Below are 230,686 nucleotides of genomic sequence, written 5' to 3' on the forward strand. Positions count from 1 at the left end.
GGCGCCCTCACCGATTGGCAGTTCAAGGACGAATTCAAACTCACTTACGACGCAGAAAACCAGATATACAGCACAACTGCTTTGCTCAAGCAAGGCTACTACAACTACTATTTCGCCACCCAAACGCCCCAGGGCCCGAACAGTGTACCATGGGAAGGCAGCCACCAAGAGACGGAAAACCAATATGATCTGCTGGTTTACTACCGTCCGCCCGGCACCCGCGCCGATTTGCTGATCGGCTACCAGACGATAACCGCAAACGGCCGGCGACCCTGAGTAAGACCTTTCTGGTTAGGGGAGTCAAAAAAGCCCTCCATCTTATTCCTCTGAAAACATAAGAGTATTCGATGGAGCGCTGGGGGGCTTTTTTGATGCCGTAAAGTGGGATTCAAGTTTTAGCCGGAACGGGGTAGAGACGCATACTTGCGTCTGTCGTTCGCGCCGCATGGGTGTCGTTCAACGACAAGACGCAGTATCCGTCTCTACCCCGTTCCAACTAAATCAAACAGCTCTTAGAGGCAGCTACAGACATGTTTCGATCCACTAGCCATCTGTAATGATAAGCTACATAGGAATATATGGCTGTTATAGTGTATTCCTTAGGATCAACAGCGCAACCATTCAGCTACGTTGTCGTTGCAGGAACACTTCCTAGTGCTCCGATTTTTCCACGCCTCCAGACCAGCGCTGGGGGGCTTTTTTGCCACCCACTCCTATGAAAAGACCCTTTCTCTTCGCCTGCAACGCAGCGTTTCTGCTGCTGCTGGCGGCCTGCACGACCAACCCCGTCACAGGCAAAAAGCAAGTCAGCCTGATGTCGGAAAGCCAGGAAGTAGCACTGGGTCAACAGTCCGACCCACAGGTGCTTGCCCAGTTTGGCTTGGTCGAAAACCCTGCTCTGCAACGCTTTATTCAGGATAAAGGCCAGAAGATGGCCGCAGTCTCGCACCGCCCTGAACTGAAGTACGAGTTTAAAGTAGTCGATTCGCCGGTTATTAATGCCTTCGCCGTGCCCGGCGGGTACGTGTACTTTACCCGTGGCATCATGGCCCACTTCAATAATGAGGCGCAGTTTGCCGGCGTATTGGGCCACGAAATCGGCCACATCACCGCTCGCCACTCGGCCCAGCAGCAAACCAAAGCCACATTCGGACAATTGCTGCTTATCGGCGGTATGATTGCCTCGCCCCAGCTGGCCCAATATGGCGAGCAGGCGATGCAGGGCTTGCAGGTGCTATTCCTAAAATTTGGTCGCGATGATGAGCGCGAATCCGACCGCCTCGGCGTGGAGTACTCTACTAAAATTGGCTACGACGCCAAGCAAATGGCCGATTTCTTCCTTACGCTTCAGCGCGAACAGGAGAAAGCTGGTGCAGGCGCTGAGCCTATTCCTAGTTTCCTCTCTTCCCACCCAAACCCCGAAGACCGCTATAACACGGTAAAGCAACTCGCCGCCGAAACGCAACAGCAAGTCGGCGCGAGCAACCTAGCCGTAGGCCGCGATTCGTATCTACGTATGATTGAAGGGCTTGTGTATGGCGATGATCCCAAGCAGGGCTTCGTGGAAAATAGCACCTTTTATCATCCTGAGCTGAAGTTTCAATTCTCGGTTCCGACTGGCTGGAAGCACCAAAACTCCCCCCAGCAGTTTCAGATGGCTGCCCCCGATGGTAAAGCAATGATGTTGCTGACTCTGGCCCCCGGGGAGTCATTGGAGGCAGCGGCCCAGCAGATGGTGCAGCAGTTCAAGTTGCAGCCCGTCGAGTCGAAGCAGGTGACGGTGAACAGCTTCCCGGCCATTGCCATCGTGGCGGATCAGGTGGCCGACCAACAGCAGCAACAGCCTCAGCAACAGCAACAACAGGCGCCAGCCGTGCGCACGCTGATCTACCTAATTCAGGATGGCAAAACCATATATGCGATGATCGGAGCAAGCAGCGGCCCGGATTTTGCCACGTACTTCCCGACGTTTAGCAGCTCGATGCAAAACTTCCACCGACTCACCGACGCCGACAAGCTTAACCGCCAGCCTGAACGCGTCCGTATAAAATCGGTAACCAGCGCCACCACCTTGTCACAGGCCCTGACCCGCTTCCAGGTACCGAATGACCGTCTGGAAGAAATGGCTATCCTGAATGGCATGCAACTCGACGACCGTCTGACAGCCGGTACGCTAATCAAAGTGGTGGCAAAATAATGTATAGCAGTTCTGCCGTTTAGAACAAGGAATATCTGCTTACTTTCTGCCTCTTTCTTAGTCCGGCGGCCACCTCACTCACTACTCATCTCTATGCAATCCACCCGCTTTCGTCGTTTGAGTGCCGTAGCTTTGCTGACCGCACTCCTGCCTCTCACCAGCGCCGTCAGCCTGGCTCCAGGCTCTGCCAAAGTACCTGCACCCGTGCAAGGCGCGCAGCCCGATCCGCAGATTGTGGCGCAGTTTGGTTTACTTGATAATGCCAAGCTACAAAGCTACATCGATACTAAAGGCATGCAGATGGGCAAGATCTCCGACCGGCCCGCCGATGTTAAGGGCTTTACCATCGTCGACTCGCCAGTTATAAATGCCTTTGCCACGCCCGATGGCCACGTCTACTTCACGCGTGGTATCATGGCCCACTTCAACAATGAAGCGCAGTTTGCCGGCGTGCTGGGCCACGAAATCGGCCACATCACGGCTCGTCACGGCCAGAAGCAGCAAACGCGCTCTACTGTTGCCAGTGGGGCTATTCTGCTGGGCTCTATCTTCTCGAAGCGCATTGCTTCCATTGCTCAGCCAGCCTCGCAGGTAGTTGGTCTGGGCTTGCTCAAGTATGGCCGCGACGACGAAAATGAATCGGACCAATTAGGCGTGAAGTATTCCAGCAAAATCGGCTACGACCCGGCCTCCATGGCCGACTTCTTCCTGACCTTGCAGCGTACGGAGCAAAGCAATGGCGCGTCCCCCATTCCTACCTTTCTCTCCTCACACCCCAACTCCGCCGACCGGTACCAGAACGTGAAAAAGCTGGCCCAGCAGGCCGAGCAGCAAGCTGGTCGCCAGTTGGCCGTTAACCGCGAGCAGTATCTGCGCCTCATCGAAGGCTTACCCTACGGCGAAGATCCTCGGCAAGGATTCGTTGAAGCTGGGACTTTCTATCACCCCGATCTGAAATTTAAATTTCCCATTCCCTCAGGCTGGAAGTCACAGAACTCTCCTTCGCAGTTTCAGATGGGTGAGCCAAATGGTAAGGCAATACTGGTGTTACTTCCTGCTCCCGGCAACTCCCTGGACGCGGCTGCCGAAGCTCTAGTGAAGCAGCTGAGCTTACAATCACCTCAGGCACAGCGCACCACTATCAATAGCTTTCCCGCTATTGCCATCCAAGCCGATCAGGTAGGGCAGCAAGGCGTTAGCGCCCGTACGCTCACCTACCTTATCCAGGATGGCCAGACCATCTATGCTCTAGTCGGCCTCACGTCGCCCACCGATTTCAATACCTATGCCCCCCAGTTTCAGCGCAGCGCCCAGGGTTTTGCCCGCCTCACCGACGCCAGCAAACTGAACCGCCAGCCCGAGAAAATCCGCATCAAAACGGCTGCCAAAGCTACCACGCTGGCCCAAGCACTGGCCGCAAACGGTATTCCCGCCGCCCGCCGCGAAGAGCTAGCCATCCTGAACGGCATGAAGCTAAACGATCCGCTAAGCGCCGGGAGTTTGTATAAGGTGGTGGGCAAGTAATTACTGACCGTCATAGATAGAGGCTGCCGAAACTCTGTATAAGCTCGGCAGCCTCTACCAGATAATTCGGGTGCCAAGACTGAGTTGGGTGATTAGTTCAGTATAGGTGTGCGTATATCCCCGTTCCTGGTAAGGCCCCGTGGCGTTTATTTCGGCTGTAATTAGGTGGCGCTGGAGTAAGGAAAAAGCATATCCAATGCGAATAGCGGGCAATACATTCGTCCTGCGCTCGTCCCAGTAGGCCCAACTGCTGTCAAACTCGCTATCGACTTGCTGAACCGCGAGCCCCCCGGCTAGAAAAAGCCCCCGGGGGGCTTTTTTACTAGGGCGCAGTTCAACCAGGACAGCCCCGGTCAGACAATGAAAGTGACCTTTTTCATAATCAGTAGGATCTGTATTAGTAATGCTTCGACGATAGGAGTGGAGATAGCCAGTCAGACCTATACGGTCGTTAAAATGATAGTCGGTGCCAAGCTGAAATGACGGACCTAAATAATACATTTCTGCGTCGCCGCTGGCATGTAGCCCTACGTATGGATGCCACTTTTGCTGGGCGCAGACTGGCAGTACGCCAGTTGTTAATAAAGTGAGTAACAGTAATTTCATACGGTACGATAGCAAATAAAAATGCCCTGGCCAGTATTTGGTCGGGGCATTTAAGTTACAGAGCCGCCGAAGAAGTTGCAGCTTTTTTGTCTGTCATGCAGAGCACAGCGAAGCATCTCGCATGCAGTTATCAGAGTTAGTAATTTCACTACCGCTAGCGAGATGCTTCGCTGTGCTCTGCATGACGTTCTGAATTGCTAAGCTTTCTTCAGAAACTCGGTTTTTAGTACCATAGTGCTGCCGCCGGCGCGGCCTTCAATTTCCTGTGGGCTGTTGGTGAGCCGAATATTCTTCACCAGTGTGCCACGCTTTAGTGTTAGCGACGAGCCTTTTACTTTCAAATCTTTGATGATGGTAACAGAGTCACCTTCGTTTAGTAAGGTACCGTTGCTGTCTTTTACGTCCATGGGGGGGCTTTTTTGAGGCTATAAACGTTTAGGTCTTTCTTTTAAAGATAATGGTCCTACGACTTTGGAGTCGCAGGACCACACCCGACAATAGTTATGCAATCTGAGCTTTACACGTTGAAGCGGAAGTGCATGATGTCGCCGTCCTGTACCACGTATTCTTTGCCTTCTACGGCCATTTTGCCGGCTTCTTTGATCTTGGCTTCCGTTTTATAATTCTGATAATCGGGGAGCTTGATTACCTCAGCGCGGATGAAGCCCTTTTCGAAGTCGGAGTGGATAACGCCGGCGGCCTGGGGGGCTTTATCGCCGCGGTGAATGGTCCAGGCGCGTACTTCCTTTACCCCGGCGGTGAAGTAGGTAATCAGGTTGAGCAACTCGTAGCTGGCGCGGATAAGGCGGCTCAAACCAGACTCTTTCAAGCCATACTCACCTAGGAACATTTCCTTTTCCTCGGGGTCTTCCATCTCGGCAATCTGCGACTCGATGGCGGCCGAAATCGGTACTACTTCAGCGTTTTCGCTTTTCACATAATCGCGCAAGGCGTCCAGGTGCTTGTTGCCGGTGCGAATAGCAGCTTCATCCACGTTGGCCACGTAGATAACGGGCTTGATGGTCAGCAACTGCAAGTCCTCTACGGCTTCCAACTCATCGGCATCAGCTTGAAGCGAGCGGGCGTTTTGACCAGCTTCCAAGTGTGCCTTGAAGCGCTGCAAAGCCGCTACTTCCTTCTTAGCCTTCGCATCGCCGGCCTTCGCAGAACGCTCTGATTTAATCAGCTTCTTATCGATGCCTTCCAGATCCTTGAGCTGCAACTCGGTGTCGATAACCTCCTTGTCGAACACGGGGTCAACGGAGCCGGCTACGTGCACGATATTGGGGTCGTCGAAGCAGCGGACAACGTGAATAATAGCGTCAACCTCGCGGATATTGGCCAGAAATTTATTGCCCAAACCTTCGCCTTTGCTGGCGCCTTTTACGAGGCCGGCAATGTCAACGAACTCAATAACCGTGGGCAGCACGCGTTCCGGGCTTACCAACGCTTCAAGTATCTGAAGGCGCTCATCGGGCACGGTGATGATGCCCACGTTCGGCTCGATGGTACAAAAAGGATAGTTGGCCGATTCGGCCTTGGCATTCGAGAGAGCGTTGAATAGCGTGGACTTACCCACGTTCGGCAAACCGACGATTCCGCAGCGGAGACCCATTCTTTTGAAGTTTTGAGGGATGAATAGTAAGGGATGAACCGGCCCTGGGGGGCAAATTCGAGGGGCAAAGGTACGGGTTGTTCGCTGGGAAAGCACGGTGAGCCAACTATATGCGCACCAAGACGCTTACCGATAACACAACGGCGCGCTCTGGCCGAAACCAAAGCGCGCCGCGCACTAAGTGAATACCAGAGTAAAAGCTTGTTTCGCTAGGCTTGCTTAGTAAGTGGTGTCGGTGGTATTGCCGTTGTAGGGCTCGTCGTTATAGGCGGGGCGGGGGCGGTCTAGCTCGGCTACCTCTTCCTCCGTCAATAGCTCTTCGCGCACGTAGTCCACGGCGTCCTGCAGGGCATCCACGAACTTGGCGAAGTCTTCCTTGTAGAGGAAAATCTTGTGCTTCTCATAGGAGAAGGTGTCATCGTCGCGGAGCTTGCGCTTGCTCTCAGTAATGGTGAGGTAATAATCCTGGCCGCGCGTGGCTTTCACGTCGAAGAAGTACGTGCGTTTACCGGCTTTAATGCGCTGCGAATAAATTTCTTCCTGATCGTGACGGTCTTCCACGGTTCCTACGGTAAAGTTTACTTGTTGAATAGTTGAATGGCCGACCAAAGTACTCTTCTCGAATGGGATATAAAAATTTTAATCTTAGGTTTTTGAATGGAAAAGCCCCCCAGAATGGGAGTAGGCTAGGCTGAAAGAAAAATGGTGTGACCGACAGAGCAGCGCCCCTATGCCATAGTAATTACAACTCCGGGGCGTACAGGATTGCTTGTGTAATACTGCGGTATGTGGTAGGCTAGCCTATCTTGCGCTCTTCCTACTCACTTTCATTTGACAGGCAGCACGCAGTTTATGGTAAGATATAGTACGGTATGTGTACTTCTGCTTCTGAGCCACTTTGCTTTAGCCCAGCAACGAATAACCGGCAATGTGGTAGATGCCGCTACCGATCGACCTATACCTTACGCCAGCATTACGGTGCTAAACACGCGCCTGGGCACGACCAGCAACGCTGATGGGGAGTTTGAGCTAAAGACTGTGCCGCTGCCCGGCAAGGTGGTTGTGTCGCACCTGAGCTACGCCCGCGATACGCTCACTGTGGCGGCGGCGCAGCCTCTGCAGATTCGGATGCAGCCGGCTTCCGTGCTGCTGGCCGAAGCGCCGGTGGGGGGCTATTTAGAGGAATTGATCAAGAAAGCCTACCGTCAACTAAGGCAAAGCAATACGCAGAAAACCTATGGTCAGGCATTTTATCGGCAAACGACCCAGCTAGACGGCGACGCGACGAAGGTGCAAGAAATGATCTGGAATACCAAAACTAGCAGCGCCGGAATGGAGGGAACAACACTAGCTCAGGCGCGCTACGCAAAGAAAAAATCCCTCGTCAGCTTCAAGAATTTCTCCGCCTATACGAAAACAGTAGTCCTTTTCGACCCTAAAGCCGACAGCGCTGCTTCCAAGTCGTTGCTTGGTCCCAACGTAGCCCGCAACTTCACCCTTAGCTTGGTGGGCGTAACCCAAAACGGTCCTCAGCAACTAGTAGAAATTGGCTTCAAGCGTAAGACGGACGACAAACAGAACACGGAGCAGGGTAGCATTATTATCGATGAGACCACCCACCAGATTCTGCGGCTGCAACTGGAAACGCCCGGCATGCCCATCAAGTTGAATGCGCCCGGCTACCGCTTTAAGGAACAGACCCTGGCCTTCGAACTGGTATTTCAACCCGCGCCCGATGGGGCCGTGCTTGAGTATACCAAAGTCAGTATTCGGGCCGCCGTCGACCGGCCGCTCAAGGGCGACCTCCGGATCCAGACTTCTTCTTTTACTTATTTCTACGATGGACGGCCTACGCCAACGGGACTAGCGTATGCTCCAGTTAAGAAGGGGGAATCAGACTTGGAAACCATTAAGCAAACCACTTACGAGCCCGCTTTTTGGCAAAAAAGCTCCGTGGTCAAGCGTACGCCGCTTGAAGAAGGCATAATTAAATCATTTGAGCAGAAAGGAGCGTTTGGTACGTTATTATCCCATTGAGCGCCAGCCCTTCGCTATTCTTAATTCCTGCTTCTACTTACTTCTTTCATATGGCCCAACCACTTGATTTAGCTGCTGTCCGCTCGTTCGAGAATCTGGAGTTTCTGGCCCGTCAGCTGGTCGAGGGCTTCATTACGGGTTTGCACCAGTCGCCGTACCACGGTTTTTCGGTGGAGTTTTCAGAGCATCGCCTCTACAATCCTGGCGAAAGCACCCGCCACCTCGACTGGAAGGTGTTTGCCCGGACGGATAAGCTGTTTGTAAAGCGCTACGAGGAGGAAACCAACCTGCGCTGTCATCTGCTGCTCGACGTGAGCCCGAGTATGTATTACCCAGCGCCGGGCAATGACAAACTGCGCTTTTCCATCCTGTGCGCCGCGGCCCTTATCACCTTGCTTCAAAAGCAGCGCGACGCTGTAGGCCTGGTCACCTTCGCCGATCAGGTAGAGCTGCAAACGCCGGTTCGCTCCACCAGCACCCATCGCCACACGTTGCTCCTAACACTGCAACAGCTGCTGGAAAGGCCCCCTACGCGCCGCGTTACCGATGTAGCGCATGTTATCCATCAGATTGCCCAGCAAATTCCGAAGCGTTCCTTGGTGGTGCTCTTTAGTGATATGCTGGGCCGGGCGCCTGAGGAGCAAACTACGATGTTGGCTGCACTGCAACACCTGCGCCACCAGCATCATGAGGTATTACTGTTTCACATCATGGACCGCGCCACGGAGTCGGAGTTTGCTTTTGCCGACCGCCCGTATCTGTTTGAGGATATTGAAACCGGGGAGCAAATCAAGCTTCAGCCCAATCAGGTGCGCGACCAGTATCGCGCCGCCATGCAGCGCTACGAGCAGGAATTGGCCTTGCGCTGCGGGCAGTATAAGATTGATTTCGTGCCGGTTGATATCCGGGAGCCGTTTGATAAGGCGCTCTACGCGTACTTGGTGAAGCGAGGAAAAGTGCGGTAAAAAAGCCCCCCAGCAGGCAGAATATGGCTACTCTTCTGGTTTTGGGGTGGTTGGCAACGACTGCCATAGGTACTTGCAGGCCAGCGTACGGTAAGGGCGCCAGTCTTCCGCTATCTGCGTGATGCGGCGCAGCAGCGGCCGGCCGGTTTCTTCCAGCTGATACATGCGGCGCATGGCGTTTTGCACACCCAAATCACCCTCCGGAAACACGTCGGGCTGGTCTAGAGCGAACATTTGGATCATTTGCGCCGTCCAGCGACCTACCCCCCGAATGACCGTAAGATGATTCGTAAGCTCTTCCTCATTCAAGCCTGCAATGAAGGAGTATTCAAGCTTGTCTTGCAGAGAAAACTCAGCGATAGCGCGCAGATAGCCCGCTTTCTGGCGCGATAAGCCAGCGGCGCGCAGCTCATCATCGCTCATTAGCACCAGCACACTGGGCTCGGGATAGCCATCGGGCTTAAACAGGGCTTCTACCTTTTTCCAAACGGCAGCAGCAGCTTTGGTCGAAATCTGTTGGCTGACAATAGCTTTGATCAGCGCCAGATATATGTCCTCATGCGGCCGGGGCTGAACGGGGCGGCAGCTATCAATAACGGCAGCCAGGATGGGGTCGCGACGCAGGTGCACTAAAGCGGCTTCCTGGGAAAAGTCATCAGTAAGCATAAAATGAAAGCTGGTTTAACGAAAGCTGATGTCGGTGCGGTGCGTATCGACGGCTATGTATTCCAGTACTTCGCCGTCGGCGGTCAGCTTTACACCGGTCAGGCAGTTTCCCATATAGGCGCCCGTGTCTAGATATAGTGCCTGATGCGCCGCATCGAAAGCGGGCCGGCAATCCTGAGTAGGCGTGTGGCCAACTATCTGTAAGCGGCCAATATTGCGCAACGGTCCCCGGCGCCATAATACGCCATCTTGGTCGTCTTCATCCAGCGGATTAGGAGTATTAGCTAGGCCCGCGTGGCTCACAAACATAGCTTCGTTTTCCCAGTACAAAGGGCGCTGAGCCAGCCAGATAAGGTGAGGCAGCTGCAAGTGAGCCTGCACACTATACTGCTCCATGGTTTCACGTCCGCCCCACTCCAGCCAGCTTGGGTATGGGCCCTGGGGGCCATAATATTTCAGCATACTAGCTTCGTGGTTGCCTTTCAAAAATACAGTCTGCTTAGGGTGTTTCAGATTGAGAGAAATGGCGGCGGCTACCGTTTCGGGCGAGAAGTTGCCCCGATCCACGAGGTCGCCCACTTGGATGAGTATTTCCCGGGCCGGGTTCCAGTGCTGCAAGAGCTCCAGAAAAGTGAAATAACAGCCATGCACATCACCAACTATAAACAGGTTCATACGGAAGCAATCAAGCTAAAAGCCGGAGGACAAAAATAGGCCTCCGTGAGGCCATCCGCATACACGCTGATGAACCACAGAGGGAGCTTCGCGGAATGGGTGAGCAAAAGTAGCACAAACCCTAGTTGTTGTCTTGTTCTTCTGCCGGTACTTCCGAGATACTTAAGCCCAGGCGTTTTACCAGTGGTCCGATGGTGAGGCCCTGTACGATAATAGAGAAAATAACCACCACATAAGTGATGCCCACAATAAGGTCGCGGGCAGGGCTAGGGGGCAATGATAGCGCCAGGGCCACAGAAATGCCTCCCCGCAACCCTCCCCAGGTCAGAATCTTGACGGAATGCTGGGTGAAGCTGCGGCGGAGGCGCAGAACGCTTAGGGGCAGAGATACGGCAACGAAACGGGCCAGCAATACCACCACAATAGCTACGGCGCCCACCAGCAAATCGGTAGTGCCGATTTCCACAACCAATATCTCAAGGCCAATGAGCACAAAAAGCACAGCGTTGAGAATCTCATCAATGATTTCCCAGAATTTATCCACGTACTCGCGGGTTATATCCGACATGCCCAGTGAACGGCCCTGCTGTCCAATAATAAGGCCACCCACAACGATAGCCAGCGGCCCGGAAGTGTGCAGCGCTGCTGCTAAGGCCGTGCCGCCTGTTACCAGCGCCAAGGTAATCAGTACCTCCACTTTGTAGTTGTCGATGGATCGGAGCAGGCGGTAACCGCCATAGCCGAGTAGTGCGCCCAGCAAAATGCCCCCCACAGCCTCCTGTAGAAACAAAAGGGCTACGCCGCTCGGCCCTAGCTCCTCCCAGCCCACCTGAGCAACCTGAAATAAGCTCACAAAAACAACCACGGCAACGCCGTCGTTGAATAAGGACTCGCCCACGACCTTAACTTCCAGACTCTTGGGAATACGGGCCTGCTTCAGGATACCAAGCACGGCAATGGGGTCGGTAGGGGCAATGAGGGCCCCAAACAGTAGGCAGTAAATAAAATTGATGGTCAGCCCGAACAGCGGAAGTAGCAGATACATTGTGCCGCCTACCAGTAGGGCGGAGATGAGCATGCCCACGGTGGCTAGGGCAAATATCGGTACCCGCTCCTCGCCCAAACTCTGTGCATCCACGTGAATGGCACCCGCAAAAAGCAGAAAGCTAAGCATCACCTGCATGAGGATGGTGTTGAAATCGACGCTGCGAACCAACTCCACTATGGTAAGCACGCTGCTCACTCCCAGGTGCCCCAGCACAACAACCAGCAGCGACGAAACCAATGCCAATACCATCAGGCCAATCGTGGATGGCAGCCGCAAAAACCGGTGATTGAGGTAGGCAAAAGAGGCGGCTACCACCATCAAAACGGCAAATACATTATAGAGCTTCATGCGCAGCGATAAACGAAAATAGAAGGCCGGCACCTGGCCCGAACGTGCCCAAGGTCGCCTGTTTTTTAGTTATCGTTGGTAAGAGCCGTAAATTTGTCCCCCACTCGTACTGTTCTTTTGCCCAAGACTTAACACTACTCGAATGCCCACATTATACCGAAGAGTTATTAGTCCCATCCGCGAATTATCAGACAGTGGAAAGCTTTCGGGCCTACTGTTGCTGTTGGCTACGGTATTTTCGCTGGCGATCAGCAATTCAGCTTGGGGCGAAAGCTATTTGCGCCTGTGGGAAGCGCACATAGGTATTGCTCCGCTTGAAAAAACCGTGTCCCATTGGATAAATGATGGGTTAATGGTCATCTTTTTCTTTTTGGTAGGACTGGAAATCAAGCGCGAAGTGCTCTATGGTGAGCTAACCAATTTGCGGGCGGCCCTATTGCCGGTAGTAGCGGCCGTGGGTGGCGTCACAGCGCCAGCACTCATCTATTTATTATTTACCACGGGCACCGACCTGACGCACGGCTGGGCTGTGCCCACGGCCACCGACATTGCTTTTTCGCTGGGTATTCTGTCTCTGCTCGGGGATCGGGTACCATTTAGCCTACGCATTTTCCTGACGGCGCTGGCTATTATTGATGATTTGATGGCAGTCGTGATTATCGCTATTTTCTATACCGCTGATCTGAATATGACCTACTTGCTAGGTAGCGCAGGCATATTAGCGGTTCTGGTCGCACTCAATTGGCTGAAAATAGGCTGGTTGCCGCTGTACTTTTTGCTTGGCCTAGCCTTGTGGTATTGCGTGCTGAAATCGGGGGTACATGCTACCATTGCAGGGGTATTGCTCGCGCTCACCATTCCTACCGATGCTATTGAGCGAATTGAGCACGCCCTGCAAAAGCCCGTTAGCTATATTATTCTGCCTGTGTTTGCCTTGGCCAATACGGCCATTATTCTCTCCGTTGATACGCTGCGTGAATTAACCTCGCCGTTGAGCTTGGGTATCGCGCTGGGGCTGCTTCTGGGCAAACCCATCGGTATTTTTGGCGCCTGCTGGCTCATGATTAAAATAGGAATGGCTTCTTTGCCGGCTAACGTGAACTGGCGGCGCTTGCTGGGACTAGGCTTTACGGCTGGCATCGGCTTCACGATGGCAATATTTATCGCCAACCTTTCTTTCTCCGATGCCAGCCGCATTGACCTAGCCAAGCTAGCCGTCATTTTAGGCTCTGTACTTTCTGCTCTAGTCGGTATTTTTCTGCTTCGTCCGCGCCCAGATATGGTGGCCGCAACAGCCGGCAAACCCGAGCTAGTGAAGGAAGCCTAAGCGCTGACTGATGCTACAGGCACCGAAGCTAATGCTGCTTCTACCCGAGCCACCATAGCATCGTCGATATCGAGGTGAGTTACGAAGCGAATCATTTGAGGCCCAAATGATGACGCCCGAATATTTTGCTCTTCCAGATGCTCCAAAAAGGCTTTAGAAGACATGTCATCGGCCAGCCGGAAGATGAGCAGGTTGGTTTCGACGGGCAGCACTTCGGCTACATAGGGCTGGCTTTGAAGAACTGCACTCAGCTGGCGGGCGCGACGATGGTCATCGGCTAGGCGCGCTACGTTATGCTCTAGTGCATACAATCCAGCTGCTGCCAGATAGCCCGCCTGCCGCATTCCGCCGCCCATCACCTTCCGAATGCGCTTCGACTTTTGTATTAGTGCTTTACTACCTAGAAGCACGGAGCCAACCGGTGCCCCCAAGCCTTTCGACAAGCACACCGAGATAGAATCAAAGTACTCGCCGTATTCCTGCGCCGATTGGCCAGTGGCTACCAAAGCGTTATAAACGCGGGCGCCATCCAAGTGCAAACTCAAGCCATGGCGACGCGTCACTTCCGCTATTTGCTGGATGCTTTCCATGGAGTAACAGCTGCCGCCGCCGCGGTTACTGGTATTTTCGAGGCACACAAGGCGGGTATCTGGGTAGTGCACGTTATTGGCAGGACGAATGGCCGCCTCTACCTGGGCGGCGGAGATGCGGCCCCGGTCGCCGGGAAGCAGAGCCGTTGAAGCACCCGAGTGAAAAGCAATGCCACCCACTTCCCACAGATAGACGTGGGCGGTCTGCTCGCAGATAACCTCAGCTAAGGGCTCCGTCTGCGCTTTGATAGCAATCTGGTTGGTCATGGTGCCAGAAGGGCAAAATAAGCCGGCTTCCAGGCCAAACTGGGCGGCGGCGGTTGCTTCTAGCTCCCGCACTGTTGGGTCTTCTTCGTACACATCGTCGCCGACCGGAGCGCGGAACATGGCCTCCAGCATGGCTGGCGTCGGACGGGTGACGGTATCGGAGCGCAAATCGATAATAGGTTCAGACATAGGGCTTGGGCGTGAGAATACAGATATACAAACGATGGTTTCAGGATTCAAAAATAAGACTTACTTTTGCCCCTCCTTTACAAATCGACTTTAACCGACCCGGATATGAGCGTCACCCGACTGAAGCGTAAGCACCGCAAGAACATTGCGCGCCAAAATAACAAGCAGCGTATCATTAAGCAGCTACTTCTCACGCCCGTTCTGAAGAACGTGGACATCGAAGAGCTGAAAGCCAGCTTCAATGGCGGCGCTGCCCCTGCCCAATCTGCAACGAAGGCTGAAAAAGCCGCTGCCCGCTCGCAAAAGCAGGCTGACGCTAATGCTGCCGATGCTGCATCTCAGTCAGCTCCTACCCAATCGATAGAAGCCAATCAGACCGGTACTGAAGGCTTCGACGAGGCTGAAGCTGTAACCAAACCAGTAAACGAAGACGGCCAGGAAGGCGACAAGCCGAAGCCTGAAATTGCCCTCTAAATCGGCCTGCCACCGGTGTCGGTTGGCTCAATAATTTACGAAAAGCGTCTTTCTCGCAAGGGAAAGACGCTTTTTTGTTGCAGATTTAGTTGAAGAAAATATTTATTTTGGTCCTAATTCTACCACTTGTAGCTTTTGAATTTTGCCCCCCAGCACCTCAAATAGCAGCAGCGTACGCACTTTGTGAAAGCCATGTCGTCCCGCAGCGCCCGGATTTAGGTGTAATAATGCCAGTTTCGGATCGGGCATTACTTTGAGAATATGCGAATGACCGCTGATAAACAAGCCCGGACGCTCTTGGGCAAGTAGTGGCCGGGCCGCCGGGCTATAGTGACCTGGATACCCACCAATATGCGTCATGAGCACGTGCAAGCCCTCTATCTCAAACGACTGGACCAAAGGTTGGGTGCGGCGTACATCCTGGCCATCAATGTTGCCGTAGACGCCGCGTAGGGGGGCAATTTCTGCCAGCTCCTCCGCTACAGCAGCAGTTCCGAAGTCGCCGGCGTGCCATATTTCGTCGCGGCCGGTGAGATGGTGGCAAATGCGCTCGTCGAGGTAGCTGTGGGTATCTGATAGCAAGCCGATTTTCTTCATTCAAAGCAGGAATAGGGTAGGAGGTAAGAGAGTGCAAAACACATAAAACGTTGAATACGGCTCAGAAATCAACTATACTAGTTGAAACAATGATGTTCACTAACTCTTAAACGTACTACCTCGTATCTTGCCCATCCGTTAAGTAATTTTCGTTTGCGAATATTTATCCGGTGTTTTACGGCAAGCTTTGCCTGATTTTCTCTTTCCGCCCTCTCTTCATATTGCCCCGATGAATGTGTTCATCAACGACATTCCGCTGATCATCAAGAAGAACAGCGAGAAAGTATACAAGCACCGCTACGACCTGATTCTGAACGCGGAAGATGAGTTTATCTCCAAGGATCTGGTAGGCGACGTGCTGATACGCGACGTAACCGACGTTTTCGTCGATCGGTTATTGCGGCTGATGGAAGTGAAAAAGCTGAAAAAGCTGACCTCGCTGACGTTGTTGGCCCGCAAAAAAAAGCGCCTCATTCTGCATCTTAAAGACCAGTTCCGTATTGTGAAAGCGGCCGGGGGCTTGGTAGTGAAGGATGGTATGGTGCTGATGATCTACCGGCTTGGTAAGTGGGATTTGCCCAAAGGCAAACTTAAAAAGGATGAAGATCCGGCTTTGGGCGCCTTGCGCGAAGTAGAGGAGGAGTGCAACGTAAAAGTTGAGTTAGGCGAGGAATTGCCCAGCACCTGGCACTCTTACGCCTACAATGGCAATAAAATTCTGAAGAAGACGAACTGGTACGTGATGAGATGCCTCGATGATTCGCTCATCAAGCCCCAGGCTGAGGAATACATCGAGGAAGTGCGCTGGATGACGCCTCAGGAGGCGCTGGCAGTCCTTTCGGAATCGTATGCATCTATCACTTTAGTCGTGCGGCACTACCTGAGCGAAAAGGTTGGCACGACCTCTGCCGAAGAAGCTCCCGCGAAGTAGCATCTTCGCTACGTGGGAGCCTATGCGTTTATTTTACTCGTTTGTTTTTGCAGTGCTGGTCCTGAGTGCGGGGGCATGCACCCGCTCGCAGTCACCGAGTGAAAAAACGCCCCCCACCGCGGTAGCGCCTCCCGTTACGGTGCCGGTGGCCGTAGACTTACCTTCTTTAGTTGGCTATTCGATTGAGGAAGTTCGCCAACACCTTGGCGCACCGCGCGAAACGCAAGTGGAACCGCCTGCTGCCCAACCTAAGCTACGGAAAACTAGGTCGCTTCGCATAAAAGATGAAGGCTGGATAAACACGTTTGAGAAAAGCGGCGTTACGCTCATTGTTACTTTCAACGCCCGCACTCGTAAAGTGCGCGATATCGTGATGACCGGCAATAATGAGGAGGAACTCATGCAGCGCGGTAACCTGATCCTGACGGCGCCCTCTTACATCGTGCTGCCGGTATTTGCCCCTGAGGCAGCCACCGAGTTATTGGGCGTACGGGTAATTAAGCGCCGCTAGGAGCCGGTGGAAGCTGCGTAGGCCGGCAATTTGAAGGGTACAAAGCTGTCTACATTGCCACCAAAGCGGTGAACCTCCCGGATGATGGTGCTGCTGATGGCGGCTAAGGCAGGCGCTGTAATCAGAAAGACGGTCTCCAGTTCCGGATTCAGGTGGCGATTGGCCTGGGCAATCGTATTCTCGTACTCAAAATCTGTGGTGTTGCGCAGCCCACGCAACAGGTAGCGAGCACTTACCTCACGGGCGAAGTCAGCCGTTAATCCCTTATAGGATCGTACAGACACGCGCGGCTCATCCCGAAAAACTTCCTCTATCATCGTTACCATTTGCTCCACGGGCAGGTAGCGGCTTTTGCTGCTGTTGTTGCCAATGGCAATAATAACCTCGTCGAACAAATTTGCACCCCGGCGCACTACATCAAGGTGACCATTGGTAAACGGGTCAAATGAGCCAGGAAACAAGGCAACGCGGGTTTTCATACGGTATTGAGGGTTTGTGCTTGCGCAGAATAAGTAAGCGGGCAATCTGCTTTACTCGCAAAGATGCAGGCTGTACAACTCGAAATAGCGGTACTCAAACACCTCATTCAAACGATAGCTGTACGACAAATCCAGCGGGCGATTGCCAAACTTGAGGTGGCGAATGTACTTGCGAAGAATAGTAAATAACTCGGAGTGATGCATTAAATCGCCCCACAGCACCACCGGGTCCTGATCAGGATTGAGTTGGAGTTCCTGCATCACCAAGATAGTGTAGTAAATGAGGTCTTCGGCCGTAGTGAAGGCAAATGTGTTGCAAAACTCCGGACGCTTGCCCCGTACGGCCACAATCGTAACCTCCTGATGGCCAATGCTCAGATACAGGCGGCGAGGTGTAGCTTGCTGACTCTGGTGTACTACGCCTTCGAGCAAAGCGCTGGTTTGGTGGATGAGGCGACCAGTAGGATACACGCTGCGGAACCAGTCAGCAAGCGCCTTTTCGACCGCAAATACACTCACCATCTCCAAACCAGGATGCGTGTAGTGATGCACCGTTTCGTGGCCCGGATCGAAGGCATGGTGCAATTGCAGGTAACGGCTTTCGTCGCCGGCCCGGAAAAGGGGCTGGGGCAATTGCGTGAAATGACGGTTCTGGACCGCCAGCCGAACGTGGTTCCAGCCCGCCTGACCTACCAGATCGTGTTGGGCAGCCAAGGTGCGGAATTGTCCGGCCAGCGAGGTGGCAGAGGGCGCCGAGTATTCTTCCAACACCACAAACTTATTGCGGCGCACATCGGCCACACCTACGCGCAAGCCCGCGGGCCCTGCTGTAAGGTAAAGATTGTAAGTGCCTAGTTGGGCAGCATCGAAGGTTTCGTCGCGCAGATCAAGTAGGGAAGTAGGCGACGAAGAGGAAAAAGTAGAAGAGGAAGCGGACACGGCAGAAAGGGCAATAAGTGCCAGGTAGGCTGCTAAAGGTAAGAAGCCAATGGCTACGCAGCTAAAAAGATAACTGATCAAAGAAATAATCGTCTGAAAATCAATTGGTTAACGACAAAGCTGACTACTAAAAAAGCCCCCCAGCACACTACGCTGGGGGGCTTTTTTAGTAAAACTTACAGGTTATTATTTGAACTGGATATTCGGAATGTAGATGTCATCAGGGCTGATAATTTGGTGGAGAATGGGGTGAACCTGGGGAAGAGGCATTCCTACCAGCTGCCGGGGCGTGTGAAAAGCCAGCTGCGTAAGCAGTTGTGCATCTGCGGCATGTTCTGGGTCGGAGCCGAGCTTGGGAAGGGCCGCGGCATCTACGGGTTTTACCTCAAAGAACAGCTCCAACGCCTGCAGGTCGTCGCGCCGAAACTCATGAAGGTGTAAAAAGCGCCCTACTTTAATATCTAACCCGGTTTCTTCCTTAAACTCCCGAATCAAGCATTCCTTCACCGACTCGCCAAAATGCCAGCCCCCGCCCGGCGGCGACCAAAAGAGAGCAGTATTGGGTAGCATTCCGCGGTGGGCAGTAAGCAAGATGGCGCCTTGGTGCACGAGCAGGCCGCAAACGCGCACGCGTACTTGGCCATTGTAAGCGTTGAGCAAATCGGGGTGGGATTCGGGGGGCATAATTCGGTTGGTGGGGCCGCACAAAAGGCGGTATCTTTGGCTATTGATGCCTCCTACGCAAAACTCCGCCCTAGCGCCCGATTTAGTCGCCCGAATCCGGCAAAAGCTCACCCGTCAACAGTTTATGCACCATATCGGTGCCGACCTCACGCTCATTGAACCGGGCCGCGTCGAAGCCGAGCTACCGCTCGAACTCAAGCATCAGCAGCAGCGCGGCTTCGTGCATGGCGGCGTTATTGCCACCATGGCCGACCTGGTAGCGGGCTTTGCAGGCGTTACGCTCATTCCGGATAACTACGGCATGGTGACGGCCGACCTGAAAGTGTCTTACCTGAATCCGGGCGTGGGTAAAAAAATAGTGGCCAAAGGCTGGGTGCTAAAAGCCGGCCGCCGCCTACACTTTTGCGAAGCCGAAGTGTGGTGCGACGACGTGCTGATTGCCAAGGCCACGGCAACGATGGCAGTGATAGAACCCCAATAAAACGCCGTTCGACCATAAACAGTTTACAGATAAAGTGTCATGCAGAACGCAGTGAAGCATCTGGCGTGTTTAGTGGGATTAGTAGCCCAACAACAGCACGGTAGATGCTTCGCCTCTGCATGACGTTCTAAAATTTCTGTTTCTAATTAGACTATGCTTACCGTCCGCACGCCTTCTGTCCGCGATTATTTTCCCTACGAACCTACCCAGGACCAGGCGCAGCTTTTCCGTCAGCTCGATGAGTTTCTGAAAGATGACCTGCCTGGTCGTAAGGTATTCGTGCTGCGCGGCTATGCTGGTACGGGTAAAACTACCGTGGTCAGTGCCTTGGTGCAATGGCTGCATCAGCTGGGTCGCAAATACACGCTGATGGCTCCTACGGGCCGCGCTGCCAAGGTGATGAGCGCTTACTCAGGCGTGGCGGCCAGCACTATTCACAAGAAGATTTACCGCCAAACCTCCGGTTCTCCCTCCGAAAGCCTGAGCTTTCAGCGCCAGCCCAACCGCACCGCCGATACGCTGTACATCGTGGATGAGGCCTCCATGATTTCCGACGAAAAAGCCTTTGGCGAAAATGGCCTGCTCGACGACTTGCTGGGCTATGTATTCGAAAAGCCTACCAACCGCCTGCTGCTTATTGGCGACACCGCCCAGCTGCCGCCCGTAGGCCAGCTGCTCAGTCCCGCCCTCGACCCCGAATTGCTGGCGGCGCGCTTCCGCGCTAAAGTCGATTCGGTGGAGCTTCGTCAGGTAATGCGTCAGGCCGAAGAATCGGGGATTCTGGTGAATGCGACTATCCTGCGCGAAGAGTTGCGGGAGGAAAAGCCCCACATCCAGTTTCACACCCGCGGCTACTCCGATATTTTTCCGGTGGGGGGCGAAAAGCTGGAAGATGGGCTGCGGTGGGCCTACAAAAACTTCGGCCACGAAAACACCACCATTATTTGCCGTTCCAACAAGAACGCAAACATGTATAACCAGCACATTCGGCACGCGCTGTTTGGAGCTGAGGAGGAAATAGAAGCTGGCGACTACCTCATGGTGGTGCGCAACAATTACTTCTGGCTGCCCAAAGACTCCGAGATGGGTTTTCTGGCCAATGGCGACTTCGTACAGGTGAGTAAAATCGTGCGGCGGCAGGAGGAGTTTGGCTTCCGTTTCGCCGACGCTCGCATCCGCTTCGTAGATTACCCGGATGAGGAAGAAATAGAAGTGAAGCTGATGCTGGATACGCTGCACACCGAGTCGCCGGCCTTGCCCGCCGACCGTAGCAACGCCCTGTATCAGACCGTTTCGGCCGATTATGCGCACCTGGGCACAAAGCGCGGAAAGAGCGCCGCTTTACGCAAAGACCCATATTTGAACGCTTTGCAGGTGAAATTCGCTTATGCCCTTACCTGCCACAAGGCGCAGGGTGGACAGTGGCAGGCGGTATTCGTCGACCACGGATTTTTGAAAGAAGACATGGTGAACGCCGAATTTGCCCGCTGGCTGTATACCGCCGTCACGCGTGCCGCCGATCGGTTATTTTTGCTTAACTTCAATAGTAAGCTCTTGGCCGATTAAGTATTGATTTTTGTTAGCTGACTTGGGGCAAGCAATTTGTGTCAAGCCTCCATTATCTAAAATCGATAACTCATACATTTGTACCTCTCAACACTTTAAGCTTTCAACTCATGAAAAAAGCACTTGTCTTGGCCTTGTCGCTTTCGCTGGCTGGCTTCGCCGCCCAAGCCCAAACGGCTGCCGTAAAGCCGGCCAACGCCCAGCAGAAAGTAGCTGGTCCGCAGATTCAGTTTGAAGAAATGAAGTACGATTTCGGCAGTGTAAAGCAGGGCGATATCGTAGAGCACGTGTTCAAATTCAAGAACATAGGTACTGCGCCGCTCGTCATTGCGAACATCGGTACTACCTGCGGCTGCACCGTGCCCGATTGGACGAAGGAGCCCATCATGCCCGGCAAATCGGGTACCGTGACGGCCAAGTTCAACAGCGCCGGCAAAATGGGTATGCAGAATAAAGTGCTCACCGTAGAGTCGAACTCAGCGGGTGGCAACACGATGGTAGCCTTGGTAGGTGAAATCAAAGACGCCGCAACTGCTACCACCGAAGCCATACCCGCCAAAACCGACGTTTCGACCGGAGAAGGCGAGGCCAAGCAGAAAACCAAGATTGGCGACAGCAAAATCAAAGCGAAGCGTAAGTCTTCATAACTAGAAAGCTCACAAAAAAGCCCCCCAGATGCTGTATAAGCGTCTGGGGGGCTTTTTTGTGAGCTAAAGAACCTGTGATTATAACTGGCGCACTGCCAGCAACAGCCGCAGCCAGCCTGCAATCAGCAGCAGGCCACCAATGGGCGCTACGGCTCCCATTTTGGTGATGCCGGTAAAGCAGAGCGTGTACAGCGAGCCGCTAAACAGTAAAATGCCCCCCAGAAACAACCAAGCGGTTAAGCTCAATCCGCGAATGTCGGGGCGCATGGTCAGCAGAATACCTACGGCCAGCAGCGCCAGCGTATGAAAAAACTGATAGCGCACGGCCGTTTCAAATGTATCGAAGCGGCCGGTTTCTTCCAGCATCTTGCGCAAGCCATGTGCCCCGAAGGCGCCAATGCCAACGCCCAGAGCGCCAAGAAAAGCCGCGATTTGTAGAATGATGCGAGCGGTCATAGTATATCGGATGAGTTGTGTCGTGTGAGGGATAATGGTTTTTGAACCAGTAGAGCGCGTTACTGAGCTAGAGGCTTGCCATTACCCTTGCGGCGCCGGCCGGGCACCAAAAATAGCGCTGCCTACCCGAATAAGCGTGCTGCCTTCTTCTATGGCCAGCTTATAATCGGCGCTCATGCCCATCGAGATTTCCCTAAACATGGGCTGGGGGGCAAAATACCGCTGCTTCAGCAGCTCAAAGTAGCCCCGCAGCTCCCGAAACTCGTGGCGAAGCTGGGCCTCATCGTTGGTGAAAGTCGCCACGCCCATCACACCCGTCAGCTGCACGTGCTGCAAGGTGCGGAATGCATCCGATTGCAGGATTTCCTCCGCTTCAGGCAAGCTCAACCCCGACTTGGTTTCTTCGGCGGCAATATGAAACTGGAGCAATCCGCAGATAACGCGGTTGTGCTTGGCGGCTTGCTTTTCAATTTCGAGCAGCAGTTTCAGGCTATCAATGCTCTGAATGGTATGTACAAACGGGGCGATGTACTTCACTTTGTTCGTTTGCAGATGGCCGATAAGATGCCACTCCACATCGGGGGGCAAATCGGGCTGCTTGGCGGCCATTTCCTGCACTTTATTCTCGCCAAAAAGCCGTGCGCCCGCATCATACGCTTCGCGCAAACGCTCTACCGGATGCGTTTTGGTAACGGCTACCAGGCGGCAGTTAGTGCCCTGCAACTCGTTTTGAAAAGCATGGAAATTCTCAGCAATAGACACCTATTTCGATTAGTAATTATCAATTAATACTGCTCTGCATGACATACGTTTTGGACAGTGCAAGTTTTGGTTTAGTCCTCTAGGGCATTGGTCAAAAACGTGTTTTTTAACCCTAGCCAAACAAGCCACAAACCTATACAGCAGAACAGATACAAGCGGTAATAGTCTTTGGTATTGCGAAAACGGGTCTGTTTAATTTCTGATTTTTCGAACGTATCGATTTGGCGAAACACCCGGCGCAGGCCGGCGTTGTCGGTAGCGCGGAAAAACTGACCTTCGCCGGCCTCGGCAATTTGACGCATGGTTGTCTCGTCGAGGCGGGTTTCGACGTAGCGCACGCGGCCCGTTTCGTCAGTGCCGTAAGGCACGGTGCCATCTTGCCCCAGCCCTACGGTATAGATTTTGAGGCCAAATGCGTAGGCCAATTGGGCGGCTGTCAGCGGATCGAGGCTGCCGGCTGTGTTTTCGCCATCCGAAATAAGGATAATGACCTTGGTGCGGCTGCGGGAGTCGCGCAGGCGGTTGGTGGCTACACCCAAGGCGGTACCGATGGCCGTGCCGTCGTTGGCAATCATGCCCAGGCGCAGACCGTCGAGGCTTTCGCGCAGCAAATCGTAATCGGTAGTTAGGGGAGCTAGGGAGTAAGCATCGCCGGCAAAAACCACTAGGCCGAGCCGGTCGCCGATGCGGCCGGCTATAAACTCACGGCCTACTCGCTTGGCCGCCTCCAGCCGGTTGGGAAGCAAATCCTGCAACTCCATAGAGCCGGATACATCCATAACCAGCAGAATATCAATGCCCTCGCCGGTTTGTACCACGCGCTCATCTGTGCGCTGGGGCCGCGCCAGGGCTACTATGCCGAAAGCTAAGCTGAACATTAGCACGATATCGGGCAGAAACCGGAGCAAAGCGCTCCAGTCGCGCCGGGCCTGGCCGGCTACGAAAGCAACGCCAAGCTGCGGCCGTCGCCTGTGCACCAGCAGCCAGCGCAAGCCAAACAGCAAGGGCAGCGCCGGAATAAGCAACAACAGGCGCGGCTCCTGCCAAGTGTAGCTACTCAGCGTGGCATAGCGCAGCCCATCGATTATAGGAGCCAAAAAGCGTTGCCAAAGCTGTTCAATCATAATTGGTTTTGATCCTTAAATACTACCCAAAAAGCCTCCCAATGCTATCAGCTTCCGGCAACTCCGCTAAGCAAGGTATAACGCCTGTCAGCAAAGTCGCGCAGGAGGTCGAAAGCGGTGCTGGTTTCCGTGTCGTCTTCGTTGAACTGGTTGCCGTAAATCAACCGGTCCGTAATGCGTAGGGCGCGGCTCACCGACACGTCGTTCTGATAATAAGCCACAATCTCGCGCGTGGTGAGGCTGTTGATGGTGTTGTTTTCGAGGGTTGTGAGGTAATTTTTCCAGAGTGTGATGGCACGCTCCATATTGGTGAGGGAGCGCGACAACTCAAACCGTTCGATGTGGCGCGCATACTGAGCCAGGAAGTACGCGTGGTTTTTGCGCAGCTTGTAGAGCTGGTAGCGGCGGCGCCAGTAGCTGCCAAACCCGAACCATAAGCCCGCACCCACAAGTACTGCAATGCCCAGCCCAGCCAGCCAAAACGGGTAATTAAACGCTACATCTACCGGAAGCAGAGTCGTGTTCTGCTTCAGCACAGGCGTGGTAGGTGGTATAACTTCCGGCACCGGCGCCGTGCGTACCAGCCGAATACTGGCAGCTGAAGTGTTGACCGTCAGTGTATCGTGCCCGCGCAAAATCATCACTGGCAGACTCAGGCGCTGTAGCGAGTCGAGGCTGAACGTGCGGAGCTGATACACGGTGCGGTCGAAGCTGCGGCCGCGGCGGGTGAGGGTCGGCTGAAAGGTCTTGCCCACATACTCGAACGGTTTAAACTCGGCCGTAGAGTCAGGAAATACAACCTCAAGTGTAGGGTCGTGACGGAAGGTGAGCTCGTAGCTAATGATTTCCCCCACGCGCACCGTTTGGCGAAGAAAACGTCCCTTAGGCTGCTCGGGGGGCAATTCCTGGCCCTGCACACCTGACGAAAGGAACAGCAGCCAGACCAGCCATATGCTGGGTGCTAGCAACTGCACATTGCCCCGTAACCAAACGACTGGGGGGCTTTTTTTAACTGAAAACTTACGCACGCCCACCCCGCTGATTGCGCCGCCGAAATAAGCTGGCCAACTGCGTTACGTAGTCGGCATCGGTGGCAATGGATAAAAACTCAGTCCGATGACGCCGGCAAATCTGCCCGATTTGCTCACGGTTCTGCTCATACGTGGCCCGATACCGCGCCCGAAACGACTCCGCCGACGTGTTGACCCACATGGTGCGGCCCGTTTCCTGATCGTGCAGCGGCACAATGCCAAGGGGCGGAAATTCTCGTTCACGCTTATCGAGCAACTGTAGCACAATCAGGTCGTGCTTGCGGGCTAGCATGGTCAACTCCCGCTCGTAGTTGGTGTCGATAAAATCCGAAATCAACAATACGATGCTACGGCGCTTGAGCATGCCCAACGCCTGTTTAATGCCGGGGCCCACTGCCGTACGCGGGGAGCGGGGTGTCAATTCAAATAAGCGCTTGATGAGGCTGTAGGCGTGCCGAATGCCTTTGCCAGGCGCCAAATACAGCTCTTTTTGATCAGAAAAAGCGAGAATTCCAAGCTGCGCATCCTGACGGGCAGCGGCCAGCGCCAGCAGTCCACAGATTTCGCGGCCCACATCCAGCTTGCGCCGACCAGCGGCGCCCACTTGCTGCGAAGCACTCACATCCAGCAGTAAGAGAACCGATTGCTCGCGTTCCTCCTTATAGGTTTTCACAAAGGTGCCGTGTCCTTTGCTCGATACAGCCCAGTCGATGGCCCGCACCTCATCGCCATACTGGTAGAGGCGCACGTCGTCAAATTCAAGCCCCGTGCCTTTAAAGACGGAGTGAAAATTGCCCTGCAACTGCGCATCCACTGTCTTGATGATGCGTATCTCCATCTGCCGAAGCTTACGTATGAGTTGCTGGAGCGGAGTGAGGTCGACGGTATTCATTTCAGCTAAACTACGGGTTCCTCCTAACTTTGCCGTTGTGAAAAAGCTCCCTGCATCCCTTTTATCTACCCTGAGTCTGCTGCTAGCGCTGACGTTTACGCAGTGCCAGCGCCCCGAAGAGCCCTTGGCGCCACAGCCGTTGCTACCTAAAGCCAAAATGGTAGCCATGCTCATAGACGTGCATTTGAACGAAAGCCGCGTGGATGCTGCCGCTTTGCCCCCCGATTCGGCTCGCGCTGCCTACAACCAATTACATCGTCAGCTGATGACCCGCTACAACGTCACCGATACCATTTTCCAGCGCAGCTACCGCTACTATGCCATCCACGACAAAGATCTGGATAATATCTACGGCGCCGTAATTGACAGTCTTTCAGCCCGCGAAGCGAAGCTCGGGGCGAAAGATCAGGCCGAACAAGCAAAGCGTCGCCAGTAAGTTAAATTAACCGGCTGCCATTGGGTACTGCGCCCGCCAACGAGGCCAATACAATGTCGCCGTTTTCGTCGGCGGCGCCAGTCACCAGTACTTCCGAGCGGAAGGGGCCAATTTTCTTAACCGGAAAATTAACCACGCACAACACCTGCCGACCAACAAGGTCCTTGGGTTGATAATGGCGGGTAATCTGAGCGCTAGAGCGTTTGGTGCCAATCTCAGGACCAAAATCGATTAACAATTGATAAGCAGGCTTGCGCGCTTCGGGAAAAGTGCGGGCTTCCAACACGGTGCCGACGCGCAAATCCACGCGCTCAAACTCTGACCAGGTCAGTGGGGCTAAAGATGTTTCCATGCCCGAAAAGTAGCAAAAACAGCTATTTCGTGGGGGTAGGCTTGGACGCGTACTGCTCCAGCAAGACCATTCGCTGCTTCACCTGAATCTCCCAGGACTTCTGGCGGTCCAGGTTCAGACCGTGATTGGTTTCCTGGTCGTAGCGCGCTTCTTCTTTTTGCCACTCGGTAAAAATAGCGTTGGTCGCGTTCTTAAAAGCGGGTTGCAGACGTTTGCAGTCCAGCTTCAACAGCGCTATTTTCTGGCGCATGCGCCGGGCGTGCAATTCTGTGATGTTGAAGTGTATCTGCTCGTGACGCAGCAAGTTAGGTGTTGCCGTAGCCGAGTCGCGCACCCATGATTCGGTAGGTACAAATACGGCCTGCACAGAAGACGTGAATTTGAAATCGACGCAGCCCGCCTTTACATCAATGGTGGCTGAGGTAAGGGCTGCTAGCCTGTCGGCGGGGGTAGGCTTGCTCTTAAAATCGGCCCAGGTAAGCGGCCGGTTCGCCGACCAAATAATGGTGCCGGGTGCATCAGCCGGCGCTGCGGGTGTGGCTTGGTGAGGGCTAACAACCGTCAGGAAAGGCAACAGAAAGGAAATAAAGGAAAGCGATAAGCCATGCAACATAAGAGAGGGGCTGGGGGGCTTTTTTTGAAATGAAAGGCGGTTCTGAGGTATAAACGCAGCTAGCTAACGGTTGCGTGCAAACGTTCATGCTAAAAAATAATGCCAGCCTCGCCTTAATGCACCGCCATGGCCGCTGGCACTGGCACCGCACTATGCTGACGGAAGCGCCATAGCAATAGTCCAGCTACCAGGGTGAGGCCTGTGAGCAAGCCTATCCAGATGCCGATGGCGCCCATATTCAGCTTAAAGCCAAGCCAGTAACCCAATGGCAATGCTACGGCCCAATAAGCCAGCAAGGCGACCAGCGAAGGAATTTTGACGTCCTCCAACCCGCGTAGCGCACCCAACCCAACTACCTGCAAGCCATCCGAAATTTGAAACAGCGCCGCAATCAATAGCAGTGTAGCCGCCTGCGCCACTACGGCCGCATCGTCGTTGTAGAAATAAGGAATGAAATCCCGAGCCATGATTAGAATCAAAGCCATCAGACTCATAAATAGGAATGTGAGGCCGTAAGCGGTAAAGCCAGCCTGCCGCGCGCCCTCCGCGTCGCCGAGGCCGCGCATATTGCCCACCCGAATGGTCGCCGCCGCCGCAATACCGCTGGCCGCCATGTATGTAGCCGAAGCTACGTTGATGGCAATTTGGTGAGCGGCAAGGCTGGTAGTGCCCAACCAGCCAATCATGATGGCCGAAAAGCTGAACGCGCCCATCTCAAACATCATCTGCACGCCAATGGGAGAGCCCAAACCCAGCAGACGACGCAGCGTAGGACCGTGGAGGCCCAGCCCGCTAGCTGCTGCTTCGCGGTAGGGGCGTAAGCGGGCGGCGCGCAACACATACGTGGCCATCAGGATGGCCATCAGAACACGGGAAATGAGCGTGGCCCAAGCTGCCCCAATCATGCCCATCTGCGGTGCGCCAAGATTGCCAAACACGAACATGTAGCACAACAGGGCATTCAGTAAATTGGCTCCTACTGACAGATACATCGCCTGACGCGTGAGCCCCAAACCCTCAGCAAATTGTTTGAAACCCTGAAAAACCATCAGGGGCAGAAACGACAGGAAGATGAGGCGCACCCACGGCATGGCCAACGCCACTACCTCCGCCGGCTGATTGAGGTATCGAAGCTGGGGGGCAATTACCAACCCCAAACCAGCTAAGCCCACGCCAGCCAGAGTACTGAGCAGAACGCCATTTACAAGCAACCGACCCAATAAAGGCATATCACGCTTGCCATCGGCGGCCGCAACCAGAGGCGTAATGCCCATGGATAAACCCAGCCCCAGCACCATTACCACGGTGCTCACGCTTACGCTCAACGACACAGCCGCAAGGGCCACTTTGCCGGTCTGGCCGACTATCACGCTATCAACTACGTTTACCAGTACGTGGCCTAATTGGCTCAGTATTACTGGATAAGCCAGTAGCAGCATGGGTTTGATATGTGGACGAACAGCGGTGAGCGGCATGACGAAACAGAAAAAGAGCCGCAAAGGTACGCTCCTAATTCGGGCTGTGGGCCAGACCCATTATAGTAAAGTACTCCCGCCCGCTGCTAGCGTAAGAGAACTGATTGTAAGCGCAACAGTGCCTCCCGCAGTTCTGGCTCTGGCAGAGCATAGGAAATACGCGCAAAGCCCGGCGCCCCGCAGGTGGCGCCATCCACCACGTCCACCCCCCCGGCCCGCAACTGCGCCACCAAGGCCGCCGAAGCTTCTGTTGATGACCGGGCAGCAGGCAGAAAGTGCCGGAAGTCAGCGAAAACGTAATAAGTGCCTTCTGGCTCCACGAAGCATACGCCCGGCATTGCCGCCAAGGCTGCTAGCAGCAAAGCGCGAGTGGGAGCTAACTGCACGAGCAACTCCTGAGCAATGGCCGCGCTATGCTCCGTTGCCGCCAGAGCCGCGTGCTGATTCGGCACCGGAACGGCCGCACCAGTAGCAAATTGCTCCCCAGCCGCCGCCTGAACCAAGGCTAGCGGTGCCACTAAGTAGCCCACGCCCCAGCCTATCAGCGCCAACGATTTGGAGAAGCCATTCACGACCAAGTGCTGCCCGTGCGGGTCGGGAAACGCCAGCAAACAAGGCACCGGAGCCGAACTGAAATTGATGAGATTGTATATCTCATCGGAAAGGACGAACATATCCGGGTAGCGGCGTGTGACAGTTAGCAGGGCCTCCACCTCATCATGGCCATAGATTCGACCTGTTGGGTTATTCGGATTCGAGAAAAGAAACACACGAGTGCGCGGCGTAATAGTGGACTCCAGCACCTCAGGCTGCAAGGCATAGCCATCGGCTGAGTCGAGGGGGAGCGCGCGCATGGTGCCGCCCGCTTGCGTGATCAATTCACCAAATCCAAACCAATTGGGGGTAGGCACTAACACCTCGTCGCCAGGGCGCAGAATGGTTTTCAGCAAAGCAAACAGCGCCGCCTTCACTCCGGGCGTGACCATGATATGCGCAGGCGTAATCTGGGGGGCTTTTTGGCGATGATAATTGTCGGCAATTGCCTCCCGTAGCGCCAGCAGGCCTTCCACCGGTCCTGGCAGCAGGCGGTCAGCTTGGATGGCGGCTATGGCCTTTTCCGCAGCTACGGCTGGCGTCGCAAAATTGCCGTATCCCGAAGCCAGATTAATAACTGTTGGAAAATCCGCCGCAGCGAGCGGTGTGGGCGGTAAGGAATCGGGTAGCAAAGCAGCCACGGGATTTATGCTTGCGGAGCCAAGACTACATCAGCGAAATAAGCCTGCTCATCGGTGAAAAAATTCTGCACTTCCAGCCCCGCTTCCGTCGCCAGTTGAGTGACGAGAGGCCGCGTAAATTTGTATGAATTTTCGGTATGAATAATCTCCCAGGCCGCAAAGTCAACGGTTTGGGCCAGCGCTTCCAGGTGCACCTGCTGCGCGCGGGTGCTGACCAAAAAGGACCGTACGACCCCAACAATCGGGTCATAGTCAGTGTAATGCTGCCAATGAGCTAGGTCGAAATTTCCCCCCAGCTCTCGGTTTAAGCGGGTAAGCAAATTGAGATTGAAGGCAGCCGTTACGCCTTGGGCATCGTCATAGGCAGCGCGGATAAGGCGGGGGGCTTTCTGCAGATCGAAGCCGATGAGCAGACGGTCGTCGGGGGAGAGGGGCTGCGTGAGGGCGCGCAGAAACTCGCGCCGGTCGGAGGGAGAGAAGTTGCCGATGTTAGACCCCAGAAATAGTACCGCTTTACGACCGGCCCGGGCGGCCATCAACGTTAGCGCCGCCGTGTACTCAGCTACTACTGGCTCCACCCGCAGCGAAGGCAATTCTGTGCGCAGGCTGGCCGACAGACCCTCTAATGCTCCCGACGAGATATCGACGGGTACATAGCTGAAATTGGCCCCCAGCTCTAATAATTCACGCAGTAAGATCTTGGTTTTCAGTCCATCACCGGCACCTAACTCTATGAGGTAGAACGGCTCGTCGGTAGCTGGGCGCAGGGCGGCGGTAATGGCAGCGCGGTGGGTGGTCAGTAACCCAAATTCCGTGCGGGTGGGATAATACTCCGGCAGCGCCATTATTTGCCGAAACAATTCACTGCCCGCGTCATCGTAGAAGTACTTAGAAGAAAGCGTTTTGGGCGTTTTCTGGAAACCCGCAGCCACATGACTGGCTAATTCGGTGTCGACGGTGGCAAGGTGGGACATAATGAGCAGTTACAGATGAAATAGGGGTGTTTCCAGCCATGCTCCTCCACTTGGATAAGTAACAGAATCCGACCGAAAATGGTGGAGAAACCTTAGCGTGCCAGGCGAATACCCGTGAACTGCCAGCGCTTATCCGCGTGAAAGAAATTGCGGTACGTGAGTCGGATATGGCTTGCGGAAGTGGCACAGGAGCCGCCGCGCAGCACCAACTGATTCAGCATGAACTTGCCATTGTACTCACCCAAAGCGCCGGCGGCGCGCTCGTAGCCGGGGTAGGGGTGGTAGGCCGAGTACGTCCATTCCCACACGTCACCAAACAGCTGATGACACTGCTCCGGGTCAGCATCGGCGGGAAGTGGTTGAGGGTCGAACAGGTTGCTTTCCAAGAAGTTGCCGGCCGCAATCTGCGGCTGAAACTGGCGGGCTGCTATTTCCCATTCCTGTTCGGTGGGCAAACGATAGCCAGCCCAGTGAGCGTAGGCATCAGCCTCGTAGAAGCTGATATGCGTGACGGGCGCGGCCCAATCGACGGGGTGTAGGCCGTGGTGCGTAAAGCGGTGCCACAAGCCCTCTTTCTGCACCCAATATAGCGGCGCTTCCCAGCCAGCTTGCTGGGCTAAGTCCCAGCCTTCTCCCAGCCAGTAGCGAAAGTCGCGGTAGCCGCCCGCTTCCATAAACTGCCGGTACTCACCGTTGGTTACCAAGCGGTTTTGTAGCGAAAAATCGGCTACGTAGGTGTCGTGGGGGGCTTTTTCGTTATCAAAGCAAAAACCTTCTTCCTCAAACCCAATCCGGTATACGCCGCCCGCAACCGGCAGCCAGGTGGCCGGGATGGGCTCGGGCGTGGGCGCTACTTTCGGTGCCGACTTATAGGCAGGAGCCAACGGACTGGTGCTCAGAATGTATTTGATGTCCGTGACGAGCAATTCCTGGTGCTGTTGCTCATGCTGAAGGCCCAACTCAAAGATCTCGGCGAAGTTGGGGGGCAAATCGCTAACTGCAAGCTGGGTTAGCAAACGGCCCATGTGATCATCTACGTGGGCGCGATAGGCATACACATCGGCGAGGGCAGGGCGGGAGATCGTGCCCCGATCGGCGCGGTTTACGCGGCTGCCCAGCGAATTATAGTAAGAGTTGAACAGGTAAGCATAATCGGGATGAAATACCTGATAGCCAGCGAGATATTCACTTAGCAGGAAGGTCTCGAAAAACCAGGTTGTATGCGCCAGATGCCACTTTGGCGGGCTCACATCGAGCATAGGCTGCACCACGGTATCCTCCGGCAGCAAGGGCCGACAAAGTTCCTCGGTTTGCTGCCGCACGGCGTGGTAGCGGGCGGGTAGCTGCGCCAGCGCGGGCTCGGCGACGGTCTGGGGGGCAAATACGGAGGAAGGCATATACAAGGAAGTGGAGTTAACTACTTATTAACCTTAACTGAAAAAACGACGACGGGTTTTGCCCCTGGTGGCTTAGGGCCCAATTAATCAGCTTCCGTACTTCGGAAAGTACCGAATAGAAGCGCTCGAAAAAGACCTTATAAATGATGCTGCGCGGCTAGTACGTAGCCCGACAGTAGAAGCTGTTAGTTATCGCGTTTACAGCAAACTCGACTACGGAGCACACGTCGGTACAAAGTGGTATTTTGACCTGTAAAGGCATTTTTTGATACCGAAATCGTTATCCTTACTGTCGGTATCCCGTTCAACTTACAAGCGGTTTCGCCTTCATTTCGCACTCCTTTGCACGCGATTTAAATAACACACTTAACTCTCCCTAACTCTCAATGCTATGATCTCGAACCAGCAAAACAAGCGCGACACTGCCGCAGCCCAATCTTCTGGCCGCACTGGTGCGGCTAAGCAGACAACTTCTTCAGGCAAAAGCCTGCGCGGTTTCGCCGCCATGGACCCTGCCGAACAGCGCCGCATCGCCAGCGAAGGTGGTAAAGCCTCGCACGAAAGCGGCCGCGGCCACCGGTTTACATCAGAGGAAGCCCGCGCCGCCGGCCGTAAGGGGGGTCAGGCGAGCCGCGGACGGAGCAACCAGGGCGGTGCTACCCGATAGTTTCCATTGATGTAACGACGGCACTGCTCCCGTAGTGGTGCCGCCGACTTTAAAAACCAGCCTCTGCACTTAGCGCAGAGGCTGGTTTTTTTGTTAGTTACTTGTCAGCCAATTGAATTGCAGAATAGCCCAATCTGAAATTCATAAAATTCCGCTGATAGATACGCCCAATGCTTCATCTCACCTATTGCCAGCGCGCCTTGCGCTTCAACTTTCCAGCCCGTACCTCGCGCGGTGCACTGACGGAGCATGTAGCCTATTATTTGCTATTGCGCGATTCGGCGCAGCCGGAGCATCTGGGCATAGGCGAAGCCGCGCCACTAGCCGGCCTCAGCTCCGATTTTGGGCCAGCTTTCGAGCCGTGCGTAGCCGCGTTATGCGCCGCTTTCAACCGCCGCCAGCTCACCGATTTGCCCCCCAGCGGAATCTTTGACTTAGTTGATGAGCTAGTAGAGCCAACCTGGCCCGCGCTGCGGTTTGCCCTCGAAACGGCCCTGCTGGACTGGCAGCGAGGCGGCCAGCGCCAGCTTTTCGACAATGCATTCAGCAGGGGCGAGGCGGGAATTCCCATCAACGGGCTGGTCTGGATGGGCGAAGCCGCCTTCATGCAAACCCAGATTCAGAAGAAGCTGACCGATGGCTACTCTTGTTTGAAGATGAAGATCGGGGGGATTGATTTTGCCACTGAATTGCAGCTGCTGGCCGAAATCAGGGCCGTGGCTGGTCCCGAGCAGCTGACGTTGCGCGTGGATGCCAACGGCGCATTTGCCCCCTACGAAGCCCTTAGCAAGCTGGAGCAACTGGCCCGCTTCGATTTGCATTCCATCGAGCAGCCCATTGCGGCCGGGCAAACGGCGCTCATGGCGGACCTGTGTCGGCAGTCGCCTGTTCCTATTGCGTTGGATGAGGAATTGATTGGCGTTACGGAGCCCGAGCAACAACAGGCGCTGCTGGCCCAGATTCAGCCCGCCTACATCATAATCAAGCCTACGCTGGTGGGCGGACTGCACGCCACGCGGCAGTGGCTGCGCTCGGCTGAAGCTAATAATGCCGACTGGTGGCTGACGTCGGCCTTAGAGTCAAACGTGGGGCTGAATGCCGTTAGTCAGCTGGCGGGCGAGTACGTCCGCCCCGATTTCCCCCAAGGGCTGGGCACGGGTCAGCTATATCATAACAACGTGATGGCACCACTCCAAATAGCATCCGGCCACCTGCATTATGACCCCGCAGGAGATTGGGAAATTCCGTGCTGACATACGTTGTTAGGAACTGGTGGTAAGGCGGTTTTTTCAGTAACTTACCCAACCTACCACCTCTCCTGCATGATTGCCTCTTGGCTCGTTACCCTTCTGCTTATAAGTAGAACCCTACGGGGCTGGGGGGCTTTTTTGGGGTTGCTGCTAAGCTTAACAGCCACTGGCCAGCCAGCCAAGTCCGCAGCACCTTCGTTCACCTTTAAGAGCGCCCGTACGCGCAGCCTCACGGTGCCCGTAGAAATGCAGCGTAACCTGATTATTATCAGTGCTTCTCTCAATGGGCAGGGGCCTTTTAACTTTTTGCTGGATACCGGCGTGAGTATGTCCATTCTAACCGACCCGACCCTGCGCACGCAGCTAGGGCTACGGCTGGGGCAGCGCTTTCGCGTAGCCGGGGCCGGCGAAGATCAGGCCTTGGAAGCCTTCCAGACTGATAGTGTGCACGTAACCTTAGCCGATGGAAAGGTGGTAGCGCCGGCCCTCACGTTCCTGATTCTTTCCAGCGACGTGCTCAACCTATCGGGCTACGTGGGCATGCCCATTCATGGCATTTTGGGCTATGATGTCTTTCGCAGCTTTGTGGTGCGCATTCACCCGGCCGAGTCCCGGGTAATCCTCATTAACCCCGCGTCGTTCCAGGCACCTAAGGGGCGTCGCTGGACTACGATGGGAATCGATCTGGAAGGTAGCAAAGCCTACCTACGTACGGAGGCCGTGGTGCACGATTCGCTGAAGCTGCCGCTCAAGCTCGTGCTCGACACCGGAGCGGGCCATGCGTTGTCGCTCGAAACCGCTTCCGACCCGCGCCTGACCCTGCCGCCGCGTCGGGTGCGGTCCCAGTTGGGTCGGGGGCTCAATGGGCTTATTAATGGGTATTTGGGTCGGGTAACATCCTTGCAGTTGGGTAAATACAAAGTCAAATCCTTGGTTACCTCTTTTCCCGATGCGGCCGACGTAAGCCACCGGGCAGAGGTATTTCGCAATGGCAACATCGGCCTGGAGCTGCTCAAGCGTTTTGATATCATCATTGATTACACCCGCAATCGGCTCTGGCTGCGCCCCAACAGCCTCTACCGCGACCCTTTCGAGCACGACATGAGCGGCCTGGATTTACTGGCTACCGGCTCCGACTATCATCAGTATATCATTCTCAAAGTAGAAGAAGGCTCGCCGGCCGCCGAAGCTGGTCTGCAGCCCACCGACGAGATTATAGCCATCAATCTGATGCCCGTAGCCAGCCTTTCGCTCACTCAGATCAGCCGGATTCTGCACTCCGATGATGGCCGCCAACTCCTGTTCATCGTGCGCCGTGCCAACGGCGAGCTGATTACAACCAGTGTGCGTTTGAGGCGTCAGATTTAGTAATCTGAGCAATCGGCTGCGGTTGCCCTTGCTTACGAATTGCCCGTAAAACCACTACATTAGAAGCCCACCTACTTTGCTTTTCGCCTGATGCCAACGGCCCCTTCGCCCGCGCTGCCGCTACCGTCGCCTGCCATCCTGGCTAATCAGCACATCTACTCCGATTATTTCGATGAGAAATACGTGCGGGCGGTCGACAAGCACCTGTTGCAGCTACTCGACCGGGTGTGGTTCCGCTCCAAGCTGGTGGGTTTTGAGAATTATCCGCTGCGCAATAATCCAGAGCGCCCGCTGCTGTTTGCCAGCAACCACTCGGGTATGGCTTTCCCCTGGGATGCGATGGTGGCTTTGTCACACTTGCTGCGGGTGCTGCCTAGCATGTATCACTTGCCACGGCCGCTTTCCGCGCCCATGCTCTCGCAGTCGGTGCTAATGAACCCGTATCTGATTCCGAACTTCTGGAAAAAATGCGGCTGTGTCGATGCTACCACGCTCAATTTTGAGACGATGATGTTTTGCAACGACCACAACCTGATGCTGTACCCTGAGGGTGTACCGGGCATTGGTAAAGGGTTCAACCGCAAGTACAAACTGCAGCGCCTCGCCACCAGCATTATCCGGCTAGGCATCGAGCACCGCACCGATATTGTGCCCTACTATACCGTAAATGGGGAATACCTGAACCCCTACGCCTATAGCTGGGACTGGCTGAATAAATGGACCAAGAAGATAGGCATTCCCTTTATTCCCGTGGGGCCCATTATCATCATGGTGCTGCTCCAGCCCTGGTTTTTTTACCTCGCGTATCCGGCCAAGCTCACCTTTGTGCTGGGCACACGCATCAAGCCCTACGAGCTGACCAAAAAGCCCCCCAATGAGCTTACCCGCGAAGATTACCTGGTTTTGTCGGAGCAAGTGCGCCAGCAAATGCAGACAGAGCTGGATGCGGCCGTGCGCGAACATGGCCAGCATCCCTACTGCTGGAGCGAGCTTTGGCAGCGCATAAAAACCAACTGGAGCTACTTCCCTTTCTTTCTGCCTTTCTCCTGGCCCGAGCTCTTCCGGGAGTTTGAGCGCCAATATGCTAAGGGCGGGCCCGATGGTGTAGATCTTCAATTAACCAAACCCGGCTCCTGGCTGCGCATGATTTGGCACAACCCCTTCACCCTCACTTTCTTCATTCCCGTATTAGGATGGATACCCATTGCCATTCGGGGCTATAAAGGTCATCGGATAGGAAAAAAAGCCTGACTCATGATTGGTAAGGATTAGCTAATTCTTGCCGCAAGCAATATTCCTGGGTGTAAAAGCCTTCGCACGACTACTCGCAGTACGTACCCGCCCTGCCTCCCTTCCCACCCAATAGTATTAAAATGCCTTCCACCCAGCATTTACTGCTTAAACAAATCCTGACGGCGGCAACCGGCCCGCTTGCCCGCAAGCGGCCCGGACTTGGGTCCATGCGGCTAGCCATGGAAATTAGCTCGCTGTTTCAGTTTATGCCGTGGGGCGTTCACCTCGAAAAAACCAAAATTGACGGGATGAGCGCCGAATGGGCCCGTCCTGTTGGTGCCAATCCGCACCGGGTGCTGCTGTATTTGCACGGGGGCGGCTACGTGCTTGGCTCCCTGAATACACACCGCAGCCTGGTGGGTACGCTGGCCAAGCGCTGCAATACCAACGCTTTAGCCATTAACTACCGCAAGGCGCCCGACTATCCTTTTCCCGGTGCCCTAGATGATGCTCTGTTGGCGTACCACTGGCTTTTGAAGCAAGGATTTGCCCCCCACAACATTATTGTGGCCGGCGACTCGGCCGGCGGGGGCTTAGCTCTCGCCCTGCTTATTGCTTTGCGCGAAGAAGGCCAGGCCTTACCTGCTGCGGCCGTGGGGCTTTCACCCTGGACCGACTTAGATATGCCTGATGCGCTGCTGCGCCGGGTAGCGCGTGAGGAAACCCAGTTGCTGGAGGCCCTTGAGATGCGCGGCTGGGGGCCTCACTATGCGGGCGAAACTCCACTCACTCACCCATTAGTGTCGCCGGCCCGCGCCGCCGTGCATGGATTGCCGCCGCTGCTGATTCAGATATCGGATACGGAAGTGCTGTGTGAAAGCGTGTTGTGCTTCACCGACAAAGCCCGGACAGCCGGTGTAGAAGTTACTTTGCAGTCATTCACAGGCTTAGTGCACTGGTGGCACCTGTTCTGGCGATTGTTACCTGAAGCCCGCGAAGCTTTAGATGCTGTAGCTACGTTCGTAAATAGGATATGGGCGGCTCAGCCTGTTGTGTTGTCCTTGCCCACTATCAGGCCCACCAGCCCGATTGTCATTGCAAGTGCGATGCGCCCTCGCAAAAGAGCAGCCTAAAATAGAAACGAAAAAAGCCCCCTAGGCCATAGAAATAGGTGAAAAAGCCCACGAAACATGATTCTATAATATGGCTGTGACAAGGAGCTTGAAAAATTTCTGCCTCAGCACCAACTATATAGCTATGTTTTCGTAGGTTTGTCGAAAGTAGTCGGCTTGCATACTATTTTTTCCGGCGAGCGAAACCGCAATACCATTTTTCGTTTCATTTCACCTCCTTTTAACTAACCCAACAACATGGAAGATCTGTTTAAAAAATTCATCAACGCTGGCGTTGGCTTTGTATCGCTGACCAACGACCGTGTCCAATCCACCATCGATAAGTTGGTGAAGGAAAGCAAGTTGTCGGAGAAGGAGGGGCAGAAAATAATGGACGATCTGAAAAAGAACACCGACACCAAGCGTAAGGAGTTGGAAGCCCAGATCACAGGTATTGCCAACCGCCTTATGAAAGGGGTAGGTGTAGCCACCAACGCCGACGTAGAAGAGCTAAAGCGCAGTGTACGTGGTACTAAGGCTTCAACTGGTGCTACTACTGGTAGCAAAAGCAGCGCGAAGCCAGCCTCCAGCACCACAGCCAAAGCTGCCGGCGCCACCAAGAAGGCCGCCGACAAAGTGAGTAGCGCCGCTGGTACTGCTCAGAAATCGGCTGCTGCCAAAGCCGGTGCCGCCAAGCCAGCTTCTAAACCAGCTGCTAAGCCAGCGGCCAAAAAAGAAGCCCCAAAGCCCGCTGATAGCGGCAGCAACGCCGCTAATAGCGCCTCGTAACTCCGCTGATAGCGCATTGCGTGAAAAGCCAGCGCCGCTATTGCGGGCGCTGGCTTTTTCGTAGGCAAACAACACGCGGAGGGCTACCAGCCGCGCAGTTTTGATTTTTACGAAGCTGGGGGGCATTTTGCTTACCTTTCTTGTCGAGGCTAGCCAAGCTACCTTTTTACGGGCTTCTTTTTTCGCGCATGTTCAAAAACACGATTTCTAATCTGGGCCGCATCCGGCAGGTAATGGAGGTGCTGGTGCGCTACGGATTTGAGGATGTAGTAACCAGCACGGCCCTGCGCCGCTTAGTGCCGCAAGGACGCCGAGTATCGTGGCAGCACGCGGAGAAAACGGTGTTTGACACCAACCGCTGGGAACGCATTCGCTTAATTATTGAAGAATTGGGCCCCACGTTTATTAAGTTGGCCCAAGCCCTGAGCAACCGCCCCGATTTGCTCCCCGAGGCCCTGATCGACGAGTTTGAAAAGCTGCAAAGCGATGTGCCGCCCTTTGATGTTGTCACGGCCCGCCGCTTGATCGAGGAAGAGTTAGGGCGGCCAATCTCGGAGGTTTTCAGCGAGTTTGACGACGTGACGCTGGGCTCAGCCAGCATCGGACAGGTGCACAAGGCGCGCCTGCTCACGGGCGAGGAAGTAGTCGTAAAAGTGCAACGTCCCGGCGTGCAGGAGAAAGTGCGCACCGACCTGAGCTTGCTGCGCGAACTAGTGCGCCTCACGGCCGGCTTCCTGCGCAAACAGGGCCTCAGCAACCCACAGGACATCGTGGATGCCTTCGAGCGCAGCATGACCAAGGAACTGGACTACACGTCTGAGGCCCGGAGCATGGACCAGTTTCGTAAGCTCTACGCTGACTACGAGACGTTTTATGTGCCCAAGCCTTACCGCGAGTTCTCCACTAGCAAGATTCTGGTTATTGAGTTTGTGAGCGGCTGCAAAATATCCAACAAACCGCAACTACTGGAGTGGGGCCTCGACCCGGCCAAAGTGGCCGAAACGGGCATGGATATCTACCTGACCCAGATTTTTGAATTTGGCGTTTTCCACGCCGATCCGCACCCTGGTAACGTGCTGGTGCGGCCTGACGGCACCATCGTGCTTATCGACTTTGGGATGGTGGGCAAGCTCACCAAGCAGCAGAAATACGCTTTTGCTGGTGTGTTTATCGGAATGGCGCGGCAGGATGCACGCAGTATGGCGCTTAACTTCCGCCGCCTCGCGCTCCACGCCGAAATTCCGGATATGCGCCGCTTCGAAGCCGACCTCAACGAGCTAATTGAGGATTTCACGGTGCTCGATGTGAAGGAGATGAGCATGTCGGACCTCGCCGACCGCCTGCAAGTCATCATCTACGACTTCAAGCTGCAAGTGCCAGGAGCCGTTTTCCTAATTCTGCGGGCCCTAGTGATTTTGGAAGGCATCGGCAAGGTGCTGCACCCGTCGTTCAATACGTTTGAATTTGTGCGGCCTTACGGCGCTCGTATTATTGCCGAGCAGTACTCGCCCGAGAACCTAATGAGCGAGGCACAATACACTGGTATACAGCTCCTTTCGCTGCTGAGTACATTGCCTACGGATGTGCGGCAAATTATGCGCAAAATTTCCCGCGGAGATTTGCGCGTAAAAGTAGAATTGGGTGGTTATCAGCCGTTACTGCGCAAAGCCGATCAGCTGGTTAGCCGTACGATTATCACCCTGCTGGCCGTGGCGTTTTTGCTGTTTTCAGGCCTGAGTTTAATGGGGAGATATTCCCCCGAAATGGCCTACCACCGCGGCATTCCCATGCTGACGTGGTTTAGCCTGGGCGTGACAGGGTTTCTGTTGTTAGTATTGGTGATTATGGGGCTGCGGAAGCCGCGGGACTAAAAAGTAAAAACAGCCAAGCTTTTAATAGCTTGGCTGTTTTTACTAACGCAAGAATTTTGGTTTACTTCAACTGCATATCCTCAATAATCCGCGCAATTTTGTCCCCCAGCGCTTCGTAGCCTTGCTCGAATTTATCTACTGAATCAAGCGGCTGTTTTACGCTGAAATAGAACTTGATTTTTGGCTCGGTACCGGAGGGGCGCGCGGAAATTTTGCTGCCATCTTCGGTTAGGAACTGTAGCACGTTGGATGCCTCTAAACCAGTGCGCGTTTCCTGCCCGTTGCGTAGGTTACGGACAATGCCCGTGTGATAGTCGCGTATTTCCGCTACCGGTGAGCCAGCGATGGTGTGCGGCGGCTGAGCGCGCAAGTCGCGCATCATTTCCTGAATTTCTTCGGCACCGCGCTGGCCTTTTTTGGTGAGCGAAATGAGGTCTTCGCGGTAGAGACCGTAGGTAGCGTACATCTGCACCATTTCCTCGTAGAGGGTGCGGCCGTTGTCTTTGGCGACGGCGGCCATTTCGGCCAGCATCGCACAGGCCGATACCGCATCTTTATCGCGCACAAAGTCGCCGATCATGTAGCCGTAGCTTTCCTCGCCACCACCGATGTAGGTTTCCTTGCCTTCCAGGTCGCGAATGAGGCCGGCAATGTACTTAAAGCCCGTCAGCGTCTGGTACGACTTTACGCCGTGTGCATTGGCAATATCGCCCAGCACTTCGCTGGTAACGATGGTATACACAATGAAATCCTGCGGCGTCATTTTCTCCGCCTTTTGGCGCGCCGACAGCAGATAATACGTCAGGAGGGCGGCGGTTTGATTGCCATTTACCAGTACCCATTCACCTTTGGTATTTTTTACACCAATGCCTACACGGTCCGCGTCGGGGTCGGTGGCAATAACAAGGTCGGCGTCGAGCTGGCGAGCTTGGTCGAGGGCCATTTGCATAGCTACTTTTTCCTCGGGGTTAGGCGACTGCACGGTGGGGAAATTCCCATCGGGGGTAGCTTGCGCCTCTACGATGCTGATATTGGTAAAGCCGAAGCGCTCCAATGCTTTTGGCACCAGTGTAATACCAGTACCGTGCAAGGGCGTGTACACAATTTTCAGATCGTGCTGACGCTTAATAGCTTCAGGATTGATGCTAAGCTTTTGGACTTCGCTCAAATATGCGTCGTCCAGCTCCGCCCCAATCATATGAATACGCGACTCAACGGCCTTGAACTTTACCGCATCCACACTCTGAATCTGATTCACCTCGTGGATAATATTCGTATCGTGGGGGGCTACTACCTGGGCACCGTCGTTCCAGTACACTTTGTAGCCGTTGTACTCTTTGGGGTTGTGCGAAGCTGTGATAACCACACCGCTTTGGCAACCCAGATGACGGATAGTGAACGAGAGCTCCGGCGTGGGGCGTAGGGCTTCAAACAAGTAAACCGTGATGCCATTAGCAGAAAAAATACCGGCAGCAATGCGGGCGAACTCGGAGCTGTTGTTGCGCGAATCGTGGGCCACAGCCACCTTTATTTCCTGACTTGGAAATGAATCCAGTAAGTAATTGCACAGTCCTTGGGTAGCCATGCCCAGGGTGTAGCGGTTCATGCGGTTGGAGCCCGTACCCATCACGCCGCGCAGGCCGCCTGTCCCAAATTCCAGGTCGCGGTAGAAGGCATCATTTAGCGCTTCTTCCTGATTGCTGTCTAGCAACTGTTGGATGTCGGCTTGGGTTTGGGCGTCGTAGTTGCCTTTGAGCCAGGTGTTTATTTTCTGCTGAACGTCGGAGGTTATGGCCATTGGGTAAGAAAGTAGTTGACGGTTTGGCTGAAGAACGAGTGTAAAGAAAAGAGGTTTGATGGAAGCAGCCTTATAAAATAAGGTCATGCCAAGTAATAGCGCCGCATCTGGCGTGCTGATGTTGTTAAAGTAGTGAGTTACTCTTACAACATCAGCACGCCAGATGCGGCGCTATTACTTGGCATGACCTTCTAATATTCGTGAGCTTCAGCTAGCTATGTGCTATAAGTTGCCGCGCAGCGCCTGCTCGCGCTCAATGGATTCAAACAACGCCTTGAAGTTGCCTTTACCAAAGCTCTTAGCGCCTTTACGCTGGATGATTTCATAGAATACCGTAGGGCGGTCCTCAACCGGCTTGGTGAAGATTTGCAGTAAGTAGCCTTCCTCGTCGCGGTCTACTAGAATGTTCAGATCCTTCAAGGTCTGTAGATCCTCATCAATGCTGCCGATGCGGTCTAGCAAATCGTCGTAGTACACGGCTGGCACGGTTAGGAACTCCACGCCGCGGCGACGCAATTCCGTGACAGTATGACGAATATCCTTGGTAGCAATGGCGATGTGCTGCACGCCGGGCGAATGATAAAAGTCGAGGTACTCTTCAATCTGTGACTTTTTCTTGCCCTCAGCCGGCTCGTTAATAGGGAATTTGACGTAGCCGTTGCCGTTGCTCACCACCTTGCTCATCAGGGCTGAGTACTCAGTAGAAATGTCCTCGTCGTCGAAGGTGAGCAGGAGTTTGAAGCCCATCACATCCTCGTAGAATTTCACCCACTGGTTCATCTCGCCCCAGCCTACGTTGCCTACGCAATGGTCAACATGCAACAGGCCCACAGGAGTAGGTTGCGGAATCAGACTGGTTTTGGGTATGAAGCCCGGCATAAATGCCCCCCGGTAGTTGCGGCGTTCTACAAACGTGTGAATGGTTTCGCCATAGGTGCAAATGCCCGAGAGCGTTACTTCGCCGTGCTCGTCGCTGATGGTGTAAGGCTCAAAAGCGGCCTTTGCGCCACGCCTAGTGGTTTCTTCGAAGGATTTGCGGGCGTCATCCACCCACAGCGCCATCACCTTTACACCGTCGCCGTGCTTGCGCACATGTTCCGAAATATCAGAGTCGGGGAGGAGGGAGGTGGTAAGTACCAAGCGGATTTTGCCTTGCTGCAATACGTAGCTGGCGCGGTCACGCAGGCCGGTTTCGGGGCCGGCGTAGGCTACCAGTTCGTAGCCAAAAGCTGCCTGATAATAATAAGCAGACTGCTTAGCGTTGCCGACATAAAATTCGACGTAGTCGGTACCGTTCAGGGGAAGGAAGTCGTGGGCGGGGTGGGCTTGCACGGCCGGCGAGGTCATCGTCTGCATAGCGGATGGGGTGGAAATCGGGTGAGAAAAATATTAGTTTGGTAAAAATAGGGTTTTAGCCTAAATCGTTCGGGCGAACAAGCCAGTCCGATGCGCTGGGGGGCAAAATTCCCCGGCGTCTGACCCGAAACAGAATTGCCGAATCCTACGCACCTTTGTACTACACTTATGCACGAGTAGCTATGAATAAAGAGGAATTAAATAAAGCCCTGGTCGCGTTGATCGAAAAGAAGCAGGAACTGCACAAACTGCCTTACAACCACGACAGCTACGACGACATCGAGGAGGAACTGCACGACCTGGAGGATGACTTCAACGAGGAGTACGGCGCTTACCTGGAAGAAGTGCTGGAAAAAGTACACCAGCAGCTCTGCCCCGATACCGACGTGCTGCTGCCCACTGCCTATCTGCCCAACGACGTAGGCGGCGACACCGGCTACGAGCCTTCGCATAAGGAAGGCGTCTGGGTCGATTCGGACGAGTTTCCCGGCAAAGAAGCCCGCCTCGTGCTTGTGCCCAATCCTACCCGCCTGATTCTATCGGTAGGCAAAAAGGTGCGCAAAGAAGTGTGGCAAGCGTAAGTACGTTGCCATTTTCGTAACAAGCGCTTTCTCGCTGATGCTCTCGAAGAACCTCTCCTGCAATGGTAGCTACTGTTGTGAGAGAGGTTCTTTACGTTGTGCTGGGGGGCAAATTCTTCCTGTTTTCTGCCATGATTTATCGCATCGCTGAGCTTGCCGATTGGCAAACAGCCCAGCAAACCGGCTTTTTCGCCAGCGCCGACCTATCGGCGGAGGGCTTTATTCACGCCTCCGAACTGTATCAGGTAGAAGCCACGGCTAACCGTTACTACGCCGGCCGCTCCGATATTCTGCTCTTGGAACTAGATGAATCCGAGCTGTGGGTAGCCGCCGTACCCGTAAAGCGGGAATACGCCGAAGCCCGCAACGACTATTTTCCTCACATTTTTGCGCCTATTCCGCTCGCCGCTATTGCCCGTGCTTTGCCATTCCAACTTGGTTCTAATAACCAGCACGAGTTGCCGCCGGAGTTAGAAGATGAAGCTTGATATGTAAAGAAAAAAAGCCCCCCCAGAAGTACTTCTGGGGGGGCTTTTTTCTGCTATTTGTTGGACGTTACATAAAGTCGGCCAGCTCTAGCCACCGCTCGCCTTTGCTGTCGAGGGCAGCATCGGTGCGCTTCAGTTCGGCGGCCCAATCAGCCAGGTCTTTATGGGAACCGGTGCCAGCATTGAGCTTTTCAATAAGCTGCTGCTTCACTTCTTCGAGCTTCTCAATTTCCTTCTCCAAGGTCTCGTACTCCTTTTTCTCCGCGAAAGTGGCCTTGCGTTTTGGTGCCTCAGTGGAGGCAACCGCTACTGCTTTCACTGGAGCGGCTGAAGGCGCCACGCCCGCAGCGGCTTTGGCCGTTTTGGCTTGCTCTTTCGCGTACTCTTCGGCGTTGTTTTCCTTCTGCCACTCGCGGTAGTCGGTGTAATTGCCGGGAAAGTGGCGAATTTGCCCCCCGGGCTCCAATACAAACACGTGCTCTACCAGCGCATCCATAAAGTAGCGGTCGTGGGAAACGATGAGCAGGCAGCCGCCAAAATTCAGGAGGAAATCCTCCAGAATATTGAGCGTGATGATGTCCAGATCGTTCGTCGGCTCGTCAAGAATCAGGAAGTTAGGGTTCTTAATGAGCACGCGCAGCAGTTGCAAACGGCGCTTTTCGCCTCCTGAGAGCTTGCTGACCAGCGTGTACTGCTGGGCTGGCGGGAACTGGAAGTGCTGCAAAAACTGCGACGCTGTAACAACCTCACCGTTGGCCATTTCCACCACTTCGGCCACCTCCTTTACAATGTCAATGACGCGCTGCGTAGGATCAAATTCCAGCTCTGTTTGAGTGTAGTAACCGAAAACGGTGGTTTGTCCCTTGTCGATGGTACCACTATCCGGCTCCTGGCGGCCCGTGAGCATGTTGAGCAGCGTTGACTTACCGGCGCCATTCGGCCCAATAAGGCCAATACGGTCCTTTTTCTTGAACACGTAGCTGAAGTCATCGAGCACCACTTTGTCGCCAAACTGCTTGTGCAAGTGCTCCACCTCAATGATTTTGCCTCCCTGACGCGTGGTTTTCACCGACAGTTCCAACTGTGGACCGCTGATCTTGGTCTTGGCCTTTTCCTGGGTTTCGTAAAAGGCATCAATGCGCGCCTTTTGCTTGGTGCCACGGGCTTGGGGCTGCCTACGCATCCAATCGAGTTCCTTGCGCAGCAGATTACGGGCTTTTTCTACTTCGGCTACTTCAATCTGCTCGCGCTCAGCTTTCTTCTCTACAAAGTAGGAATAATTGCCCTGGTAGCGGTGCACGCGGCCTTGGTCCAGTTCCACGATTTCATTGGCTACTTTATCCAAGAAATAGCGGTCGTGGGTTACCATTAATAAGGTGAGATTGGGCGAAGCCAACCGATTTTCGAGCCACTCAATCGTGTCGAGGTCCAGATGGTTGGTAGGCTCGTCAAGAATAAGCACTTCCGGCTCTTCAATCAGAACGCGCGCCAGCGCTACACGCTTACGCTGACCACCTGATAATTTACTCACCGGACGCTCCAGCAAATCGCCTAGAATGCCTAAACGACCCAGTATTTGCTTCACTTGTGACTCGTAGTCCCAGGCGTTGAGCGCATCCATTCGCTCCATTACGCGCTGCAAATCGTCAGATTTGTGCGCAGGGTCATTTACTACGTGCTCATAGTCGCGGATAGCAGCTAGCGTATCGTTCTGACTGGCAAAAATGGTTTGCTCAACGGTCAGAGCTTCATCAAAAATGGGCTGCTGACCCAAAAAAGCCACCCGGATGTCCTTGCGCACGCTCACTGAGCCTGTGTCGCCGGGCTCCAAACCGGCCAGAATACGAAGCAGAGTCGTTTTGCCCGACCCGTTGATGCCGACTAGTGCTACCCGCTGACCTTGGCTCAGGCCAAAGGAAAGGTCGCGGAACAGCCAGCGGTCGGCGTAATTTTTAGAGATATTCTCAGCTGATAACAGATTCATGCCGCAAAGGTAGGCAAGGCATTCCAGCTAGGAAGCAGAAGTGTTAATTACGAGCTGTGTAATCAGCCCAGCAGGGCAGCTACGCTAAGATTTAGGCTGCTAATAATGCCGCTAAGTGGCTTTTTTTTCGGTTAACGCTTTCATATCGAGGCGCATATGATCAATAATCTGCTGTAGCAGCCTATTCACGGTTTCGATGCGGGGTTGCAGCGCATCCGGGTCAAAGTCGCCTTCCCACGAATCCAGTTGCTCTACTAAGGGCAACGCCTGCTGCACATGCAGATGATCGAGGCTGGGCTTAAGCTTATGAGTGGCGGCTTTCAGGAGCTTGGTGTCGTGAGTTTGTACTGCTAGCGCGAAGTCGCGCACTGCTTCTTCACAGCTCTCTATAAAGCTATCGAGCATAAGGGCCACGAAGTCGTTGTCGCCCTGGCCTACTTGGTGCAGCAAGTCAAGCTTATAGAGAGGAGTAGGGGAACTACTGGAATTAGCCAACTGGACAGGAGCAATTGGTGACAAAGTCGTATCGGAAGCAGCTGGACCTAGCACCCAATCGCCAATGAGTTTCAGCAATTCGTCTTCCCGAAACGGCTTCGCTAAGTAATCATCCATACCCGCAGCCAAGCATTTTTCCCGCTCGCCCTTAATGGCATTTGCCGTAAGCGCGATAATTGGCGTTTTTAAGTGCAGTTGCTCGCGCAATATAGTCGTAGCTTCCAAGCCGTTCATGACGGGCATTTGCATATCCATCAAAACCAAGTCGAAGCGCCGGTTCTGCAATAGCTCCACTGCCAACGCGCCATTCACCGCCTCTACCACATGAATATGAGCATTGTTGAGCAAGGCCTTCGCAATCTGCCGGTTGAACTTGTTATCCTCCACCAGCAAAACTTCCTTCCCGCGTAGCCTTTCGCGCAGGCTTTGGTCGATAGCTTCCTTGCGAGGCAAATCACTTTCACTGCCTACCTGCAACAGCAGAGAAAAGGAGCTAATGGTACCATGATGCTTCTTGCTCTCGATTTGCAATTCACCGCCCATCAGGTTCACCAGACTCTTACTGATGCTGAGCCCGAGGCCAGTGCCGCCAAATTTGCGCGTCACTGAGGGGTCTTCCTGACTAAACTCTTTAAAGATGTGGCGCAGGTACGTGGGGTCGATGCCAATACCAGTGTCAGCCACTGAAAACTTAATTTCCACAACCTCATCAACCTGCCGAATTAGGTCACACGATATCGTAACGCTGCCTTTCTCCGTGAACTTGATGGCATTCCCGGCCAGATTCAGTAGTATTTGGGTGATGCGGTAAGGGTCGCCGAGCAGCACCGGCGGCAGCTGTGGCGATACCTTCGTTTCAAAGAACAAGCTTTTCTCTTCCGCCTTGTAATGCAGCGTTTGCTCAATCTGAGCCATAAACTGATTGGCATTGAAGCCAATCTGCTCGACTTGCAGCTGGCCGGCTTCAATCTTCGATAGGTCCAGAATATCGTTGATGATAACTAGCAGGTTTTCGCCCGATATAGTAATAGCGCGCAAGTACTCGTCCTGTTCTGGGGCGAGCGGAGTTTTGGCAAGAAGCTGCGCCATGCCCAGAATGGCGTTCATCGGCGTCCGAATCTCGTGGCTCATATTAGCCAGAAACAGCTCCTTCGCTTTCGACGAGTCCTCAGCTTGCTCCTTTGCTTTCCGCAGCTTTTGCTCCAGCGTTTTTTGGTGGGTGATATCTAGTGTAATATGAATGGAGCCAATGGCTTGACGGTCATCATCATACACTGGCGCACGGCTTACTAACAGCCACTTAGGATAACCATCTTTGCCTATCACCATGCGCTCGTAAGCATCCAAATCATCCTGCGCAGTGGCCAAGTCCTCCTGTGTCAGCAGCGGATGCAAGAGTTGCTGTTCCAGAATTTCGTCACTGGAGAAACCGAGCATATCACAGAAAGCCTGATTGATATACAGCACCTGCTCCGTTAAATCAGTCTCAATAAGGCCCAGATTCATCCGCTCGATGATGCGCCGGTACTTCTCTTCGCGCCGCTTCAGAATATCCTCCGCGTTTTTCTGTTCCGTAACGTCCTGAAACTTCCACAGGTAGCCGAGCGAGGCATTGCGACTGAAGATGGGAATAAAGTCGCGCTGAAATACTTTGCCATTTCTGCGCGGAAGTAGCTCACCAATTACGGCCTGCTGCTCCAGAACGCGACCATCAGAGCCCTCCAGCCAACCCAGCTCTGTCGGCAGTTGGCCCGCCGCCAACAGCGCTGCCGTTTCTACGCCGACCAATTGCTCCGGTAACACCTGAGTGTTCAACATGCGGCAGAAAGCCTCGTTTACTAACACTATATGGCGGTTTTCATCCTCTATTAAAATACCTTCCTGGAAGTTGGCAATAGTAGTCGACAAGCGATGCGTGGAGGCTTCAATAGCAAGATTCGCTTGCTTAATGGCTGAAATATCCGTGTGTACGCCGGTCATAATGAGCGGGGCGCCATTGGCGTCACGCTTGGTTATGAGGCCGCGGGTCAGCACCCACTTGTATTCCCCATTCTTGCACAGCAGTCGGCGTTCAACAGAATAGATGGGTAGATCGCCGCGTAAGTAGGCGTCGGAGGCCTGCATACTAGCCACATGGTCGTCGGGATGAACGTGGTTCTGCCAGGCGTGAAAGCCCGTTGGAAAGTCCTCATTCGGGTAGCCAAGCATCGTGCGGTATGCATTGGAGAAGTACTCGTCGCCCGTTTGGTAGTTAAACTCCCACGCGCCGTCGCCAAACCGCTCGATGGCTAAGTGCCACCGCTGTTCGCTATCCTGCACGGCTTCTTCAGCCTTTTTCAGGGGGCTAATATCCTGTATAATACCACTGTATAGTACACCCTCAGCATCGGTGGCCGTAGGTTGGTAATTAGCTTGAATCCAACGCAATGGCTGGCCCTGCACCAGCAGGCGACCCTCAAACGAGGCCGGTTCGGCGCTGGGAAGCCGCTTCAAGAATGTAACCCACGCAGTTAGGTCATCGGGGTGAATGATTTCTCCAAGCTGCTCTAAGTTGGCTGGTTCGATCCCAAGTATTGTCGAGGCATTATCACTCAGATAGGTAAGCTGCGAGGTGCCATCGTACTTATTACGCCACTGAAAAAGCGCGCCCGGAACCTGCTCTAATAAGTGGCGCTGCTGCGTTTGGTAAGCTTGGGTTGCTGCCTGTTCAGCTTTCCAATTGTTGATATCTTCTAGCAGTACAAAAAAGCGCGTCGGCTCGTGCGGCTCAGACATCGTGCCCGGCTGCAACTTGGCGCGCAACCAACGAGTGCTACCATCGGAGGCCGTTGCTTGGCCTTCATAATGCAAAGCATTCTGAGCGTTCAGTGGAGCTGTGGGGGGCAAATGTGGTACTGTATCAGTGGGCTCGGGGGGCAAAATTTGCCACAGGCTCTGCCCTGATAGCGTACTGGTCGCTTTACCAAAAAGTGCAGAAAAGCTCTCATTTACCCACAGCAAGTTGCCTTCGTCATCGATGATAGCCACGGCCGCAAATGCTTGTTGAATCAGTAGTAGCGCCTGCTTCAGCTGATCTAATACACCAGCAGGTTGTGTGGTCTCTTCAAGCGGTTGGCTGGATGTCACCCGCGCTGGTATCGAGGACGTGTGAACACCACTTTGCTTCATAGCATTAACAGCACGTTTGTCTTCTTTTTATAGATAAAGCCTTGATTCACTTCTTGGTAATTCACCAAAACTGCGGCATCAAAGGCCAATTTATCTCAACAATATACAGGGAAAAGAAGAAATATTGGGTTCTTACTCATTGTCAAATGAGCGTATCTGCTTATCCTGCAAGCAAGTCAAAAGGTAGATTTAATGTGTCGTAAGCCCGACAGTAGACTATATGGTGGCTTGCCGCTCGGCCACTCTATATATGTATGGCTTATGGGAAAGCCTAGATTACCCGCACGCGGTCTACATGCAACTCGTCGCGCAGGATTTCGAGGCCTTTGTAGGCAAGCGGGCGGCCGGTATTGGTTGTTAGCTCGCCACCGTCGCGGTACAGGTGAGCTACGTCGAGCACGAGCTGCGTGTATTTCAGCTCACCCAACTCAATAGCCACCGGCCGGCCTCGGCTAAGATCGAAGGCGGCAAGGGCATGGTCAATTTCATCCAAAATCTTACTCATGGAAAAGGAGAGCTTGAGCGAGAGAGGTGCCAAGATAGGAGATTACTAAAAAATACGTCTTTCCTAAGACCTCGAATTGCCAGTGAGGTTGCCTAAAGCCCGTACCTTCGCCTCTATGGCATCTTCTTCTGCTTCCGCCGATTTGCGGACACGGCCCATTGGAATGTTCGATAGTGGTATCGGCGGACTTACCGTAGCCCGCGCCGTCAGCCGCCTCTTGCCCCACGAACAGCTTATCTACTTTGGCGACACGGCTCACCTGCCCTACGGCGACAAAAGTACGGCGGCTATTCAGGCTTACTCAGTCAAAATATGCGACTTACTGCTCAAGCAGCATTGTAAAGTTATTATGATTGCCTGCAACTCAGCTTCGGCAGCGGCCTACGAGCTGGTGCGGGAATATGTGGGCTCTAAAGCGCGGGTACTCAACGTGATTGACCCGATTGTAGCGCATGTGGGCAAAGCATATGCTGGCCGCGACGTGGGGCTTATTGGCACCAAGCAAACCGTTAATTCCAACGTGTACAAAAAAAAGCTGGATGACCTCGATGCCGGCGTGCAGCTACACTCTTTGGCCACGCCGTTGCTAGCCCCGATGATTGAGGAGGGCTTTTTTAATAATAGTGTCAGCGACAATATTATCCAGAACTACCTCACCAATCCGGCCCTTGACAATATTGAGGCATTGGTGCTGGCCTGCACGCATTATCCGATGATCAAGGAGCAAATTGCCCGTTTCTACGAAGGCAAAGTAGAAGTATTGGATGCTTCCGATGCGGTAGCCACTCACGCGCAGGCGTATCTGGAAGAGCACAATCTGGCTGCACAGCCCGCAAAAAAGCCCCCCACGCACCAATTTTACGTTTCTGACTTCACCCAGTCTTTCGAGGAAAGCACCCGTATCTTCTTTGGCCAAGAGGTTCATCTGGAGCACTATCCGCTCTGGGAGTAGTCTATATACAGGGCCTCAGTGGGCTATTTTACATGAATTTGGACCCATCTAGTAGCCAATTAATAAGCGAAAGTGGATTCGACCTTTTTCAGCGCTATTCACGTTTAGGAAATCAGATTATTTGCCTTTCATGAGGCCCGCAACGTCTCAGACATACGCATCAAGGAGTTAAAAACCATGAAAAAGACCTATCACCGTCTCGGCGACTGGCGCCGCAATACATTACTGGTAGCGGCTGCCGCTACGTTGGGCTTGTCGGTGCTGCCGGCTTGCTCGGACAATAGCGGCTCCGAAACCAGTCAGGAACAGTGGAGTGGGGGCGAAACCTATTCGCAAGGTGTTATCACAGAAATGACCGAGGTGCAGCCTGGCGAGTGGAAAGTAACCGCTGAGCGCCCTGCTGGTAAAGAGGAAGTAGCTGCCATTCTGAAGCACTTCGATGGCAAGGTAGATACGCTGCAGGGACAAGCTTTGCAGAAGCAAATGCAGGACTACAGCCAGCAGCATCCCGAAAACCGGGTGGCCGGCACCGGCATGATGGATATTTTGATGTGGAGTGGCATCGGCTACATGGCCGGCCGTTTCCTGACTCCTAATCGAGGGGCATATGCCAACCCGGGCCTGCTGCAGCAGAATGCCGGCTGGCGCCAGAATGTAGCGCGGGAGCAACAACAGGGCCGTGGCTTCTTCGGGCGTGGTTTTACTGGCAGTCGCACTTCTGGCGCGGGCATTCGTCCGAGTACCTCGGTAAACCGGTCGGGGGTGCGTAGTACGGCACCGCGGGCCGGACGTAGCAGTGGCTTCTCGAATCGGGGAGGTAGCAGCTTCGGCGGCTAAATAAAAAAGCGTGTTCATCTTATAATTTGCCCCCCAGCGCCTTGTACAGGGAGTTGGGGGGCAAATAGTATACAGTTACCAACCTATGATAAAGCTGTTACCTCTGACCGGTGATATTGCGCCAGCCGTGCGTGGCTTAGGCTGGGAATGGGCCATTGAGGAAGCCTGCGCGGCTTACGTTGCGCGCGAAGCCGTTGTATTGACTGAGGCCGAGGCCGACACCTTGCTTCAGGCTGCCGATACGCTCTACGAAATGCTCGTGGCCTCTATCCCTGATCCAATTCCGGATGATCTTCTTCAATTACTGGCTATTCCTCCAAACCTCTGGGCAGCGGTACGCCATTCCTGGAACGATGAGCGACACTGGCACATATATGGTCGGTTTGACCTCGCTGCCACGCCTGTTGGGCCTAAGCTACTTGAGTTTAACGCCGACACGGCAACCAGTCTTCCTGAAACAGCCGTGGTGCAATGGGCTAGCTTGGTAGCCTCGGGCACCTCCGACGAAAGCCGGCAAGCCAATGGGCTGTTTGAAGGGTTGAGCGCACAATTTAGCCAGTGGCTTGACCTCAATCCAGATCTAGAACCCAGCTTATTAATAGTGTATTTGCCCGGTAGCCCAGAAGATGAAGCCAACTGTACTGTGTTGGCTGAAGCTGCTCGCGAGGCTGGTTTCGAGCAGGTAGAGCTATGCCCGGTAGATAGCATGCAGGTGTCGGTGGCAGGAGAGGAGCGAGGCGTATGGGCCCCAATTGAAGGGGGGCAATGGCAACGCTTTGGTTTCCTGTTTAAGCTGGTACCATGGGAAATCCTGGCTCAGGAAGAGCCCGCACTTACCGCTGACTTAAGCGATTTACTGTTAAGTCGCGACGTAATTATCGCTAATCCGGCGTATGCTCTTTTGTTTCAGAGTAAGGGCATTCTAGCGTGGCTCTGGCAAGTATACCCACACCACCCACTGCTGCTAGAGGCAGCCTTGCAGGATTTGCCGGGCCATAGCGTGCGCAAACCGCTTTTCGGACGTGAAGGCCAGAATATAGCGGAGATGCAAAATGGGCAGGTGACTCACGAAGTCCCGGGCGAATTTGTCCCCCAGCCCCAAGTGCGTCAGCGTTGGGCAGAATTGCCTGCTGACGGGGAACACCGTCTTTACCAGGCAGGCGTATTCTGGGCAGGTGAAGCGTGCGCATTGGGCCTCCGTCGTGACAAAGCTTTTATAACCAATCTGTCGGAGTTCGTGCCCCATATTTTAGCGTAGAGTACTATTCCAGAGAATAAGTAGAGTAATTATATATAAGTTGGGGAAACCTCATTTATAGCCAAAGAGCGAAGGTTATTTATCAAAACACCCAGCTTAGATCGCTACTCTCATATATGAGAGTAGCGATCTAAGCTGGGTGTTTCATTATCAAAAATAATACTGGACTGGGTGAAATGAGGTATGCTAATTGTAGGGGGAAAGCTCAAAAGTTGGTTTGGATATTACTGAGAATCAGATTTATGGCTTATCTGGAAAATAATTGTACTCCTGCAGTTTTTTTGAGATAACTAGTACGTGAATTAGATTCAATGAATATAAAAATAGACTTTATTTAGAGTCCTAAAACGCCTTTTACAAGTCTCATCTCTTTCTCTATAAACTTTCTTTCTCACGCTTATGAAAAACACTTACGTAAGTACCATATCCCGAACATTACGACCTCGAATTTGGACTCTTCTATTAATTTTAGTGGCCTTGCCGATACTTGGATGGGCGCAGGATAGTAAAATTATAGTCAATCCAAATTTCACAAACTTCAGGTCAGTACCTGTAAATACACCCTCAACTGCAGCCAAAATTCAAGTTGACGCAGAAGATTTAGGAACTACTCCTATTACTGTTTCGGTGAGGGATTTTGATGGGACATATGAGATTAGTCTTAACAATAGGGATTTCATTTCTGGCCCACTGACTTTAAACCTCAAAACCGCTAAAAATGGCTCATTTAACGACGCTGTTTATATCAGGTTTTTTCCAAAAGAAGGAGGAACGGTAACTGACTATGTGGATTTTGACAGTGAGGGTGAGCATGCCGAAGTTCTTGTTACAGGTACCGGAGTAGCACCTACGATTACGCCTGCTGCTACTAACATCTTCTTTGAGAATGTTACAGTTAATACCTCTTCTACTAAGTCGTTATCCATTTCATACAGAAATACGCAGGGTAATCTCACGTTGAATGTACCTTCTGGTTCAAACTTCCTGTTGAGCTACGCTGGCGGAACCCCTGCTAGCACGGTAATTATTCCCACCACCTCATCTGCTACTTTAGTTAGTCGTTCGGTTGACGTTATTTTTACGCCAACAGCAACTGTTAGCTATAGCTCTACACTACAAATTACCAGCCCTAACGCTACGACGCAGGTAGTGACATTAAATGGAGCAGGTGTACCTCAACCTATTTTGACGGTAAGTGCTACGACTCTCCCAGACTTCGGTGCTGTTGTAGTTGGTCAAACCTCTTTTACTCAGTCGTTCGAGGTTAAAGGTAGTTTCTTGCAATCACCAGTAACTATTACAACTCCCGCTAACGGTGCTTTCCAAATCCGGACAGGCAGCACTGCTTTCTCCACGGGCACTATTACTTTAAACCCATCTACTGCTGGATCGATAGATGCTACTATTGATGTGATTTTCGCACCAACTGCTACTGGTGCGATTAGTGGAATAATTGCTATCGCCTCTTCAGGTGTAGCTTCTGCTCAGGTTCAGGTTAGTGGTACCGGTACAGAAGTTGGCCAGCCTGCAATCGTGGCTTCACCTACTCTTCTAGATTTCGGTACAGTAAGCAGCAACGGTTCAGCTAATACCTTAACATTTACCTTAAGTGCCACTGGCCTCACAGAGGACCTCGTATTGACGCCTTCCTTTATTACGTCTGGTGGTGAAGAAATTCGCAATATTGAATTCCGTGATACTTCGGTACCAAGCTTGTTTCAAAATCGTCCGCTGACTATCAAGCAAGTAAACGGCAACATTCAAACTCGTACAATTGAGGTGAACTTAGCTGGAACAATAGCTGCTGGCAAATTTCGCGGCTCATTGGTTCTAAGCAGCTCAGGTAAGCAGACGGTTGTTGCAATTGAGGCAAACAGCACTGGTAACCAGTCAGTTATTGTGACTTCTCCTGGTGCGTTTTCGCAATTCACTACGGTTCCCAATGTACCTTCAGCGGTTCAGTCGTATCAACTGTCAGGACAAAACCTGTTACAGCCTATTACTGTAACTGCCCCGCTTCTCTTTCAAGTATCAAAGTTTGCTGATTTCAGTGACCTGACAGACTCGAAAGCAACTGGTAACTCAATCACTTTTGCTCCAAACAGAGGCAATGATCTTACACCAGCGGTCAATGTCTATGTACGTTTCTATCCTACTACTGCCACAACGGTTTCGGATGGCGTCAGAAACACAAGCGCTCCGGCCACTGGTACCAGCATTCCAGTATCTGCAACCAGCGTTCCGTCTATTCAAACGGCCGATGTTGCTCTTATTAAGCAGGTAGTAATCTATACTTCTAAGGATGCATCTACCCCGATCACTGTTCGGGCTTCACGAGTACAGCGCGATATTACTCTCTCAGTAGCGCAATCGCCCAACTCGTTTAACCCGAATAGAACTCCTCAATATCAACTGTCACTGGATGGCAAAACGTTTGGATCAACAGTAGTTTTGCGTCCCAATTTGGACCCAAATAGCGCAGCGGTCTATACCGTAAATCAGGCAGTGTATGTACGTTACAATCCTACTTATCTAGGCGTTGCAGATGCTGCATTGCAGTACCAAAGTGGTGACTTTGCAGTTCAAACAGCGCAGTCCTTTACTGCTAATGGTCTGATTACCGGTCAGTCGATTGCTACTGAGCCCGCTCAGATATTAGTAGCGGCACAACAGTCCATTACTCGTAGCGCTGATGGAAAATCAGCTACAGTAACCTTTAATCCAGTACCAGAGCGTAACGGCACTTCATCGTATGGTGAAGGCCGTCTGATTGTAGCGAGTGAGAATGGCACTTTAACTAACGCTCCGGCTAGCCAGCCTAATGATGGTGAGGGATATGAGACGGCTAATGGCGTGTATAACGGTCAGAATCAGGGAACAATCGCTCCAGGCTTCTACACAGTATTCGCGGGTACTGCTGTCCCAAGCACAACCATTACCGGTCTGGATCCTTACAAGACGTATTACTTCTACGTCTATGGATACAATAACATCGATCCTACGCAGAATATTAGCGTAACAGGAGCGGAGAATTATCTGACTCCTACTACTCCAACCACATTAGTAGGCATCGAGTCTGTTGGATTGCCTCCTATCATCCTACCAGTAGAACTAGTGTCATTCACGGCTAATCTGCAGAACAACAAGGTGAATTTGGGCTGGGTTACTGCCTCTGAGAAGAACAACAAAGGCTTTGAAATTCAGCGCAGTCAAGATGCCACATCGTTCACTACTATTCTGTTTAAGAATGGCAAGGGATCTACAAACAACAAGAGCACTTACGTCGCTGTCGATGAGCAGCCCTTGTCTGGTGTGTCTTACTATCGTCTCAAGCAGATCGATAATGATGGCAAGATCAGCTTATCAGGAATCGTTACTATTACTAACACCGAGTTAGCGGAGGTTACGATGTATCCTAACCCAACCCACGGCGTCCTGAACATCCGCTTGCCCTACACCAGCAAAGCAGAAGTGCAGGTAACTATAACTGATCTGAGCGGCCGTGTAGTGCGTACAGAGAAGTTGGCTGCCAACGGTGAAGTAAGCATGAACTCTTTAAACAACGGTACTTATTTGGTAACCGTGAATGATGGAGTGAAGAAGATTACTCGCAGAATCGTGAAGAACTAACACATAGTAAATAGCTAGTAAAAAGCCCCCCAGATTCTGGGGGGCTTTTTTTATTCAATCAACTGACTTGGCACGATTGAGGTAAGCGGCATCCTCACTTCACCCTTTATTCATATTCTCCCTCTTATTCAAAGTATGAGATTTTTTACCGTTGGCTTACGCCTACCACACGCCTTGTTCACAATTGGTACGTTACTTATCTGTTTTTTACTCGCGCCAACATCTTATGCAGCACCCTATACATGGGTAGGAACAGGCGGTAATAACAATTGGTCTAACGCCAATAACTGGGATCCGGCGCGCATTCCGGCTACGGATGATGTGCTAATTTTTGATGGCAGCAGAACAGCTACGGCTAACGTGTATGTCGACTTTGCTTCACCACAGATTATTAGTCAGTTACGATTCATTAACAACATAACAGCAGTGTTGACGGTGCAGCCTAACTCTGATATAACTGCAGCACCACCAGCCCGACAATTGTCGATGGCTACTGCTTTAACGGGGGCCAATTTTGAGATTGATGCCGGTAGCTCTGTGCAGGTAAAAAGCCCAGATGGAGTGAAGTCAACGGCTGGGATGGGCTTTTATCTGGGTACAGAAGGCACAGCTACTATTGCTGGTACCCTCATCTTCGGCAGCAGTAGTACAGCATCACTCACCAATGACCCACATCAGTTAATTTCTCAGAAGAAAGGATTTAACACTATCCATTTTGTCGCTGGCAGCACTTTCAGGGCCGACAAGACATTTACAGGTTTTCCTTTCAATGATAAATCAGAGTCTGGTGGCACCACTGTTTTCCGAAGTGGCTCGATATACGATCATCGCGGCGGGGGAGCGCCATTTGGCACAAGCCTTCCTACTGCCCCGGTTACTATTCTGGAAAAAGGCAATCGCTACATCTACTCAGTTACATCGACTGCAGCCGGACCACAATTACCTGGTCGCACTTACGGTTATATGGAATATAATCGCCCGACAACGGCCACCGGCATTGTTGGTGGCAGTGCCACCGTAAGTTCTACCGGTTTGCCTTTAGTAATTCTCGACGACTTAATTATTACAACAGGAAATGTTCGACTGAATCTTGCCAACATTGCTATTCAGGGCAATTTGATAATCAATGGTGGCACTTTAGCAAATACAGCTGGCGCATCTACTATAACTTTCAATGGCGCTAGTAATCAGCTTATAACAAGTGCGGCTGCCATACCGGTACCTGTTTCGTTTGGTAGCTTTATCACGGTTGTAATTGACAATGCTACTGGCGTGACATTACAAACACCGGTGCAGATATCCAAAGCCTTAACCCTTACCAATGGGGTTGTAAACACTTCCGCTGGAACGCTTACTTTATTGACTGGGGCCACTGTTGTAGGCCATGATAAGAGCTTTGTGAGCGGTCCGCTCACCAGAGTGGTGGCAGCAAGCGGCAACACTAGCTTAACATTTCCACTTGGTTTCGGGACGGCATTTCGCCCATTGACAATGAGCCTAAATCACAGTGATGGGGCAGAAGTGCGCTATACGGCTGAGCAGATAAAAGGGAAGCCAACCGCCCGGCTCTTTACCGGCGAAGTCAATAAAGTGTCGGCGGTACGTTACTTCAACGTGAGCAGCAATGCCACAACCAGCAACTTACTTAGTAGCAGTATTCAACTCAGCTATGGCGCCGATGATCAAGTAGATAATGCGGAAAAACTGCGTATCGTTAAATCTTCGCCTGATAATCAGAGTTGGGAAAATATTGGTGGAATGGGCAGTGCTATACCTACTGGTAGTATTACCTCCACAATCCCTTTTACCAGCCTCGGCACTTTTGTATTAGCCAGCACAGAAGTGAGTTCCACATCTGGAAGTAATCCACTTCCTGTTGAGCTTATCTCATTTTCAGCCGAACGCCGGGCGCAAGGCGTACTGCTGCGGTGGGCTACTGCCAGCGAAAAGAACAACGCCAGCTTTGACGTAGAACGTAGCGCTGACGGTCGCCTATTTGAAACTGTCGGCAAAGTAAAAGGGCAGGGGCAGAGTACCCAAAAGCAAGCGTACAGCCTCTTAGATACCGCGCCTTTCAGCAGTTCCACAGCCTATTACCGCTTGCGGCAGCTAGACTTCGATGGTGCAGCAACCTACTCGAACGTTGTAGTCGTGAAAGGACAGAGTAAGGAGGAGCTTTTTCCTAATCCTGCTCGTAACCAGCTCACCTTCCATCTGCCCTACAATGGGACGGCCGACTACCGGATTTTGTCTTCAACTGGACAGGCTTTGCAAAAAGGACAGTCTGCAAGTACCTTAACCACGCTCGATATATCAGGGCTGCCTGCTGGATTCTATTATCTGGAGATAGCGGCCGCAGAAGGACGGATAGTCCGCAAGTTTATCAAGCAGGCAGATTAGTCAGCATAGTGAGAAACTGTTAATTACAAAAAAGCCCCCCAGAACTAGTCTGGGGGGCTTTTTTATAGATAAGGGAATCTATACAGAGAAGCTTTCACCGCAACCGCAGGTGCGGGAAGCATTGGGATTATCGAAGTAGAAACCTTTGCCATTGAGACCGTCGGAAAAGTCGAGCTCAGTGCCGGCCAGATAAAGAAAGCTCTTCATGTCAACGACTACGCGCACACCCTTGTCTTCAAACTCCTGGTCCATGGGCTTGATTTCATTATCAAAATCAAGCTTATAGGAAAGACCCGAACAGCCACCACCTGCCACCGAAGCGCGCAGACGATACGTCTCGTCGAGCTGCGCGTCGCGCATCAGGTGCGTTACTTTTTCCTTTGCTTTATCAGATACAGTAATCATGGGAATTGCCAGTTACGAGTTGTAAGTTGTCAACTATGAAAAGCCTGCCTCTAAGTAAAGATGGGCTCTTCATACTAACATTCGCAACGGATTAATGGTGCGATTTAGCTTCTTCCAAGGCCGGCAAGCCATTCTTTACGCGGTAGTCATTGATGGCCGATTTGATGGCATCCTCAGCTAGTACCGAGCAGTGAATCTTTACGGGAGGAAGAGCAAGCTCTTCCACGATTTCCATGTTATCGATGCTCAGTGCTTCGTCAACAGTCTTGCCTTTCAGCCACTCAGTTGCTAGGGAAGAAGAAGCAATAGCCGAACCACAACCGAACGTCTTGAACTTGGCGTCGGTGATGGTGTTGGTAGCTTCGTCTACCTCAATTTGCAGGCGCATTACGTCGCCGCACTCAGGAGCGCCCACGAGACCGGTACCTACGTTCTTTTTGCTTTTGTCCAGCGTGCCCACGTTGCGGGGGTTGCTGTAATGATCTATTACTTTATCGGAGTAAGCCATTGTGGTAGAGTTGAGAAGTTAAAAGGGAGGTGTGAGACTAAAAATGGGCAATAGACAAAAGAGTCTCACAACTCGTGTCTCGGTACTCGGGGCTAAATCAATGCTCAGCCCACTCAATTTTGCTGAGGTCAACACCCTCCTTGAACATCTCCCACAGAGGCGACATTTCGCGGAGCTTGTTCACAGCCTCTTTCACGTGATTGATAGCGTAGTCGATCTGCTCGTCGGTGGTGAAGCGGCTCAACCCGAAACGGAGGGAAGAGTGCGCCAAGTCATCACTCAGACCTAATGCCTTTAATACGTAAGAAGGCTCCAAAGAGGCTGAAGTACAGGCAGAACCGGATGAAACGGCCAAATCTTTCACACCCATCATAAGGCCTTCACCTTCTACATAAGTGAAGGAAATATTGGTTACGTGCGGCAGGCGGTGCTCGCGGGAGCCATTTACGTAGCTTTCTTCAAGCTCCAGCAAAGAGTTCTCAAGCCGGTCGCGCATAGCAGAGAGGCGCTTAGCATCGCTGTCCATTTCTAAGCGAGCGAGCTCGCAAGCTTTACCTAAGCCTACGATACCAGGAACGTTAAGCGTACCCGAACGCATACCGCGCTCATGGCCACCACCATCCATCTGGGCAGTAACTTTTACCCGAGGGTTCTTACGACGTACGTATAGTGCACCTACGCCTTTCGGACCGTACATCTTATGGGCCGTAAATGCCATGATGTCGATACCATCGGCTTGAACGTCAACCGGGATTTTGCCAACAGCCTGGGTACCGTCGGTCATGAACAAAGCGCCGTGCTTATGGGCAATAGCGGCGATTTCACAAATTGGCTGAATGGTGCCAGTCTCGTTGTTGCCGTACATGATCGTCACCAGAATGGTCTGTGGCGTCATGGCAGCTTCCAGGTCGGCTAGGCTAATGAGGCCTTCGCGGTTAACCGGAAGATACGTCACTTTGCCCCCCAGCTTCTCAATATGCTTGCAGGTATCGAGCACGGCTTTGTGCTCAGTGGTAGCGGTGATGATGTGATTACCCTTCTGGGAATACATCTCAAACACGCCTTTGATACCTAAGTTGTCTGATTCGGTAGCGCCCGAGGTGAAGATAATCTCCTTAGGGTCGCTATTGATGAGTTGAGCAATCTGCTCGCGGGCATAATCCACGGCCTCTTCCGCTGCCCAGCCGAAAGGGTGGTTACGGGAGGCCGCGTTGCCAAATACCTCTGTGAGGTAAGGCATCATGGCTTCCAGTACACGCGGGTCGAGGGGCGTGGTGGCGTTGTTATCGAGGTAAATAGGTAGCTTGAGCATGGCTCGAATTTCAGTAAGTCAACGGAAAACCAATGAAAGTCCAAAGGTAACTCAGTGGAGAATCATTCGCATCTAGAACAGCAAAACAAACAAACTGGTTTTACTTTGCGCTCACAAAAGTAGAGATATTCTAAGTAAGCTTCTTCATCCGCATCGTTCGCCCCCTATGTTTACAAATCTGGAACACCTTGGCTTAGCCGTACACGACCTAGAAGCGGCTACTGCGCTGTACACTACTCTTTTAAACCAAGAGCCGTACAAAAAGGAACATGTAGCCAGCGAAGGTGTAGACACGGTTTTTTTTCGAGTGGGCGGCTCCAAGATTGAGTTATTGGCCGGTACCACGCCCGATAGCGCCATTACGCGCTATTTGAGTAAGAAAGGGGAGGGTATCCACCATGTGGCCTTTGAGGTAGCAGACATTCGGGCGACGATGGTGCGACTAAAAGAGCAGGGCTTCACGCTCCTGAATGAGGAGCCCAAGCGCGGCGCCGACAATAAACTAGTGTGCTTCGTGCATCCCAAAAGCGCGGCCGGCGTATTGGTAGAGTTGTGTCAGGAGATTGTCTGAGCAAGCAAAAAGTTATTCTTTCCTCCATTTACTACTTTCGTGGCCAATTTTCAACAAGAAGTAGAAGCCGCCGTCGAGGCGTTGCTCTTTCAGCAAATCATACTGTATCCTACCGATACAGTATGGGGAATCGGCTGCGATGCCGAAGTGCCACGTGCCGTAGAACGCCTCTACAAGTTAAAGGAGCGTCCCGAAGGCAAGCCCAGCATTGTGCTGGTTGCTGACCTGGATATGCTACGCCACTATACTGCTGAGGTTCCAGTTGGGTTGGAGCAAGCTATAGCAGAGCAAACCCGTCCTACTACGTATATCCTGCCAGCCAATCATCGGTTGGCCCCACAGCTATTGGGTCCGGATGGTACTATAGGTTTGCGTATTCCGCAGGATGAGTTTTGCCACAAACTAGTGCTCCGCCTCGGCCACGGCGTGGTTTCTACCTCAGCCAACAAAGCCGGCGAGCCTACGCCGGCTACCTACGCCACCGTTGATCCTAAACTGGTGCGTGCCGTTGACCATGTAGTAGGCTGGCGGCAGGAAGATGTAGCCAGCACCGCGCCCTCGCGTGTGGTTCGATTTGGAGCCAATGGACAGTTGGAAGTGATACGCGAATAGAAGCTCAGGCCACGAATTTGCCCCCCAGCCAAAGTGGGAGTGCTACCTTTGCGGCATAAAATGCCCCCCAGTACTCTTATGAATTTTCCCCAACTCCCTGACCTACCTATTTTCCGAGTTATTGCTGATGCCGCCGGTGAGTTGAATTTTCCGGCTTATGTGATTGGCGGTTACGTGCGCGATTTGGCTCTAAATCGTCCCAGCAAGGACATTGATGTAGTGTGCGTAGGCGATGGAATACAGCTGGCGCAGGCTGTTGGCAAAAAGCTGCCCGGCCGGCCCCGTGTAACGGTATTCAAAAACTTTGGCACGGCCATGCTGCCCACGTCCGAGGTAGAGATTGAGTTTGTAGGTGCCCGTAAGGAAAGTTACCGCAGCGAATCGCGTAAGCCGGAAGTGGCGGCGGGCACGTTGGAAGAGGACCTGGCGCGGCGTGATTTTACGATCAACGCCTTGGGGTTAAGTCTGAACCCCGAAAATTTTGGGACTTTGGTAGACCGTTACGACGGGATGGGCGACCTCAAGCGTAAAACTATCCGTACGCCCCTCGACCCGGATATAACCTTCTCCGACGACCCCTTGCGCATGTTGCGCGCCGTGCGTTTCGCCACGCAGCTCGACTTTGATATTGAGCCTGATACCTACGACGCAATTGCCCGCAACAAGGAGCGGATTCGCATTGTGTCGCAGGAGCGGATTACCGATGAGTTGAACAAGATAATATTAGCTCCCCAGCCTAGCTACGGCTTTAAGCTGTTGTTTCAGACAGGCTTATTGCAGCTGATTTTTCCAAAAATGGCCTTGCTGCAAGGCGTCGACAAAGTAGGTCAGCACGCGCACAAGGATAATTTCTACCACACCTTACAGGTGCTCGACAACGTGGTGGCAGCCGGCGGCGACTTGTGGTTGCGTTGGGCCGCTATTCTCCACGACATTGCCAAGCCCGCCACCAAGCGCTTTGATCCTAAAGTAGGCTGGACCTTTCATGGCCACGAAGACCGGGGTGCCCGCTGGGTTCCTCAGATATTCACCGAGCTGAAGCTGCCCCAGGGCGAAGAAATGCGCCAGGTACAAAAGCTGGTAAGGCTGCATCTGCGCCCCATTGCCTTGGTCAAAGAAACCGTAACCGACTCGGCCGTGCGCCGCCTGCTCTTCGAAGCCGGCGACGATATTGATCGGCTCATGCTGCTCTGCCGGGCCGATATTACGAGTAAAGACCACCAGCGGAAGGAGCGCTACCTGCGCAACTTTGGGGTAGTGGAGCAAAAGCTGAAAGAGGTAGAGGAAAAGGACCATCTGCGCAACTTCAAGCCCGTTATTACCGGCGAAGTCATCATGGAGACTTTCGCCCTCAAACCTTCCCGCGAGGTAGGCGAGCTGAAAGAAGCCATATTGGAGGCTATTCTGGACGGAAAAGTGCGGAATGAGCTGGAGGAGGCTTTTGCGCTGTTGCTGGAATTGGGGAAAGCCAAAGGATTAGTTCCGGTTCAGCCTTCGGCTCAGTAATAGTAGCCTAAACTGCGGCCAGGCGGATGCCCTCTACATAAGGGGTGGCCGCGAAAAACTGCTTGTCAAACTTCGAACTATCGAAAAAATAGGGCCGGTCGTATTGATAGAACATTTCTATTGATTCGCGCACCGGCTCTACAAACAATCCCACGGCGCGCATCAGCCATTTCGGCAAGCCGCTGATCTTAGGAGCGACGCCGTAGTGGGCTGCGGCTAACGAAGCAAATTGTCGGGCGGTAATAGCGGGTGCAGCGGTAGGTAAATGCCAGGTTTGGCCGTAGGCACTGGGCGTAACGCCGAGTGCAGCTGTGGCGCGGCCCGCGTCGGGGGTGAAGATGTAGGAGTGGGGCTGGTCAACGCTGCCGGGCCATTGTGCCGCTTTACCCTTTTTGAAATTGTCGAAAATAAGCGCGTTCGGAAGTGAGTTTTGTACACCGGGGCCGTAAAAATCGGGAGCGCGGGCAATTAGCGCCTCTACCCGCCCCGACTTCATCGCTTCCAGCACTTGGCGAGCAATGTGGGCACGAACCTCACCTTTCTTGCTTATGGGGTTGAAGGGTGTTTCTTCAGTCATTTTGCCCCCCACCAGCCCATACATATACACGTTGTCGAAGAACACCAGTTTACTTCCGTGATGCTCACAGGCATTTAGCACGTTGGTCATGATGCGGGGCCAGTCGTGCTGCCAAGTTTTGGTATTATAACGCAAGCCCGCTACCAGAAATACTACCGACGAGCCAGCTACAGCCTGCTTGGTTTGGGCAGCATCAGTAAGATCAGCGGGGTGCAGCTCATCAGCCGCGTTAACTTTCTGTGGCTGACGACTAACCAGACGCAGCGGCTCGCCCGTGAGCGTAGGTAAATGGTGCGCCACTTCCCGGGCAATCGTGCCGCCTGCGCCTAAGATAGTTTGCATAACGGAAGGCATTAGGAGAAAGAGAAGTAGCACGAAATTATGCTGTCAACTCGGCTATGTATACCGCTGCTAATGCAATAATTTATATATACCAACCCTATAAAACAAATGTGAGGAAGCCTCTACCCCCAGTTGCAGCTCGGTAGGTAGAAAGACTTCCTCAGGGTCCACCTTTCACTCACTTTTAGACCCTATACTTTGTTCACCGCAATAATAGATGGTGATTATGAAGGCAAGGTTGCCCGGTTGTCACGTTTTTGTTGCGTAAAACTAGCGGCTTGCCTGCACGATTGGTAAAAAAGGCCCCTGGTTAGAGGCTGGTGGGCTTTTTTACTCGTTAATGCGGGTGATGCGCGAGGCACCTACGTCGCTCACTTTCACGCTGCCGGGGTTGCCGCTATACTCAATCACGCTGGCACCTACGGCATCAGCACGAAGCGACTCTTCGATCCGCAGGCGAGCCTTGCTCATGCCAGCCAGATCAATATCGGCTGAACGGGCAGTGAAGTCAGCTGCCGCAAGTTCGCAGGCTCCGGCTCCGTCTACATCTAGCGTCTCAGCGCGCCCTTGCAGCGTAGTACGACAGGCACCAGCCAAATCAAGATTTAGGGTGCGATAGTCGCCATTCAACCGTAAGTGACTAGCCCCGGCTTGATCCACTTCGAGACTCGATTGATTTGAAAAGCCTGATACATCGGCGCGCACGGCTCCGGCTAAGTCCAGCTTATCCAGTGCAGGCATTTCAATAGTGATCAGTACCTTTCCGCGGTCGGTATCACGGCCCCAGTTGCCACCAAAAAGGGAGCGGTTGCGAGGACGTACTAACAGTTCATTGCCCTCGCGGTCTATTTTCAGATCACGCAGTTCCCGCTCTGGGCCAGCAGCCGTCACCCGATAGGTATTGCCTGAGCGAATGACTGTCCGGTAGGAACCCACCACGGTTACTTCACGAAAGCCATCTATATTATACGTCTCACGGCCCGAACCATAGTCATCGGCGTTAGTGGAGAAACTAGGCGCACCGCCGTAATCCAAGGATACGTTTGTGTCACCAGTTTCTTCGTCCTCGTTAATGTCGATGTTCATATCACCTTCCTCATCCACGTTTCCCTCCTCGTCCGTGGTTCTGTGCAGATCTTCCTCTGTGCAGTCCACGCACTCGAGTTCGTTACCTTTTAGGCGATAGAGATGTTGCTCTACATTCTCGGGCATATCGTTATCGACGAAGTTGTCGCTGCCGAGCCAGTGCGCAGCGCCTTGGCTCATGCGAATGGTCCGGTTGCGGGGCAATTTGAGCGTCACCTCTACTCCTTGGTCGCGGAAGCGAGCGTTTGGGCGGAAGGTAAAGTGGTCATCGAAGCGCAGGGTAGTGTCGTTTACCTGGCGCACATTATACGCTACACTGCTAATGGCCATCTGGCGGGCTTCTTCTTCAGTAGCGCCCTCAGCCCGGAACGTTTTATCAACGGATACGACTTGGTTGCTATCTACGGCGGCTATCTGCGCATTCACCCATTGGTCGTGGCCATTGTCGGTTCCCCGAATATCCAGATAGATGTTAGAAGCGCGCAGGGTTGGAAATGCCTGGTTCTGCGTTACGTCGGCTTCTTCCTGGAAATCATGACTAATACGGGTGGCACCTATGGCGGTACCCATTACACCTAGCAACCATAAGCCGAGCAACGTCAAGCCTACCGTACGGGTAAGGATAGAGCGGCGGAGTAATAAACCCAAACCACCTAGCAACAGTGCGAGAGCAGGAATGGCAGCGGTTAAGTAGAAGGCAAACATTGCCCATACAGGAACGCCATTGAGGAAAACGTGAGCCGGAATATCACCAGTCATGAAGCTATTCGTGGCTGGAATCATGCCCAGGCCAATACCTAAGGCTATAGTGAGGCCGAGCAGCATGGAGAAGCCGATAATGACTAGCAGGATGCCAGCAAACACCCGAATCAGGGAGCCTAGGAAGTTAACCAGCGGGCGGAGGTTGCGGGCTAGTTCTTCCAAAAAAGTTCCTACCTGGCGGCCGCTCCCTGCTACGCCGCCAGCTTCAAAAGCGTTGTTGCGCAGGCTATTGTCGATGCCTGAGAGCGTTACTGCGTCGCCGCGCATCCGCATCTTTTCAGATACGGTGCGGGCTTCGGGTATCACAATCCACAACAACAGGTAGAGCAACAGGCCAAAGCCAGTGAATAAGCTTAGCACAAACAGGATGCGGATCAGGGTGACATCGGCTTTGAAATAAGCGGCCAAACCGGACGATACGCCTCCAATTTTACCGGTATCCGTGTCGCGGAAGAGCTTCCGCTCGCCGGTTGTCTCACCGATGCCTACTGGGTCGGGTAGGTCGTTGCGCTTGGGCAGCACGGCCCACAGGATAACGTATGCCAGAATGGTGAAAGCAGGTAAGGCACCCACAAAGTCGCCGATGACAACTGAGAACAGAGAGGCAAGCGCTATCAGCCGGATCCAGACGGCATTAATACCGAAATAGTGAGCCAAGCCAGCGCACACACCAGCTATTTTCTTGTTGGCCACATCGCGGAAAAGACGACGGGGTTCGGCAGCGTCGGCAGAGGCGGTAGCGGAAGCCGCACCGGCACCAGCGCCAGTGGTATTGTAGGCGTATTCGGGGCGAGCGTAGGTGCCAGCAGCCGTGCCATTATTAACGGCGGAGGCTAACAACTCTTCGTCGTCCTCGGCGTCGTCGGCGGCTTGGAAATCGCGTACCCGGCCCATTTTGGCGGTCATGGCCTCCACATCCTCCAGCGAAATAATTTGCTTGGTAGGGGAGAGGCGAGCCACAAATAGCTCGGCGATGCGACTTTCAATGTCGGCCACGATTTCTTCGTGTCCGCGGTAGCCGCTGAAGTGGGCTTTTACCTCGGCCAGGTAGCGGCTGAGTACGTCGTAGCCATCTTCCTCGATGTGAAAGATGATGCCCTGGAGGTTGATACTGATGTTCTTTTTCATCTCAGTGCTGCAAGTCAGGAAAACTTCGAAAGAAAGGTGGAGGCGGCGTTACTGCTGCGCCGTAGCAGTGCCGTTCACATGCGGCTTTTGGCGAATGATGCGGATAGAGTCGGCGACCTCTTCCCAAGTCAAGCGCAGCTGGTGCAAAAACTCCAGACCAACGGAGGTTAGGGTGTAGTACTTGCGCGGTGGTCCTGACGTGGACTCCTTCCAAGTATAATCAAGTAGACCCGCATTTTTTAGTCGGGTCAGGAGCGGATACAGCGTGCCTTCCACTACGATCATGCGAGCGGAAGTTAGCTCTTCCAGCATATCGGAGGCGTAGACCTCGCCGCGGGCGATAATTTCCAGAATGCAGAATTCCAGGATGCCCTTCCGCATCTGCACTTGGGTGTTCTCTACTTTCATGGGCTTGAGGCAGATATCGGTGAAGAATGAGTCAAAGATAACAGAAGGTACTATGTAACGCAAGGTACTTGTCAAAAATATTTTTTGTGAAGTATTCTTGAGACGGGCTCTACAGTGGGAGGAAACGTGTGGAATGAATCAAAAAAGCCCCCCAGATGATTTCTGGGGGGCTTTTTTGATTCTCAATAAATTCTTTTTAGTAGCTGAAATAAAACTAAGTTGCTTCTACTAATGAATTAGGGGTAGGGGATGAGTCGAATTGAAATAATAATGCTTGGGTAAAAGCAGATACTAATGATAGGAGGCTGGGGAACGGAATGTTGCCCCCCACGCATTTCTCACTCCGCAAAAAGCCCTCCAGCTACCGCCCGGCCCGATTTATGCGGACCACGCACGCACTATTGGCCCAATTAAGCCAGCAGACGCACTATAAATAAGTAACTTGCGCTGCTGCTGCAATTATTCGTTTTTCCCTACTTTATTCTATGCTGCACTTCTCCAAAGTAGTCCCGTTGCTGGTTGGCTTGGGGCTGAGCTTGGGCGCGGCGCCCGCCGCGTGGGCACAGTCGAACGATGCCACTCCCAAGTACAGCAATGAGTTCCTGAACATCGGGGTGGGCGGCCGGGCCCTAGGCATGGGCAATACCCAGGTCAGCATTGTGCAGGATGCCACCGCCGGCTATTGGAACCCAGCCGGTTTGCTTGATCTGAAAAACAAATACGACGGCGTGCTCATGCACTCCGAGCTGTTTTCGGGCATCGTAAAAAACGACTACGCGGCCTTCGCGATGCCGCTCGATGAGAACAGCGCCATCGGGGCCAGCCTGATCCGCCTGGGCGTCGATGACATTGCCGATACCCGCGACCTCGTGAATGAGTACGGCTACATTCAATACGACCGGATTCGCTATTTCTCTGTGGCCGATTATGCGTTGCTGCTGTCGTATGCGCGGCGCATTGGTGTAATCGAAGGCTTAAAGCTGGGCGTCAACGCTAAGATTATCTACCGCAACGTTGGCAAATTCGCCAACGCCTACGGTTTTGGCGTCGACGCCGGCTTGCAATACGAGCATCAAGGCTGGCGCCTCGGCCTTATGGCCCGCGATATTACCACCACCTTTAATGTTTGGTCCATTGATGCCGATGAATTCAAAGGATCCGCTACCACCATCGACGAAATCCCCAGCAACAGTTCGGAAGTAACGCTGCCGCGCCTCATACTAGGCGTAGGACGTACTATCAAATTACCGGGCCAGTTCACAGCCCTCGTAGCCACCGATCTGGAAATGACCACCGACGGGCAGCGTAATACGCCTATTTCTACGGGCTTAATCAGCATCGATCCGCACGCTGGTTTGGAAATTGGCTACAACAACGTCGTGTTTCTGCGTGGTGGGGTCAGTAATTTTCAGAAGATACAGGCCTTCAGCGGCAAAGAGGAATGGAAAGCTCAGCCGAGCCTTGGCGTAGGCGTAACCACCAGCGGCCTGCGCTTGGACCTGGCGTTGTCGCGGCTGGCAGTGGAAAAACTGGGGCAGCGCTCCCAAACCAACTCCATTATCGTCTCGCTTGGCTACGGATTTAAATAAGAAAGTGAATGAGTACATGGCTATGGGTTAACCATTACGCCATCCGATTATTCAGCCATACAATTAGCATGAAACAACATTACACGTTACGCTACCTGCTGGGGGGCTTTTTGGGGCTGATATTACTACTCAGCAGCCTCCAAACCAACGCACAGTCAGGACCTTACGGCAACGAGTGGATAGTGCCGGGGCAGTCCTATTATAAAATCAAGGTAACGCAGGATGGTATTCACCGCCTCGATAACCAATACCTAACGCGTGCTGGCGTCAGCAACGGCACCGATCCGCGCCGCTTCCAACTCTGGCGGCGGGGCCAGGAAGTAGCAATCTATGTTGGCGGCAACCAAACCACCCTCGACCCTAGCACCTTCATCGAGTTCTACGGCCAACGCAACGATGGTCGTCTGGACCGCGGCATGTATAAGAAGGCCGTTGATCAGCCGCAGCCGCTTTATAGCCTCTTTACAGATACGGCTGCTTATTTCCTGACTGTGTCGCCCACGGCTATAGGTCGGCGTATGGCGGAACCAACCGCAGCCGCCTCTGGCGGCCAGCCCTATCACTTGCAGCAACGTCAGCGTATATTCTCTAACGACTACTCTGATATAACAGAAGGTGTGCTCGCCTATATGCCGTGGGCTAGTGCGGGAGAAGGCTTTTTGTCGGGTCAGTTTGGCCGTAACGCAGCCAATCCGGTCGATTTTGAGGTAGATTCTCTACAAAATATAGCCAGCAATGGTGAGCCGCGCGTAATTGTTGGGCTCGTCGGAACCAGTCCCTCCATACACATCACGCAGGTATCGGTGGTGCAGCCAAGTGGCGCAGTGCGGCTTCTGGGCACCGTAGCCAATTACGATAGCTTCGATAGAGTAAAGGCGCAGTTTCCGTTGCTACGCTCAGATATCGGTGCAGACGGCAAAGTGAAGCTGCGGTTTGAAAACACGGGCCCCAATGACAGCCGCTTCCCCCGCGACCGGTCGCGGCTAGCTTATATCACGGTGGTAGCTCCCCGCGATAACCGCGTTTTCAGCGAACGGCGCAGTACCGCCTTTAGCAATGACTCTACCTTGCAGGGGCCCGCTACCTACTTGCTCGAAAATGTGCCTGCTACCCTGCGCGGCTATGATGTTACAGATGCCGCGGCGGTTCAACGAATAGAAGGCAATAGCACGGGCGGCGCCCAGCGCAGCTACGTATTTCCGGCGGCTGCGGGCCGCACACGCAATCTGCTGCTGGTTGATGCTGCCCGCCCCAGGGTGCCGCTGCCGGCCCGCCTCATTCGGTTTCGCACGATTACGCCCGCCGCTTACAGCTTCCTAGTGGTAAGCCACGGTTCGCTAATGCGACCCGTCGGCAACGTAGCCAACCCTGTGCGGGCCTATGCCAGCTACCGCGCTTCGGCGGCCGGCGGCCGCCACGATACCCTTGTGGTAACTAGTCAGCAGATTTACGACCAGTTTCACTACGGGGAGAAATCTCCCCTGGCTATTCGCCAGTTTGCGCAGTGGATGCTGACCAGCAACCGCGAGAAGTATTTGCTGCTTTTGGGTAAAGGACTGGCCACGGCAGAGGGTGTACGCACTGCTGCCGGTTCTTTTTATCATCGGCAAGTGCCGGAAAAAGATGCTCCGGTATTGGATTTGGTCACAACCAGTACCCGCTCGCCATCTGATATATTTTTTACGGCTGAGTGGCAGCGTAACCAATACGTAGCCCGCATTCCCACCGGGCGCATATCGGCCCAAACGCCCCAGCAGGTAATTAATTACCTCAACAAGCTGCGGGAGCATGAAGGCCTCGGGCCAGAACCCTGGCGCAAGAATCTGCTGCACATGGCAGGCGGTGCCAATGAAAGTGAGTTTGCTCAGTTTCAAGGTTACGTAAATGGCTATAAGGCGCGGGCCGAGAAGCCTTGCTTTGGAGGTACCGTAGTAAAAACCTACACCCGCGACACGCCGGGCGATTATCAGCGCTTTCCGATCACCATCAATATTGCACCGGAGCTGAACGCTGGCTTAAGTCTGATAACCTACTTCGGCCACGGCTCTCCGCTGGTCTTCGACCTGAACCTGGGCGATATCAACGATCCCAGCAACAACTATAACAACCGGGGCAAGTACCCAGTCTTTATCGTTAATGGCTGCGCTGGGGGCTTTGCTTATGGTTCTTTTACCTCCATTGGTGAAGACTGGACGCTGGCGGCTGACAAGGGCGCTATCGGATTTCTGGCTGATTCCGACTTTGGCTACGATGGTCAGCTGGATGCTTTCTGCGACCGGATGTACCAACTGCTCTTCAACGACCCTAACTGGTATGGTAAGCCCGTTGCCGTAATTCAGGCGGAAGCGAACCGGCGCTTGCAGGCAGTGTTTGGTAACAACCCGAATGGTGTTTCGCTGCTGATGAATACTACCTGGCAGGGTGACCCCGCGCTGAAGCTCTATGCCCCAGACAAGCCGGACTTTGCTACGGCTGATTCGCGCTTGCAAATTGCCCCCCAGGCACCCGAAACTACGGTTCAGGCTTCGTCCTCCCGGTTTCAGCTGCGGGTAGGCGTTAGCAATGCCGGTAGCCTTTGCTCCGGCGGCACAAGTCTGGGTATTTCCGTAACGCGCCGCTATCCGGCAACGGCCGCGCGGCCCGCTGAGGTACTGCGCTTCGAGGTTACGCAACCCCGCCGCGATACGACCTATGTTTTTGAATTGTCAAACACGGGCAATGTATTCGGGGAAAATGAGTTTACGGTCATGCTGGATGAGGGTAACAAAGTAGCCGAGTTAAGCGAGACGAATAACCAGGCGACTATTAAGTTCAACTTCCTGCAAGGCGGCGTCACAGCCCTCAGCCCTCCCGAGTTTGCGATTGTATCTAACCCGGCCGTACGCTTAATTGGGCAAAACAACGACCCCAAAGGCCAACTGCGCTTCTATGAAATGGAGCTGGATACGGTGCCGACGTTTAACAGCCCATTGGTACGCCGCACCGCTGTGCAGGCGGCTGTTACTCCGGAGTGGAAGCCAACTTTGCCCCCCACAGCAGGTCGCGACAGTGTAGTGTGGTACTGGCGGTTACGTTTTCAAACAAGTGGTCCAAGTGAAAATCAGGAGTGGGCCGTCAGCTCTTTCCGTCTCATTAACGGTAGCCCCGGCGGTTGGTCGCAGAGCCACCACGGACAGTTTCGCCGCGATGGACGCACCACTGTGGATGTTGCGGCTCCATCGGGCAAGTGGGACTTTAGCGACCAAAGTATTGGCGTGAAGCTTTCTACCCGCGGCGGAAGCACCGGTGCCGCACCTACCTTCCTAACTTCCTATGGAATTGCGCCGGAAGGCACCAGCCCGTATGTCATCAACTGTGCGCCCTCAACGCCTAATATGCTGGCGGCGGTGTTTGATGGGCTGACCCTGAAGGCCGTTCGCAACGTGCTGGGCGCCTACGATTCCTGCGGTCTGAACCCCAACATGTATTATCACTTTGCCCGCGAAGGCACGGGTGATAACATGAATACGCCCGCCCGTCAGGCGCAGCTTCTGGCCTTACTGACCAACCTGAAGCCTGGCCAGTACGTGGCGCTGGTTTCGATGAATAAGGTGAACTTTTCTTCCTTCTCACCCGAGTTAAAAGCCGCCCTAAAGGCACTGGGGTCACAGCTGATTGATCAGCTGCAGGACGGTGACCCGTTCGTGTTCTTAGGACAAAAGGGCCCCGGCGCTCGGCCGGCTCAGGAGCGTACATTTGACGCGGCAAGCATCGTGGCTCGCGCTGAGCAGATCGTAACGCTGGACGCCTTCCTGCGCACCCGCGCTGCCCGCGGCACGATAGCTTCTACCCTGATCGGGCCGGCCAAACAGTGGGGCACGCTCTTCCATACCGTGCGCACGGAACCGTCCGACAGCTACACGCTACGGTTGATAGGTATCGATAAAGACGGTAATCAGAGGCAGTTGAACCCTGATGTAAAGAACCGTCAGCTGGCCTTGACTGGGGTATCGGCGCAGGATTATCCGTACCTGCAATTGGTGTTACAGATGCGCGACACGCTCAACCGTACGGCTCCACAGCTGAAGCAATGGTTGGTAACCTATGAAAGCTTGCCAGAGGGCATCGTGCGTCGTGACTTAGCGGAGGCGAAAGACGCGAAAGTGTACGATGCCGCTACGTTGGCCCAGCAGGCCATGAGCCGCGGCGAATTGAGCTTCCCTGTCTACTTTCAAAACGTGTCGTCCGTGGCGTTTGGCCAGCCGCTCGTTGCCGAAATCACGGTGCGCGATGCCAGCAATAATGTGCGTACGGCTAAGATTCAGTCACTCCGCCCGCTCAAAGCCGATTCGACAGCTACCTTCAATGTACGCCTCGATGTACGCGGGTTGCTGGGGGCCATTACGGGGCAGGTAAACGTAAATCCGCGCCTGCTGCCGGAGCAGTTTTACTTTAATAACGAGCTGATACTGCCGCCTTTCACGATTGAAGACCGCAATACGCCGCCCGTGCTCGATGTCGCCTTCGATGGGCAGCATATTCTGGATGGCGATATTGTGTCGCCAATGCCCGTTATCATGGTGCAGCTCAATGATGAGGACAAGCTAAACGCCGTCCGCGACCCCAGCAACTTCGATTTGTTCCTTACCAAGCCCGGCGAATCTATCCCGATTAAGGTGCCGATGACGGGCTCGGATGTGCTGTTCACGACCGATGTAGAGAAGGGAATTGCCCGCGTAGAGTATCAGCCCGGCAAGCAGACGCCTTTGCTAAATGGCATCTACAAGCTGGAAGTGCAGGGCCGCGATGCCACCAACTTGGCTGCTAGTACGCAGCGTTACTCCATTCGTTTTGAGGTGATTAATGAGTCTACCATCACCAACTTCTACCCGTATCCAAACCCTGTCACTAGCAAAGCCAAGTTCATCTTCACACTCACTGGTGCTGAGCTGCCCCGCGACCTGAAGATTCAGGTGATGACGCTGACAGGCAAGGTGGTACGCGAAATAATGATGGCTGAACTGGGTCCGTTGCACATCGGCAACAACATCACCGATTATGCCTGGGACGGTACCGACGAATTTGGCGACCAATTGGCGAACGGTACCTATCTATACCGCGTGGTGATGGACAACCCCGGCCAGTTTGAGCGCCGCCGCACCGCCGGCGACCAAGCCTTCAAGAAGGATTGGGGTAAGCTGGTGTTACTGCGTTAGCCGCAACTATTTAAGCACAAAAAAGCCCCCCAGGATTGATCTGGGGGGCTTTTTTGTGATGGATACCTTCTCTAGCGCCGGCGCAGGGTTACGAAGCTAAATGGATAAGCGTGCTTCTCGTCGGGCTCATAGCGTTCACGGGTTTCTTCGCGCCATTCCGTGTGGTTGAGGTCAGGGAATGTAACGTCGCCCTCAAAGTCATGGTGTACTTCGGTCAGGTAAATGGTGTCGGCCGCCGACAACGATTGACGGTAGATCTCTCCGCCGCCAATAACGAAGATGTTTTCGTCGTGGGTTTGCGCAAGCTCTATTGCTTCGGGCACGGAATAAGTTGTTTCCGTACCATCGGCTTTCCATTCGGGCTGGCGCGTAACCACAATATTCTGCCGTCCCGGCAATGGCTTTCCGATTGCCTCAAACGTACGTCGGCCCATGATAATCGGGTGACCCAAAGTCAGGGCTTTGAAATGCTTCAAATCTTTCGGCAAGTGCCAAATAAGCTGATTATCACGACCTATAACACCATTCTGAGCTACTGCTACTACTAAAGCAATCATATAATTCTTTCAATTAAAGAGAAGTGTTTTCTTCTCACTCTATTATGTGATGTCGGGTTGCTGCAAGCGCAGTCTGACATTACGTAATGCCTTACTATGGCAAATGACTACTTCTGCAATGCCGACGGATTAAAACCGCGCAGAAACTCTTGGATTGGCATCCGCTTTTTGCCTTCTAGCTGCACATCTAGCAGATCAAGCAGACCATTGGTGGTTTGTACGCGCAAATAGCTGCGACCGTCGGAAAACCAGGTGCCCGGATACGTGGTGGTCGGGCCGGTGGAGTCTTCATCGTCCAAAGCCTGGGCGCGAAATACCTTGAGCGTGCGGCCGTCGGGCAGGGTAGTGAAGGCGGTAGGAATGGGGGAGAGGCCGCGCACCAGATTCACCAACTGGGGGGCATTTTGCTTGAAATTAAGGCGGCCGGTTTCCTTCTGAATCTTGGGCGCAGCGCGTAGCTCGCTGCTTTCCATTTGGGGCAAGCTGGGCGCAGTGCCGTCCGCAATGGCTTGCACGGTGCGCAGCGCCAGAGCCGCGCCGGCCGTTTTCAGCTTTTCATACAGGGAGCCAAAATCATCCTCGTCCGCAATTGGCACGACATCCTGAAAAATAAGGTCGCCGGTATCAATTTCGTGGCGCAGGAAAAAAGACGTGACGCCTGTCTGCGTTTCTCCATGAATCAGAGCCCAGTTGATTGGCGCCGCTCCCCGATACTGCGGCAGCAACGAGGCATGTATATTAATGGAGCCCATGGGCGGCATATTCCAAACTGCCTGCGGCAACATTCGAAACGCCACGACCACCTGCAAATCAGCCTCTAACTCCTTTAGGGCAGCCTGAAACTCCAGATCTTTTAGATTCGTGGGTTGCAATACGGGCACGTTGTGCGCCTGCGCGGCCTGCTTCACTGCCGACTCGGCTAGCTGGCGTCCGCGCCCGGCTGGCTTGTCGGGAGCCGTTATGACAGCCGCCACCACACAACCGGGCCAGGAAAGCAAGGCTTCCAGTGTGGGTACGGCAAATTCGGGCGTACCCATGAAGACGATGCGCAGGGGTTGAAGCATAATTGATTTCTCGCAGTGTTACGCAGTGAAAAAAGCAGTGTTGCGCAGTGTTCAGGCGTTAGCACACTGCGCACACTGCGGGAAATTACGCCTCAGGATACAGCAGATACTTTTTGCGCATGGCCTTGTACTGACCCAACGCAGGCTCCCAGGTCTTACGAATTTCGGCTTCCGACTTACCAGCAATAATTTGCTGGCGCAGGGCTGCGGTACCAACTAGGCGCTCGAATCCTTTATTAAAGAAGTTCGCCTTGTCGGTGCTTTGCTGGTAAAAGTCTAGCAGATATTTCAGCGTAAAGCCGATGTCGCCGTTAGTCTGACGCAGGTCGAGGCCGTAGCAAAGCTTGCCTTTTTGGGGTGGTGCCGTGGAAGCTGGATTGGGAGTAGGCGTGAAGCTGAACGGGCGGGTAGAAGGTTGAGTAGGGGCGCCAATCACTTCGAAAGGCATAGCCGTGCCCCGGCCCACGCTGACGTCGGTGCCCTCAAACAGACACAGCGTCGCGTATAGATCGACTGAGTGCGCAGTGGGCAGGTTGGGGGAAGGGCGCACGGGTAGCTTGTAGCGCGTGGCATGGGTGTAGCCTTCCACGGGTATCACCGTCAGGGAGCATTTTTTGCCCCCCGTCAGCCAGCCTTCCCCATTTATCATCTGGGCCAGCTCGCCCATCGTCAGGCCATGAACCACGGGTACGGGGTTCAGACCAACGAACGTTTTAAACTGCGGCTCCAGCACCGGGCCATCTACGTAATGGCCGTTGGGGTTGGGGCGGTCCAACACGATTACCGTTTTGCCCTGCTCAGCGGCGGCTTCCATCACGTAGTGCAGCGTGCTGCTAAACGTGTAGAACCGGGCGCCCACGTCCTGAATGTCAAATACTAATATGTCCAGATCCTTCAGCATTTCGGGCGTGGGCTTGCGGGTGGCGCCATAGAGGGAGCGCACAGGCAGACCGCTGCGGGCATCGCGACCATCCTTAATTGTCGCCCCATCGGCCTCTTCGCCCCGAAATCCGTGCTCGGGCGCAAAAATGGTTTTGACCTGAATGCCTTGCCGAAGCAGCGTATCCACCAGATGGGAGCGGCCCACCAGGGAGGTTTGATTCACGACTAGCCCCACCCGTTTGCCCTTCAGCAGCGGCAGGTAGCGATTGCCCAACTCAGCGCCCATGCGCGGCTCATCCACAATTTGCTGCGGCGCCGACTGCACTGTTACCGGCGCGACTGTCGTACTGGCTTTGGTGGTCGTACTGGGGGGCAAAGTTGGCGTAGTTTGGGCTGCGGAGCAGTTGGCCATCAATACACTCAAACTTAATAGGCCGGGAAGGAAGGTGGAATACATGCGGAAATGGGGCTAGAAAACTGGACGGGTTAGAGTAGCTTTACGGCAGTGAATATATCGCGCTACATCTCCAGTAAGATTGACGGAGCCGACTCTGGGTCGTTTACTTCGTCGGTGACAAAAATAGCCATTATCAGCATTGCCCTCGGGCTGGCGGTGATGATTGTGTCATTTTCCATCCTGGAGGGCTTCCGCAACGAGATCCAAAGCAAGATTTTTTCCTTTGGCGCGCACCTCCAAATCAGCAAGTACGACACCAACAACTCTCTGAACGCCGAGCCTATTAGTGGGCCGCGTCTCATTCAGACGCTGCGCCGCTCCCCGCAGGTAGATGTTATTCAGCCCTTTGCCCGCAAAACGGCTATTATCAAAACCAAGGAAGAGGTGCTGGGCATAGTGCTCAAAGGTATTGATGAGAAGACGAGCCGCTCGCCCATGCGCCAGAATCTGGTGGCCGGTGAGTTTCTGACCTTTCCCGATTCCAGTGCCAGCAACGACGTACTGCTCTCCCGCAAAGTGGCCGATAAGCTGCGCTTGAAAGTCGGCGACGAGGCGCTGTTTTATTTTATTCAAAACCCGCCCCGCGTGCGCAAGTTCCAGGTGCGCGGCATTTACCAGACTGGCCTCGACGAGTTTGACGAGGTGTACATTATCGGCGATATTCGGCAGATTCGGGATTTGAATGCCTGGCCTGACTCGCTCGTGGGCGGCCTGGAAGTGACGCTACGCGACTTTCAGCGCCTCGATCTTGTATCAGACAACCTATACGAAACGCTGCCCTACGACCTGAAGCTGGACAAGATAACCGACCAGTATGCCCAGCTTTTTGACTGGCTGAAGCTGCTGAATAAGAACGTGGTTATCTTCCTGATCCTCATCATCTTCGTGGCTACTTTTAACATGGTGGCTACCATATTTATCATGATTCTGGAGCGCACCAATATGATCGGCGTGCTCAAGGCCATCGGCGCTACCGACAACCAGATTCGGAGTATGTTCTTCTTTCGGGGCCTGAGCCTGACCCTGCGCGGCATGCTCATCGGCAACCTGATTGGTCTGGGTTTCTGTGCCGTGCAGTACTACACCCACCTCATCCCGCTCGACCCCGAGAACTACTACATGGACCGCGTCCCGATTCACTGGGACCTCACCATCATCATCGTCCTGAACGTAGCGACCTTCCTCACGTCACTTTTGGCTGTGCTCATCCCGACGTACTTGATTTCGCGCATTATGCCCGTCGCCGCTATCAAGTTCGACTAAACTAGATAAGAGTATTAACAAAAAAGCCCCCCAGCAAAACGCTGGGGGGCTTTTTATATGATGAAATACCTGGCCACAATTTCTGTATTAGTCAAGGTGCCGACTTTGCAGGATTAGGTTAGGATTGGGGCACAACGCGGCCCACTTCTCGCGTTCCTCCAAAGGCGCCACGCCCGGAAAATCGCCTTGTAGGCCCTGCATATCAGCTATAACCTGAAAATGGAGGTGAGGCGGCCAGTCGCCATTTTCTGGGTGCGGGCCTACTTCGGCAAAGGTGACGCCGGGCTCGACTAGCATTCCCGGCCGTAGCAAAGCAACTTCGCGGCGGCCTAAGTGACCATAGAGGGTATAAAAAGTGGTGCCTTCCAGCTCATGCTCCAGAATAACGGTGGGGCCGTAGTCGCCGAAATTATCATTGTCGGCCAGGCTGTGCACGGTAGCGGGCAAGGGCGACCAAACGGGCGTACCGGCCCGTACCCACACATCGACGCCCAAGTGCAAAGAGCGCGGATGCACAGCCGGGTCGCCAAACAAACCGGGGCTGCGGCGGTAGATAATACGATTCTCCAAATAGCCACCCACCCCAATCAGTGCCTCCTGAGCCTCCAATAGCTCAGCTACTAACACCTCGAAAGCAGCGGTATCCCGCAGATCAGCCGTCACGACCCGCGGATTGTGAGCGGTAAAATCGAGCCGACATACCTCCGGGCTATTCAGGTCGATGGGCAGCACCGGACTGAATTGTGCCTGATGCCGTTGTAAGAGTTGAGAAAGTTCAGTCATATTAATTTCAGGAGAAAATGACCATTTATGAGGTGTTTGAAAATGAAGAAAGCGTATAACTGCGCTGGCTTTACCACATAAAGTCGGGCGCAAGCTAAGGTCTGAGCAGCATTAATCCCGTACTTTTGCCTCCTAGGTTTCCAAGTCCCTAAGCCCCAGTCCTCCATCCAGAATGAGCAGTCCTTACCTCACCCTCAACGTTGTCGAACTCACCCACGAAACGCCCGACGCCGTTACTATTCACCTTGAGCTACCCACCCGCCAGCCCATTGCCTGCCAGCCCGGCCAGTTTCTGACCCTTATTCTGCCCTGCGGTCCGGGGGGCAAAAAGGAGCGTCGCGCCTACTCTTTAAGCAGCACGCCGCACGAAGCCCCGCGCTTGTCCGTCACGGTGAAGCGCGTGCCCGGTGGTTTGGTAAGCAACTATCTGCTTGATACAGTGCGCGTAGGCCAGCAGATAGAAGCCATGGCCCCGCTTGGCAACTTTACCGTAAAGCCCAGCCCCAAATCGGCTCGTTCGTTGGTTCTGGTTGGTGCCGGTAGCGGTATTACACCTTTGATGAGCATTCTGAAATCGGTGCTGCGCGAGGAGCCTCAGAGTCATATTTTGCTCGTGTATGGCAACCGCAACGAGGAATCAGTCATATTCCGGCAGCAGCTGGCTACGCTGGAGCAGCAGTCTGGGGGGCGTTTGCAGGTCGAGCATGTGTATAGCCAGCCTGCCAATCCGGAAGCTGCGCAGCATAAAGGCCGTCTGAACCGGACCATGCTGTTACGTATTCTGGAGCAGCGCCACCAGTTTCCAGCCGAGCAAGCCGAATACTACCTGTGCGGCCCCGATGGTCTGATGCAGGAAGCTCGCTCCGCGCTGGATCTGCTAGGTGTTCCCGCGGCTCGTATTCATCGTGAAAGCTTTGTAGCAGCTGCCGACAGCACTGAAGTAGCTTCCGCTCAGCCAGCTGGTCACGGCGACGTATCTACGGCCGACGATGACGCCAAAATCGTGACCCGCACGGTAACCATCAATTACGAAGGCAGCGAATATAAATTGGTGGTTGAGCCCAACCAAACGATTCTGGAAGCTGCCCTCGACCAAGATATCGACCTGCCTTATTCCTGCCAGGCGGGCTTGTGCACGGCTTGTCGCGGCAAGTGCTTGTCGGGCAAAGTACACTTGGATGAGCGCGAAGGCTTATCCGATTCTGAAATGAAACAAGGCTACGTCCTTACCTGCGTTGGCCACCCGCTGACAGCGGATGTTGTTATTGAGATAGCCTAAGAGACAGCGAAGCAATATTTTGCGTAAACTTCTCTTGTTCAAGACTATCAGTGCCTGGTCGATAAGGAATTAGCCTCAACTATCGACAACATTAAATTGCTGGCTTATCTTGTACTCTCTATGCTACACGCCGCCCCCGAAATTCAACTCGCCTCGGCCACAGATACCCAGCGCCCAACGCGTCGCTACCTGCCCGAAGACTTTATTGTAACGGATTGGTCTGCCCTTGAAGCCTACTTTATCGAGCTTCGCGACCGGGAGATAAATGCCCCCCAGGAACTGGAAGAATGGCTGCTTGATCGGAGTGAACTGGAAAGTGCGTTGAGTGAAAACTTGGCGTGGCGCTACATCCGCATGACCTGCGATACGCAGGACGGGGAGCGCGCCGAAGCCTTCCAATATTTCGTGAGCGAGATTGAGCCCAATGTAGCACCCTACGACCACGCGTTGAACGAAAAGCTGATGCAATCGGAGTACGTTGGGGAATTGGACCCGCAGCGCTACCGCGTGTTTATTCGTTCGGTTCGGCAGGCTCTGGAAATTTATCGGGCCGAGAATATTCCGCTCAAAACCGATATCAGCACCAAGCAGCAGCAATATGCGGCCACGGTGGGCGCGATGACGGTCACGATTAACGGGGAGGAAATGACGCTGCCACGGGCCGCCGACTTTCTAAAAAACCCCGACCGGGCGGTGCGCGAGCAGGCTTATATAGCCGTGCAAGAGCGGCGCTTACAAGACAAAGAGTCCCTCGATAAGCTGTTTACAGAGCTAGTACGCCTGCGCCACCAGATGGCCCTGAATGCTGGCTTTAAGAACTTCCGCGACTATATGTTTGCCGCGCTGGGCCGCTTCGATTATACGCCGCAAGATTGCTTCAACTTCCACCGCGCCATTCGCGAAACGGTAGTGCCACTTATCGACGACCTCGACTTGGAGCGTCGTCAGGACTTGAACCTGCCGGAGCTACGCCCCTGGGACTTGGACGTGGATGTGAGTGGTAAAGCGCCGTTGCGTCCATTTGAGACAGGCGCAGAGTTGCTCGAAAAGACCATCACCGTTTTTCAACACCTCGACCCCTATTTGGGTGACTGCCTGCGGACAATGCGCCAGATGGGACACTTGGATCTGGAGTCGCGCAAGGGCAAAGCGCCCGGTGGCTACAACTATCCACTGGATGAAACCGGCGTGCCGTTCATCTTTATGAACGCTACATCGTCCCTGCGCGACGTGGTGACAATGCTGCATGAAGGCGGCCACGCCGTGCACTCTTTCCTCACGCGCACCTTGCCGTTATCTGCCGATAAGCACCCACCAAGTGAGGTCGCTGAGTTGGCCTCCATGAGTATGGAGCTAATGAGCATGGACCATTGGGATGAGTTTTTCCCGGATGCTGATGAGCTTCGTCGGGCCAAGAAAACGCACCTAGAAAGCGTACTCGAAACCTTCCCCTGGGTAGCCACCATCGACAAGTTTCAGCACTGGATTTACGAGAACCCCGAGCATACCACGAAGCAGCGCCATGAGCGTTGGGTGCAGGTGTTCGACGAGTTCAACCAGCGCACAGTAAGCTGGAAAGGCTTGGAGCAATACAAGCCGTACTTGTGGCAAAAGCAGTTGCACCTCTACGAAGTGCCGTTTTACTACATTGAGTACGCCATGGCTCAGCTTGGTGCTATTGCCGTGTGGCGCAACTTCCGCCAGAATCCGCAGCAGGGCTTGGAGGCGTATAAGCGCGCTTTGGCTTTGGGCTATACTGCACCCATCGGCGAGATTTATGCTGCCGCCGGCATCCGATTCGATTTTAGCACGGAGTATCTGCGCTCCTTAGCCGACTTTGTGCGCGAGGAAATGGCCCGGCTGTAAGGAGTAAAGCAGTCATATCATATTTGCCTAAAAAAGCCCCCCAGATGATTTCTGGGGGGCTTTTTTGTAAGCTTTGAGTTACGATTATTGTTGGAGTTCAAATAAGGGTAGGGGCTGCAACTGGCTGTATTCGCCACCTATTTTGGAAATCTCAGACTCGTGCAGCTTCAGGTAGTTGTTGAACTGCTTAGCCGCCTGATCGTAGCGGACTCGGTGACCAACTACTTCATTATCAGCTGCCTGAATGCTTTCAGTGAGGGTCTGAATGGTTTCGTTGGCAGGGCCGCTGGCAGGGAGTGCTACTTCGTACACCGCGCGCAGCACCGAATCCTGAGCTGCGTCATAAGCATCTATGTGCTCGGAGGCAGCCATGCTTTGCTGATTATAGCGTAGCGTTTTGAGTCGTTCGTTGGCGCGGGTCAGTTGCTGTACCTGCGTTGCATTGGTGTCAGGTTGCTTGCGCAACTCGCTTAATACCTGTGTAGTAGCGCTCATTTTTGCGTCGTCACTGGTTATCATACGAGTCCAGCGTACGTCCAGCGTATCGCGGAATACATCAAGCTGAGCTTTCGCTGCAGCCGGTGATACCGGGTCGACAATGGCTACTTTGTTAGCGCGGTCAGTTTTGCAGGAAGAGAAGGCGGCCATAAAAAGTACGAAGGCCAACGGAAAAATCTTTTTCATAACGGAAATAACGCCGGAAATCGGCGAATAACATATGCTGTTAGGTTGTTAAACGGGTTTAAATTGTTCAAATAACTGTCGGCAGTCGTTGCAGTAGTGCATGGAGCGGCACAAAGTCGCCCCAAAAGGCGTCCGCAACTCCGTATTCTGGCTGTTGCAGAAGGGGCATTGAGCGTATTCCAGAATGTCCAGGTCCAGAATTCCTTCGTACGTGGGCGGCGGCGCCAGACCAAAGTTCTTCAGCGCCTCCCGGCCTTTCTCCGAAACCATATTGGTGTCCCAAGGTTCCTCAAAGCTCATTTCTGTTGTCACATTAGCTATGCCATGGGCTTGCAAAGTCTGCACCACATCGCGCTGCATGTAATCCATGGCCGGGCAGCCCGAAAACGTCGGCGTCATCTTCACCGTTACCCGTCCACTCTCGTCTATTACCACGTCGCGAATCACCCCCAAATCCACCAGCGAAAGCACCGGAATCTCAGGGTCTTTTACCGCTTCGAGCCAAGTAAGAATGGTGGCTTTATCCATGAGTGTGCTAGTGGTGAGAAGTGCGAATTGCCGACTTTATAATCAAAGAACAAACAAAAACCCATTACCATTCCGCCGTCGGATCGACCCGAAATACTTCGGCCATTTCATCCAACAAGGGCTGTAGGTATTCTGTGTGCTCGCCAAATCGGCCGCCGTACACGGGCGTCAGCGTAGTCAAGTCGGGGAGATTTAATGCGGTTTGGCTCAGAAGTTTGGTGATGTTTTCCTGCCAGCGGGCCCTAATTTCATCTTCACCGACAAAGATGCCTTCAGAGATAACATCGTCTTCGGCCGCTGTTTTCTCGAACAAGCCCAGCGCGTAGGGCAAAGTATAATTCAGCGAGTTTTGCAACCGCTCAATAGCCTCTTCCGTCGAGCTACCGAGTTGCTTTATCCAGGTGTTGGCGTGCAGCGTGTGGTACTTCAGCTCGCCTTTCAGCTTGCGCGCCACCTGGGCCAGCGGCTCGTAGCTGCTGTGACTTAGTGCCTCGAAACGTAGGATTTCGGCGTGGTCGTACAGAAAATGCCGGATCAGGCTGAAGTCGTATTCCCCGATGGGTAGTTCTACTAGCTGCGCGCAATGGAACTGGGGGGCATTTCTGGTGAAAGCTACCGTATCTGGCTCGGCTTCGCCAAGCTGGTGCAGGAGCGTGTAGAGTTGTAAGCTATGACCTAGTTTGTCTTGGGCCATGGAAGAGAATGCGATGTCTTCTTCCAGAATCGGCCCTAAGCCGTTCCACTCGGAGTTGCGGTGGCCTAGGATAAGCTGGTCGTCGGCCAGGCGGTAGAGCAAGTCTTTTAGCGCGTCGGTGTTCATGCTTGGGGGGCGTTTTCGGGGTTCTCGGCTTTAAAGCGCTCAATTTTGTCCTGCACTTTGTAGGCCAGGGCATCACGGTATTTCTTCTCAGGCGTGGTCGACCAGATGTCGCGGTCTTCCTCGTCGGAGCGCAGAATATCGGCCGAGCGAATCACCCACACATTCACAACTGGCCGCTGGTCTCCAAATACTGCTTTGGCCTGCTGCAAGGCCATTGCATGCGAGCTAGCATGCACCTTACCCACGTGCATGTGCGCTTTGCCGCGCTTCTTCAAGTGGAAAATGTCGTAGTCTTCTTCACCCGCTGCATAAGCAGCTTGTTCCTCCGCCGATTCAGAAAGAGGTGCTTCCGTGGGCTCATTTTGCCCCCCAGACAGCGTATCGTACACCGAGCCGGCATCGTCGCCGTAAGCTGTTACCTGGACTGCGCTGGTCGGCGTCACCCACAGACCAGTACACGCAAAACGACGGCTATATTGCTCTTTACCAAACAGAAAAGCCACCTCCAGCGAAGGCGCGTGCACTGGCCCTACGTAAGCGTAAGCCGTGCCTTCCTTTTTCTGGTGAAATACTTCATACGTCTCGAACTGGTCTAGCTCGGGCTTATCCGGTGGGAGCAGGGGCGAATCGGGCAGCCCAAGGCGGGAAATGCGCGGATCGAGAGAGGTGAGGGACATTGTAAAATAGTGCTATTGATCTACACCATAAAGGCGGTCATGCTGAGCTTGTCGAAGCATCTCTACAGAGTAGTAACCTCATTTAGTATTACAACGAAGCGTGTGAGATGCTTCGACAAACTCAGCATGACCGCCTATTGGCGTTCAACGTTCAGTTTTATTTCAACTCACTTAAGCCAGCGGCTTCACGTATTTCGCCTTGGGCGAAAGCAGGGCGCGGCGTACCCAGGCACCATTTTCCTCCGCGGCGCGGCGTACGGCTAATCGCTCAGCGTTGCAGGGACCATCGCCATTGATAACGCGCTTGAAGTCTTCCCAGTCAGGCTCAGTGAATTCCCACACGCCATCTTCGTTTTTGCGCAGCTTGGCATCGGGCACCGTCAGACCAAGTTCCCAGATTTTGGGCACGTACATATCGAGGAATTGCTGGCGGCAATGGTCGTTGGAGGCCATCTTTACCTTCCAACGCATCAGAATCTCAGTGTGCACGCTCATCTTATCCGAAGGGCCGAAGAAGGTCATAATCGGCGGCCACCAACGGTTCAGGGCCTCCTGAATCATGCGGCGCTGGATAGGCGTACCAGTAGCCAAATGCACTACAGCATCGTGACCGTACTTCAAGTGGAAGCTTTCCTCGGCGCAAATCCGCTCCAGAGCGCGGCAATATGGGCCGTAGCTGCCTTTGGCATTGGCCATCTGGTTGACTATGGCGCCAGCGTCAATCAGCCAGGAAATAACATTGGAATCGGCCCAGGTGAAGGCAGGGTAGTTGAAGACGTTGGAGTATTTGCTCTTGCCGTTAATCAGGTCAGAAAGCATCTGCTCGCGGGTTTTGCCCAGCGTTTCGGCCGCTGAGTACAGCAGTTGGGCGTGGCCTACTTCGTCTTGCACTTTGGCCATTTGAGCCATTTTACGACGGAAGCCAGGAGCGCGCGTAATCCAGGTGCCCTCGGGCAAGGAACCGATGATTTCGGAGTGGGCGTGCTGCTCAATCATGCGAATAAGCTGCTTGCGGTACAAAGCCGGCATCCAGTCGCGGGGCTCGATTTTTTCGCCGCGGGCAATACGCGCCTCAAACTCAGCCAACAGGATTGGATCTTCGTTTTCGAGGCCGGTAGTAGCGCTGGCCGGAATATCGTGGGTGCTTGCGGAGCCGTACATAAGGGTGGGATTATGAAGGTGGGATGCTAAGTTTAGGAGTTGGCCAGACCAAGCAGCAGTTGGTCGGCCAAGCGGTGCGCAATTTCACTGGGGGGCAATTTGCCCTCGGGCTTATACCAAGTAGGCAGCCAATTCAGGCTGGCCAGCAGAGTGAGCGTTGCAAAGGCGGTATCAGATGTGCGCAAGTCATTTTGCTCAATGCCACGCTGAATTAATAAGCGAAAGCCGGCTTCGTACCGCTCGCGCAAAGCCAAGAACTCGGTGCGGGCTGGCTCGCTCAGGTGGCGCCACTCGTGCAAAAACACGGCGGAGGCGGCTACATCCTGGGTCAGTACGCGCACGTGGCTCTCGATAGCCCAACGCAACTGTACGGCGGCCGGCTCAGCAGAATCATGGGTAGCAGCAGCAAAACCGGCAAAAAAGTCGTCGGCCAAGCGGAAGCAGATGCGGTGCAACAACTCCTGCTTGGACTTGATATGGGAATACAAACTGCCCGCCTCCAAGCCCAACGCCTCCGCTAGCTCGCGCATGCTGGTGGCCGCAAAACCCCGCGTCCGAAACAGGGCCGTGGCCGTCTGGTCGATCTGGGCTTTCCGCGAAAGGGTAGGGGCAGTGGCTTCCATATTCTTGTCAACAAAGCTAAGGTTCCTAACGTTCGTTAGCAAGCGTAAGTTGCGTTTAGTATAGTGCTGCAAATCACCGCGTAACCGCGATCCTGCTCAGCGGTAGCCATGGTGAACAAAATGCAGCCAACGCCAGCCCAAAACCTCACGTACCTTTGCACCTATGAGCGACATTACACCTCTCGATAAAGTCGGTGAGTTCGGCCTTATCCGCCGCATTCAAGAAACCATCACCCTGCGCCAGCCCAGCACCACGCTCGGCATCGGCGACGACGCCGCCATCCTGACGCCCACTGCCCAACACGATATCGTGGTGAGCACCGATCTGCTGGTAGAAGGCGTCCACTTCGACCTTACCTTTTGCCCCCTGAAGCACGTGGGTTACAAAGCTGTAGCCGTCAACGTATCGGATATTGCTGCCATGAATGCCCTGCCCACGCAAATTGTGGTGGGCCTCGCCATCGGCAGCCGCTACTCCGTGGAGGCAATTGAGGAGCTATACGAAGGCATGCGCTTAGCCTGCGAAGCCTACAACGTAGACTTAGTAGGCGGTGACACCACTGCCAGCCGCGGCGGCCTCACCATCAGCATCACGGCTATGGGACAAGTAGAAACCGGCCGCGCCGTTCGCCGTAGTGGTGCCCAGCCCAACGACCTGATCTGCGTAACCGGCGACCTCGGGGGGGCTTTTTTGGGACTGCAAGTGCTCGAGCGCGAAAAAGCCGCCTTCCTCGCCGACCCTGAAATGCAGCCCGAGCTAGCCAACTACACCTACGTACTCCAGCGCCAACTCCGCCCCGAAGCCCGCATGGACGTCATTCACGAACTGCGCGACTTAGGTCTCACACCCACCAGCATGATCGATATTTCCGACGGCCTAGCCTCCGAAATCCTGCACATCTGTACGGCCTCCGGCACCGGTGCCCGCATTTTCTCCGAGAATCTACCCGCCGCCAACCCCATGCTGGAAGTCGCCAACGAGTTCAATCTCGACCCCATCATGTGCATGCTCAACGGCGGCGAAGACTACGAACTGCTCTTCACCCTACCCCTAGCCGACCACGCCAAAATCAAAAACCACCCCGACATCACCATCCTCGGCCACATCACCGAGAAAAGCGACGGCGTAAACCTCATCACCAAAGCCGGTCAGCCCGTTCCCATCACAGCGCAAGGGTTCCAGCACTTCTAGACCATAGTGTCTTGTAAACCATCAATAAAAAAGCCCCCCAGACTAGTTTAGGGGGCTTTTTTATTGATAAAATTTATCTAGAACCTTAATCCTCAGGATAAGGCACGTACACGAAATTCGTAAACTCCTCATCCAACACAAATAAGCAGCAATACTCTTCCGGGTCTTTATAGGTCTGCTCAAAAGCCTCTATGCCTTCCGGGCTGATAACGCGCTGCTGCACAAATACATCCAGATACGAGGCGAAGACGTGCCACTCCAGATTTAGCTCGTCGGCATTCACCAAAAGGCCCCCCAGCGGTACCTCCTGCCGGGCAAACACGAAGATGGGATACTTCGAAATCTCCCGCTTCCGAATTTGATAAGAAGCTTCTTTCAGTGTATCCGATACCGTGGCGAAGTCCTTGGTAATAGTACCAAGGTATTTACCGTTCAGTTCGGGGTCGTTAGAGTAGTCCATAAGAAGTTTACCGTCATTATTAACATTGTCATCCTGACGAAGGAAGGACCTTATCACCGATGCATTCTTGCGTTTTCTACGGCTGCAAAAAAAGCCAGTCAGGATTATCTGAAGCAATCAGTACTTCCTTTTTTGCTCGCGTCCAGCCTTTCAATTCCTTTTCGCGCTCAATTGCAGCCTTGCTATCAGGGTATTCTTCGAAGTAAAGCAGATTGTAACAGAAATAGCGTCCAGCAAAAGTCTGGTTGGCGCCACGATTACTATAATGCTGCGCCATTCGCTGAGGAAGACTATTTGTAATGCCGATGTACAAAACCGTTTTGGCCGGGTTGGTAGTGATGTACACGTAGTACGGCATAATTGATTGGCTGGAAATAGTTTTGCAACGACTCCTGCTAACGTGATAAGGTCCTTCGCTAGCTCAGGATGACAGGCGGTTATTCAAATACAACTTACCGCAACTCCAGCGCCACTACATTCTCCACATGATGGGTGTGCGGAAACATATCCACCGGCTGCACGCGCGTCACGCGGTACGCGGCGTCTAGCAACTCCAAATCCCTTGCTTGGGTGGCGGGGTTGCAGCTGACGTAAACAATGCGGGGGGCGCGGATTTCGAGCAGGCGCTGCACTACGTCGGGGTGCATGCCGGCGCGGGGCGGGTCGGTGATGATGACGTCGGGGCGACCGTGCTGGACAGTGAAGTCGGCGGTGAGCACATCCTTCATGTCGCCGGCGAAAAATGCCGTGTTCGTGATATCATTGATTTCTGAGTTCACGTAGGCATCCTGCACGGCCTGCTCTACATACTCCACCCCGACAACCTTGCTAGCCTGACGGGCCACAAAGTTGGCGATGGTGCCGGCGCCGGTGTACAGGTCGTACACCAGCTCGTTGCCGGTTAGCTGGGCAAAATCCCGGGCAATTTTGTAGAGATTGTAGGCTCCCTCGGAGTTGGTTTGGTAGAAGGACTTCGGCCCCACGCGGAAGCGCAGCCCCTCCATCTCCTCATGAATGTGGGGCTCGCCTTTATAGCACACCACTTCCAGGTCGTGGAAAGTCTCGTTGCCCTTGTTGTTGAGCACATAGTTGAGCGAGGTGATCTGGGGAAACTTGGCGTGCAGATAATCCAGCAAAGGCACCAGCGCATCGTGGTGGTAGTAGCACTGCAAAATCACCATCAGGTCGCCGGTGTTGGCCGTGCGGATGATGAGGTTGCGCAAGAAGCCCTCCTGCGTCACCAGATTATTGAAAGGCAGGTCGTGCTCGTGGGCGTAGTTGCGCACAGCCAGCCGAATTTCATTGGAGGGCTCAGGCTGTAGCCAGCAGTGCTGCACGTCGATGATCTTGTCGAAGCGGGCCGGAGTATGGAAACCCAGCACGCGGCGCTCAATCTCCGCGCCCGACTGAATCTGCTCGTTGGTAAGCCAGCCGTTGTGGCTGAAGGTGTATTCGAGCTTGTTGCGGTAGTACGTACGGGCCGGCGAATGCTGAATCGGGGCCACGGGGGGCATTTCTACCTTGCCAATGCGCTGCAAGGTGTCCTCTACCTGCTGCTGCTTGTAGTGAAGTTGTGTATCGTAGCCCAAGTGCTGCCACTTGCAGCCGCCGCAGGTGCCGAAGTGCTGGCAAAACGGCTCCACGCGCAGGTCTGAGTACTTATGGAAACGCGTGGGTACAGCTTCCAGGAAGCTTTTCTTGGCTTTGGTAATGCGCAGATCCACCACGTCGCCGGGCGCTACGCCGGTCACGAAGATGACCAGGTTATCATGGCGCACGAGGCATTTGCCCTCAGCTACCATGGTGGTGATTTCAATTTCGCGGAGTCCTTCCGTCTTAAGTTTTTTAGCTGTCGTAGTCACGGGTGCAAAGGTAGGGCAAAGTAGCGGCCTCGCCAGCCGATGAGGCGTATTAGACAAGCGCTGAGCTTTCGAAAAAGCCCCCCGCGGCGCTGCAAAAACTGTAGTTTTGCTTCCAGCGGGCTGCAAAGTCATGAGCCTGCTTCTGCTTGAACAACTTCATATGAAAGATAAAGTAGTGCTCATCACGGGCGGAACCTCAGGCATCGGCCGGGCCTGCGCCGTGGTATTTGGGCAAGCCGGCGCCCGTGTCGTCGTCACGGGCCGCGACGAAGCCAAGCTCGCCGAAACCGCCCAGCAACTCACCCAACTCGGCATTCAGCACCGCACCGTGCGCGCCGACGTTGGCGTAGAAGCTGATTCAGCCCGCGCCGTCGAGGAAACCGTAGCTGCTTTCGGCCGCCTGGATGTGCTGATCAACAACGCCGGAATTTCTATGCGAGCCTTATTTCAGGATGCTGATTTGGAGGTAATTAAGCGCCTGATGCAGACCAACTTCTTTGGTACCGTCTTCACCACCAAGTTTGCCTTACCCCATATTCTAGCCGCCAAAGGCTCCATTGTGGGCATCTCCAGCATCGCCGGTTACCGTGGGCTGCCCGGTCGCACAGGCTACTCAGCCTCCAAATTTGCGATGCAAGGTTTCTTAGAGGCTCTGCGCACCGAGTTGCTCCCTCAAGGTGTACACGTATTAGTAGCCTGCCCCGGCTTCACCGCCTCCAACATTCGTCAGACGGCTCTGGCTGCCGACGGCTCCGCCCAAGGTGAATCGCCCCGCGACGAAGGCCAGATGATGAGCAGCGAAGAAGTAGCCGGCCACCTGTTGCGCGCCGTGCAGCAGCGCCGCCGCGACCTCGTGCTCACGGGCCAAGGCAAGCTGACGGTTTTCCTGAATAAATGGCTTCCTGGCCTCACGGATAAGCTAGTGCTCAATCACTTTCGCAAAGAGGAAGGTTCGCCGGTGAAATAATAGCACTAGTTAAAATAAACAAGAACCTCATACAGAGCGGAAGCGAAGCATCTCGCGTGCTGTTGCTGGAGTACTAATCCCGCTAAACACGCGAGATGCTTCGCCCCGTTCGGCATGACGCGCAAAAATAAAAAGCCCCTAGCCTTATCTCACAGTGACTGGGGGGCTTTTTTATTGTACGAGAATCAAATCATGGCGCCTGATGTAAGCTGACTGCCCGCGCCATTGAACTTCGTACCAGATGTCACGCTGGCCTACTACCACTAGTCGGTCGCCAGCGGCGGCAGTGGTTAGCCAAGCAGCCCCGGGACTAGGAGCACCCATCAGTGCCGCCGCGGATTTGGATACGATACCCACTTTCTCTGGCCCAAATGTATTCAGGTACACAACCGTTAACCCTAAATAGGCAGCGTAGACTGCCCACCAGCTAGCGCCCGTCTGGCGATGCCGCACCAAAAGCAGTGTGCCGCCTATGACCGCGCCCACCAATAATGCCTGTAGAATGCGGTAGTAGTATCGTCGAACAGTGATGAGCAGTTGCTGTTGCCAGGTGTTCATATAACCAGTAAGCCGATAATTCTGGGCTAGTTCCGCCATTTTGCGCCAAGTAGCCGCCCGCGGCTGATGTGCTTGGGCAAGGCTTAGATAGTAAAGCGCGGCCGGGTAATGATCCAAGCCTTCCTGGATGTAAGCCATACGCAGCAGCAAGCGCGTCGAGACCAACTGCTCCTGCCGCAATACTTGGCGATATAAGGGATAAGCTTGCCGATAAGCTTTCGCTTCAAACAGAGAATCTGCTTTAGTAAGAGCTAAGCTATTCTTTTGGCCCAGAACAGGTTGGCTGAAAATTGCCCAGAAAAGAAAAAAAAGATGCAGCTTTTTTAGCAAAACGTTTGGTGGTTAAGGGACGGCCCTCTACTTTTGTACCCGCAATCAAGGAAGGCGCTTTCCTGTTGCAAATAAACGATTCTGTAGCTCAGCTGGTAGAGCAATACACTTTTAATGTATGGGTCCTGGGTTCGAATCCCAGCGGGATCACCACATAAAGACACCTCACAAGGGTGTCTTTTTTGTTGTCTATCAATTAGTTACACAGTATAATGGCTCCTGTAAGCTCCTATTGGTCCAAACAAAATAGTCAAATGTTTGGACCAATAGGACTACTTTGTTTGGACCAAATGCGTTGAGAGAGGAGGATTGTGGCTTTTACTTCACCCAGGGAGTACGCCACACGTCTCATTAGGGTAAATACGTTGCCTTGATGCCTTGTGTCGCATAGAGAGTCCTTAGAAGGCGAAAAACAAGCCCCATATATATTCGGTGGGGCCTCTCATGCTACTTACGCTTCATTCGTGGTGTTTTACTAGGACCCTTCACGGGTTCAGAACTTAAGGGAGCCGCCTTCACTTTTGGCGAATCTGGAAAACTGTTGTTCAGCCCCGCAAGAACTTTGTCAGCAGTACTAATAGATTCTAGGTGTGCAAACGGACTTAGAAAGTCCGGCAGGGCTGGGCTCCTAGAGATTCTGCCTGAACATCAGCGGCGTATCTCAGATTATTTTTTACGATTTTGTATTGGGGCCGCGAGACCCACGCGGTCTACAGCCTGAAAGCCGCCCGTTTTCGTGAACTTCATTGTGTGGTTAAAGTTGCGCATGGAGTCAGATGGGTCCAATGCGGTGAAATTGAGCTGAGCGAGCGTGTCCCGGGGCATAGCAGCCGAAGCGATAACCTGATTCTCAATAAGTCCAGTGGCGGGGTTGAGCTGCTTGGTCAGGGCGTGCACTACTACTTGGCTGACGGGCAGGTGCGCCTGGACTTCGCGCGCGACGCGGAGCAGGCAGCCACACACATAATCTTGATAGAGCTCATTGAATTTGCTAATGGGCAACGTCTTGCGGGAGAGCTTGCCGCTGGCCAGTTGGGTGACGACAAAATCAGGGATTACTTCGGCCGTCCCTACGTGCACATCGACTTCAATGTGGTCAGCGGTGAAGGTAAACTCAAGGCGAGAGCCAAGCTGCCTGATGCCTTCGAATGGAGTGAAAATCTCCAGCACCTGGGAATATACGTCAGAGTCTTTAGCTAGAACCTGGCGGGTAAGGTCCTGACGGTCCTGCCAGGCGGTGAGCTGACGAGCATGCTCGGCCTGGCGCTCGGCGGTCAACTGCTGGTCCTGCTGCCGAGCGGTTCCTACAGCCTCGGTCATGCGCTTGACCTTACCAGGGCCACGTTTAAATAGACGGTCGAAAAAGCCCGGTTGGTACGTATCAAGAGCAAGTTGCGCTTTCTGCTCGTGCTCAGTGCTGGGTAGGGGGGGCACTGGGGTGGGCTCCCGCTGAATGGTCACCCAATCTATGGGGTCGTTGCAGTCGTGGTGGACGGACTTAATCACCCCAAGGTACTCGTTGTAGTTAGCTACCGCCTGGGTCGCGTTCGTAATCGCCTCCTCCTTTTGCAGCTGCTTAAACTGTTGCGCAGCGACTCGGCCCCGGCGCTGTTGGTCACGCTCAATGCGCCGAGTAGTGGCGACAAATGAGCGCGCGGCTCCTTTCCAACTCATAATTCGGATAATTTAAAATTAGTAAAAGTATCTTGAGAGCAGGGTAGCTTACAGCTCTTGTTCTTCAGCTTCCAGCTCGGTGGGAGCGTTTTCCAGTTGGAATTTCTCCCACTCGCCCCGGTCGATGGTGTTGTTGGCGAGGGCCTGCTCAATCGCCAGGCTCTCGTGGTATTCGCGGGCCGCCGCCGACAGCGTCCACTTGGTCTCGATGCCGAGGCGTTCAATCTCGGTGCGAATCTGCGCTAGCTCCACCCGAAAGAATTCTTTGCGCGGGTTCGCCTTGTTGATTTGGTTGCGCAGGAAGTGCCGGTGCAGCGCCCGCTCCAGGGAGGGCGCATCATCGCTGAATAGCAGGGCGTGTACGTCGAACTCGAAGGGCACGGACGCGTCACCCAACTCGCGCACCCGGTCCAGGGGCTCCAGGCGCCGGGTCATGCCGATTTTGTAAACGTGCTCTCCAAACGAGCCAACGTTAGAGATGATATAGACGTGACCCGACTTGGTTTGCTGTGCCATGGACAGCGCCCTTTGGTTTTTCTCCTGGGCCACGTGGAGCCGTGCCTCCAGCTCCCGTAACTGCTCTTCAAACGCCGCCCGCTGCTCCGCCGAAGCCTTGGTGGCTTGCTGCTGTACCTTGTCGATGGCTTTCTGAATAGTATCTTCCTGCTTCGCCGCCTCGCGCTGCGCTTTCTCGAAGTCGCGCCGGGCCTTTTCCTCTTCTCGAATCTGCTCCTTAATGAGCCGTTGCTCCTCCCGTTCCTTGAGCTTTAATTCGTGGGCCACCGTGGCCCAGCGCAACTCTTCCAGGCGGGCCTGCAGGTAGTCGGGGGTAATGCGGGCCTCCTTGAAGGGCTTGCCTAGGTTATTCACCAGGGCGTAAGCATCCTTCATTTGTTGCGCCAGGGTGCCGTAGTTATCGTGCTTGACACTGGCCAGGATGGTATCGACTTTGCCGTTGAAGGCATCGGTCACGAAGTTAACAGCACTGACGCTGCGCACGGCTTCTACGTAGTCACACTGGGCGGCCAGGCGGCTGCTCACCATCAGGCGGGTCCGCTCCCGCGCTTTTTTCAACTCGGCCCCAGCCTGGGCGTGGCCGAATTCATCGGCTAATTCGTCCAGCAGCGAATAGGAGGGCAGCAGGTACTGGTCCCCGTAACCCCCAATGACATTTTTAAGGGCTTGGATGGTCTTTTCGAGGCCGTTGGCATTGCGGACGGCAGCTAGGGCCTCCCCAGCTATTTCTTCCGCCCGTTGATTAGCGGAGCCCACAATCCGGGCCGCCTCCTGGGTGGCGTCGAGCAGTTTTCCGTCCGCTTGGGTTTGCAGGATGCGGGCTTTCAAGCCGGCCTCGTCACGGATGGCTTTGCCTTCGCTGCGCGCTTGCTGAAGCTCCTGCGCCGCGGCGGCCCGCAACTCCGTGGCCTCGCTTTGGGCACGAGCGAGGAGGGTGGCTGCTTCCCGGTCCGCGGCGGCCCGTATCTGGCGGGCGTGTTCGTCAGCATCAAGGATGGCGCGATACTGGCTGAGCTGGTCCACTTCCTGGAGCAGTTGTGCTTCGCGGGTGGCGGCTGTTGCCGAGCGCTGCTCTTGTTCTACCCGAGCCTGGGCTAGGTCTTGATTTTTGGATTTAATTTTTAAACCTAGTACCAGAAGCAGAATCAGCGCACCGAGCAGTAATAGTAGTAGAGCTATAGTCATCAAAGGAGATAAGTAAGGATAAAGCAATTATCTGCAATATGCTATACTGCCCCGGATTATCATTCTCTACAACCTCACTTTGTATTATTTTTTTACAACATCTGCCGAAAAGGCCTGTTCCCTCTGTTGGTGCTTAGTTTAACGCTATGGATGGATTCATAGGCCATGTGGGCCTCGCCCTGGCGACTTTCGCCGTCACCAATGTTGATGATTTAGTCCTACTAAGCCTGTTTTTTAGCAACCCGCGCTTCCCGGCCCGCTCGGTCGTGGCGGGCCAGTTCCTTGGGGTGGCGGTGCTGGTCGGGGTCAGCCTGCTGGGGCTCCTGCTGGGCCAATGGGGCAACCCCCAGATGATTGGGTGGCTCGGCCTTATACCCATCGGATTGGGCCTGCGCGCGGCCTGGCGATTGCATGCCGCGTCTGAGACCGAGGGGCCGGCGCCAAAGGAAGTTAAACCTGGCTCCACTGTGCTGCAGGTGGCCGCCATCACTGTTGCCAACGGAGCCGACAACGTCAGCATCTACATTCCCCTGTTTGCCACCTTGCCGGCTGTAGCCGTGGGCCTGTACTGCGGCGTGTTTGCGGTGATGGTGGGCGCGTGGTGCCTAGTGAGTTTTTACCTCGTGCAGTACCCTGCCCTCAACCGGGTCCTAATCCACTACGGCCACATCATCTTACCCTTCTTTCTCATTGCCCTGGGCGGCTGGATACTCTTTGAGACCCAAGCTTACACCTTGGTGCTGTAATGTGCAACAGCTCGTTGGTCACTGACTAGCAACGACCAGTTTGGCTAGAGGTTAATGTTCTGCGGTCACTCTTCGCTTTATTACGCTACGCTCCATGACGCTTGCGCATTGGCGACGTTCCCTACCTATGCGTGTAGTAGTAATAAGGTATTTCTTCTTATTCTTTTTATACACATCTAGTATTCCTCAGGGAGTACGGTTCCCTGGTAATAAAGCAACGACGAAGTTGTACGCACTCGCTCCGCTCTGCTAACCGCGCAACGGATAGCTTCGCTATCCTCACCGAGGGTTTCATATACCATGTGTGCCCCAAATTAGGTAAAAACCTTGCTCAGGAGCTGTAAACGCACTTTTTTGTAGGTTAAAATTAATAAGAAGTTAGGTCATTTATAGGAGTATGGGGGACTCATTCAACCGGCCTTTAACCCGCTCCATTGAGCGGGCTCCCACGAGAGTAGCTGAAACTATTTACCCTAGCTATTACCATCTAGCTCCTCGTTATGGTATGTTTAGAGGTGAGGGGTGTCTGCCTCTCTTATCGCCATGGTCGCGCACACTGACCTAAATGAGTGCCGGTGTCGGGGAGCTTTTCGTTGCGTTGCTTCCTCGACGTTCCTACCGCCTAACGCCACGGTCAGGGTCTAGCCCCGAATACAGATAAGAGTGCGGAGGGCTCGGCCCTCACCCATGCGAGTGTAGTAGTGCCTGTAAGTAAAGCTGGAAGGGGTAGCAAATGGCTATTTCTTCCCCCTCATTTAAATATTAACGACCTGAACGTAGCCTTGACCGGCAAACCAGGAACATCAAAAATAACGACCGGGGTCTGCTACCTGTATAGCTACCTGATTGCTGGCGGCTTTGGCGTCGGTGGCAATAATTTCGGGGCCGACTACCGCCAGGTCCACAGTGACGTTGTGCGCTCCTTCCTAGGCAACTCCTACACCAAATGCCTGGATATTCTCCTAGAGCGGGGCTACCTGGAGCGGTTGGCGGTCAGCGAACACACCGGCGAGGTCAAGGAAAAAGGCGCTTATACGCCGCCCATCTACGGGATGACCGGTAAGTCCAAGCAATTCCGGATACCCGCCGCGCTACTGGGGGAAGACAAGAAGTATAAAATCATCCAGCAGCGACTGGGCAAGGCCGACCAAAACAAATTCGCCGCCATCGAGAACCGGGTGACCGCCATCACCGAAACCTACCGGCTCTACGTGCGGGAGCAGATGAAAACCATGGTGCTCCTGGACTCGCCGGAATCCCGGCAGGCGGTGGATAGCTTAGGGCTGGAGGGGCGAGTACGGGAGCCCGCGGAAAATTTCCTTGAACTGTTTAATTACAGCCCCTTCAACGAGGTTCCTATCGACTTGTTCGGTCACCGCGTGCACTCGCGGGTCGTGAACCTGCCACGGCTCCTGCGGCCGTATCTGCGCTTCCCTGACGACGATTCTCCCCTGGTTGAAATTGACCTGGTGAATTCCCAGCCGGCCATCCTGGCCTCTATTACCCCCGCCCTTATCAAGCGATTCGCCCCGGAGTGCAAGGCTGCAATTCCGCTGTTTAAAGCCGTACAGGGCGACGAAAACTATCAACGGTACCAACAGCTCTGTTTTGATAAAACCATCTATGAGACGCTTCAAAAGAGCTTTAATGAAACCTACGGGGAGCACCTGCGAAAGCCTCTGACCCGGGATGATGCCAAGGACGTATTCTACGCGGGCTCCTTCTCAGATTACGAGTACCTGGAGACAGAAACCTTGGCACACCTATCCGGTGAGCTACATGAGGTCCTTCAATTCGACCAAGATGAGCAAGCTATCCAAAAATGCGAGGAGCGCCTCCACGGCCTTCGGTGCTACCTAATATTCAAAAAAGAATTTCCGGCGGTGCACAGTCTGTTCCGCCAGCTCAAGGCCCTGGACTGGTCGGCGATAAACCGTGGGGAGCCCCATTCTAATAACTGCCTGCTGGCCCAGCGCATCGAGAGCAATCTCATTTACACCGTGCTCGTCAAAAGCGTTCTAGAAGCCGGAATCAGCCAGGTGGTGACAATTCATGACGCCCTGCTGGTGCGCCGGCAAGATGAGAAAAGAGCACGCGCCCTCGTCGAGCAGGAACTCCGGAAATTAAATCTCAAGTTGAAATTAAAGCAGAAGAGCTAAGCCGAGTTGGGGCTAGGGACGCCACCCCGAGCTCCTCAAGGGGCCGGTAATTTCCTGCCTTTTGCTACCATATGCTCACCTCCTGCGATGAGGAAGTCAGGACAACCCTGCCTACGTGGCGGAATTTTCACCGCTAGAGTTTTTAGTAGGGCAGTGGGTCCCTTGGTTCGGAGTCGGCATAATTTCCGAAAATCAGCTCAAAAAAATAGAGCCATGATTCCTCTGTACCCCCCCCGTTCTCAATAGGGGGGGGTATTTTTATCGAAAAGAGAGGGATACGGGGCCCAGGGGAGGGGGTAGGTGTCAAAATTCCTGTAGGGCTGGCTGCTAGGGCCGAAGGGTGATAAACGGGCAAGTACTCAAAAGGTACAATAAAGGGCTCCGTAGGTACTCAAAAGGTACAGTTTAGGGGCGTTTCGGTACAGGGTAATTCCCTGTTTTATATGCACGCGCTCACACCTTTCAGGGTAGGCGGTGACACCTAGTTTGGCCACTACTGAGTCGGTCCTATATCCGTGCGCTGGCGGCTCCACCACATTCTGCACCTGTCGGGCGGTCCGCCACCCGGGCTCGACGGCCCCGTCCAAGCTGCCCCATTTGCTGCCTGATATTTCGGCCCCAGCCCGGTGCAGCTGGCTTGCCGCAGCAGCGCGTGGCCCTGCAACGGCAACTGCCGGTGCAGTTGCTCGTAGCCGAGGATGCTGATGATGGGCTCTGTGGTCCAGTCCAGTTCGTGGTAGGCCAGGGCCTCTACCGAGTGGCAGGGATTATCTACTAGCCGACTCTATCCACTTCCTTGTTGCTGTCGTACTCTCTGCAAAGCCGCGTCAAGCTTATCAGTAAGATTCCCCTATGCAGCCTCAAGCGACCTCCCTAGCCGCTCTCAGCGCCTATTTCAAAAACGACTACTTTCCCCTGACAGAGAAAGAAGAACAGGCGTTAGCGTCGCGTTTCACAGAACGCTCGATTAAGCGCCGGGCCTTCCTTCTGCAGCAGGACGAGATTTGCCAGTATGCCTCCTTCGTAGTGAGGGGCTGCTTTAAGCTGTACGCCGTCGACCAAAGCGGCAAAGAGCACATCCTGCAGTTTGCGGTAGAGAACGAGTGGGTGACCGACCTGGCTAGCTTTTATGCCCAGAAGCCGAGCGGCGTCTACATCGAGGCGCTGGAGCCCGCGCTGGTGCTACAAATCAAGCACGCGGACCTGCTGGACCTGTTTACCCACTTCCACAAGTTTGACCGCAATTTCCGCATCCTCGTGGAGCGGGGCTACATCGCGCTGCAGAACCGCATCCTGCAAAGCATCAGCGCCAATGCTGAGGAGCGCTACCAGAATTTCCTGGACCAGCACCCCCATTTAGCCAATCGACTGCCCAATACACAGATTGCCTCCTACCTGGGCATTACCCCGGAATTCCTGAGTAAAATCCGCAAGGACCGGGTCACCAAGGTCTGAAGGCTTAACCTAGTTTAAGACTATTTCTTACGATTGTTTAGGGGCGGGGCCTGACCTATTGCCGGACCTTTGCATTGTTCAAACGATGCAATGATGACTCGGCACCTTCTCGTCTTATTTCTCCTTTTCACTTCCACCGCTTTCGGCCAGCAGCGGCCGGCGAAGCCCCTGCGGGCCTTCCTGCAGGCTGCCCCCTCGCCGAAGGGAGCCGTTCAGTACGGCAACAACCCCAAGGCCGGGCACTACGCCCAGGCCGGCGACGCTAAAATCTATTACGAGGTGTACGGCAAGGGCCGGCCCTTCGTGCTGCTGCACGGTGGCATCTACGGCTCGACCTACGAGATGGGCCGCTTTATTGACAGCCTCTCCCGCACGTACCAGGTCATTGCGGTTTCCACCCGGGGCCACGGCAAGTCGGAGTTGGGCACCGCGCCCCTTACCTACGAACAGCGGGCCACCGATGTGGTCGCGGTGCTCAAGGCCGTGACCCGCGACAGCGCCATCGTGCTAGGCTTCAGCGACGGGGGCTTCGCCGGCCTCAAACTGGCTAGCCTATACCCCGAGCGGGTCCGCAAGCTCATTGTCATGGGGGCCAGCGAGCTGTACCCCGGCATGCGCAAATTCGAGTTTACCCCCCAGCAGGGCTTTGTCCTGGACAGCGCCTACATGCGCCAGCAGTTGGCCCTGATGCCCCAGCCGCAGCGGCTGGCCGAGCACTTCACCAAAGTGGCGGACTTCTACAACCACCTGACCGTGGACAAAGCTGTGCTGGGAGCCATCCGCTGCCCCGTGCTGCTCATCGCCGGGGACCGGGACGAGGGCGTGTCGGTACAGCACGCGCTTAACACCGCGCAGTTGATTCCCCGCAGTCAACTGGCCATCATCCCCAACGCCCCGCACCCGGCCTTCCTGGTCAACTTCGAGGCGGTGTGGTACAGCATCGTGCCCTTTCTTAATCAATAAGCTCATGAACCAGCACCTCAAAGTACTGACGGCAGCCCTCTTGTTGCTGCTCCGCGCCGGGCTTTCGGCCCAGGCTCAGGAGTATATCGGCACCTCGACAGCCAAGCCCATGGACCTGAGCAAAGCGCCCGGGGTTAAAACGAAGCTCCTCAGCACCAGCGGGCAAACCAAAACCTACATTCTGGTCTTCGCTAAGGGCGACGAAATCGTGGCGGGCCTGACCAAGTTCGCCCAGCAGTATCACGTCAAAAACGCCCATTACCAAGCCATTGGGGATGCCCTGTCGGCCAAGATTGGGGTCTATGACTACGAGCGCAAGCAGTTCAAAGTCATCCCCTTCGCGGAGCCCGTCGAGGTGGCGTCGCTGACCGGCAACATTACCCTGGTGGGCGGCAAGCCGGTCGCGCATACCCACGTTAGTCTGGCCACCTTCGACGGCCTGTTGCACGGGGGCCACCTGTTCGAGCTGATTTCCGGCCCTACCGTGGAGCTGTACGTGACCGTGGAGCCCACCCCGCTCTACAAACAGCACAACGCCGAGTTCGACGCCAACCTGATTGACCCGGACCTGACAAAATAACTCCTAAGCGGCTTCGGCCTCCGGCAGTCAATAACCCCAGGTTTTGCCTCGGTGCTGGCTTGCCGTGCGCCGCTCGCTTCTCACCATTCCACTTTCACTAGTTCGTTTTCACCCCTTTTACCCACTTTTTTATGAACCTCCCCAACGTATTTCGCCTCTTTTTCCTGGCTCTCGCTTTGACGCCAGCTCTCCTGTCCTGCGACAAGGACGACGATATGGTTGCCACGCCCGCCGTGGACACTGCCGCCGAGCAAACCGCCATTCAGCAGCTGCTCACCAACTACGGTACGGCGCTTAACGCTTCAAATGCCGCTACTGTAACGACGCTTTTCGCCACGGACGGTGTGTTTGCGGCTCCTGGCTCGCCGACCGCCACGGGCCAGACCCAGGTGCGGGCCGCCTTTAATGGCCTGTTCAGCGCCGTGACGCTCACCCTCGCCTTCACCCCGGCCCAAATCACGGTGGTGAATGCCGACTACGCCTTTGCCACGTCCACGTCCAGCGGCACGCAGGTGGTTAAGCCCTCCGGCCCGACCTCGCAGGTGAGCTTCCGCGAGCAGTGGGTGTTCGCGAAGGAAGGCGGCCAGTGGAAAATTGCCCGCTACATCTTCAACCAGCCCCAGTAAGTTCACCATGTCCACGCAACTGGAAGCACTAGCTGCCGAGCAACTCCTGGCACAGTACGCCCAAGCCTTGAATTCGGCCGATACCACTGCTTTGTCCTCGTTCTACACCCCCGACGGCGTATGTATGCCCAACGGTGTCCAGACGATTCCGGCCAGTGCACTCTCCGCCAGGGGAGCCGCCTTCTTTGCCAAGGCAGGCTTTGATATCGACTTCGCGGTAGAATCCGTAGCAGTGGATGGCTCCTACGCCTTTGTGCAGGCCACGGCTCACACCCGTACCACTAAAGGCAACGCTCATCCGCAAGTACGCCGCAGTCGGGATTTCTTCGTGCTGCGGCAGCAGGAGCAGGGCTGGAAAATCTTTTGCTACATCTTCAACAGCGTACAGGTCGCTTAAGCAGCGCTAATTGCTGCCAGCACACGTTTAGCGCCACTTCTCCTTCGCCAACGTATGCTGGCAACAAGCCTGCACCGCCCCATTAGCTGACCATTACCCCATTCCGATGAAAGCAGCCGTTTTGCCCCACCCCGGCGGTGCCGACCAGTTTCAGCTCATCGAGCGCCCCGTGCCCACTCCCCAACTAGGTCAGGTGCTGCTGCGGGTGCGCGCCTTCGGGCTGAACCGCTCCGAGCTGATGACCCGCAAGGGCCTCTCGCCGGGGGTGCAGTTTCCACGGGTGCTGGGCATCGAATGCGTGGGTGAAGTCGTGGAGGACCCCACGGGTGAGTACGCGGCCGGGCAGCAGGTGGCGGCCCTGATGGGCGGCATGGGTCGCGACTATGACGGGAGCTACGCCGAGTATACGGTGGTGCCCAAAAGCGTCCTGTACCCGTTCCGCAGCCCGCTGCCCTGGGCGCAGCTCGGGGCCATTCCCGAAATGTTCCAGACCGTGCACGGCTCGTTGCACCTGGCCCTGAAAATCCAGGCCGGTGAGACCCTGCTCATTCGGGGCGGCACCTCGTCGGTGGGGCTGCTGGCCGCACAACTGGCCCGCCACGCCGGCTTGACGGTGCTGGCTACCACGCGCAGCGCGGCCCGGGCCAGCCTGCTCACCACCAACGGCGCCACGCACGTGCTCGTGGACGAGGGCCAGCTCCGCGACCAGGTACGGGCGCTCTGTCCCAAGGGCGTGGACAAGGTGCTGGAGCTTGTGGGTGCCACCACCCTGCAGGATTCGCTTGCCTGCCTCAAGCCCGGTGGTGTCGGCTGCATGACGGGTATGCTCTCCGAGAGCTGGTCGATTCCGAACTTTGCACCCATGGAGTTTATTCCGGCCACCGTGAGCCTGACGGTCTATGACAGCGGCCAGATTACGGCTCCCGCGGCCGCCCTCCAAACCTTTATTGATTCGGTGGAAGCCGGCCACGTGCAGCTCGGTACCGGGCCCACCTATTTGCTCGACCAGATTACCGAGGCGCATCAGCTCATGGAAAGCAATGCGGCCGGGGGGAAGATTGTCGTGGTTACTTAACGCCCTCCCGCGCCCGCGACTGGGGGCTGGCTTTTGCTCACGTTCATGGTTATTAACGTCTTTCGCCCATGTCCAAATCCTTCTTGTCGTTACTCACCCTGAGTTTGATGGGCCTGCTTGGTTGCGGCAGTTCGCGCCCGACTCTGGTTGCCGACCACTTCGAGCCGGTAAATGTGGCTACCTCCCGCGAAAAACTGGGGGGCAAAACGGTGCAAAAAGTCACCAAAAGCCCCACTGTCACCGCGGTTGATGAGCCTACGTTTGCCCGCCTTGTCGGCAGCCAATTTCACAACGGCACCATAGAAGTGAAGGTGCTGAGCCGTCTGCTGCCCGATGCCCCAGCGCTGGCCCGGGGCTTTATCGGCCTCGCCTTTCGAATAAATGAGTCCAATTCGCAATTTGAAGGCGTCTACATCCGCCCAGCCAACGGCCGCGCCGACAACCAGTTGCAGCGCAATCACGCGGTGCAATACTTCTCGTTTCCTGACTACAAGTTCGAGCGTCTGCGCCAGGAAGCACCCGGCGCCTACGAGTCGTACGCCGATATGGGCCTCAACGAGTGGATACGCCTACGGCTGGTGGTGCGCGGGGCTCAGGCGCAACTGTTTCTCAACGATAGCAAGCAGCCGGTCCTGCTCGTCAACGACTTAAAGCACGGCCCTGATGCCGCCGGGGGCATCGGGCTGTGGGTTGACGTGGGCACCGAAGGCTTTTTCTCCGATGTAAAGATTACCTCAACTCCCTGAGAGCTTATATAACTAGCCTGGCTAGCCCACTTCATTTTTTACCTTCTTCTACCTCCTTATTTGATGAACACGCAAGCAAAAACCGCCGTTTTAACCGGCGCTAACAGCGGCATCGGCCTAGCCCTTACCCATAAACTACTGGCCGAAGGCTACCGCGTTATCGGCACGTCCCGCTCAGGTCAGATTGCTGATTTCAGCCACCCCAACCTCACCGTTATTTCACTTGACGTTACGGACGAAGCCAGCATCGCGCAGGCCGTGGCCCAGATTGGCCAGCTAGCGCCCAGCATTGACCTGTTGGTAAACAATGCCGGCGTCGGCTCCGACCTGGGCACCATCACTCCCACAGGTACCGCCCTGCGCGACACCTTCGCCACCAACGTGGACGGCACCATCCTCTTCACCGAGCCCATGCTGCCGCTGGTGCGAGACGGGGGACAGATTGTCTTCCTTTCTTCCAAGATGGGTCTGGTGAGCCACGCCGCCGCTGACAGCCCCGCTTACCGCATCTCCAAGGCCGCCATCAACATGTACGCTGCCATCCTGGCCGAGCGCGTGGCCGAGCGTGGCATTTCGGTCACGCCCATGCACCCGGGCTGGGTGCAGACCCGCATGGGTGGCGACAGCGCCCCCTTCACCACCGAGCAGTCAGCCGCAGGCTTGTTCCGGGGCATTCAGGCCCGGCCAGAGAGCGGCAAGTTCTGGAACGTGGAAGTCGATAGTCTACTAGCCTAGCCAGGCCGCTTCCCCAAGGTTATAGGAGCTAAAAAGCCCCACCCCAACCGCTCTTTCGCTATTGGAAGAGACGTTGGAGTGGGGCTTTTTTTAGTCCAGGCAGCGCGGTCAGCTTATGTAGTTCGTTTGCCTGAGAAGGCAGTCTCAGGCATGGTGAGCAGGACTGGCAGCACCAGCAGCGCGACCAAGGCAATCATGGCTCCAGGTACGAGTGGCCAGCCCGTGCGGGCGATGAGCAGCTCGGCCAAAAAGGGCGTCAGCCCCCCGAACACGGCTGTAGCCGCCGTGGCTCCCAGGGCCAGCCCACTCAGGCGGCCTTCGCCGGGGAATTGCTCGGCCGTGGCGGCAGCCCCGACCGCACTGACGCCCCCAGCCACCGCGGCCAGCACCACGGCCCCCAAAACAGCTTGCTGGGTGCTGCCGCCGCGCATCAGGGAAAACAGGGTGATGGGCAGCAGGGCGCTGGCCCCGGCCAGCACCGCCAGCACGGGCTTGCGGCCCAGGCGGTCGGAAAGGAGCCCGACGAAGGGCGTGACCAGGATGACGACAAAGGCGGCAATGGTCGACAGCCCCAGCGCCTCACCCTCGCCGCGCTGGCCGGTAGTGGCCAGGAATGTTGGCACATACGTAATGCCGACATAGTAAGTAATCGAGCCCAGGGCCGAGATGGCGAACGTACGCAAAATGGCGGGGCGGTGGTAGCGCAGCGTGTGGCGCAGGGGGGAGGTGGGCACCGTGCCGGCCTCCTGTTGCCGCTCGAAGTCCGGCGACTCCTGCATGGTAGAACGGGCCAGCCAGACGCCGCCAGCCAGGACCGCGCCCAGCAGGAAGGGCAGGCGCCAGCCCCAGGTATCCACGCTGGCCGTCGGCAGCCCGTACACCAGCAGGGCGCACACGCCCACGGCCAGCAAAGCCCCCACCTCGCTGGCGGCAGCGGCCAGGGAGGTAACCAGGCCGCGTCGGCCGGGCCGGGCCCCTTCCAGCAGGTAGGCCACCACTCCCGTGTACTCGCCCCCCACCGAGAAAGCCATCAAACACCGTAGCAGCAAGAGCAGCCACCCGGCCCCCGCCCCGATTTGGGCATGGGTGGGCAACAAGGCTGTGACGAGCATGGCCCCCGTCATCACGGCCATGGACAGCAGCAGCATGCGTCGCCGGCCGTACCGGTCGCCGATGTGCCCGAATACCAGCGCGCCCAGCGGCCGCATCAGGTAAGAGACGGCAAACCCGCCGAGGGCGGTGAGCAGCGACGTGGCCCCCGGGCCAAAGAACACCCGCGACAGCACGGTGGCGAAGTAGAGGCAGAGCGTGAAGTCGTACCACTCAATGATGGTCGAGCACGCGGCTACCAGCAGGGAGGCGCGGGAAAGCACGACGCGGGGCTCCGCTTGGTCGGTTAGGGTAGGGTGCACAGGCTTGGTTAGTGAGGTAGGAGGGGACGGAAAATAACGGTTTGGAGTCGTTACGGGTGCTTCTCAGACGCATGGGCCTACAGCGCCACGGGAAAAACCCCCAATACAAAAAGTCGCCTCCCATTACGGGCAAGTCAACGTTTCGTATTGGGGGCTCCCGGGTAGCTGTGGGCGTTGAGGCGCTTATTTTGTTTTGTTGTACATGTAGCGGGCAATCTTCCACTGGCCGCTCACTTTCTGGAAAACAAACAGCTCGCGGTTTTCTTCTGGGGCCGACTGGCCGTTGGCATTCACCACGGCGGTGCCTTTCGACGTGGAACGCACAATGGCATTGTTGCCGTTTACCGCGATGTCGTCGATGGTGAAGTTGATGTCTAGCTTGATGGCGTTAAATACGTACTCGTACGTGGCCTTCACCTGCTCCTGGCCCACGGCGGTGGGGGCACCGGGCGGCATCAGCACGGCATCTTTGGTGTAGAGGGCCACGACCTTGCCGGCGTTGGCTTCCTTCAGGGCATCGCGGTATGCCGTGATGACTTTCTCAATGGCGGCTTTGTCGTTGTCGGCAGCAACGACGGAAACGGGCCGCTCACCCGGCAGGGAGCTGGCCTGGCTTTGCACAGCGCCAAGGGACAGGAAAAGTGCGGCGGCAAACAGGGGATTCTTCATGGTCTGGTAGTGAGAGATGGGGTTGTGTTGACTAGCACAAAGGTCCTGCGGGCCTCCCCCTGCCGCCCCTAAACAATCGTAAGAAATAGGCTTAATCTAGGTTAAGACCTCGTAAGCGAATTATCTCTGCCTTAGGCTTGACGTGGAGCTACTTCGCATGTAAACATCCTTGGAAACCTTGCCCAATGATTAAGTTGGGTAAGATGCTCAGGGGCGGTGGTTCCGAAAAGTGTACTGACGGTGCAGCGGTGGTACCAGCAGCAGCACGAGCAGCAGCCCGGCCAGTACGCAGCCAATGAGGGCGAAGTAGTCCGTGGAAAATCGCAGCAGACTTAGCGTATCCTGCGCGCTGCTTAAGGAGTGCGGAGCAAGCGGCGGAGTGGCCGGCCCGACGCCCAGGCCAACCTGGTCGTCGTACGTGGCGCGCAGCCAGGACTGCAAAAAGTTGGTTAGCGCAACGGAAGCGGCAAAACCCAGGAAGCGGGCTCCCACAGCCAAGGAAACACCTGTCGGAACCTGTTGGGGCGAGAGGGGCGAGAGCGTAAATAGCACTACCGGCAAGAAAACGAAGCCATTGCCCAGGCCCTGCACCAGCAGGGGCGGCACGAACTCGGCCGGGGTATGCGGAGCGCCGAACAGGGAGTACAGCCAGCCGTGATGCACCAGCAGCAGTCCAAAGCCTACGAGCATAAGCGTGCGTAGCGCAGTGCCCGCCAGCACGAGGCGCAGGGCCGCGCTTACACCTGCCACAATGCCCACCAGCAAGGCTACTTGTAGGCTGGCGAGCTGGTGGGCGTCAACTCGCAGCACCTGGCAAAAGTACAGGGAGGCCACAGCCGCACTACTGCGCACCAGGTATAGCACCATAAACAGCAGCAAGCCGAGCACGAAATGGCGACAGCGAAATACGCTCAGATGCAGAAAAGGGCGCTTGCGGAAGCGTTGGCGTCGTACGAACACGACGGCCAGCAGCGCGAGTATGCCTAGCAGCAGCCATGGCTTTCCGTCCTCCAGCCACTGGAGTGACTGCCGGTACACCACCAGATAGGCCCCGATGCCCAGCGAAGCGGCGTAGAGCCCAAAACTAAGCCATTCTACCTGATACAGCGGCTTGCGGGGCTGCAACCGATTATTGGTCAACAGCAGAAACAACAACAGACCTCCGGGCAATTGCAGCAGCGCAAACACGTAGAACAGTGTCGAGAAGCTGTAGTGCTGGAGAGAGTAGGTGGCGATGATGGTCGTAAGGGGCGTGCTGCACAGCAGCGTCCCGTAGAAAACGCTGAAGCCCACCGGACGGGACCGCCCCGGCTCCAGCTGGGAGAAAATCAGGCCCAGGCAAGGGCTGCATACGCCCACGGTCAGCATACCCTGCAGGAAGCGCAAGGCCAGAAAAACTGGCAAGCTGGTCGTAAGCGTGCACAACCATACGCTGAGCAGCATCAGCGCCACGGCCAGCGAATAGTAGCGCCGCACCGGCAGGTAGGACCCGACCCGGGCGTCGAGCGGAAAGTAGGCCACGATGCCGACGAAATACAGCAGGATGGAGAACTGCAGGTCGGTCAGCTTAAAGCCGAAGTAAGCGGCCGCTTCCCCTAGGTTGCCGGCGTAAAGACCCAGCAGGATAAACCCCGGGGCCAGCCCCAAAAAAAGGGCCCCGCGCACCAGCCAGGTGGGAGCCCATGGCCGGAAGACCGGCAGTGAAGCAAGCATAAAGTTCAGGAAACGATAACAGGCGCTGTTCAGTGGAGCCTGACGACTCGCTCCTACGCGCCAAAATAGCTTGGCCGGACCACGGGTCGCCCCCGGGCCTGGCAGGCCCGTAAGTCAACTTCGTAAAGGCAGTGCAGGCCTTCTCGTCAGCGGCCTTCGCGCAGCACTGGCGCTATTCTGCTGCCAATCAACTCAGTCGCTTGCAGGATTTTCTCGTGGGGAAGCACGGCCACATCCATCTGAAATGTCACCCGTGCGATGCCACCCAGCGCCTCGCTGTGCCGCAAAACCTTAGCCGCTACCTCCTCGGGGCTGCCCACCAGCAGCGCCCCCAGGGGGCCGGCCTGTGCTTCCACGTGGCCCCGCGTTGGTGGAAAGCCACCCCGCTCGCGGGCACGCTGGCCGAAGGTTTGGATGTAGCCGGGTGCGAAACCATCCATCGCTTCTTTAGTGGTCGGGGCGACGTAGCCCAGCGAATGCAGGCCCACTTGGAGCTGCTCGGGGGCGTGCCCGGCCCGGCGGCCCGCCTCGCGGTAGAGGTCGACCAGGGGGCGGAAGCGGTGCGTATCGCCCCCAATGATGGCCACCATCAAGGGCAGGCCCAGCGTGCCGGCCCGCACGAACGAGGCGGGCGTGCCACCCACGCCCAGCCATATGGGCAGCTGCGCCTGCGCCGGGCGCGGGTACACGCCCTGACCCGTCAGCGCCGGCCGGAACTGGCCTTTCCAACTGATTTTCTCGGTGCCGCGAATGGCGAGCAGCAGCTCCAGCTTTTCGGCAAACAGCTCATCGTAATCCTGCAGGTTGTAGCCAAAAAGTGGGAAGGCTTCGGTGGAGGAGCCCCGGCCCACCACCAGCTCGGCCCGGCCCTGGGAGATGAGGTCCAGGGTGGCAAACTCCTGAAACACGCGCACTGGGTCGGCCGCCGAAAGCACGGTAACGGCGCTGGTGAGGCGAATACGCCGGGTGCGGGCCGCGGCCGCGGCCAGGATGACGGCTGGGGCCGAGTCGAGGTACTCGGCCCGGTGGTGCTCACCGATGCCGAAGATGTCGAGCCCTACCTGGTCGGCCCGCTCGATGCGCTCCAGCAGCAGGCGCATGGCCTCGGTGCCGCTGAGCAGGTCGCCGCCATTTTGCAACAGGTGCGAGGCAAAACTATCAATTCCAACTTCCATTAGGGGATTTTAAATGTACGGTTCGTCGTGCGTGCCCAGCTCTGGCTTCCTTTGCTGGATTGCCGCTGGCTTTCTACTACGCCTGGGCTAGGGCAGCAGGTGTTTGACGAAGGTGACCTTGCTCATCCCATCTTTCTCGTAAGAAGCCAGACAGTAGCGGTTAAAGGCGGGCACAAAGTGCGGCGGGGACAGGTGAAGCTGGGTGGGGGAAGGCCCGCTTTTGGCAAAGAAGAAGACCTTGGTGGTGCCGTACTTGGTGTAGGGCATAAGCGCGCCGTACTGCGCCATCTCCTGCCAGCGGCTCGTGTCGCCGACGGTTACCGCGTAGAGGCGCACGACGGGGCCGGTATTGTTCTCATTGCGAAACAGGGCCACCTGCTCAAACTCGCCGGGCAAATCCTGCGGACTCGGCTGCCTCATTGCATCTACGATAAACCAGACCAGTAAGGCAACGCCGGCCAAGCCAAGTACATATTTAATCCTCATGAGGTACGGATGCTCCAAAGTGGTCACCCTGTCGGGCAGGGGCCATGGATAAAAGGGGCAGACTATGCCTAGGAACCAGCGACTTTATAGACCGCTTCTACCACAAAACGCCCGGCTCCCGGGGAAGCCGGGCGCTTAAGGCCCAACCACGCCGGGCGGCAACTGTTTACACGCCTACCTCTACCTTACCGATGCGTAGGATGGGCTTGATAGTTACGCCGCGCTCCGAGTCTTCCGCCGCCTGGTTTATCTGGTCGAACTCGTAGAACTTCACCAGCTTATCAAAGGGAAACTGGCCTTGCTGGTAGAGGGCAATCAGCCGCGGAATGAAGATGCTGGGCACCGAGTCGCCCTGCAAAATGCCCTTCACGGTTCGGCCGGCCACCATGATGTCGTTGGGGCCGAAGCTCAGCTCTTTGTCGGGCGCGGTGACGCCCACCAGCCCACACACGCCGTGGGTGCGCAGCCCCTGCACGGCCGTGCGGATGATTTCAGGGCGGCCCGTGGTGTCGAAAGCGAAGTGGGTGCCCTTGTCGGTGATGTGCTGAATCTGTTCCACCACGTTGCCCGTCTTGCTGTTGATGCTGTGGGTGGCTCCCAGCTCTTTGGCCAAGGTCAGGCGCTCGTCGTTGATGTCAACGGCAATGATGGTGGTCGCCCCGGCCACGCGCGAGGCCATAATGGCCGACAGCCCCACGGCTCCGGTACCGAAAACGGCAATGCTGGCTCCAGAGGGCACGTTCAGGCTATTAAGAATGGCCCCGGCCCCGGTCTGGATGCCGCAGCCTAGCGGCCCGAGCAGCTCCAGCGGCACGTCCTTGGGCACCTTGATGGTGTTGTTTTCGTGGGCGATGGCGTAGGTGGCAAACGACGACTGCGAAAAGAAGCTGTCGTGCAAATCGGGCGTGCTATGCTGGTGGATGCGGTGGCTGCCATCGGGGCGGCTGCCGGCGAAGTTATGTTGCAGCATGTTCTCGCAGTAGGTGGGAAAGCCCTCGCGGCAGCTGCTGCACTTGCCGCAGTAGCCGAAGGTGAGCACCACGTGGTCGCCCACGGCGACTTCGGTTACTTCGTTGCCAATGGCTTCAACCACGCCCGCGCCTTCGTGACCAAGTACCATGGGCAGCGGGGCGGGCATTTGCTGGTTGCGAATGACCATATCGGTGTGGCAAATGCCAGTGGCCACAATGCGCACCAGCACTTCCTGGGGTCGGGGCTGGTCCAGCTGGGCTTCCTCGAGCAGAAACGCACCTCCTTTTTCTTTGACGACGGCAGCAGTAATCTTCATGGGAGTTTTAGGCTAAGGATGAGAAAAGGCAACAGATACTTCGGTGCTTAGGGGCACGCTGGGGGAAAAATTCAGCGGGTGCGGGAAGCAGCCGGCGGCGGCAGCTCGGCCACCGGCGTGCGGGGCACCAGCAGCGGCTGGCTTTGGCTGACTACCAGCGGGGCCGGCAGCCGGAACGTGGCCCGCTGCCGCACGTCGAGGCTAGAGGCGGCGGCCTGAACGGTGTAGGGGCCGGCTTCCGCTACCCAGGCCGACCGGCGGGTATCAAAAGAGGCCAACGCAGCGGGCGTAAGCGTGAAAGTGAGCGTCTGGGACTGGCCGGGGGCCAGCAGCCGGGTTTTGACAAAGGCTTTCAACTCGCTTTCCGGCTTGGGCAGCTGGCCGGTGGGGGCGCTCAGGTAAAGCTGTACCACTTCTTTGCCGGCCACCGGGCCGGTGTTGGTCACGGTGAGCGTGGCCGTCAGCTTACCCGCAAACGTGGGCGCGCTCAGCTTCAGCGGCCCGTAGCCAAAGGTGGTGTAGCTCAGGCCGTAGCCGAACTCGTAGGCCGGCCGCACGCCAAAAGTGTTGAAGTAGCGGTACCCCACGTAAATGCCTTCGCGGTAGTCGTTTTCGGCGGGCTGACCCGTGATGGAGCCGCTGGCCGCAGTCCCGGCCAGCGTCCGGCCCGGGAACTCGGCCGCGAAGGGCACGTCGGCGTAGCGCACGGGGTACGTGGAAGCCAGCTTGCCCGAGGGATTGGCCCGGCCCGCGAGCAGGTCGGCCAGGGCCGCCGCGCCTTCCTGGCCGGGCTGCCCGGCCAACAGCAGGGCATCGGCCTGGTCGCGCCAGCTGGCCACTTCCACCGCGCCGCCCACGTTGAGCACCACCACTACTTTTTTGCCCTGGGCGTGGAAGGCCATGGCCAGCTGTTGTAGCAGGGTGCGCTCGGCCGGGCGCAGGGTGAAGTCGTCCTGCTCGCGGCGGTCTTCGCCCTCGCCGGCGCTGCGGCCCAGCACCAGCACGGCCACCTCGGCGGTGCGGGCCTGCTGCTGCATAGTGGCGGCGTCGAACGTCATTTCCGAAATCACCGGGGCCGGGGTAAACAGGGCCCGCGCGGTGGGCTGCTTGGCCTGCTCAGCTTGCAGGTACTGCTCGTAGCGGCTTTGCAAGGGCGCTTCCAACCGAAAACCGGCTTCGGTTAGGCGCTGGGGCAGCTGGGTTATCGAGCCGGTATTCACCTCGCCGCTGCCCGTGCCGCCCGTAATCAGGCGGTAGGCACTGTTGCCGAACAGGGCTACGCGCCGCCCGGCCGGCAGGGGCAGCGCGCGTCCGGTATTGCGCAGCAGCACCATGCTTTCGGTGGCAGCCCGCCGGGCCACGGCGGCGTGGGCGGACAGGTCGGGCTGGTTGGTGAAAGGCAGGTTGCGGAAGGTGGCAGAGCGCAGCACCAACTCCAACACGCGCGTGACGCTTAGGTCCAGCTGCTGCTGGGTGAGGGTGCCCTGCTGCAAGGCGGCCTGCAGCTGCTGGCGCTGGGCAACGGTGCCCGGCATAAGCAGGTCGTTGCCGGCGGCCAACTGCGCTGGGGCGCTCTGCCCGCCAAACCAGTCGCTCATCACCAGCCCCTGAAAGCCCCATTCCCGGCGCAGCAGCGTGGTCAGCAGGTCCGGGCTCTCGGAAGTATACGTTCCGTTTATCTTGTTGTACGACGACATTACCGTCCAGGGCTGGCACTGCTGCAGCGCGAGCTGAAAGCTGCGCAGGTAGATTTCCCGCAGGGCTCGCTCACTGATGCGGGAGTCGAGTTGCATCCGGTTGAACTCCTGGTTATTGGCCGCCAGGTGCTTGAGGGTGGTGCCCACGCCGGCTTGCTGCACGCCCCGCACCAGGGCCGCGGCCACGGAGCCGGATACCACCGGGTCTTCGGAGTAATACTCGAAGTTGCGGCCGCCCAGCGGGTTGCGGTGGATGTTCAGGCCGGGTGCCAGCAGCACGTCGACGCCGTAGGCCTGAGCTTCGCTGCCAAACGCTACTCCCAGCTGCCGCACCAGCGTGGTGTCCCAGCTAGAGGCCAGCAGCGTGGCCACCGGGAAAGCCGTGGCGTAGTAGGTTTTGGCGTCATTGGGGCGGGTAGCGTTGATGCGCACGCCGGCCGGCCCGTCGGCCAGCGCCACCGACGGGATGCCCAGCCGCGGCACGGCGTGGGTGCTGCCCGCCTGGCCCGACACCTTATCGGGCGTGGCCGCATCTGTGGGGTCCATGGCCGGCAGCACGCCGGGCGGCGGCGGTTGGCCGTTCGGGAAGCTGCTGTTTTTCATGCCCATGCCCAGCACCAGCTGGATTTTCTCCTCGACCGTGAGGGCGGCCACGACGTCGGTTAGCCGGGCCCGGCCCAGCTTCGGCATAGGCACTGGCGTCTGGGCTTGGGCACCCCAGGTGGGCAGCAACGTAGTCAGAATGGGAAGAACGCACCGCGCCAACCAGTTGGCTATGTGACGGAAGAAGTAGGTAGAATGCCTCATACAGATGCATAATGTGGATACCAAACACGCGCCGGACGGCCACTGCCGCCGGCCGGGAAAGAGTTGTGCTACAAGCTCACTTCTGGAGCAGGGATTCATAACCCAGAGTAATAAGGTAGGGCTTCCGCAATTGCTTGGGCGCAACCACTTTCTTAGCCTCCGGGGGGCTTTTTTGGGTTCCTGTCGCTTCCTTTGCTGCGTTAGGGACTGATTGATTAGCAAGATTTTTTGTTCCAGCTGCGTAAGGCCTGTAGTAAGTTAACCATCATTTCTGCTGAACCACATGCTTCTCCCTTATCACGCCCTGGTGGGCGGCAGCACGCAAGGCATTGGCCGGGCCGTAGCTGCCGCTTTAGCCGAAGCCGGCGCCACCGTCACCCTCATTTCCCGCAACGAGGCCGCGCTTGCCGCAGTAGCGGCCTCGCTCCCGACGCCCGCCCAGCAGCAGCACGGCTACCTGGTAGCCGATTTCAGCCAACCCGGCCAGGTGGCCGCGGCCGTTGCCGGCCACCTGGCCGCGCACCCCACCGGCTTTCAGATTCTGGTAAACAACACGGGGGGGCCGCCCGCCGGGCCGCTGCTGGCCGCCACCCCCGCCGAGTTTGAAAGGGCCTTTGCCCAGCACCTTATTTGCAACCAGCTGCTGGCTCAGGCGCTGGTCCCGGGTATGGCCCAGGCTGGCTACGGGCGCATTATCAATATTATCAGCACTTCCGTGAAGATTCCGCTGCCCGGCCTGGGGGTGAGCAACACCATTCGGGGCGCCGTCGCCAGCTGGGCCAAAACGCTGGCGAACGAAGTGGCCAGCCAAGGTATCACGGTCAACAACGTGCTGCCAGGAGCCACCGTCACACAGCGCCACGAGTCGCTACTTACGAAGAAAGTGACTGAAACCGGTCAGTCCAGGCAGCAGGTCGAAGAAGCCATGCTCCGGCAGATTCCGGCCCACCGCTTCGGGCAGGCCAGCGAGCTGGCGGCGGCCGTCGTATTCCTGGCTTCCCCAGCGGCCGGCTATATCAACGGGGTGAGCCTGCCGGTGGATGGGGGGCGCACGGGTAGCCTGTAGCAGGCCCTAGCCCGGGCGTGGTCAGCGCGGGCTAGGGCGTTAGCTGCTCTAAGGCTCTCCACACTGCAATTTTGCTGTCGGAAGAAGGCTAAGTCTTAACGCGTCGCTACGCCACTGGCTTTGGCAATGACGTTGAAGCTGAGCATGAATACATCGTCAACAGCTTTGTCAGCTGCGGTGCCGAACAACGTGGAGCCGAACTTAACATCGTACTTCGTGCGGTCGATGCTGGCCGTGCCCGACGCGGCAGCTACGCCATTCTTCACGCCTACTTTAGCTGGGAAGCTGAGGGGGTTGGTCTTGCCTTTGATGGTCAGGTTACCCGTAATGGTGGCATTGTTGCCGCTGGCATCCCCCTTCAGGGGCTTGATGCTGGTGATGACGAAGGTGGCCGTCGGGTTCTTCTCTACGCCGAAGAAATCGTCCGATTTTAGGTGGCCCACCAGCTTGGCGTTGTAGTCGGCGTCGGTCAGGTCCGTATTCTTGAGGGAGGTCATGTCCACGATGAAGGTGCCACCCACCAGCTGGCTGCCTTTCACCTGCACGGAGCCCTCTTTAAAGCCGATGGTGCCACTGTGCTGGCCGCCGATTTTCTTGCCCGTCCAGCCGAGCGAACTCAGTTGGGGCTGCACCTTGTAGGTTTCAACGGCGGCATAAGCGGTTGCCGGTTTAGGAGTAACATAGCCGGAAGCAGCCTGCACGGGAGCCGACAGCATCGTGGCGGCGAACAACAAGGGAAGGAGGAGCTTTTTCATGATTTTTTAAAAAGAGGTAATAGGGGTTGATGAGAAAACAAAGGGGAGAGAACTGATTAGGATAATTGGGCCAGCCATTGACGGGCCGCCGCCAGGCCGCTGGGTGATACTTCGTGCCCGCCCTCGAAGGCTTCGTAGTGCGGGGTTATGCCCTGGGATTCCAGGAACGTCACGGCCTCGTCGGCATAGAAGGCGGGCAGTTTATCGTCGTGGCGGCCGTGGCTGAGGAAGAAGTGAACCTGCTGGATATCGGCGGCCGGGGCCTGCTGCTGGCGCGACTCCACCAGCATGCGGCCGCTGAAAGCCAGCACGCCGCGCACCTGGGCCGGGTGGGTCAGGGCCACGTCATAGGCCATAATGGCGCCCTGACTGAAGCCCAGCAGGTACACCTGGCCGGCCGGAATGCCGTACCGGGCCGAGGCCTCTTGAATAAAGCCGAGCAGCAAACGCTGTCCGTCGAGCTGCTGGGTCTGGTTGAAGACGGGCTTGCCCGACGAAAAATCAACCTGGTAGAAGCCGAAGCTCAAGGGGCCAAGCACCAGCGGGGCGCGCACCGAAAGCACCAGCGTGCGGGCATCGGCCAGCTGCTCGCCCACGGGCAGCAGGTTCAGCTCGTTGCCCCCCACGCCGTGCAGTAGGAGCAGTAGTCGCTTAGCGCCGGTGGCCTGGGGCGGGTTTACCAGGCGGTAGGCCAGGGGTAAATCAGTAAGCAGCGGGGGCTGCGCAAGGGTGGCAACAGTCATGGGAGTAGTCAGAAAAAAGGGAGAAGGAAGGCTAGCCCAGGCCAGCCGCTTATTGCTGGGAAAGCGCTTCTGTGCACAGCAGCACGCGGATGCCCCAGGGGTCGGTAGCAATAGGGCCTTCGGCCGTTGGCTCCAGGGCGTAGCCGGCAGCTTGCAGGCGAGCGGCGGCTGCGTCGCGGGAAGCGGCCTCGGGCAGCCACAGCTCCCAGCGCAGCAGGCGGGCATCGGCGTCGGTGGCGGCGGGCGAGCCGGCGGCCCATACGTTTAAGCCTAGGTGATGGTGGTAGCCGCCGGCTCCCACGAACAGGGCCCCCGACAGGCTCCAGGTTTCAATGTCGAAGCCCAAAGCTGTATGGTAGAAGGCCGCCGCCTCGGGCAGGCTGCCGGTATAAAAGTGCAGGTGGCCGATGGTCGTACCGGCGGGAAGCCCCTGCCAGGAAGTAGCACCCGCCGCCTGCAGTACTCCAGCCTCGTCGAGCGGGTCGAGGGCCGACTGGATTTCACCCTCTTCGCTTACCTGCCACTCGCTGCGGGGCCGGTCCCGATATACCTCGATGGTAAAGCCGTCGGGGTCGGTCAGGTAGGTGGCTTCGCTGTAGTTGTGGTCTGAGGAGCCTACGTAGACCCCCAGGGAATGCACATGCTTTAAAAAGCAACCTAAATCGCCGCGGGAAGGCAGCAGCACGGCCAGGTGGTAAATGCCCAGCCGGCCCCGCCGAGGGATAGGATTGGCATTGGGCTGCTCTTGCAAGCGCACCAGCACCTGGGAGCTACCGGCCACGCCCAGTTCAGCTTGGGCGGCTTGGCCTTCAGTGGCCGGCAGTTGGCCCAGTAGTTCAAACCCGAGCACGCGCTGGTAGAAATCCAGGGAGCGGGGCAGGCTGGCTACTGCTAGGTGCACGGTGCCCAGGCGGATGGCCGCCGGCAGCTCGGTCGGCGGGTGCACGCCAATGCGTTCGGCGGGCAGCGAAGAATAAGCAAGCAGGGCATGTTTCATAACAATAGGGGAAGTAGCTGGTGAGGGCCAGTGAAGCAGTGGTAATAGGCCGGATTTATTTAGCCAGCCCGAGTTGCTTCATATAAGATTGGTTGTCCCAGTAGAGGTATTCTTCCACCATCACGCCGTCTTTCCAAACGCCGATAGTGGACATGGGCAGGCTGAATTTCTTGCCGTTGGGCTGAATGAACTTGCCGTCGCCCGTGGGCATGGGCTTGGTAAAGGTGCCGGTCATCACGCCGGCCACTGCCGTCAGGTTACCCTGACCCAGCTTGAGGGGATGCTGCTTAATTTGGGTATCGGGGGCGTACACGAACATGGCCTTCAGGTCGGCGATGTGGCGCTGAATGCCAGTGGTGGTGTGGCCGTCGGGCCAATGCACTAGGATGTTCTGGTCGTGGCTTTCATGCAGCCGGTCCCACTTCTCGTTGCTGAACACATCGTAATCCAACTCATCGAAGGTTTTCAGGTGCTGGGCCACGAGGTTGCCGGACTTGGTAGCGGGCTTGGCAACGGGTTTCTGGGCGGCTGCGGTCAGCGAGACGGCCAGTAGGGCGATAGGCAGCAGGAGCTTTTTCATGTTTGTGGGTTGTCCTATCTTTCGGGATGAAAGAGTAAGACAAAGTTCCGCTTCCGGCCTGCCCCCGCGCATTATCCTAGGATAAGAAAGCACTGGCCGGGTGCACTCTTTTTGTAGCCGCAGATGGCTGGCACGAACTGCGTAAAGCCCAAAATTTGCCTGGGTGACAAACTGTACCCATCGGCAATGAAGCGTACTGACACATAGCCGGCCATTATACCACCCGCATGATACTTCCTGCATATCCACTTCAGCAAGAGCTGGTCGTCAACGGGTTGGAACTGGCCTTCCGCCGCACGGCCGGGGCTGCCAACCGGCCCACGCTCGTTTTTTTACACGATTCTCTGGGCAGCATCGACCTGTGGCGGGATTTCCCTGCGGCTCTCGGTGCGGCCACCAACTGTCCCACGCTCGTCTACGACCGGCAAGGGCACGGCCGCTCCAGCCCGTTTACCGGCGAGTTGCGGCCCACTACCTATATGGAAGCCGAGGCCGACGTGCTGGAACAGGTGCTGGTGCACTGCGGCATTGGCCAAGTCATATTGTTTGGCCACAGCGACGGCGGCTCCATTGCGCTGCTGGCGGCGGCCAAGCATCCTGCCCGCGTCCGGGCTGTCATCACCGAAGGCGCCCACATTTTTGTGGAGGAGGTGACGCTGGCCGGCATTCGGGCTGCCGTTGAGGCGTACCAGACCACTAACCTGCCGCAACGGCTGCAGAAATACCACAGCGCCAAAACGGAGGCCCTGTTTGCCGCCTGGGCCCACACCTGGCTACGGGCCGACTACCGGGACTGGAACATCGAAGCCTTTCTACCCCTCGTTGCCTGCCCGGTGCTGGTGGTGCAAGGCGAAGAGGACGAATACGGCAGCCTGGCGCAGGTTGAGGGCATTGTGCAACAGGTTGCCGGACCAGCCCGCCCGCTGCTGATTCCAGGGATTGGGCATTCCCCCCACAAAGACTCGCGGGAAACCGTGTTAGAGCAGGCGGCGGCTTTTATCAGCCAGGTGGTAGAAAAAGGGTAGGAGCGCGCCCGCCTCTCGTCGGGTTGGCGCGAATACGCTACCCGCTGGCCTTGGGCATAGCTGGCGGCTTTGCTACAACTGCCGCCGCAGGCGGCTTAATGATTCGGGCGTAACGCCTAGATAAGAGGCAATAAAATGCTGGGGCACGCGCTGGGCAATGCCGGGGTACTTGCGCAGAAAGTGCTGATACTTCTCGCTGGCCGTCTGGCTCAGCGAGGCGTTGACCCGCTCCTGTAGGGCCACAAAACGGCTTTGCATCAGCAAACGGAAATAGCGCTCGAAGATGGGGAAACGGGCGTAGATGGTTTCCATGTCCGCCTGGGCCAGCAGCAACACCTGCGAGTCCTCCAGCGCGTCGATGTTCATCGTGCTTGGCTGCTGCGTCAGCAGGCTGTACATATCGGATACCCACCAGTCTTCCGGCGCAAACTGGAGCGTATGTTCTTGTCCTTGCGCATTGAGTGAGTAGCTGCGCAGGCAGCCCTGGACTACAAAAGCTAGGTGCGTGCAGGGCTCCCCCGCCTGCAGCAGGTGTTGCCGCTTGCCCAGCGTCAGGGGCCGCAGATACTGCTGGAAGACGGAAAAGTCGTTGTCAGCAAGGGAGACCCGCGCCTGTAGGTGGGTGCGCAGCAACTGATAAGCCGCAGGAGATTCCATGCCTTGAAGGTACTGGAATCTGCGGGGTTGGCCGTACATGGCGCTCCCGAAGCGCAGCAGCGCAAGCAGGTAATGTTCTTTTTCTCTCAATGATAATAGCTAACAGTGAAATACGTTGCTGTCCTGTAACTGCTTGACAAAATGTGGGTTAGACATGTATTTCCAAAGCCCTTCGGCGCAAGTCTTCCTCATCTAGCTTAAAATATTTTCTAAGTTCATTCAGGCTCTTGGTGCCAATCATCAGGGCGACTTCATGTTCTTGGTATCCCAACCGAACCATGCGGGAGATAAAGGACCGACGCAGGCTGTGCGAAGAAACCTCTTCCCACTTGAAAGAACGGGTGAAAACGGGCTCCCCACGCTTAGTTTGCTTAGTGACTATCTTCTCATGCTCTTCTTGGTGCAGGCCCCGCACAGCATACATGGCCCGCAAACATTCCTTCAAATACTTGTTAAACTTCTGGTCACTCAGAACCTGGACTTTATCTGAATGGCGGACGGGCAAGCGGAACGACATGTTGTACTCGGGTTGCGCCATTATCTTCAGCCACTTGCTTGACGCTAAGGGTATCATGTACCGACTTTCGTTTTTGATGGTATAGCCCTTGAGCATGTCCCCATCATAATACCAGCTTGAGTCCACCATGTCGCTGTACCGGCACCCAATGGATGCCTGGGTCAGGGCCATGTCGATGACGCGTATCCAGGAGGACTTGCAAGTGGGGTGGTGGCGAAATTCGTCCAGCCATTCCAGTTCGTCCAGTTTCAGATACACGATGTCCTTTTCTTCCTTGAGAACCTTGAATTTCTTGGACCTGAACTGGGGGTTAACCGCAACGCCCCGCTCATCCGCGCACCAGCCCAGCCACGTCCGCAAACGCTTGACCAGGGAGCCATAGAAGTTGTCATAATTCCCGCAGTCGTTAAGTACCCAGTCCCCGTAGGCTTTGTAAAAATCGAACCCCATTGCGTCAAAGGTCAGGGGATATTGCTTCTCCAGTTCGAATTTCTGGAGGTTGTTGAACAGGCTGCGCACTTGCTTGAGGGTGCCTGCCTTGATGCTGTCCGTCTGGATAAACTCCTGGATATACTCCCCCTGCATTTTGAGGAAGTAGGCTTGGTCCTGGCGTTTCTTGTCCTCACTGGTGTAAATACCCTTACTTTCCAGCTTGGCGATAAGCTTGTTTTTCGCGGGAGCCTTTACTACGGGTGGCTCCGGTACCGGCCGGAAAGGATTAGGAGGGTAGATGGGGGGCTCTGGCCACACGAAATCATCATCGCCGGGCACATCTGGAATGGCGGCAAGTCGCTTCTTGGACTTGCGAATATCCTTTTTTAGCTTTTTGATTTCCTCGTCCAGGTACTCCGGCCCCTTGGCGATTTCCGCCAAGAGGTAGTCGTATTTAAGCTTGACCAACTCGTGGGTGGGCTCCGGGAGCCGGGAAGCGCAGCTAAACAGCAATGCCTGGACCTGCCTAATCTTGGTGTTATAATCTGCCGCCAGCGGACTCTGGGTACGTACGAGCTTGGTGTCGGGGTCCCAATCGGCCTTGGCAATCGAGAGGCCCACAGCATACTCCTTGGGGACACGGCTATAGGTATACAGGACCTGGATTGCTTGGGTGCCGTCCTTATTGGCGCGGGCCTTGAGGCGGGCGGAGATGGTAAACTTTGCCATGTAGGGAGCCGGGGTAGGGGGTGGCACTTACGGGTGGTAAACCTACCAATTGGTCCAAACAAATCAAGGAAACTGGTCCAAACATTTGGCTAATAAAGGTCGTTTCCAGGCTAACGAAGCCCTGTTTTGGGTCATTATTTATGGGGTGAATCCCAGCGGGATCACAAAAGCCTCTCAGAAATGAGGGGCTTTTCCTTTTTGCTACTTGTTTTGGTTTGCTGAGAGCTGATTGCGTTAAACTCCAAACCTTACAAAGCCCACAACTCGTCCCAGTTTGTAGTATAGGCTCCACTCTTAAAATCAGCATTGCCAAGCCAGGGCACGGATTGCTTGCCTTTGGGAATGGAGGCCGTAGCAAACCGAACGGTGCCTGCGCCAAAGCGCTGGTTGAGTTGGTCAAGCTCTTGCAGAAGTCGGGCGCGTGCCTCACCTTTATTAGAAGTAGAGAATAAGCCGAGTTGCTGCTGGCCTGCCGTTTCCAGTCCAGCGAGCACTACGCCGGCTTTGATATAAACTGAGCTTGGCTGCCAAATTCGCTTCAGCGCAATACGGGCGTAGCGGAGCAAGTCGCTGGTGTCATCGGTGGCTACGGGCAACGCAACGACGGTAGAGAAGGTATAGGGTGGAGGCTCGGTGCCGTACTTGTTTTTACTAATAAATACCGTCATAGTGTTGACGGCAGAGCCTTGCCGCCGCAACTTCTCAGCGGCCCGCGACGCAAAGGCGCCAACCGCTCCTAGCAAATCAGCGAAGGTTGAGAGAGGCTTTCCAAAGGTGCGGGTGCAGGCAATGCTTTGCCGCTCGGGTGTAGCGCCATCCTCGCAGGGTTGAAAGGCGTGGCAGGGAAAGCCTTGGAGCTCACGCACCAGGCGGGCACCCACTACGCCGCCTAAGTGCTTGCGCACCCACGACTCGGAGCACTGCGCTAGGGCGGCTGCAGTGCAAATACCCGCATCGTGCAGCTTTGTAGCGTACTGCCGCCCAATTCCCCACACGTCTTCTACGGCTACTTGCTCCAGGGCCCACTGCCGTTTGGCTCCCGTATCCAGGTAACAAATGCCTCCCAGAGCCGGGTTTTTCTTTGTTATGCGGTTAGCGAGCTTAGCCAGCGTTTTGGTGGGCCCGATGCCAACGCAAGTCGGAATGTGGGTGCGTCGGTATATCTCCTGTTTAATATCAGTTGCGTACTTGGCGAGGCAGCCGTGGTAGCGCTCCATGCCGCGCAAATCGAGAAAAGCCTCATCAATAGAGTAAATCTCGACGTCGGGCACTACGGAACTGAGGTAGTGCATCACGCGGCGGGACATGTCGCCGTAGAGGACGTAGTTACTGGAAAACACCCGTACCTCGTGTTGTGTCAGCAGGGGCTTCACTTTAAAATACGGCTCGCCCATCTTGATTCCTAGCGCTTTGGCTTCTGCTGAGCGCGAAATGATGCAGCCATCGTTGTTGCTGAGTACCACTACAGGTAAGCCTTTGAGCTTATTTTGAAAAGCCCGTTCACAGCTCACGTAAAATTCATTGCAATCAACGAGCGCGAACATGCTGACCAAGTTTGCCGGGGCGGGTTTCATTCACAATATGCGTAACCACGCCCCAGACGGTGAACACATCCGGCGAATCAATGGGAACAGCCATGTAGGTGGGGTTGTCCGGCACGAGCCACCACGACTGATCGGGGCGCTGGATGAGGCGCTTAAGCGTGTAATCCATCCCGTCGAGGGAGGCTATGACCACGTCATTTGATTGGGGCTTGAGCGTGCAGTCAACGGCCAGCAGTGAGCCGCTGCGGATGCCGTCCTCGCCACCCATCATACTGTCGCCGAAGCAGCGGATGAGGTAAGTAGCATCGGGGTGGGGCAGTAGGAGCGCATTTAAATCGAGCGCGGCCGATTCGTGGTCGAGGGCCGGCGAGGGGAAGCCCGCCGGCACCAAACTTTGAATGAAGGGTAGCCACACAGGCTGGCGTAAAACAGAGACAACAATAAATTCACGCATAGCAACGCAGCAATAGGTTTGTTGCAAGTATACGCTATGCTAATTAAATTAGTATATGATTTGACAATGTTTTTAGTAAAACAGGCGTAAAATGCTACGATGAATAGTACGTGGGCTGAATTTTGCTTTAGGAAACAAAAAAATGCGGGGGCTAACTGTTCAGCTTAAGGCCGACGCCCGCTAGAATAAAGATGTTACCTTACAAACATTATCCACCCTAACTGCAACACACCTATGATGTTCAAACCCTTACGAAATGGCGCAGATTTGCCCATTACCATAAACTTGGATCAGGTCGTTGCGTTCCGCCAGACGGAGGCTACTCCGGGCCTAATCGATGTTGCCATCATCATGACGCGCCCCGAGGCCGACATTACCATGAAAGCCATTCCGCAGGAAAAGGTAGAAGATCTGATTAGAGATATTCTGACCCGAGATGGGGAAATCAAGCCAAAACCCAAGCACATAAACTCCACTTTTTATAAGGCTGATGAGCGGTGGGAGCCGGGCGAACAATATAATTAGGCGCCAACTCCACATTGGTCTGAAATCAACTAAAAAAGCCCCCCCCAGAAAGCATCTGGGGGGCTTTTTTGCGGAAGTATTTTATATCTATGCGGTCATTGGGAAACCAGGAGCAAGACCCAATCGAGGAGGAGCACGCCCAATAAACCTACCACCGAGACGAGCGTTTCCATCGCCGACCAAGAGCGAAATGTATCGCGCACGGATAGATTAAAGTATTCCTTAAACAGCCAAAAGCCGCTGTCGTTGACGTGCGAAAATAGCAGGCTGCCTGCCCCGATGGCTAGCACCATCAGGTTCGGATTCACGGCTACCTGCGCCATGGTAGGCAGCATAATTCCGGCGGCCGTCAGGCCCGCTACCGTAGCCGAACCCAGGCATACGCGGATAAAACCTGCAATCAGCCAGCCCAGCAGCAAGGGCGGCAAACCGGTGCCCTGCAAGCCAGCAGCAATTGCGGAACTGGCACCGCTGGCAATTAATACTTCCTTTAATGCTCCTGCTCCGCCAATGATAAGCAGCAGCAAGGCCACATCGCGGATAGCAGAGCCGTAAATTTCCATTACCTCGTGCATGCTTTTGCCCTGCCCACGACCTAGGCTAAACGTGGCTACCAGTACCGAAAGCAGCATTACCACGCCCGGATCGGCGATAAATGCCAGGATTGGAGTCAGCGGTCCGTTGGGGGACAAAATTGCCTGCAAACTGAACACGAGCGAGAGCACCAGCACCGGCAGTAGGGAAGATAGAAAGCTATTCAGCCGTCCGGGTAATTGGTTGGTGGGGCGCGGCTCGCTCACGAACCCGGTCAGAGGCTGCGAGATAATGCCACCCAGCGTGCGACTATAGAAGATACCGGCAACCAGTACGGCCGGCACCGCCACCAGCAGCCCGTACCCGAACGTTAGGCCTACATCAGCCTTGAATAGCACGACCAGCGCCGTGGGGGCGGGGTGGGGCGGCAAAAAGCCGTGCAGGACGGAGAGAGCGGCAAGAAGGGGCAACCCCACGAACAGGGTCGGGAGGCGGTATTGGTAGGCTACCGAGAAGATAAGCGGTATGACCAGCAGAAAACCCACATTGTAAAACAGCGGAATACCGATGATAAAGCCCGTAGCCATCATGGTCCACTGAATGTTTTTGGCCCCCAACTGGCCGACAAGCACGGCGGCAATTTGCTGGGCAGCGCCACTTTCAGCCACCAGTTTGCCCAACATGGCGCCCAGCACTACCACCAACACCACCGAGCCCAGCGTATCGCCCAAGCCTTTTTGCACCGCAGCCAGCACCTGCCCCGGCGCTAGACCTAGCGCCAGCCCCGCGGGAATGGTAACCAGCAAAAAGGCCAGAAAGGCATTCACCTTACCCCAGTTGATGAGGGCGATGAGAGCCAGCACCGTCAGCAGGATGATGAGTAAAGTCATGGGGGCAAAATGAGGTGTTTGGTGTAGGTGCCCTACTGCACTTACCACCGCAAAAGCCAGCGAGCAATGGCTACTGGCTGCTGGCTTTTTTCCCTTTGGCAACGGGCGCAAAACGCAGCTCGCTTACTTGACCAACGGGCGCTTCTACTAGCAAGCGCAAGATATGGAAGCCCGGCCGTAAGATGGGGGTAGTAAGCGAAACCCTGGTCCAGTTGGTGCCGGCCGGGACGGTAATTGTGCCTAGTGGCTGCGTATCTAGCTCCAGCCGGAGGCGGCCAAGCGTAGTGCCCGGTTGCAGGCGCACCTCAGCGGTATAAGGCCCGCCCGCAGCTACCGTCACGGTAAAAGTGAGCCACTCGCCTGCTTCTAACTGACTCACGGCAAAACCATTGGTAGCGTCGGAGCTGGGGCTGATGTCTACGCCGTCGTTGCGGTAGGCCTTGCCTTGGTTGTGCGGCGTATGGTCGCGAAAATCGGTGCGGGCGGAGAAGCTGTCGTGATAGGCTACGCCGTCGCGGCCTAGGTCGTAATTGGTGGCGGAAATGGTGCCGGGAATAGTGTGGGAGGCAAAAGGTGCGCGCGTGCCGGCTGGCTGGGTGAGGGCCGCCAGCACATCCCAGTTTACCTGACAATTGGCAAACTGTACATTGCGCAGCAGCGCCGTCCGGCCTTGGGGCGTGAGCAGGCTGCCGTAGGGCGCCACGCGCAGCAAGCCTGCCCCAGAATCTACGCGCTTGATATTCCAGTGACACCAGCCAATATTCTGAGCGTTGAGTCCCTGCACGGCGGCCGCAAACCACTCATTAGCGTTCTCACCGGTTTCGCCTACCCACACTGGCACCTGCCAACGGTCGCGGAAAGTCACTAGGTTACGGATCAGGTTGACTTGATTCGGGTTCGGGTCGGTGGCGTCGGGCGCGTTGGAGCACCAGTAGCGGTGAGCGTTGTAGACAAGGTTGGTACGGTCGCTGACGCCCAGCTTATCGGGTGTGAGGTTGGTGTACTCGTTGCCGTAGCCGTTGCCTTCCAGCATGATCAGGTGCTGGTCACCCTGGGCGCGCACGGCCGTAATCAGGCGGGCATATAAGGCCCGCAGCTCCTGGTTATCGGGTGATAAGCCATTGGCAGCGTTCAGGTTGTGCGGCTCGTTGATGAGGTCATACATGGCAATGCGCGCGTCTTGCTTATAACGGGCTGCCAGCTTCTCCCATAAGCGCACAGTCACATCCTGGTAGATAAGTCGGCCCTTTTTGTCGCGCCGCTTCCACAGGTCGAGAGGCCGGAAATTGTCGTTGATATTACTGTCGGTGCCTTGGCCGCCGGGGGCCGCGTGCAAGTCCAGAATGACGTACATCTTGTTGGCCGCACACCAGTTTACAACGTCATCAATGAAGCGAAACCCCTCCAGATTTTGATCGGTGAACAGTTGGTTCTGGTCGTGCCAGGTGCTGAGCTGCTCTACGTAGGCCGATAATTGTGCCTCGCTGCGCGGGTTGCGAATAACGGCCGTGCGGGCGCGGCGCTGGGTTGGCGTCAGGAACAAATCGTAGTGGAAAGGCAGCCGGACGGCGTTGAATCCCTGCTTACCCAGAAAATCGATGTCAGCCTTGGTGATGAAGTTTTTACGGTATTGCCGATATAACTCCTCAACTTCCGCCTCGGGCATGGTACGCAATAAGCCCTGCTGAATACGCCACTGACTATTAAGCGAATCGGTGCCGAGGATGTAGCTTTCCTGGAGCAGCCAGCCGCCCACGTTGTAACCCCGCAGCACCACCTCGCGGCCGGTCGCATCCACCACTCGCGGCCCCGCCGCGTGCAAAGGGCTCAGCGTTTGAGAAAGGCAAAAAAGCCCCCCACCAAACAAGTAGTAGATAAGTAGGCCTAAATAACGGCCGGAAATAAGAAGTAGGCGAGGAGTTTGGAGTAAGGGATTGGTCATGATGCGGGACTTAAGACACTAGACACTTCCCCGGTCCGGCCATTCAACTGCCTGTTGGAGGCGATGATCAAACCATTTTTAGGAAGGAAGCAGGGAGGGAAAAGCGGCGCTTTTGGGAGCTGCCACTTCCGGATCGGCCCGATAAGGTAGAAGGCTTTCGTGAAAGAAAAGCCTCTTATTGCGCGCAAAAAAGCCTCCCAGTCGCTTGCCCAACGCTTAAATCACACTCTTATCCAACTCGTCAAATGCTTACTTGTAGCGCTTAAGCGAGCTTACAGGCTGGACAGCACGGTGGGCTTAGGCGCTTAAAAAACAATGCTGCCTCGGAAAAAATATGTCCTCTTCTTGATCTGGATTCGTGCGTGCAGACTTGCTTTCGAGGAATTGTATGAATCTATACCCCGCAAAGTAGCGTTGCATATAACTAGCATAAACAGCAAAAGCCCCCCATAAGAGGAGCTTTTGCTGTTTCATCAAATTAAGGCCCGCCTCCAAAAGCGGAGTGCCCACACGGTCTAGCTCACTTCGCCGCGCAGCACCTCCAGCGGCGGGCGCGTCAATACGTCGCGGCTGTTGAGCAGACCGATAAGCGCGGTGAGCGCCGTAGTGAGTAAGGCCAGCAGGAGCAGCGGACTAATCTGGGGGGCAAAAGGCACCTCAAAAACGAACACGCCTAACGCCCACGCCGCCATTACCGCTAACCCTAAACCGGCCACCGCTGAGAGTAAGCCCAGAAGCGCGTATTCGACCAAAGTGATGCGTAGAATCTGGGCTCTGCTGGCGCCGAGGGTGCGCAGCAGCACGCTTTCCCGCACCCGTTGGTAGCGGCTCACTACCACCGAACTCACCAGTACCAGCAGGCCCGTAGCCATACTGAACAAGGCCATAAAGCGGATTACGAAGGAGATTTTGGTGAGAATCTCATCCAGCGTTTGCAGAATCAAGCCTAAGTCAATGGCTGATACGTTAGGGTAATTCGCTACTAGCTCGCGCTGCACCGCGGCCAGGGTAGCATTGTCGGGCACGCGGGTGAGCAGCACATGAAACTGCGGGGCCGGCTCCAGCACGCCTTTCGGAAAGACTACCAGAAAGTTGGTTTGCACCCGGCTCCAATCGACGGTGCGGGTGCCGCCCACGATGGTGACGAGCGGAGCGCCTTGCACGTTGAAGGTCAGCGTATCGCCAATTTTAATCTTCAGCCGCTCCGTAAATCCATCATCGAAGGAAACACGCGGAATACCGTCTGGACCGACGAAAGGGGCCTTACCAGCAGCTAGGGTTTCGGAGCTAATGAGGGAATCGCGGTAAGTGACGCGATACTCCCGCCCCAGAGCCCCTTTGGAAACACCGCTGGTAGTGTCTTTTTTCAGCGCCGCCGCTGAGCGCCCATTGATAGCAGACAAACGCATTGTTACGACGGGAACCTGCTGCAACACGGGTAGCTTATTGCGCTTTACGAGTTGAGTGACGCCTTCGCGCTGGGCCGACTGAATATCAAACAGAACCAAATTGGGCTGCCCGTTGGTGGACGATATTTCCACTTGGCTTAGAAGCAGGCCCTGCAATAAATACAGCGTGGCCAATAGAAATACGCCCAGGCCAATAGAAACGGTGAGCAGTAGCGTCTGATTATTAGGCCGATATAAGTTGGCCAAGCCCTGCCGCCACACGTAGCTCCAAGAACTAGGAAAGTAGCGTCGGACCGCACGGCGCAGGCCTTCACCGAGTCCGGCTAGTACCGCAAACGTGAGTAATAAGCCCCCTGCAAAGCCTAGAGCCAGCTTCCAGTCGCGAGTTTGGAGGTAAGCGAAGCCGGTAATAAACAGGATAATCAGCCCGTATACCAAGCCCCGCAGTGGGTCCGGGCTTGCAGTGTCTTCTTCCAGCGAGGCTCGCAACGTGCGTAGCGGCGACACCCGACGGATGCTCAGCAAAGGCAGGAGAGCAAACAACACGGCCACAAATACACCCGTGAGAATACCTTCGGCCACCGCCGACCACGAAATGCCCACGCTCACCGTAACGGGTAGAAAACCTTCCACCACTTTCGGCAATAACAACTGCACGCCAGTACCCAATGCAGCTCCCAAAGTGGCCCCCAGCAGGCCCATTAGCGCCGTTTGGAGCAAATAAATCAGGACGGCCTGCCAGCCGCTGGCCCCCAGGCAGCGCAGCACCGCCACGGCCGCCACCTTTTCGCGCACATACAGACTGACGGCGCTGGCCACGCCCACGCAGCCCAGCAACAGCGCCACGAAAGCCACCAGATTCAGAAAGCGCGTGACATTCGTAAACGAACGACCCGTCTGGCGCTTGCGCTCGGCCACGGTGTCGCTGTCGATGTTGGCCTGGTCGAGGCGGGCCTCCAGAAGCTTGATCGTCTGGTCGACGTTGGTGCCGGGCGCGAACTGGTAGTAGGTGCGGTACTGAACCCGGCTACCGCGCTGCAACAGACCGGTTTGCTCCACAAACTCACGCGGAATAAATACCGTGGGCGCCACCGAGGCGCTGAAGCCGGACTGGCCCGGTGTCTTGCGCACCCGCCCCGCGATGCGGAAAGTCAGCTCGCCCACTTTAATAGAATCGCCAGGCCGGGCGGCAAACTGGGCCAGCAGCGCATCATCGACCAACGCCACGCGCTGATTGGCGGCGCCTGCTTCCCGAAATGCCGCTACGGCAGTGGTCGGCTCCGTGAGCCATTCGCCGTAGTACGGAAAGCCCCCCGTGAGGGCGCGCACCTGAGCTAAACGCACGCCCTGGCCTTTGGGAAACTGCACCAAAGAAGCAAAGGCGACTTCGTCGCTGCGGCGTTGGCCGAGCTGGCGCAGGGTGGTTTGGAGCGTGGAATCAAATGGCTGGTTGGCGGAGAGCACCAAATCGGCTCCCACCAGCTCGCGCGCCTGCTCGTCGATGCTGCGGGCCAGGTTGTCGCCGAAGCCGTTGATGCCCACCAGCGCCGCAATGCCCAGCACAATAGCCGAGGTAAACAGCAGCAAGCGGGAACGACTGCGGCGGCTGTCGCGCCACGCCATGCGCCAAAGCCAGGGAAGATTAGACATGAGATAAAAAACTCAGATTAGCGTTAAAAATGAAATAGGCGGTCTCATATTAGACCTTTATCAGCCCGTCATGCAGAGCGAAAGCGAAGCATCTCGCGTGCTGATGTTGGGTTACTAATCTCACTAAACACGCGAGATGCTTCGCTTTCGCTCTGCATGACGACCTGGAGGGTGTGGTGTTTGTGGGCTTCCTACAATCCCACCTGTACACTTTCCTGATTAACCGTATCCGAGACCACAGCGCCACCTTTGATGCGGACGATGCGTTGGGTGCGGGCGGCTAACTCTAAGTCGTGGGTGACGAGCACGAGTGTGGTGCCAGCTTCACGGTTAAGCTCAAAGAGGAGTTCTACTACTTTGGCGCTGGTGTCGGCGTCGAGGTTGCCGGTGGGCTCATCGGCGAAGAGGATTTTGGGCCGATTGGCAAAGGCCCGCGCCAAGGACACGCGCTGCTGCTCACCGCCCGAAAGCTGGGTAGGGTAGTGGTGGCCTCGCCCGCCCAGGCCCACGCGTTCCAGCAGTTCCAGAGCCGTTTTTGTGCCCCCGCGCACGCCGCGCAATTCCAACGGAACCAACACGTTTTCGAGGGCGGTGAGGGAAGGCAGGAGCTGAAAATTCTGGAAAACGAAGCCTACATGCTCGTTGCGCACGGCAGCGCGCTGGTCTTCACTGAGGTTGTCGAGCTGAATACCGTTGAGCCAGACGCTGCCCGCGCTGGCGCGGTCGAGGCCAGCGCACAGACCTAGCAACGTAGTTTTGCCGCTGCCCGAGGGGCCAACAATAGCGAACGTGTCTTGGGCCTGTAGTTCGAAGCTGACGGCCTCCAGCACCGTGAGCTCCCGGCCGCCGCTGGCGTATGATTTGGTGAGATTTTCTACTTTAAGCACGAAGGATGGGCGTATGGATTGTTAAGAGAAAGAGGCGAGAAGCAAGAGAGTAGCTGCATTCTAAACGACGTTTTAATCTTTATAATACTTTCTATCGTTAGGCATATACCTCAAAAAGGCCCCCCACGCATGAAAACCCTATTGTCTGTATTTAGTTGCTGCTTGCTGCTCACACTGGCTAGCTGCGGCTCCGATTCACAAACCACTACGTCGGTTGCTAGCCCGCCGGCTGCTGATAAAAAGCCCCCCACAGCGGGCGCCCGCACTATTCTGTTCTTTGGCAATAGCCTCACCGCGGGCCTCGGCGTAGAGCCGGAAGAAGCATTTCCGGCGTTAATCGGCCAAAAAATTGATTCGGCTGGCCTGGGTTATACGGTGATTAATGCCGGGCTAAGCGGCGAAACAACTGCTGGAGGCCGCAGCCGCGTGGGTTGGGTGCTGCGCCAACCCGTGGATGTGTTTGTGCTGGAGCTGGGGGGCAATGATGGCCTGCGCGGCCTGCCGCTCACCGATACGCGCCGCAACCTGCAAGCCATTATTGACACCGTGCGCCGCATCAGCCCGCAAACCCAAATCGTGCTGGCCGGCATGCAGATTCCGCCCAACTTAGGCGCCGATTACGCCACCCAATTCAAGCAGACGTACATCGATCTGGCCCGCGAAAACAGGCTGGTGCTCATTCCTTTTCTGCTCGAAGGTGTGGGCGGCGTAGCCAAGCTCAACCAGCCGGACGGTATTCATCCCACGCCCGCTGGCCACCGTCTTATTGCTCGTACCGTGTGGAATATTCTGCAACCACTACTTAAGCAGCCCGTAGCGGCCGATGCAGCCGTGAGGTAGTACAAGCCAGGTTGCGCCCTGTTAAGATTTCTTGCCCGAAACGGCTTGTTGTTGCACTAACTTCTCGGCGCGAAATAAGTCGTCGCTGGCTTGCAGAATCTTCGCGCGCAGTTTCGGATTATACTTGGGGTTATTTGTGATAAATGCGCGAACAATGCGGGCTGCGGTTGACGATTGGTAAGCGCCAAACGTAGCCTGTAGCCAGGAGTAGGGGAAGAAAATGTCGCCCGTCTGCTGAATTTTGGCCAGCAGATTTAAACTCTCCGGTAGATATTTTTCAGATGATTCGGCTCGCAACGGATGATGCAAATACCCAAGCGCGGCGACTACCCAAGCTTCTTTGCTACGGTTCTTTTCTTCTTTTAACGAAGAAAAAAACGCATCCCTGATTTTTACGTCAGCTGACAGTGCAGGCATCAGAAATTCTATACGCTTTTTGCGGTCTTCATTCTTGATTCGGGCCAGCTACTTCTGCAGGATATCGCCGTCGGAGCCGTAGTCGCGCACGGCCAGCGCCAAGGCCAACGCGGTGTAATCGTCCTCCGTTAATTTGACGCCATTCGGAGCCTTTTCAGTCGCCCACACATCGTATAATTTGGCTTGCGCGGCGGGTGTTAATGCTACTGATTGGTAAGCTTTAAACAGCTGCTTTTTTGCGTTGCTATTTGGGTTTTGCTGCATCGCCTGCCAAATCTCGTTTTCCAGAGCCGGAGCTAGTTCAGGGCGTTTTGTGGGGGGCAAAAATTTCCAGAAAATATCGCTCAGCTGGCTGGTCAACAGTTTCAGATTTAGCTCCTCTTTTTCCTGAGTTAATCCTTGGCGCGTGAGCTGCAATAGTTGCAGCGGCGTCACTACTTGGCCGTTCAACATGTTCTCGTACAAATTCACGTAAGCAGCCGCCCGTGCCACCGGGTTTTGCAGCGCAAATACGTTAGGGGGCATTTTCTTATCTACCGGAAATAGGCCGTAGCCAAGACCCGTTGAATTGAAAAGAATATACGTGGGCGCAGGCTCGTCTTTTAACGCGTTTAGCGTCACTTGGCGCTGATCCATTGTCACCGTAAACTCTTTTGTAAAATTTGGGTACACCAGCGTTATTTCAAATAGCTGCGGCCAAATCCGATCCGACTTATCCTCGGCTTTTTGCGTCAGCGTTAGCTTAGATATTTTGCCCCCCAGTGTCTCCAAATCATACTCAAATACAGGGCGGCCGGGCTCATTTACCCACACCTGGTTCCAAGCTTGCAAATCGGCCGGTGTGCGAGCATCCAGTATGCTAATTAAGTCGGGCCAGGTGGCGTTGCCGAAGGCGTATTTGCGCAGATATTCCTGCAAGCCCTTCTGAAATTGTTCGGGTCCCATTAGCCGCTCCAATTGCCGCATCATAATGGGTGCTTTATGGTAAATAATGTTGCCATACATCGTGCCCGCATCCTGCAAATTATCCAGTGGCTGCCGAATCGGATTGGCGCCTTTAGTACGGTCAATGCCGTAGGCGGCTGGGTAATGATCCAGCACGAATTTGAGCTCGTAATTAGAATTTCTGACGGCTATTTGAGTGATTTTATCGGCCATGAAATTGGCAAATACTTCCTTCATCCATACGTCATTAAACCACTGCATCGTCACCAAATCGCCAAACCACATATGTGCGATTTCGTGAGCAATAAGACTAGAGCGCGCAAGCTTCTGATCCTGCGTGGCGCCTTCATCCAGAAACAAAGTAGCCGCTTTATAATCAACGGCACCCACGTGCTCCATACCCCCATATTGGAAATCGGGAATGGCTACAAAATCAAACTTTTGGAAAGGATAGGGGATGCCCGTGTACGTCTGCATAAATGTCAGCGCATCGCTATGAATCTGGAATATTGGGTCCAGACTTAGCCGCATTTTGCTCGGGTCAGTTTCGCGATGCAGAAACTGCATAACGCGGCCCATTTCCGTGCGCGAAATGCGCTTGAATTCACCAGCTACAAACGAAAATAAATAGGTGCTTATCGTATCCGATGGAGCGAAACGATAGGTCTTATTTGCCGCAGTTGTGGTTGAATCTTGTAGTGGCCCATTAGCCATGGCTTGCCACTGTTTTGGCAGAGTCAGAGTGAGCTGAAAAGTTGCCTTTAAGCTAGGCTGATCAAATACTGGAAACACCGTGCGGGCGCGGTCAGGTACTAATAGCGTATACAAAAACGCGTCGCTTCGATTCAAGGATAAATCACCCGCGATAAACTCAATATCGACCTGGTTTTTGCCCGCTTTTAAATTTGTAGTCGGAATAATAATGTGCTCGTCGTGGTGGTCAATGGTAACGGGCTTTTTATTGACAACAAGACGTTTGAGATGATCGGTATTCTCTTTAAAATCGAGTTGTAGGGGGGGTTTATTTTCACTTAAAATAAACGAGACAGATTCGGTAGCCAGAATAGGTTGCTCCTTGGCCGCTGGAATAGTAAAGTGCAGGGTATAGGCTAGATCCGATATCACTTGTCGGCGGTAAGTAGCCAACTCATGTGAAACACCTGTCTCTACTGCTATATCCTTCGTTTTCACGGCTTCGCTACAACTAACCAAGAAGGCAAAAGCGAATGAAAACAAATCTAACTGGATGTATTTACTTAACCTGATTCTCATAACTGAAAAGCAGCGAAAGGAAGCAAAATACCAAACTAAATAGCGGACAATTGACGAACAATAGTTCGTTCATCTTCTGCCCACTACGCTGATGTCGACAAATAAAAAAGCCCTATTAGAGTGACAACGTGTGCCACCCCAATAGGGCCTCAATTTACTTGCTTCAACTAGCTTTGCTGTTCTACCAAGCGCTTCAGCTTATCATACGTTTGTTGCGACTGCGTGTGCTGACGCTCTACTTCCTGGCGCAGAGTACCAGTTAGGTTACGGTCGCTGAGGGCTTCTTTGTAGGCTTTTAGCGCCCACATTTCGCCATGAATGTTGGTAGCCAAAATTGTCTTTTCGCTGTGGCCGGTCACGGCAGATGTTGCTTCCATGAAGCGACGATAGATCTTGCCTTTAATCGTGGTGCCGTCTTCGCGCTCGCCGCCTTGCTGACGCAGGTGGTTGTTGAGCTCATTAGCAAAGCGCTGGCTCTGACTCACTAGCTGCTTGTAGTAGCCTGTAAGCTCTGGGTCCTGGCTTTCGTCGGCTGCTTTTTTGTAGCCCTCGATCCGGTCATTTACGAAGAGGAGCAACTCGTGCAAGGTGTCGGCTTTTTTATTGCCGGTGCCTTTTTTTCGATTAGTCAACAGAAGACCTACCCCTAGTGCAATGGCTGCGCCACCAACTACTTTTTGGGTGGTGCTGAGCTTGTTGTAGCCGGTGGTAGCCTTCGTGCCCAAATCCTTTACTGAGTTGGGTAACTGGCCGAGCAAATCGGAGACGTTATTTTGGTTGACCCATTTCTTGGCCTGGTCAAGCAGCTGGCCTGAGCCTTGTGACTGCGTTGACGTACTATTTTGCGGAGATGATTGCTGTGATTGGTCCATGACGTAATAAGTGATATAGTAATAGGTGTGCTTACGTCGGGTTGGGATAACTAGTTAAGTTGAGCTTGCTTAATCAAGGAGCTACTTTAGCGTCAAGCCCGATATTTTTGTCGATTTTCACCAGTAATTTCGAGGTTATGCCTACATCCATAGATGTCTGTAGGCCAGCAAATTCTACCAAGTGGCGCACTGTATGTGGGCTCGGTATGAAGGAGTAAAGCAGACGCATTAGTAGGGAATTTCACCCGCAAAAAAAGAATTGAATTAACTTAATCAGCCGATGCAAAACCGACGTGGGGGGCAAATTCAACAACCCCAACCCCAGATTTATCCATTGGGCGACTCGGGCATCGTGCTGCAACTCAGCCGCGTCTACAACGCGGAGGTCCAGCAACGTATTCGCGCCTGCTGCACCTACCTTGACCAGTTGAGCGTGGAGGGCCTGCTAGAGTACGTGCCTGCTTACACGACGCTCACACTGTACTACAACCCGTGGCTGGTGAGCGAGGAAGGGCGCCTCGACCCCTACGCTCGCATGACCGAAATAGTGCAGACAATGCTGGCGCAGGCGCAAACTCCTCAGCTGAAAGTAGTACCTACGCTGGTAGAAATACCGGTGTGCTACGGCGGAAAATGGGGCCCGGATTTGGAAGAAGTAGCCCACCATGCGGGTTTGTCAGAAGCCGAGGTGATACGGCTCCACTCCGAGCCGGAGTATGTGGTGGCCATGGTGGGGTTTGCTCCCGGATTTCCCTATTTAGCGGGCATGAACGAGCAGATAGCCACGCCCCGCAAGCCCCAGCCCCGTACGCTGGTGCCGGCTGGATCGGTGGGAATTGCGGGACAGCAAACGGGGGTATATTCCATTCCTTCGCCGGGCGGCTGGCAGTTGATTGGCCGCACGCCCCGACGGCTTTTTCGCCCTCGCCAAGAGAACCCCAGCTTGCTGCGGGCGGGCTATCAGGTACGCTTCGTGCCCATTACGGCCGCGGAATTTGAGCAGCAAAACAGACATGAGTCTTAGCATCATCAGCCCCGGCCTCCTGACTACGATTCAGGATTTAGGTAGAATCGGCTACCAGAAAGAGGGCATAATCGTGAGTGGGGCGATGGATGCGCTGGCGCTGCGCGTGGCAAATTTGCTGGTAGGCAACCAGGAAGACGAAGCCGGTCTGGAAGTCACGCTGCTCGGTCCCAAGATTCGGTTTGATGAGGATCAGCTTATCGCGCTTACCGGCGCCAATTTGGCTCCCGCCATCAATGGGCAGGTGGTGAAAATGAACCGGCCCATCTTCGTGCGCCAGGGTAGCTTACTACAATTTGCCCCCCAGGGCTCTGGTTGCCGTACCTATATAGCGGTGGCAGGCGGCCTGACCGTGCCCACGGTGTTAGGCTCTCGCTCCACGTATCTGCAGGCGGGCATTGGCGGCCGGCAGGGGCGGGCTTTAAAAACCGGAGATGTAATTGCCTGCCCCGGACCACCAGCAGTAGCTAAACAGTTCTGGCAAAAAATGTTCGCTGCTACTCCCCACAAAACCTGGCTGCAAGCCTCTTGGATGCCCAGCCCCGAGCTGTATCAGGGGCCGCAGGCTAACCCCAGCATCCGGGCGGTGCCGGGGCCGGAGTATAGCCTGTTTTCAGCCTCTGGTCAGCAGAATTTTTGGGCCCAGGAATACACCGTGACGCTGGCCTCCAACCGCATGGGCTACCGCCTGCGTGGCGACGGCACGGCCCTGGCCTTGATGCAGCCGGAGGAAATGCTCTCCAGCGCCGTTACCTTCGGCACCGTGCAAGTGCCCGCCGAGGGTAACCCGATTGTCTTGCTGGCCGACCACCAAACGACAGGCGGCTATCCACGCATCGCTCAAGTAGTTACGGCTGACTTTTCCCTGCTGGCGCAAGTGCCGCCGGGGGGCAAAATTCGCTTTCAAGAGGTGTCGCTGGCCAAAGCTCAGCGCTTGTACTGCCAGCAGGAACTGAATATCAGACAGCTTCAGCAGGCGTTAAGACTTAAACTGGCTGGTTGAAAAAAGATAAGTATGAGCCGAAAAGAACGTCATGAAGAGCAGAGCGAAGCATCTCGCGTGTTTAGTGAGATTAATAATCTAACGGAGCGAGCGAGATGCTTCGCTCTGCTCTGCATGACGTTTTGGAGTCATTGTCATAAAAAAGAATAGATGAATAGATCGTTTACCGTTGACTTAAATTGTGACATGGGGGAAAGCTTCGGCGCTTATAATCTAGGCAACGACGAGGCTATTCTACCTTATATCACCTCCGCCAATATTGCCTGCGGCTTTCATGCTGGCGACCCAGCCGTGATGCGCAAAACCGTGCGCCTCGCCCTCCAGCACCAAGTCGCCATCGGTGCCCACCCCGGCTTACCGGATCTGGTAGGGTTCGGCCGCCGCGAAATGGCAGTTTCCCTGGAGGAAGCCTTCGATATGATAGTATACCAAATAGGGGCACTGGGGGGCTTTCTGGCGGCCGAAGGAAGCAAGCTCCACCACGTAAAACCGCATGGCGCCTTATACAATATGGCTGCCGTAAATGCGCCGCTGGCAGAAGCTATTGTTGAAGCCGTGTACCGCGTGAATCCGGAGCTGGTGCTCTACGGCCTTGCTGGAAGTGCGCTAACCAAGGCCGGCACCAAGCTAGGCTTGCAGGTTGCCCACGAGGTATTCGCCGACCGCACCTACCAGCCCGACGGCACCCTGACTTCACGCCGCTTGCCAAACGCCCTGCTCACCACGCCCGAAGAGGCCGCCCAGCAAGTAGTGCGTATGGTAAAAGAAGGCAAGGTCCGCTCCCAGCAAGGCACCGACGTAGCTATTCAGGCCGATACCATCTGCATCCATGGCGACGGCGCCCACGCCCTCGAATTTGCCCGCCACATCAAGCAAACCCTACAAAATGAAGGAGTAAGCTTGCAAGCGTTTAGAAAAGCTACCCAATGAAGCAAGCCAGAAACTGGAGCGTATTGTTAGGGGCGGGTTTTCTGATGGCGACGTCGGCGGTTGGACCGGGCTTCCTCACTCAAACTACTGTATTTACCCAAGCATTGGGAGCCAGTTTTGGCTTCGTTATCCTGGCTTCTATCCTGATTGATCTGGGTGTACAGCTCACCATCTGGCGCGTAATTGCAGTGTCCGAAATGCGGGCTCAGGATATTGCTAATGCCGTGTTGCCGGGCCTGGGGGGCTTTATTTCCTTCCTGATTGTGCTCGGCGGCCTAGCCTTCAATATTGGTAACGTGGGCGGCGCTGGGCTTGGTCTGCAAGTGCTGTTTGGGATTCCTGTCGAAGTTGGGGCGGCCATATCTGCGGCCCTCACCATTGCTATTTTCCTGGTAAAGGAGGCCGGCAAAGCCATGGATCGGTTTGCTCAATTCATGGGCCTACTCATGATTCTGATCATTGTGTATGTGGTGTTCACGTCCTCACCGCCGGTGGGCGAAGCGTTAGTTAGAACTTTCGCCCCCACGAAGCTGGACGTAATGGCCATCGTGACGCTGGTGGGTGGCACGGTGGGTGGCTACATCACCTTTGCCGGGGGCCACCGCCTCCTCGATGCCGGGGTGAAAGGTACCGCCGCCCTGCCCCAGGTAATGACCAGTGCTGTTTCGGGAATCACGGTGGCTTCCATTATTCGGGTGCTGTTATTTCTGGCATCATTAGGCGTTGTCAGCCAAGGCCTGACCATCGCCGCCGAGAATCCGCCGGCGTCCGTATTTCAACTGGCAGCAGGCAATTTTGGCTACAAGCTGTTCGGCGTGGTGATGTTTGCGGCGGCCGTTACCTCCGTAATAGGGTCGGCCTACACATCAGTTTCCTTTATGAAGTCCTTTCATCCCAGCATCAGTCGGCACGAAAACCGCCTCATAATCGGCTTTATTCTAATATCTACTCTCATATTTATAACCATTGGCAAACCGGTCAGCCTGCTCATCTTGGCTGGGGCCCTGAATGGATTTATTCTACCTGTCACGCTGGCTACCATGCTAGTAGCTGCCTACCGTAAAAAGGTGGTTGGCGAATACCAGCACCCGCTGTGGCTGGCCATTGTGGGGGTGGTAGTAGTGCTAGTAATGACGTGGATGAGCGTCCAGGTTTTTGCGCAACAGATTGGGGGGCTTTTTAGCTAAAGCACTTCGCTGCTATGATTTAGTCGGCGCTGAAAAGCTTCCAAAAATTTCCCCACATGGTACCCATCGGCTAAGCCGTGGTGCACATGCACCGATACAGGCAGCAGCCGGGTGGCACCATCGAGGTACACCTGACCATATGAAATCTTGGGGCAGCTATCGGCGTGGCGGAAGCTGCGGGCGTGCGATAATGCCGTAAAGCGTACCCACGGCACGGCTGAGCAGTGCAGTACATCGGGGCGGGCGGTAGCATCGGAGAGGCGCAGGCCGGTGCTTTGTTGTACGGCGTCTATCTCACGGTTTGCGGCGGCTACGAAATCGGGTAGCGAGTCGCGTAACTCGATAAAGGAAAAACCAAACGTGTGGTCGGGGCGGCCAATGGTGGCTGAAGCGTGCACCCGGTCGTAGCACACCACCTGCTCGCCCTCGATGCGGTAGCGAAACTCCTCCACTTCCTGGGCCGCCTGCAAGGAATGATATAGGTAATACAAAAAGAAAGGGACACCATGGCGCTTTGCTTCGACATATGCTTGAGTGCAGTCCACGTTAGCAGTCAGACCAAAGAAAGGCTCGTCGAAGGTTGAAAAAAACGCGAAATGCTCCCGGCGAGGCCATTGAGCGAGGTCAATCAGGTGTTTCATGAGCCGCAAGTTCGGTAACTTCATTCAGGCCCGAGCATTTCGGAGCTCTGTCTGTCCTACTTAGATTAAATATGTAAACTAGTCTTCAACCCGAAAGGCTAACTTGCTACTCCTTTTTAATGCTTATCCATGCTTGCTTCCAAGTGGTACGGTTTGATCGGTGTGCGTACGACCGAGGTCAAAACCGTATGGCTATTCTTTCTGCATAACTTTCTGCTAGGCATCGGTACCATTCTGGTGTACGTGTCGGCCAACGTTATTCTGCTCGAAAACAACCCCGAGCGCAACCTGCCGCTAGCTTATGGTTTGGCCGCGCTGGCCATGATGGCGGCGGGCAAGGCTTACACTTATTTCGAGCATCATTTGCCTCTGCAACGCCTCGCCGTGCGGGTATTGCTGGCTGTGGTGGCGTTTACGGGGGTGATAAGTGTGCTGGTTGCCGTAGGTCATTCGATGGCTGCCGCCGTAGCTATTATGGCTGGCTACCGGGTGATTTATCTGCTGACTAACCTGGAGTTTTGGGGCGTGTCGGCGGTGGTGTTCGATGTGCGCCAGAGCAAGCGGCTCTTCGGCCTAATCGGGTCAGGAGATATGCCGGCGAAGGCTCTGGGGGCCATTTTGGCGCTGCTCGTCCACGCCCACACCGATCTGCTGTTTCTGCTGTTGCTGGCTCTGGGAGCCTATTTGGGGGCGTTGTACACCTTGCGCGCTACGCTACGCTCGCACGCGGTAGAGGCGCGGCCTACTTCCCGTCCGCAGCGCCTAGCTAGCCTGGCGCCAGGGTTGCAGCGCTGGTTCGGCGACAGCCAGTTGGTACTGTCTACATGCCTGAGTATCACGGCTATTGCGGCGGTTACGGCGGGCGTAGAGTACTCGTTTTTCGTCAACGTCAAGCACAAGTTCCACGACCAGGCCACCGTGATGCGCTATGTGAGTAGTGTACTGGTAGTCACGTATTTGATGGCAATGATCTTCAAAATCCTGCTCACTCAGAAAGCCCTGGAGCAGGTTGGTATTCGTCGGATGCTGGTGGCGCTGCCTGCGGCTTTGCTGGCTGGGCTGGTGCTGTTTGGCGGCTTATGGCTCGTTGGGTCCGACGATTCGGTGCTGCTGCTTTACTTCTGCGGCTTGTATCTGGGGCTGGAAGTGCTCCGCCGCGCCGTATTCGATCCTGTGTTTCTGGTGCTGTTTCAGCCGCTTTCCCCGCCCGAGCGGCTGCGGGCCCACACACGGGCCAAAGGCTTCTACGAGCCGCTGGGAATGGCGCTGGGGGGCTTTTTATTGTTTGCCCTGCACGATTTGCCCGGCCTTAATGAATGGGCGCCGTTTGTCTGGATGAGCCTGTTTGCTGCGGGCGCTTTGTTCTTTTTGCACCGCACTTACGGCCATTATATGGCTGAGCTCCAACATGCCCTGAGTCGCCGCTTTGGTAGTTCGGCAGAAGCGGTCGTTCTCACGAGCGAATTCTTGGCCGAAGAGCAGCTGCCAGCTAGCCCAGCCGAAGTACGAGCCCTTATTGACGCATTGGAAGACAGAACCCAGCGCCGGGCGGCCACAGCCCAGCTGCTACAACTGGATTCCACCGTCCTACCTGAGCTGATTCAAACGCTGGAATCACCCACGGCGAGCGATGCGCAGGTACGGCGGGTAGCGCAACTGTGCGCCCGTCAGCCAGTGCCTGCCAGCCGTCAAGCACTGGTCGCGCTAGCTCGTCGCGCCAACCTGCACCAGCGCGAAACAGCGCTGCGCGCCCTGCGCCCCATGGAGCAAGTGAAAACCGATGAGCCAATCTTTCAGGCATTGGTGCAGGAGGAAATGCGGCTGGCGCATCAGCTGTTGCAGGGCATTGCTGCCTTTAGCCACGACGAGCTGCGCCGCTGCCTCTATTATGAGCTGGCCAAAGTGCAGCAACGAATTTTTGGGCTGCTTTTCCAGCTTTACCCCTCGCATATCATTGCCGATGCCCAGCGCGGCGTAGACCACGCGGCCCGTGAGCGCCAAGCCAACGCCCTCGAAATTTTGGATAACATTATTCCGCGTTCCCTCTATCAGGGCCTGCAAGCTTTGCTTGATGTAGCGCCGGTGGCGGAGAAAGTGCGTGTATTTGATCGGCTGCTTGGGCCGCTAAGCCAGCCTGCGCGCGTAGTTCCGTTTATTGTTGAGCAGGGGGAAAATGCCTTTTCCGATTGGACCATCAGTGTAGCCCTGCGCCATTGGCATGCCGAACCCCACACAATCAGACTGTTATTACCGTATATACATAGTTCCAACTACCTTATTCAGGAAAGTGCCTTCTTTGTGCTAAAAAAGCTGTCGGAGCGTCAACCTGAACTCTATGAACAGCTTACGGATGTCGAGCCAGCCCTACCTGCCCTGCTTATGAGCCACACCCACGCTACCACTGCTACCATCTCGGCCCGCGACCGGGTGCATATACTTCAGCAAACCGCTTTGTTTGCCGAAACGCCCGAAAACGTGCTGAGCAGCATCGTGCCCATTATGCGGGAAGTAAGCTTCCGCGATGGGCAACAGATTTTTGCCAAAGGCGACCTGGGTACTTCGCTCTTTATCGTGTACGGAGGCGAAGTAGGTATTTTCAACGGAACCCAGCACCTCACTACTTTCCGCAAAGGTGACTTCTTTGGCGAGCTAGCTTTGCTCGATGCCGAGCCTCGCTCAGCCTCCGCCGTTGCCCAAGGTGATGTCGTCGCTTTCCGCCTCGATCAGGAGGACTTCTATGACGTGATGGAGGAGCGCAGTGAGGTGTTGCGTAACATCATGAAGGTGCTCTGCCAACGCCTGCGCCGCCAGAATGAGAAGATGCAAACCCAAGCCCCACTCAGCAATCCGGCCTGATGCTGGGGGGTAAATTTGCCCCCCAGCATCAGGCCGGATATATTAATTCAGTCTAAAACGATTATTCCACCTTGAATGCGGCTTCCTGCACATCGCGGGAATTACCACCAACAAACACCTGAAAGTCGCCGGGCTCCGATACGAACTTCAGGTCGTTGTTATAGAACTTCAGATCGTCGGGGGTGAGGCGGAAGGTGAGGGTTTTGCTTTCGCCTTTTTTCAAGGTCACCTTCTGGAAGCCTTTTAATTCCTTTACTGGCCGGGTAATAGAACCAACCATGTCGCGGATGTAGAACTGGGCGGTTTCCTCGCCGTCAACGTTGCCGGTGTTGCGCACGGTCACGCGCACTTCGAGGGGCTCATTTTGTTTGATTGTAGTCTTGCTTAGCTCTGGCTTGCTGTAGCTGAATGTGGTGTAGCTCAGGCCGTAGCCGAAAGGATACAGCGGGTCGTTGCTCACGTCCAGGTAGCGCGACTTGTACTTGTCGAGCTTATCAGTACCGTTAAAGGGGCGGCCGGTGCTCTTGTGGTTGTAGTAGAGCGGCACCTGGCCCACAACCTGCGGAAACGTAGCCGTGATTTTGCCCGATGGATTATAGTCGCCAAACAGTACGTCGGCAATAGCGTTGCCGCCCTGCGTGCCCGAAAACCAGGTTTCTAGGATGGCATCGGCGTTTTGATTTTCCCAGCTTAGTGCCATTGGTCGGCCGTTCATGAGCACCAATATTAGCGGCTTACCAGTCTTTTTCAGGGCTTTCAGCAATTCCATCTGCGGGGCCGGAATGCTGATATCGGCGCGGCTAGCTGCCTCGCCCGTCATGCCCTGCGACTCACCTACAGCGGCGACTATCACATCGGCACTTTGGGCTGCTTCCACAGCCTCCTGAATCATGGCTTCGGGCGTACGCTTGTCGATGTTGAGCTCGCCGCCGTGGGCGTTGAGGCGCTCAATCATCTGCGCATCATCGGTAATGTTAGCGCCGTGGGCGTACACTATCTTCACACCGCTTGCTACATTTTTGATGCCTTGCTCCAGCGAAACGGCTTGTTTCCAGTCGCCGGCGCCGCTCCAGCTACCAATCATGTCGCGTTGACGGTTGGCTAACGGACCTATTAGTGCAATCGTACCGGTCTTTTTGAGGGGCAGCGTGTTCTTATCGTTTTTGAGCAACACCATACTCTTGCGACTGATGCTACGCGCATCGGCGATGAACTCTTTCTTCATCATGGTTGCTTTGGCGCGCTTTTCCGTCACGCTGCGGTAGGGGTCCTGGAATAGACCGAGCTTGTATTTAGCCTCCAACACCCGGCGGCAAGCCAAGTCAATTTGCTCCTGCTTGACGGTGCCGTCTTTCAGGTTTTTTGCCAGGTTTTTCAGGAAAATCTCACCCACCATATCTTGATCCGTACCTGCGTTCAGCGCCAAGGCCGACACTTGCGTGTCGTTGCCCATGCCATGCGCGGTCATTTCGTTGATGGCAGTATAATCGGTAGCCACAAAGCCGTTGAATCCCCACTGCGTGCGCAGTAAGTCGGTCATTAGCCATTTGTTGCCTGTGGCGGGAGTACCGTTGATATCATTGAATGATGTCATTACCGATCCCACTCCGGCTTCGATAGCAGCTTTATAGGGGGGCAGATATTCGTTGTACATGCGCACTAGGCTCATGTCGGTGGTATTGTAGTCGCGGCCGGCTTCAGCGGCACCGTAGAGGGCAAAGTGCTTGAGGCAAGCCATCACGTTGGTAGGTTTGCTCATGTCGTTGTCGGTGCCCTGGTAGCCGCGCACCATCACGCGGGCAATCTGGGAGCCTAGGTAGGGGTCTTCGCCGGCACCTTCGGCAATGCGGCCCCAGCGCGGGTCGCGGGCAATATCCACCATGGGCGAGTACACCCAGTTGATGCCATCGGCGGCGGCTTCCTCGGCCGCAATACGGGCGCTACGCTCCATGGCTGCTAAGTCCCAACTGGCGGCCATGCCCAGTGGAATAGGGAAGATAGTGCGGTGACCATGAATAACATCATAGCCCAGAATCAGCGGAATCTTGAGGCGCGATTCTTTCACGGCCAACTCTTGCAGCTTGCGCGCCGCCACCGGCGTGTAGGTATTGAGAACCGCGCCCACATTACCTTTCCGGATGTTGGCGTCCACGTCTTTGCTGACCACCGGCCCCGTCACGTCGAAGCCCACCGACACCAGATTCAGCTGGCCGATTTTCTCGTCGAGGGTCATCTTTTTCATCAGCGCCTCCACAAACTGATTCATTTTCTGGGTATTGACACTGGAAGGCGGAGCAACAGCGGTCTGGGCTTGCAGCGTCGGGCTCAGCAGGAGCCCCATAGACAGAAGTAAAGCGGTGCGGAACGTTCTTTTCATGTGGGAAAGGATAGGATGAGATTATGGCGCAAAAATGAGGAAAAAAGCCCCCCAGTAGTATTACGAATGCTCAGCTTAGGCGGCCATTTGAAAACGTTTGTCATGCAGAGCGGAGCGAAGCATTTCGCTCGTGGTAGTGGGATTACTAATCCGGCGTCAGCACGCGAGATGCTTCGCTGCGCTCTGCATGACGGTCTATTATATATATGTAACAGTATTTTTCAACGAGGAGACACAAATATGTGTCTCTACTTCACCGTCACGATTGGTATTCGAGTGGAAATGCCGTTTTCGTTAATGGCTTCGATGGTGAAATAATAGGGGAGTTCTTTGTCCATGCCTTTGAAGTAAAACTCAGGGGAGCCGTGCACCATGATGCAGTTGTAAAGCTTATCGGGGCTGATGCCGACGTGGATATTGTAGGCGTAAGCGTTGTCAACGGCTTTCCATTTAAGCCAAGCGCTACGCTTGTCTTTTTCAGTGCGCAGCACGATGAAATTCTTCACAGCATCCGGCACAGAACCGTTGCCTTTACCAAATACCCGCAGGCCGCTGATGGCAAATTTGCCAGTGGGCATGTGAATGTTTTCGAGCTTGAGGTAGCGCGTTTTCACAGGTTCGGCTAGCTCGATGTAGTCGTGGGGGACGTCGTTTTTGTTCTGGCTTTTATCCGTCAGCATCTTCCACTTTTTGCCGTCCAGGGAGTGCCAGAGCTTGTATTGATGATACGTGCCCTGCTGTTTGCCCAGAAATTCTGCGTCTTGGTCGGCGTAGTTTATCTGGATGGCGTGCACGGTGCTGAGGTTGCCCAAATCTGTTTGGAGGTATTCGCCTTTGTTGCCCGTGGCAGCGCTCCAGTAGGTTTTGATGCTTTCATCGACGGCGAAGTTGGGCGAAAAGCCCCCCAGCGTCGAGGACACCTGCACCGGCTTCTGATAATTGAGTAGCATCCAGCCTGTGAAGCGACTTTTGAGGTGGTCAGCGGGACCGTTGGGCAAGTAGTGCGGGTAGTCGCCAAACATGGTGTTGCTATACAACACGCCGTCTTTATCAAAGCCTGCGGGCCAGAGTCCGAGTCGCCGCTCAAAGTTGTTTTTCACCGATACTACCATCGTGGAGAGGTGCCACCAGTTGCCGTAGGTATCCTGAAAAGTGTTGCCGTGGCCAGCACCGCGGGCAAAGCCGCCAAGCTTGTAAGCAAACGGGTTGTGCGGCTGCGGCGTGAACGGTCCAAGGGGCTTGTCGCTCACCTGCACCCCATCGGCATAGCCGCTGAATTCGGTGCCGGGCGCGCCGTACTGGAGGTAGTATTTGCCGTTGTGTTTATTCATCCAGGCGCCTTCCATAAACGGGTCTAGGAAGGTGTTGTCGAGGTATTCGCCGAACCGCTGCCAGCCAAACCGCTCGTCATTCAGCCCAAACATTTCCTTGGGCTGCCCAATAGGTTGAAAGGTCTTGCGGTTGATTTGCTGGCCGTAAAGCGGAAACTCGTTGCTGCTGCCCCAGTACAGATACAGCTTGCCATCATCGTCCAGGAAAAAAGCAGGATCCCAGGCGCCAATCTGGAAGGGCTCCACAGCTTCTTTCCACTCGTTGACTTTGGGGTTGGTACTCATCCAGATCGGAAAGTTCTTCTCGTGCGTCGAGCCAAATACCAGTAGCGTATCGCCCATCACGAAGACGGCCGGCGCGCACAGATCATCATATACCTTATGGTGAGGCTTGAGAAAAGAGCGTGAAACGAACTTCCAGCTATACAGGTCTTTGCTGTGCCAGTAGCCCCATTGGTTGGTTGAAAAAAGGTAATAGTCACCTTTATACAAGGTAATAACGGGGTCAGCCGTAGCGCGGTGCTTGCCGGATACGGCAAAGTCAGGAATGGGCGTGTAGCCGTAATCCAGGTTCAGTGGGTTGCAATACGTCCGCTGGCCAGGACTAGCGGTTGGCTGGCCTTGAGCACGCAAACTCAGCAACACAGCAAAGCACAAGAGCAGGGTTCTGAGCATGAGTAAGTTAAAAAAGGCGGTCATGCAGAGCAGAGCGAAGCATCTCGCCAGCGGTAGTAAGGATACTAATCCTGCGTCAGCACGCGAGATGCTTCGCTCTGCTCTGCATGGCGGTCTTTCGTGTTATTTCTTAATTTGTGGGCTTTCAAAGCCAAGTTTGGTGAGGCCGCGCTGCACGTCGGGGCTGCTCATAAAGAGCTTCCACAGTAGGCCAGTGCGGTGGTTTTCAATCATGACGATAATAGGGCCTTGGTCGATGGCGAGGTGCGATTTGGCGTACCAATTATGGTGCTCGCTGAAGCCATCCACAAAGCCGTATTCACTCCATATTTTGTCCCCCAGGTCGTTGTAGAAATGCTTTAGTGCCGCCATCGACTCCTTCGGTGCGTAAGGCATGGCCGATAGAGCAGCAGTGGGCGAAATCACGCCCAAGTCCTCAGTAGGAGAGTGGGCCGCGTAGCCTTTGTGGCTGTCCGAAGCGGTGAGGCCCCAGCTATTGGGCCCGTAGCCTTTATACTTCTTCGGGTTGTCGACGCAGTAGGCGTAGTTGATTTGAGTGTGCGCCTGGTTTTGCTGCATGTAGTCGGCGTACTGATCTTTGAGCCCACGTGGGTCGATACCTAAGAAAGAGTAGTGCGAGAAAAACAGCGGTCCGCCATAATCGAAGCCTAGGGGCAGCTTGATTTTGTAAAACTCCTTGCCATTCTTGAAGTAGTCGCCGGTGGCCCAGCCCTGATCGTACACCTTCTTGTCGATGGAGTATTTGGGCGATGAGGAGGCCAGCACATAGGTAACGAGGCACTCATTCCAGCCATGAATTTGGTGGTTCATGCTCCAGCCATTGTTGGGGCTCCAATGCCAATAGAGCACATTTTGCCCCCCTTGCTGGTGCCAATTCCATTCTACGCCCTCCCACATCCATAGAATGCGGTTGCGCAGATCCTGCTCCGTTTTAGTTTCCTGGGTAAAGTACTGGCGGGCGCAAATCAGACCTTGAAACAGAAAAGAAGTTTCTACTAAGTCGCCGCCGTCGTCCTTTTGGCTAAAGCGGATAACCTTGCCGGTTTCCCCATTCAGCCAGTGCGGAAATACACCGTGAAATGAATCCGACTTCCCTAGAAACTTCACGATTTTCAGGATTCGCGTCGCCGCTTCGTCCCGCGTAATCCACTTCCGGTCGGCGGCTACGATGATGGCCATAATGCCGAAGCCTGTACCGCCGGTGGTTACTACCTCGCCGCCATACTCGTAAGCCACGTTGCTCCGCTCGCGCGCCATGCCGGACACCGGGTGCCCGAAGTCCCAGAAGTACCGAAACGTCTGGCGCTGCACCAGGTCCAAAAGCTGCTCATCCGAGAGGTTGCGCGGACGTTGGAGCGGGTCGAACTTGGTGGTCTGGGGGGCTTTTTTGGGTGCTGGCTTTTGCTGGGCACCTAAAAATCCAGGTAGCAGCAGACACAGAAGTAGGAGAAGATTTGCTTTCATAAGTCAGCTTATGCGGCGTGTAGCTAAGGTTAAAAGGGTAGGAAGCTAGTGAGCTAGCTCCCCTCCTTAGCTGAGGAGGGGAACTAGACTTAACCTTAGCTCTAGTCTAATAGTGTTTGTCAAGTTTCATTAATACCCTGGGTTCTGCGTTAATTGCCCCCCACTCAAGTCAATCTGGGCCTGCGGAATAGGAAACAACTCATGCTTGCCTTTTACAAAGGTTTTGCCTTGGGCAGCAAAAATGGGAACGATGCGGCCGGGCTGCACACTTTCCTGACGAACCAAGTCGAAGAACCGGTCTTGTTCGAGAGCTAGCTCTACACGACGCTCCTGCCAGATTTGCTGAAGAGTAGGGGCTGGAATGGCTGCTAGACCTGCCCGGCGGCGCACCAAGTTTAAGCTGGTAGCCGCAACGGCAGTATTGCCTAGTTGACGGGCTGCCTCGGCGTTGATAAGTAGCACTTCAGCGTAGCGCAGTATCCGAACATTCTTAGGCAGCCAGTCAGTGTTACCGCAGTTGGCTTCCCGGGTACGGCTGTGGTAGGCTTTGTAGTTGTAGCGGAAGTTTTCTACCGAATCTTTGCTCGGAACTCGGAAGCCATCCCAAAGCACCGTGCCGGTAGAGCGCTGACCAGCGGGAGCCGTTGGTTGAATGAATATAATACTAGCCGCCCGGCGTACATCGTTGGGCTCGTATGCATTTACTAAAGCCGTGGTAGGGTTATTAAAGCCAAAGCCTAAGTCGGCCCATCCACCCCGGCCCCCTGAACGCGGCCCCTGTGATACGCTATAAAGCTTCACAGCAGAATTATCGCAGGCCGCATTAACGCCCGTCTGTATCTCAAATATGGATTCAGAACCATTGGCGCCTGCTGTGCGCCATATCTCAGCGTAATTGTCCTGCAAGGCGTATGCGCCCGACCGACCTTGAATAATCTCGTTAGAAAGATCGTAGGCCTGCTGGTAGTTTTTGCGGTACAAATACACTTTGGCCAGCATACCTTGTGCGGCAGCCTTGGTGGCACGTCCCGTCTGCGTAGAGCCTTTCTGGGGCAGGTTTTCAGCGGCAAATTGTAAGTCGCTGATAATAAACTCATAGATGTCATCGACGCTAGCGCGCTGCTGAAACTCTGGGCTATTTATTTCCGAGGTCTGAGGTACCCGATTAAGCAGGGGTACGCCACCAAACAGACGAGCTAGATTAAAGTAGAAGTAGGCACGCAGGAAGCGAACTTCTCCAGTTAATTGATTTTTAGTGGCCTCTGGGGCGGGGCTTAATGGAATTTTATCGAGAGCCTGATTTGCACGCCCTATACCTTGAAAGTGACCATTCCACACGTTATTCAGTACCCCATTGGTTGGGGTAAGCGTAAAGTTGTCGATGGTAAGCGCATCGCCATAATCGTCCGGCCTACTGCCTTTGTCAGAGTCATCTGAGGCGATATCCGTCAAGATAACGAATTGAAAACTATGTATATCGGGATCAAAACCCCCGATATACATGACGTTGTATACACCGTCAACCAGCTTTTGAGCTGCCGCTGGATCATTGCGAATAGCGTCTTCACTCAGCTGGCCTTGGGGAGCTACATCAAGGAAATCTTTGCAGCCGCTGACCATCACTAGGGCCAGGGCTAGGGCAGCCGTGCCGGCGCGGCGCGGGAGAGAGGTGGGAATAGAGAAATACATCGGCGTAGCTTATTTGAAGTTGACGTTCAGCCCCAGCGTGATAGTGCGGCTAATGGGGTAGCTATTTAATTCGATACCTGAGTCGAGGGGGCCACCGGCTAGTTCTGGCGTGAATCCGCTGTAGTTGGTTACCGTAAACACGTTCTGGGCAGAGGCAAATACGCGGAGCGAAGTCATGCGAAACCGCTCAAGGGCAGCTACTGGTATCGAATAGCCTACTACCACGTTGGTGAGGCGCAGAAATGAACCCGACTCCAGAAAGTAGGTTGAGTTGGGCATGCTGCTCATCAGGGACCGAGGATCGGAGTTTGAAGGGTTAGCCGCTGTCCACCGATCATCAGCGAAGCTGGCTTCGACGTTATCGGTGCTGGCGTTGCGCGCCTGCTTTTTGGCGTTATACACCTTGTTGTTCAGGTTGCCCGAAAACACGAAGGAGAAGTCAACATTTCGGAAATTTAGCCCCCCATTCACCCCGTAGTAAACCGGTGGCTGATAAGAGCCAAAGTAAGAGCGGTCGAGCAAGTCAATGGTGCCGTCGCCGTTGGTGTCAGCATATTTCAAGTCGCCTACCTGGGGGTTGAAAGTGGAGCGGGGGCCGTTGGCAATTTCATCGGCCGATTGGTACACGCCAATAGCATCGAGCAGGTAGAAGCTGCCCGCCGCCACGCCGTTGTCGGAGCGCGTTACGTTGTTGGCACCGGCAAACAATGCCTGCCCGCCGTTCAGCTCAGCAATGCGGTTTTTATTGAAGGTGGCATTCACCCCAATGTTGTAGCTCCAGTCGGGGCTTTCGCCAATATTCGTGCGCCAGTTCAGGCCAGCTTCTACGCCTTGGTTGGTGATGTCGGCGGCGTTGGTGATAAACTGGTTATTCGGATCGCCCAAGATGCCGGGAATATTGATCGGAATCAGAGCGTCGGATGTGGTCTTGTCGTAGTAGGTTACTTCGCCGGTCAGGCGGTTGTCGAGCAAGCCAAACTCCACCGCGAAGTCATACTCAGTAGTGGTTTCCCAGCGCACGTCTCGGTCCTTGATTTCCGTAATGGTGGCTCCCAGCACTGGCCGACCATTAAAGAAATAGGGAATATTCGAGTTGGCCGTCACGATGTATGTATCGGCCGGAATCTGATCGTTGCCGAGCTGGCCGTAGCTGGCGCGAAGCTTCAAGAAGTTCAATATGGTGTTACCTTTCAAAAAGGCCTCATCTGAAATCACCCAGCCCAAGCCTACTGAAGGGAAAAAGCCGTTGCGCTGGTCGCGGTTAAACCGCGAGGTAGCATCGTGGCGCAGGTTGGTCGTGAAGAGGTAACGGTCCAGGAAAGCATAGTTGATGCGTCCGAGGTAGGATAGCCGACTGTCCTTCGAGGCTGCTGAACCATTCACCGAAGAGTTTGGGTCGCCAGCATTTAAGTACCACTGGTTCGGGTCGACGGGTACATCGCGGCGGGCGGCCGAGAACTGATTATCAAACCCTTTCTCTACTACAGTACCGACAAGCACGGTCAGGTCGTGCTTGTCGAGGAAGCGCTGCTGATACGTGGCGGTGTTTTCCCATAGGTAGCGGGAGTTATTGTTTTGGGTTACGTTCAGGTTGCTACGATCTGAGCGCTGGTTGCCGCCGGCAGTCAGAAACGTCACCTCATCGTTGCGGTATTGGTAGTCATACACGCGACGGTTATTATAATTCAGGTCGAGGTTGATGGCTGAGCGGAGCGTAAGCGCGGTAATGGGCTTTACATCAACTGCCACGGTGCTCTGCAAGCGGTTTTCCAACGACTTATTGTTGTTCTTCTCGATATCAAGCAGCGGATTGCCAACGTTGCCGAAGGCGGACGTATTGCCATATCGGTCGCCCTCCTTTGCCGTAATAATAGGCGCCGCCCGGTAGGCGTTGCCATAGGCTGCTCCTATGTTGACATCGCGCGTATTGGCGTGGCTAAAGGACGCCTGCGAGCTGATCGTCACCTTATCCGACAGGTCGAATGCCGTGTTGGAACGTACCGTCAGGCGCTGAAACTTGTTGTTGATGACGATACCATCATCCTGAAGGAAATTGCCGGAGAAGTAGTAGCGCACGTTTTCACTTGCACCCGACACGGCCAGATTGTGGTTCTGAAAGGTGCTGCGACGCAGAATTTCGTCGTACCAATTGGTAGTGCCCGTGAAATTGGGAATGGTGGTGTTAGGCGAAACGTCACCCAGGTAGTTCACATACTGGTCGGCACCGGCCATATCTACCAAACGAGCCGCTTGCTTAAAGCCCCCAGTAGCGCTGTAGCTCAGTACGGGCTTGCCCTCTTTGCCCTGCTTGGTGGTGATAATAATAACCCCATTTGCCCCTCGAACACCGTAGATAGCCGCCGCTGAGGCATCTTTCAGCACGTCGATGGTTGCAATGTCGGCGTTGCTAAGATTGCGGATATCAGTGGTTTGCACCCCATCTACTACATACAGTGGGTTGGCACCGGCCAGCAGTGTACCCGTTCCCCGGATACGCACGACAGGCTGGGAGTTAGGCGCACCATTGTTGGTAATCTGCACCCCGGATATCTTGCCCTGCAAAGCCTGGGTAGCCGTTTGTACAGGTTGATTGACAATCTCAGTGCCTTCCACGCGAGCTACGGCGCCAGTAAGGTCGCGCTTGCTTTGCGTGCCATAACCCGTAACGACTACCTCACCGAGGGCCTGCGTATTGGGCGCTAGATTAATATCGATGGTGGTACGGCCGCCGATGACAACCTCTTGGGAGTTGTAGCCCACAAAAGAGAAAACCAGCGTGCCGTTATCCGGGGCGGTAATAGTGTAGCGACCTTCGGGATCGGTGCTGGTGCCATTGCTGGTGCCTTTCACCACTACGTTTACACCGGGCAAACCCCCGCCCGTTTCGTCAATCACGCGGCCGGTTACGGTAACGTCGGCCGGCGTTTGCGCCAAGGCGGCAATAGCTGCAGACTCGGCGGTGGCGTAGGCCGGGGCGCTGCCGGCGCACAAAACGGCTCCCAACCCCGCCAGGGCCGTAAGCTGCTTAACACACCTAGGAAGCCCAGGGAAATGTAGAAGAGGGATCATATAAACGAAGGGTATTAGGTGGGAAATGGGAATCAGCAAATGTCTCAGATGCAGAAATATGCCCGGAAGCGGGCCAGCCGTGCATTACTCGTTAGTTGTATAACTGCAGTCAGATCAGGAAGAAAGCGCAATCGTTTGCGGGTCTTTTCCAAAGTCGGATTTCACTAGGTGACACGTAGTACTGAAAACGACGAAATAAATTATTAGCTCTGCGCATAATGCAGGAGCGGTTTTGATCTTGTCTGCTTCAAACGGAGGGTACTCTAACGACAGGCAGCGAATCGAGAAAACACGCAACCATTTGCTCATCATCTAAGAGGGTCGCGTCGGGCGGGGCAGGGGGCATTTCGAATAGCTTGCCTCTCTGTCTTTCCTTATCCAGCAGATCGGTACTAGCTATCGGCTGTTTGTTTTGTTTAGAGTGAACGAAGCAAATAACGGCAGCCGTACAAGCAGTACTGTACTAAACTGCGTAAGGTTGTGTCCAGGCAGTATTAAATGGCTATCTGACAGGGCACAAAAAAGGTTGACGAGTTTATCGTCAACCTCTGTATTTTCTGCCTTAGCAATTTTGCATCCTGATAATCAGGATTTAAGGCCAAAAAAGCCCCCCAGCGTGATTTTTCGCTATCGTTCCAGCTTAAAATCTTTGTCTAAAGCGGGGCGCTCCTTTTGGTTGGCTACGGCCCAGCCCGTTAGATAAATCCAGCGCGTGACGCCGGCCAGTTTCTGGATATTGATGCGCTCAGGCTCGTCTTCGGGCGTGTGATAATCCTTGTGCAGCAGCGTCGTGTAGCAGATGGACGGGATGTTGAGGCGGGCGTAGGAAAGGTGGTCGGAGCGGAAATACCAGCCTTCGGGGTGAGTGGGCTTGTCCCAGAGCGTGTCCAGTTTAAACTGGGCAGTGGCCTGGTTGGCTGCCAAGGCGGTATTTACTAGGTCAAGAGAATTGCGATGAGGCGGCTGTGAGCCCAGCAACGCCGCGCTATCCGGGGCATTTCGGCCCAGCATTTCCGCATTCAGCACAGCCACAATTGACTCGCGAGGCACGGTCGGGTTGGCTGCATAATAGCGCGAACCCAGCAAGCCGCGCTCCTCGGCCCCGTGAAACACAAACAATGCCGTGCGTTTGGCCGGCTTTTGCTTGAAAGCGCGCATGGTAGCAAGCAAGGCCGCGCAGCCGGTGGCATTATCGTCGGCACCGTTCCAGATGGAGTCGCCAGCCACTATTTTGCGCACGCCATCATGGTCCTGGTGAGTGCTGAAAAGCACGTTTTCCTTCTTCAGCTGCGCATCGGTGCCGGGCACTGTGGCCACAATATTTACAGATGGATAAGCGAAGGTTTCCACTTTAAGGTTGGCCGTCATCTGCTGACCGGGCTGACGCACCCAAGCCAGCGCTTCGGCTGGCAGCCAAATGGTGGGCGCCTGTTCGACTACCTTAGTAGCAGCCTCGCCAGGCAAGCTGTAGCGGCCGCGCTCGTAGCTGGTAGTCCAGCGCTCGTACAAATCCTGGGCCCGCGCATCCGACACGAATACGACGGCCACGGCCCCCGCTTTCACCAACTCCTCCGACTTGTCGCGCATAGTTTGCCCCACAAACCGACGGTAGCTTAAGTCAGCCGATGGCGTGCCCGAAAACAGGATAGCCACAGCTTTGCCTTTCACGTCGATGTTGGCCATTTCGGCCGCCGTGCCAGTGCCTACAAATACCAGGGGGGCATTTATAGTGGCGACGCCGGGGGCCAAAATCATGGCGTCTTTGCCGTGGGTGAGTTGATGGGTGCCGATGCTCAGGCGGCTGTCTTTGGTGAGGCGGGTGCGTTGGATATGAAAGAATTGAAAGTAGGTGCCATCGTCGCCGGCGGACTGAAGGCCGATGGCGCGGGCCTGCTCAGCTATCCAGACGGAGGCTTTCAATTCATCCAATGTACCGCCCTCACGGCCCCGAAAATGGTCGCCGCCAATAGCGAACAAGTCGCGCTTTAAGTCTTCTTCCTTGATAGCCGAGCGTTTGTCGCCGGCAAACGGGCTACGCTGCGCAACGGCCAAACCGTTGTTTAACAGCAGTAATCCGAGCAGGCTTCCGGGCAGAAGGAAGCGAGAAAGTATAGCGTGTTTCATGGTGGTAAGAGGAGAAACCTTTGACTAAGACTTTACAAAAGAACGTCATGCAGAGCGGCCGCTCTGCATGACGTTCTTTTGACTAATAAGGATATTATTTCTACGCCACAACCTCATAGGTCATGATGGGTTTTGACTTGTTTTTGAGGCTTACCTCACCCACCTGCTGGCACTGAAACGATTCTTTTATCTTGTTATAGGTCGCTTCGGTCACGATAATCTGGCCGGGCTGGGCCGCGCCCTGTAGGCGCTGACTTACGTTTACGGTGTCGCCTATCACGGTGTAATCCAAGCGCTTGAGGGAAGCGGAGCCGATATTGCCGGATACCATTTCGCCGGTGTTGATGCCGATAGATACCTGTGGTTGGTACGGAGAGCCATCGGGGAGAGTGCCGGGGCTGGCGGCAATCAGGCTGCGCACCGACAGGGCCGCGTCGATGGCGCGGTCGAGGTGGTACTCGCCCCGGAATACGGCCATAACGGCGTCGCCCATGAACTTGTCGATGTAGCCGCTGTGCGCAATAATCTCGCGCACCATCTGGTCAAAATAGGTATTGAGCATGTTCACCACGTCGCTGGGGGGCAAAACTTCCGACAGCGAGGTAAAGCCGCAGATATCAATAAAAACGACCGTGGCTTCGATGCTTTCACTGGCCAGCAGCTTGTTCTCGAAGTCGGGGCGGGCCATGAAGTTGAGCACCGTTTCGTCCACGTACATCTTCAGGATGTTGTTTTCCTGAATAGCCTGAAGGGTTTCGCGCAGCTGCTGCACCTGCACGATGGTTTTCTCGATAGTTAGCTCCAAGTCATTGAAATCGACGGGCTTGCACACAAAATCGAAGGCGCCGCGGTTCATGGCAGTGCGGATATTCTGCATGTCGCCATAGGCCGAAACCATTACAGTTTTGATGGCCGTATGCGCCTCATGCAGCTTGGTGAGCATAGTGAGCCCATCCATCACCGGCATGTTGATATCAGACAAAATAATGTCCGTATCGGGGTTTTCGGCCACGCGGGTGAGGGCCTCCTGTCCATTGCTGGCAAACAGAAACTCGTACTGGTTTTCCCGAATCTTGCGCCTGAATTTCTGCTTGATCAGCAGCTCCAAATCGGCTTCGTCGTCAACAACTAAAATCTTTGTTTTCATGCCTTTTCCATGGAAATCAACCTTTCCTTTAGGGCGGTGAAGTCTACTGGTTTGGTAAGGAAATCGTTGGCTCCCAGCTGCATAGCTTGTCGGTGGCTTTCCTGGTCCGCGTAGGCCGTAATCATCATAACCGTGGGCGGGGGCGGTGTGGGGTGCTCCTGCTTAATGCGGCGCAGCAACTCCAGGCCGCTCATGCCGGGCATATTGATATCGGAGAGGATGAGAACAACCTCCGAAAAATGCTCATTCAGGTACGTCAGAGCCTCTTCGCCAGAGTAGGCAAAATCGAAGGAGAAAGTGCCATTGCGGATTTCTCGCCGAAAACGCTGCTCAAATAGCTGGCGCACGTCTGGCTCATCATCAACTACTAATATTTTCATCATGGCGAAGGTAGTACTACTGGAAGATGATTTTGTCTTTAAAGCGGCAAATAACCTAGCCATCAAAAGTAAGCTTATGGCATTACTAAATAAGATGTCTTTTGACTAAGCCGCTACAACTGCTTGAACGGTATAAATGGTGAAGGAGATTTAGCAAAATCAACACAAAATATAGTGAAGCCCAGACGGTGCTAATGGTTGCAGGAATAATAGGAAGGGTGGCTATAGCGTAATAAATAAGACCGTCATGCAGAGCGGTAGCGAAGCATCTCGCGTGCTGATGCTGGAGTACTATTATTACTACCGCGAGCGAGATGCTTCACTACCGCTCTGCATGACCGCCATTGGGTTACATTAAAAAATTGCACTTAAGGAAAGCTTCGCGACGTAGAATTAAGTAGGCGCCGGTGCCGGATTCTGGTCGGGGAGCGGCGTGAAAGGCGGTGCGTCTACGGAAGAGGTAAGGGCAGGGGCGGAGTGGTTCTGGTGATACTGCTCCAAGGCTTTGCGACCCAGCAGGCGAAACACCACCGGCGTGACGATGATGTCGAGTAGGGTGGAAGATAAAAGCCCCCCAAGTATGACCACGGCCACCGGATACAGGATTTCCTTGCCGGGCGCGTCTTTGGCCAGGGTCAGTGGCACGAGGGCCAGGGCCGCGACCAGCGCCGTCATCAGCACGGGCACGAGGCGCTCCAAGGAGCCGCGCAGAATCATCTTATCGGAGAACGATTCGCCCTCTTTTTCCACCAGATGGATGTAGTGGGAAATCATCATGATGCCGTTGCGGGAGGCAATGCCGGTGAGCGTGATAAAGCCAACCAGCGAGGCGATACTAAGCGTGCCGCCCGTAAGCAGCACCGCCGCCACCGAGCCGATGAGGGCCAGCGGAATATTGAGCATAATCTGGGCGACGAGGAGCCAGGACTTGAAATGAGCGTAGAGCACCAGAAAAATGCCCCCCAGCGAGAACAAACTCAGCCACAAAATCTTGCTGCTGGCGGCCTGCTGGCTCTCAAATTGCCCCCCATAGGTGAGGTAGTAGCCCGTGGGTAGCTTCACCTGCTCGCGAATGCGCTGCTGCATTTCCTGCACGGCGCTGCCTAGGTCGCGGCCCGCTACGTTGGCCGAGATGGTGATGCGGCGCTGGGTGTTTTCGTGGTTGATGGTATTGGGGCCGGGCTCGTAGCTTACGTCGGCCACGGCGCTGACCGGCACGAAGCCGCCGCTGGGCGTTTCGAGGCGGGTGGCAGCAATCTGGTTGAGGTCGGCGCGCAGGGAGTCGGGCAGCTTCACGATGAGCTCGAAGCTCTGTTGGCCCTGCAAAATGCGCGACACCACGGCACCCTGAAACAGCGTTTCCAGGTCCTGCACTACTTCGCCCCGGGGCAAGCCAAGGGCGCGAATAGCGTCTTCGCGGGGCCGAATAAGCAGCTGGGGCACCTGTACCTGCTTTTCAACCTGCAAATCAACTACGCCCGGCACTGTGGCGGCCACGTCCCGAACTTCATTGGCGTAGCGGCGCAGTTCCAGCAAGTCGTTGCCAAAAACCTTGATAGCGACCTGAGCCCGCACGCCCGACAGCAGGTGGTCGAGGCGGTGGGAAATAGGCTGACCTACGTTCACGCTGACGCCTTGCAGCAAACTCAGGCGCTGACGCAGATCATTTAGGATTACGTCTTTTTCGCGGCGCTCCAGGCCTTCTTTTTCCAACTCTTCGTCCGTTTTGAAGGCTACCTCAATTTCCGAGTTATTCACCGATTCGGCGTGCTCGTCCAACTCGGCGCGGCCAGTTCGGCGAGCGGTGTAAGCCACTTCTGGCACTTGCAGCATCTGCTTTTCGGCAATGGTGCCGAGGCGGTTCGATTCGGCCAGGGACGTGCCGGCGGGGGCCGAAAAGTTGATGGTAAGTGAGCCTTCGTTGAAAGGCGGCAAAAACTCGGTTCCGAAGAAAGGCACCGTGGCCGCCGCCAGTACAAACAGAAGTCCCGTGGTGCCCAGAATCAGCTTGGGGTGCCGAAAGCCGAAGCTCAGCAGACGCGTATCCTTGGCCTTCAGCCAGCGCACCAGGCGGCTGTCCTGCTCGGCGTGCATCTTCATTTTGGGCAATAGATAGTAGCACAGCACCGGCGTTACGGTTAGGGAAACGAACAGGGAGGCGATAATGCTGGTAATGTAGGCTACGCCCAGCGGCGCAAAAATCCGTCCTTCCATACCCGACAGCGCGAACAGCGGCAGGAACACGAGCACCACGATGATAGTAGCGTACACAATGGAGTTACGCACCTCGCTGGATGCCTCATAAATCACCTGCAAAGCCGGGCGTGGCTGAGCCAACTGCCGGTTTTCGCGCAAACGCCGAAACACGTTCTCCACGTCCACAATGGCGTCGTCAACTAACTCACCGATGGCAATTGCGAGTCCGCCCAGCGTGAGCGTGTTGATAGAAATGCCCCCCAGCTTGAAAACCAGGGCCGTAACGAGCAAGGATAACGGAATGGCAGTAAGCGAGATAATCGTGGTGCGCACATTCAGCAGGAAGGCAAACAGCACAATGACCACCAGAATGGCACCGTCGCGCAGGGCTTCTTCCACGTTGGTAAGCGAGGCGTTGATGAACTCGGCCTGCTGAAACAAACGGGTATTGAAGCGCACATCGGCGGGCAAGGAAGGCTGCAAGTCGGAGAGGGCGGCTTCGATCTGGCGGGTAAGCTCGGGAGTGCTGGCGCCGGGCTGCTTCTCAATGCTAAGAATGACGGCCGGCTGGCCGTTTACGCTGCCATCGCCGCGCTTAAAACGTCCCCCAAACTGCACCGTGGCTACTTGTTTCACCGTGACCGGCGAACCGTTGCGGTAGCTCACGATGATGTTCTCAATATCCTCCACGGAGCGCAGCCGACCAAGGTTGCGAATGAGAACTTCCGAGCCATTGCGGTCGAAAAAGTTGCCCGTGGTATTCAGGTTCGACTGGCGCAGCGCCTCTTCCAGCTGGTTGATAGTTAGGCCCGTAGCATTAAGGCGTGGCAAATCAACGAGCACCTGATATTGGCGCTGCTCGCCGCCAATGGGAATGACTTGCGCCACGCCCGCAATGCTGAGCAGGCGCTGACGAACGGTGTAGTCGGCGAGGGTACGCAGGTCGGCAGCGTTGGTCTGTTGTTCTGGTTGTAGCTGGTTCTGGGAGGCAATTGTGTTCCTCGTTGCAGGCGGCGCGTTTCCACTGGTCAGGCCGACGAGCATAATCTGGCCCATCACGGAGGAAATAGGGCCCAATACCGGCGAAATGCCCTCTGGCAATTGCTCTTGCACGGTTTGGAGCTTCTCGCTCACGATTTGCCGGGCTGTGAAGATGTCAGTGCCGTAGTTAAATTCGATGAACACCATGCCCAGGCCCACGGCCGAGTTGGAGCGCACCGCCTCCACGCCGGTGGCGCCGTTTAGGGCCGTTTCTACGGGCCGCGTCACGAGGGCTTCTACCTCTTCGGGAGCCATGCCGGGCGCTTCCAGGAACACCGTCACGCGGGGGCGGTCCAGGTCGGGCAGCACATCTACGGGCAGACCGCGCAGGGTAGCGAAGCCGCCGATGAGCAGCGCCAGGGCGAAAGCCAGCGTGAGCAGGCGGTTTTCGAGGGAAAAACGAATGATGCGGTCGAGCATAGCAGGGGCGCGGGTTGTTCTAGTGGGGCCTCACCCCCGGCCCCGGTTCGCTTGAGGCGCGAAGCCTAGGGGAGAGGGGAGCCACGGCGGTTTGAGGTTTAGAGGAAGTTTTTATTCAGTCAGGCGGTCATGCAGAGCGCAGCCAAGCATCACGCGTGCGGATGTTGTGGTAGTAACTCACTCCATTAGGCGGTCATGCTGAGCGGAGTCGAAGCATCTCTACCGCTTCGTTGAGCAACACCGTTGAGAGTAGTAACCAGTAGAGATGCTTCGACGAGCGGACGCCAGATCTAGCATGACTGCCTGTTTTGATTGAGTTACTATTCATGCGTCAGCACGCGTGATGCTTGGCTGCGCTCTGCATGACCGTCATTACTGATTCAAGTACACCGACTTCAGCTGGTAGGTATTCTGCGTTACCACCCGCTCGCCTTCGGTTAGGCCTTCGGCGATGGTGGTTTGCTGATCGTCGGCGGCACCGGGGCGGATGTGCCGGAGCTTGAAGACTTCGGGGGCGGTGTGCACAAAGACTGCCGGGCGGCCGCCAACGTCGGTGACGGCGCTGGTAGGCACGGCGAGCTGGGCCGCGGCACCACTGGTTTGCACGCGCACATTCACGCTTTGGCCAGGCCGGAGCGCAGAGCTGCCTTGCACGGACAACACCAGTTCGCGGGCCTGATTTACGGGGTTGACCACATTGCTGAATGATACCAGGCGGGCCGTTGCTGAAGTGCCGCCCTGCAAACCTTCAATGACAAACCGGCTGGCTTCATTCACCTGACTCATATCACCGGCAAACACCTGGGCCTGCACATACAGCTGGCTGGGATTGATAACGCGCAGCAGCTCGTCGCCCTGGTTTACCTGCTGCCCCACGGCCAGCCCAAACACATCGACAGTGCCAGTGATGGGCGCCCGCAGCTCGGCACGGCGCTGGCTGCTTTGGTTGTTTAAGATGCCGGCGTTCTGGCGGGCTTGGCGCAGACGCAGCTCGGCGGCAACTACATCTTTGCGGGCCGCTATGTCCTCGATGCTTTTGAGGCGGGCGTAATCCTGTTGGGCTCCGCGCAGCTCGGCCTGAGCATTAGCGCGGTCGGTGGCCAGCCCGATCTGCTCGGTGGCGGCCAGGGTTTGATCGAGCACTGCCAACACCTGGCCGGCCTTCACGTTCTGACCCACGCGCACATTCAGGGATACCAGGCGGCCGGTTTGGGGCGCTACCACGCGGCCCTCGCCGCCGGGCGCGGCCGTCACCTGGCCGAGCAAAGTACGGCGGGTGAGCAGGGTGTCAGAGGCAACCAGCTGGGTGCGAATCTCGAACAGAAATTGGCTTTCCTTGGGCATAATTACCTCATCGGGAGCGCCCGAGCTAACCCCGGGAGCACCGGAGGCGGTTTCGCCGTGGTCTTCGCCGCCGTGAGCCTCCAGTGGGCGCGGCGGGGGCAGGAAAACCGCAAACAGGCCGCAAAGCAGAGTTGTCAGCAGCAGGCTGGTCGCTTTCCAATGGCGGAAGGATAATTTTTGAGATGTTTTCATGAGTGTACCAAAGGCGGTTGAGCGTTGGTGGCGCGGGTCCGGCGGCGCAGGAGCAGGGCCGTGAGGGCGATACCCGCTAAAAAGCCCCCCAGCAGCAGCAAACCCATTTTCCAGGTCAGGAAAGGCTCCGTAGCGGGCGTCGCCGCCGCAACAGGAAGTTCTTTGCCTACTTCTATGCCTTTGAGGAGCATCAAATCGGCTCGTTCGCCGGCTACAATGTTCACCGTGAGGCTATAAGCTTTGTTAGCTGGGAAATGGCCTTCTACCAAATACTCCCCCGGACCTTGGGGCGTAGCCGCAAACTGGAGCTTGTCGTTTTCGGGAACCGTGAAGGTGAGGCGGGCGCCGGAAATGGGCGCGTTAGTGGCAAAGTCTGATACAAACAGGCGTAGGTGAGCCGGCTCGCCGGCCTTTATCGGCTCGTAGCGCAGCAGCAGCTCAAACTGCGTCGACTGGCTCGTAACCGAGAAATACTGTGCGCCCGCCGCCGTGGCCGTGGCGGTTTCGCCGTGGTCTTCACCACCGTGGGCATTGGCGGCGGGCGCCCCCAAACCGAGAAGGCCAAGCAGCAGAAAGACAAACAGATACGTTTTCATTGGCCGCGTAAAAAGTTAAGTTGAATAAGTGCTTCCTGGTAGCCGCGCACCGCGTCGAGGTAGTCGGTGCGGATTTGGAAGGCCTGATTAACGCTCTGCACAAACAGGTAGTAGCTCACTTCCCCGGCCTTAAACAAGCGCTGGGCCGTGCTGACAATGGTCTTGGACTGAGGCAAACCGGTCTGCTGAAAATAGCGCACACTGGCCTCAAACTTAGCTACGTCGGCCAGGGCCTGTTGGTACTCGCGGCTGACTTCCAGCGTGGTAGCGGCGCGCTGCGCGAGCGAAGCCTGCAACCGGGCATCGGCGGCCTGCACCTGTGAGCGGTAGGTCCAGAAGTACAGCGGCAGCGACAAGCCGGCCTGGAAACGGTTCCGGACCGGCGAATCCCGCTCGCCCTGATTTTGGTAGCCGAGCACTACGCCCGGCAGCGCCCTCGCCCGCGCCAACCGCAGGTTCAGCCGACTCACTTCAATGTTCTGCGAAGCAAACGCCAGCTGTGGATTAGCTTGCAACTGGGCGCTATCAGGGGGCACTATGGCATTGCTGGGAGGCAAAACCAAGGTTCCCAAGCCCATTAGATCGGCGCCGGTGGTCAGTTCGGCGGTGGGCTGGCCCAGCAACAAGCCCAGCCGGACTTGGGCGGCGTGGCGGTCGGCGGCGGCTTGCTGGAGGCGGTTGGCGGCCTGCCGCGACTCGGCCTCGGTGCTCACACGCTGCAAATAATCGACTTCGCCGGCGTTGTAGAGGCGCTCCGAGGCAGTGGCGAGCGTACGCAGCAAGCTATCCTGGCTGGCAAGCTGGCGCTGCTGGGCCTCAGCAATTTGCAGAGCCAGATAGCTCAGGCGCACATCGCGCTGCACGATATTGCGACTGATCTGCTGGTTACGTTGCGCCAGCGTCACCTGCGCCCGCCCAACCTGCGCCTGGCGCGTGTACACGGTCGGAAACTCAAACGTCTGCTGAGCGCCCAACGTGTAAAATGCGCCCGTGGGACTTTCCACGATAACACCCGGATTTATCAGCGAAAAAGCCCCCCGCCGCAAGGCCTCCTGCTCGCGCTGCTCCGCCCCCGACTGCCGCAACACCGGGCTTACCCGCAAGGCGCCAGCCAGGGCACTATCGAGGCTGATTACTTGCTGAGCGTGCGCGGGAAGCGTAAGCAATAACACCCCAAGGGCTACCAGGAGCCTGATTGTGGGGCGTTTATAGTGATATGCAAGGAGGTTGTTCACTGAGAGAAGGACCTGTTGTTACTTCTTAGTTTCTGACTACAAATCCAGCCCGTTGATCATGCTTAGCAGCGCGCTGCGTGACGGTTCTGTGGGGCTTTCGGGAAGGCGCTTGCTTCTAAACAGCTCAGCTTTGCTTCACCAGGTCCATGTTGCACACGGGGCATTTGCCGGGCTTGGTGCTCGCGCTGCCTTCGCATTTCATCGGGCACTCATATACTGCACTCGTGGCTTTGGCCGCACCGCCGTGCTGTTTCAGCCACTCATTGAACTGCTGAATCTCCTTTTGCTGCTCCGTAATCATCTGTTGGGCCATCTTCTTTAGCTCGGGGTCGGTGCCCTGGGCTACTTCCAGTTTGGCCATGTCCACGGCGCTTTGGTGGTGCACGGTCATCATCATTGCAAAGTCCTTGTCCACGTCGCCAGTCGAGGTCATCGGCATCATCATGGGCTTCATAGAGGCCATCATAGCCTGCTGAAACGGATCTTGAGGGTTCTGCGGATTATAGTTTTTGGCAGCTCCATCGAGGCGCCTAGCGGCGGCGTCCAACTGGGCAATTTCTTTCTTCTGGTCAGCAATAATCTTTTCAGCCATCTGGCGCATGGTCGCATCCTTGCCGTTTTTCAACAGCACTTCCGACATATCAACTGCGCCCTCGTGATGAGCCATCATGTGGTGAGCAAAGTCGTGGTCCTTATTGCCCTCGGGCTTGAAGGAATGCATCTCCTGCATCATATTGGCCATAGCCCCCGTCAGCGACGAGGTTGCGCCACCGGTGCTATCGGCTGCCATGCCTTCCATGGTGTGCCCGGCATGATCTTCCGTGGCAGCAGTGGTAGCGGTGGTGGTTTCGGAAGTTGTCTTATTGTCGCAAGCGCCTAGTAATAAAGCCGCTAGCGCTGACGAAAAAAGCAGGGAGGTTTTCATGGGAAAGAAAGGTTAAACCAAAAAAGGAACAGGAATACGCGTTGATTATGATTTACGCTCCAGCTTCATCCCACACTTGGAGCAGTCGGCGGGCGTGGCGCTGATTACTTCCGGGTGCATGGGGCATACGTAGGCGGCCGCAGTAGCATTGGCGGCCGGAGCTACGTTCACGGTGAAATCGGCGGTGTGAATTTGCCCCCCATGATTGAACTGGAGGAATACGCGGTAGATGCCGGCCTGCTCGAAGCCCGTTTGGAAGCCGATGCTGGGGCCACGGTTGGCGCCCGCGTCGCCGGGGTGCACGTGCAGGTATTTCTCCGTGTCCTCGCTGATGATCACCATGTGCCCTAAAGCGCCGAGGTAGTTATCGAGGTTGGTAACGGGCTGGCCGTTGCGGGTCACGTTCACTTGCAGGGCCAGGGGCTGTCCTACCTGCACCGCCTTATCGAAGGAGAGCTTGGCTTCGTAGCCATCTTTCTGCCACTGCATTTGGTCTTTGGTAAACTTCACCGGGGCTTTTTTCGCGCCGGCTACCGTCACCACCTGACGACCAAGCTGGTGGGCGCCGCCTTCGGGTTGATAATCCTGGTATAGTACGTAGTCGCCGCCGGTTTTGAAGGTAAAGGGCACATTGTACTTACCATCGGCCGTGAACTCTGGGTGTTCGTGGAAGAACTCCGACAAATCTTTGCTGACGATAATGAGGTGAATTTTCTTCTCGTGCACCACGGCCAGCGGCACGGGCGCCTTTTCCTGGCCTTCTATCTGCGGCAAGAATGACAGCGTAACAGGCTTACCAGCTTCTATTTGAGTAGGCTGAGAGGCGAAGACCATACGGTAAGTTTTGCCGTCGTTGCCAGCACCGTCGGTGTGCTCCAGGTTCATGCCGCACTTAGGGCATTTGCCGGGCTCGTTGCTCACCACTTCCGGGTGCATGGGGCAAGTGTATTGGTGCTCGCCGGAGTGGGCGGCGTCATTTGCGCTGGTGGCGTCGGTGGGGACTTCGGTGCCGGTGGAAGGCTTGTCGGAGCAACTGATGGTGGAGAAGGTGAGGCCGGCTAGGAGCAGGCCTAAGGGAAACAGGGTTTTCATAAAAGGAGAGGGTTGGGTAAGCGAAACAGAGTGCCCTGGGGGGCTTTTTTGCAGCAGTAATAGACGGAAATGGGGCGCTAAAGTGGCGAAGCCAAAGATCGGAAAGGCACGCAAAAAGGTCCGCGCCAACCCACGGCTAAGCCGGGGCAGCGCGGACCTTTGCAGACGCGAAACCTTAAATCGTGAGCGATCCGATAAATACGCGGATGTCCGGAATTTTGGGCTTGAGGTGGGCCGGCGGCACCAGCAGAACTGGCATCGTGCGGTCCCAGGCCTCGAAATGAGCCAACGCGAAGCTGCTGGCCGGCGGCAGTGCCAAATACAGCGGCATGGCCTTGTCCAGGCTAAGCTTGGGCGGATGCGTTAGGGAGGCGAAAAACGTCGCGGTTTTGTCGCGGCAGCACTCATCTTTCTGCCCTTGATCATCGCCCAAAGCTTGGCCCTGATCATGATGATGGGGCGTGGCTTTGTGCTCGTGTTGGTGCGCAGTGGCGTGGCTATGGGCAGGAGTGCCAGTCAGATGACTATGCTGCTTTGTGGCTGCCAGATGCTGCGGTAAGCTGCGGGCCTGCACGCCAAAGCACAAGCACAGAAACTGCACCGCGAATACGCTCAGAAAGACCCCCAGCAAGCTGGCGGCCACTCGGCGACGAACGGAGGCAGTGAGTTTGTACATGGCGAATACCTAACGACAAACTTACGTCAGTTGTTCATTGCTAAGCAAATCAGCATTGGTTAGCCACTTTGGGTTGGCAGTTACTCACACGGCGCACAGAGGGCGCCTGGCGCAGCTGTAGAGGCTTTTTTGTTGATGTAATAGCTGGCTTGTCCCATAGTTATATAAACCGCACGCTTAATTATATACACCTTTTGAGGGCTATTAGACTAGAGTTAGAGCACTGAACTAGTTTAATCTTTTAGCTCTCTAACTCCAGATTAATGAACTACTACTCTACTCAACGCTTTTAAAAGCTTAGCTGCGAAGGGACATGATTCTGTACCTCCTGACGAGAATTGCGCACCGCCATCTGGACCTGACCAACGTTACTTTGAGTGTCGGTTTGGACGCTTTCTGTCCCGTCTTTTGTTACCACTGAAATTCCCTGTTCTATGAATACTCCGTCAGCACCATTACCGCAAGTGCCGACTCCCGGTGAGCCGGCAAATTTGCCCCCCAGCGCCGATACAGAAACCGCGACGCTCAATATTGAGGGCATGACCTGCGCTTCCTGCTCCAACTTTGTGGAGCGGGCGCTGAGTCGGACGCCCGGCGTACAGCGCGCCACCGTGAATCTGGCCAGCGAAAAAGCGACCATCGAATACTTGCCCGCTCAGATAGATAGAGCCGGTTTGCGCGCTGCTGTGGAGCAGGCGGGCTACGCCGTGCACGAGCCCGTGGCGCCGATGGCAGCCGGTGTGCTAGGCTCCGACGACGAGCTAGCTCAGCGCAAAGCCGCCGCGTATCGTAAACTGCTGCGCCGTTTTTGGGTGGCGGTTGCGCTGGCTGCTGTCATCATGCCGCTGTCCATGATTATGCTGTGGCCGGCGCTGATGGAGCGCGTGTCGATGCCGGTGCTCAACTATGTGCAACTGCTGCTGACGCTGCCAGTGCTTTTGTACAGCGGGCGTGAGTTTTACGTGTCGGCCTGGAACGGACTGCGCCACCGCACCGCCAGCATGGATACGCTCATTGCCGTGGGCACGGGAGCGGCTTTTTTGTATAGCCTCGCCGCTACCTTGGTGCCAGGCTGTTTTATGCGCCAGGGCCTGATGCCGGAAGTGTATTACGACACTACGGCTACTATTATCGCCCTTATCCTGCTCGGCAAAGTGCTGGAAAGCCGGGCCAAACAGCGCACCTCGGCCGCCATTCGGGCGCTTATGGATCTGCAAGCCAAAACTGCCCGCGTGGTGCGCCACGGCCAGGAAGTGGATATTCCGGTGGAAGAAGTTCGGCTGAATGACATCGTAATCGTGCGGCCTGGTGAGAAGGTAGCCACCGACGGCGTCATTACCGAAGGCCGCTCAGCCCTGGACGAAGCTATGCTGACCGGCGAAAGTCTGCCGGTAGAGAAGAAGGTTGGGGACCCGGTATTTGGCGCTACGCTGAATAAGACTGGTTCCTTCCGCTTTCAGGTAACCAAAGTGGGTCAGGAAACGATGCTGGCGCAGATTGTAAAGCTGGTGGAAGAAGCCCAAGGCAGCCGCGCGCCCATCCAGCGCCTTGCTGATAAGGTGAGCGCCGTGTTTGTGCCCATCGTGGTCATGATTGCCATTGCCACCTTCGTTGTTTGGTTTCTGGCGGCGCCGGAAGCTACTCGCTTACCGCTGGCTTTGGTCAATTTTGTGGCAGTACTCATCATTGCCTGCCCTTGTGCGCTTGGGTTGGCCACGCCCACGGCCATCATGGTCGGGACGGGCAAAGGCGCGGAGCATGGCGTGCTGATTCGCAACGCGGAAGCGTTGGAAAAAGCCTATCAGGTAAACACCGTGCTGCTCGACAAAACCGGTACCATCACCCGCGGCGAGCCCGCCGTGACGGACTTTGTTACCCTGAATTTGCCCCCCAGCAGCGACCAGACTTCCGTGCTGGCCGTGTTGGCAGCGTTGGAGCGGCAGTCGGAGCACCCGTTGGCCGAGGCCGTGGTACGCTACGCGGATGCGCAAGGCGTGGCATCATTGGCTGCTACCGATTTTCAGGCCTATGAAGGTCGCGGCGCTGGTGCAACAGTGGAAGGTCAGCAGGTAATTATTGGCAACCGTCGGCTACTGGAGGAACACGGTGTTTCCGTTTCGGGCGCAGCGATACAAGCCGCTGACCAGCTTTTGGATGAGGCCAAAACAGTGCTCTACGCGGCCATTGGGGGGCAAATTGTAGCCTTGTTTGGCGTAGCTGATACGATACGTGAAACGTCGGCCGCAGCTATACGGGAGCTACAGCGGCAAGGCCTGGAAGTAGTGATGATGACCGGCGACAACCAGCAAACCGCCGCCAAAGTAGCCCAACAGGTTGGCATCACGCGCTTTTTTGCCGAAGTTTTACCTCAGGACAAAGCCGGAAAAGTGAAGTCGCTACAAGCCGAAGGCCGCACGGTCGCTATGGTCGGCGACGGCATCAATGATGCGCCCGCGCTGGCCCAGGCCGACCTAGGCTTGGCCATGGGCGGCGGCACCGACGTGGCCATGGAAGCCGCCGGCATCACCCTCATGCGCTCCGACCTTACGGGTGTTGTGACGGCGTTGCGCTTGTCGCGCCTCACCATGCGCACCATTCGCCAAAACCTGTTTTTCGCCTTCATTTACAATACCCTCGGAATTCCCATTGCCGCCGGCTTGCTGTATCCTTTCACCGGCTGGCTGCTCTCACCCATGCTCGCCGCGGCTGCTATGGCTCTCAGCTCCGTATCGGTGCTGACCAACTCGCTGCGCCTGCGTGCCGCAAAGGTGTAGCTGGGGGGGCATTTTTCTGATAACTATATCTCCTCCATCTGTCATCCTGAGGAACGAAGGACCTTATCGCAGTAGAACACTTAGCGTTACAACGACGTGTTCGAGCGTGAGAAGGTCCTTCGCAAGCTCAGGATGACAGACGGGGTTAGGATGACAAGCAAATTATTTAGAAGATCATGGACACAACCGAAATCTTTGTTTTACTCGGAGGCGTGGCCTCCATTGGCTTCGTTGGCTGGTTTTTCTTCATGGCCCCGCACCAGGTAGCCACGGCCGTATCGTCGAGCAGCGGCGTGCAGCAGGTCGATATTGTGGTAAAAGGGGGCTATTCACCTGATGTGATTGAGGTGAAAAAGGATAAACCCGTGCAGCTCAACTTTTACCGCGACGAAGACAACAGCTGCTCCGAGGAACTGCTGCTGCCCGACTTTCAGATCCGCCGTGAGCTGGCGCCTTTCCAAACGACGGCTGTGGAGTTGTTGCCCCGGCAGGCGGGCACGTTCGAGTTTACCTGCGGCATGCACATGCTGCGTGGTCAACTCGTTGTTAAATAACCGCTTACAGATTTGGACTGTTGGGTTGCTGCCCGCGGTATTTTATATTCGACCTTATTTGCGAAGCTGGGGGGCTTTTTTTCGACATTGGGGGGCATAATTAAGTAACTACGCCGGAGCTATCCATCGTATGCGACTGTTACAAAGCCATGACCGAAACCGACCCCTTCCGCCGCCCCGATCTGCTGCGCCTGCCTTACGATGAATACCGCGCCCTGCCAGCCATTGCTAACTCCGACCTCTCGCGACTGCGCGATGCCCTGAACGGCCGCTACCAGAAGCCGGCTTCCATGTCGGGCGCTTTGGGATTAGGAACCGCCTTTCACACGGCCCTGCTGGAGCCAACGCTGTACGAGCCCGGCCTGCCCGGCATCAACGATACGCTGGTGTGGTGGATGGTGGAAGGCGTGCAGCTCAACCCCGAGATAAAGCAACTATTGGCTACCGGCGTGCCTGAGCCCAGCTGCATCTTCACCGAGCCCACTACCCAAACCGTCTGTAAGCTGCGCGCCGACTTAGTAGTGCCCGAAACCGACCGCGGCTACACCATCATCGACTTCAAAACCACCAACGCCCGCGACTACGACCACTTTCTGTGGCAGTGTTCCGGCTACGACTACGACCGCCAAGCCGCCTTTTACCTCGATGCTCTCCACGCCGATCGGTTTTTGCTGGTAGGCGTGCAAAAAGTGGAGCCTTTCAAACTCTTCACGGTAGAAGTGTCGCGGACGATGCTGGGGGAAGGCCGGGCCAAATACCTGCGCCTGCTGCACTTGCTACAGCCCAAAGCTGATGTGCCCGCTTATTTATCAGAGGCTGTGCGTGATATTACCGAAGGCTTGAACGGGGGGTAAGGTGTTGGAGAAACTGCTGCATTAGAGAAGGCAGTCCTACTCCCGCCGGTCATGTAGAGCGAAGCATCTCGCGTGCTGATGCAGGATTACTAATCTAACGGCGCACGCGAGATGCTTCGCGCCGCTCTGCATGACGGGCTAGGAAGCGAAGAGGTGTGGGATTTTAGCGCCAAGCCTGTACACTTCGCTGAACATCAGGCTTTACTGCGGCTGAAAACGTGCTTGACTTTCTGGAGCCACTGCGGTTCTTTTACTTCGTCTTCCAGCAGAAACGCATACGGGTGCAGGGCGGGCACGTGAGAGCAGATGATGCGAATGATGGCAAATAGCGGCTCAAACAGAATCATACCGGGCACGCCCCAAATCAGCTCACCCAGCACGAGGGCTACAATAGTGAAGATGGGGCTCAGATTCAAATTGGCCCCCATCACCAGCGGCTCGATAATATTGTTGTCGATAACCTGAGCGGCCACCAGAATCCCGACTGTCGGCACCACTTGGCCCGATGAGCCACCTATAAGGGCCATGACCACCGGAAAAAGCCCCCCAACGAATGCGCCCACGTACGGAATAATAGTAGGGAAAGCGGCAATAAGCCCCAGCAGTACGGCATTCTGAAGACCAATGATGGCAAAGCCGATGGCGTAAAAGACAGCCAGAAAAACAGTAGAAATCAGGCGACCTGCCAGGTACTGGCCCGATACCTGCCTGATCTGGTGGAGCATCCGGGCATACTCGGATCGGTTTTCTGCGGGCGCCAGACGCAGCAAAAACTCCCGGAACTTGCCGCGTTGCCACAGCAGAAAAAACAGGTACAGCAGCACCAGCACAAAGCCCCCCAACAAACCAAAAATACCTTTCAGGGAAGTAGTGAGGTACTGGTTGGCCGACTGCGCAATCTTGCTGATCTGCTCCTGCACAAACTGAATCTGGACTTTCGGCGTCACGCCAAACTCCCGCTGAATCAGTTGCTGGCCCTGGTTGAGAAGCTGCTGAAGCTTGGCCTGAATCTGGGGGAGTTGCTCGGATATATTGGCCGCCTGCTCACCAATGGCCCAGCCCATGGCAGCCAGCACCAGCAACAGCAGCATAAGGCAAAGGAAAGAAGCAAGTCCGCGCCCCAGCCCCCAGCTTTCCAGCCGCCGACTAACGGGTGACAGCAGCATGGCCAACACAATGGAAAACGCCACTGGAATCAGAAACAGTCGGCCGTAATAAAGTAGGGCCAACGCCAGCAAGGCGAGAAGCAGTAAACCATTGACACGAGCCAGAGAGATGCTTCGCATGCAATATGAGTTAGTGGCAGGTAGAGCGCACCCGCCGGGAAAGGCTCGCCCTCAATACGTTGCCCGGCTGGCAGCGTTTATCAGTGTCAACTTGTTAAAGTTGCCCCCCAGCAGCGTCTGCACCTGCTAGCCCGTTTGGGTCGTGATGTTCTGCACCGAAAAGCCGGCCCCCAGCAGGGCTTCGCGTATATCATCCTGACCGGGCGCATCGGGGTGGGTAACGGCTACTTCCACTTCGCCGGGCTCTATCCGGTCTACGAGGAGTTTTAGCTCGGTGAGCAGCTGGCGCACCTGCCCGATGCTGTCAGTATCCTGCATTGCATCAATTTGGATGACGTAACGGACCAGCTGGTTCGGGTTGACATTAGGAGCGGGAGCAGCCATAAGATGGGACAAAGTGAGGAATACAAACCAATATGCTTACTGCATCTGCTGGTGATGTGTTATGCTGAGCTTCGCTTGAAGCTGACGCTCAGCTATCGTACGTAATAGTGGCTATTTCAACTACTTCCTCTTTCGGCCCGAGGTGCAGCGCGACGTGTTGCCCCAGCTTTGCTCCCTGCACAGCCCGCGCAATAGGCGCCACAAAGGCGATTTTGCCTTCCGCAATGGAGGCTTCATCAACGCCCACCAGCATAAACTTCCGCTTCGTTCCAGGCTTGCCGCCGCTCACGGTGCGCAGCGTGACGGTTGCGCCAAAGCGCACTTCATCGGCGGGCTGCTGGCGCGGGTCTACCACTTTGGCGCTGGCAATGCGGGCGCTGAGGTCGCTGAGGCGGCCGTTGAACAGGCTCAGCAGGCGGGTGCGGTCGGCGTCGTTGTCGCGGTTAGCCTCGGCCTGGGCGCGCTCCGCTTCCAGCTCCATAAGCTCGGTGCGGAGCAGCTCCAGGCCGTGAGGCGTCACGTAGTTGGGCGTGTCGGGTGGCAGGGCCGCCCGCGGCGGAATGATGGGCGGCTGCTGGGCGTCGTCTTCTTTGGTAAATGCTCGGCTCATGCTGCTTGCTAACGCAGAGCCAGAAAGCGAGTTGCAACTCGTGGTCTGGGGGGCAAATACTTGGGTCCGCAGCTTGGTGTTAGCTGGATATCTTAACCCCGGCTAAATCTTGAAACCAGCGCTGTAAGCAAGTAGATACCAACAAGTAGGTAAAGCAAACCCTCACTCTTTAATCAACCCAATCATATGCCATGCAGAGCACCGCGAAGCATCTCGCGGGCTGATGAGAGGTTAGTAATCCATTCCAAAAGGCAGTCATGCTGAGCTTGCTGAAGCATCTCTCTTGGTTACTATTCTTAACGAAGCCGCAGAGATGCTTCGACTCCGCTCAGCATGACGGTTAGTTTGGCAACATAAGCCCGCGAGATGCTTCGCGGTGCTCTGCATGACTGCCTTTATCAATGCAACCCCAGCATGCAGGATGCTTCGTCGCCGCTGGATGCACTTACTGCTCTGCATAACACTCTTTATAGAAAAGCGCCAGCCAATTTTAATCAGTTGCGGCTTCTCTGGTATCTATTCAGATTGATTGCGTTGCCGCCACGCATACACCCCAGCCGCCACGCCCGCAACCAGTGCCGCGCCCAGCCACGCTTTACTTCCAGCCGAAGTTGAGTCGGCTCGGTGGCCGCCGGAAATATTGGTGCCATGTGGGGCGGGCTGGGGGGCAAATATGCTGCCTTCGCTTACCGGCGCCGGATCAGCATTGCGCTGCGCAATCTTAAAAAAGCGCAGCATAGACCACTGTGTAACATTCGGCGCTACCGCCCGGAACACCCGCATTACCCGACCCGACCAGCCCACCATCACGCTGGGGCGGGGCCGCTGAGCCAGAGCCACCAACGTATCAGCAACTTGCTGGGGGGCAAATATGGGCGGGACGGGCTTCACCACCTTCCCCGAATAGTTGGCGCTATGCTGAAAGCCGGGCGTATCCACAAAAGCCGGATACACGCTGCACACATGGATATCGGGCGAGTCGAGTAGCTCGGTGCGGAGCGCTTCGGCCATGCCCCGCAGCCCAAACTTGCTGGTGCTATAGGCCACCGTATATGGCATTGGTACCCAGCTCCCTAAGGAGTTCATAAAAATGAGAACGCCATGCTGCTGCCGTTTGAAGTAAGGCAGCACCGCATACGCCCCGTACAGATTTCCCAGCAGATTAACCCGCAAAACTTGCTCGTGCGCTGCCAGTGGGGTTTTGTCAAATTCGCCTACCGCACCCGTGCCCACGTTATTTATCCAGACGTCAATTTGCCCCCCAAAAGCCGCTGCGGCTTCCGCAAGCTGCGCTACGGCTTGGGCATCGGTCACGTCGGTGGGTATGGGGAGGGCGGCGGCTCCCAGTCGTTGACACTCAGCGGCTACTTCGGTCAGCACTTCAGCGCGCCGGGCCGCCAGCACGAGGCGGGCGCCGTGGCGGGCAAACGTGAGAGCCGCTGCCCGGCCAATGCCGCTGGAGGCGCCCGTGATAACCACCGTGGCGCCGCGTAGATTACGCTTTCTCATTGCTGGAAGGAATAAGAGGGAAGTACCCTAGAGTCTAACGGGCTGCTAAGTGCGGAGTTATAGCTCAGCTTGTTGCCTCGAAGCCTACTTCCGCTTGCCTATAGCGTACTGAATGCCCCCCAGAATATGCTGCAGAAACAGCGGTTCCTGGTAGCTTTCATTGGTGTGGCCGCCAGCGGTATAAAAAGCCCGGCCGCCGTCAAATTCGTGGTGCCAAGCAATGGGGTGCGTGGCTCCGTTGGTGCCGCCGGAGTAGGTGGTCTCATCCAGCGTAGCCAGCACGGTAATGGTGGGCTGAATGTTCTTAAAGTTGTACCACTCGTCGGTGCGCGGCCAGGTATCGGGCAGGAAAGACGTAGCACTATGCGCTTTGTTGGTGACGCGGATAATAGCTGGCTGAATGGCCGGATGACTGCTAAAATAGGCCCCGACCAAGCGGTTGTACCAAGGCCAGCCATACTCGGTATCGGTGGCGGCGTGAATGCCCACAAAGCCTTTGCCGAAGCGGATATATTGCTCAAAGGCCGCCTGCTGCACATCGTTGAGCACGTCTTGTGTGGTACTAAGAAACACGACGGCATCGTACTGCTTTAAATTGTCAGCAGTGAAGGCATCGGCATTTGCCGTTGTATCGACTTTTATTCCATTTTCCTGCCCCAACTTCTGAATGGCAGCCCGCCCAACAGGAATAGATTCGTGTTTGAAGCCAGCGGTTTTATAAAAAACCAGAATGGCGGGTGCTGGCGCGTCCGGCGGCGTAGAATTGGTGGCCGAGGTAGAACAGCCTGATAAAATTCCACAAACAAGAAATAGTAGTAGCTGTAGGCTTCTCATAGGATGGAAATAGAGGTCAAAAAACAGGTATTTAGCAAGTAATTAATTGCGTCAATGCAGTTACTAAAACTACTCTGGCGTAAAATATTTCGCTGTCAGTTGGCTCCTAATTAGTGCTGGGAGAGGCTGGCCAGTTTGCCAATTTAGTAGCAGTTTCTGTTCCCGTTTTCGACTGAACTGGATGAGGTTGTATATACTAGCCCCCGCAAATCCCCCGCCCGCGCTAGTAACCGCCGTTGTTGCCAGACTGGGTAGCGTGCTTTCGGTTTTGAGCATCACGGGAAACCATAGTGCTGTAAAGCCCAAGCCAATTACGCCGCCAAGTCGGGAATGCTGGCGTTGCTCCTGAAAAAGCCGACGAATGGCTAGTACTGTGTCGGCCTGCGCCATTTGGAGCTGGGTAACAATTGCGCCAATAACTGGCGTAGGAATAGCAGTTTGTGCGACGCCGGAAAGCGCCGAAAGAGACAGTGATACAATAGTTATCCCAGTGAATAAAGTCTGATTCATAAATAGATTTTTTATGTAGGTATATAGGTGCTTATAAGGCTGAACGCTAGTACTCTGCAAAAAGGTATAGGGTTCTATATTCAATTCTGAAAAAGGTGAAAACAGCCTAGCAGCAACTGCTTAATGAAGGTTGTTAAGCAGCCTATATACACTTCCTCAGTTCAAGAATTGAATGCGTCTCGATTTAGGAAAACGTGTCAATAGCTTTCTAGCTACCTTCGCTTGGTTCGTTTCCTTTCTTACTCCACCCAAAGCATGCCTTCATTCTTTCGCACCGCCGCCTTGGCGGCCTTGCTGGCCACGACTGCGCCCGCCCTCCAGGCCCAATCCGTCAAAGAGCTAACCTACACCGTCACGATGGACCCGGCAGCCAACAGCAACGAGTTTCAGGTGAAGCTTCAGCTGCCCAAGCTCAAGAAGTCGCAGGACATCTATCAGTTTGCTGCCACCGCGCCCGGTACCTACCAGGTCATGGACATGGGCCGCTTTGTGAGCAAGTTTGAGGCGTTTGATGCCAAAGGCAAACCATTGGGGGCCAAAAAGTTGTCAACTAATCAGTGGCAGCTCGATAATCCCAAGAAAACCCGCGAAATCCGCTACACGATTGCCGAGACCTGGGATACGAAGGTGGAAGAACACCCGATCTATCTTATGTGCGGCTCGTCGTTGGAAACTGACCACGCCCTGCTCAACGGCCAGACTATTTTGGGCTACCCCGAAGATATGCAAGCCAAGCCTTTGCGCCTTAAGCTGGAGCATCCAAAGGACTGGAAAGTAGGAACAGTGCTCGTTCCCGATGCGCAAGGCTACTACCGCCTCGACGATTACGACCACGCCGTCGATTCACCCATTTTGTTGGGTCGCCTTACCGAAGCCAGCACCAAGCTTGGCGACGCCGACGTGGCCCTCTACTGCTACTCCGCCACCGACCAAGTGCAGGCCGAGCCACTACTTGGCTACATGCAGAAGATGCTGAATGCTGCCCAAAGCTTTCTGGGGGGCAATTTGCCGGTGAAGCGCTACGCTTTCCTTTATCATTTTGCTGATAAGTCGGCTGGTGCCTGGGAGCACTCATACAGCTCGGAATACGTGCTGCGCGAAACGCCTCTCAATGCTGAGTCGGCCCAAAACGTAGTCGATATTGCTGCCCACGAGTTTTTTCACATTGTGACGCCGCTGAACATTCACTCTGAAATTATCGAGCAGTTCAACTTTGTGAACCCGACTGGCTCGGAGCACTTGTGGCTGTACGAAGGCGTCACGGAGTGGGCCTCCCACACCATGCAGCTGCGCGGCGGCCTCGTTTCGCTCGATGACTACCTCGAAACCCTGCACGACAAAGTCGTCTACAACCAAACCCGCGCCGATACTACCTATAGCCTCAGCAAGCTAGGCCTGAACTCGTTCGGTGATGAGGGACAGAAGCAATACGGCAACATTTACCAACGTGGCGCACTTACCGCCACCTTGCTCGACTTGCGCCTGTTGGAGCTAAGTGGCGGCAAGCGTGGCCTACGCGAAGTGTTGCTGGAACTGGCCCAGAAATACGGCCCCAATAAGCCCATCAGCGAAAAGAACTTCTTCCAGGATTTTACCCAACTTACTTACCCTGAAATCGGCGACTTCTTCGCCCGCTACATCCAAAAGGCTGAGCCACTGCCGTTGCAAGAGTACTTTGCCAAAGTGGGTATCCGCTACGACCGCGCCCTGCGCACCGGCCGCCAGATCGCTACCATCGGTCAGGCATCTTATCAGGTGCGCGGCGATGAAGTGTATGTGACCGAACCAAGTACTCCACAGAAAGCCGCCGGCATTCGCGCCGGCGACCAAATTGCGGGCGTCGACGGCACGTTCGTGGACCGCCGCAACTTTGCCTCCGTGTTTGGTAAGGTGCGCGAGCGTACTCCCAATACCGAGTTACCGCTCACTATTCGTCGGGACGGCAAAGAGCAGATTGTGCGCGTGCGCCTCGCTGCTACGGATGAAGTGAAGAGCTACGCTTTCGTGCCCAACCCCACTGCCACGCCCGCTCAGCTAGCACTGCGCGAGGCCTGGATGAAGAATTTATAAGACCTCTTTTTGGTCGGACAAGATGTCAAAACGCTCCAGCTACCACAGCAGCTGGAGCGCTTTGCTTTTTTAAGCGCTTATCATCTGATAAACAGTACGCGCTACATCAGACTAACGACTAAATGCCGTAATAATGCGCATTGGGCTGAATGAGTAGCGTATTATGTGTGTTCATCGTATTCAGTACATCAGCAATAGGTGAAAGGCGGAATGCTCCGGCTGACCGTTATAACGAATAGATATGTCCTTAAACACGCAGCAATTAGATCAAGCCGATTTTCAGAACTCCTTTGTGGAGGAACTGCGCGGTGAAGCATCTCGCAATAAAAACCCGCGTCAAGTACCTGGCTACCACTACTCGCGCATTGAGCCCACACCCGTCCGCGACCCGCATCTGCTAGCCTGGTCCGATGATCTGGGGGGCTTTTTAGGCATCGCCCGCCCAGATGAGCGCGGACCTGCCGTGGACGCCTTAGCCGGCAACCTCATCACGGATAGCATGAAGCCATTTGCGGCCCGTTACGGCGGACACCAGTTTGGCCACTGGGCAGGTCAGCTTGGCGACGGGCGCGCCATTTCCTTAGGCGAGCTCAAGGCCACCGACGGTTCTACCTGGGAAATACAGTTGAAAGGGGCCGGCCCCACGCCGTATTCCCGCCGCGCCGATGGCCGCGCGGTGCTGCGCTCCTCTTTGCGGGAGTTCCTGTGCAGCGAAGCCATGTACTACCTCGGCGTGCCTACCACGCGGGCGCTCAGTTTGGTAGGGACCGGCGATACGGTGGTGCGCGATATGTTCTACAACGGCAATCCGCAGGACGAGCCGGGCGCCGTGGTGGCGCGCGTGGCGCCTACGTTTATTCGCTTTGGCAACTTCCAAATGATGGCCGTGGCCGGCGAGATGGACAACCTGCGCGCCCTCGCCGATTATGTAATTCAACATTTCTATCCCGAGTTGGGCGCACCTTCGCCAGAAGTGTATATGCGCTGGTTTGAGGAAGTATGTCGGCGTACGGCAGTCATGATAGCACACTGGATGTCAGTGGGCTTCGTGCACGGAGTAATGAACACCGATAATATGTCCATTCTCGGTCTCACCATCGACTACGGCCCCTATGGCTGGTTGGAGCCGTATGACCTTGATTGGACGCCCAACACCACGGATTTTAGTAGTCGCCGCTATGCCTTCGGCCAGCAGCCCCAGGTGGCGCTTTGGAATCTGTACCAATTGGCGCGGGCCATTGTGCCGCTGGTAAAAGAGCCAGAAGCACTGCGCGCAAGCCTCGATCAGTACACGAAGACTTTGGCCGAAACCCAACATACTATGATGCTGCGCAAGCTGGGTCTTACGAATCAAGCGTCGGATGATCATGCCTTAATTGAAAGTTTGCACGAAGCCCTCACCGAGTCGCAAGTGGACATGACGACATTCTTCCGCCGTCTTTCGCAGGCTGCTCCTGCTTTGATTTCAAGCCCGGAAAACCAAGCAGCTTTGTTCCAAGAGATACTCCAGGCTGCATCGTACAGCACGTCACCCGAAGGAGAGCAACTGTTGACTCAATGGTTGCAGCGTTATGCCGACCGGCTCCGGCAAGAGCCTGCCGATCCGGAGGCTATTCGCGAAAGCATGCTCAGTGCTAATCCGAAGTACGTGTTGCGTAACTACCTCGCGCAGCAAGCCATCGAAGCCGCCGAAACCGGTGACTTATCAGTTCTGAGTCGACTGATGGAAGTGCTTAAAACACCGTTTGCCGAGCAGCCGGAGCACGATGAGCTAGCCGCCAAACGCCCCGACTGGGCAAGGACCAAGGCTGGGTGCGCAACTCTGTCGTGCAGCTCTTAGGAAAAGCTTAGCCAAGACACAAAGCGCGCTGATGGAAGTTACCTTTGCTGGGTAGCCTCCGTCAGCGCGCTTTGTGCTGCTTACTGCATGTTAAAATCTGAGGAATCGCATTTGCTATCGACGGCCGGGCCGCATCCGCACAAGTATGTGCTGCCGGCTATAACTGTAGCTGAGCTGACGAGTACAATTGTTGGGCTGCATTGCGTGGGCTTACCACCCACGGATAGCCGCATGTTGGCAGCTATTCAGCCCGAAGCACTGGTGCTGGATAGTGGCACGTTTACCAGCGTAGCGCACGCGGCCAGCGAGTTGCGCTTCCCGACGGTAGTGGTGCAGCAAACCGGCCCAGATTTAGTAGTGTCTTGCGCCTGTACTATTCCAAAAACAAGCTTGTGCGAGCATCAGGCGCTGGTGCTGCTTAGTATTGTGCAGCGCAAAGAGCTTCGCCTATTCTTCGACAAACCCGCCCGCCACACCTTCCTGCGCACCCAGGCCCGCGACTATGGCCTAGAGCAGGCGGATGATCTTGATGCTCATTTCGAGTTGATCTACAGCCGTCCAGCGTTAGTTGCCGCAGTGCCACGGCGACCTGATCTATATGCCGTTACGGCTGCTACCAAGCAGGAATTGATAACGCAGCTGCTCCCTGTCAAACGTGGGCCGGCGGCAGATTTGCCCCCCAGCCAACAGTTGCTGGTATTGAGCAAGCACCGCTTCTACGGACACCTGACTATCTACTTGGCGGAAGCGGCAATGACGGCCACGGGCAAAGTCAAAAACCCGGTAAATGTCATCAACCCGCTGGATGGCATCTGGCAGCTTCAGCACCCCGACGAGGTTAAGTTTTACACCGCCATTTCTCACTTTCAGCGCAACTACGAAGACACCCGTACAAGTGCCGCCATCAGTGCATTGCGGGCGGTGGTGCAGAACCCCGCTGGCCTGCCAGTGTATGCGCACAACACGAGCGTGTCCGACAATATCACGGCCCAGTCTGTTACGCCGGTGAAGCTCCGGCACACCAAGCTGGACTTGCGCATACTGGTGGAGCAGCAGGGGGATTATTACCAAGTTAGTGGCAAGCTGTGGCTCCACGATCAGCCCTTCGATCTGAAAGGCCTTTCGATTCAGTACGAGTATTTTGTAGCCGTGCATGGGGCTTTGTACTTACTTGATGACCTAGATGTATGGCGGGTGGTGGAGTTTTTTCAAAAGCGCAACAACACCCTGCTCATTCACCAATCGAAGTTCGGTGAGTTTCAGCGTGACGTACTGGCTAACTTGGAAAACCGTCTGCACATCACCTACGGCTATATGCGGCCCGCTACGTCGAAGCAGTTGGCGGAGAGTGGTTTCAATGAAAGTCCTGAGCTACTGCTTTATCTATCAGATGCTGGGGGACACGTGGAACTGCTGCCCGTGATGCGCTATGGTCCCACGGAAGTGTCTATCCTGTCGCGGCGGCAGTTGTATGCTACTGATGAGCTGGGCCGAGCCTTTGTGCTAGCGCGGGATGCTGCGGCGGAAAATAGCTACTTGGCGGCTTTGCTGCGCCATTATCCAGATTTTCAGGAGCAGGTAAATCAGGAAAGTCTGTACGTGCCGAAAAGCCAGTTTTTGCAGGAGGAGTGGTTTCTGGATGCTTTTGAGGATTGGCGCAGCTTAGGCGTCACCATTCTGGGCTTTAATCAGCTTAAGAGCAACACATACAACCCCAACAAAGCCCACGTAACCGTGCGCGTGACGGGCGAGAATAATTGGTTTGATACCGTGCTGCGGGTGCGCTTTGGCAAGCAAGAGGCGTCTATGCGCAATCTGCACAAAGCCATTCGCAACAAGAGCCGCTACGTGCAGCTCGACGATGGTACCCGCGGTATTTTGCCCCAGGAATGGGTCGAGAAGTTTGCGAGCTATTTCGCGGCGGGCGAGGTGGTTGAGGACCATATTCGGACGCCCAGCATCAGCTTCGCTACTCTCGAAGAATTGTATGAGCCGGAAGCGCTGCTTCCCAACGCTCAAAACCAATTAGCGCGCTACAAAGCTGCCGTGGCCGATTTTGCCGGTATAAAGCCCGTGAATTTGCCCCCCGACCTGCGCGCTACCCTGCGCGACTATCAGCACCAAGGTCTGAACTGGCTGAACTTCCTGGATACCTTCAACTTCGGTGGCTGCCTGGCCGATGATATGGGCTTGGGTAAAACTCTGCAGGTGCTGGCCTTTATCCTGCTGCAACGCGAAAAAAGCCCCCCAGGCGCTAACCTGGTTGTGGTGCCTACTTCGCTGGTGTTCAACTGGCTGGCGGAGATAGAAAAGTTTGCACCTACGCTGCGTGTCCACGTCCTGCACGGCGCCGACCGTGGCCTGCACACCCGCGAGTTTGACGGCTCCGATATTGTGCTGACGACCTACAATACCGTGGTGTCGGATATTCGTTGGCTGAAGGACTACCGCTTCAACTACGTGTTTCTGGATGAAGCTCAGGCCATCAAAAACCCGGATTCGCAGCGCTACCGGGCTGCTTGTTTGCTGCAGGCCCGCAACCGCGTGGTAATTACGGGTACGCCCGTTGAGAACAATACCTATGATCTGTACGGGCAATTGTCCTTCGCTTGTCCTGGCCTGCTGGGTAGTCGGCAGCACTTCCAGGACTTGTATGCGGCGCCCATTGATAAGTTTAAGGACGCGAAGCGGGCGCGGGCGCTCCAACGCAAAATCAACCCGTTTGTGCTGCGCCGCACCAAGACCCAGGTAGCTGCCGAACTGCCCGACAAAACGGAAATGGTGCTCTACTGCGAAATGGGCGCCGAGCAGCGCCGGGTGTACGAGGCCTGCAAGCAGGAGTACCGGGCGAAGCTGATGGGCTTGCACGAAGAAACACCCCGCAAAAGCAGCCTCCACATCTTACAGGGCCTAACCAAGCTGCGCCAGATATGTAATGCGCCGGCCTTGCTGCGCGAGCAGGAGTATTACGGCTCAGCCTCAGCCAAATTGGAGGCGTTGGTGGAAGAAATCAGCACAAAAGCCCCCCAGCACAAAATCCTGATCTTCTCGCAGTTTGTGGGCATGCTCAACCTGATCCGGCGTGAACTCGACCAACGCGATATTCCCTACCAATACCTCACCGGCCAAACCCGCAATCGTGCCGCGGCTGTCACATCTTTCCAAGAAGACGAAACCGTACGCGTATTCCTCATTAGCCTGAAAGCTGGCGGCACGGGGCTAAATCTGACCGAAGCCGACTACGTCTACCTCGTGGACCCGTGGTGGAACCCGGCCGTGGAAAACCAAGCCATCGACCGCAGCCACCGTATCGGCCAAAATAAAAAAGTGGTGGCCGTTCGCCTCATCTGCCCCGATACCATTGAGGAGAAAATCATGAAGCTGCAGGATGGCAAGCGGGAATTGGCCTACGAGCTAATTAAGACCGACACGGCGCTGGTGAAATCCTTGACAAAACAGGAGCTGCTAGAGCTATTTAGTTGAGTTACTCACTAGGCACTAGAACGTCATGCAGCGCGAAGCATGACGTTCTAGTGGTTGTATAGCACTTGATTTAACAGCTTGTAAATAGCTCTATTTTGCCTTCACATAAAACGGAATATTAGCCGTTGCTACATTATCGTGCCCATCATAGGCGTACACGAATAAGCGGTAGGCGCCTTCCTTTGTGGGGGCGGTGAGCTTGGTTTGGCCTTTTGCGCCAGTCGGGATCAAGCCGGGAATGGCCACGGGGCGACTTTCCCGGTCGCCGCCGGATTTGAGGTCGGTGCTTTCGGGCAGCAGCTCGTAGCGGTAAGTGAGCGGGTCTTTGTTGGGGTCGGTGACGGTAGCCGCGACGGGGTAGCTTTGGCCAGCTTGCAGGTAAATATTGTCAGTAGATTTCTTCCCGTCTAGTACAAAGCCCCCCAGGTGCGGCGCCCGATTCTGGGGCCACTTGCCGCTCCACAGATACTGCATAACATCCACCACTTCCGACTCCTTGCCGTCCTCGGTAAATATGCCGTACCAGGTGGGCGTGCGCTCCTGCTTTTGGCCCCACAAAAACACGTAGGTGCCTAGGCACTGCGTTTTGTCCTTAGCAATAGAGGCCTCATAGCGGCTCTGGTACACGGCTGCCTTCTGGCTGCTGGTTTCTTCTACTGAAGCTTTCCAGGGCGTAACTGGGCTTTCCCAGTGGCCGGTGGGGCCCCACTCAGCCACCACGTAAGGGCCAGTCCAGCCGGTGGTGCGCACCTGCTGCGGAATGGCGGCTAGGCCAGCGTAGGTATTAATGCTGAGAATATCCACGGCCGGGCACTTGGCCTTGATATAGTCGACTTCCTTCTGGTTGAGACCGGCCAACACGGTGCTGGTGGGGTGGTTGGGGTCTACTTCGTGAATCATTTGGGCAATCTGCTGCACGGCATCCCAGACCTTTGGGTTGGTGTACTCCAGGTTCAACTCATTGCCGATGCCCCAGAATAGCACCGCCGGATTGTCCTTATACTTCACCACCTCGGCGCGCAGCTTCTGCAGCTGTTCGGCCACGGCCTGCGGGTTGTTGTAGTCGAAGCCGTGCCGCTCGCGGGCCACATCGAGTCCCAGCATAACAGTGAGACCGTTTTTGTTGGCATCGGCCAGTACCTTATCTGCGTCATTGGTGCTCCAGGTGCGAATGGAATTGCCGCCGTAGGCCTTGATGCGCTCCGGAAATTGCCCCCCACCAGCTCCATTTATAAAGTAAGGTTTCCCCCCGCGCAGCAGCTCGTAGCGGCCATTGGCTTGTTTCACCTCAACCTTTATGGGGGTAGTCTGAGCGTAGGCCGCGGTGGTGAGTACGAGCAGAGAAAGATAAAGGGGGAGCTTCATAGAGTTCTGGAGGCTTTTTGGGTTAGGTTAGAACTAGTGCGAGTTTAGCGTAGCGTAACTCGCACTGGTTTTGTTGTGAGGCAGCGCCTCACCTGTTCGAACGACTGGCGTTGAATTCACGATGGTGCGATTCTGATTTGCCGCTCTGCGGCAGTGTAGTTACAACCTCCATTAGATGATTCGTCACGAGTTACGCTGCGCTAAACCCGCGCCAGTGGGACCAGTGGGGGGCAATTAGTCTAAGAAACATTGACATATCAACCTCTATCTCTACCCATGATTGCTCCTTTAATTAGGACAAGTTGGTTTCCTGAAAAGGTAAAAGCTTATTTCTGCACAGTGTACTGAACCTCCACGACCACCGGATAATGATCGGAAGGCGTTTTGCCATCGCCGTAGGTTTCCGTTAGAATGCCATACCGAGTGGCCTTGAAAGCGGGGCTCAGAAAAATATGATCAATCCGGGCGTCGGTCTTGCGCTGCGAATTGAAGTCGTTGAACGTGCCGTTGGGCGCGTACACCACTTGCGCCAGCTGGTAGGCATCGCGCAGGTTGCTGGCCGTATTGAGAATAGTATAGCTCTCGTTGCGCTGATCGATGTTGAAGTCACCCGTCAGGATGGTTGGCGTGGGGCCAGCCAACTCTTTCACTTTGCTTAAAATCAGCTTGGCGCTTTCTTTCCGCGCCTCTGTGCCCATATGGTCGAAGTGGGTATTGAAGAAGTAGAACGTGAAGCCTGTTTTTTTCTCCCGCAACTGGCTCCAGCTGCAAACGCGCGGCAGTGCGGCATCCCAACCCTTGCTCGGAACGGTGCTCGTAGGTGAGAGCCAGAACGTGCCTTGCTTAAGCAGCTGGTATTTGTCTTTCTTATAAAAGATAGCCGAAAACTCCCCGGCCTGCTTACCGTCGTCGCGGCCCCCGCCTGTGTAGGCGTAGTCCGGCATTTGGCGCGTCATGTCTTGGAGCTGGTGATAAAGCCCTTCCTGGGTGCCAAAGACGTCAAAGTTCTGAAAACGAATGAAATTGATTAGGTGCGGCATCCGTTGGCGCCAGCCATTGACTGTATCCTGAGGGTTGTCGTAGCGGATATTGTAAGTAGCCACCCTCATCGTTTGAGCAGCTAGTTCTACCCGGCTACCAAGCAGCAATAGCGCTACAAACAGAATCTTTTTGAACGCAGATAAACACATAGCGAAAAGAAAAAAGTAAACGCCAACTATTGCTCTTGCCGCTGATCACCTGCATGGGGGGCTTTTTTGGTAGGTTGAAACCAGCGCAAGTATAGCGTAGCGTAACTCGTGCTGGTTTTGTTGTGATGTAGCGCATCACCAGTCCCAACGACTGGCGTTTGCTTGGCAGGTCATGAGTTACGCTACGCTAAACTTACGCGCATACTTATTGAACGCGGTCCTTGATTTAGAGCCCTTTAGCACTAACCTAGCTGGTTCTAGCTGCGTTATATAGCCTACACCATTTTCCTTGTCAATCATGAGCATATTCGGTTCTGACCGCTCGAGCGGTACACTAGGCGGCCTGATTTCGGGCCTGTTTGGCGGTGGTAGAAGGGGCGTAAACCCTGCTACTGGTAAATACGGTAATACCGGTCGTTCTGGAGGCGTTGGGCGCAAGCTGGCTACTGGGGCATTATTAGCCGCCGGGGCTGCTTACCTCTATAACCGCAATAAGAACAAAGGCACGAGTTCGCCCAATACTAACGTGTCCAACTTCAACCCTAATTTGTAGGTGCTCCGTTGGAAGTTATGCACAAGCCCCACCTCTGGCCAGTACTGGCTCGGGGTGGGGCTTTTTGTGAAGTTCAATTGCGTTGATTTCTATCCATCTATCCAATTAAGTGAGTACCAGAAGAAATTTAAAACCAGATTGTGTCATGCTGAGCGGAGTCGAAGCATCTCTACACAAGTAGTAATTCTAATGAAGCGGGAGAGATGCTTCGACTCCGCTCAGCATGACAGTTAGCGTGGCAACATCAGCACGCGAGATGCTTCGCTACCGCTCTGCATGACGTTCTATATTCATTATGCCCAGTACTGAAGAGCCTAACTAGCCTCTAAGTGACCTCGGAGCAGACGCGACAAATAAAAAGTTTACACCGCCTGTAACCTTTTCGATTTTTTACGGTGTCCACGTTTGAATTCTCCTCTATTCCCAATCATGTATTTCTGATCCGGCCACGCGCAACCGGACAGGCAACTGATTCAGGGCCGCTACAAGTGGCCTGCCGTCGGCATTATGCCCTGCGGTTAGCGAAATGAGGATTCGTAGGCTGCTGCTCCACTGCAAGTGGCGGCTTTCTGATGTGATTCTATCCCAACCACTATCATCTTCCGAGGCATTATGCGTACTAGCTCTACTTATTTCGTAGCCAAAATTCTGCTGGCACTATTTGCGTGGCTTGTTTCTACTTCGGCCGCGGCCCAAACTCCTGGCAGCCTCACCGGCAAGGTGCGTACGGCGGCTAGCGCGCCCATCGATTATGCCACCATCACCCTCCACAAAGCCGCCGACTCGTTGGTAGTAAAAACGGAGTTTAGCGACGCCCAGGGGGCTTTTCGCTTCGAAGGATTGACCGAAGGACGCTACCGGATATCGGCGGCGCAGCTAGGCTTTTTACGGCACTGGACGGAGCCGTTTACGCTACCAGTTGGCGGCATGACGCTGCCAGCTATCATGCTGCAAAAGAGTGCCGCTACCCAGCTAAAGGAAGTGCAGGTAGTAGGGCAGAAGCCCTTGTTTGAGCGTCTGGCCGACCGTACGGTAGTAAACGTGGAAGGCTCGACGCTGGCTGCCGGCAACACCACGCTGGACGTGCTGGCCCGCGCTCCCGGCGTTACCGTGGACGGCAACGACAATCTGGCCCTGCGCGGCCGCCAAGGCTTGCTGGTGCTTATTGACGGCAAGCGCCAGCCCATGACCGGCACTGAGCTAGCCGAGACTACCTGCGAACCTTACCGGCTGACCAACTCAAAAGCATCGAGCTGATAACGAACACACTGGCCAAATACGACGCTCAGTGCGGGACCGGCATCATCGCCATCAACCTCAAAAAAGATCAGCGCATGGGCACCAATGGCAGCGCAAATATCAGCTAAGGCCGTGGGGAATACGGCAAGTTTACCAGCAGCTTATCAGGAAATCATCGTCGCGAAAAACTCAACGTTTTCAGCCCCCTCACTTACACCAAGCGCCGGAATTTTGAAATTCGTAACACCTTCCGCTTTTTCTATGGGTCGGAGGGTAATGGATCGCTAGTGCTCATAGGAACCGCGGACCAGCGTAACCGCGGAGTATTCGAAGATCACTTCTTGATTTATAAGGTTGGGGCCGACGTTAATGTGTCGAAGAATACCGTTACGGGGGGCGTTATTATGGGCTTTGCGGTGCCGAATCCCAAGCCCGGCTATACTGGCGTCAACACGAGTACTTTTTATGATGGTGCGGGGTAGGTAGAGAACTTATTATAGCGCCCTCAGCACCGGCGTGAGCAACAACCCTAACATAACGGGCAACGTCAACTTCAAACATACCTTCGGTGAGGGTACAGGCCGCCCCGAGCTAACCGCCGACGTGGATTACGCTCGCTACAACACTCACCGCACACAAAGCCAGACCTCGTTTTTCGAGCTATTAGGCCTGCCAGATTATACCGTGGCCAGCGACCAAACCAGCGAACTGACCATCAAGGCGGTGAAGGCTGACTACACGCAGTCGTTGAACGCCAAAACCCGTTTGGAAGCCGGCGCCAAAGCCAGTCAGGTGTATGCCGACAATGATATTCTCTTTAAAAATACCACCGAAGGGCGCACCACGATTGACCAGAATCTGACCAACCGCTTCCGCTACGACGAGGTTATTACCGCCGCTTACCTGAACCTAAACCACACAGTAGATAAGCTGAACGTGCAGGCAGGCCTGCGCGGCGAGCAGACCTACGCCACCGGCAAGCAAATAGTGACCTCCGAATACTTCCAGCGCGACTACTACCAACTCTTTCCCAGCGCGGCCCTGCAATACACGCTCACCGACAAAAACGAGGTAACGATGTCCCTGAGTCGGCGCATCAATCGTCCCTCTTACGGTCAGCTCAATCCCTTCCGCTTCATCATCGATCTGGCTACTTCGGGTAAGTGTAACCCCAATCTGCGGCCCGAAACCAGCTACAACATGGAGCTGAACTATACCTTCAATCAGAAGTTTACCGCTGGCTTTAGCTACAGCGTCACCCAAGACCCCATCACCGACGTGGCGTACCCCGAAACCGATACCACAACGGTCTCGACCAACGTGAACTTGGATCGGCAGCAGTACGCGGCCCTCACGCTCACGGCGCCCATTACGGTAGGTAAGTGGCTGAATATCTATAACAACGCTGTGTTCTATTACATCCACTACGATGGCACCCTAGCAGGTACGTCGCTCCAGAAAGGTCAGCCGGCCTTCAACCTCAGTAGCAACAGCACCTTCACTTTCGGTAAGGGCTGGGGGGCAGAATTGAATGGCCGGTATAGCTCGCAGCAGCGGGTTGGCTTCTTCGAGTTTCAGCCCTTCGGCCAAGTCGGTATTGGCGTGAAGAAGGAAGTGCTCGACTGCAAAGGCACCATCAAGCTTGCTGCCACCGACATCTTCTACACCACGCCGCTGCGCGCCACTTTCATCTACAACGACTACTGCCAGGAGCTATACATCCGCCGCAATACGCGCGTGTTGACGCTTTCTTTCGGCTGGAAATTCGGCAATGACAAGCTGACTTCTACCAACCGCAAGACCGGCGCCGAAGACGAAAAGCGCCGGGCTCAATAGTTACTATCGGACTGCTTGGGGAGCTTTTCTAGAAGGTAATTAGGCAAGCTATATCAGTGGTCATGGTCATAGCTGACGACGCGCGTTACTTTCCATTGGCCGTCTTTTAGTCGCCACACCATCATATTCTTGAACGTGCCGCAGTCATCTTTACCGTTCTCCACGTGACAGAAGCGGTGCAGGTGGGCATCTACGGCCCCGTAGCCCGGAATTGGATACACTTCTAAACTGCCGGGCACCAGTTGCCGATTCAAGCCGGTCGTTTTGTTTTGCTCAAACAGGCTCCGAAAGCCGGCCATTGTTTTTTGAAAATCGGCCAGGCCGCCTTTATCGTGGTAGAATTCGAGGTCTTCGGCGAAAAAGGTTTGCAATTGATCTGCGTCGTGGCGATTGAAGGCCGCAAACATGGCGCTGTCGAGGCGGGCAATGGTGGTGTACAACTCCTTCGACTCAGGCAATTGCACTGCCGCGGTGGGTGGCGGGGCCGCCGGTTTGCTGGTTGAGCAGGCCGTTGTCCCGAGCATCAGCATTATGCCAAACAGTGCTGCTACGTTGGCTGAGTGCGATTTTGTGGTGAATAAGTAGTTTGAGCGAAATAGACAGAAACGAATCTCCATAGACCAACCAGGAGGCTTTTTTATACTACTACGTTCTAAAAATAGCTAGTAAAATAGAGCTGCTTATTCTTTGTATTTCAAGGTAACCTGACGCTTCGAATCTAGCCAATCTTCAAGGGCGGACCCACTACTTTCATCTCGTTGGCAGCAAATATTTTCGCAATCTCTTGGGGCGTGGGTTCCGTTTTTAGCGCCGCCAGCGTCACAAAAAACTCTTCCAGTTTCCCGGCGGGTTGAAATGTCACCGTCATGCGGCCGGTTTGACTGACCTGAGTCCAGGCGTGAGGCACTTGGCGGGGAAGGAAGATGCTTTCGCCCGTTTTGAGTGAGTACTTATCTTCTCCAACCTGGAAGTAATATTCGCCATCCAGCACATAAAATACCTCGTCCTGCTTGAAGTGCACATGCAGGGGAGTGCCCCGGCCGGGCGAGAGGCTGGTCTGCTCAAAAATGGCTAAGCCGCCGTTGGTGTCTTTGCCTGATACCTTGAGGTCCATTATGTTAGAGTTGACGCCCAACAGCTTCATATGGCCGTGTAGCCGACCTTCGCCGGCGCTTACTTTGAATCCCTTGCCGGGTGAAGTGGAGGCGGGCCGGATTTGCCCCCCAGCTACCAGTGGCAAGCCGACAAGTGAAGTCTGAATAAAGTGTCTGCGCTCCATAATGGGTATGTTTAAAAGTGCCACATTCTGTAGTCCTTGTTAGCTGCCGGTCCGCCAGCTGGCTGCGGTAAGTCTAAAGATGATCTGACTATATCATCTTGGTTATTAGTTGAATATAGTGGATTTATTATTTACTACATTCTTTATCTGAGTTGCTGAGAAGCGAACAACGAGTCGCCGTGTGTACTCAGCCTCAACAACTTGCTATGATGTACTGATGAGTATATCCGGGGGGCTTTTTATTTTCATAAGGAGGTAAAAAGGGCATCTCAAATCCCTTTTCGCCTTCTTCTATCACTTACACACAACTATGCAGCTCTACAATCTGTACAGCTTAGGCAGAAGTAGCCTTTTCATAATGTGTAAAGTCGGAGATGTGTAGCACATGAATCTGGCGATGCTTTAGCGGCGCTTGCCTGTAACCATACGCTGCCTCATCTTCTGCTTGTTAAGGAAGCAATGCCGTCTGTCTATTCTTTTGCTCTGAAACTGGCTGCTCTGTTGCTGCTCATTCTGACAGCTGTTCCGGCAAGGAGCCAGTCGGCCGAGCGGATAATAGACCGCAACGCCATCGGCTGGTTTACTTACAATGGCGACCACCAAATAGGCGAAAAGTGGGCCGTGCACACCGAAGTGCAGTTGCGCCGCACGCGCCTGGGATTAGGTCGTCAGCAGCTACTTTCGCGCCTGGGCTTGGTGTATTCGCTTGCCGAGCAGGTAACCCTTTCGGGGGGCTATACCCAGCTGACCACGCATCCCTACGGCGACTACCCCACGGCCGGCCTCGGGGAAGCCACACCCGAAAACAGGGCGTACGAAGATGTGAGTTTGGTCAGCACTTACGGCCGGCTTCAGCTCACGCATCGGTTTCGGCTGGAGCAGCGCTGGCTGGGGCAGCTGGATGAAAGCAATCCGCAGCGGGTGGCTGGCTGGGAGTACCAGAACCGCGCCCGCTACCAGGTGGCCGGCGAGATACCGCTGCAAGGCTCCAGCATCAACGACGGCGAACTGTACCTCACCTTTTTCGACGAGATATTTATCGGCTTCGGGGAGAATGTGGGCCGGAATGTTTTCAACCAAAACCGTATTTCCAGTGGCCTGGGCTACCAAATTCGCGACAACTGGAAGCTGGAACTGAACTACCTAAATCAGTGGACCCAGCACGCTGAGCCTGCTACCAATACGCAGCAGTCGGTGTTCGAAAACAACAACGGGTTTCGCCTGAACGTGGTCTACAACTTGGATTTTAAGTCGTCTTCATCGTCTGACTAATACCGCACTCTACGACATGACAAAGCTGATGCTGCGCCTAAGAGTGTACGCCAGCGGAGCGCGCAAACTCAACCGGGTCGCGGTCGAGGGCTTGAATCTTTGCTTTATAAGCCGGCGGCAGCAGCGCAGTTTTCACCCACTGACTCAGGGATAAATGCTGCGTGCGCCGATACACCGGCACCACCGGCCGCAGCCACGACCTGTTGCCCAAACGCAGCAAGTCTCGCACGGTAGCCGGCACCACGAGGCGCTGCGCGTGCAGCAACAGCCAGTACCGCACCGGCCCCAGGTGCTTACGATACTGCCGATACAGATCTTGGGTGAAGCGGCTGTGCTCCAGATCGGAAGCCAGATGCTGCTGCCGCACCACCAGCCACTGCGCGTAGGTGGGGGGCAAATCGGGGATGCCCATGCGCTGACCTACACGAGAAAATACGGTGAATACCTCTTCTTTTTCGGGGCCGCTCATGGGGCGCTCCAACAGCTCAAATGACCGGATAGAATAGTCGATAAGCAGGAACAGCACGTCGCGGTAGGCCCAATCGGGAATGGCCGCGCCGCGCTTCGCTTCCACGGCCGCATGAATGGCGGCAATGGTATCGATAGCCCTTTCGGCGGCTGGCTGGGGGGCAAATACGATTTGCCGGGCATACTCTACAGTGGAAAACAAGCGCGCCATCGGGTCGGCGGGCAGGCGCCCGGTGAAGTAGAGCCAGTCAACGGCTTTATTCAGGGCAAACTCTGCCGCAGCGCCAGCAAAAATGAAAAGCACCGTGTCGGCCTTTCCCCAGATGGTCCGCACCACGGAATGCTTCGGCACAAAATATTCCATAGAACAAGAACTGGAAAAGGCAGCAAAAGGCTCCCAAAGTCTTTGGTTACAGCCGCTGCTTAGCTACAAAAGAACCAAAGTAGCAGAACGTTGAGCAGCGGCCAACCCATATCACGTCAGAAATAAAAAACTCACTCATCCGGGTACTGTGGGGGCTCTTCGTCGGAGGCGTAAGGGGAAATAGGACTGGGACCGCATCCGGCCAGAATAGCGCATTCCAAGGGCTGACCGTGGTGGAAGCGTAAAAACCCAACTGTGGCGAGCCACATTGCCAAGCAAGGTGCTACCCAATATATCCAGAGCCCCTGATAGCGTCCGGCCGCTACGGCGGTGCCCAGCGTCCGGGCCGGGTTCAGGCTCATCCCCGAGTAAGGCGTTTCAATGAGGACGTAAACCGCTAGCAGCGCGCCCAGCAGCCACCCAACCCACTCTTTCAACCGGCTTGAATGTAAGGCAAGCAGCGTCACCAGCATCATTACAAAACAGATAATGAACTCGGCTATGAAAGCAATCAGCTCACCCTGAAGAAAGACCGGATTGGGTTGTGTAACCGTATATTTTACGGCCGGATGGGCGTAGAATTCGGGCAGACAAAGCTTCAGCAATTGGGCCGCCCCAATGGCCCCGCACAGTTGCGCTAGCACGTACCACACCGCATCGGGAAGACGTATTTTGCCTAATTGGTAGAAGGCCAGCGTGACCGCGGGATTGATGTGCGCGCCCGACCGCTTGCCCCAGGGATTGTAAATAATAATGACCAACACGAGGCCCAGACCCAGGCCCAAAAGGCCCCGCCGTAGCAGGTGGCTTTCCGCCAAGCTCTGCCGCACGGGGGAAGCCGGATGCTCCATCAGGATAGTCAGCAAACCGGCGCTGCCCACAAAAAAGGCCAGGCCCAATGCTTCCGCAACGTAGTGAGGCCAGTGCCGACGTAGCGCGGAAAGCAAACGGTAGGCAAAAGGCATAAACAAAACAGGGTACGGGAACAGGTCAATACAACGCATCACCCGCCGATGGGTTGTGCCTGCTACCGCACAGGATGACGCGGGGGGCTTTTTCCAACTGTATATCTTCGTTGGAATGACCTAGTATTACTTAACCATTATGCCTTGCCCACGCCCGGCAAAACTGTAGCTTTGATTCATTCCCTCACGTTATTCTATGCTGACTGGTATGAGAAGATTTACCGCTTTAACCCTGGGTGCCACCTTGTTGTTTTTCTCTACCTCCTCCACCGCCCCGCGCGACGGATGGGAGCCGCTGCTTGATAAGAAGCTGAGCAAGTGGGAAACCTTTCAAAGCTACCGCCACGAGCTGGGCTACAAAGGAAAAGTGCCCACCGACGCACAGGGAAAGGAAATTGCGCCCATCGGTTACGGCAAAAACGAGGCGAACGTATTCTCGGTTGTGATGGAGAAGGGCGAGCCGGTGCTGCGCATCAGTGGGGAGATATACGGCTGCGTGTTTACCAAGCAAGATTTTACCAATTATGCCCTCAAACTGAAGGTAAAGTGGGGCGAGAAAAAGTGGGTGCCGCGCCTCAACGAGCCCCGCGACAGTGGCATTCTCTACAACAGCCAGGGCGAGTGTGGGGTAGACTACTGGCATAGCTGGATGCTGAGCCAGGAATTTCAGGTATCCGAGTTCGAGAAGGGCAATGCCATGGGCGACTTCTGGTGCATCGCCAACTCCACAGCCGACATTACCGCCGTCAAAAACGACACGAGTGAGGCGCTGAGATACAATAAGGAAGCGGCTCCCGTCACCTTTGGGAGAGGCGGCCCCGGCTTTTGCCAGGCTTCGGCCAATTACGGCGTTTCAAATGGGCAATGGGATGAGCTGGAACTGATTCACGTAAATGGCAAAAGCATCCACATCGTGAACGGCAAGGTAGTGCTGGCCGTCAACAACTCAAGCTACATGGAGAATGGCCAGCGCCTGCCGCTTACGCACGGCAAGATCCAGCTACAGAGCGAAGCCGCCGAAGTGTACTACAAAGGCATTATGATAAAGCCCCTGGCGGCCATGCCAGCGGAGTACGCCAAGTATTTCAACGACAAGCCAACCAAGTAACCCCAAATTTGCCCCCCAGCCGGCTTACAGCTCCCGAATCCAGATGTTGCGGAAGCTGAGCGGTTCACTAGGGTCGCCGTGCGATTGAAGCTTGATGGGCGAGGGGCCGTGCTTCTGGTAGCTGGGCTTGCCGATGTACACCGTTGGCCCGGCCAAAGTGACGTTGTTCTGCACTACCACGCCATTAAACAGCACCGTCACGCGGGCGGGCGACTGCACCGAGCCGTCGGCCTTGAAGGTGGGCGCCGTCCACAACACGTCGTACGACTGCCACTCGCCGGGCTTGCGGGTGGGGTTCGCCAACGGAATCAACTGCTTGTAGATGCTGCCGGCCATGCCGTTTACGTAGGTTTTGTTCTCGTAAGAGTCCAGAATCTGCAATTCGTAGCCAAGGTCGCCTTTGCCCAGCGAAGCCAGGAACAGGCCGCTGTTGCCGCGCACCTGCCCGGTGCCCGCAATGGTAGCCGGCACACGCCATTCCAGGTGCAATTGATAGTTGGTGAAGGTGCGCTTGGTTTCGATGTTACCGGTCTTCTTGTCCACGGTAAAAATGCCCCCCGCCACCTTCCACTTCGCGGGCGCATTGCGGTCATCGGCCGACACCCATTGCGTCAGGTCCTTGCCATCGAACAGCACGAGCGCATCAGAGGGCGGGGGAGTAAATTGGGGTATGGCGGCCACCACTTTGGGTACTGGCTCCCACACCTCCGTGTCTTCTGGTTTTCCCTTCTGCTGTGCCTGAGCCATTAAAGAAGTGCTGAATAGTAGAACGGAAGCAAACAGGGAGGTGCGCATAGAATGCTTGGTAAAGTGGTGGGAAACAAGGCAATTAGACGTCGCAAAGCTGCACGGCCTGGCGCAAAGAAGCGAGCTTGTCGGGTTTTTGCGGGATAAATTCCTGGGCCACGTAGCCTTTGAAGCCGGTGGCCAGAATGGCGCGCATGATGGCCGGGTAGTTTAGCTCCTGGGAGTCGTCGAGCTCATGGCGGCCCGGTACGCCAGCCGTGTGGTAGTGAGCAATGTAGGGGTGATGCTCCGTGAGCGTGCGAATCACGTCGCCCTCATCGATCTGCATGTGGTAAATGTCGTAGAGCAGTTTGAAGTTCTCGGAGCCTAGCCGCTTAGCTAGCTCCACGCCCCAGGCGGTGCGGTCGCACTGGTAGTCTTTGTGGTCGATTTTGCTGTTGAGCAGCTCCATCACCAGCACTACTTTATGCTGCGCGGCCAGCTTGACCAGCGGCTGCAGCCCGCGCACGCAATTGGTCCAGCCCGCTTCATCGGTCATTCCCCGGCGGCTGCCACTAAAGCAGATCAGGTTGGTGTAGCCGGCCTTGGCTACCAGCGGAATCATGTCGGCATACTGCTTCTGCAAGCGCGCATGAAACTGCGGATCGTTGAAGCCGTCGGTGAGGTTGATCTCGGCCCCGTTGCACATGGGCGAGTCCAGTCCGTACTTTTTCAGCGTAGGCCAATCTTTGGGTCCTACCAGGTCGATGCCCTTGATGCCCATTTCATTGGCCGCTGCGCACAGCTGGTCGAGCGGCATGTCCTGGAAGCACCACCGGCATACCGACTGCTTAATGTTGTTTTTCAACGGCGTAGGCTGGCTGGGGGGCTTTTTATCGGTGGTGCAGACGTTGGCGATACCCAGCGTACCGACTGCGGCCGTGCTTGTGAGGAGGCCTTTCAAAGCAGTTCTTCGGTTCCAGATTGCCATACAGTCAGTTATTTAGCCTGAGCCAGCTCGGGTGCTGCGTCGAAGGAAGCGGATTCGGAAGCTTGGTCCTGCGGACGATCCCTGAATAAGAGCAGGAATAGCAGTACAACTGCCCCGGCAATGCCGGCCGGAATCAGCCAGATCATGCGCCAGTCGTGCACGCCTTCGGAGAGCTGGTAGTTGTCAAAAATACGGCCTGAGAGCAAGGTGCCAATCAGCATTCCCACGCCATACGTGGCCAGCGTAATAAAACCCTGAGCGGAGCTTTTGAATCGCTCGCCGGCAAGGTTATCGGTGTAAATCTGACCTGTCACGAAGAAGAAGTCGTAGCAGATACCGTGCAGTACAATGCCCACAATGAGCATCCAGTAATTGCTTTGCCCGTCGCCATAGGCGAAGAATATGTAGCGCACCACCCAGGCCAGCATCCCGATAGCCAGCATCTTTTTTACGCCCAAACGGGTGAAGAAAAACGGAATCAAAAGCATAAATAGCAGTTCGGAAACCTGCCCGAGACTCTGAACGCCAGCAGCGGCTTTCATGCCTACTTCATTCAAAAAGGGGTTGGTAAAGCCGTAATAAAACGCCAGCGGAATGCAGATGGCGATAGAAGCCAGAAAGAAAATCAGGTAGGAGCGGTTCTTCAGCAGACCAATAGCATCGAGGCCCAGCATGTCGCCCAGGGAAGATGACTGCCCGCGCTTGACGGGTGGCGTGGCTGGGAGCATGAAACTGAACACACCCAGCAAAGTCGAAGCGCCGGCAGCCATGAGGAAGGTGGCCCGCAGGCTGCCACTTTGCTCCCAGTTCAGCCAACCGATGGTCAGGCCGGCTACAATCCAGCCCAGCGTGCCCAGCACCCTAATGGTGGCAAACTCCTTCTGTGGATTCTGCATCTGCCGAAACGCAATGGAGTTGACTAACGCTAGCGTAGGCATGTACAAGATCATGTAGGTCAGAATATTAGGGTAAAAAGAGCCAAAGTCCGGCGACGACGAGGCGCGCCAGAGCAGCAGCGCTCCGGCCAGGTGCAGCACGCCCAGAATCTTCTGGGCCGAGAAAAACCGGTCTGCAATCAGCCCGATAATAAATGGTGCCACAATAGCCCCAATCGACTGCGTCAAGAAGGCTACTCCCACCTGCGTACCCGTCGCGCTGAGGTTGCGCAGCAGATAAGTGCCCAACGTCACAAACCACGCGCCCCAGATGAAAAACTCCAGGAACATCATGATAGACAGCTTAATCCGGATGGAGGAAGTCATAGCTGGGAAAGGGTTGGTTGTGGGGTTAAGGAAGCGGTTTGCACTTCAAATTCAAAAGATCAACTGCTTAATATAAGCGGTCATGCAGAGCGAAGCATCTCGCATGCAGTAGTCAGGGTTAGGATTGCAACGAAGCGAGTTAAATGCTTCGCTGTGCTCTGCATGACGTTCGGTTAATTGCACGTCCGCGTTACAACATTACTCCGCTGGATGCTAGCGGCAACTTACTTCAGCGTAAGAATATACCGCGCCATCTCCTCCGCGTCGGCTACCGATATGGCGGGGTGGGGCGTCATGGCGATATCGCCCCAGTTGCCCTTGCCGCCAGTAATAATTTTGCCCCCCAGCATCTTGATGTTGGCTTCCGTGGCTGGATATTTCTGCGCAACGGCCTGATAAGCTGGGCCGAGGAGCTTCTCGTTTACGCGGTGGCAAGTGGCGCAGTCGCTACCTTCTATCAGCTTCGCGCCTTTAGCCAGCGCGCCCCCGGTCGGCGCCGTCCCGATTTTAGTGACGTTGGTATCCACCTGGGGCTGGCGGGCCACGGCACTCATGTTGGCGCCCGTGGTGCTGTCGGTGTTCATGGTTTCCTCGGATTCTGCAAGCGTGTATTTCTCCTGGGGGGCTTTATTGGAATCGGAGCTACAGGCGGCTAAAAAAGCAAAAGAACTGAGGAGTAGAAAGGCTTTTTTCATGGGGTCAGAGGGAGGATTAAAGGCCTAACAGGCTTTTGTTGTGGGCTTCATCGGTGCCGGCGGCGGCGAAATCATCGAAGGCTTTGTCGGTGACGTGAATAATGTGGTCGCGGATGAAGGTAGCACCTTCGCGGGCGCCGTCTTCGGGGTGCTTCAGAGCGCATTCCCACTCCAGCACGGCCCAACCCGGGAAGTCATATTGGGCCATTTTGCTGAAAATGGCCTTAAAATCTACCTGCCCGTCGCCCAAGGAGCGGAAGCGGCCGGCCCGATCTACCCAGCTTTGGTAGCCGCCATACACGCCCTGACGCCCATTGGGGTTAAACTCCGCATCCTTGACGTGAAAAGCCCGAATCCGCTCGTGGTAAATGTCAATGTAGTCCAGGTAGTCAAGGCACTGCAGCACAAAGTGGGAAGGGTCATAGAGCAGGCAGGCGCGCGGATGGTGCTGCACTTTGTCGAGGAAAAGCTCGTAGCTGACGCCATCGTGGAGGTCTTCGCCGGCGTGAATTTCGTAGCACACGTCTACCCCGCACTCGTCGAAGGTTTGCAGGATGGGCAGCCAGCGGCGGGCCAACTCGTCGAAGCCCGTATCGACTAGTCCGGCGGGGCGCTGGGGCCAGGGGTAAACCATCGGCCAGAGCAGTGCCCCGCTAAAGGTGGCGTGGGCTGTCAGCCCCAGATTTTGGGAAGCTTTGGCGGCGTACTTGAGCTGCTGCACGGCCCATGCTTGCCGGGCCTGGGGGTTGTTGCGTACGGCTTCGGGCGCAAAGCCATCAAACAGCGAGTCATACACCGGATTCACGGCCACTAGCTGACCCTGCAAGTGGGTAGAAAGCTCCGTGATTTCTAATCCCGCTGTCTGCACCGTGCCTTTTACCTCGTCGGCGTAGGTTTTGCTTTCGGCGGCCTTTTGCAAATTGATAAACCGATTGTCCAGCGTCGGTAGCTGTACGCCTTTATAGCCCAGACCACTAGCCCACTCGCAGATGGAAGCTAGGCTGTTGAAAGGAGCCTGATCGGATATGAATTGCGCCAGGAAAATTGCGGGTCCTTTGATGGTTTTCATGCGCAGCTAGACGGTGAACTCGGTCCACTTCTGATCGGAGCGGCCCGAGGCAATGACGTTTTCAATAAAAGCCATCCCCCGCACACCTTCCTCGATACCGGGATAATCGAGTGCTTCGGGGGACGCAGATTTGCCCCCTAGCTCCGCTTGCAGGCTTAGGGCGAAGTTGCGGTAAAGGTTGGCAAAGGCTTCGAGGTAGCCCTCCGGATGGCCAGCCGGAACGCGGGTATTGTGGCGGGCGTAGGAGCTGACGTAGCCCGCGCCGGTCCGCCGGATTTCCGTGGGCTTATCCAGCCACTTCACCTGGAGCGTGTTGGCGTCGACTTGTTGCCATTCGAGGCCGCCTTTGTCGCCGTACACCCGCAGGCGCACGTTGTTTTCTTCGCCCGCAGCTACCTGCGTAGCTACCAGTACACCGCTGGCCCCACCCGCGAGGCGGAGCAGCACGGCGCCGTCATCATCGAGCTTGCGGCCGGGTACTACGGTGTTAATGTCGGCGCAAAGCTGGGTTACAGATAATCCAGTGACGTATTCCAGCAGGTTGAATGCATGGGTGCCGATGTCGCCCATGGCGCCGGCCACGCCGCTGCGGGCGGGGTCGGTGCGCCAGGCAGCCTGCTTGTTGTCGGAACCTTCCTCGAAGTTGCTCAGCCAGCCCTGCGGATACTCCACGTACGCTTTGCGGATAGCTCCCAATTCACCAGAGGCTACCAGCTGCCGCGCCTCCTTCACCATGGGGTAGCCCGTGTAGGTGTGCGTGAGGCAGAAGCGGCCGTTGCTGGCTGCAGCCACCGCTTGTAATTCTTTGGCTTCGGCCAACGAAAAGGTCATGGGCTTGTCCAGGATGACGTGAAAGCCGTTTTCCAGCGCCAGCTTAGCGGGGGCAAAATGCAGGTGGTTGGGCGTCACGATAGACAACACCTGCACGCGCTCCGCTTCGGGCCGCGCCTTTTCTCGCTCAATCAATTCCTGATACGAGCCGTACACCCGGTCGGCGGAAAGGCCCAGGAGCTGGCCGCTGGCTTTGGAGGTGTCGGGGTTGCTGCTGAAGGCGCCAGCTACCAACTCATAGAGGCCATCCAAAGCGGCGGCGTGTCGGTGCACGGCGCCAATAAAAGCCCCCTGGCCGCCGCCAATCATCCCTAGTCGTAGTTTCATGCCGTCCAAGGTCGCGCTTTTAGGTTAGGTAGTGGCCCAGGCCTTATCGCCTTTTTTGTAGGGCACGCAGCCGTCGTACTTGCCCGGTACGGGTAAATAGCGCAAGGCTTTGGTGCTGCCCACTTCCGAGGTAAAGTAGCCCAGTAGAGTTAACTCCTTGAACATGCGGAAGTAATGGTTGGGGTCTTCCTTGGCCTTGGTCTTGGCGTAGTTTTTCTGTTCCGCATCGAGGGCCGTGAGCAGGGCCGTACGCTGGGCGGCGTCCGATTCCAGAAAGCCTTTGCCATTCTTCTTTTTGGAAGCTTCTTCCAGCTGATCCAGCCCTTTCAGAAAGATCTGCTGATCAGCCGGTTTGTAGCAGTCGCGCACCATTACGGCCATAAAACCGCCTACATCGGCGGCTTTGGCGCCAGGCGAAGAGGTAGTGGGCAGAATGGTGTCGCCCACTTCGTTCAGGTAAGCCACTTGCTCCTGATTGAGAACGGGCTTTAGTTCTTTAGCCGCTGAGGGGCTTTTTTTCGCTGTCTTGGCTTCCTTCTCCTGGCTCGGGGAGGAGCAGCCAGTCAGGAAATAATCGGCGCCGATAATAGTGCCGCCCATGATGAGGGCTACCCGGCCTAATGCGTCTCTTCTATTCATAACGGTGAATTTGTGAAGTGGTGAAATGGTGAGTTGTGGACTATTGACGCTGCCTGGGGGGCAAAATGGTCGTTTCGCAACTTCACAATCTCACTGTTCGCCTTTAGATATTCTGCTTTTTCAACTCGCCCACCGCATGATCTACGGCCCGCGCGGTCAGGGCCATGTACGTCAGCGACGGGTTCTGGCAGGCCGCCGAGGTCATGGCGGCACCGTCGGTCACGTACACGTTGGGCGCATCCCACACCTGATTGTACTGGTTGAGCACGGAGGTCTTGGGGTCACGGCCCATGCGGGCGGTGCCCATCTCGTGGATGCCGCCGCCCAGGTTATAGCCGTTGTTGTAGGTATTCACGTTTTTCAGGCCCGCTTTTTCCAGCATCTCCTTGGCATCCTGCATCATATCAATGCGCATTTTCTGCTCATTGTCGCGAATGGTAGCGTCGATTGCCAATACGGGTAGGCCCCACTTATCTTTTTTGGTTTTGTCGAGGTAGGTGCGGTTGTCGTGGTAGGGAAGGGTTTCGCCGAAGCCGGTCAGGCCCATAGTCCACTTACCAGGCTCGGTGAGAGCATCCTTAAAGTCGCCACCAATGTTCATTTCCGCAATTTCCCGGCTCCAACCTTCCCGGCCGGCGCCGCCCTGGTACCCAAAGCCGCGGATGTAGTCACGTTTGTCGCCAAACAGGTTGCGGTAGCGCGGGATGTAAATACCATTGGCCCGGCGCCCATACACGTACTTATCCTCGTAGCCCTCAGCTTCGCCGCTGGCGCCAGCCCGGAAGTGATGGTCCATCAGGTTGTGGCCCAACTCCCCGCTGCTGCTGCCCAAGCCCTCGGGCCACACGTCGGTGGCCGAGTTCATCAGCACCCAGGCCGAGTTCAGGGCCGAGGCGTTCAGGAAGATGATTTTGGCGAAGTACTCGTAGGTCTGGTTGGTTTCCGCGTCGAGCACTTCTACGCCCTTGGCCCGCTTGGTATCCTTGTCGTAGAGAATTTTGGTGACGATAGAAAACGGCCGCAAGGTGAGGTTGCCGGTAGCCACGGCTGCGGGCAAGCTCGCCGACTGCGTGCTGAAGTAAGCCCCGAACGGGCAGCCCAGCCAGCACTTATTGCGGTACTGGCAGGCCACGCGGTTGTTATGCCCCACCGTAATGTTGGCCGTGCGGCCAATGACCATGTGGCGGTCCTTGTAATTCTTCTTGATGCGGGCGGCCACGTCCTTCTCCACGCAGTTCATCTCCATGGGGGGCATAAATTCGCCGTCGGGGAGCTGGGGAAGGCCGTCGCGGTTGCCGCTGATGCCGGCAAATTTCTCTACCCGACTGTACCACGGCGCCAGATCCTTGTAGCGAATGGGCCAGTCCACGGCGATGCCATCCTTGGCATTGGCCTCGAAGTCATAGTCGCTCAGGCGGTAGGACTGCCGGCCCCACATCAACGAGCGTCCGCCCACCTGGTAGCCGCGAAACCAGTCGAAGGGCTTCACCTCCACGTAGGGGCTTTCCTTCTCCTTCACCCAGAAGTCCAGATTCTGCTCGTTCAGCGTGTAATCGCGGCTGAGCACTGGATAGTCCTCGATCATTTGCTGGGTTTTGCCCCCCCGGTGCGGAAATTCCCAGGGATTTTTGTTGGCGTTCACGTAGTCTTTAACGTGCTCTACGTTGCGGCCGCGCTCCAGCATGATGGTCTTCAGACCTTTCTCTGTCAGCTCTTTGGCGGCCATGCCGCCCGAAATACCTGACCCGATGACGATGGCATCGTAGGTGTTCTTTTCCATAAGGGGGTGGGATAAGGGTAACGGAAGCGCAAGCAATAATCTGAACGGAGCTACACTAAAGTGCGCTTAATATGCGTAATGCTTTTCTGAATGCTGTCGAAGGGCGAGCCGGGCGTTTGGTCCTGCTCTACAAAGTAATATTTCATGCCCGACTTACCAGCCTGCGCAAAAATTTTCTTGAAGTCGATGACGCCGCTGCCCACTTCCGTGAAGTTCTTTTTGGGCGTGTTGTCCATGTCCTTCACGTGCCACAGTGGGAAGCGGCCGGGGTGCTGCTGAAACAGCGCAACGGGGTCTTTGCCAGCTTTCACGGTCCAGAATAAGTCGAGCTCCATCTTCACCAGCTCCTTATCAGTGGCACTAAGAAGCAGATCGTAAGGCACTTTGCCGTTCTGGGGGGCAAATTCGAAGTCGTGGTTGTGGTAGCACATTTGGATACCAGCTTTCTTGGCCCGCTCGCCCGCTTTATTTAGCTGATCGGCCACGTACTTATATTGATCGAGGCCACCGCGCTCGGCTTCCGAGAGGTAAGCGCACACCATGTACTTCACACCGGCCTGGGCGGCATCGTCCACGGCTTTGTCCCAGCCGTGCAGCATGGTGCCTTGTACTGGCTGCCCCTTTTCCTGCTCTTCGCCCAACCGGTAATGACTGCTGGGCATGATCAGCCCATTCTGCTTGAGCACGCCGGCAAAAGCCGTGGGCGTCATGCCGTAAAATTTCTGACTGCCCGTGTAAGTGGCACCCTCCACCGAGTTGTAGCCCATCTTCGCTACGCGGGCCAGCGTACCTGCCGGGTCCTTCTGCATGGCGTCGCGTACGGTGTACAGCTGTAGGCCAATATACGATTTGGGCGCGGCCAGCAAAGCCGGCGAAACGAGTGCGCCGGCAGACAGCAGCGCGGCAGACTTTACAAAGGAACGGCGAGAGGTCATGAGGAGAGGTTGGTGGGAGGGATAGGAATTATATGGTCCTGGCTACGCACTAGGAAAGCAGCAACCAGAGCATAACGCGCTTATGTAAGGTACTCGATCTTCTGTTTATTTATGGTTGATCAGTCGTAAAAAAGGATTTACGACAAGCCTACGGTTCACCAATTTACCCCTCCTTTTTCCGGTAATGCAAGCTTTCTGCAGGGAAAGATCGAATGCTGCTGCGTATCGCTGCTAAGGCTAAACCGCTTAGTGCACAACCCGTAAAGTGCGTTTATTCTGCTTTGATGGGCTTTTTTCAGACTTATAGCGGCCAAAAGGACACGGATAAAAAACAAGTAAGGAGCTTACTTATACAGAAAGGTTTTTGTGCCTGCATTTGCTTTGCCTGGCCCGTAGAGCATTGTATTAGTGCTTGCAGCTACTCTTTTTTCTGATGGAAAATGCATCCCAAATGCATCCGCTTTCTACCTAAGCAGAGCCAGACAGATTGCTGGCATGCATGCTTCCTGATGCTACACTTTTGCTAATGCCAAAGGCCCCACAACGGAGCAGCAAACTGCTGCGCCGTTGTGGGGCCGAAGCCAGAATTCGCACTTCGAATTCTTTCCAGATACTAGTGCGCCGGCTCTGCCATCTGATCAGCGGATACTTCCACCTGCTCGGTAATCTGCTTGCGGCCGGTGAGCAAAAGGAACAAAGCCACCACCGATGTAACAGCCATAATGGCCACCATGGGCACGGCCGTGCCGTTGCTGAAAAGGCTGACCCCCATAGAGGCCAACGCGCCCATCGCCATCCGAATGGCGCCCATTAAAGCGGAAGCGCTGCCGGCTGTGCGGGAAAAAGGAGCCAGGGAAAGTGCGGCGGTATTAGGGCTGCTAAAGCCGAGGCAGCACAGGAAGATAAACAACAGGGCAATAGTCCCATAAAGGCCAATCCAGCCACCGCTGATCAGCACCAGAAACACCACGCCGGTCAGCACCTGACAGATGAGGGCGGCATAGACCAGCTGCTCGTTCTGATAATACCTCAGCATGTAGCTATTTACCTGACTGGCACCAATAAGGCCCACCGACAGGAAGGCGAAAATCCAGCCGTACATCTCGCCACTTACGCCAAAAATCTCCATGAATACCAGTGGCGAGCCAGCCACGTAAGCGAAGAGTCCGCAGAAGGACATGGCGCCGGTAAACGTGTAGGTATAAAACTGGGGCTCCCGCAGCACCGACCAGAAGTTGGTCAGGATAGGCTTGGGTTTTAGCGACATAGTCGTATCCGGCTCATAGCTTTCGGGGAGCCAGAGAAAGGTGGCAACCAGCAGCAGCAAGCCCATGGCGCCCAGCACAATGAACACGCCGTGCCACCCAAAAGCCGCCGTTACGTAGCTCCCGACGGTGGGCGCAATCATGGGTGAAAGGCCAATCACCAGCATAATCAAGGCAAAGACTTTCGCGCTGTCTTTCACCGGGAACAGGTCGCGTATCATCGCCACGGAGGCAACCCCTGCGGCACAACTGCCAATAGCCTGAATTAGGCGCAAGAAAATAAGCCCGTCGATGGTCTGAACGGCCGCGCAGCCGATAGAAGCCAGCACGTACACGGCCAGCCCCACATACAGCGGTTTTTTGCGGCCAAACCGGTCAAGCAGCGGCCCGTACAGCAGCTGGCCCGCCGAGATGCCCACGAAAAAGCTGGATAAGGACAGGGTTACGCGGGCTGCCGTCGTATTTAGGTCTTCGGCAATGGCCGGAAAGCCCGGCAGATACATATCGATGGAAAATGGTCCGAGAGCTGATAGGCTTCCCAGAATCAGAATCAGAAAAAAGTACTGTTGCTTAGACATTGATATTACTGGGGGGCTTTTTTGCCCCTGTTTTTACTGAGGAGGTGTGCGTGTATGAGGTAGCCCGAATAGCCTCGTCGGGGCCAAAAGCCTTGCTCGCTGGAACCAGGTGCCGGGGCGTTTATCACCGACGGATTCGCAATGGATAAGACGTGTGAACGGTCGGAGCGGCCGTATAATTCACCAGAATTAATATTTAAATAAAACACCATTGATTGCTCTTCGTCCGGCTTCAGAGCTAGAAACTAGATATCGGAGTAAGCGGTGGGGCGTAGGAACAGAATGTCAATCTTCGATACGTTGTTCTGATACTCAGGCGCCGCGGCCAGCTTTTTCCACTCCGGGTCTGCGCCGAAGGCTTTCCAGTGCTCGTCGCGGGCCGCTTGATTTTCGAAGGTGGTCAGGTACATGAGGTTGGGCATGCGGCTGCCGGCCACTACGCGGGCGTAGAACACGGCGTTGAAGCCCAGGCGCTCGAACAGCGGTATTTCGCCGCCCTGGGCAAACATGTGCACCTTATTGCGGTGTTGCTTCTCGGTGGCGCTTTCGTAGCTGCGCAGCTCATACACTCGTTCATCCCGCGGCCCTTGCAGTTGCGGTTCCCGCAGGCGCAGCTTATCAGTAAAAGCCTCCAGCTGAATGGTTTCTACGCGGACGTAGGGCGGAGCGGTGTGGACGGCATTCCAGTAGGCAGGGCCGGTTTTGCCAAAGTCCACGTCCTGTTCCAGGCGCTCCGTCACGCGCCCCAGCTGCGCCAGCGACGAGTAGGGGATGAGTACCACCACGCGCCGGTCGGTGGCCGTATCGTTGCCGATGGGCTTGAAAACCCCCACCTTCCGGACGCCCAGCTTGTGCAGTGTCGGCAGAAAAGCCCCCCGCAGAAAAGTTTCCACCTGCTCTTCCTGCTGCACAGTCTTTACGTGATAAATTCGGAGCTGGTACATTTCGCGGTCGGCGGCGGGCCGGTACGCCGACATAGTTAGTAGCGTCGCCAGCACTAATAGCACCGCTCCAATTCTGCTGATCAGCCGCGCTAGGGATAATTTGTTCATAAGACCAAAGGAATAGAAAGTATGAGGGAGATGAGCTAAATATGGAAAAACACGTTACCCCAAACTGGGTGCCCATTTACCCAGAAACCTACTACGTTAAAAACGAGTAACACGCCTGATGCTCCGCTGGATAGACGTGCTCAAATTTGCCAAATACAGCAACCCCGAACCTCCCAGACGGATGGAACAATCGGAAGCGGCATGGGAGGCGCAGCTGACGCCTGCGCAGTTTGAGGTGATGCGGCTGAAAGGCACCGAGCCGCCGTATCGAAACGCCTATTGTCGCTCTTACGAGCCGGGCGTGTATGCCTGTGTTGGCTGCGGCAGCCTTTTATTTAACTCCACTGAGAAGTACCACGCCATTTCCGGCTGGCCCAGCTTCACGCAGCCCATTGCCAAAAATGCCATCAAATACGCCTTCGACAACAGCCACAACATGCAGCGCCTCGAAGCACTCTGCAACGTCTGCAACGCTCATCTCGGCCACGTATTTCCAGACGGACCAGAGCCAAGCGGTTTGCGATACTGCATGAATTCAGTAAGCTTAATTCAGACCGAACAAGTAGCTCTGGGGGGCAAATTTCAGCCTAGCGACGGGAGCGGTAATCGGCTATAATGCCTTCGCAGATCCAATTGGCCAGTGCCTGCCGGTTGTCGGGAATGACAAAGCGGCGCTGGTCTTTGTCGTTGCGGATGTTGCCTAGCTCCATGAAAACGGTCGGGGCGAGGCTGTTGCGCACCACGTACAGCGAATTGCGCGTCGTTACATTGCCCGAGTAAGGCCGGTTGGGCTGGGAGCGTTTGTAGCGCGTGGTAAACGTTTGGTGGATGCGCTGCGCCAACTGCTGGCCTGCTTTACTGTTGGAGTTGTGATAGAAAAACACATCGATATTCTGGCCCGCGCTCCTGCTGTCCACGTGCAACGTCAGCAGGCGCTGGTAAGCGCCTTTATGCCGGGCATGCAGCTTATTTACAGCATTAATGCCCTGGCGCAAACGGGCCAACTGGTTTAGCGGAATAGTTTGGCGCGGATACGTTACCTCGTCGTAATCGGTCTTGAGTACAGCCTGGTCGCGGATGCCGTCGTTGGGGTCCTGTGTAATCATATACACCTGAGCACCGTGCTCCATCAGGGCTCTGGCCAGCCGCAACGTCACGTCATAAGCATACTCATCTTCGGCCAATGCTGCATTGCTATATTGCCCAATGGCCCCCGGATCGGGCCCGCCGTGTCCGGCTGCCAGGTACAAAACAGCCCCCCGCAGCTGCTGGTCGCGGACAACTATGTTAGCGTATCCATTGCCAAACAGCTCCGCCCGCGAAATAGGCGCTGAAGTTCCTCGGGTGGAAGCTTTGGAGTTGGCCGCCTTAGTGTTTGAGCGGGCAGAAGCGGGAGGAAGGCGATATTTTCTGCCGGCAATCAGACCCTGGTTTTTGCTCAGGTTGGCCCGATTCAGCATTAGGAAAGCCTGTACATGCGTAGCCGGATTTAAGCCATGCCGTCGTAACAAAGTATGGGTGCCATCGCCGGGGCGAGCTGTTACCTGGCGAATGACGCCCTGACTAAAAGCCAGAACTGAAGTCAGCAGCAGTACTAGGAAAAGGGAAATAGAACGCAAAAGGAGCAAGCCGTAGGTAGAGAAAATTCGTGTATACCAATATGAGCGTAAAAGTACCGACGGCAGGCTTATAAACATGCTCCACTTAAGTAGATAGCTCATCACCTTCAGTTTCGAACTTATCAGAAAAAGGTGTATTCGCGTTTTTGCAGAAATCGCAAATCGTTCATAATGGGCACATTGCCAGTTATTGCGGCTAACGAGATGTATAATCCCAAGTCAGATACGTATCTGAACACTGCTTTATCTGCCGTCTTTATTCCGCGCTTCTGCCACATGGCCAAATCTGCATCTGAGTCTAGCACTAACTCTTTTACCGGCTTTGTAGAGGTGCGTGGCGCCCGCGAGCACAACCTCAAAAACGTTGATCTGAAAATTCCGCGTGATGCGTTGGTTGTATTCACGGGCGTGTCGGGTTCGGGCAAGTCGAGCCTGGCGTTCGGGACGCTGTATGCCGAGGCGCAGCGCCGCTACCTGGAGTCGGTGTCGCCGTACGCGCGGCGGCTTTTTCACCAGATGGCCGTGCCCGAGGTCGATGCCATTGAAGGCCTACCGCCAGCAGTAGCTTTGCAACAGCAGCGCGGCACGCCCACCACGCGCTCCTCGGTGGGCAGCGTCACTACGCTTTCCAACCTCGTGCGCATGCTTTACTCGCGGGCCGGCGACTATCCGGCGGGGCAGGGGATTATTTATGCCGAAGCATTTTCGCCGAATACGCCCGAAGGCGCTTGCCCCACTTGTCATGGCCTGGGCCGCATTTACGAAGTAACCGAGCGCTCCATGGTGCCCGATGACTCACTCACGATTCGGGAGCGCGCCATTGCCGCCTGGCCCCAGGCCTGGGGTGGGCAAAATCAGCGCGATATTCTGGTTACGCTCGGCTACGACGTGGATCGTCCTTGGCGCGAGCTACCGCAAAAAGACCGCGACTGGATTCTGTTCACGGATGATCAGCCAGTGGTGCCGGTGTACCCAGGGTACTCGCCGGCCGAAACCCAGCGCGCCCTGAAGCGGCGCGAGCCACCAAACTACATGGGCACTTTCAGCAGCGCCAAGCGCCACGTGCTGCACACGTTCGCCACCACGCACAGCCCGCTGATGAAAAAGCGGGCCCTGCAATACATGCTCAGCACCGAGTGCCCGCTCTGCCACGGCAAGCGCCTACGCCCCGAGTCTTTGTCGGTGAAGTTTGCGGGACTGGATATTGCCGAGCTTTCGCATCTGCCCCTGAAGCGCTTCGCCAGCCTGTTGCGCCCCTACGCCGACGGTACGCACACCGGCCGCAAAAAGCACGATGCCGCCCACCCCGAGCAGGTTATCGTAGCCCAGCGCATCGCTGCTGATTTGGTTGCACGCCTTGCGGTGCTGCTCGATCTGGGGCTGGGCTACCTGTCTTTGGAACGTAGTACGCCTACTTTGTCACCGGGGGAGCTGCAGCGCCTTCGGCTAGCTACTCAGTTGTATTCCAACCTGTTTGGCGTGGTGTACGTGCTCGATGAGCCTTCTGCCGGCCTGCACCCATCGGATACGGAGGCATTGCTCACCGCGCTGGCAAGCTTGAAGCAAAGCGGCAATTCCTTGTTTGTGGTCGAGCATAATCTGGACGTCATTCGGCAGGCCGATTGGCTCGTGGATGTGGGTCCGGCTGCCGGCGAGCAGGGCGGGGAAGTACTATATAGTGGGGCGCCCGCCGGATTAGCGGAGGTGACTTCTTCGCAAACTCGCCGTTATTTATTCGGCCAAGAAAAGCCCCCCACGCGTCAGTCGCGCACACCAAGCGGCTGGCTGCGGCTGGCTGGCGTCACGCGTAACAACCTAAATGAGCTGGATATAGAGTTTCCGTTGGGCGTGCTTACCACCGTTACTGGTGTGTCAGGCTCAGGTAAATCGAGCTTGGTTAGCCAAGTGCTGGTGGAGCTGGTAGCTGAGCATCTGGGCCAACCCATTGAAGCGGAAGAAGAGCACGAAGGCGACGAGTTGGTGCGGGCTGCACCCATCGCCACTGGGGGGCAAATTGTGAGCGGCATGGAAAATATCAAGCGGCTGGTACGCGTCGATCAGAAGCCGATTGGCCGCACGCCGCGCTCCAACATGGCCACCTACACAGGCCTCTTTGACCACGTGCGTAAGCTGTTTGCCGCTACCAAAATGGCCAAAGCCCGCCGCTACGATGCTGGTCGCTTTTCCTTCAACGTAGCTAAAGGCCGCTGCGAAAATTGCCAGGGTGAAGGCTTCGTGATGGTGGAATTGCTGTTTCTGCCCAGTGTGTACGCACCTTGCCCCGTATGCCACGGTGCCCGCTACAACGCCAAAACGCTGGAAGTCACTTATCAGGAGAAGAACATTGCCGAGGTGCTGGGCATGACCGTGGACACGGCCTGGGAGTTCTTTGCTGCCGAGCCCACTGTGCAGCGTGCCCTCACGGTATTGCGGGAAGTAGGTCTGGGCTACCTGCGGCTGGGGCAACCCGCTACCGAGTTGTCTGGTGGTGAGGCTCAGCGTATTAAGCTCGCCACGGAGCTACAACGTACCCAGCGCGGTACTTCTCTTTACGTACTCGACGAGCCTACTACCGGCCTGCACCCCTCCGACGTAGAAAAGCTCATGGCCCAGCTCGACGGCTTGGTAGAAGCCGGCAACACGGTCATCGTGGTAGAGCACGACATGCGCGTAGTAGCCGGCAGCGACTGGGTTATCGACATGGGCCCCGGCGCCGGCGATGAGGGTGGCCAGGTAGTAGCCGCTGATTCACCCGACAAATTAGCCAGGAGTAAAACCAGCCGTACAGCTTCGTATTTAGCACGCTTTCTCGGTGAAGGGCAGTAACTAAAATAAACACTCTATCAACCAGAACGTCATGCAGAGCAACGCGAAGCATCTCACGTGTTTACTAGGAGTACTAATTAGACATCAACACGCGAGGTGCTTCGCTGCCGCTCTGCATGACCGCCGGACTTATATTTCATTCCCAGTCTGGCCACGCATCAGGGCAGTTCTTAATTCTAGTTCAATAAAATCCTCGCATTGTGCGTCCTTTGCGGGCCTTCATTCTTCTGTTTTGTGTGCCTATGCCGGCTAATCTTTCTTTAAGAACCGTTGATGTGACGCGTTATGTGATGCCGCTACGTGAAGGTGGCTCCCTGCCAGCTTTGGCAGAGGCCGATGATGGGTTTCTGTACGTTTTAAAGTTTAGAGGAGCAGGGCAGGGAATTAAGGCTCTTATTGCCGAACTCATTGTGGGCGAGTTGGCGCGGGTGCTGGGCCTGCGCGTGCCGGAGCTGGTGTTTTGTCAGCTCGACGAAGCTTTCGGACGCACCGAGCCCGATGAGGAGATTCAGGATTTGCTGCGTGCCAGCACCGGCGTCAATCTGGGGCTGCACTACCTTTCGGGCGCTATCACCTTCGACCCGCTGGTTACTACTATCGAGCCCTATCTGGCCTCCCAGATTGTGTGGCTGGACTCCCTGACGCTCAACGTGGACCGCACCGCCCGCAATACCAATATGCTAATGTGGCACAAGGAGTTGTGGCTGATTGACCACGGTGCGGCTCTCTATGTGCATCACGCCGGCTCGGGCTGGGCTCAGCCGGAACGTCAGCGCTCTTTTGCCCAGGTGAAAGACCATGTGTTGCTGTCGAAAGCCGCCGAGCTGGAAGCCGTGAACACTGAAAGCCGGGCTTTGCTTTCTGGTGATGTTATTCGGGAGATTGTGGCCCTGGTGCCCGATGAATGGCTCCTGGAAGCTTTTTCAGCGGAGACTACGGCCCAGGAGCAGCGGACGGCCTATGTGGATTTTTTGGAAGCCCGTCTCGCCGCATCAGATACTTTTGTTCAAGAAGCGCAGCATGCCCGACAAGCACTTATTTGAGTACGCCGTTCTGCGCGTAGTGCCGCGCGTGGAGCGAGAAGAATTCCTCAACGTCGGCGTCATTGTGTACTGTCGGGCGCAGGGCTTTTTGCAAACACAGTTTGAGCTGCCTGAAGCCCGCCTGCGCGCCTTTGCTGGCGACCAACTGGATATGCAGGAGCTAACCGACCGCTTACGGGCGTTCGAGCGAATCTGCCGGGGCCGCCCCGAAGGTGGTCCCATTGGTCAATTGTCCATTGCTGAGCGGTTTCGCTGGCTTACGGCCACGCGCAGCACCGTAGTGCAAACCTCACCTGTACATCCCGGCCTCTGCGAAGATGCCGCCGCTACGCTGGCGCGTTTACACGCACAGCTTGTGCAGTGAAATCATGTCATGTAAGGCTATGGCAACATGCTGACAGAATAGCCAGTCGGTATTGCAGCTGAAAAAAGCCCCCTAGAAAAATTATAGCCAATCTTCTACCAAGCTAAAATGCTATTCATCAATCAAGTATGTCTGTTTCTGAAGTAGAAAAGAACGAGAAAGTTAAATTTCCCAAAATCAGTCCTTGGTATGGTAGTTGGGGCTGTGGTTGCTACGCCGGCGTTTAGAGGCGGCAACTAGCAAATTTGGGGCAGGGAGGTCAGGTTGAGTATGTCGAATAACTATAATATTTATTATGAGAATCCTGTAGGGCGGGCCGTGGATGACCCGATGGGTTTTGCCCGCCTTACGTATCAGGCTGGATTGCGGCCCGAGGATGGATTTAAGGCCCTGCTCGGCCAGGTAACGAAACTATTAGCTCAGCGTGAGGATGGCTGTCTGCTGATAGATCAGCGGTTGATGGCTCCCTTTACGCCCGAAGAGCAGCAACATGTGATTCAGCAGTGGCTACCACGTACTGTAAAGGAATGTGGTTACCGCTATGGCGCCGTGCTAGTAGCGCAAGATGTGTTTGCACGCCTCGCTACAGCCACTGTGATAGCTGCCGTGCGCGACTTATCTATTACATACCAATACTTCGAGCAGGAAGCCGAGGCCATCACTTGGCTTATGAGTCAGCAGCGGCAAGCTGTAAGGGCATAGTTTAGAGCTCAATAACAATGTAAGGAAAGAAGGCCTGAACGGTCATCCCACTACGGAATGGGATGACCGTTCAGGCCTTCTTTGCGTATGAGGGGGCTTATTTACGTGCCGCTTATCCGTTTGCTATGAGTCAGGTATTGACTGCCGCGCCCCTCGCGTCTGCTACGCGAGCGCGCATTGCCATTGCGCTATTTTTCTTTGTGTCTGGATTTGGGTTTGCTACCTGGGCATCACGCATTCCATTCATCCAACACCGGCTTGGGCTGAATGAAGCTCAACTGGGGGGCGTTTTGCTGGCCCTGCCGGTTGGCTTGATGCTCACACTGCCTGTCACGGGGCAGTTATTACAGCGCTTTAGTAGCCGTCATGTGATGATGGCGGGCGCGATACTCTACAATGTTGCATTGGCACTTTTAGGTTTTGTGACTCAAACCTGGCAGTTAGTGGCCCTGCTGTTTTGCTTCGGTTCCTCTCGCAATCTGCTCAACCTGAGTGTGAACGCGCAGTCGGTGGGCGTACAAACTTTGTATGACCGCTCCATTATTGCTTCTTTTCATGGAGTATGGAGCGTGGCGGGGTTTGCGGCAGCAGGAATAGGTACCTTATTAATCAGGGGGTCGGTGCCTATTAGCTACCACTTCTTGGGTGTCGCGGTGCTGCTTACGGCGCTGTCGCTGGCGTTTTTCCCTAATGTGTTGGCCTTACCGCCGTCGCCGCCGGCCACAAAGTCGCGCTTTTCCTGGCCTGACAAGCGTCTGCTGAAATACGGCCTTATTACGTTCGCCTCCATGGCCTGCGAAGGGACACTTTATGACTGGACGGGCGTGTACTTTGTACAGGCCGTGCACGCACCCAAGGAGTTAGCAACATTGGGCTTTACAGCGTACTTAATTGCCATGACCACAGGCCGCTTCCTCGGGGACTGGGGAATAAGCCGTTTTGGCACCAAACCCATGCTGCGAGCCAGCGGCATGTTAATGACAACCGGCTTACTGCTGGCCGCAGCTTTCCCAACGCCGTTGCTGGCTGGTTTCGGGTTTGTGCTGGGTGGCCTGGGCGTATCGTGCGTAGTGCCACTGGTGTTTGGGCTCGTTGGCAAAGCCAGTCCTGAGCGTGCTGGGGCCGCTATTGCTTCCGTCTCGACTGTGAGTTATTTCGGTTTCCTGATCGTGCCGCCGCTGGTGGGGTTCGTGGCTAAAGCCTCTAATTTGCGCTGGTCGTTTGCGTTGGTGGCGCTTTTGGGCGGTCTGGTGATCTGGCTGGTGCCCAAGCTACGGGAGGAGGTGTAGAAAAGCCCCCCGACAATTGAGCGCGCACTACTAGGCACCAAGCTGAACAACGGCCTTTGCCACTTCCTGAGCGTATATGGTAGCCATCACCTCAACATAACAGCATGGACTACATTCGCTTAGGGGCCTCGGGCCTTCAGGTTTCCAGAATCTGCCTGGGTACAATGACCTATGGTGCGCCCACCGACCGCTGGCCGTGGGCTCTCAACGAGGAGCAGAGCCGGCCTTTCATTCAAAAAGCATTGGAGCTGGGAATCAACTTCTTCGATACGGCCGACGTGTATTCCAACGGTGCCAGTGAGGAAGTAGTCGGTCGTGCCCTGCGCGACTTTGCCTCCCGCGACGATGTGGTTATTGCCACCAAAGTATTTAATGCAACGGGGGCAGGACCCAACGATAAAGGTCTGTCGCGCAAGCACATAATGAAGGCTATTGATGCCAGCCTCAAGCGCCTCGGCACCGATTACGTTGACCTATATCAGATTCACCGCTGGGATTATAATACGCCCATTGAGGAAACACTTGAAGCTTTGCACGACGTGGTGAAAGCAGGCAAAGCGCGCTACATCGGTGCCTCTTCCATGTTTTCGTGGCAGTTTGCACAGGCGCTGTATTTGGCCGATCTGCACGGCTGGACGCGGTTTGTGAGTATGCAGCCCCACTACAATCTAGTATATCGGGAAGAGGAGCGCGAAATGCTGCCACTGTGCCAGGATCAGAAGATTGGGGTCATTCCGTGGTCGCCGCTGGCGCGGGGGCTGCTCACGGGTAAGCGCACCAAGGCGCGCAACGAAACCGAGCGCGCCCGCACTGATATTTTCGGTCAGGCGCTGTACTCCCGCGACGATGACTTCGACGTGGCGGCCCGCGTGATGGAAGTGGCCGAAGCCCGCGGTCTGCCCAATGCGCAGGTAGCGCTGGCCTGGATGCTGTCGAAGCCCGTTATTACGGCGCCCATTATCGGGGCTAGCAAAACCGGCCACCTCGAGGATGCTGTAGCCGCTCTGGATGTACAGCTTTCCGAGGATGAGATTACCCGTCTGGAGGAGCTGTATTTACCGCATCCGGTGCTGGGTTTTGCCTAAATAGGCCGCTACATACCTGTATTTCTAGCTATGAAAACCTTTCTCTTATTGCTCTTGCTGAGCCTGGCTGCCTGCGCGCCTGAGCAGGTAAAAAGCATCACTCAGCAACCGGGCGTCGATTTTACAGTTTACAAAACTTACAACTTTATGGATGTGAGCGCCCGTAATGAGGCTGCTTTTGAGGGTCCCGGTACGGGCATCGAAAACCTGAAGCAAGCCGTGAGTCGCGAGATGTCACGGCGCGGCTATCAGCAGTCCGATGCGCCGGACTTGTGGGTTAATATCGGCGTAGTGACTCAGGACAAAAAGCAAACCCGCCAAACCACTATTCGTGAGGCGCCTTATTATATCGGGCAGCGCAACTACCGCTGGCAAAGTCAGGATGTGGTAGTGGGCACCTACGAGGAAGGCACCGCCACCGTGGAAGTGGTGGATGCCGCCCGCAACGAGCTTATCTGGGAAGGCTCGGTAGCCAGCATTCTGACGCCCGACCCCGGCAAACTTACCAGACGCATCAACGACGCCATCACGTCGTTGTTTGATAAATACCCAGTTCCGCCCCAAGGCTAATTCAGTTAGCTACTTCCAAAAAAGCCCTCCAATGCAATGATTGGGGGGCTTTTTTGGAAGTAATGCAGCAGCTAGCGAAGAATTGAACCATCGGTACGTTTCTTCTCGTCCTACCTTTGCCGGATGTACACGCTTGATCAACTGCGCGCCGGAAAGCTGACCGGCACCAAACGCCTCGATTTGTCTGAAGGCCTGACTGAGTTTCCCACTGAGATTTTTGACCTAGCCGACACGCTCGAAATCCTCAATCTTTCGGGCAATAAGTTGTCGAGCTTGCCTGACGACTTAGGGCGACTAAACAAGCTTCGTATTCTGTTTTGCTCAGATAATCAGTTTACCAGCGTGCCCGAGGTGTTGGGGCAATGCCCACAGCTGAGCATGGTTGGGTTTAAGGCAAACCAGATTCAGACCTTACCGGCGGCGGCGCTTACACCTGCCTTACGCTGGCTTATCCTCACCGATAACCAGCTGACCAATTTGCCCACCGAACTGGGCAACTGCCAGTACCTGCAGAAGCTCATGCTGGCCGGCAACCAGCTTACGGAGCTGCCTGAGAGCATGGCCACGTGCACTCGGCTGGAACTAGTGCGCATTGCGGCCAATCGGTTTGCGGCATTGCCCCAGTGGCTTTTGTCCTTGCCGCGGCTGTCGTGGCTGGCATACGCGGGCAATCCTTTCAGCGAGGAAGCTGAAGTGGCGGCCGTGGCTCAGCACCCTATTGCCACCATCGATTGGAATGCGCTGACGCTAGAGCACCAGCTGGGCGAAGGTGCATCGGGGGTTATTTATCAGGGGCAATGGCAACGCAAAAATGCTTCTCCGCAGGCCGTGGCCGTGAAGCTGTTTAAAGGCGCCGTGACCAGCGACGGGCTGCCGCGTAGCGAAATGGCCGCTTGCATCAGTGCGGGCGCTCACCCCAATATGGTAGCGGTGGGGGGCAAAATTGGCGGTCATCCTAAGGGTACTGAAGGCTTGGTGTTGGAATTGATTGACCCCGACTTCCGAAACCTTGCCGGCCCGCCCAGCTTCGTATCGTGCACCCGCGACGTTTACACAGATGGCACAACATTTAGTATAGAAGCCGTCGTGCAGATTGCGCACGGCATTGCGGCTGCCGCTGAGCATCTGCACGAGCGCGGCATCATGCACGGCGACTTATACGCCCACAATATTCTGACTACGGAAGCCGGCGCCAGCCTGCTCAGCGACTTCGGCGCCGCATGCTTTTTCGATCCCGAGAACGTAGCAACTGCCTACGCCTTGCAGCGCCTGGAAGTGCGTGCTTTCGGATGCTTGCTGGAGGAGCTAGTAGAACGCTGCCAGGGCTCTTTGACCTTAACTAATACTATTCTGGATACGCTAGAGGACCTCCAGCAGCGGTGCGCGCTACCCGATGCGCCGACGCGGCCCTTATTCGCGGAAATCCGGCAGACGCTGGCGGATTTACAGTAGGTCACGCAGCCGCGCCAAATACAAAAAAGCCCCCCAAACCGACATCTGGGGGGCTTTTTACAAGGAGAAAATTAACCTAACTTTTCTTCTTGCTGGGGGCCTTTTTCTCAGGTGCTTTGCTGGCTTTGGCATCTTTCACCGGGAAGCCACGCTCGCGCATCAGGGCTTCCGTTTTTGGGTCGCGGCCACGGAAGGAACGGTAAGCTTCGGCAGGATCCACGGTGTTGCCCACAGAGAAAATCTGCTGAGTAAGACGCTTGCCCACGGCTTTGTCGTAAGGGCCGCCGGCCTCGGTGAAGGCGCCATACGCATCGGCCGCAATTACCACCGACCAGAGGTAGCTGTAATAGCCAGCCGAATAGCCGTCAGACGAGAAAACGTGCGAGAACTGCGGTGTGCGATGGCGCATTACGATTTCGCTTGGCATGCCCAGCTGTGCCAGGGTTTCGCGCTCAAACTTATCGGGGTCAATCTTCTGATCACCAGCCAAATGTAGCTTCATATCAATGAGGGCACTTGCCAGAAATTCGGTAGTCTCGAAGCCCTGATTAAATGTCGCAGCCTTTTCAATGCGATCAACCAAGGCTTGCGGAATCGGCTTGCCAGTCTGATAATGCACAGCGAAGCGCTGGAGCACCTGCGGCGTAGAAAGCCAGTTTTCCAATACCTGCGACGGGAACTCTACATAGTCGCGCACTACACTCGTACCCGATAGAGTAGGGTAAGTCACGTTGGAAGAAAGACCATGCAACGCATGACCAAACTCGTGGAAAAGGGTCGTAGCATCGGTCCAGGAAATCAGAGTTGGCGCACCGTCTTTGCCCTTCACGAAGTTGGAGTTGTTCGAAACGATAGTAGTGACTGGCTTGCCATCCATGCGCTCCTGCTTACGATAGGCGTTCATCCAAGCGCCGGAACGCTTGCCGGGGCGTGCATACGGGTCAAAGTACCAAAGGCCTACCGGCTTGCCGGACGTCTTATCTTTCACTTCCCACACCTTCACATCGGGGTGGTACACGGGCACGTTGGTGACGGGGCTAAAAGTGAAGTTGAACAGCTCGCCAGCCACCCAAAACATGCCTTCGCGCATCTTGTCGAGCTGCAAATACTGCTTTACCTCGTTTTGGTCGAGGTCGTAGCGGTCTTTGCGCACTTTCTCGGCATAGTAGCGGTAGTCCCAAGGCTCAATCTTGAAGGTAGCACCTTCCTTTTTGGCCAAAGCCTGCATGTCGGCCACTTCCTCTTTCACGCGCGCTACGGCCGGGGTCCACACTTCTTCCATCAATGCCATCGCCTTTTCGGGCGTTTTGGCCATGGTATTATCGAGGCGTAGGTGGGCGTGGGTTTTGTAGCCTAATAGCTTAGCCCGCTCAGCGCGCAGCTGCAAAATCTGGGTAATCAGAGCGTTATTGTCGTGAGCACCGCCATTGTCGCCGCGGCTGTAGAACATGCGCCAGGCCTTTTCGCGCAGCTTGCGCTGATCGGAATAGGTAAGGAAAGGGTCGATGGAAGAGCGTGTGTTGGTAATCACGCCAGCGGCCGACAGCTTGCGGTCAGCGGCAGCTTTGGCCGCATCTTCGCGCAGAGAAGCTGACAAACCACCAAGGTCGGCGGGCGTTTTCAGCACCAATACAGAGTCGGTTTCATCAGCCAATACATTCTGGCTGAAGCGGGTGAAATGACCGGCCAACTCCTGGTTAATAGCCGACAAGCGCGTCTTCGCTTTCGCATCGAGCTTAGCACCGGCGCGCACGAAGTTGTTATAATAAACAAACGCTAGGCGCTGCTGCTCGGGCGTCAGCTTCTTTTTGTCGGGCGAGTTATATACCGCCTCAATGCGGCGGAAAAGCGGTTCGTTCTGGGTGATCTGGTCGGAGAAGGCGGCCATCTTGGGGGCCATTTCTCGCTGCACCAACTGCACTTCCGGGTTGCTCATGGTCCCGGTCCAAACGCCGTACACGGTCTGCACTTGGTCTAGGGCTTGGCCGGCGCGTTCTAAAGCGGCAATCGTATTCTCGAAGTTAGGAGCCTGTGAGTTGCCGGCAATTGCCTGAATTTCTTTCAGGTTTTCGGCCATAGCAGCCTCCAGAGCCGGTTTGAACTGAGATACCTCCACCTTGTCGAAGGCTGGTACGCCACCGTAAGGACCAGCCCAAGGGGCTAATAAGGCGTTATTGTCGGGGCGAGTGGCCGTGGCTGTAAAAGTGGGGGGCGTTGTTTGAGCGTGGCTGGGATTTGGGTTCACAGAGGCAGCAAAACTGAAGGTGAAAAGGGTGTTTGCCAGTAAAAGCCTACCAGGAGAAAAAAGCGGTTTGGGCATAAGTTGGGAGGTAGTTGATAAGTCAGTTTGAGCCTGAAAGGTAAGAAGGAACGCTTCGGTTCCTTTTAGCTCGCCGCAGTTTGCTTACGCTTGCAAGCGGCCTTCCTATGTATGTTAGCCCGGCGTAGAGACGCGTATTCGCGTCTCAGTCGTTGCTGAGGTTGTTTAGTTAGTGCATCACCAGTCGTTCAACGATTAGACGCGAATACGCGTCTCTACCGCAGGATATGCCTTTCGAGAAATATTTTTCTCACTGCCTGTAACCTTGGCCAAATCGCGCAGTTACCAACGCCGCATACGGTCGCTGCTCTTACCGCCCATATCATTTGAAAAAAAAATTTCATCCGGCTGTAACGTTTCGACTTCGTTCTGGTAATCGCCTCATTCAATACCCTGACTCTCGTTTTTAGTACCCTGCTAGCTTATCATCTATACAGCAAATTTCTGCTAGAAGCAGACTCTTTTAGTAGCTGATTCCGGCCGCGACAACCGGCCCTCAACCTTTCTGTTTCAACCGCTCTTCGCGCCGCTTTTTGCGGCAGCCAGTCATTGTTGTGCCCAAATTTTTGGCTCTAGGAAACCTGCACTTCGCCTTTCGTCGCTCCGCTTTATACTTCAAAATTAACCGCGCTATGTCTTTCAATTTTACGCTGCGTTTTTGCCTTCTGCTGGCTGGTTTAGTGGCTGGGGGGCATTTTGCGGTAGCCCAGTCGCCCGCAGCTGCGCCCACGGCCTCCGCCACGGCGGCTCCCAAGCGCCAGCTTCAGGCCCTGCGCATCACGGAGCCCATCAAGCTTGATGGCGAGCTTAACGAGACCATGTGGCAGCAGGCGACTGTAGCCACCGATTTTATTCAGCAGCGGCCCAACCCCGGCGTACCGGAAAAGCAGAAAACCGAAGTGCGCATACTTTATGATGACGCCAACCTCTACATCGGCGCCATCATGCACGACATTAGCCCCGACTCCATTCTGCGCGAAATGACCCAGCGCGACCAGTTTGGCAATACCGATCTGTTTTCGATTTTTCTGGATACCTATAATGATAAACTCAACGGCTACAACTTCACCGTAACAACCTCCGGCGTACAGCTGGATGCGCGCTACTCTCCGGCCAGCGGCGAAGACTGGAACTGGAACGCCGTGTGGGACGCCCAAACCAGCCAGCGCGGCACCGACTGGATAGCTGAGATGCGCATTCCGTATTCGGCCATTCGCTTCAGCAAGGCGGCCGAGCAGCTCTGGGGGCTGAATTTTGCCCGCCAGCGCAAGCGCGACAACGCGCAGTTCTTCTGGAATGAAGTGAAGCCTGAAGTAGACGGGTTTGTGAACCAGTGGGGCGAGCTGCGCGGCATCCAAAACGTGGAACCGCCGCTGCGCCTGTCGCTCACGCCCTACGTATCGGCCTACGTGAACCACAACCTGCTGAACGCCGATGGCACGCGCCGCACAACTACCAGCTTTAACGGCGGGGCCGACCTAAAATGGGGCATCAACGAAAGCTTCACGCTGGACGCCACGCTGGTTCCCGACTTTGGGCAGGTCCAGAGCGACAACCAAGTGCTCAACCTTTCACCTTTCGAGGTTCAGTTCAACGAAAACCGGCCGTTTTTTACCGAAGGCACCGAGCTGTTTAACAAAGGCAACTTATTCTATTCCAGACGGGTAGGCGCTACGCCCATCGGCTTTTATAATGTAGCCGCGGGCGACAATGAGAAGATCGTGCGCAACCCCTCCGAAACGCGTCTGCTGAACGCTACCAAAGTGTCGGGCCGGACCAGCAAAGGCTTGGGAATTGGGTTGTTCAACGCCTTATCCAACGACGTGTACGCCACCATCCGCAACACCGAAACGGGGGAGGAGCGCGAGGTACAAACCCAGCCGTTCAGCAACTACAATATTGCCGTGCTCGACCAAAGCCTGAAGAACAATTCCTACGTGAGCCTGATTAACACCAACGTCACGCGCTGGGGAAAAACCTACGATGCCAACGTGACTGGAGGGCTTTTTCGCTTCGCTGATAAGAAGAATGCTTATGCATTCGATGGTAGCGTAGTGTACTCGCGGCGGCGCGGCACCACCTTCGGTTCCGACGACCAAGTTAGTGACCAGGATGGCTACAAGTACCGGGTGGGCGTGGGCAAAATCAGCGGCAAATTCACTTGGGGCCTGAACCATGGTATCGAGTCGGATACCTACAATCCGAACGATCTGGGCATCCTGTTTGGCAACAACAAAATCACGCAATCTCTGGACCTGGGCTACTGGAAGTACAAGCCTTTTTGGAAGGTGAATAACTTCTACCTGTTTGGGCAGGCCCGCCACACGCTGTTGTATAAGCCTACGCGCTATCAAAGCACGAGCTTTTACCTGGGCGCGAACACCACGTTCACCAAGAACTTTCTGCAAGTGGGCTTCGACTTCAACGTGGACCCCCGCAACCACGACTATTTTGAGCCCCGCGTGTTTCCCTTGGGCGAGTATTATGTGCGCGTGCCCGGCAGCACCAGTCTGATAGTGTTCTTCAATTCGGATACGCGTAAGAAGTTTGCCCTGGGCATGAACGCCGGCAACAGCACCTACGCCCTCGACAACCGCCTCGCCCGCGACCGGCGGGTAAGCTACCGGTTCGGCGCTTACCCCCGCTACCGCGTGAACGACCACCTCACCTTTCGCTACAGCCTCGATTGGAGCTTTGATGGCAACCAGATTGGCTACGTAAATGGCGGTATGTCGCGCGATGAGCCTATGGATGAGGCGTTTATAGGACAGGTTATCCTAGGCCGCCGCGATGTGGCCACGGTTTCCAACGTGGTGTCGGTGGCCTACACGTTCACCAACCGCATGTCGTTTACGCTGCGCACGCGCCACTACACCAGCAACGTGCGCTACGCCGACTTCTCGGTGCTGCGGCCCGGCGGCGGTGAGCAACTCGTGGACTACCGCCGCAACCGCGACAATACTTACAACGCCTTCAATGTGGATGCCGTGTACTCGTGGTGGTTTGCGCCCGGCTCCCAGATCAGCGTAGTGTGGAAAAACGCGGGCACGTCGTTTCTGCAGGCCAACGAAGCCACGCCGCTCTACTTCGATAACCTGAGCAATACCATCAACACGCCGCACAATAACTCCGTCTCCGTCAAGATTTTATATTACCTCGATTACCTGGCATTCAGGAAAAATAAGTAGCTGCTTCACGAAGCCAAAAAAGCCCCCCAGCGCCGCTATCTACAGTTGATAGCGGCATTGGGGGGCTTTTTTGTACTGACATTCAGGTAGAACTAATGCACTCGCAGCCGGCAACTGCCGTACAAGCTACTGCCAGCTCCCAAATTAGATTCTTGCTTTATGACACCATCTTTTTTAGAAGAATTTCTGCGCAATCCTGCCGTGGTGGGCTCCATGGTGCCTAGCTCCCGCGAGCTGACCGAGAAAGTAATGGCGCCTATCGATTTTGCTAGCGCCCGCTGTATAGTGGAGTATGGCCCCGGTACGGGCGTTTTTACTGATATTCTTATTCAGCGCCGCCAAGCCGAAACGGCCATCGTATTGGTTGAAGTAAACCGGCGCTTCAGCAAGATGCTCAAGGAGCGTTATTCGGGCCAGCCCAATGTGCACGTTATACACGGCTCAGCCGACAAAACCGGCGAGTATTTAAAAAACTGGGTTTGGATAACGTAGAGTATGTGGTTTGCGGCTTACCATTTTCCTCGCTGCCACGCCGCATGGGCTGGCGCATAATGCAACAGACGCAGCAGGTGTTATTGCCTGATGGCAAGCTTGTTCTGTTTCAATATTCTCTGCAAAACAAACGGCTATTCGAGCGCTTCTTCCGCCTGCTCGACGACACGTATGTGCTCCTAAATATTCCGCCTGCCCACGTCTTGGTATATACTCCCGAAGACAACGTTACTGCTGACGCAAAAGCAACGGGAGCGGCGCAGAATAATTCAGCTAAAGTGCCTGCCTAGACGAAAATGGGGTGTAGCTACTTACTATGAGAGCGGCAAAATACACCGACTTATATATGCTTACTTTTGATACTGCTTAACGCTTGCCTTTAACGCTCTTTTCCGCTTGTATGAGTTTGTTAACCGTTTCAGGAATTACACTGCGAGAAAAAGAGAAGCATATTCTAAAAGATGTCAGCTTTACGCAGCAAAAATTACAGAAAATTGCCCTAGCTGGCGAAACCGGCGCCGGCAAAAGCACCCTTCTTCAAACCATCGCCGGCCTGGTGCAGCCTGATGCTGGTGAAGTATGGTTTGATGGTCGAAAAGCCAAGGGTCCGGCCGAACAATTGATGCCCGGAAATCCGGGAATTTCCTACCTGTCGCAGCAGTTTGAGCTGCCCAAATTTTTGCGGGTAGAGCAGGTGCTAAAATACGCCAATAAGCTATCGGAAACGGAAGCCCAGACGCTATTTGAGGTGTGTCGAATTGACCATTTGGGCGAGCGTCGCACCGACCAGTTATCGGGTGGCGAAAGGCAGCGAATTGCATTGGCAAAACTGCTGCTTTCTTCACCCAAATTACTCCTGCTGGATGAGCCATTTTCCAACCTGGATATGGTGCATAAAAACATCCTGAAATCAGTGATTCAGGATATCGGCGAAAATCTGCAAATTACCTGCATACTCATCTCCCACGATCCTCTGGATACGCTTTCGTGGGCCGACGAGATAGTGGTGATGCATGGGGGAAAAATAGTGCAAAAAGGCACCCCAGCGCAGATTTATAACCAGCCAGTCAATGAATATGTGGCGGGTCTTTTTGGAACCTATAACTTAATAACAAGCGCCGCTCAGGCGAAAGCTATTTCAGCGGTAGCCGGGGTGAAATGGAAGTGTAAAACGATGCTGATTCGGCCTGAAAATTTCAGCTTAAAATCAGTCAATACAGGTGGCCTTTCGGGTGAGGTGCAAAAAGTGCGTTTCTTCGGTTCGTATTCCGAAATTGACGTTCAATTCGCTGGTAGTATCATTAAGGTTCGCACCAATGTTGGCAGTGCTGCCCCCGGCGATACAGTTGGCCTTTCACTGACCGATGACGCCGTCTGGTATCCGGAGCATTGAAGGTTAAAATTCAAGCCCAAAGCAGCCGCATAATCGGTATAAACGAGATGGCTTATTTGTAGTGCTGTGCGTCAATATTTACCTGTTGATTATGGTTTGAAATAATGTCTCTTTTCCAGCCCATCAAGTGAGAACGATACACTTCGTATGGTGCATACCGGCACTTCTGACAATTGCTGCTTCCGCCACGGCCCAAACAACGCCTAAGGTGTTGGATACTTACCGTAATAAAGCAGTAGTAGTGAGCAAACCAACGCTTGTCAGCACACCGCTTGGCGCTAAAGCACCGAATGGGTTTCTGGGGCGCACCTCCGCCTTTCGCAACCGGGAAATGTCGGTGATGGTAACGCTAACCCGCCCGCTTTCCGCGGCAGAAACGCTACGCTATACCGAAACCAAATCGTCGGTGCAGGTAATCTGCGCGACTGTAACCGTATATGATGCCAACGGTACGCTTATGGCAATGGGCGAAAAGTGTACTTTGGTGCCCGTCGAAAAGAAGTAGATTAATTTACAGTTCGCTAGCTACTAGAATAATAAAGCCCGTAATCAGCGCCGGATTCAGACCTGATGTATAACACCAAAGGCCCCAGCTATTGCTGGGGCCTTTGGTGTTGAATGCCAAAAGTCGTGGCCGAACCAGTTGCTTTCTTAAGCAAACTACATCCTTTATGCGCTCTTGCGGGGAAGCTTCTTTAGGTAGCTGAGAATGGCTTTGCGGAAGGCTTCAGGCTGCTCTACAAAGGGTACGTGGCCGGTTTGAAGCTGCGCTATTTGCTGATTGGGAAAGCGGAACATCTTGTAATGATCCGGCCCAACGCAATAATCCTTGGCGCCGGTGATAATCAGCACGGGCGCTTTAATTTGGGGAGTAAGGGCGGTGAAATCCTTGCGGTAATCGGGGAGGCTGAAGCCGTAGCCGCCAAACTCGCCCGTGCCGGGGTTGCCCTTATCGGCCTCGGTAACTTTTTGGTGGCCGGCCTCGGTCTGATACTGAAGCTTGAACCAAATGTTTTGCTCACTCAGATGGGGCATGAGCATACCGAAACGCTCATCCAGGGGCTTGCTCTCGTCGAGGTAAGGCGCTTTATCGGGCAAGCTCACGAAGTTCAAACCATTTGTGAGTGTGCTTTTCATGGCTTCATGAAGGCTGAGCGTGCTATTCACGAGCACTAGGCCGCGCACGTGCTGGGGGTAGCGCGCGGCGTATTCCGTGGCGATGGTGCCACCAAAGGAGTGCGCCATTACCACCCAGGTGTCGAGACCCAGCTGCTGGCGCAACTCCTCCATGTCCAGCACCATGCGGTCGAGGGAGTAGTTCTTGTTTGGGTCGTTGGCGGAGCGGCCACTGCCGCGCTGGTCGTACCAGATCATCTGCAGCTTATCCTCCAGACTAGGACCTGCCAGTGCTTCCGGCATGCCGCTCCAGGCGCCCGGTCCGCCGTGCACAAACACGCAGGGAATGCCTTGTCCCGAGATTTTGGTGTAGAGCTTTAAGCCGTCGCTGGTGGTAATAGTGGGGGTGCCATTGGTGAGCGGAGTAGAACGGCCGCCAGCGAGTAAGAACGTGGGCAGCAATAGCGTCCAAAGTAAAAGTGCATAGGTGTAGCCATGGCGGGAGGAGCGGGCCATACAAGAAAGGTGGGTTAGGGAGAGAAAAGGAGTGGCAAAAACGAGTTGCGCGGCTACTGCCTGCTCACAGCGAAATCAGCTGGCAGAGCAGGGCCGCGAGATGCAGCTAACCAGTCATGAAAAGTAGCTGGGGGGCAAATCAGCCCACAAAAATAAAAAAAGCTACATAATTTAATACGCTTCCGAATACCTGGCCGCAAGGGGAAATTGTGCGCACTTACCAACAGGTTCACATCACCAAAAAAGCCCCCCAGCGCCTGTAATCCTTGATCTGGCGCCCGGCACGACGGAAAGGAATTGCGCTAAACAGGCTACGACCCAACCAGTGGAGAATGGTTGGGTCGTAGCCCGTCAATTGAACTTCCGAAATGTGCTTCTAATACGTCTCCGGGTGGAAGGTGAGTACCGGCGCTTTGGCTTGCACAGCTACGCTTTCGGCCGTGCTGCCGCCGTGCAGGAAGTGCCAGAGGCCCGTGCGGCCGTGGGAGAGCATCACCACTAAGTCGGCGTGCGACTGCTCGGCGTAGCGCGGCACCCCAATGCTTACCTGGGGGGCATTTACTACGTCGGGCTCATAGTTGAGAATGTGGTGACGGTCGGCGAAGGCATGAATACGGTCGATGGCGTTGGAGTAATCCTCCGCGCGGGTCACTACGTCGAGCAGGTGCAGAGTGGCTTCGGGGAAGGCGGCGCACACCTGCCGCAAGCTCTTCACGGCGCGGTCGGCTTCCTGCGAGAAATCGGAAGCGAAAACGATGGAGCGCACCTCGAAATGCGGCGCCGGCAGCTTCACCGTAAGCACCGGGCAAGGCGCAAGCCGTACCAGCCGCTCAGCGTGCGAATCCATCTCAAATAGATGCAGAAACGCTGGCGCGTGAATCTGGGCCCCAATAACTACCAAGTCGATGTGCTGCTCGCGGATAACTT

At 55.3% G+C, this 230,686-nt stretch carries 198 protein-coding genes and 1 tRNA gene (2 of these 199 only partly in view); 84 read left to right on the plus strand and 115 right to left on the minus strand.

The genetic code is table 11. From position 1 onward, the window contains the following. The 3 genes from H8B13_RS00465 to H8B13_RS00475 all read left to right on the plus strand — a co-directional run. Positions 1–276 carry the 3' portion of a DUF5103 domain-containing protein gene (locus H8B13_RS00465; protein ID WP_187308878.1) on the plus strand. 1,053 nt of this gene lie to the left of the window's left edge, so only the last 276 of its 1,329 coding nucleotides appear in the window; its start codon lies off the left edge, out of view; the stop codon is at positions 274–276. A gap of 439 nt (positions 277–715) precedes the next feature. Continuing rightward, positions 716–2,197, plus strand: coding sequence for a M48 family metalloprotease (locus tag H8B13_RS00470; RefSeq protein WP_187308879.1), 1,482 nt, complete (start codon positions 716–718; stop codon positions 2,195–2,197). 93 nt (positions 2,198–2,290) lie between these two features. Continuing rightward, entirely contained in the window at positions 2,291–3,721 is a 1,431-nt protein-coding gene (locus H8B13_RS00475; protein ID WP_187308880.1) for a M48 family metalloprotease, read from the plus strand. Positions 3,722–3,775: 54 nt separating this feature from the next. Here the strand turns inward: H8B13_RS00475 and H8B13_RS00480 are convergent, their stop codons facing one another. The 4 genes from H8B13_RS00480 to H8B13_RS00495 all read right to left on the minus strand — a co-directional run bounded on the left by H8B13_RS00480 (position 3,776) and on the right by H8B13_RS00495 (position 6,503). After that, entirely contained in the window at positions 3,776–4,327 is a 552-nt protein-coding gene (locus H8B13_RS00480) for a hypothetical protein (RefSeq protein ID WP_187308881.1), read from the minus strand. A gap of 197 nt (positions 4,328–4,524) precedes the next feature. Further along, positions 4,525–4,734: a zinc ribbon domain-containing protein YjdM gene (locus tag H8B13_RS00485; RefSeq protein ID WP_187308882.1), complete on the minus strand. Its 210-nt coding sequence runs from the start codon at positions 4,732–4,734 to the stop codon at positions 4,525–4,527. Between the two features lie 110 nt (positions 4,735–4,844). Next, positions 4,845–5,942 carry a redox-regulated ATPase YchF gene (ychF, locus tag H8B13_RS00490; protein WP_187308883.1) on the minus strand — a complete coding sequence of 366 codons (1,098 nt, stop codon included), beginning with the start codon at positions 5,940–5,942 and terminating at the stop codon, positions 4,845–4,847. Between the two features lie 219 nt (positions 5,943–6,161). Continuing rightward, positions 6,162–6,503 carry a DUF3276 family protein gene (locus tag H8B13_RS00495; protein ID WP_133272170.1) on the minus strand — a complete coding sequence of 114 codons (342 nt, stop codon included), beginning with the start codon at positions 6,501–6,503 and terminating at the stop codon, positions 6,162–6,164. A 270-nt stretch (positions 6,504–6,773) separates the two neighbouring features. Here H8B13_RS00495 and H8B13_RS00500 point away from each other — a divergent pair, with 270 nt between their 5' ends. Together H8B13_RS00500 and H8B13_RS00505 are read left to right on the plus strand one after the other, a co-directional pair. Further along, positions 6,774–7,979: a carboxypeptidase-like regulatory domain-containing protein gene (locus H8B13_RS00500; RefSeq protein ID WP_187308884.1), complete on the plus strand. Its 1,206-nt coding sequence runs from the start codon at positions 6,774–6,776 to the stop codon at positions 7,977–7,979. Between the two features lie 50 nt (positions 7,980–8,029). Next, positions 8,030–8,944, plus strand: a complete 915-nt coding sequence (locus H8B13_RS00505) for a DUF58 domain-containing protein (RefSeq protein WP_187308885.1) — start codon at positions 8,030–8,032, stop codon at positions 8,942–8,944. Between the two features lie 27 nt (positions 8,945–8,971). Here H8B13_RS00505 and H8B13_RS00510 read toward each other — a convergent pair whose 3' ends face one another. The 3 genes from H8B13_RS00510 to H8B13_RS00520 form a co-directional block, all read right to left on the minus strand. After that, entirely contained in the window at positions 8,972–9,610 is a 639-nt protein-coding gene (locus H8B13_RS00510; RefSeq protein WP_187308886.1) for a DNA-3-methyladenine glycosylase family protein, read from the minus strand. A 15-nt stretch (positions 9,611–9,625) separates the two neighbouring features. Further along, on the minus strand, positions 9,626–10,285 hold the full coding sequence (locus tag H8B13_RS00515) for a metallophosphoesterase family protein (RefSeq protein WP_187308887.1): 660 nt from the start codon (positions 10,283–10,285) through the stop codon (positions 9,626–9,628). Positions 10,286–10,406: 121 nt separating this feature from the next. Further along, a complete protein-coding gene (locus H8B13_RS00520) occupies positions 10,407–11,681 on the minus strand; it encodes a cation:proton antiporter (protein ID WP_187308888.1) in 1,275 nt (424 codons plus the stop codon). 142 nt (positions 11,682–11,823) lie between these two features. On the opposite strand from H8B13_RS00520, the gene nhaA reads away from it, so the two are divergent. Then, the gene (gene nhaA / locus H8B13_RS00525) at positions 11,824–13,008 is read left to right on the plus strand and encodes a Na+/H+ antiporter NhaA (RefSeq protein WP_187308889.1); all 1,185 of its coding nucleotides are present in this window, start codon (positions 11,824–11,826) and stop codon (positions 13,006–13,008) included. Here the strand turns inward: nhaA and H8B13_RS00530 are convergent. After that, on the minus strand, positions 13,005–14,054 hold the full coding sequence (locus H8B13_RS00530; protein WP_187308890.1) for a threonine aldolase family protein: 1,050 nt from the start codon (positions 14,052–14,054) through the stop codon (positions 13,005–13,007). The two genes, nhaA and H8B13_RS00530, sit on opposite strands and share 4 nt — an antisense overlap. 105 nt (positions 14,055–14,159) lie before the next feature. On the opposite strand from H8B13_RS00530, the gene H8B13_RS00535 reads away from it, so the two are divergent. Next, entirely contained in the window at positions 14,160–14,528 is a 369-nt protein-coding gene (locus tag H8B13_RS00535; protein WP_187309573.1) for a hypothetical protein, read from the plus strand. Between the two features lie 102 nt (positions 14,529–14,630). Here H8B13_RS00535 and H8B13_RS00540 read toward each other — a convergent pair whose 3' ends face one another. Then, positions 14,631–15,125: a metallophosphoesterase family protein gene (locus tag H8B13_RS00540; RefSeq protein WP_187308891.1), complete on the minus strand. Its 495-nt coding sequence runs from the start codon at positions 15,123–15,125 to the stop codon at positions 14,631–14,633. A gap of 187 nt (positions 15,126–15,312) precedes the next feature. Between H8B13_RS00540 and H8B13_RS00545 the strand changes: the two genes are divergently transcribed. Together H8B13_RS00545 and H8B13_RS00550 are read left to right on the plus strand one after the other, a co-directional pair. After that, the gene (locus H8B13_RS00545; RefSeq protein ID WP_261990170.1) at positions 15,313–16,056 is read left to right on the plus strand and encodes an NUDIX hydrolase; all 744 of its coding nucleotides are present in this window, start codon (positions 15,313–15,315) and stop codon (positions 16,054–16,056) included. Positions 16,057–16,078: 22 nt separating this feature from the next. Beyond that, positions 16,079–16,567: a hypothetical protein gene (locus H8B13_RS00550; RefSeq protein ID WP_187308892.1), complete on the plus strand. Its 489-nt coding sequence runs from the start codon at positions 16,079–16,081 to the stop codon at positions 16,565–16,567. Here H8B13_RS00550 and coaD read toward each other — a convergent pair. From coaD to H8B13_RS00565, 3 genes are all read right to left on the minus strand, one after another. Continuing rightward, entirely contained in the window at positions 16,564–17,046 is a 483-nt protein-coding gene (gene coaD / locus H8B13_RS00555; protein WP_187308893.1) for a pantetheine-phosphate adenylyltransferase, read from the minus strand. The two genes, H8B13_RS00550 and coaD, sit on opposite strands and share 4 nt — an antisense overlap. 51 nt (positions 17,047–17,097) lie before the next feature. Beyond that, positions 17,098–17,985 carry a DUF3822 family protein gene (locus H8B13_RS00560; protein ID WP_187308894.1) on the minus strand — a complete coding sequence of 296 codons (888 nt, stop codon included), beginning with the start codon at positions 17,983–17,985 and terminating at the stop codon, positions 17,098–17,100. A gap of 186 nt (positions 17,986–18,171) precedes the next feature. Beyond that, positions 18,172–18,669: an NUDIX domain-containing protein gene (locus tag H8B13_RS00565; protein ID WP_187308895.1), complete on the minus strand. Its 498-nt coding sequence runs from the start codon at positions 18,667–18,669 to the stop codon at positions 18,172–18,174. A gap of 46 nt (positions 18,670–18,715) precedes the next feature. Between H8B13_RS00565 and H8B13_RS00570 the strand changes: the two genes are divergently transcribed. From H8B13_RS00570 to H8B13_RS00580, 3 genes are all read left to right on the plus strand, one after another. After that, positions 18,716–19,150 carry a PaaI family thioesterase gene (locus H8B13_RS00570; RefSeq protein WP_187308896.1) on the plus strand — a complete coding sequence of 145 codons (435 nt, stop codon included), beginning with the start codon at positions 18,716–18,718 and terminating at the stop codon, positions 19,148–19,150. Positions 19,151–19,303: 153 nt separating this feature from the next. Beyond that, positions 19,304–20,716, plus strand: a complete 1,413-nt coding sequence (locus H8B13_RS00575) for an ATP-dependent RecD-like DNA helicase (protein ID WP_187308897.1) — start codon at positions 19,304–19,306, stop codon at positions 20,714–20,716. 110 nt (positions 20,717–20,826) lie between these two features. Continuing rightward, on the plus strand, positions 20,827–21,363 hold the full coding sequence (locus H8B13_RS00580; RefSeq protein WP_187308898.1) for a DUF1573 domain-containing protein: 537 nt from the start codon (positions 20,827–20,829) through the stop codon (positions 21,361–21,363). Between the two features lie 78 nt (positions 21,364–21,441). Here H8B13_RS00580 and H8B13_RS00585 read toward each other — a convergent pair whose 3' ends face one another. The 5 genes from H8B13_RS00585 to H8B13_RS00605 all read right to left on the minus strand — a co-directional run bounded on the left by H8B13_RS00585 (position 21,442) and on the right by H8B13_RS00605 (position 25,628). Next, complete coding sequence (locus H8B13_RS00585) at positions 21,442–21,819, minus strand: DUF423 domain-containing protein (RefSeq protein ID WP_187308899.1); 378 nt, start codon at positions 21,817–21,819, stop codon at positions 21,442–21,444. Positions 21,820–21,900: 81 nt separating this feature from the next. Further along, complete coding sequence (locus H8B13_RS00590) at positions 21,901–22,581, minus strand: YggS family pyridoxal phosphate-dependent enzyme (RefSeq protein ID WP_187308900.1); 681 nt, start codon at positions 22,579–22,581, stop codon at positions 21,901–21,903. A 71-nt stretch (positions 22,582–22,652) separates the two neighbouring features. Continuing rightward, complete coding sequence (locus H8B13_RS00595; protein ID WP_187308901.1) at positions 22,653–23,705, minus strand: vWA domain-containing protein; 1,053 nt, start codon at positions 23,703–23,705, stop codon at positions 22,653–22,655. Positions 23,706–23,752: 47 nt separating this feature from the next. Continuing rightward, entirely contained in the window at positions 23,753–24,679 is a 927-nt protein-coding gene (locus tag H8B13_RS00600) for a hypothetical protein (RefSeq protein ID WP_187308902.1), read from the minus strand. A gap of 46 nt (positions 24,680–24,725) precedes the next feature. Then, positions 24,726–25,628, minus strand: a complete 903-nt coding sequence (locus H8B13_RS00605) for a DUF58 domain-containing protein (RefSeq protein WP_187308903.1) — start codon at positions 25,626–25,628, stop codon at positions 24,726–24,728. 37 nt (positions 25,629–25,665) lie between these two features. Between H8B13_RS00605 and H8B13_RS00610 the strand changes: the two genes are divergently transcribed. Next, positions 25,666–26,064, plus strand: a complete 399-nt coding sequence (locus H8B13_RS00610; RefSeq protein ID WP_187308904.1) for a DUF4296 domain-containing protein — start codon at positions 25,666–25,668, stop codon at positions 26,062–26,064. A 1-nt stretch (position 26,065) separates the two neighbouring features. Here the strand turns inward: H8B13_RS00610 and H8B13_RS00615 are convergent, their stop codons facing one another. The 6 genes from H8B13_RS00615 to egtB all read right to left on the minus strand — a co-directional run bounded on the left by H8B13_RS00615 (position 26,066) and on the right by egtB (position 32,110). Then, on the minus strand, positions 26,066–26,416 hold the full coding sequence (locus tag H8B13_RS00615) for a tRNA-binding protein (RefSeq protein ID WP_187308905.1): 351 nt from the start codon (positions 26,414–26,416) through the stop codon (positions 26,066–26,068). 22 nt (positions 26,417–26,438) lie between these two features. Further along, positions 26,439–27,029 (minus strand): DUF922 domain-containing protein, encoded by a 591-nt coding sequence (locus tag H8B13_RS00620; RefSeq protein WP_187308906.1) that lies wholly within the window; start codon positions 27,027–27,029, stop codon positions 26,439–26,441. Positions 27,030–27,142: 113 nt separating this feature from the next. Next, positions 27,143–28,504, minus strand: coding sequence for an MATE family efflux transporter (locus tag H8B13_RS00625; RefSeq protein WP_187308907.1), 1,362 nt, complete (start codon positions 28,502–28,504; stop codon positions 27,143–27,145). Between the two features lie 86 nt (positions 28,505–28,590). Further along, positions 28,591–29,739: a pyridoxal phosphate-dependent aminotransferase gene (locus tag H8B13_RS00630; RefSeq protein WP_187308908.1), complete on the minus strand. Its 1,149-nt coding sequence runs from the start codon at positions 29,737–29,739 to the stop codon at positions 28,591–28,593. A gap of 5 nt (positions 29,740–29,744) precedes the next feature. Then, a complete protein-coding gene (egtD, locus tag H8B13_RS00635; protein ID WP_187308909.1) occupies positions 29,745–30,713 on the minus strand; it encodes an L-histidine N(alpha)-methyltransferase in 969 nt (322 codons plus the stop codon). Positions 30,714–30,805: 92 nt separating this feature from the next. Further along, positions 30,806–32,110, minus strand: coding sequence for an ergothioneine biosynthesis protein EgtB (gene egtB, locus H8B13_RS00640; RefSeq protein ID WP_187308910.1), 1,305 nt, complete (start codon positions 32,108–32,110; stop codon positions 30,806–30,808). A gap of 391 nt (positions 32,111–32,501) precedes the next feature. Between egtB and H8B13_RS00645 the strand changes: the two genes are divergently transcribed. The 7 genes from H8B13_RS00645 (at position 32,502) to H8B13_RS00675 (ending at position 40,400) form a co-directional block, all read left to right on the plus strand. After that, a complete protein-coding gene (locus H8B13_RS00645; RefSeq protein WP_187308911.1) occupies positions 32,502–32,777 on the plus strand; it encodes a KGG domain-containing protein in 276 nt (91 codons plus the stop codon). Between the two features lie 170 nt (positions 32,778–32,947). Then, complete coding sequence (locus H8B13_RS00650; protein WP_187308912.1) at positions 32,948–34,030, plus strand: o-succinylbenzoate synthase; 1,083 nt, start codon at positions 32,948–32,950, stop codon at positions 34,028–34,030. Positions 34,031–34,099: 69 nt separating this feature from the next. Beyond that, on the plus strand, positions 34,100–35,395 hold the full coding sequence (locus H8B13_RS00655; RefSeq protein WP_187308913.1) for an aspartyl protease family protein: 1,296 nt from the start codon (positions 34,100–34,102) through the stop codon (positions 35,393–35,395). A gap of 90 nt (positions 35,396–35,485) precedes the next feature. Further along, positions 35,486–36,646: a hypothetical protein gene (locus H8B13_RS00660; RefSeq protein ID WP_261990173.1), complete on the plus strand. Its 1,161-nt coding sequence runs from the start codon at positions 35,486–35,488 to the stop codon at positions 36,644–36,646. Positions 36,647–36,768: 122 nt separating this feature from the next. Further along, entirely contained in the window at positions 36,769–37,761 is a 993-nt protein-coding gene (locus H8B13_RS00665; protein WP_187308914.1) for an alpha/beta hydrolase, read from the plus strand. A gap of 237 nt (positions 37,762–37,998) precedes the next feature. Next, positions 37,999–38,529 (plus strand): phasin family protein, encoded by a 531-nt coding sequence (locus H8B13_RS00670; RefSeq protein WP_187308915.1) that lies wholly within the window; start codon positions 37,999–38,001, stop codon positions 38,527–38,529. A gap of 188 nt (positions 38,530–38,717) precedes the next feature. Continuing rightward, entirely contained in the window at positions 38,718–40,400 is a 1,683-nt protein-coding gene (locus tag H8B13_RS00675) for an ABC1 kinase family protein (RefSeq protein ID WP_187308916.1), read from the plus strand. 61 nt (positions 40,401–40,461) lie between these two features. Here the strand turns inward: H8B13_RS00675 and H8B13_RS00680 are convergent, their stop codons facing one another. Both H8B13_RS00680 and hppD read right to left on the minus strand, forming a co-directional pair. Further along, positions 40,462–42,198 (minus strand): phospho-sugar mutase, encoded by a 1,737-nt coding sequence (locus tag H8B13_RS00680; protein ID WP_187308917.1) that lies wholly within the window; start codon positions 42,196–42,198, stop codon positions 40,462–40,464. 222 nt (positions 42,199–42,420) lie between these two features. Further along, positions 42,421–43,554: a 4-hydroxyphenylpyruvate dioxygenase gene (gene hppD / locus H8B13_RS00685; RefSeq protein WP_187308918.1), complete on the minus strand. Its 1,134-nt coding sequence runs from the start codon at positions 43,552–43,554 to the stop codon at positions 42,421–42,423. Positions 43,555–43,736: 182 nt separating this feature from the next. Here hppD and H8B13_RS00690 point away from each other — a divergent pair, with 182 nt between their 5' ends. Together H8B13_RS00690 and H8B13_RS00695 are read left to right on the plus strand one after the other, a co-directional pair. Next, entirely contained in the window at positions 43,737–44,135 is a 399-nt protein-coding gene (locus H8B13_RS00690; protein ID WP_133272204.1) for a hypothetical protein, read from the plus strand. Between the two features lie 77 nt (positions 44,136–44,212). After that, the gene (locus H8B13_RS00695; RefSeq protein ID WP_187308919.1) at positions 44,213–44,623 is read left to right on the plus strand and encodes a DUF952 domain-containing protein; all 411 of its coding nucleotides are present in this window, start codon (positions 44,213–44,215) and stop codon (positions 44,621–44,623) included. Positions 44,624–44,690: 67 nt separating this feature from the next. On the opposite strand, the gene H8B13_RS00700 is transcribed toward H8B13_RS00695, so the two are convergent. The 3 genes from H8B13_RS00700 to H8B13_RS00710 form a co-directional block, all read right to left on the minus strand. Next, a complete protein-coding gene (locus tag H8B13_RS00700) occupies positions 44,691–46,607 on the minus strand; it encodes an ABC-F family ATP-binding cassette domain-containing protein (protein WP_187308920.1) in 1,917 nt (638 codons plus the stop codon). Between the two features lie 111 nt (positions 46,608–46,718). Further along, positions 46,719–50,228, minus strand: a complete 3,510-nt coding sequence (locus H8B13_RS00705; protein WP_187308921.1) for a PAS domain S-box protein — start codon at positions 50,226–50,228, stop codon at positions 46,719–46,721. A 313-nt stretch (positions 50,229–50,541) separates the two neighbouring features. Further along, the gene (locus H8B13_RS00710) at positions 50,542–50,775 is read right to left on the minus strand and encodes a hypothetical protein (protein ID WP_187308922.1); all 234 of its coding nucleotides are present in this window, start codon (positions 50,773–50,775) and stop codon (positions 50,542–50,544) included. Between the two features lie 115 nt (positions 50,776–50,890). On the opposite strand from H8B13_RS00710, the gene murI reads away from it, so the two are divergent. From murI to H8B13_RS00735, 5 genes are all read left to right on the plus strand, one after another. Next, complete coding sequence (gene murI, locus H8B13_RS00715) at positions 50,891–51,727, plus strand: glutamate racemase (protein WP_187308923.1); 837 nt, start codon at positions 50,891–50,893, stop codon at positions 51,725–51,727. A gap of 177 nt (positions 51,728–51,904) precedes the next feature. Continuing rightward, positions 51,905–52,564 (plus strand): hypothetical protein, encoded by a 660-nt coding sequence (locus H8B13_RS00720; RefSeq protein WP_187308924.1) that lies wholly within the window; start codon positions 51,905–51,907, stop codon positions 52,562–52,564. Positions 52,565–52,649: 85 nt separating this feature from the next. Then, on the plus strand, positions 52,650–53,822 hold the full coding sequence (locus H8B13_RS00725; protein ID WP_187308925.1) for a glutathionylspermidine synthase family protein: 1,173 nt from the start codon (positions 52,650–52,652) through the stop codon (positions 53,820–53,822). Between the two features lie 399 nt (positions 53,823–54,221). Next, positions 54,222–57,452, plus strand: coding sequence for a T9SS type A sorting domain-containing protein (locus tag H8B13_RS00730; protein WP_187308926.1), 3,231 nt, complete (start codon positions 54,222–54,224; stop codon positions 57,450–57,452). A gap of 135 nt (positions 57,453–57,587) precedes the next feature. Beyond that, positions 57,588–59,852, plus strand: coding sequence for a T9SS type A sorting domain-containing protein (locus H8B13_RS00735; RefSeq protein WP_187308927.1), 2,265 nt, complete (start codon positions 57,588–57,590; stop codon positions 59,850–59,852). 78 nt (positions 59,853–59,930) lie between these two features. Here the strand turns inward: H8B13_RS00735 and H8B13_RS00740 are convergent, their stop codons facing one another. From H8B13_RS00740 to H8B13_RS00750, 3 genes are all read right to left on the minus strand, one after another. After that, positions 59,931–60,257: a HesB/IscA family protein gene (locus tag H8B13_RS00740; protein ID WP_187308928.1), complete on the minus strand. Its 327-nt coding sequence runs from the start codon at positions 60,255–60,257 to the stop codon at positions 59,931–59,933. Between the two features lie 91 nt (positions 60,258–60,348). Then, positions 60,349–60,765 carry a Fe-S cluster assembly scaffold IscU gene (gene iscU / locus H8B13_RS00745; RefSeq protein WP_084446771.1) on the minus strand — a complete coding sequence of 139 codons (417 nt, stop codon included), beginning with the start codon at positions 60,763–60,765 and terminating at the stop codon, positions 60,349–60,351. Positions 60,766–60,862: 97 nt separating this feature from the next. Then, on the minus strand, positions 60,863–62,077 hold the full coding sequence (locus tag H8B13_RS00750; RefSeq protein WP_187308929.1) for an IscS subfamily cysteine desulfurase: 1,215 nt from the start codon (positions 62,075–62,077) through the stop codon (positions 60,863–60,865). Between the two features lie 166 nt (positions 62,078–62,243). On the opposite strand from H8B13_RS00750, the gene mce reads away from it, so the two are divergent. The 3 genes from mce to H8B13_RS00765 all read left to right on the plus strand — a co-directional run bounded on the left by mce (position 62,244) and on the right by H8B13_RS00765 (position 64,766). Beyond that, positions 62,244–62,648, plus strand: coding sequence for a methylmalonyl-CoA epimerase (mce, locus tag H8B13_RS00755; RefSeq protein ID WP_187308930.1), 405 nt, complete (start codon positions 62,244–62,246; stop codon positions 62,646–62,648). 39 nt (positions 62,649–62,687) lie between these two features. Next, positions 62,688–63,260, plus strand: coding sequence for an L-threonylcarbamoyladenylate synthase (locus H8B13_RS00760; protein ID WP_187308931.1), 573 nt, complete (start codon positions 62,688–62,690; stop codon positions 63,258–63,260). A gap of 78 nt (positions 63,261–63,338) precedes the next feature. After that, positions 63,339–64,766, plus strand: a complete 1,428-nt coding sequence (locus H8B13_RS00765; RefSeq protein WP_187308932.1) for a CCA tRNA nucleotidyltransferase — start codon at positions 63,339–63,341, stop codon at positions 64,764–64,766. Positions 64,767–64,773: 7 nt separating this feature from the next. Here H8B13_RS00765 and H8B13_RS00770 read toward each other — a convergent pair whose 3' ends face one another. The 3 genes from H8B13_RS00770 to H8B13_RS00780 all read right to left on the minus strand — a co-directional run bounded on the left by H8B13_RS00770 (position 64,774) and on the right by H8B13_RS00780 (position 69,069). Beyond that, the gene (locus H8B13_RS00770) at positions 64,774–65,685 is read right to left on the minus strand and encodes an NAD-dependent epimerase/dehydratase family protein (RefSeq protein WP_187308933.1); all 912 of its coding nucleotides are present in this window, start codon (positions 65,683–65,685) and stop codon (positions 64,774–64,776) included. 330 nt (positions 65,686–66,015) lie between these two features. Next, entirely contained in the window at positions 66,016–68,661 is a 2,646-nt protein-coding gene (locus tag H8B13_RS00775; RefSeq protein ID WP_187308934.1) for a PspC domain-containing protein, read from the minus strand. Positions 68,662–68,709: 48 nt separating this feature from the next. Further along, the gene (locus H8B13_RS00780) at positions 68,710–69,069 is read right to left on the minus strand and encodes a PadR family transcriptional regulator (RefSeq protein ID WP_187309521.1); all 360 of its coding nucleotides are present in this window, start codon (positions 69,067–69,069) and stop codon (positions 68,710–68,712) included. Positions 69,070–69,554: 485 nt separating this feature from the next. On the opposite strand from H8B13_RS00780, the gene H8B13_RS00785 reads away from it, so the two are divergent. Both H8B13_RS00785 and H8B13_RS00790 read left to right on the plus strand, forming a co-directional pair. Further along, a complete protein-coding gene (locus tag H8B13_RS00785) occupies positions 69,555–70,658 on the plus strand; it encodes a PorV/PorQ family protein (RefSeq protein ID WP_187308935.1) in 1,104 nt (367 codons plus the stop codon). 68 nt (positions 70,659–70,726) lie between these two features. Beyond that, a complete protein-coding gene (locus tag H8B13_RS00790; protein ID WP_187308936.1) occupies positions 70,727–75,853 on the plus strand; it encodes a C25 family cysteine peptidase in 5,127 nt (1,708 codons plus the stop codon). Between the two features lie 71 nt (positions 75,854–75,924). Here H8B13_RS00790 and H8B13_RS00795 read toward each other — a convergent pair whose 3' ends face one another. The 3 genes from H8B13_RS00795 to H8B13_RS00805 form a co-directional block, all read right to left on the minus strand. After that, positions 75,925–76,410, minus strand: a complete 486-nt coding sequence (locus H8B13_RS00795; protein ID WP_187308937.1) for a dihydrofolate reductase — start codon at positions 76,408–76,410, stop codon at positions 75,925–75,927. Between the two features lie 107 nt (positions 76,411–76,517). After that, on the minus strand, positions 76,518–77,474 hold the full coding sequence (gene fmt, locus H8B13_RS00800; RefSeq protein ID WP_187308938.1) for a methionyl-tRNA formyltransferase: 957 nt from the start codon (positions 77,472–77,474) through the stop codon (positions 76,518–76,520). Positions 77,475–77,559: 85 nt separating this feature from the next. Continuing rightward, entirely contained in the window at positions 77,560–78,813 is a 1,254-nt protein-coding gene (locus H8B13_RS00805) for an exo-beta-N-acetylmuramidase NamZ domain-containing protein (RefSeq protein ID WP_222841307.1), read from the minus strand. 48 nt (positions 78,814–78,861) lie between these two features. Here H8B13_RS00805 and H8B13_RS21470 point away from each other — a divergent pair, with 48 nt between their 5' ends. Next, positions 78,862–80,076 carry an ABC transporter permease gene (locus tag H8B13_RS21470; protein ID WP_187308939.1) on the plus strand — a complete coding sequence of 405 codons (1,215 nt, stop codon included), beginning with the start codon at positions 78,862–78,864 and terminating at the stop codon, positions 80,074–80,076. A gap of 87 nt (positions 80,077–80,163) precedes the next feature. Here the strand turns inward: H8B13_RS21470 and H8B13_RS00815 are convergent, their stop codons facing one another. Next, positions 80,164–80,859 (minus strand): peptidoglycan DD-metalloendopeptidase family protein, encoded by a 696-nt coding sequence (locus H8B13_RS00815; RefSeq protein ID WP_187308940.1) that lies wholly within the window; start codon positions 80,857–80,859, stop codon positions 80,164–80,166. A gap of 172 nt (positions 80,860–81,031) precedes the next feature. Here H8B13_RS00815 and H8B13_RS00820 point away from each other — a divergent pair, with 172 nt between their 5' ends. Both H8B13_RS00820 and H8B13_RS00825 read left to right on the plus strand, forming a co-directional pair. Further along, positions 81,032–82,138, plus strand: a complete 1,107-nt coding sequence (locus tag H8B13_RS00820) for a ferredoxin--NADP reductase (protein WP_187308941.1) — start codon at positions 81,032–81,034, stop codon at positions 82,136–82,138. A 120-nt stretch (positions 82,139–82,258) separates the two neighbouring features. Further along, a complete protein-coding gene (locus tag H8B13_RS00825) occupies positions 82,259–84,004 on the plus strand; it encodes a M3 family oligoendopeptidase (RefSeq protein WP_187308942.1) in 1,746 nt (581 codons plus the stop codon). A gap of 84 nt (positions 84,005–84,088) precedes the next feature. Here H8B13_RS00825 and H8B13_RS00830 read toward each other — a convergent pair whose 3' ends face one another. From H8B13_RS00830 to H8B13_RS00855, 6 genes are all read right to left on the minus strand, one after another. Then, positions 84,089–84,688, minus strand: coding sequence for a hypothetical protein (locus H8B13_RS00830; RefSeq protein WP_187308943.1), 600 nt, complete (start codon positions 84,686–84,688; stop codon positions 84,089–84,091). Positions 84,689–84,736: 48 nt separating this feature from the next. Continuing rightward, complete coding sequence (gene paaD / locus H8B13_RS00835; RefSeq protein ID WP_187308944.1) at positions 84,737–85,216, minus strand: 1,2-phenylacetyl-CoA epoxidase subunit PaaD; 480 nt, start codon at positions 85,214–85,216, stop codon at positions 84,737–84,739. Between the two features lie 64 nt (positions 85,217–85,280). Next, complete coding sequence (gene paaC, locus H8B13_RS00840) at positions 85,281–86,036, minus strand: 1,2-phenylacetyl-CoA epoxidase subunit PaaC (protein ID WP_187308945.1); 756 nt, start codon at positions 86,034–86,036, stop codon at positions 85,281–85,283. Further along, positions 86,033–86,713: a phenylacetic acid degradation b gene (locus H8B13_RS00845; protein ID WP_187308946.1), complete on the minus strand. Its 681-nt coding sequence runs from the start codon at positions 86,711–86,713 to the stop codon at positions 86,033–86,035. Before H8B13_RS00845 ends, paaC begins: the two co-directional genes overlap by 4 nt. 171 nt (positions 86,714–86,884) lie before the next feature. Continuing rightward, complete coding sequence (gene paaA, locus H8B13_RS00850) at positions 86,885–87,874, minus strand: 1,2-phenylacetyl-CoA epoxidase subunit PaaA (protein ID WP_133272234.1); 990 nt, start codon at positions 87,872–87,874, stop codon at positions 86,885–86,887. Positions 87,875–87,906: 32 nt separating this feature from the next. After that, entirely contained in the window at positions 87,907–88,497 is a 591-nt protein-coding gene (locus tag H8B13_RS00855) for a TetR/AcrR family transcriptional regulator (protein WP_187308947.1), read from the minus strand. Between the two features lie 163 nt (positions 88,498–88,660). On the opposite strand from H8B13_RS00855, the gene thiL reads away from it, so the two are divergent. Beyond that, positions 88,661–89,689, plus strand: coding sequence for a thiamine-phosphate kinase (gene thiL / locus H8B13_RS00860; RefSeq protein WP_187308948.1), 1,029 nt, complete (start codon positions 88,661–88,663; stop codon positions 89,687–89,689). 85 nt (positions 89,690–89,774) lie between these two features. On the opposite strand, the gene H8B13_RS00865 is transcribed toward thiL, so the two are convergent. From H8B13_RS00865 to rlmD, 3 genes are all read right to left on the minus strand, one after another. Continuing rightward, positions 89,775–90,149, minus strand: a complete 375-nt coding sequence (locus H8B13_RS00865; RefSeq protein ID WP_187308949.1) for a hypothetical protein — start codon at positions 90,147–90,149, stop codon at positions 89,775–89,777. 76 nt (positions 90,150–90,225) lie between these two features. Continuing rightward, positions 90,226–90,495, minus strand: coding sequence for a GIY-YIG nuclease family protein (locus H8B13_RS00870; protein ID WP_315985090.1), 270 nt, complete (start codon positions 90,493–90,495; stop codon positions 90,226–90,228). Between the two features lie 106 nt (positions 90,496–90,601). Further along, positions 90,602–92,011: a 23S rRNA (uracil(1939)-C(5))-methyltransferase RlmD gene (rlmD, locus tag H8B13_RS00875; protein ID WP_410054425.1), complete on the minus strand. Its 1,410-nt coding sequence runs from the start codon at positions 92,009–92,011 to the stop codon at positions 90,602–90,604. A 160-nt stretch (positions 92,012–92,171) separates the two neighbouring features. Here rlmD and H8B13_RS00880 point away from each other — a divergent pair, with 160 nt between their 5' ends. Next, the gene (locus H8B13_RS00880) at positions 92,172–92,978 is read left to right on the plus strand and encodes an SDR family oxidoreductase (RefSeq protein WP_187308951.1); all 807 of its coding nucleotides are present in this window, start codon (positions 92,172–92,174) and stop codon (positions 92,976–92,978) included. A gap of 171 nt (positions 92,979–93,149) precedes the next feature. On the opposite strand, the gene H8B13_RS00885 is transcribed toward H8B13_RS00880, so the two are convergent. Next, entirely contained in the window at positions 93,150–93,866 is a 717-nt protein-coding gene (locus H8B13_RS00885) for a hypothetical protein (protein ID WP_187308952.1), read from the minus strand. A 77-nt stretch (positions 93,867–93,943) separates the two neighbouring features. Between H8B13_RS00885 and H8B13_RS00890 the strand changes: the two genes are divergently transcribed. Beyond that, a tRNA-Lys gene (locus tag H8B13_RS00890) sits at positions 93,944–94,019 on the plus strand. A gap of 513 nt (positions 94,020–94,532) precedes the next feature. Here the strand turns inward: H8B13_RS00890 and H8B13_RS00895 are convergent. Continuing rightward, positions 94,533–95,540 carry a hypothetical protein gene (locus H8B13_RS00895; protein WP_187308953.1) on the minus strand — a complete coding sequence of 336 codons (1,008 nt, stop codon included), beginning with the start codon at positions 95,538–95,540 and terminating at the stop codon, positions 94,533–94,535. A gap of 48 nt (positions 95,541–95,588) precedes the next feature. Continuing rightward, positions 95,589–97,241 (minus strand): DUF4041 domain-containing protein, encoded by a 1,653-nt coding sequence (locus H8B13_RS00900; protein WP_187308954.1) that lies wholly within the window; start codon positions 97,239–97,241, stop codon positions 95,589–95,591. 146 nt (positions 97,242–97,387) lie between these two features. Between H8B13_RS00900 and H8B13_RS00905 the strand changes: the two genes are divergently transcribed. From H8B13_RS00905 to H8B13_RS00955, 11 genes are all read left to right on the plus strand, one after another. After that, positions 97,388–97,987 (plus strand): cadmium resistance transporter, encoded by a 600-nt coding sequence (locus H8B13_RS00905; protein ID WP_187308955.1) that lies wholly within the window; start codon positions 97,388–97,390, stop codon positions 97,985–97,987. A gap of 782 nt (positions 97,988–98,769) precedes the next feature. Then, entirely contained in the window at positions 98,770–100,146 is a 1,377-nt protein-coding gene (locus H8B13_RS00910) for a hypothetical protein (RefSeq protein ID WP_187308956.1), read from the plus strand. 637 nt (positions 100,147–100,783) lie between these two features. Beyond that, positions 100,784–100,924 carry a hypothetical protein gene (locus tag H8B13_RS00915; protein WP_187308957.1) on the plus strand — a complete coding sequence of 47 codons (141 nt, stop codon included), beginning with the start codon at positions 100,784–100,786 and terminating at the stop codon, positions 100,922–100,924. A 74-nt stretch (positions 100,925–100,998) separates the two neighbouring features. Further along, positions 100,999–101,601, plus strand: a complete 603-nt coding sequence (locus H8B13_RS00920) for a Crp/Fnr family transcriptional regulator (RefSeq protein ID WP_187308958.1) — start codon at positions 100,999–101,001, stop codon at positions 101,599–101,601. A gap of 90 nt (positions 101,602–101,691) precedes the next feature. Then, a complete protein-coding gene (locus tag H8B13_RS00925; RefSeq protein WP_261990175.1) occupies positions 101,692–102,564 on the plus strand; it encodes an alpha/beta fold hydrolase in 873 nt (290 codons plus the stop codon). Positions 102,565–102,568: 4 nt separating this feature from the next. Next, entirely contained in the window at positions 102,569–103,144 is a 576-nt protein-coding gene (locus tag H8B13_RS00930; RefSeq protein ID WP_187308959.1) for a PPC domain-containing DNA-binding protein, read from the plus strand. Between the two features lie 131 nt (positions 103,145–103,275). Then, on the plus strand, positions 103,276–103,770 hold the full coding sequence (locus H8B13_RS00935; protein ID WP_187308960.1) for a YybH family protein: 495 nt from the start codon (positions 103,276–103,278) through the stop codon (positions 103,768–103,770). Positions 103,771–103,777: 7 nt separating this feature from the next. Next, positions 103,778–104,167 carry a YybH family protein gene (locus tag H8B13_RS00940; RefSeq protein ID WP_187308961.1) on the plus strand — a complete coding sequence of 130 codons (390 nt, stop codon included), beginning with the start codon at positions 103,778–103,780 and terminating at the stop codon, positions 104,165–104,167. Positions 104,168–104,273: 106 nt separating this feature from the next. Continuing rightward, positions 104,274–105,242: a zinc-binding alcohol dehydrogenase family protein gene (locus tag H8B13_RS00945; RefSeq protein ID WP_187308962.1), complete on the plus strand. Its 969-nt coding sequence runs from the start codon at positions 104,274–104,276 to the stop codon at positions 105,240–105,242. A 68-nt stretch (positions 105,243–105,310) separates the two neighbouring features. Further along, positions 105,311–105,988 (plus strand): hypothetical protein, encoded by a 678-nt coding sequence (locus H8B13_RS00950; RefSeq protein WP_222841308.1) that lies wholly within the window; start codon positions 105,311–105,313, stop codon positions 105,986–105,988. A 63-nt stretch (positions 105,989–106,051) separates the two neighbouring features. After that, positions 106,052–106,723 carry an SDR family NAD(P)-dependent oxidoreductase gene (locus H8B13_RS00955; RefSeq protein ID WP_187308963.1) on the plus strand — a complete coding sequence of 224 codons (672 nt, stop codon included), beginning with the start codon at positions 106,052–106,054 and terminating at the stop codon, positions 106,721–106,723. A gap of 113 nt (positions 106,724–106,836) precedes the next feature. Here H8B13_RS00955 and H8B13_RS00960 read toward each other — a convergent pair whose 3' ends face one another. The 7 genes from H8B13_RS00960 to H8B13_RS00990 all read right to left on the minus strand — a co-directional run bounded on the left by H8B13_RS00960 (position 106,837) and on the right by H8B13_RS00990 (position 115,970). Beyond that, positions 106,837–108,135, minus strand: coding sequence for an MFS transporter (locus H8B13_RS00960; protein ID WP_222841309.1), 1,299 nt, complete (start codon positions 108,133–108,135; stop codon positions 106,837–106,839). A gap of 183 nt (positions 108,136–108,318) precedes the next feature. Next, the gene (locus tag H8B13_RS00965) at positions 108,319–108,804 is read right to left on the minus strand and encodes a YybH family protein (protein ID WP_187308964.1); all 486 of its coding nucleotides are present in this window, start codon (positions 108,802–108,804) and stop codon (positions 108,319–108,321) included. A gap of 207 nt (positions 108,805–109,011) precedes the next feature. Next, positions 109,012–110,517 (minus strand): MFS transporter, encoded by a 1,506-nt coding sequence (locus tag H8B13_RS00970; RefSeq protein WP_187308965.1) that lies wholly within the window; start codon positions 110,515–110,517, stop codon positions 109,012–109,014. A gap of 146 nt (positions 110,518–110,663) precedes the next feature. Further along, complete coding sequence (locus tag H8B13_RS00975; RefSeq protein WP_187308966.1) at positions 110,664–111,692, minus strand: Atu2307/SP_0267 family LLM class monooxygenase; 1,029 nt, start codon at positions 111,690–111,692, stop codon at positions 110,664–110,666. Positions 111,693–111,779: 87 nt separating this feature from the next. Next, complete coding sequence (locus tag H8B13_RS00980) at positions 111,780–112,178, minus strand: hypothetical protein (RefSeq protein WP_187308967.1); 399 nt, start codon at positions 112,176–112,178, stop codon at positions 111,780–111,782. Between the two features lie 166 nt (positions 112,179–112,344). Further along, positions 112,345–113,466, minus strand: coding sequence for an NAD(P)-dependent alcohol dehydrogenase (locus tag H8B13_RS00985; protein ID WP_187308968.1), 1,122 nt, complete (start codon positions 113,464–113,466; stop codon positions 112,345–112,347). Positions 113,467–113,537: 71 nt separating this feature from the next. Then, entirely contained in the window at positions 113,538–115,970 is a 2,433-nt protein-coding gene (locus H8B13_RS00990; RefSeq protein ID WP_187308969.1) for a glycoside hydrolase family 3 C-terminal domain-containing protein, read from the minus strand. 274 nt (positions 115,971–116,244) lie between these two features. On the opposite strand from H8B13_RS00990, the gene H8B13_RS00995 reads away from it, so the two are divergent. After that, positions 116,245–117,036: an SDR family oxidoreductase gene (locus tag H8B13_RS00995; RefSeq protein ID WP_410054428.1), complete on the plus strand. Its 792-nt coding sequence runs from the start codon at positions 116,245–116,247 to the stop codon at positions 117,034–117,036. 95 nt (positions 117,037–117,131) lie between these two features. Here the strand turns inward: H8B13_RS00995 and H8B13_RS01000 are convergent, their stop codons facing one another. From H8B13_RS01000 to H8B13_RS01015, 4 genes are read right to left on the minus strand one after another with little or no spacing between them, the layout of a single operon-like run. After that, complete coding sequence (locus H8B13_RS01000) at positions 117,132–117,791, minus strand: YceI family protein (protein ID WP_187308971.1); 660 nt, start codon at positions 117,789–117,791, stop codon at positions 117,132–117,134. 56 nt (positions 117,792–117,847) lie between these two features. Beyond that, positions 117,848–118,534 (minus strand): alpha/beta hydrolase, encoded by a 687-nt coding sequence (locus tag H8B13_RS01005; protein ID WP_187308972.1) that lies wholly within the window; start codon positions 118,532–118,534, stop codon positions 117,848–117,850. 49 nt (positions 118,535–118,583) lie between these two features. Beyond that, on the minus strand, positions 118,584–119,531 hold the full coding sequence (locus tag H8B13_RS01010) for a VOC family protein (RefSeq protein ID WP_187308973.1): 948 nt from the start codon (positions 119,529–119,531) through the stop codon (positions 118,584–118,586). Positions 119,532–119,586: 55 nt separating this feature from the next. Further along, the gene (locus tag H8B13_RS01015) at positions 119,587–120,111 is read right to left on the minus strand and encodes an ester cyclase (protein ID WP_187308974.1); all 525 of its coding nucleotides are present in this window, start codon (positions 120,109–120,111) and stop codon (positions 119,587–119,589) included. A 227-nt stretch (positions 120,112–120,338) separates the two neighbouring features. Between H8B13_RS01015 and H8B13_RS01020 the strand changes: the two genes are divergently transcribed. After that, complete coding sequence (locus H8B13_RS01020) at positions 120,339–121,136, plus strand: alpha/beta fold hydrolase (RefSeq protein ID WP_187308975.1); 798 nt, start codon at positions 120,339–120,341, stop codon at positions 121,134–121,136. Between the two features lie 72 nt (positions 121,137–121,208). Here H8B13_RS01020 and H8B13_RS01025 read toward each other — a convergent pair whose 3' ends face one another. The 4 genes from H8B13_RS01025 to H8B13_RS01040 form a co-directional block, all read right to left on the minus strand. Next, positions 121,209–121,793: a Crp/Fnr family transcriptional regulator gene (locus tag H8B13_RS01025; RefSeq protein WP_261990176.1), complete on the minus strand. Its 585-nt coding sequence runs from the start codon at positions 121,791–121,793 to the stop codon at positions 121,209–121,211. Positions 121,794–121,941: 148 nt separating this feature from the next. After that, complete coding sequence (locus tag H8B13_RS01030; RefSeq protein WP_187308976.1) at positions 121,942–123,471, minus strand: phage integrase SAM-like domain-containing protein; 1,530 nt, start codon at positions 123,469–123,471, stop codon at positions 121,942–121,944. Between the two features lie 248 nt (positions 123,472–123,719). Continuing rightward, entirely contained in the window at positions 123,720–125,015 is a 1,296-nt protein-coding gene (locus H8B13_RS01035; protein WP_187308977.1) for a Y-family DNA polymerase, read from the minus strand. Next, positions 124,999–125,469 carry a S24 family peptidase gene (locus tag H8B13_RS01040; RefSeq protein WP_187308978.1) on the minus strand — a complete coding sequence of 157 codons (471 nt, stop codon included), beginning with the start codon at positions 125,467–125,469 and terminating at the stop codon, positions 124,999–125,001. The genes H8B13_RS01035 and H8B13_RS01040 overlap by 17 nt, the downstream gene beginning before the upstream one ends. Before the next feature lie 234 nt (positions 125,470–125,703). On the opposite strand from H8B13_RS01040, the gene H8B13_RS01045 reads away from it, so the two are divergent. Beyond that, on the plus strand, positions 125,704–125,994 hold the full coding sequence (locus H8B13_RS01045; protein ID WP_187308979.1) for a hypothetical protein: 291 nt from the start codon (positions 125,704–125,706) through the stop codon (positions 125,992–125,994). Positions 125,995–126,089: 95 nt separating this feature from the next. Here H8B13_RS01045 and H8B13_RS01050 read toward each other — a convergent pair whose 3' ends face one another. The 4 genes from H8B13_RS01050 to H8B13_RS01065 all read right to left on the minus strand — a co-directional run bounded on the left by H8B13_RS01050 (position 126,090) and on the right by H8B13_RS01065 (position 133,306). Next, a complete protein-coding gene (locus H8B13_RS01050) occupies positions 126,090–127,418 on the minus strand; it encodes a gluconate:H+ symporter (RefSeq protein WP_187308980.1) in 1,329 nt (442 codons plus the stop codon). 70 nt (positions 127,419–127,488) lie between these two features. Then, positions 127,489–129,360 carry a cellulase family glycosylhydrolase gene (locus H8B13_RS01055; RefSeq protein WP_187308981.1) on the minus strand — a complete coding sequence of 624 codons (1,872 nt, stop codon included), beginning with the start codon at positions 129,358–129,360 and terminating at the stop codon, positions 127,489–127,491. 515 nt (positions 129,361–129,875) lie between these two features. Then, positions 129,876–132,419 (minus strand): ABC transporter permease, encoded by a 2,544-nt coding sequence (locus H8B13_RS01060; RefSeq protein WP_261990177.1) that lies wholly within the window; start codon positions 132,417–132,419, stop codon positions 129,876–129,878. A gap of 191 nt (positions 132,420–132,610) precedes the next feature. Continuing rightward, positions 132,611–133,306: an ABC transporter ATP-binding protein gene (locus H8B13_RS01065; protein WP_315985091.1), complete on the minus strand. Its 696-nt coding sequence runs from the start codon at positions 133,304–133,306 to the stop codon at positions 132,611–132,613. 129 nt (positions 133,307–133,435) lie between these two features. On the opposite strand from H8B13_RS01065, the gene H8B13_RS01070 reads away from it, so the two are divergent. Then, complete coding sequence (locus H8B13_RS01070; protein WP_187308982.1) at positions 133,436–134,146, plus strand: arylesterase; 711 nt, start codon at positions 133,436–133,438, stop codon at positions 134,144–134,146. Between the two features lie 21 nt (positions 134,147–134,167). Here H8B13_RS01070 and H8B13_RS21475 read toward each other — a convergent pair whose 3' ends face one another. The 3 genes from H8B13_RS21475 to H8B13_RS01080 form a co-directional block, all read right to left on the minus strand. Further along, positions 134,168–134,563 carry a hypothetical protein gene (locus tag H8B13_RS21475; protein WP_315985092.1) on the minus strand — a complete coding sequence of 132 codons (396 nt, stop codon included), beginning with the start codon at positions 134,561–134,563 and terminating at the stop codon, positions 134,168–134,170. 48 nt (positions 134,564–134,611) lie between these two features. Next, on the minus strand, positions 134,612–136,699 hold the full coding sequence (locus H8B13_RS01075) for a M1 family aminopeptidase (protein WP_315985093.1): 2,088 nt from the start codon (positions 136,697–136,699) through the stop codon (positions 134,612–134,614). A 248-nt stretch (positions 136,700–136,947) separates the two neighbouring features. After that, on the minus strand, positions 136,948–137,652 hold the full coding sequence (locus tag H8B13_RS01080) for a PA2169 family four-helix-bundle protein (protein ID WP_187308983.1): 705 nt from the start codon (positions 137,650–137,652) through the stop codon (positions 136,948–136,950). Between the two features lie 280 nt (positions 137,653–137,932). Here H8B13_RS01080 and pxpB point away from each other — a divergent pair, with 280 nt between their 5' ends. The 4 genes from pxpB (at position 137,933) to H8B13_RS01100 (ending at position 141,796) form a co-directional block, all read left to right on the plus strand. Beyond that, complete coding sequence (gene pxpB / locus H8B13_RS01085) at positions 137,933–138,676, plus strand: 5-oxoprolinase subunit PxpB (protein WP_187308984.1); 744 nt, start codon at positions 137,933–137,935, stop codon at positions 138,674–138,676. Further along, entirely contained in the window at positions 138,666–139,679 is a 1,014-nt protein-coding gene (locus tag H8B13_RS01090) for a biotin-dependent carboxyltransferase family protein (protein ID WP_187308985.1), read from the plus strand. The genes pxpB and H8B13_RS01090 overlap by 11 nt, the downstream gene beginning before the upstream one ends. Before the next feature lie 150 nt (positions 139,680–139,829). Beyond that, positions 139,830–140,609, plus strand: coding sequence for a LamB/YcsF family protein (locus H8B13_RS01095; protein ID WP_187308986.1), 780 nt, complete (start codon positions 139,830–139,832; stop codon positions 140,607–140,609). Continuing rightward, on the plus strand, positions 140,606–141,796 hold the full coding sequence (locus tag H8B13_RS01100; protein WP_187308987.1) for an NRAMP family divalent metal transporter: 1,191 nt from the start codon (positions 140,606–140,608) through the stop codon (positions 141,794–141,796). Before H8B13_RS01095 ends, H8B13_RS01100 begins: the two co-directional genes overlap by 4 nt. On the opposite strand, the gene H8B13_RS01105 is transcribed toward H8B13_RS01100, so the two are convergent. Beyond that, complete coding sequence (locus tag H8B13_RS01105; protein WP_187308988.1) at positions 141,793–142,437, minus strand: chloramphenicol acetyltransferase; 645 nt, start codon at positions 142,435–142,437, stop codon at positions 141,793–141,795. The genes H8B13_RS01100 and H8B13_RS01105 overlap by 4 nt on opposite strands. Before the next feature lie 129 nt (positions 142,438–142,566). Here H8B13_RS01105 and H8B13_RS01110 point away from each other — a divergent pair, with 129 nt between their 5' ends. Next, positions 142,567–145,293, plus strand: coding sequence for a cyclic nucleotide-binding domain-containing protein (locus tag H8B13_RS01110; RefSeq protein WP_187308989.1), 2,727 nt, complete (start codon positions 142,567–142,569; stop codon positions 145,291–145,293). A gap of 61 nt (positions 145,294–145,354) precedes the next feature. On the opposite strand, the gene bglX is transcribed toward H8B13_RS01110, so the two are convergent. From bglX to H8B13_RS01185, 15 genes are all read right to left on the minus strand, one after another. Further along, positions 145,355–147,670: a beta-glucosidase BglX gene (gene bglX, locus H8B13_RS01115; protein WP_261990178.1), complete on the minus strand. Its 2,316-nt coding sequence runs from the start codon at positions 147,668–147,670 to the stop codon at positions 145,355–145,357. 248 nt (positions 147,671–147,918) lie between these two features. Further along, complete coding sequence (locus tag H8B13_RS01120; RefSeq protein WP_187308990.1) at positions 147,919–149,676, minus strand: family 43 glycosylhydrolase; 1,758 nt, start codon at positions 149,674–149,676, stop codon at positions 147,919–147,921. Positions 149,677–149,799: 123 nt separating this feature from the next. Further along, positions 149,800–151,161, minus strand: a complete 1,362-nt coding sequence (locus H8B13_RS01125; RefSeq protein ID WP_187308991.1) for a glucoamylase family protein — start codon at positions 151,159–151,161, stop codon at positions 149,800–149,802. A gap of 129 nt (positions 151,162–151,290) precedes the next feature. Next, positions 151,291–152,850 (minus strand): RagB/SusD family nutrient uptake outer membrane protein, encoded by a 1,560-nt coding sequence (locus H8B13_RS01130; RefSeq protein ID WP_187308992.1) that lies wholly within the window; start codon positions 152,848–152,850, stop codon positions 151,291–151,293. A 9-nt stretch (positions 152,851–152,859) separates the two neighbouring features. Further along, a complete protein-coding gene (locus tag H8B13_RS01135) occupies positions 152,860–155,919 on the minus strand; it encodes a SusC/RagA family TonB-linked outer membrane protein (RefSeq protein WP_187308993.1) in 3,060 nt (1,019 codons plus the stop codon). 627 nt (positions 155,920–156,546) lie between these two features. Continuing rightward, a complete protein-coding gene (locus H8B13_RS01140; protein WP_187308994.1) occupies positions 156,547–158,043 on the minus strand; it encodes a M28 family peptidase in 1,497 nt (498 codons plus the stop codon). 100 nt (positions 158,044–158,143) lie between these two features. After that, complete coding sequence (locus tag H8B13_RS01145) at positions 158,144–159,190, minus strand: adenylate/guanylate cyclase domain-containing protein (protein ID WP_187308995.1); 1,047 nt, start codon at positions 159,188–159,190, stop codon at positions 158,144–158,146. Further along, a complete protein-coding gene (locus H8B13_RS01150) occupies positions 159,187–159,570 on the minus strand; it encodes a response regulator (RefSeq protein ID WP_187309531.1) in 384 nt (127 codons plus the stop codon). The genes H8B13_RS01145 and H8B13_RS01150 overlap by 4 nt, the downstream gene beginning before the upstream one ends. A 393-nt stretch (positions 159,571–159,963) precedes the next feature. Continuing rightward, a complete protein-coding gene (locus tag H8B13_RS01155) occupies positions 159,964–163,227 on the minus strand; it encodes an efflux RND transporter permease subunit (protein WP_187308996.1) in 3,264 nt (1,087 codons plus the stop codon). 372 nt (positions 163,228–163,599) lie between these two features. Then, positions 163,600–164,763, minus strand: a complete 1,164-nt coding sequence (locus H8B13_RS01160; protein ID WP_187308997.1) for an efflux RND transporter periplasmic adaptor subunit — start codon at positions 164,761–164,763, stop codon at positions 163,600–163,602. Next, on the minus strand, positions 164,760–165,359 hold the full coding sequence (locus H8B13_RS01165) for a hypothetical protein (RefSeq protein ID WP_187308998.1): 600 nt from the start codon (positions 165,357–165,359) through the stop codon (positions 164,760–164,762). Before H8B13_RS01165 ends, H8B13_RS01160 begins: the two co-directional genes overlap by 4 nt. Then, the gene (locus H8B13_RS01170) at positions 165,356–166,594 is read right to left on the minus strand and encodes a TolC family protein (RefSeq protein ID WP_187308999.1); all 1,239 of its coding nucleotides are present in this window, start codon (positions 166,592–166,594) and stop codon (positions 165,356–165,358) included. The genes H8B13_RS01165 and H8B13_RS01170 overlap by 4 nt, the downstream gene beginning before the upstream one ends. Positions 166,595–166,718: 124 nt before the next feature. After that, entirely contained in the window at positions 166,719–167,519 is an 801-nt protein-coding gene (locus H8B13_RS21070; protein ID WP_187309000.1) for a DUF305 domain-containing protein, read from the minus strand. A gap of 45 nt (positions 167,520–167,564) precedes the next feature. Continuing rightward, a complete protein-coding gene (locus H8B13_RS21075; protein WP_187309001.1) occupies positions 167,565–168,611 on the minus strand; it encodes a heavy metal-binding domain-containing protein in 1,047 nt (348 codons plus the stop codon). Between the two features lie 175 nt (positions 168,612–168,786). Next, positions 168,787–169,287, minus strand: coding sequence for a hypothetical protein (locus H8B13_RS01185; RefSeq protein ID WP_187309002.1), 501 nt, complete (start codon positions 169,285–169,287; stop codon positions 168,787–168,789). 434 nt (positions 169,288–169,721) lie between these two features. On the opposite strand from H8B13_RS01185, the gene H8B13_RS01190 reads away from it, so the two are divergent. From H8B13_RS01190 to H8B13_RS01200, 3 genes are all read left to right on the plus strand, one after another. Then, a complete protein-coding gene (locus tag H8B13_RS01190) occupies positions 169,722–172,061 on the plus strand; it encodes a heavy metal translocating P-type ATPase (protein WP_187309003.1) in 2,340 nt (779 codons plus the stop codon). A 176-nt stretch (positions 172,062–172,237) separates the two neighbouring features. Then, a complete protein-coding gene (locus H8B13_RS01195) occupies positions 172,238–172,615 on the plus strand; it encodes a cupredoxin domain-containing protein (protein WP_187309004.1) in 378 nt (125 codons plus the stop codon). A gap of 149 nt (positions 172,616–172,764) precedes the next feature. After that, positions 172,765–173,469, plus strand: coding sequence for a PD-(D/E)XK nuclease-like domain-containing protein (locus H8B13_RS01200; RefSeq protein WP_187309005.1), 705 nt, complete (start codon positions 172,765–172,767; stop codon positions 173,467–173,469). Positions 173,470–173,663: 194 nt separating this feature from the next. On the opposite strand, the gene H8B13_RS01205 is transcribed toward H8B13_RS01200, so the two are convergent. The 6 genes from H8B13_RS01205 to H8B13_RS01230 form a co-directional block, all read right to left on the minus strand. Further along, positions 173,664–174,755 carry an AI-2E family transporter gene (locus H8B13_RS01205; protein ID WP_187309006.1) on the minus strand — a complete coding sequence of 364 codons (1,092 nt, stop codon included), beginning with the start codon at positions 174,753–174,755 and terminating at the stop codon, positions 173,664–173,666. Positions 174,756–174,881: 126 nt separating this feature from the next. Further along, on the minus strand, positions 174,882–175,139 hold the full coding sequence (locus H8B13_RS01210; protein ID WP_187309007.1) for a hypothetical protein: 258 nt from the start codon (positions 175,137–175,139) through the stop codon (positions 174,882–174,884). 88 nt (positions 175,140–175,227) lie between these two features. After that, positions 175,228–175,749, minus strand: a complete 522-nt coding sequence (locus H8B13_RS01215; protein WP_187309008.1) for a GreA/GreB family elongation factor — start codon at positions 175,747–175,749, stop codon at positions 175,228–175,230. 516 nt (positions 175,750–176,265) lie between these two features. Next, positions 176,266–177,258 (minus strand): SDR family oxidoreductase, encoded by a 993-nt coding sequence (locus H8B13_RS01220; RefSeq protein ID WP_187309009.1) that lies wholly within the window; start codon positions 177,256–177,258, stop codon positions 176,266–176,268. An 84-nt stretch (positions 177,259–177,342) separates the two neighbouring features. After that, a complete protein-coding gene (locus H8B13_RS01225; protein ID WP_187309010.1) occupies positions 177,343–178,092 on the minus strand; it encodes a ThuA domain-containing protein in 750 nt (249 codons plus the stop codon). Between the two features lie 69 nt (positions 178,093–178,161). After that, complete coding sequence (locus H8B13_RS01230; protein WP_187309011.1) at positions 178,162–178,602, minus strand: hypothetical protein; 441 nt, start codon at positions 178,600–178,602, stop codon at positions 178,162–178,164. A 255-nt stretch (positions 178,603–178,857) separates the two neighbouring features. Here H8B13_RS01230 and H8B13_RS01235 point away from each other — a divergent pair, with 255 nt between their 5' ends. The 3 genes from H8B13_RS01235 to H8B13_RS01245 all read left to right on the plus strand — a co-directional run bounded on the left by H8B13_RS01235 (position 178,858) and on the right by H8B13_RS01245 (position 185,995). After that, positions 178,858–180,672, plus strand: coding sequence for a PDZ domain-containing protein (locus H8B13_RS01235; RefSeq protein ID WP_187309012.1), 1,815 nt, complete (start codon positions 178,858–178,860; stop codon positions 180,670–180,672). A gap of 241 nt (positions 180,673–180,913) precedes the next feature. Continuing rightward, positions 180,914–182,512 carry a protein adenylyltransferase SelO gene (locus H8B13_RS01240; protein WP_187309013.1) on the plus strand — a complete coding sequence of 533 codons (1,599 nt, stop codon included), beginning with the start codon at positions 180,914–180,916 and terminating at the stop codon, positions 182,510–182,512. A gap of 87 nt (positions 182,513–182,599) precedes the next feature. Then, positions 182,600–185,995, plus strand: a complete 3,396-nt coding sequence (locus H8B13_RS01245) for a DEAD/DEAH box helicase (RefSeq protein ID WP_187309014.1) — start codon at positions 182,600–182,602, stop codon at positions 185,993–185,995. A 90-nt stretch (positions 185,996–186,085) separates the two neighbouring features. On the opposite strand, the gene H8B13_RS01250 is transcribed toward H8B13_RS01245, so the two are convergent. Then, positions 186,086–187,360 (minus strand): cellulase family glycosylhydrolase, encoded by a 1,275-nt coding sequence (locus tag H8B13_RS01250; protein ID WP_187309015.1) that lies wholly within the window; start codon positions 187,358–187,360, stop codon positions 186,086–186,088. 326 nt (positions 187,361–187,686) lie between these two features. Further along, on the minus strand, positions 187,687–188,550 hold the full coding sequence (locus H8B13_RS01255; protein ID WP_187309016.1) for an endonuclease/exonuclease/phosphatase family protein: 864 nt from the start codon (positions 188,548–188,550) through the stop codon (positions 187,687–187,689). 298 nt (positions 188,551–188,848) lie between these two features. On the opposite strand from H8B13_RS01255, the gene H8B13_RS01260 reads away from it, so the two are divergent. From H8B13_RS01260 to H8B13_RS01275, 4 genes are all read left to right on the plus strand, one after another. Beyond that, on the plus strand, positions 188,849–189,103 hold the full coding sequence (locus H8B13_RS01260) for a hypothetical protein (RefSeq protein ID WP_187309017.1): 255 nt from the start codon (positions 188,849–188,851) through the stop codon (positions 189,101–189,103). Positions 189,104–189,715: 612 nt separating this feature from the next. Further along, positions 189,716–190,360, plus strand: a complete 645-nt coding sequence (locus tag H8B13_RS01265) for a carboxypeptidase-like regulatory domain-containing protein (RefSeq protein WP_187309018.1) — start codon at positions 189,716–189,718, stop codon at positions 190,358–190,360. Between the two features lie 323 nt (positions 190,361–190,683). Then, positions 190,684–190,824 carry a hypothetical protein gene (locus tag H8B13_RS01270; protein ID WP_187309019.1) on the plus strand — a complete coding sequence of 47 codons (141 nt, stop codon included), beginning with the start codon at positions 190,684–190,686 and terminating at the stop codon, positions 190,822–190,824. A 34-nt stretch (positions 190,825–190,858) separates the two neighbouring features. Continuing rightward, entirely contained in the window at positions 190,859–192,178 is a 1,320-nt protein-coding gene (locus H8B13_RS01275; protein ID WP_187309020.1) for an outer membrane beta-barrel family protein, read from the plus strand. A 53-nt stretch (positions 192,179–192,231) separates the two neighbouring features. Here H8B13_RS01275 and H8B13_RS01280 read toward each other — a convergent pair whose 3' ends face one another. Then, positions 192,232–192,795 (minus strand): nuclear transport factor 2 family protein, encoded by a 564-nt coding sequence (locus tag H8B13_RS01280; RefSeq protein WP_261990179.1) that lies wholly within the window; start codon positions 192,793–192,795, stop codon positions 192,232–192,234. 101 nt (positions 192,796–192,896) lie between these two features. After that, the gene (locus H8B13_RS01285; RefSeq protein ID WP_187309021.1) at positions 192,897–193,457 is read right to left on the minus strand and encodes a cupin domain-containing protein; all 561 of its coding nucleotides are present in this window, start codon (positions 193,455–193,457) and stop codon (positions 192,897–192,899) included. 459 nt (positions 193,458–193,916) lie between these two features. Here H8B13_RS01285 and H8B13_RS01290 point away from each other — a divergent pair, with 459 nt between their 5' ends. Next, positions 193,917–194,729 carry a DUF2490 domain-containing protein gene (locus H8B13_RS01290; RefSeq protein WP_187309022.1) on the plus strand — a complete coding sequence of 271 codons (813 nt, stop codon included), beginning with the start codon at positions 193,917–193,919 and terminating at the stop codon, positions 194,727–194,729. A 37-nt stretch (positions 194,730–194,766) separates the two neighbouring features. Here H8B13_RS01290 and H8B13_RS01295 read toward each other — a convergent pair whose 3' ends face one another. Beyond that, entirely contained in the window at positions 194,767–195,561 is a 795-nt protein-coding gene (locus tag H8B13_RS01295) for an oxygenase MpaB family protein (protein ID WP_187309023.1), read from the minus strand. Between the two features lie 131 nt (positions 195,562–195,692). After that, positions 195,693–196,526, minus strand: a complete 834-nt coding sequence (locus H8B13_RS01300; protein ID WP_187309024.1) for an MIP/aquaporin family protein — start codon at positions 196,524–196,526, stop codon at positions 195,693–195,695. A gap of 208 nt (positions 196,527–196,734) precedes the next feature. Here H8B13_RS01300 and H8B13_RS01305 point away from each other — a divergent pair, with 208 nt between their 5' ends. Continuing rightward, positions 196,735–197,634 (plus strand): DUF1080 domain-containing protein, encoded by a 900-nt coding sequence (locus H8B13_RS01305; protein WP_187309025.1) that lies wholly within the window; start codon positions 196,735–196,737, stop codon positions 197,632–197,634. A gap of 24 nt (positions 197,635–197,658) precedes the next feature. Here H8B13_RS01305 and H8B13_RS01310 read toward each other — a convergent pair whose 3' ends face one another. The 11 genes from H8B13_RS01310 to H8B13_RS01360 all read right to left on the minus strand — a co-directional run bounded on the left by H8B13_RS01310 (position 197,659) and on the right by H8B13_RS01360 (position 209,784). Then, complete coding sequence (locus tag H8B13_RS01310) at positions 197,659–198,429, minus strand: DUF1080 domain-containing protein (RefSeq protein ID WP_187309026.1); 771 nt, start codon at positions 198,427–198,429, stop codon at positions 197,659–197,661. A 34-nt stretch (positions 198,430–198,463) separates the two neighbouring features. After that, positions 198,464–199,351 (minus strand): hydroxypyruvate isomerase family protein, encoded by an 888-nt coding sequence (locus tag H8B13_RS01315; RefSeq protein WP_187309027.1) that lies wholly within the window; start codon positions 199,349–199,351, stop codon positions 198,464–198,466. 8 nt (positions 199,352–199,359) lie between these two features. Further along, complete coding sequence (locus H8B13_RS01320; RefSeq protein WP_187309028.1) at positions 199,360–200,613, minus strand: nucleoside permease; 1,254 nt, start codon at positions 200,611–200,613, stop codon at positions 199,360–199,362. Between the two features lie 224 nt (positions 200,614–200,837). Continuing rightward, the gene (locus H8B13_RS01325) at positions 200,838–201,308 is read right to left on the minus strand and encodes a c-type cytochrome (RefSeq protein ID WP_187309029.1); all 471 of its coding nucleotides are present in this window, start codon (positions 201,306–201,308) and stop codon (positions 200,838–200,840) included. A 16-nt stretch (positions 201,309–201,324) separates the two neighbouring features. Beyond that, positions 201,325–202,377 (minus strand): sugar phosphate isomerase/epimerase family protein, encoded by a 1,053-nt coding sequence (locus H8B13_RS01330; RefSeq protein WP_187309030.1) that lies wholly within the window; start codon positions 202,375–202,377, stop codon positions 201,325–201,327. Between the two features lie 6 nt (positions 202,378–202,383). Further along, complete coding sequence (locus tag H8B13_RS01335) at positions 202,384–203,535, minus strand: Gfo/Idh/MocA family protein (protein WP_222841310.1); 1,152 nt, start codon at positions 203,533–203,535, stop codon at positions 202,384–202,386. A 24-nt stretch (positions 203,536–203,559) separates the two neighbouring features. Then, entirely contained in the window at positions 203,560–204,174 is a 615-nt protein-coding gene (locus H8B13_RS01340) for a gluconate 2-dehydrogenase subunit 3 family protein (protein ID WP_187309031.1), read from the minus strand. 103 nt (positions 204,175–204,277) lie between these two features. Continuing rightward, the gene (locus tag H8B13_RS01345; RefSeq protein WP_187309032.1) at positions 204,278–205,954 is read right to left on the minus strand and encodes a GMC oxidoreductase; all 1,677 of its coding nucleotides are present in this window, start codon (positions 205,952–205,954) and stop codon (positions 204,278–204,280) included. A 50-nt stretch (positions 205,955–206,004) separates the two neighbouring features. Then, a complete protein-coding gene (locus H8B13_RS01350) occupies positions 206,005–206,889 on the minus strand; it encodes a sugar phosphate isomerase/epimerase family protein (RefSeq protein ID WP_187309033.1) in 885 nt (294 codons plus the stop codon). A 613-nt stretch (positions 206,890–207,502) separates the two neighbouring features. After that, positions 207,503–208,732, minus strand: a complete 1,230-nt coding sequence (locus H8B13_RS01355) for a multidrug effflux MFS transporter (protein WP_187309034.1) — start codon at positions 208,730–208,732, stop codon at positions 207,503–207,505. 245 nt (positions 208,733–208,977) lie between these two features. Beyond that, positions 208,978–209,784 (minus strand): NIPSNAP family protein, encoded by an 807-nt coding sequence (locus H8B13_RS01360; RefSeq protein ID WP_187309035.1) that lies wholly within the window; start codon positions 209,782–209,784, stop codon positions 208,978–208,980. Between the two features lie 118 nt (positions 209,785–209,902). Here H8B13_RS01360 and msrB point away from each other — a divergent pair, with 118 nt between their 5' ends. Next, positions 209,903–210,400: a peptide-methionine (R)-S-oxide reductase MsrB gene (gene msrB, locus H8B13_RS01365; RefSeq protein ID WP_187309036.1), complete on the plus strand. Its 498-nt coding sequence runs from the start codon at positions 209,903–209,905 to the stop codon at positions 210,398–210,400. Here msrB and H8B13_RS01370 read toward each other — a convergent pair. After that, complete coding sequence (locus H8B13_RS01370) at positions 210,372–211,403, minus strand: N-acetylmuramoyl-L-alanine amidase (protein WP_410054426.1); 1,032 nt, start codon at positions 211,401–211,403, stop codon at positions 210,372–210,374. The genes msrB and H8B13_RS01370 overlap by 29 nt on opposite strands. A gap of 276 nt (positions 211,404–211,679) precedes the next feature. On the opposite strand from H8B13_RS01370, the gene uvrA reads away from it, so the two are divergent. The 8 genes from uvrA to H8B13_RS01410 all read left to right on the plus strand — a co-directional run bounded on the left by uvrA (position 211,680) and on the right by H8B13_RS01410 (position 220,734). Continuing rightward, complete coding sequence (gene uvrA, locus H8B13_RS01375) at positions 211,680–214,229, plus strand: excinuclease ABC subunit UvrA (RefSeq protein ID WP_187309534.1); 2,550 nt, start codon at positions 211,680–211,682, stop codon at positions 214,227–214,229. A 242-nt stretch (positions 214,230–214,471) separates the two neighbouring features. Further along, the gene (locus tag H8B13_RS01380; RefSeq protein WP_187309038.1) at positions 214,472–215,272 is read left to right on the plus strand and encodes a HipA family kinase; all 801 of its coding nucleotides are present in this window, start codon (positions 214,472–214,474) and stop codon (positions 215,270–215,272) included. Beyond that, positions 215,250–215,636: a DUF3037 domain-containing protein gene (locus tag H8B13_RS01385; protein WP_187309039.1), complete on the plus strand. Its 387-nt coding sequence runs from the start codon at positions 215,250–215,252 to the stop codon at positions 215,634–215,636. Before H8B13_RS01380 ends, H8B13_RS01385 begins: the two co-directional genes overlap by 23 nt. Positions 215,637–215,906: 270 nt before the next feature. Then, positions 215,907–216,338: a hypothetical protein gene (locus tag H8B13_RS01390; RefSeq protein ID WP_187309040.1), complete on the plus strand. Its 432-nt coding sequence runs from the start codon at positions 215,907–215,909 to the stop codon at positions 216,336–216,338. Positions 216,339–216,463: 125 nt separating this feature from the next. Next, entirely contained in the window at positions 216,464–217,627 is a 1,164-nt protein-coding gene (locus H8B13_RS01395) for an MFS transporter (protein WP_187309041.1), read from the plus strand. A gap of 104 nt (positions 217,628–217,731) precedes the next feature. After that, complete coding sequence (locus tag H8B13_RS01400) at positions 217,732–218,712, plus strand: aldo/keto reductase (protein WP_187309042.1); 981 nt, start codon at positions 217,732–217,734, stop codon at positions 218,710–218,712. Between the two features lie 30 nt (positions 218,713–218,742). Continuing rightward, entirely contained in the window at positions 218,743–219,282 is a 540-nt protein-coding gene (locus H8B13_RS01405; protein WP_187309043.1) for a DUF4136 domain-containing protein, read from the plus strand. A 123-nt stretch (positions 219,283–219,405) separates the two neighbouring features. After that, positions 219,406–220,734: a leucine-rich repeat-containing protein kinase family protein gene (locus H8B13_RS01410; protein ID WP_187309044.1), complete on the plus strand. Its 1,329-nt coding sequence runs from the start codon at positions 219,406–219,408 to the stop codon at positions 220,732–220,734. A 76-nt stretch (positions 220,735–220,810) separates the two neighbouring features. Here H8B13_RS01410 and H8B13_RS01415 read toward each other — a convergent pair whose 3' ends face one another. Continuing rightward, on the minus strand, positions 220,811–222,979 hold the full coding sequence (locus tag H8B13_RS01415; RefSeq protein WP_315985094.1) for a M3 family metallopeptidase: 2,169 nt from the start codon (positions 222,977–222,979) through the stop codon (positions 220,811–220,813). 707 nt (positions 222,980–223,686) lie between these two features. Between H8B13_RS01415 and H8B13_RS01420 the strand changes: the two genes are divergently transcribed. The 5 genes from H8B13_RS01420 (at position 223,687) to H8B13_RS01440 (ending at position 228,632) form a co-directional block, all read left to right on the plus strand. Then, positions 223,687–226,242, plus strand: coding sequence for a DUF5916 domain-containing protein (locus H8B13_RS01420; protein WP_187309046.1), 2,556 nt, complete (start codon positions 223,687–223,689; stop codon positions 226,240–226,242). A gap of 159 nt (positions 226,243–226,401) precedes the next feature. Next, on the plus strand, positions 226,402–226,734 hold the full coding sequence (locus H8B13_RS01425) for a class I SAM-dependent methyltransferase (RefSeq protein ID WP_187309047.1): 333 nt from the start codon (positions 226,402–226,404) through the stop codon (positions 226,732–226,734). Between the two features lie 44 nt (positions 226,735–226,778). Next, a complete protein-coding gene (locus tag H8B13_RS01430; protein WP_187309048.1) occupies positions 226,779–227,024 on the plus strand; it encodes a hypothetical protein in 246 nt (81 codons plus the stop codon). A gap of 83 nt (positions 227,025–227,107) precedes the next feature. Continuing rightward, positions 227,108–228,127 (plus strand): ABC transporter ATP-binding protein, encoded by a 1,020-nt coding sequence (locus tag H8B13_RS01435; protein ID WP_261990181.1) that lies wholly within the window; start codon positions 227,108–227,110, stop codon positions 228,125–228,127. Between the two features lie 127 nt (positions 228,128–228,254). Further along, entirely contained in the window at positions 228,255–228,632 is a 378-nt protein-coding gene (locus H8B13_RS01440; RefSeq protein WP_187309049.1) for a hypothetical protein, read from the plus strand. 164 nt (positions 228,633–228,796) lie between these two features. Here H8B13_RS01440 and H8B13_RS01445 read toward each other — a convergent pair whose 3' ends face one another. Then, on the minus strand, positions 228,797–229,759 hold the full coding sequence (locus tag H8B13_RS01445; protein WP_187309050.1) for an alpha/beta fold hydrolase: 963 nt from the start codon (positions 229,757–229,759) through the stop codon (positions 228,797–228,799). 376 nt (positions 229,760–230,135) lie between these two features. Beyond that, positions 230,136–230,686, minus strand: the 3' portion of a protein-coding gene (locus H8B13_RS01450; protein WP_187309051.1) for a universal stress protein. The gene runs 313 nt beyond the window's last position; only the last 551 of its 864 coding nucleotides appear in the window; its start codon lies beyond the right edge, outside the window; its stop codon occupies positions 230,136–230,138.

The sequence above is a fragment of the Hymenobacter sp. BT188 genome, from assembly GCF_014333585.1.
In the GTDB taxonomy this organism is placed as follows: Bacteria; Bacteroidota; Bacteroidia; order Cytophagales; family Hymenobacteraceae; genus Hymenobacter.

Coding starts and splice junctions, on each gene's coding strand:
- H8B13_RS00470 (WP_187308879.1), top strand. CDS start 716: ATGAAAAGACCCTTTCTCTTCGCCTGCAACGCAGCGTTTCTGCTGCTG.
- H8B13_RS00475 (WP_187308880.1), top strand. CDS start 2,291: ATGCAATCCACCCGCTTTCGTCGTTTGAGTGCCGTAGCTTTGCTGACC.
- H8B13_RS00480 (WP_187308881.1), bottom strand. CDS start 4,327: ATGAAATTACTGTTACTCACTTTATTAACAACTGGCGTACTGCCAGTC.
- H8B13_RS00485 (WP_187308882.1), bottom strand. CDS start 4,734: ATGGACGTAAAAGACAGCAACGGTACCTTACTAAACGAAGGTGACTCT.
- ychF (WP_187308883.1), bottom strand. CDS start 5,942: ATGGGTCTCCGCTGCGGAATCGTCGGTTTGCCGAACGTGGGTAAGTCC.
- H8B13_RS00505 (WP_187308885.1), top strand. CDS start 8,030: ATGGCCCAACCACTTGATTTAGCTGCTGTCCGCTCGTTCGAGAATCTG.
- H8B13_RS00510 (WP_187308886.1), bottom strand. CDS start 9,610: ATGCTTACTGATGACTTTTCCCAGGAAGCCGCTTTAGTGCACCTGCGT.
- H8B13_RS00515 (WP_187308887.1), bottom strand. CDS start 10,285: ATGAACCTGTTTATAGTTGGTGATGTGCATGGCTGTTATTTCACTTTT.
- H8B13_RS00520 (WP_187308888.1), bottom strand. CDS start 11,681: ATGAAGCTCTATAATGTATTTGCCGTTTTGATGGTGGTAGCCGCCTCT.
- nhaA (WP_187308889.1), top strand. CDS start 11,824: ATGCCCACATTATACCGAAGAGTTATTAGTCCCATCCGCGAATTATCA.
- H8B13_RS00530 (WP_187308890.1), bottom strand. CDS start 14,054: ATGTCTGAACCTATTATCGATTTGCGCTCCGATACCGTCACCCGTCCG.
- H8B13_RS00535 (WP_187309573.1), top strand. CDS start 14,160: ATGAGCGTCACCCGACTGAAGCGTAAGCACCGCAAGAACATTGCGCGC.
- H8B13_RS00540 (WP_187308891.1), bottom strand. CDS start 15,125: ATGAAGAAAATCGGCTTGCTATCAGATACCCACAGCTACCTCGACGAG.
- H8B13_RS00550 (WP_187308892.1), top strand. CDS start 16,079: ATGCGTTTATTTTACTCGTTTGTTTTTGCAGTGCTGGTCCTGAGTGCG.
- coaD (WP_187308893.1), bottom strand. CDS start 17,046: ATGAAAACCCGCGTTGCCTTGTTTCCTGGCTCATTTGACCCGTTTACC.
- H8B13_RS00565 (WP_187308895.1), bottom strand. CDS start 18,669: ATGCCCCCCGAATCCCACCCCGATTTGCTCAACGCTTACAATGGCCAA.
- H8B13_RS00570 (WP_187308896.1), top strand. CDS start 18,716: ATGCCTCCTACGCAAAACTCCGCCCTAGCGCCCGATTTAGTCGCCCGA.
- H8B13_RS00575 (WP_187308897.1), top strand. CDS start 19,304: ATGCTTACCGTCCGCACGCCTTCTGTCCGCGATTATTTTCCCTACGAA.
- H8B13_RS00580 (WP_187308898.1), top strand. CDS start 20,827: ATGAAAAAAGCACTTGTCTTGGCCTTGTCGCTTTCGCTGGCTGGCTTC.
- H8B13_RS00585 (WP_187308899.1), bottom strand. CDS start 21,819: ATGACCGCTCGCATCATTCTACAAATCGCGGCTTTTCTTGGCGCTCTG.
- H8B13_RS00595 (WP_187308901.1), bottom strand. CDS start 23,705: ATGATTGAACAGCTTTGGCAACGCTTTTTGGCTCCTATAATCGATGGG.
- H8B13_RS00605 (WP_187308903.1), bottom strand. CDS start 25,628: ATGAATACCGTCGACCTCACTCCGCTCCAGCAACTCATACGTAAGCTT.
- H8B13_RS00615 (WP_187308905.1), bottom strand. CDS start 26,416: ATGGAAACATCTTTAGCCCCACTGACCTGGTCAGAGTTTGAGCGCGTG.
- H8B13_RS00620 (WP_187308906.1), bottom strand. CDS start 27,029: ATGTTGCATGGCTTATCGCTTTCCTTTATTTCCTTTCTGTTGCCTTTC.
- H8B13_RS00625 (WP_187308907.1), bottom strand. CDS start 28,504: ATGCCGCTCACCGCTGTTCGTCCACATATCAAACCCATGCTGCTACTG.
- egtD (WP_187308909.1), bottom strand. CDS start 30,713: ATGTCCCACCTTGCCACCGTCGACACCGAATTAGCCAGTCATGTGGCT.
- egtB (WP_187308910.1), bottom strand. CDS start 32,110: ATGCCTTCCTCCGTATTTGCCCCCCAGACCGTCGCCGAGCCCGCGCTG.
- H8B13_RS00645 (WP_187308911.1), top strand. CDS start 32,502: ATGATCTCGAACCAGCAAAACAAGCGCGACACTGCCGCAGCCCAATCT.
- H8B13_RS00650 (WP_187308912.1), top strand. CDS start 32,948: ATGCTTCATCTCACCTATTGCCAGCGCGCCTTGCGCTTCAACTTTCCA.
- H8B13_RS00655 (WP_187308913.1), top strand. CDS start 34,100: ATGATTGCCTCTTGGCTCGTTACCCTTCTGCTTATAAGTAGAACCCTA.
- H8B13_RS00660 (WP_261990173.1), top strand. CDS start 35,486: ATGCCAACGGCCCCTTCGCCCGCGCTGCCGCTACCGTCGCCTGCCATC.
- H8B13_RS00665 (WP_187308914.1), top strand. CDS start 36,769: ATGCCTTCCACCCAGCATTTACTGCTTAAACAAATCCTGACGGCGGCA.
- H8B13_RS00670 (WP_187308915.1), top strand. CDS start 37,999: ATGGAAGATCTGTTTAAAAAATTCATCAACGCTGGCGTTGGCTTTGTA.
- H8B13_RS00675 (WP_187308916.1), top strand. CDS start 38,718: ATGTTCAAAAACACGATTTCTAATCTGGGCCGCATCCGGCAGGTAATG.
- H8B13_RS00680 (WP_187308917.1), bottom strand. CDS start 42,198: ATGGCCATAACCTCCGACGTTCAGCAGAAAATAAACACCTGGCTCAAA.
- hppD (WP_187308918.1), bottom strand. CDS start 43,554: ATGCAGACGATGACCTCGCCGGCCGTGCAAGCCCACCCCGCCCACGAC.
- H8B13_RS00690 (WP_133272204.1), top strand. CDS start 43,737: ATGAATAAAGAGGAATTAAATAAAGCCCTGGTCGCGTTGATCGAAAAG.
- H8B13_RS00700 (WP_187308920.1), bottom strand. CDS start 46,607: ATGAATCTGTTATCAGCTGAGAATATCTCTAAAAATTACGCCGACCGC.
- H8B13_RS00710 (WP_187308922.1), bottom strand. CDS start 50,775: ATGAGTAAGATTTTGGATGAAATTGACCATGCCCTTGCCGCCTTCGAT.
- murI (WP_187308923.1), top strand. CDS start 50,891: ATGGCATCTTCTTCTGCTTCCGCCGATTTGCGGACACGGCCCATTGGA.
- H8B13_RS00720 (WP_187308924.1), top strand. CDS start 51,905: ATGAAAAAGACCTATCACCGTCTCGGCGACTGGCGCCGCAATACATTA.
- H8B13_RS00725 (WP_187308925.1), top strand. CDS start 52,650: ATGATAAAGCTGTTACCTCTGACCGGTGATATTGCGCCAGCCGTGCGT.
- H8B13_RS00730 (WP_187308926.1), top strand. CDS start 54,222: ATGAAAAACACTTACGTAAGTACCATATCCCGAACATTACGACCTCGA.
- H8B13_RS00735 (WP_187308927.1), top strand. CDS start 57,588: ATGAGATTTTTTACCGTTGGCTTACGCCTACCACACGCCTTGTTCACA.
- H8B13_RS00740 (WP_187308928.1), bottom strand. CDS start 60,257: ATGATTACTGTATCTGATAAAGCAAAGGAAAAAGTAACGCACCTGATG.
- iscU (WP_084446771.1), bottom strand. CDS start 60,765: ATGGCTTACTCCGATAAAGTAATAGATCATTACAGCAACCCCCGCAAC.
- H8B13_RS00750 (WP_187308929.1), bottom strand. CDS start 62,077: ATGCTCAAGCTACCTATTTACCTCGATAACAACGCCACCACGCCCCTC.
- mce (WP_187308930.1), top strand. CDS start 62,244: ATGTTTACAAATCTGGAACACCTTGGCTTAGCCGTACACGACCTAGAA.
- H8B13_RS00765 (WP_187308932.1), top strand. CDS start 63,339: ATGAATTTTCCCCAACTCCCTGACCTACCTATTTTCCGAGTTATTGCT.
- H8B13_RS00770 (WP_187308933.1), bottom strand. CDS start 65,685: ATGCAAACTATCTTAGGCGCAGGCGGCACGATTGCCCGGGAAGTGGCG.
- H8B13_RS00775 (WP_187308934.1), bottom strand. CDS start 68,661: ATGAAAAAGAACATCAGTATCAACCTCCAGGGCATCATCTTTCACATC.
- H8B13_RS00780 (WP_187309521.1), bottom strand. CDS start 69,069: ATGAAAGTAGAGAACACCCAAGTGCAGATGCGGAAGGGCATCCTGGAA.
- H8B13_RS00785 (WP_187308935.1), top strand. CDS start 69,555: ATGCTGCACTTCTCCAAAGTAGTCCCGTTGCTGGTTGGCTTGGGGCTG.
- H8B13_RS00790 (WP_187308936.1), top strand. CDS start 70,727: ATGAAACAACATTACACGTTACGCTACCTGCTGGGGGGCTTTTTGGGG.
- H8B13_RS00795 (WP_187308937.1), bottom strand. CDS start 76,410: ATGATTGCTTTAGTAGTAGCAGTAGCTCAGAATGGTGTTATAGGTCGT.
- fmt (WP_187308938.1), bottom strand. CDS start 77,474: ATGCTTCAACCCCTGCGCATCGTCTTCATGGGTACGCCCGAATTTGCC.
- H8B13_RS00805 (WP_222841307.1), bottom strand. CDS start 78,813: ATGTATTCCACCTTCCTTCCCGGCCTATTAAGTTTGAGTGTATTGATG.
- H8B13_RS00815 (WP_187308940.1), bottom strand. CDS start 80,859: ATGACTGAACTTTCTCAACTCTTACAACGGCATCAGGCACAATTCAGT.
- H8B13_RS00820 (WP_187308941.1), top strand. CDS start 81,032: ATGAGCAGTCCTTACCTCACCCTCAACGTTGTCGAACTCACCCACGAA.
- H8B13_RS00825 (WP_187308942.1), top strand. CDS start 82,259: ATGCTACACGCCGCCCCCGAAATTCAACTCGCCTCGGCCACAGATACC.
- H8B13_RS00830 (WP_187308943.1), bottom strand. CDS start 84,688: ATGAAAAAGATTTTTCCGTTGGCCTTCGTACTTTTTATGGCCGCCTTC.
- paaD (WP_187308944.1), bottom strand. CDS start 85,216: ATGGATAAAGCCACCATTCTTACTTGGCTCGAAGCGGTAAAAGACCCT.
- paaC (WP_187308945.1), bottom strand. CDS start 86,036: ATGAACACCGACGCGCTAAAAGACTTGCTCTACCGCCTGGCCGACGAC.
- H8B13_RS00845 (WP_187308946.1), bottom strand. CDS start 86,713: ATGTCCCTCACCTCTCTCGATCCGCGCATTTCCCGCCTTGGGCTGCCC.
- paaA (WP_133272234.1), bottom strand. CDS start 87,874: ATGTACGGCTCCGCAAGCACCCACGATATTCCGGCCAGCGCTACTACC.
- H8B13_RS00855 (WP_187308947.1), bottom strand. CDS start 88,497: ATGGAAGCCACTGCCCCTACCCTTTCGCGGAAAGCCCAGATCGACCAG.
- thiL (WP_187308948.1), top strand. CDS start 88,661: ATGAGCGACATTACACCTCTCGATAAAGTCGGTGAGTTCGGCCTTATC.
- H8B13_RS00865 (WP_187308949.1), bottom strand. CDS start 90,149: ATGGACTACTCTAACGACCCCGAACTGAACGGTAAATACCTTGGTACT.
- H8B13_RS00880 (WP_187308951.1), top strand. CDS start 92,172: ATGAAAGATAAAGTAGTGCTCATCACGGGCGGAACCTCAGGCATCGGC.
- H8B13_RS00895 (WP_187308953.1), bottom strand. CDS start 95,540: ATGAGTTGGAAAGGAGCCGCGCGCTCATTTGTCGCCACTACTCGGCGC.
- H8B13_RS00900 (WP_187308954.1), bottom strand. CDS start 97,241: ATGACTATAGCTCTACTACTATTACTGCTCGGTGCGCTGATTCTGCTT.
- H8B13_RS00905 (WP_187308955.1), top strand. CDS start 97,388: ATGGATGGATTCATAGGCCATGTGGGCCTCGCCCTGGCGACTTTCGCC.
- H8B13_RS00920 (WP_187308958.1), top strand. CDS start 100,999: ATGCAGCCTCAAGCGACCTCCCTAGCCGCTCTCAGCGCCTATTTCAAA.
- H8B13_RS00925 (WP_261990175.1), top strand. CDS start 101,692: ATGATGACTCGGCACCTTCTCGTCTTATTTCTCCTTTTCACTTCCACC.
- H8B13_RS00930 (WP_187308959.1), top strand. CDS start 102,569: ATGAACCAGCACCTCAAAGTACTGACGGCAGCCCTCTTGTTGCTGCTC.
- H8B13_RS00935 (WP_187308960.1), top strand. CDS start 103,276: ATGAACCTCCCCAACGTATTTCGCCTCTTTTTCCTGGCTCTCGCTTTG.
- H8B13_RS00940 (WP_187308961.1), top strand. CDS start 103,778: ATGTCCACGCAACTGGAAGCACTAGCTGCCGAGCAACTCCTGGCACAG.
- H8B13_RS00945 (WP_187308962.1), top strand. CDS start 104,274: ATGAAAGCAGCCGTTTTGCCCCACCCCGGCGGTGCCGACCAGTTTCAG.
- H8B13_RS00950 (WP_222841308.1), top strand. CDS start 105,311: ATGTCCAAATCCTTCTTGTCGTTACTCACCCTGAGTTTGATGGGCCTG.
- H8B13_RS00955 (WP_187308963.1), top strand. CDS start 106,052: ATGAACACGCAAGCAAAAACCGCCGTTTTAACCGGCGCTAACAGCGGC.
- H8B13_RS00965 (WP_187308964.1), bottom strand. CDS start 108,804: ATGAAGAATCCCCTGTTTGCCGCCGCACTTTTCCTGTCCCTTGGCGCT.
- H8B13_RS00970 (WP_187308965.1), bottom strand. CDS start 110,517: ATGCTTGCTTCACTGCCGGTCTTCCGGCCATGGGCTCCCACCTGGCTG.
- H8B13_RS00975 (WP_187308966.1), bottom strand. CDS start 111,692: ATGGAAGTTGGAATTGATAGTTTTGCCTCGCACCTGTTGCAAAATGGC.
- H8B13_RS00980 (WP_187308967.1), bottom strand. CDS start 112,178: ATGAGGATTAAATATGTACTTGGCTTGGCCGGCGTTGCCTTACTGGTC.
- H8B13_RS00985 (WP_187308968.1), bottom strand. CDS start 113,466: ATGAAGATTACTGCTGCCGTCGTCAAAGAAAAAGGAGGTGCGTTTCTG.
- H8B13_RS00990 (WP_187308969.1), bottom strand. CDS start 115,970: ATGAGGCATTCTACCTACTTCTTCCGTCACATAGCCAACTGGTTGGCG.
- H8B13_RS01000 (WP_187308971.1), bottom strand. CDS start 117,791: ATGAAAAAGCTCCTCCTTCCCTTGTTGTTCGCCGCCACGATGCTGTCG.
- H8B13_RS01005 (WP_187308972.1), bottom strand. CDS start 118,534: ATGACTGTTGCCACCCTTGCGCAGCCCCCGCTGCTTACTGATTTACCC.
- H8B13_RS01010 (WP_187308973.1), bottom strand. CDS start 119,531: ATGAAACATGCCCTGCTTGCTTATTCTTCGCTGCCCGCCGAACGCATT.
- H8B13_RS01015 (WP_187308974.1), bottom strand. CDS start 120,111: ATGAAAAAGCTCCTGCTGCCTATCGCCCTACTGGCCGTCTCGCTGACC.
- H8B13_RS01020 (WP_187308975.1), top strand. CDS start 120,339: ATGATACTTCCTGCATATCCACTTCAGCAAGAGCTGGTCGTCAACGGG.
- H8B13_RS01025 (WP_261990176.1), bottom strand. CDS start 121,793: ATGGAATCTCCTGCGGCTTATCAGTTGCTGCGCACCCACCTACAGGCG.
- H8B13_RS01030 (WP_187308976.1), bottom strand. CDS start 123,471: ATGGCAAAGTTTACCATCTCCGCCCGCCTCAAGGCCCGCGCCAATAAG.
- H8B13_RS01035 (WP_187308977.1), bottom strand. CDS start 125,015: ATGTTCGCGCTCGTTGATTGCAATGAATTTTACGTGAGCTGTGAACGG.
- H8B13_RS01040 (WP_187308978.1), bottom strand. CDS start 125,469: ATGCGTGAATTTATTGTTGTCTCTGTTTTACGCCAGCCTGTGTGGCTA.
- H8B13_RS01045 (WP_187308979.1), top strand. CDS start 125,704: ATGATGTTCAAACCCTTACGAAATGGCGCAGATTTGCCCATTACCATA.
- H8B13_RS01050 (WP_187308980.1), bottom strand. CDS start 127,418: ATGACTTTACTCATCATCCTGCTGACGGTGCTGGCTCTCATCGCCCTC.
- H8B13_RS01055 (WP_187308981.1), bottom strand. CDS start 129,360: ATGACCAATCCCTTACTCCAAACTCCTCGCCTACTTCTTATTTCCGGC.
- H8B13_RS01060 (WP_261990177.1), bottom strand. CDS start 132,419: ATGTCTAATCTTCCCTGGCTTTGGCGCATGGCGTGGCGCGACAGCCGC.
- H8B13_RS01070 (WP_187308982.1), top strand. CDS start 133,436: ATGAAAACCCTATTGTCTGTATTTAGTTGCTGCTTGCTGCTCACACTG.
- H8B13_RS21475 (WP_315985092.1), bottom strand. CDS start 134,563: ATGCCTGCACTGTCAGCTGACGTAAAAATCAGGGATGCGTTTTTTTCT.
- H8B13_RS01080 (WP_187308983.1), bottom strand. CDS start 137,652: ATGGACCAATCACAGCAATCATCTCCGCAAAATAGTACGTCAACGCAG.
- pxpB (WP_187308984.1), top strand. CDS start 137,933: ATGCAAAACCGACGTGGGGGGCAAATTCAACAACCCCAACCCCAGATT.
- H8B13_RS01090 (WP_187308985.1), top strand. CDS start 138,666: ATGAGTCTTAGCATCATCAGCCCCGGCCTCCTGACTACGATTCAGGAT.
- H8B13_RS01095 (WP_187308986.1), top strand. CDS start 139,830: ATGAATAGATCGTTTACCGTTGACTTAAATTGTGACATGGGGGAAAGC.
- H8B13_RS01100 (WP_187308987.1), top strand. CDS start 140,606: ATGAAGCAAGCCAGAAACTGGAGCGTATTGTTAGGGGCGGGTTTTCTG.
- H8B13_RS01105 (WP_187308988.1), bottom strand. CDS start 142,437: ATGAAACACCTGATTGACCTCGCTCAATGGCCTCGCCGGGAGCATTTC.
- H8B13_RS01110 (WP_187308989.1), top strand. CDS start 142,567: ATGCTTGCTTCCAAGTGGTACGGTTTGATCGGTGTGCGTACGACCGAG.
- bglX (WP_261990178.1), bottom strand. CDS start 147,670: ATGAAAAGAACGTTCCGCACCGCTTTACTTCTGTCTATGGGGCTCCTG.
- H8B13_RS01120 (WP_187308990.1), bottom strand. CDS start 149,676: ATGCTCAGAACCCTGCTCTTGTGCTTTGCTGTGTTGCTGAGTTTGCGT.
- H8B13_RS01125 (WP_187308991.1), bottom strand. CDS start 151,161: ATGAAAGCAAATCTTCTCCTACTTCTGTGTCTGCTGCTACCTGGATTT.
- H8B13_RS01130 (WP_187308992.1), bottom strand. CDS start 152,850: ATGTATTTCTCTATTCCCACCTCTCTCCCGCGCCGCGCCGGCACGGCT.
- H8B13_RS01135 (WP_187308993.1), bottom strand. CDS start 155,919: ATGATCCCTCTTCTACATTTCCCTGGGCTTCCTAGGTGTGTTAAGCAG.
- H8B13_RS01140 (WP_187308994.1), bottom strand. CDS start 158,043: ATGAAACACGCTATACTTTCTCGCTTCCTTCTGCCCGGAAGCCTGCTC.
- H8B13_RS01145 (WP_187308995.1), bottom strand. CDS start 159,190: ATGAAAACAAAGATTTTAGTTGTTGACGACGAAGCCGATTTGGAGCTG.
- H8B13_RS01150 (WP_187309531.1), bottom strand. CDS start 159,570: ATGAAAATATTAGTAGTTGATGATGAGCCAGACGTGCGCCAGCTATTT.
- H8B13_RS01155 (WP_187308996.1), bottom strand. CDS start 163,227: ATGCTCGACCGCATCATTCGTTTTTCCCTCGAAAACCGCCTGCTCACG.
- H8B13_RS01160 (WP_187308997.1), bottom strand. CDS start 164,763: ATGAAAACATCTCAAAAATTATCCTTCCGCCATTGGAAAGCGACCAGC.
- H8B13_RS01165 (WP_187308998.1), bottom strand. CDS start 165,359: ATGAAAACGTATCTGTTTGTCTTTCTGCTGCTTGGCCTTCTCGGTTTG.
- H8B13_RS21070 (WP_187309000.1), bottom strand. CDS start 167,519: ATGAAAACCTCCCTGCTTTTTTCGTCAGCGCTAGCGGCTTTATTACTA.
- H8B13_RS21075 (WP_187309001.1), bottom strand. CDS start 168,611: ATGAAAACCCTGTTTCCCTTAGGCCTGCTCCTAGCCGGCCTCACCTTC.
- H8B13_RS01185 (WP_187309002.1), bottom strand. CDS start 169,287: ATGTACAAACTCACTGCCTCCGTTCGTCGCCGAGTGGCCGCCAGCTTG.
- H8B13_RS01190 (WP_187309003.1), top strand. CDS start 169,722: ATGAATACTCCGTCAGCACCATTACCGCAAGTGCCGACTCCCGGTGAG.
- H8B13_RS01195 (WP_187309004.1), top strand. CDS start 172,238: ATGGACACAACCGAAATCTTTGTTTTACTCGGAGGCGTGGCCTCCATT.
- H8B13_RS01200 (WP_187309005.1), top strand. CDS start 172,765: ATGACCGAAACCGACCCCTTCCGCCGCCCCGATCTGCTGCGCCTGCCT.
- H8B13_RS01205 (WP_187309006.1), bottom strand. CDS start 174,755: ATGCGAAGCATCTCTCTGGCTCGTGTCAATGGTTTACTGCTTCTCGCC.
- H8B13_RS01210 (WP_187309007.1), bottom strand. CDS start 175,139: ATGGCTGCTCCCGCTCCTAATGTCAACCCGAACCAGCTGGTCCGTTAC.
- H8B13_RS01215 (WP_187309008.1), bottom strand. CDS start 175,749: ATGAGCCGAGCATTTACCAAAGAAGACGACGCCCAGCAGCCGCCCATC.
- H8B13_RS01220 (WP_187309009.1), bottom strand. CDS start 177,258: ATGAGAAAGCGTAATCTACGCGGCGCCACGGTGGTTATCACGGGCGCC.
- H8B13_RS01225 (WP_187309010.1), bottom strand. CDS start 178,092: ATGAGAAGCCTACAGCTACTACTATTTCTTGTTTGTGGAATTTTATCA.
- H8B13_RS01230 (WP_187309011.1), bottom strand. CDS start 178,602: ATGAATCAGACTTTATTCACTGGGATAACTATTGTATCACTGTCTCTT.
- H8B13_RS01235 (WP_187309012.1), top strand. CDS start 178,858: ATGCCTTCATTCTTTCGCACCGCCGCCTTGGCGGCCTTGCTGGCCACG.
- H8B13_RS01240 (WP_187309013.1), top strand. CDS start 180,914: ATGTCCTTAAACACGCAGCAATTAGATCAAGCCGATTTTCAGAACTCC.
- H8B13_RS01245 (WP_187309014.1), top strand. CDS start 182,600: ATGTTAAAATCTGAGGAATCGCATTTGCTATCGACGGCCGGGCCGCAT.
- H8B13_RS01250 (WP_187309015.1), bottom strand. CDS start 187,360: ATGAAGCTCCCCCTTTATCTTTCTCTGCTCGTACTCACCACCGCGGCC.
- H8B13_RS01255 (WP_187309016.1), bottom strand. CDS start 188,550: ATGTGTTTATCTGCGTTCAAAAAGATTCTGTTTGTAGCGCTATTGCTG.
- H8B13_RS01260 (WP_187309017.1), top strand. CDS start 188,849: ATGAGCATATTCGGTTCTGACCGCTCGAGCGGTACACTAGGCGGCCTG.
- H8B13_RS01265 (WP_187309018.1), top strand. CDS start 189,716: ATGCGTACTAGCTCTACTTATTTCGTAGCCAAAATTCTGCTGGCACTA.
- H8B13_RS01280 (WP_261990179.1), bottom strand. CDS start 192,795: ATGGAGATTCGTTTCTGTCTATTTCGCTCAAACTACTTATTCACCACA.
- H8B13_RS01285 (WP_187309021.1), bottom strand. CDS start 193,457: ATGGAGCGCAGACACTTTATTCAGACTTCACTTGTCGGCTTGCCACTG.
- H8B13_RS01290 (WP_187309022.1), top strand. CDS start 193,917: ATGCCGTCTGTCTATTCTTTTGCTCTGAAACTGGCTGCTCTGTTGCTG.
- H8B13_RS01295 (WP_187309023.1), bottom strand. CDS start 195,561: ATGGAATATTTTGTGCCGAAGCATTCCGTGGTGCGGACCATCTGGGGA.
- H8B13_RS01300 (WP_187309024.1), bottom strand. CDS start 196,526: ATGCCTTTTGCCTACCGTTTGCTTTCCGCGCTACGTCGGCACTGGCCT.
- H8B13_RS01305 (WP_187309025.1), top strand. CDS start 196,735: ATGAGAAGATTTACCGCTTTAACCCTGGGTGCCACCTTGTTGTTTTTC.
- H8B13_RS01310 (WP_187309026.1), bottom strand. CDS start 198,429: ATGCGCACCTCCCTGTTTGCTTCCGTTCTACTATTCAGCACTTCTTTA.
- H8B13_RS01315 (WP_187309027.1), bottom strand. CDS start 199,351: ATGGCAATCTGGAACCGAAGAACTGCTTTGAAAGGCCTCCTCACAAGC.
- H8B13_RS01320 (WP_187309028.1), bottom strand. CDS start 200,613: ATGACTTCCTCCATCCGGATTAAGCTGTCTATCATGATGTTCCTGGAG.
- H8B13_RS01325 (WP_187309029.1), bottom strand. CDS start 201,308: ATGAAAAAAGCCTTTCTACTCCTCAGTTCTTTTGCTTTTTTAGCCGCC.
- H8B13_RS01330 (WP_187309030.1), bottom strand. CDS start 202,377: ATGAAAACCATCAAAGGACCCGCAATTTTCCTGGCGCAATTCATATCC.
- H8B13_RS01335 (WP_222841310.1), bottom strand. CDS start 203,535: ATGAAACTACGACTAGGGATGATTGGCGGCGGCCAGGGGGCTTTTATT.
- H8B13_RS01340 (WP_187309031.1), bottom strand. CDS start 204,174: ATGAATAGAAGAGACGCATTAGGCCGGGTAGCCCTCATCATGGGCGGC.
- H8B13_RS01345 (WP_187309032.1), bottom strand. CDS start 205,954: ATGGAAAAGAACACCTACGATGCCATCGTCATCGGGTCAGGTATTTCG.
- H8B13_RS01350 (WP_187309033.1), bottom strand. CDS start 206,889: ATGACCTCTCGCCGTTCCTTTGTAAAGTCTGCCGCGCTGCTGTCTGCC.
- H8B13_RS01355 (WP_187309034.1), bottom strand. CDS start 208,732: ATGTCTAAGCAACAGTACTTTTTTCTGATTCTGATTCTGGGAAGCCTA.
- H8B13_RS01360 (WP_187309035.1), bottom strand. CDS start 209,784: ATGAACAAATTATCCCTAGCGCGGCTGATCAGCAGAATTGGAGCGGTG.
- msrB (WP_187309036.1), top strand. CDS start 209,903: ATGCTCCGCTGGATAGACGTGCTCAAATTTGCCAAATACAGCAACCCC.
- uvrA (WP_187309534.1), top strand. CDS start 211,680: ATGGCCAAATCTGCATCTGAGTCTAGCACTAACTCTTTTACCGGCTTT.
- H8B13_RS01380 (WP_187309038.1), top strand. CDS start 214,472: ATGCCGGCTAATCTTTCTTTAAGAACCGTTGATGTGACGCGTTATGTG.
- H8B13_RS01385 (WP_187309039.1), top strand. CDS start 215,250: ATGCCCGACAAGCACTTATTTGAGTACGCCGTTCTGCGCGTAGTGCCG.
- H8B13_RS01390 (WP_187309040.1), top strand. CDS start 215,907: ATGTCGAATAACTATAATATTTATTATGAGAATCCTGTAGGGCGGGCC.
- H8B13_RS01395 (WP_187309041.1), top strand. CDS start 216,464: ATGAGTCAGGTATTGACTGCCGCGCCCCTCGCGTCTGCTACGCGAGCG.
- H8B13_RS01400 (WP_187309042.1), top strand. CDS start 217,732: ATGGACTACATTCGCTTAGGGGCCTCGGGCCTTCAGGTTTCCAGAATC.
- H8B13_RS01405 (WP_187309043.1), top strand. CDS start 218,743: ATGAAAACCTTTCTCTTATTGCTCTTGCTGAGCCTGGCTGCCTGCGCG.
- H8B13_RS01410 (WP_187309044.1), top strand. CDS start 219,406: ATGTACACGCTTGATCAACTGCGCGCCGGAAAGCTGACCGGCACCAAA.
- H8B13_RS01420 (WP_187309046.1), top strand. CDS start 223,687: ATGTCTTTCAATTTTACGCTGCGTTTTTGCCTTCTGCTGGCTGGTTTA.
- H8B13_RS01425 (WP_187309047.1), top strand. CDS start 226,402: ATGACACCATCTTTTTTAGAAGAATTTCTGCGCAATCCTGCCGTGGTG.
- H8B13_RS01430 (WP_187309048.1), top strand. CDS start 226,779: ATGGGCTGGCGCATAATGCAACAGACGCAGCAGGTGTTATTGCCTGAT.
- H8B13_RS01445 (WP_187309050.1), bottom strand. CDS start 229,759: ATGGCCCGCTCCTCCCGCCATGGCTACACCTATGCACTTTTACTTTGG.